Raw genomic sequence first — 228,136 nt, 5'->3', positions numbered from 1 at the left:
CGGCCCGGATCGGCGACCAGCTCGCCGAGTGCGTCCGCCCAGTCGGAGATGTCGTGCCCGCTGACCAGCAGCCCGGACCGGCCCTCCGCCACGGCGACCGGCAGCCCGCCCACCCGCGACGCGACGACCGGGGTGCCGCACGCCTGCGCCTCCAGCGCCACGAGCCCGAACGACTCGTTGTAGCTGGGCACGACGACGACGTCGGCGGCCCGGTACACGTGCACCAGGTCGTCCCCACCACGCGGCGGCAGGAAGCGGACCACGTCGTCGATGCCGAGCTCGGCGGCCAGCTCCTGCATCGAGGTCGGCTCGCTCATCCCGCTGCCGGACGGGCCACCCGCGACGAGCACGACGAGCCGTTCCCGCAGCGACGGCGTGCGGGCCAGCAGTTCGGCCGCCGCACGCAACAGCACGTCCGGTGCCTTGAGCCGCTGGATCCGCCCGACGAACGCGAGCACGACGGCGTCGTCGGCGAGCTCCAGGCCGGCGCGGGCGGCGCACCGGTCCCCGGGCCGGAACCGCTCCGTGTCGACACCGGGCGGGATCGTCACGGTGCGGCGCGGGTCGGCGTCGTAGAGGTCGATCAGCTGCTTGGCCTCGATCTCGGTGTTCGCGACGAGCCGGTCGGCCTCGGCGACGACCTGGTCCTCCCCGATCACCCGGACCCGCGGCTCCGGCGTGTCCCCTGCGGCGAGCGCGGCGTTCTTCACGCGTGCCAGCGTGTGCGCGGTGTGCACGAGCGGGACGCCCCAGCGGTCCCTGGCGAGCCAGCCGACCTGACCGGAGAGCCAGTAGTGCGAGTGCACGACGTCGTAGAAGCCGGGTTCGTGGCGCGCCTCCGCGCGCAGCACACCGGCGGTGAACGCGCACAGCTGCGACGGCAGGTCGTCCTTTCCGAGCCCCTCGAACGGGCCCGCGGCGACGAACCGGACCTGCACGCCCGGCGCCAGCTCGACGACCGGCGGCTGCTCGGACGACGTGGCCCGGGTGAAGATCTCGACCTCCACGCCGCGGCGGGCCATCCGCGTCGCGGTCTGCGCGACGTAGACGTTCATGCCGCCCGCGTCACCGGTGCCCGGTTGCTCCGTCGGCGACGTGTGCACCGAGAGGACGGCGACCCGACGGGGCAGTGTCGACTCCGGGTTCGGCTTCGACGGGCTCACGTCCACTTCCTAGCACGTCGCCCGCGGCCACCGCCGGTTCGGAGCCGTCCTCCGGACCGTTGTCCGGAATATCCGCAACGGCCGCCACCAGCGCCCGCAGCGGGTCCGACGCGTGCCACCGGCCGTCAGCTCCGGGCCAGGTCGGGACCGTGATCCGGGCCGTCCGGGGCGCGGTCAGGTCGATCTCGAGCCGCTCGTGCAGGAGCAGCACGCCGTCCGGCACCGCGACGCCCAGCGTGTGGCACGCCACCGCCACCTCGACGATCTCCGACCAGCGCGTCGCCGTCCCCGCCGAGACCGGCCGGCCGGCGACCGTCTCGGAGGCGAGCGGCAGGTCGAGCACCTCGGCGAGCAGCTCGGGACCCCCGCCCGCCACCACGCCGGCGTCCAGTGCGGGCAGCGTCCACGGAGCGTCCAGCACAACGGCGTCGTCCGCGTCCACCAGCGCCCCGGTCACCGTCCGCACCCGGGCGGGCGGATCGACGTCGTCGGTCTCGATCCGGCCCGCCGCCAGTGCGTCCGTCAGCGCCCGGTGCGCGGCGGCCACGCCGGACGGTGTCGGCGTGCGATCCGGGTCGGCGAGGCGGTCGAGCAGGTCGGCCGCGTCGGTCGCGTCCTCGACGTGCAACCGGTCCCGCACGCCGATCGCGGCGAGCACGGCGTCGTCGACTCCCGCGACCGGGACCGTGTCGATCAGCCCGGCCGTGTCGGGCGCCGACGCCAGCGCCCAGTGGCCGGGCCGGTGCCCGTCGAGCCGGGCGTGGTGGGCCAGCCACCAGGACGTGTAGCCGTCCGGTGTCAGCAGCGCCGCCCGGGTCTCCCGCCCGCCTGCCAGTAGCCGCAGCGCCGCGGGCCACGCGTCGTCGGCGACGAGGTCGAGGTCGCGGACTCCGGTGACCGGGGCGTCCGGGTGGTCGTCGGCCCAGCGGTCGCCGTCGTCGAGGGCGTCGAGCGCGACGGTTACCGCGAACCCGTCCAGCACCCCGGCCGCGACGAGCGCGTCGCGGCCCGCGGCGGTCCACCGCGCGTCGAGCACGCCGACCGGGGCGTCCGGGTGCAGCAGCCCGCGGATCGCGGCGTCCGGAAGGACGAGCTCGTCGGCCCTGGCCGGGGCGCCCTCGTCGTCGGTGAGCGCGAGCGCGCCCGCCCATCCGGCGGGGTCCGCACCGTCGAGCAACGCGAGCACGGCGTGCGCGAGCGGTTCGACGTCCAGGCCGGCGTCGGCGTCGTCGAGGGACCCGTCGACGGCCGCCCGCAGCGCCGGGTGCGCGCGCAGCGCGTCGCGGTCCGCCTCACCGGCTCCGAGGCGGCGCAGCAACGGGTGCACGGCCTCCGGAGCCGCGACGTGCAGGCCGGAGAGCCCCAGTGCGGCAACGGCCGTGACGGCGGGGTCGGTGTGCGACTCCGGCAGCAGCACCGACGCCGGACCGCGCACCAGCCGACCGTCGGAGAGGGGGACGGGCAACGTGCGCAGCTCGTCGAGCAGGCCGGGCACGGTGCGGGCCGGGCCGTCGAGCGCGTCGTAGAGGCGGTGCCACCAGTCCGGCGGTGCCGCGACCTCGAGCAGCCGGTCGGTCATCTCGGACGCGGACACCCGCGCGATGCCGAGGCCGGCAGGTGGTTCGGCACCGGACGCCAGGAGGTTCGCGAACGCGGGCTCGGGGCCGCGCGCTACGCCGCCCCCACCGACCCCGACCCCAGCCCCGGCTCCGGTCCCAGCCCCGGCCGCGGCTCCGGTCCCGGCCCCAACCCCAGCTCCGGTCCCAGCTCCGGCTCCGGCTCCGGCTCCGGCTCCGGCCCCACTGTCCGAACGAACGGCACCTTCGAGCAATGTCGTTGCCCGAAGGTGCCCTTCGTTCGGCTTGGGCGCAGCGTCATCCGGTGCGAGCGCTGACCCGACCGGTCCGGGCACCGCGGCGTCGCGCGGTCCGGGCGCCGCGAGCAGCTCCGCGACGCCGTCGGCGCCGGGCAGGTCGAGCCACTCCGCGCGCCGCGGGGCGAGGTCCTCGCCGGCCGCGCCGGGCATCCACGGAGTCGCGGTCAGGGCCTCCGTCACCGCGTCGCGCAGTCGGCCGTCGAGCGGGCTGCGCGGGAACCCCGGCGCCGGAACGAGGGCGGCGCGATCCCGCGGCGGGCAGGCGCGGACGAGGTCGGTGTACGCGGCACCCGCCAACTCGACGAGTGCGTCGGTCCGCGGGCCCGTCCTGATCCGGCGGCGGTCGGGGTCGAGCGGGAACGGAGCCAGCAGACGGGCCGGGAGGGACAGCTGCTCGGCCGTCGCGGTCGGGGCATGCAGCGTCTCGGTGTCGTCCAGCCCGTGCCCGTCCGACGGGAGCGCCCAGACGAGCGTCGCATCCTCGACCCGATCCTCGGCGGCGGTCCAGGGACCCGCATCGGCCGACCGCACGCCCGTCGATCTCGAGCCGGATGGCCCCGCGTCGGTCGGCCCCGCATCGGTCAGCCCCGCATCGGTCAGCCCCGCGCCGCTCGGCTCCGCGTCGACCAGCCCGGCCGCGGCGGGCACCACCCGGGACACCGTCCGCCATCGCCGGGCGCCGATCCGGACCGTCCCGTCCGGCTCGACGGTGCGCGCGGTCGTCGCGCCGTCCACCTCGACGGTCTCCAGACCGGGGAGAGCGAGCAGGAGATCGGCGACGAGGCGATGCGCGTCGTCCAGCAGCGCCGCCGCGCGGTCGGGGTCGGCGAGCGGCAGGCGGACCTCGGTGTCCCAGCCCTCCGGAACCGACTCGTCCACCGGCCACACCAGGCGCAGCACCGGAACCCGGCCGTCCCGACGCCGCCGCTCGGCTGCGGGACCGGGCAGCCGGTCCGCCTCCTCGGAAGTGGACGCCGCGGAGAACCGGACACCACCCGTCGTCGACACGACTCGGGGCTCCTCGCTCACCGCCAGCACCGCCGCGAAGCCGACGCCGAACCGTCCGGTCGCGCCCGGCTCGTCGCGCTTGGCCGACGCGCGCAGCGACGCGAGGGCGGCGACCCCGTCCGCGGTCAGCGGCGCACCCGTGTTCGCGACCCTCAACTCGCCGTCGGAGAACGTGATCCGCACACGACCGGGCACGCCGGCCGCGCGCGCCGCGTCGGCGGCGTTCTGCAGCAGCTCGACGCACCAGGTGTCGGCGTACCCGCCGAGGCGCAGGTCTTCCTCGGCGTTCGCGTCCTCGCGGAAGCGCGTCGGCGAGGACGACCACGCTCCGAGGACCGCCTCACGCAGGGCGGCCGTTCCGAACGGGTCGGTGTTCAGGAGCCCGCCGGCTCGAGGTCCACGCCGTCGTCGTAGACGAGAGCCGAGACGTACACCGGCGAGCCGAGGTCCGCGACGACCGACGAGTGCGCACCACATCCGAACCCGACGGCGACGACCTGGCCGTCGGCCGGCGCGTACTCGTTGGCGCACACGCCGAACGCGCCGCGCATCGAGCCCGCCAGCGGCAGCAGGAACCCGCAGGTACCGCACGAGCCGGGCGCGGAGCGGGCGATGTCGGCGGCCGGGCCGTGGTCACCGGACTGCCAGCGCTCGGCGGCGTCGTCGCGACCGGCGACGGACAGCACGCGCTCCCGACCCAGACCGACCTCGGTGGCAACCTCCTCGACGGCCGGGTCCTCGGACTGGGCGTATCCCGGCACCAGGCGGGGGTCGTCGGGCGGCGGGGGCAGCAGGTCGCCGGGCTTGAGGTCGCCGGGCCGGATCCGCTGGTCCCACGGCACCCACGCGGGCGCGACGAGCGCCTGCGGGCCGGGCAGCAGGACCGCCTCGCTGACCGTGACCGGGTCGCCGTCGCCGACGCACGCGAGCGTCACGGCCCAGCGCCATCCGTGGTAGCCGGCGAGCTCGGCCGCGAACAGGTGGGTCAGCGAGCCGTCGTCCTCGGGCTCGACGCCGAGATGGTCGCCGACCACCTCGGCCGCTTCCGCCGGACCGACCTCCGTCGCGGCCTCGTCGACCGCGGCGTCGCGGGCACGGTCCACCGCGTCCCGCAGGACGTCCGATTCGGTGGGTGTCACGGTGCTCACGAACCCTCCTCGCTGGCGCTCGTCGGCCACGTTCGCGGCGCTGCCGTGTTCGATGGCGAGCTCGCTCACCTGCACAGTGTGCCACCCGTCGTCGCAGGCACCGGGCCCCCGGGGCATGCTGACGCCATGGTGAGGGGGGTGCGGGCCGTCGCCGCGGCGCTGCTCGTCATGGGGGTGCTGACGGCGTGTGGTTCGCCGGAGCCTCCCGGCGTGCGTCCGGTGGTGCTCGGTCAGGTCCCGCACGACCCGTCGGCGTTCACCCAGGGCCTCGAGCTCGCGCCCGGCGGAGGGGCGCTCTACGAGGGAACGGGCCTGGTCGGGCGCTCGCAGCTCCGCGAGCTGGACCCGGCGACCGGCGCGCTGCGCCGCTCGGTTCCGGTGCCGAACGACTGGTTCGGCGAGGGGATCACCGTCTCCGGGGACCGCATCTGGCAGCTGACCTGGACCGACGGCGTCGCGCTCGAGTGGGACCGTGCGACGTTCCGGCTGCTGCGGACGGTCCCGATGTCCGGCGAGGGCTGGGGGCTGTGTCACGACGGGAACCGGCTGGTCCGTTCCGACGGCTCGGCACGGCTGCGGTTCCAGGATCCGTCGACGTTCGCCGAGACCGGCGGCGTCGACGTGACCGAGAACGGCGCTCCGGTGACGAACCTCAACGAGCTGGAGTGCGTCGGCGGCCAGGTCTGGGCGAACGTCTGGCAGTCCGACCGGATCGTGCGGATCGACCCGGCGACCGGGCAGGTCACGGCGGCGGTGGACGCGTCGGGCCTGCTGACGCCGGAGCAGCGGCAGGGCGCCGACGTACTGAACGGGATCGCCGCGCTCGGCGGCGACGAGTACCTGCTCACCGGCAAGCTCTGGCCGACGATGTTCCGGGTGCGTCTTCCCGCCTGACGGCCGGATTTTCGTCGGTCCCCTTTGCCACAATGAACCCGTGGCGCGCCCCGGTCCCCCTCCGCAGCAGAACGGGCGTTCCGACGGGGACGACGGGCCGACCGCGTTCCTGCCGTCCGAGCACCGCGGGCCCGAGCCGGAGGACCCGACGGCCCGGATCCCGCGCGACGGCGACACGCACGCCATTCCGCGCGACGGCGGTCCGGACGCCGAGGACCCGCCCCGCCCGTCGTCGCCCCGGATCCCGCGCAAGCTGACCGTCACCCGGGTCGCCGCCTACCGCGGCCGCCAGTTCGGTGGGTGGGCCACGTACACGTTCCGCCGCGCGGCCACCGCCGACGGCGCGGACCGGTCCGGCCTGACCGCGCTCACCTACGCGACGATGGTCACGTACGCGCTGGACGCCGCCGTCGCCGTCGCGCTGGCGAACACGCTGTTCTTCGCCGCCGCCACGGCCGAGTCCAAGACGAACGTCGCGCTCTACCTGGCGATCACGGTCGCGCCGTTCGCCGTGATCGCGCCGGTGATCGGGCCGCTGCTGGACCGGATGCAGCGCGGGCGGCGGATCGCGATGGCCGTGTCCTGCGCCGGTCGGGCCGTGCTGGCCGTCGTGATGGCGCTGAACTACGACAACTGGATCCTCTACCCGGCCGCGCTCGGCGCGATGGTGCTGTCCAAGTCGTTCCTGGTGCTCAAGGCGGCCGTCACACCTCGGGTGCTGCCGCCCGCCATCACGCTGGCCACGACGAACTCGCGGCTGACCACGTTCGGCATGGTCGCGGGCGGCGTCGCGGGCGCGGTCGCGGCAGGTGTCGCCTACCTGTTCGACTCGTCCGGCGCGCTCTACTGGACGGCCGTGCTCGGCGTCGTCGGGACCGTGCTGTCGATGCGGATCCCGCGCTGGGTGGAGTCGACGTCCGGCGAGGTGGCGGCGTCGATGCGCTCGTCTCGACGGGACAGGGCGCCGGTGAGCAGGGCCGTGCTCGTCGCGCTCTGGGGTACGAGCGCCGTGCGCGTGCTGACCGGGTTCCTCACGCTGTTCGTCGCGTTCGTGGTGAAGTTCGCGGCCGAGCAGGCGGGCGGGGACCCGGCGCAGCAGCTGCTCCTGATCGGCATCGTCGGGGCGGCGGCCGGCGCCGGCCTGTTCCTGGGCAACGCCGTCGGCACCCGGATCCGCTTCGGCGCGTCGGGACCCGTCGTGCTGGTGTGTGCCGGTGCCTCGGTCGCCGTCGCCGTACTGGCCGCGTTCCTGCCCGGCATCGCGACGGCCGCGGTCGCGGGCCTGGTGGGCTCGACGGCGTCCGCGATGGCCAAGGTCTGCCTGGACGCCGTCATCCAGCGTGACCTGCCCGAACACGCGCGCGCGTCGGCGTTCGGGCGATCGGAGACGTGGCTGCAGCTCGCCTGGGTGCTCGGCGGAGCGCTCGGCGTCCTGCTGCCGCACAGCACGTACTGGATCGGGTTCGCCGTCGTGGCCGGCGTGATCGCGCTGTTCGCGGCGCAGGCCGCGGCCGTGCAGGGCGGCGGCAGCCTGGTGCCGGGTCTCGGTGCGCGGGAGGCGCCCACCCGGCGTCCGGTCGGGGCAACCCGGTCTCCGTAGTCTGGCGGCGTGCGACGAGTTCTGCTCCCCCTCGCGGCCGCCGCCCTGTTCCTCGCCGGGTGCGGCACGTCGACGCCGCCGAACGTCACGTTCGACGTCGCCGGGAACTCGCTCACCGCCGCGCCGACGCAGTTCTGCGACAACCAACTGCAGAACTGCACCGACGACGCGAACGCCCGCCTGACCGCCGCGTTGCCGCCGGGTACACCGGTGACGGTCACGGTCCCGGAGGAGATCTCGTCGGCGCCGTGGCAGGTCGCGTTCTCCTACCTCGGCCCGGACGGGCGCACCCGCACCGACGGCCGCAGCCCGATCGCCGCGCCCGGCTCGAAGACCGACTACACGCTGACGCTGCCGGACCCGCGCGACCGGCTGCTCACCGCGCAGGTGCAGCTGTTCGGGCCGGCGCCGGTCCAGGACCCGGCCACCGGGCAGATCAACTTCCCGGTTCGCGCGACGTGGGTGCTGGTCGCCTCCTGAGGCTCCGGGGTCAGGGCACGTGCCCGGTGACGCCGGACAGCACGGCGGCGAGACGGGCGTCGGACTCGGCGAGCGCGTCACCGTCCCACGTCGACGACGTGACCAGCAGCTCGTCCGCACCGGTGCGCTCGACGAGCTCGTCCAGGCGCTCCGCGACGGTGTCCTCGTCCCCGACGATCGTGCGTTCCAGAGCCCTGTCGACGACGGCACGTTGCCGCTCGGTCGTCCGGCGCCCGGGGTCCGGTGGTTCCAGGGGCGGGAACTCACCGGTCGTCCGTGCCGCGGCCAGCGCCCACGCCTCCGGCAGCGCCAGCTCCGGATCCCCGATCAGCACGTCCGCGGACACGACGACGTACGCGTCGTCGCCGGCGCGGGAGCGGTAGCCGTCCAGCGCGGCGCGGTCGTCGAGCACCGGACCACCGACGACGACGGGCAGCCGTAGGTCGCCGGCCACCCGCAGACCGGCACCCGTGGCCAGCACGAACAGGGGCGGTGCCTCGGCCGGCCGGGGCCGGACGGTGACCGGTCCGGTGCCGTCCAGATAGGAGCGCAGCTCGCGCAGGTCGGCGGCGAACGCCGTGTCGTCCCAGCCGTCCTCGCCGTCGCTGCGCAGGGCTCTGCGGACCGGCTCGGTGAAGGCGGGTGTCCGGCCCACCCCGACGTCGATCCGTCCCGGGTGCAGCGCGGCGAGCGTCGCGACCTGCTCGGCCACGACGAGCGGCTGGTGGTTCGGCAGCATGATCCCGCCGGAGCCGATCCGGATCCGTTCGGTCGCGGCGGCGACGGCGGCCATCAGCACGGTCGGCGCACCGCTGGCGATCCCCGGTACCGCGTGGTGCTCGGCGACCCAGAACCGGTGGTAGCCGAGACGCTCGGCCCGCTTCGCCCGTTCGACGGTGCGGGTCAGCGCCGCGGGATCCGGCTCACCGGCCCGCGTCCGCGAACGGTCCAGCAACGACAGACGCACGCAGGAGTCAACGACCGCTACCGAACCGGAATTTCCACCCGGACGCACACCCGGCCCGGCCGGCGCACCCCTCGCCGGCGTGCCGCACCCCTGGCCGGCGTGCCGCACCCGTCGCAGCCGGTGCGGCACGCCGAGGCGGGGTGCGGCGGGTCAGCCGTCCAGGTCGCGTGCGACGGCGCGGACCACCTCGGCGGCCAGCTTGCAGGTCTTGCGGTCCGGGTAGCGGCCGTGCCGCAGCTGCGGCTGCACCCGGGACTCCAGCAGCCGCATCATGTCCTCGACGAGACCGTGCAGCTCCTCGGCCGGGCGACGAGCGTTCTCGACGGCGGACGCCTGTTTCTCGACGACCCGCACGGACAGCGCCTGCGGGCCGCGACGGCCCTCGGCCATCCCGAACTCGACGCGCTGGCCGGACTTGAGCGCCTCGACGCCCGACGGCAGAGCCGCCTTGCGGACGTAGACGTCCTCGCCGCCGTCCTGGGAGAGGAAGCCGAAGCCCTTCTCCGCGTCGTACCACTTCACCCTGCCGGTGGGCACCTGCGTCCTCGCTTCACTGAACTGCTGCACTGCGTCGGTCGCGACACTGCTGCACGACAAACGCGCCCGGATGCCCGTGGCCTTCCGGACGCGCGTGTCCGACATGCTAGACCGGATTCACCCGTCGGCGCACGAGAGTAGCGCGAGCGGAGCTCGCATCGGCGCTGTCGATGCTCGCTCCGTGATCAGGCGTTCTGCACCGACGCCGCGTCACCGAGGCCGAGCTGGTCGACCGTCTTCTCCCGCATCTCGACCTTGCGCACCTTGCCGGTGACCGTCATCGGGAACTCGTCGACGACCATCACGTAGCGCGGGATCTTGTAGTGGGCGAGCTTGCCGGTCGCGAACTCGCGAACGGCCTCGGCGGTCAGGTCCGCGGCACCCTCACGCAGCTGGACCCAGGCGCACAGCTCCTCGCCGTACTTGGTGTCCGGAACGCCGATGACCTGCGCGTCGAGGATGTCCGGGTGGGTGTAGAGGAACTCCTCGATCTCGCGCGGGTAGATGTTCTCGCCGCCGCGGATGACCATGTCCTTGATCCGGCCGGTGATGTTGACGTAGCCCTCGTCGTCCATGATCCCGAGGTCGCCGGTGTGCATCCACCGGGCGCGGTCGAGCACCTCGGCCGTCTTCTCCGGCTGGTCCCAGTACCCGAGCATCACCGAGTAGCCGCGGGTACAGATCTCACCCGGTGTCCCGCGCGGGACGGTGCTGCCGTTCTCCGGATCGGCGATCTTGACCTCGAGGTGCGGGTGCACCCGCCCGATCGTCGACACGCGGCGGTCCAACGAGTCGTCGGCTCGGGTCTGCGTGGAGACCGGGCTGGTCTCGGTCATGCCGTAGCAGATCGTCACCTCGGTCATACCCATGCGCTCGACGACCTGCTTCATCACCTCGACCGGGCACGGCGAGCCGGCCATGATGCCGGTGCGCAGGCTGGAGAGGTCGTAGGAGTCGAACTCCGGGTCGTTGAGCTCGGCGATGAACATCGTCGGGACGCCGTAGAGCGACGTGCACCTCTCCTGCGCGACGGCTTTCAGCGTGGCCTTCGGGTCGAACCCCTGCGCCGGGATGACCATCGTCGAGCCGTTCGTGGTGCAGCCCAGGTTGCCCATCACCATGCCGAAGCAGTGGTAGAAGGGCACCGGGATGCACACCCGGTCCTCCGGCCCGTACCCGCACAGCGACCCGACGTAGTAGCCGTTGTTCAGGATGTTGTGGTGGGACAGCGTCGCGCCCTTGGGGAACCCGGTCGTCCCCGACGTGTACTGGATGTTGATCGGCTCGTCGGCGGACAGGCTCGCCTGGATCTCGGCCAGCCGGATCCGGTCACCGGACGCGCCGGACTCGACGAGCGCGTCCCACTCCGGCGACCCGATGATCACGACCTGGCGCAGTTCCTCGCAGTTGCCGCGGACCTGCTCGATCATGTCGGCGTAGTTCGAGGTCTTGAACTCCCGTGCCGCGACCAGCACCGAGATCCCGGCCTGCTTCAGCACGAACTCCAGCTCGTGCGTCCGGTACGACGGGTTGATGTTGACCAGGATGACGCCGATCTTCGCCGTGGCGTACTGGACCAGCGTCCACTCGGCCATGTTCGGCGCCCAGATCCCGACCCGGTCCCCGACCTGCAGACCCGCCTCGAGCAGCCCGCACGCGACCTTGTCGATCTCCTCGCGCAGCTGCACGTAGGTCCATCGACGACCGGTCTGCACCTCGACGAGCGCATCCACGTCCGGGTACGCGGCCGCCGTGCGATCGAAGTTGTCGCCGATGGTGTCGCCGAGCAGCGGGGTGTCGGAGATCCCCGACGCGTAGGACGGGACGACGGGGGTTCCTGCACCGGGGGTCTGGGCGGAGGTCACTTCGCTGGCTCCTCGTGACTGACTGCGCGATCGACGTCACATCCTGTCCCTCCGATCCCCGAACTGCCAACACCGGGGCGATCGGCGACCCCGATCCCCGCCGAGATCGCACCAGTGGCGGCTCCGGACCGCCGGGAACCACCATGAGTGCGATCTCGACCGGTCCGGGGCGGCGGTCAGCCCACGACCTCGACCTCACCGGGCTCGAAGTGGTCGCCGGACGTCAACTCGGCCATCACGTCCTCGGCGGACACATCCGGATCGCGGGCGAGGACGGCCGTGGCTCGGAGATCGTCCGGCCACCAGTGACCGACCACCGCGACGTCCCGACCACTCCGCAGCCGAAGCACGGCCACCTGCACGTCGATGCCATCCGGTCGAGGCCGCGGCAGCAGGTGCGTGTGGATGCGGCTCTCCACCTTGGGCACGCTGAGCCGGATCACTCCGACGACCCGCGCCTCTGTGTACTCGGACCACGAGTCGGGCGACAGCGCGCGAAACAGCGGCACCGGCCACGGGCGCATCGCGTCGAGCCGTTCGACGATCCGCCGGAGGTGGGCCCGGAAGTCCACCTCGGACAGCACGCGTTCGAAGCGCGGATCGCCGGACCAGGTCGCCAGGTCCGCATCCGAACCAAGAGCCTCCAGCAGACCTGCGTACTCCTCGTCCGCGCTCATCCCCATGACCGGCCGGAAGAGCAGCGCACGAGCGTGCCGCAGTGCCAGTGCCTCGTCGAGCGCCTCCTTCCTGATCACATGGCGGATCTTGTGGACGACCTCTCGCGCAGGCCTGCTCAACTCAGTCACCATGTCGCCTCACCTCCGTCTCGCCGAGGTCGACCCCCTCGTTCCGTAGGTAGTCCACCACTTGGTCCAGGCATTCGGCCGGCGGTGCGTAGTGACCGCTCTCCTCGGACAGCACGGTCACCCGACCGTCCACGGCCGAGATCTCGCCCGCCCCGGCTACCGGGGCACCGGCCAGCAGGCTCGAATGATGAATCCGTCCGACGTCCTGCTCGAGCGAGACGTACAAGTTGCCCTTCGGGTCCATGACGAAGATCGCCATCGGCTCGTCCGGGGACCAGAACGATTCCCCGCCGTCCGAGTCGAAACGCTGACCGTCGCTGTCGTAGAGCAGGCCGTCCCGAACGGTGAGCCGAGCCTTCTCCCGCCGCGCGTCGTCGAAGTACTCCACCCGCTGCCCGGGGAACACCGGGGAGCGGCCGTACTGCTCACCCCGATACATCGGTCCGAGCTCCGCGCGGGCCGGGAGGTCCGGCGAGTCCTCGGTCTTCGGTGGAGGTCGTTCCGGAGGACTCGTGCCACTGCCCGCCTCGGCGATCGCACGTCCCGCCGACATCCGCGGTGACGCCGCGGCCGCTTCGACCTGACGCCCGAGACCACCGGTCGTCGCGGACATCGCGAGTCCCGGGACCAGGCGTCCCAGAGCGGTCGCCGGATCCGATCCCCACCCCGTCCCGACGGCACCCTTGACCAGCTCCGCCGGATGCAGTTGCGCCGTCACCGCACCGGCCGCGACCGAGGACACACCGTCCACGTAGGACGCCGGATGCGTGAGGTTCCACGGGTCGAGCGGGTTCACGGTCCGGGCTGCCCGCACGGCGTCCTCGACGCCGTCGCCGATGCCGTCCAGGAGTCGCCCGCCCTCGGCCAGCCCGTCCACGAGCTCCGCGCCCGCCTGCGCGAGCGTCGACGGCGGGTCCGGCGCGGACGCCGCGGCCACCTGCACGACCTGTGCCGCATCGGCTCCTGCCTCGTCGCGGTCCCGGCGCGCGGCATCGAGCATCGCGGTCGCCTGCTCGATCATCGGCACACCCGGGTCGGTGAAATCCGGCAACGGTTCGGGTGCCGGGCCGCCGGTCGTGGTCGCGGCCGCGAGGCGCGTGTCGAAGTCCGCGACGGCGGCGTCGCGCTCCCGCACGGCCGCCTCGGAGGTCCGGCGTCCGGCGCGGTACAGCTCGACGGCCCGTGCCGCCTGCTCCCGCGAGCGCCGCACGGTCCTGCGGTAGGCGTCGTAGGCGGTGGCCGCGTCGGAGAACGCGTCGGCGCCGGCGAACCAGCGGACCGGGGACTCGTCGAAGCGCTCCCGGAACGCGTCCGCCGCGTCGCCGGTCCACTGGCCGGTGTCGATGTCGCGCAGTCCGTTCGCGGTCCGGTCCAGTGCGGCGCCCAGCGCGCGCAGGTGCTCGACGACGCCGTCGACCGCCGTCAGGTCGGCGACGACGAGCGCCTCCGGATCGGCGGACTCGGCGAGCCCTGGTTCGGCGGCCACCGGTCACTCCACGATCTCGTGCAGCGCGTCGAGCTCCGGGGCGTACGGGTTCTCGCCATCGGCCCAGCGCAGGACCCGGTCCGTGCCGGTGTCGAGCACGTCCTTGCCGACCGCCGACCAGGTGTCCGCCATCGACCTCCCGGCGTCCGACCAGGACGAGTCCGGGGAGTCGTCGCGCAGGATCTCCTCCGGCGTGCGCCGCGCGGCCTGCTCCGGGTCGGCGCGCGGATCCCCGACGGCGTCGGAGAGCAGCCGGGAGAACAACGACCCGGTCTCCGCGTCGGCGTTCTCGTAGGCCTTCGACGACTCGCGCAGGCCCTCCGCCATCTCCGTGCCGGACTGCACGAGCGCGCGCACGCCCCACTCCCACCGCTCGCAGAACGTCGCGAACGCGGCGGCGAGCTCGTCGTGCCCGACCTGGTCCGGGTCGAGCTCCAGCGCCGCGACGCCGCGGCCTGCGCCGGCACGACCGGCCGTCGTCAGCGTCCCGAGCTCACCGACGAGCCCGTCGATGCCGTCGGCGGCGTCCCTCATCGCGGCCGGCGCGGCCCGGTACCCGGACGCGGTCACGACGTGCACCCGGCCGGGAACAACATCGGCCTGCGTCCGCCGAGGTCGACGGCGACGCCGTACGCGAGGTCGGTCAGCTCGGTGCCGCGCACGCGCCGGTAGGTCCACTCGTCGTCGCCCCCGCCGCGGGCCGTCGCGAACCGGGCGAGACTGCGTGACGAGGTGAACGCGCAGATCCACACCAGCCCGCGGTCGGCGACGCACATCGGGAGGTCGCCGTCGACCAGCGGGACGAGAAGCTCGGACCCACGCAGCGCTGCGGCGAGCGCCTCCGGGCAGGGGACGCCGTCGTGATAGGCGTCGATCTCGCTGGTCAGCCAGCTCATTGCACTCCCTCGCTGCGCTCGGTCGGCGCTTCGCGCGGGCGCTGTGTCGACGATTCGCTCGCAGGCTCGCTCATCGGTAGCTCCGCACCCGACGAGGATCGCGACCGTCGGGTCGTCCCGCGGCGATTCCGACGAACCGTTGGCAACCGCGAACGCCTCAGCGCAGGATCTGGCACTCCTCGGGATCGAATGTCGAATCGGACGTCAGCTCCGCGACGATCTCGGCCGCGGGGACGTCCGGATCGCGCGTCTGCACGGCGACGAAGTCGTTTCCGTCGTCGGGAAACCAGTCCCCGACGAACGCGATCTCCCGGCCGCTGCGCAGTTCGACGACCGACGCGCAGTACTGCGAGCCGTCGGCGAGATCGACCGGAAGCAGTGCCCGATGGATCCGGCTCTGGACGTCGAGTACGTCGACAAGGAGCCGCGCGATCGTCCGGGAGCTCGCGTAGGACCTCTCGTAGATCTCGACGGGCAGCACGCGGATCAGCGGCCGGGGCCACGGCCGCATCGCGTCGAGATTCCGGACGATGGCTCTCAGGTAGTCACGGAACCGCGCTTCCGGGATCGGCGTCCCCTCCGCCCGGGGATCGCCCGTCCAGGTCGACAGTCGGTGGTCCGACGCCAGTGCCTCGAGCAGGCCGTCGTACTCCTGCTCGATCGTCATCCCGGTCAGGGGTTCCCAGATCAGGGCCCGCGCCATGCGGTGCGCCAACGCCTCGTCGAGGGGCCGGTAGTCGACGGCGAGCCGGATCCGGTCGGTCACGACGAAGGCGTCGGTACTGAGGTCACTCGCCCCAGCGCTGGAGCGTTCCACCATCGATGTTCAACCCTTCCTGGTGATAGAGGTACCGGATCGCCTGCGTGATGCAGTCCGCCGGCGGCGAATAGTGGCCGCTGCGATCGGACAGGAACGTGACCTTCCCGTTCACCACACCGATCTCCCCCGCACCCGCGACCGGGCCGCCGCTGAGAAAGCTCGAATGGTGCAGGGCGCCCTTCTCCTGCTCGTTCGACGCGTACAGATTGCCTTTGTCGTCCACGACGAAGATCGAGCGATCCTCCGACTCGCTCCACACCGAGCCGCCCGGCGCCGAGTGGAACGGCCTGCCCCGCCCGTCGTAGAGCAGCCCGTCGTGCACGGTCAGCCGGTGCCGCTCCAACGCCTTGTCGGAGAGGTAGCGCACGTTGTGCGGCTTGGCGAGACCCTCCGCCTCGCCACGCTCCTCACCCCGGAATCTCGGGTCCATGGAGGCCCGGACCGGCAGCTCCGGCGCCGTCTCGGTCTTCGCGGGTGGCCGGACCTTCCGGATCGCCCTGGCCGCCGACCGCTCCGCGACCGTGGTGGCGATCTTCCCCGACCCACCGGTCGCGACGGACAGCGCGAGACCCGGGAGGAGCTTCCCCGCCGCGTGCCCCGGGTCCGACCCCCATCCCGTCCCGACGGCCCCCTTCACCAGCTCCGACGGGTGCAGGTTGGCCTGGACGAGACCGGCCGCCGTCGACGAAACACCGTCCACGTAGGACGCCGGATGGGTCACGTTCCACGGATCGATCGGGTTCAGCATCCGGGCGGCCCGGTAGATGTCCTCCACGCCCTCGCCGATGCCGGGCAGCACACGCCCGACGTCGGAGAGCAGGTCGGACGCCTCGACTGCCGCCCGCGACCAGCCGGACGGCGGGTCCGGCGCGGACGCCGCCGCCGAGGCGACCGCCCGTGCCGCATCGGAGCCGGCCGCGTCCCGGGCGGCCCTGGCCTGCGAGAGCAGCGCGACGGCCTGCTCGACCATCGGCACACCCGGATCGACGAACGTCGGCGGCGGAGCGGACGCGTCGAACACCGTCGCGTTCCGTTCGCGCACCGCCGCGTCGCTGGCCGCGACGCCCTGCCGGTAGAGCTCGGCCGCCTCGCCCGCCTGCTGCCGCGCCTGCCCGACGGCCCCGGCGAACCGGCGGCACGCGCCTGCCGCGTCGGCGAACGCGTCGGCTCCGGTGAACCAGGCGCGGGGCGACTCGTCGAACCGCGCCCGGAACGCGTCCGCCGCGTCGCCGGACCACTGCCCGACCTCGATGCCCCGCAAGCCGCGGGCCGTGCGCTCCAGCGCGCCACCGAGCGTCTCCAGCTTCCCGGCCATGGTCGCCACGGCAGGCAGGTCGGCGACGATCAGCGCGGCTGGATCGCCGGTCTGGTCGAGACCCGGTTCCGGGCGCCGCGGGGACACCGGGACAGGCTCGTCGGCGGACGGGTCCGCCACGGCCGGACGACGACGTGGTTCGCAACTGTGAACGGGCCCGAATAGCGCTCGCACGGTGGCGATACGCTCGACCGATGCACGACCCCCGCGTCCTGCTGGACCCCGCCACCGACGCCGTGCGCAAGCTCGCCCGGCGCGGCTTCACCCTGGACACCGCGTACCTGGAGAAGGTGCTCTCCGGCCGCAACGCCGCCATCGGACGCGGCGACGACGCGCGCGCCGAGTCGAAGCGCCTGTCCGCCGAGGTGAAGACGGCGTCCGCCCAGGACCGGCCCGCACTCGTCGGGCAGTCGCGGGACCTGAAGTCGACGGTCTCGGAGGCGGACGCCGAGCGCGACCGCCTGGACGCCGAGTTGACCGAGTACCTGCTCGGCATCCCCAACCTGCCCGCCGACGAGATCCCGGACGGCACCAGCGAGGCCGACGCCGAGATCGTCCGCACCTGGGGCGAGCCGGTCGAGATCGAGGGCGCGAAGGACCACGTCACGGTCGGCGAGGCCGTCGGCATCCTCGACCTGGCGCGGGCGACGAAGCTCTCCGGCCCGCGGTTCGCCGTGCTCACCGGGAAGGGCCCGAGGCTGGAGCGGGCGCTGTCGCGGTTCTTCCTGGACCTGGCGACCGAGCGCCACGGCTACACCGAGTTCTCGGTCCCGACGCTGGTCAACCGCGAGGCGGTGACCGGAACCGGGCAGCTGCCGAAGTTCGAGCAGGACCTGTTCAAGACCGGCGTCGCGGACCGGGACCTCTACCTGATCCCGACGGCCGAGGTTCCCCTCACGAACCTGCACGCCCGCGAGACGCTGACCGCGGAGGATCTGCCGCTGGCGTACACGGCGCACACGCCGTGCTTCCGCTCGGAGGCCGGCAGCTACGGCAAGGACACGCGTGGCCTGATCCGGCTGCACGAGTTCTCGAAGGTCGAGCTCGTGCGGGTCGTGCGCCCTGAGGAGTCGCGCGCCGAGCTGGAGCTGCTCGTCGGGCACGCCGAGACCGTGCTGCAGGAGCTGGGTCTCGCCTACCGCGTCGTGAAGCTGGCCGCCGGCGACACCGGGTTCTCCTCCGAGATGACCTACGACATCGAGGTGTGGCTGCCCGGCCAGGGCCAGTACCGGGAGATCGCGTCGGCCAGCGACTTCGGGCAGTTCCAGGCCCGACGGGCCGGCATCCGGACGAGGTCCAAGGACGGCACCCGCGGGTTCGCGGCGACGCTGAACAGTTCCGGTATGCCGATCGGACGCACGCTCGTCGCGATCCTGGAGCAGGGCCAGCAGCCCGACGGCAGCGTCCGGATCCCGGAGGTCCTCGTCCCGTACTGCGGATTCGACACGCTCGAGCCGGCCTGAGTCGGGAGATCCCGCGCTACCGCCCGGAGCTCCCGCGCGCGGCCTGGGCGCCGGACTGCGCGGCCCGCGCGGCCGCACGGGCACCCTTCGCGGCGCCCCGGGCGGCGCCGGACGCGGCGCGCTGGAACGGGCGCGGCGAGGGCTCCGGCCACGGACCGACCGGCACCAGCACCCGTTCCTCCGGCGCGAACCCGGCCGGGTACCCGTCCCGCCGCCACGTCCCGGCCGGGGCGTCCGGCGGCAGCCAGTACGGGTGCCAGATGCCGATCGCCAGGTCGATGTCCTCCAGGAACGGGCGCAGCTCGTCGGTCAGCGGGGTGCGCAGGTGCTCGGCCCACAGCCGGACCCGCAGGTCGCGGACCTGGGTTCCGGTCGTGACGAGCACTGTGGACAGTTCGGTGTCGGTGCCGCGCATGGACCGGGAGAAGAAGTTCGCCGACCCGACGGACGCGAACACGTCGTCGACGATCATCAGTTTGGTGTGGACGGTCAGGCCCTCGATGCGGTGCATCATCACGTTGCCGCGGTCGGCGGGCTTCAGCTTGTCGATCACGCCGCGCTGGATGTCGCCGGTGACGCGGCGGCGGAACTTGTTGACGCCCCCATCGGCGGGGTCCTTGCGCCCCGAGCAGACGAGCACGATCTTCACGCCGCGCTCGGCCGCGTCGCGCAGCAGGCCGTAGAGGCGGAACGCGCGCCGCCCGCCCGGCGCCTCGTAGAAGTACTGGTCCTCGAGGTAGATGAAGTGCCGCGCGGCGCGGATCGCGGTGGACAGCGCGTGGAAGACCTCGTGCACGCCGCGGCGCGGCAGGATCTCCCAGTGCCTGCGGTACAGCGCGAAGTACTGGTCGATCTTCCACGGCCGGAACGAGCGCAGCACCTGTACGGCCGTACCCGGCGACTCGTGCGGCGGCGCGGCCGGAGCAACCGGGAGATCCGTCAGGAACGGTTCCGGGTTCATCACCTCCCATCGCGCTGGCGGGAACCAGGTCGTGCGCTCCGGCAGCGACGCCGCCTCCATCCACCGTCCCCTGTAGACCTCCCACACGCGGGTGGCGGCCGGGCCGCGGAGCCGGACGGCGCCGTCGTGCCAGCCCCAGCGATCGTCGGAGATGGACAGACGGTCGTGCGGCTCGGCGTCGTAGCGGTTGGCGGACAGGTCGAGCCCGCCGACGTACGCGGTCAGCTCGCCCCCGACGTGCAGCACGACCATCTTCTGGTGGTGGCAGCCGATCCCCGCACCGGACCAGTCCAGCAGCACCCGCGCGCGCAACGACGGGTGCCTGCGGAACGCGATCGCGGCGAACACGTTGGCGCGGAACGGGCCGATCTTGACCAGTGGCACCGATCCGGAGAACACCGCGGCGGTCAGCAGGATCCGCACGTCGACGCCATCAGAGGCCTTGCGCGCCAGTACCTCGCTCAACGGCTCGTACCCGGGTTCACCGGGTCGGAGCCCGGACAGGTCCATGTCGGACTCGATCTGCAGGCCGGTCGCGAACACGCTGTCCCCCGGCCCGGCCCGTTCGATCAGGGACCGGATCTGCGCGAAGTACTCGATGCCGTCGACGACCGGGACCCACTCGCTGTCCTCGACGAACGTGGGGCACGTGTCCGTCGACGGCCGGAGGTACCGCTCCTGCAGGCGGCGCAGCGCGTCCATGTCGCGAAACTATCCGTGCCGGGCCCGGTAGGACGCCGTGGCCCGCCCGAACTCCTCGACGATCGTCGCGCGAGGCACCACCGGGCACGTCATGCAGTAGTGCTGCTCCCGGTCCCGGTTCACCGACGTGCGGAACGCGAGGCAGCACGTGTTCCGGTCGGTGTACATCCAGGACTCACCGTCCACGTCGACGGCCTCGATCCCGACCGTCCCGGTGCACCCGGGCACGGCGGCCAGGACGGCTGCCGCGTCGTCGACGTACCGGGCCCGGTCCGGTTCCGGCCACGACAGGTGCAGGAACGTGTTCGCGACGGCGTTGGCCATCGCCCCCCGCAACGTCCGCTGCCCGACGCGGGTGAGTCGCGCCAGCGTGTCGGCCGCCGGTTCCAGCCCGGCCCGCAGGGACGCGGCCACCGCCTGCAGGTCCCCGCCGGATACGGGCGGCTGCGCGAACGCCAGCCGGCGCAGCACGCCGTCGTCGACGAGCGCGCTGACCGCGGACGGACGGCCGTCGAGCACGGAGCCCTGCCGCACCCACGCCGCGACCACCGGAGAGGCCAGGCGCAGCGCGAACTGCTCGAACAGCAGCGACGCCGCCACCGACGCCGACGATGCCCCGCGACGTGCGGCGACGGCGTCGAGCACGGCGGGGAGCCGGTCGCCGAACAGGTCACCGCACGCGATCCACCCCGGCTCGTCGGGCACGCCGAGCTCGGCCACGAACCGGTCGCCGAGTCCGTGTCCGTCCGCGAGCACCTCCACAGCAGTGAACGGTAGATCCCTACCCTCGCCCTGTGGGACGAGGACGGGGCGCGTTCGAGAAGGTCGTCGCGACGCTGCAGGGAGTCGCCGGGCTCGCGGTGGTCGCGCTGTTCACCGGGCTCGGCCTGAGCGCAGGAGGACCGGACCGCGGCGTGGTCGACCGCTGGTTCCCGTTCGTCGTCGCGGCGTTCGCTCTGATCGTCACGGTGGTCGTCGTCGCCAGGGGTCTGCGACGTGCGCGCACGGCCCGCCGTGGGGAAGCCGTCGGGAACGACCCCGCCGCGGCCGCGGAACCGGAGGCGGCACCGGACGTGACACCGGAAGCGCAGGACGAGGCGACCGGCCCCACACTCTCCGAGCGCGGACGGACCGATCTCCGCCGGGTGGTGGACGTGCTGGACGCCGCCGGGATGTTCGCGCCGCGGGCGCCGACGCCGTCGCGGCTGGTCGAGGCCGTCGCCGACCGGGGCGAGCCGGTCACCGCGTACGGCGTGCTGCTGTCCCTGCACGAGGCCGGGTACCACCACCCGAGGTTCCGGACCGGGAACTACACGGCGCGGCTCGCGTTCCACGCCGACCAGGTCGAGCAGGACTCCGCGACGGTCGGCGCCCAGATCGCGGACCTGGACCGGCTCTGCGGGGAGGCACTCGCCGTCGTCCCCCACGAGATCGACGTCGCGTGGGACGACCGGCCGACCCGCCTGCGTCTGGACATCGGCGGCGAGACCCGCACGCTCACCTACCGCGGCGCGGCGAAGGACCTGAGCACGGTCGTGCACGTCGAGGTGGCGCGCGCCCTGCGGGAACGGGGCTCTCCGGTACGGCTCGCGTCGCTGGCGGGCGATGCGGGGATGTGGATCGCCGCGCCGCCGCCGGGGCTGAACCTGGGCCGCCTGAACGAGACTCTCGGCGCCCCGTCGTACGAACGCTGGGAGTGGCTCGACGAGCGGGAGCCGCACGCGGCGGGCGAGGCCTGACTACAGCCCACCCGTGTTGAGCAGCTTGTCCGGCGTCCCGTCGACGTCACCGTTCTTGATCACACCGGGGGTCGCGTTCTGCAGGATCCACTGCCGTACGGCCGGCGCGGGCGCGTCCCCGCGCGCCTGCTTGTAGAGCGCCGCGACACCGGCCGCGAACGGCGCCGCCATCGACGTCCCGCTGTAGCTCGCCGTCCCGCCGCCCGGCACCGTGGACACGATCCGGCTGCCCGGCGCGTAGAGCGCAACGCACGGCCCGGTCGACGAGTTCGTCGCCCGCACGTCGTCGATCGTCGAGTTCGCGACCACGAACACGTCGCGGTCGGCCCGCGGCAGCGCCGTGCAGTCGTTGCCGCCGGTGTTGCCGGCCGACGACGCCGCGAACACCCCGGACCCGATCATCCGGTCGAGTGCGGCCTGCAGCATCGGTGAGGCGCCGTAGCTCCAGGACATGACGGCGACCGACGGGCCCTTCTTGTTCTTCACCACCCAGTCGATGCCCGCGATCAGCGACGACAGCGTGCCGGTGCCCTGGCAGTCGAGAACCTTCACGCCGTGCACGCGTGCCTGCTTCGCCACCCCGTAGGTGGTCGAGGCCGCGATCCCGGCGACGACGGTGCCGTGGCCGTCGCAGTCGGTGTTCGTCTTGTCGATCGTGTTCGTGTCGAACGACGCGCGCCCGCCGAAGTCCGGATGGGTCGCGTCGACGCCGGTGTCCAGCACGTAGACGTCGACGCCCTGGCCGGTCGCCTGCGCCGTGTACTTCCCGTCGAGCGGGAGCTTCTTCTGGTCGATCCGGTCCAGCCCCCAGTTCACCGGCTTGTCCTGGGTGGACTCGGTCATCGACCCGTCGGCCGGGGCGGACTGCTGCACCGCGCTCCGCGGCTCGGCCGACACCTCGCGGTCCTCCTCGACGCCGAGCACGCCCGGCGCCGTGCGCACGCGCGCCACCTGCGCGGGGTCGAGTCGGGCGGCGAACCCGTGCACGGCCTGGTCGAACGTCGTCGTCGGCGTGACGCCGGCCGCCTCGCTCGCCGAACGGGTCGCCTCGACCGAGCCGGTCTGCACGATGTACCCGGAGGCCGCCGGAGCCGCCCCTGCGGTCGCGGGCAGGCACAGCGCGGCGAGCACGGCGGCGGCCAAAGCGGCCGGGACGGTGCGCAGGAACTTCCGGGTCACGGACAGCGACGGTAGGCGCCTGTGACGGGAGTGAACAGAGACACGATAGAGGCCCGGGTGACACATGTGACCGACGGAGTGACGGAGTGCTCCGAGGGGTTCAGCTGCCGTGGATCGCGACCTCGGCGGCCTTGACCGCGAACCACACCTCGGCACCCGGGTCGACGCCCAGTTCGGCGACGGCGGCCGGGGTGACGTCGGCGGCCAGCCCGTCGACCCAGCCGGGCCCGCGCGCGTCGCGGGGTGCCGCACGCAACCGGATCGAGTCCCCGCGCGGCTCCAGTGCCGAGAGCCGGACCGGGAACACGTTGCGCGGCGACCCCTGCGGACGGTCGGTGAACACCGAGACGGCCGACGGCGGGAACACGGCGACGGCCGGCTCGCCCTCGTCGACCTCGACCGACTCGCCGGTGATCTCCACGCCGTCCGCGGTGCGCAGCCCGGCCCCGGTCGCCGTTCCGGGGACCAGGTCCAGCCCGGCGATCCGGGCGGAGAACGCGCTGCGCGGCCGGGCCAGCACCTCGCGCGCCGGGCCCTCCTCGGCGATCCGGCCCCGGACGAGCACGACGACGCGGTCGGCCAGCACGAGCGCGTCCAGCGCGTCGTGGGTGACCATCAGCGCGGTCTGCTTGCCGTCCCGGATCACCCTGCGCAGCAACGTGCGCATCGCCGGGGACGCGTCGATGTCGAGCGCGGCCAGCGGCTCGTCGAGCAGGAGCAGGCCGGGCTGCGGCGCCAGCGCGCGGGCGAGCGCCACCCGTTGCTGCTGGCCCCCGGAGAGCTGCGACGGCTTGCGCCCGGACAGCTCGCCGACCCCGACGTCGTCGAGCAGGCGGGCGGCGCGCTCGAGGGCCTCGGCCTTCGGGACACCGTGCGCGCGGGGACCGAACGCGACGTTGGCGAGCGCGGTCATGTGCGGGAACAGCAGGGCCTGCTGGGCGAGCAGGCCGACGCCACGCCGGTGCGGTGGCACGAACTCACCGGTAGCGGCGTCGACGAGCGTGCGGTCGCCGACGCGCAGCCGTCCGGTGTCCGGGCGCAGCAGGCCGGACAGGATGCCGAGCAGCGTCGACTTGCCCGCGCCGTTCGGGCCGAGCACGGCGACCACCTCGCCGGGCGCGACGTCGAGCGAGACCTCCAGCGAGAACTCGGGCCGGTGCAGCGCCGCGTCGAGGGACACGCCGCCGTCGAGCGGGGACGGCCTGCTCATCCGCGGCCGTCCATCCCGCGCGGGCGCCCGACCACGATCACGATCAGCGACACGACGACGAGCAGCAGCGACAGCGCGACGGCACCGGACTCGTCGGACTCGCGCTGGAGGTAGACGAGCAGCGGCAGCGTGCGCGTCGTCCCCTCCAGGCTGCCGGCGAACGAGATCGTCGCGCCGAACTCGCCCATGCAGCGGGCGAACGCCAGCACCAGGCCGGACGCCAGGCCGGGCAGCACGAGCGGCACCGTCACCTTGCGGAACGCGAGCGCGGGCGAGGCACCGAGCGTCGCAGCCACGGCCTCGTAGCGCTGGCCCGCGGTGCGCAGCGCACCCTCCAGCGACACGACGAGGAACGGCATCGCGACGAACGTCTGGGCCAGGATCACCGCGGCCGTCGTGAACGGGACGGTGATCCCGAACGCGAGGTCGAGCCCGCGTCCGACGAGGCCGGTGCGGCCGAGCAGGAACAGCAGCGCGAGACCGCCGACGACCGGCGGCAGCACGAGCGGCAGCAGCACGATCGAGCGGATGCCGCCGAGCAGCTTCGGCGACCGTTCGAGCTTGCCGCGGGCGAGGATCACCGCGAGCGGCCCGCCGAGCAGCAGGCACAGCACCGTCGACACGCCGGCAGTGATGATCGACAACTCCAGCGCGCTCAGCGCGGCGTCGCTGACCAGCAGCGACGGCATCTCCGCCCAGTCCGCCTTGAGCAGCAGACCGACGACCGGCAGGAAGATCAGGGCGAACCCGATCGTCGCCGGGATCCACATCCACCACGGAAGGCCGACGTCCGAGTCGTGCCGGACGTCGGCCCTGCCGCGGGTACGGCGGGGTTCGACCGCCGTCATGGAGCGACCGTCACGACGCCCCGAAGCCGGCCGCCTTGAGCACCTGCTGGCCCTCGGCCCCGGTGACGAGCTGGACCCACTTGTTCGCCAGGTCGGCGTTCTGCGAGTTCTTCAGCACCGCGATCGGGTAGTTGTTCACGGCCTTCGACGCCTCGGGGAACGTGACGCCCTGGACCTGGCCCTTGGACGCCGTCACGTCGGTGACGTAGACGAGTCCGGCGTCGGCGTTGCCGCTGGACACCTTGCTCAGCACGGACTTGACGTCCTGCTCCTCGGAGACCGGCTTGATGTCGACCCCTGCCGCCTTCTCGACCTTCTGCGCGGCCGAGCCGCACGGCACCTGCGGAGCGCAGAGCACGACCTTGTTCGCCGGGTTGGCCAGGTCCTGCAGCGTCTTGATGCCCTTCGGGTCACCGTTCGCGACGGCGATCTGCAGCGTGTTCGTCGCGAACTTCACCGGCGCCGCGGCGGTCAGACCGGGGTCGGTGACCTTCTTCATGTTGTTGTCGTCGGCCGAGGCGAACACGTCGGCGGGCGCACCGTTGTTGATCTGGGTGGCGAGGTCCGACGAGCCGGCGAACGTCAGCTTGACGTCGGTGCCGGGGTTGGCCTGCTCGAACTGCTTCTCGAGCGTGCCGAACGTGTCCTTCAGCGACGCGGCCGCGAACACGTTCAGCGTCTGGCCCTGTGCGGCGGGCGCGCTGCTCTGGGCGGCGCCACCGCTGTCGCTGCCCCCACCACATCCGGCCAGGGCGAGCATCAACGACGCCGCGGCGACGTAACCGGCTACTTTGCGGGCTGTCACAGGTGTCCTCCGGGGGTCTCCACCACGACGTTCGTGGACTTGATCACCGCGACCGCGAGGGAGCCGGGCTCCAGCCCGAGGTCACGGACGGCCTCGCTGCTCATCAGCGAGACGACGCGGTATGGCCCGCACTGCAGTTCGACCTGCGCCATCACCTTGTCCGCCAGGACCGAGGTGACCAGGCCGACCATGCGGTTGCGGGCCGAGCGCTGGACCACCGACGGGTCCGGCGGGGTGTGGGCGTGCTCGCGCGCGAACTCGGCGAGCGCCGCCCCGTCGATGACCTTGCGGTTCGACGAGTCGGCCTGGACCGGGAGCGCACCTCCGTCGACCCAGCGGCGCACGGTGTCGTCGCTGACGCCGAGAAGCCGGGCGGCTTCGGAAATCCTGAAGTGCGGCACGGGCGGAGATCCTATGATCGGGAACGCGGATGCGCCACGAAAACGTGTCCGCGATTGCGTCTCACCGAATCTCGGCCCGGTCCGCACTCTCGTTACCCGGGGCGACCGCGAGGTGTGGTCGAATCGGCTCGTGGACTTCGCACCCAGCGCCCTGGCCTCCGACTACACCGAGCGCATGCGCGCGTTCCTCGACGAGAAGATCCTCCCGGCAGAGCCGGTGTACGACGCGTTCCGCGCCGCGCGCAGGGGTACCGCGAACGAGTGGGAGCTGCCCCCGGTCGTGGAGGAGCTGAAGGCCGAGGCGCAGGAGCGCAAGCTCTGGAACCTGTTCCTGCCGGACGTGTCCGGACTGTCCAACCTGGAGTACGCCCCGGTCGCCGAGGTGTCCGGATGGTCGCCGGTGATCGCCCCGGAGGCGATCAACTGCCAGGCCCCGGACACCGGGAACATGGAGACGCTGCACCTGTTCGGCTCGCCGGAGCAGAAGCAGGAGTGGCTGGAGCCGCTGCTGGCCGGCGAGATCCGGTCGGCCTTCGCGATGACAGAGCCGCAGGTCGCGTCGTCGGACGCGACGAACATCGAGACCCGGATCCGACGTGACGGCGACGACTACGTCATCGACGGCCGCAAGTGGTGGATCTCGGGCGCCGCCGACGAGCGGTGCAGGATCTTCATCGTGATGGGCAAGACCGCGCCGGACGACGACGAGTCGGTACCCACGCACCGCCGGCAGTCGATGATCCTGGTGCCGCGGGACACGCCCGGCCTGACGATCACCCGCCACCTCCCGACGTTCGGCTACCAGGACCAGCACGGCCACTCCGAGCTCGAGCTCGAGGGCGTGCGGGTGCCCGCGTCGAACCTGCTCGGCGAGGAGGGCGGCGGCTTCGCGATCGCGCAGGCCCGCCTCGGGCCCGGCCGGATCCACCACTGCATGCGGCTGATCGGCATGGCGGAGCGCGCGGTCTCGCTGATGGTGGACCGGGCGCAGGCGCGGACGGCGTTCGGGAGGCCACTGGCGGAGCAGGGCGTGGTCCGTGAGCAGATCGCGCTGTCCCGCATGGAGATCGAGCAGGCCCGGCTGCTGACGTTGAAGACCGCGTGGCTGATCGACAAGCACACGGCCAAGGGCGCGGCGACGGAGATCGCGGCGATCAAGGTCGTGGTGCCGCGGATGGCGTGCGCGGTGATCGACCGGGCGATGCAGGTCCACGGCGGCGCCGCGATGAGCGACGACACCCCGCTGGCCTACTTCTACGCGTGGGCCCGCGCGCTCCGCTTCGCCGACGGCCCGGACGAGGTGCACATCCGGTCCGTGGCACGCCAGGAACTCAAGGCCCACCAGGCCTGACGCGCCTCAGACGTGCGGTAGCAGCAGACCCGGCGCCACGACGACGGTCCTCGTGTGTGTGCGGTGCTCATGCCGGCTTCCGGAGCGGGCCGGCCAGCTCGTCGGCGTCCCAGCCGTGCCTGCGCCCCACGTCCAGGTAGGTCCGCGCGGCGTCGATGAGCGCCCGGCGGGCGGCAGCCGTTCGCCAGGCGCCGGCTCTCCGACGGCGGTCTCTCGACGGCGATGGCTCGCCTGCACGCCCACCCCCGCGAGTAGGGATGTTGTACCTATACTTTCGACTAGGTACACCGTGACCAGTTCCGCTCCTGCGGCGATCGACTCGGACCTCGTCCGCAGGTGCGGACAACGGCTCTGAGCTGGGGAAACCCCGCTTGGACGTACCGGCGGAAAGATGGTTAGCCTCGAATCATGACGACCGAACTCGGCCTGCCGTCGCTGCGCGGCGTGGGCCCGACCCGGGATCCGGCGCGGCCGGACGACCCGCGGCTCGTCGACACGTTCGGGCGGGTCGCGACGGATCTGCGGATCTCCCTGACCGACCGTTGCAACCTGCGCTGCACGTACTGCATGCCGGCCGAGGGCCTGGACTGGATGCCGCGCTCCGAGCAGCTCACCGACGACGAGCTGGTCCGGCTGATCGGTGTCGCGGTCCACGAACTGGGCGTCGAGGAACTGCGCTTCACCGGCGGGGAGCCGTTGCTGCGCAAGGGCCTGGAGAACGTGCTGGCCGCATCGGCGGCGCTGCGCCCGCGCCCGGACATCTCGCTGACCACGAACGGCATCGGGCTGGCCCGACGCGCACGCGCCCTGGCGTCGGCCGGCGTGAACCGCCTCAACGTCTCGCTCGACACGCTCCGGCAGGACCGCTTCGCGACGATCACCCGCCGGGACCGGATCAGCGACGTGCTGGACGGCCTCAGGGCCGCCCGTGACGCGGGCCTGGCCCCGGTGAAGATCAACAGCGTGCTGCTGCGCGGCGTGAACGACGACGAGGCGTGCGACCTCCTCGAGTTCGCGCTGGAGCACGGCTACCAGCTGCGGTTCATCGAGCAGATGCCGCTGGACGCCCAGCACGGCTGGAAGCGCACGTCGATGGTCACCGCCGGCGAGATCATGGACCTGCTGTCCGCGCGGTTCACGCTGACCGAGCACCCGGAGGACCGTGGCGGGGCACCGGCGGAGAAGTTCGTGGTCGACGGCGGCCCGCAGACGGTCGGCATCATCGCGTCGGTCACCCGCCCGTTCTGCGGGGCGTGCGACCGCACCCGCCTGACCGCCGACGGCCAGGTCCGCACCTGCCTGTTCGCGCACACCGAGACCGACCTGAGGGCGATGCTGCGTCGCGGCGCACCCGACCACGAGATCGCCGATGTCTGGCGGGACGCCATGTGGGGCAAGCGTGCCGGCCACGGCATCGACGACCCCGGCTTCCTGCAGCCGGACCGACCCATGAGCGCCATCGGAGGCTGAGATGACCACGAGCATCGGCATCGGAACGCGCACCGTCACCGTCCGGTACTTCGCGGCGGCGAAGGCCGCGGCCGGCACGTCGGAGGAGACCGTCGAGCTCCCGACCGAGTCCACGTTGGACGACGTTCTGGGCGCCCTGCGCGCCGGTCACGGGCCGGAGCTGACCCTCGTCCTGCAGCGCTGCAGCTTCCTGGTCGACGAGGTCGCCGCCCGCCGTCAGGACCTGCCGCTCGGCGAGGCCTCGACGGTCGACGTCCTGCCGCCCTTCGCCGGCGGCTGAGCGCGGACCCGCCCTGCGCGAGCGCTCCGCCCGATCCGGCCCGCGCGGCAGGTGCGTGATCCCGCGCAGGCACGGTCAGGCGGCCTCGGTGCCCCGGCGGGCCATGCGGCGGCGCTGCGCGTCCAGCTGCGGGCGCGCCCTGCGCTGACCACCGCGGTCGGCGATCGCGTCGGCCAGCAGATCCAGCACCCGGGCCACGCGTGCGACGTCCGGGTCCCAGCCCCGACGCTCGCACTCCTCGAGCCAGTCGACGGCGCCCCGGTGCCCGCGCCCGCCGTTGCAGCGGCGACAGGCCGCGACCTCGTTCTCGACCCACGCCGGTCCGCCCCGCACCTTGGGAATGAGATGCTCCGTCGTGGCGGCCACCCGCCCGCCCAGCGTGCGGCCACACCAGACGCAGGTGTCGCCGTCGCGGGCGAGCACCGAGTCCAGGCGTTCCGCACGGCCGGGTCGACGCATCGCCCCCAGGATCCCCCGGAACCGCTCAGTCGTCCTGTTCGACGGCCGCGGTGCCGGTCGGGCGGCCGCCCTCGCAGCGCAGCGTGACCCGGACTTCGACCTCCTCGCTCTCCAGCTTCACCCGCGCGCCGCCGTCGTCGTCGCCGGAGGCCTCGAAGCCCTGGGCCGGGTTGACCGAGACCACCGACGGCGCACCGCCGGAGCAGCGGGCCAGCACCGTTCCGGCAGGGCCAGCGGGAACGACGGCGGTCTGCGCGCCCGTCGAGCCCGCCGGGCGGGCCGGAGGGGGCGGGGCCGCCACGGCCAGCCGGGCGTCGACGTCCTCCGCGCTCAGTGGCTGGGTCGACCCTCCCCCGGTCAGGCCGCTGCCGATCGAGCCGACCGCGGACAGCCCGAGCAGCATCGCGCCCGCCGCGGCGGCGAGCCACAGCGCGATCAGGACCCCGGTACGGGCGGGCGGGCGGGACACCGCACCAGCATGCCGTCCACGACGGTTAACGCGGGGATAAGGCGGCCTCAAGGCGCGGCCAGGACCGGCCGGAACACCCCTGGCGTGCAATACGGTCGCGTCGTGGCCCAGATCCTGCTGATCGAGGACGACCCGGCGATCCGCGGCGCGCTGATCCGCGGGCTCGGCGAGCGCGGGCACGCCGTCGACTCCGCCCCCACCGCGATGGCCGGCCTGGAGGCGGCCGTCGGCGGGCGGCCCGATCTCGTCGTGCTCGACCTCGGGCTGCCCGACCTGGACGGCACGGCCATGCTGAAGATGCTGCGCGGCGTCAGCCGGGTGCCGGTGATCGTCGCGACCGCCCGCGACGACGAGTCGGAGATCATCTCCGTGCTCGACGCGGGCGCCGACGACTACCTGGTCAAGCCGTTCGGCGCGGCGCAGCTCGACGCCAGGGTGCGGGCCGTGCTGCGACGGTCGGCGGACGCGGCCCCGGACGAGGCCGTGACCGTCGGGGCCCTGCGGATCGACGCGCGCGGCCGTCGCGCCACGGTGGACGGAGCGGAACTGGAGCTGACGCCGCGCGAGTTCGACCTGCTGCACTACCTCGCCGCTCGCGAGGGCCAGGTCGTCAGCAAGCGCGAGCTGGTCACCGAGGTCTGGCAGCAGCCGTACGGCGGCGCCGACAAGACCGTCGACGTGCACCTGTCCTGGTTGCGCCGCAAGCTCGGCGAGACCGCCCAGGAGCCCGGCTACCTGCACTCGGTGCGCGGCGTCGGCGTGCGGCTCTCCGCGCCGGGGGCCTGAGTGCGACGGCGGGTCCTCACCCTGGTCGGAGCCATGATGCTGCTGGTGCTGGTGGCGTTCGCGGTGCCGCTGGCGCTGCTCGTGCGCACCGTCGCGATCGACCGCGCCGTCGCCACGGCCACCGCCGAGGCGCAGTCGCTGACCCCGCTCGTCGCCACGTCCGACCGGGATGCGCTGAGCCTCTCGATCCAGCAGGTCGACGCGACGACGGCGGCGGACATCACGCTGTTCCTGCCCGACGGCGCCGTGCTCGGCACCCCGGCGCCGCGCTCGACGCTGGTCGACCTCGGCACGCGCGGCACCAGCGCGTCCACCGACGCGTCCGGCGGCCGGGAGATCGTGTTCGCGGTGCGCGACGCGGCCGGGGCCGGCGGCGCGATCCGGGTCTTCGTGCCGGACGCGGAGCTGACCCGCGGCGTGGCCCGCGCCTGGCTGCTGCTGGCCGGGCTGTCGCTGCTGTTGCTCGCCGGTGGGCTGCTGGTCGCGGACCGGCTCGCCCGCTCGCTGGTGGACGCGACGACCGATCTCGCCGAGGTCTCCGACCGACTGGCCCGCGGCGACCTGGACGCGCGGGCCGACGCCGCCGCTCCGGCCGAGCTGGGCATCGTGGCCGGGGCGCTGAACGGGCTGGCCGGTCGGATCGCCGAGCTGCTGCGCGAGGAACGGGAGAACGTCGCGGACCTGGCGCACCGGGTCCGCACGCCGCTGACGGCGCTGCGCCTGGAGGCGGAGTCGCTGCGCGACCCGGCCGAGGCGGCGCGCGTCTCCGAGGGTGTCGACGGCGTGCAACGGGCCGTCACCGGCGCGATCGACCAGGCCCGCAGGCGCGGCAGCGAGACGCACGCCTGCGACGCCGCCGCCGTCGTCGCGGACCGAGTGGCGTTCTGGTCGGTGCTCGCCGAGGACACCGACCGGTCCCTGCGCGTCGACGTGGCGCGAGGGCCGCTGCCGGTCGCGCTGCCGAAACCGGATCTCGAGGCCGTGGTGGACGCCTTGCTGGGCAACGTGTTCGCCCACACGCCGGACGGGACGGCGTTCTCCGTCGAGCTCGTCGGGCGTGGCGACGGCGGCGCGCGGCTCGTCGTCGCCGACTCGGGACCGGGTTTACCGTCCGGTGTGGACGCGACCGGGCGCGGATCCAGCGGCGGTGGGTCCACCGGTCTCGGCCTGGACATCGCGCGCCGGGCCGCGGAGCAGGCGGACGGGACGTTCGCGCTCGACCGGCCACCCGATGGCGGGCTGCGGGTGGTGCTCGATCTGGGCGCTCCCGCGGATTCCTAACTCCCCGTTAGGAATCGGACAGCGCGACCTTGAGGCGCGGATCGGCACCGTGGTCGTCGTCAGCCGGAACCCCCGGCACACGATCCAGGAGGAAGCCGTGAGCACCCGTTCGATCACCGTCACCGTCGTCGCCGCCGCCGTTCTCGCCGTCGGAGGAGGTACCGCCCTCGCGATGGGCGCGGGAGCCGACCGGTCGAGCAGCACGATGACCCTGGCCTCGAGCCGGTCGCAGCCGACCGGGTCCCCGACCGCACCCGCCACCCCACCGGCCGGGACGACGATCGACCGCGGGACGGCCGAGCGGACCGCGATCCAGGTCGCGGGCGGCGGCGTGGTGACGAAGTCCGAACTGGACGATCGCGACGACGACGGCGACCCCCGCGAGTGGGAGGTCGACGTCCGCAACGGGTCCGGCCTGCACGAGATCGAGATGAACGCCGTCACCGGCGAGGTCACCGAGCACGACCAGGACGGGCTGCGCGACGACGACGGCCGGGACGACCGCGACGACGACCGCGGTGGTGACGACCGAGGTGACGACAAGGGCGGCAACCGGATCGGTGACGACCGGGGCGCACAGGCCCAGGGCGACGACGACCGCTTCGACGACAACGGTGGCGACCGGGACGACCGCGGCGACGACTGACCGGTCCGCCTGCCGCGCCGACTGATCAGCGCAACCGGCCGGATCACGCCACATCCGTCGCGATGCCGACCGATTCCGCCGATCATGACCGCGGGCAGGGAACGATGATCACCGAACAGGTCCGGATCCGGGCGATCTCTCGCCCCGATCCGGACCTTTCTGCTGATCAGAGCCCGTCGGCGGCGGCCAGCGCGCGGTCCCGCAGCCCGGCACGGTCGTCGGCGGACCGCCCGGATGAGTTCGCCGCGTCGAGCAGCTCGTCCAGTGTGCGGGCCACCCGGGTCCGCCCGGTCCGCGTCGCGACCGTCCAGCCGCCCGGGACCGCGCGCACCACCAGCCCGGCCCGCCCGTCCTGCACCGCCCGTGCCACCGCGGCCCGACGGCGCGGACCGGACACCCGCGCCCCGTCCGGATCGTGCGGACGACCGCAGGCCCCGCACATCAGGAGCGCGGGCGCCGGGCGAGGAAGTCCCGCGCGATGCCGTCGAACGTGGACCAGCGGATGCCGTCGTGGCCGTTGATGTGCTCGATCAGGCGCTCCAGCATCAGCAGCACCTGCGGGCGCCCTGAGACGTCCGGGTGGATCGTGAACGTGAACACGGCGTAGTCGGACTCGCGGTACACCCAGTCGAACTGGTCGCGCCACATCTGTTCGATGTGCCGCGGGTTCACGAACCCGTGCGAGTTCGGGCTGGTCTTGATGAACATCATCGGTGGGAGGTCGTCGAGGTACCAGGACGCGGGGATCTCGACGAGGTCCGTCTCCTCGCCGCGGACCAGCGGCTTCATCCACTCCCGGGCCGGCTTGTCGTAGTCGATCGGCGTCCACTCGTCGCCGACGCGGACGTAGTACGGCTCGAAGTCGCGGTGCATGAGCGAGTGGTCGTAGGTGATGTCCCGCTCGAGCAGCAGCTCGTTCGTCACACGGGAGAACTCCCACCACGGCGCGACGTAGCCGGTCGGCCGGGTGCCCGCCCGGTCGGTGATCAGCTGGATGCAGTGGTCGAGGATGTCCGACTCCTGCTCACGGGTCATCGCGATCGGGTTCTCGTGCGAGTACCCGTGCACGCCGATCTCGTGCCCGGCGGCCACCACCTCGTCGAACTGCTCCGGGAACGTCTCGATCGAGTGGCCGGGCCAGAACCACGTCGCGGGCAGGTCGTAGCGCGCGAGCAGCCGGTTCAGCCGCGGGACGCCCACCTCCCCGGCGAACACGCCGCGAGAGATGTCACCCGGCGAGTCCTCCCCGCCGTAGGAACCGAGCCAGCCGCCGACGGCGTCGACGTCGATGCCGAACGCCACGAAAATCTCCTTGGTCATGGCGTGATGCGACCACAGGCCGCCGCCGCGCACTAGGACGCGGAGTCGGCCGCCGCCAGCGCCGTGGCGCGCAACAGGCCCCGCTCGGACGCCGCCGTGCTGGCCTCCAGCAGGTCCTCCAGCGTGAGGCAGAGCTGGATGTAGCCGGAGATGGTGGAGACCGTCCAGCCGTGCTCGAACGCCCGCACGTGCACCAGGCGGCACACCTCGTTCACGGAGCGGGCGACGGCGGCGCGACGGCGCAGACCGATCACGCGCAGCTCGTCGGGGTCCGCCGCGCGCTCCGGCCGGCGAGGGCGGGGGACGCCGGCCCACGGATCGTGGTCGCTCATCGCGGACCCTCGCCGCACGCGGCCGTCACCACGCGCCGGCGCCGGGCCGACGACCCGCTCATCCGACGAGCGACCGGTAGCTCGGCCACCGTCCGGCCGGTTCAGCGGCGAGCATCGCGTGCACGACGGCACGGCTCACGACGTCGGCCGCCGCGGCGTGCAGCGCGAACGTGGCCGCGAGATCCGGTGCCGGGCGCGTGCCGGTGGCCAGCGCGAACGCCGCGTCGCCGTCCATCACGGTGTGCACCGGGCGGATCGCGCGGGCCAGGCCGTCGTGCGCCATCGTCGCCATCCGTCCGCAGCCGGCCTTGTCCAGCGTCGCGTCCGTCGCGACCAGCAGCAACGACGTGGCGGTGCCCGCGGAGAAGCCCTGCGGTGTGCCCGCCTCGCGCAGCGCCCCGATCGCGGCGTCCGACGGCGACGGCAGATCGTCGAACTCGCCGGGCAGGCCGCTGCGCACGCCGAGCAGCTCGCCGGTCGCGGCGTCCACGGCGGACCCGACGGCGTTGACGACGACGAGCGCGGACACGGTGTGCCCGGAGTCGAGGACGACGCCGGCCGTGCCGACACCGCCCTTGAGCCCGCCGGCCACGGCGCCCGTCCCGGCTCCGACGACGCCCTGCGCGAGCGGTCCGGGTCCGGCGGCGTCGTACGCGGCCGCACCGAGCGCGGCGTCCGGGCGGGCGGAGAAGTCGCCGCCGCGGCCGAGGTCGAACAGCACGGCCGCCGGGACGATCGGGACGACACCGCCCGGCACGGCGAACCCCTGCCCGTCGCGCTCCAGGCGGTCCATCACGCCGGTCGCGGCGGCCAGGCCGTAGGCGCTGCCGCCGGAGAACACGATCGCGTGCACAGCCTGCACGGTGGCCTGCGGGTTCAGCAGGTCCGTCTCCCGCGTCCCGGGAGCGGCGCCGCGGACGTCCGCACCAGCCGTCGCACCGCCGTCGGGCACGAGCACGACCGTCGTCCCGGACAACGCCCCCGGCCCGTCCAGCGCGGCGTGCCCGGCCCGCAGGCCCGCCACGTCGGTCAGGCAGTCGTGCTCACCGACCCGCATCCGGTCATCGTCGCACCCCGACGCCCACCCCACCCCGAACGAACGGCACCTTCGAGCAATGTCACCGCCCGAACGGCCCGCTCGTTCGGGGGGGTCGGGGCGGGCGAGCCGGCGCCGGGCGCGCGGCGCCCGCGCGCCGACGCGAACGAGGGGCACCGTCGAGCAACGGGATTGCTCGAAGGTGCCCCTCGTTGTGGTGGGAGCGGTCGGCTCAGCTCCTGTCACCGCGCGCGCGGCGGATGATCAGGAAGATCAGCAGGAGCACGCCGACGCCGCCGAGGACCGGGGCGAGGCGCTTGAGCACCGGGGCACCGGCGGAGTCGAGCAGGTCGATCGCCTCGACCGGCTTGCTCGCCGCGGCGGGCACCCGGGCCGGGCCGCTCGACGGCGCGGACGACCCCGACGGCGCGGAGGACTGCTGGCCGGGGGCCGGCGGCACGGCCGGGATCGGCGACGTCTCGTCGGCCGAGTGCTTCGGGCCGGAGCCGTTCGACGCGGCACCACCGGGTCCGGTCAGCTTGTCCGCCACGCAGGACGAGAACTGGCCGATGATCTTGTCGGCGACGTCGGAGATGACGCCCCGGCCGAACTGCGCCGGGCGGCCGGTGACCGTCATGTCGGTGACCATGGTGACCGACGTCTTGTCCGGCCCGTCGGCGACCATCGTGCCGGTGACCGTGGCCTTTGCCGTGCCGTTGCCGCGCGCGTCCCGGCCGCTGGCGTCGATCACGACCTTGTGGTTGGCCTCGTCGCGCTCGACGTAGGTGCCCTTGCCCTTGTACGTCAGCGAGATCGGGCCGAGCTTCACCTTCACGGTGCCGGTGAACGAGTCGCTCTCGTACTCGGTGAGCGTCGCCCCCGGAAAGCACGGGGCGATCAGTTCCGGGTCGTTGAGCGCCTTCCAGGCCTCCTCGATCGGCGCGGCGATCGTGAACTTGTTCTCCAGCTGCATGTAAGAAGCCTCTCCTCGTCGGCCGGCAGTTTCAACGCTCGCTCCGCCGGAATGGGCGGGCGCCCGTCCGGAGATACCCCCCGGACAGGCGCCCGACCCTTCTTCGAATCGCCGGAGCCGTCAGCCGGCCGCGGTCACGACCGCACGTCCGGTGAGCACCTTCGCCAGGTGCTCACGGTAGTCCGCCGCCGCGTCGGCGTCACTCGGCGCCGACGTGCCCTCGGTCGCGTGCTCGGCCGCCTGCTTCGCGACGTCCGCGCCGGCCGCCTGCCCGACGAGGGCCTGCTCGACGCCGGTCGCCCGGATCGGCACGTTGCCCATGTTGGTCAGACCGACGCGCGCCTCGGAGATCGTGCCGCCGTCCACCTTGAGCGCGACGGCGATGGCCACCATCGACCACGCCTGCGCCGTCCGGTTGAACTTCTCGTAGTGCGTCTTCCAGCCCGTGTACTTCGGGAACCGGATCTGGGTGAGGATCTCGTCCTCGCCGATCGCGGTCGTGAAGTAGTCCTGGAAGAACTCGGCGGCCGGCACCAGGCGGGTGCCGCCGGGGCCGAGGATGACGAACTCGGCGTCCAGCGCGAGCGCCGTCGCGCCGAGGTCGCCGGCCGGGTCGGCGTGCGCGAGCGCACCGCCCAGCGTGCCCCGGTGACGGACCTGCGGGTCGGCCACCGTCGCGGTGGCCTGGGCCAGCAGCGTCACGTGCTGGTTGACGACGTCGTCACGCATCACGTCGTGGTGCGCGGCCATCGCGCCGATCGCCACCCGGTCGCCGTCCTCGGAGATCCGGCGCAGCTCCGGGATGCCACCCAGGTCGATGATCACGCTCGGCGCCGCGAGCCGCAGCCGGAGCACCGGGAGCAGGCTCTGCCCGCCGGCGAGGATCTTGGCGTCCTCACCTCCCTGCTGCAGTGCCTGGACGGCCTCCTCGACCGAGGTCGGCCGGACGTAGTCGAACTTCGCCGGGATCACTGGACCTCTTCTCCTTCGGACTTGTTCGGGTCGATCGATCCCAGGCCGGCACCGGGCGAGTGCGTGTCGCTCGGTGTCTCCTGCACCGACCTGCCCTTGGCCACCTGCAGGGCACGCCATACGCGCTGCGAGGTGGTGGGCATCTCGATCTCCGAGACGCCCAGGTGCCGGACCGCGTCCAGCACGCCGTTGACGATGGCCGGCGTGGAGGCGATCGTGCCCGCCTCGCCGACGCCCTTCACACCCAGCGGGTTCGTCGTCGACGCGGTGGACATGTGCTCCGTGGTGAAGCTCGGCAGGTCGGCCGCCGACGGCAGCGTGTAGTCGACGAACGTGCCGTTGACCAGCGTGCCCTGGTCGTCGTAGTTCGCCTCCTCGAACAGGGCCTGTGCGATGCCCTGCGCGAGACCGCCGTGCACCTGGCCCTCGACGATCAGCGGGTTGATCACGTTGCCGATGTCGTCGACGCAGACGTACTTGCGGAGCGTGACGCGACCGGTGTCGGTGTCGACCTCCATCGCCGCCAGGTGCGTTCCGTGCGGGAAGGAGAAGTTCTCCGGGTCGTACACGGCGTCCGAGTCCAGCGAGGGCTCCATGTCCTCCGGGTAGTCGTGCGCCATGAACGCGGCGAACGCGATCTCCTGGATGGCCTTGCCCTTGTCGGTGCCCTTGACCGTGAACGAGCCGTTCGCGAACTCGAGGTCGTCCTCGGACGCCTCGAGCAGGTGCGCGGCGATCTTCTTGGCCTTCGCGACGACCTTCTCGGCGGCCTTCACGATCGCGATGCCACCGACGGCGAGCGACCGGGACCCGTAGGTGTCCAGGCCCTTCGGCGAGATCTGCGTGTCACCGTGCAGGATCTCGACGTCCTCGAACGGCACGCCGAGCTGGTCGGCGACGATCTGCGAGAACGCGGTCTCGTGGCCCTGCCCGTGCGCGGACGCGCCGGTGATGACCTCGACCTTTCCGGTGGCCAGCATCCGGATGCTCGCGGCCTCCCAGCCGCCCGCGCCGTAGGACAGCGAGCCGAGCACGCGGGACGGCGCGAGGCCGCACATCTCGGTGAACGTCGAGATGCCGATGCCCAGCTGGACCGGGTCGCCCGAGCGCTGACGCTCCTCCTGCTCACGGCGCAGGCCGGCGTAGTCGAACAGCTCGAGGGCGCGCGCGGTGGCGGCCTCGTAGTTGCCCGTGTCGTAGGTCAGCGTGCTGACCGTCGTGTACGGGAACTCCTCGTGCTTGATCCAATTCTGCTCGCGCAGCTCCAGCGGGTCGCGGCCGAGCTCGACGGCGAGCTCGTCCATGATCCGCTCGATGCCGAACGTGGCCTCCGGACGCCCTGCGCCGCGGTAGGCGTCGGTGAGCGTCTTGTTCGTGAACACGTTCGTGCACGTGAACCTGTACGCCGGGATCTTGTAGATCGCGTTGAACATGAACGCGCCGAGGACCGGCACGCCGGGGCCGACGAGGCCGAGGTAGGCACCCATGTCCGCGTACAGGTGGACGTCCAGGCCGGTGACGGTGCCGTCCTTCTTGGCGGTGATCGTCAGGTCCTGGATCTGGTCCCGGCTGTGGTGCGCGGTGAGCATGCACTCGGAGCGGGTCTCGGTCCACTTGATCGGCTTGCGGAGCTTCTGCGCGATCAGCACGCAGAGCATCTCCTCGGGCAGCACACCGATCTTGCCGCCGAAGCCGCCGCCGACGTCGGGCGCGATCACGCGCAGCTTGGACTCCGGCACCCCGAGGGTCACCGTCGTCATCGTGCGCAGGATGTGCGGGACCTGGGTCGCGGCCCAGATCGTCAGCTGCTCGCCGGTCGGGTCCACGACGCAGGAGCGCGGCTCCATGAACGCCGGGATCAGGCGCTGCTGGCGGAAGCGGCGCTTGACCACGATCTCGTCGTCGCTGGACTCGGCCGTGGAGATGGCGTCGGCGACGCTGCCGCCGGAGCCGGCCTCACCGGAGTCGAAGATCCAGGTGGCCGACACGTTGGAGCCGAGGTCCGGGTGCACGAGGTCGGCGCCGTCCTGGGCGGCCGCCTCCATGTCCAGGATCGGGTCCTGCGGGTCGTAGTCGACGTCGACGAGCTCGGCGGCGTCCTTGGCCTCCGCCGCGGAGCGGGCCACCACGACCGCGACACCCTCGCCGGAGAAGGACACCCGGCCGACGGCCAGGACCGGGCGCTGCGGCGCCTTCTGGTCCGGCGTGATCGGCCATGCACAGGGCAGGCCGACACCCTCTGCGCCGAGGTCGGCGGCCGTGAACACGCCGTGGACGCCGGGGGCCTTCTCGGCCTCGGACTTGTCGATCGAGTTGATCGTGGCGCGGGCCAGCGTGGACCGCACGACGGCGATGTGCAGCGTGCCGGGAGGGGTGATCGAGTCGGTGTAGCGGGACCGACCGGCGATGAGGCGCTCGTCCTCCTTGCGGACGCGCGCCTTGCCGATCTCGAGTGCGGTGGGTTCGGCGGTCTGCGTCATCTAGTTGCCTCCTCCGGCAACCGGGGTGGCGGACGGGCTCGTGGTGGCGCCTGCCCCCGGCTTCATGTTCTGGGCGGCGCTCTGCACGGCCCGAACGATGTTCTGGTAGCCCGTGCAGCGGCAGAGGTTGCCCTCGATGCCCTCGCGGACCTCCTCCTCGTTCGGGTCGGGGTTGTCGCCGAGCAGGTCGACCGCGGCCATGATCATTCCTGGCGTGCAGTACCCGCACTGCAGGCCGTGGCACTCGCGGAACGCCTCCTGCACCGGGTGCAGCTGGCCGTCGCGGGCCAGGCCCTCGATCGTGGTGACCTCGCCGCCGTCGGCCTGCACGGCCAGCACGGAGCACGACTTCACGCTGCGCCCGTTGAGGCTGACGGTGCAGGCACCGCAGTTGCTCGTGTCGCAGCCGATCAGCGTGCCCGTCTTGCCCAACGTCTCCCTGAGGTACTGCGCGAGCAGCAAACGGGGCTCGACGTCGTCGGCGTAGTTCACGCCGTCGACGGTGACCCGGACCTGTGTCATCGGAAATCTCACTCCCTCGTCCGCGACCGCGCGCTCGCTGGACGCACGTCGCTGTGTGGCGGCGCCCACATCACACTCCCGATCTTCTTGCCCCGCAAGAACGCGTCACAGCAGGTCAGACGATGATGTGTGGGCGACCACACGCATTCGGGGAGGTCGCGAGGAGAGTGTTCCGCAACAGCGGTAGGACCGGTCGACGGTGACCGCACACGCGGATCAGCGGCGCAACGATAATCACCCGTTGGAACCAACCCAGACGGGCTGGTTAGGGCTTGACAAGTTAGTTGAGCCTTACCTCAAGGGCGTCGCACGGCCGGGCCCTCGGGCCGGAGCGGCGCGATGGTTCCGTGACGGACGGCGCCCCACCAGAGACCGGTGCCGTAGGCGAGGTCGTCGAGCCGGTGCGCGAGCAGGTGCCCGACCGGTCCGGGACGCACCGACGGGTCGTGGTTCCGGTGGGTCCACCAGTCCACGATCCCCTCCGCCAGCGCCGCGACGAGCACCGCGCGGCGGGCGCGCGTCGAGATCAGCATCGCCGGCGCCGCGACCGGCCAGAAGTGCCGGGTGAGCGCCGAACCGGTCTGCCACACCGCACCGGCCAGCCCGAGCCCGGTGAGCCGGGCGGCGCTCGTCCGCGGCCGGCGCAACCTGGTCAGCTTGCGTGACAGTCGTTCCGTGGCCACCGCCGTCACGACGCCCGCGGCCAGGACCGCGGGCCGCCGCTGCGCGAGGAGCAGCCCACAGACGGCCGCCGACCACGGCGAGAGCACCACGGGCGGCACCGCACCGGGGTGGCGCAGCGCCAGCGGTGCCGCGCCGGTCCCGTAGAACGCCTTGCGGCGCAACCACTCCGACGGCCGGGTGCGATGGTCGTGCGCCACCCGGGCGGACGGTTCGAAGCGCATCCGCCAGCCGCGCGCGTGCAGCCGCAGGACCAGGTCGACGTCCTCGGCGACGTGCATGTCCTCGTCGAAGGCCGTACCGCCGACGGCGGCGACCCGCACCAGCATCGCCGCGCTCGGCACGTACGCGACGCGCGAGCGGGGCACGATCAGCGCCGGATCCGGACCCAGGTCCAACGAGGACCGGACGGCCTCGTACCGCGCGACCACCGCGGAGGGGCCCACCCCTCCCGGACCGGCGTCGAGCGCGACGATCCGTGGCGCGACCAGGCCGACCGCCGGATCCGCGGTGTGCGCGAGCAGCGGCTCCAGCCACCCGTCGCGCGGCACGACGTCGGAGTCCAGGAACACCACGAACGCGGTCCCCGCCGCGGCGAGCCCGGCGTTGCGGGCCGCCGCCGGACCGCGCGGCGACCGATGTCGCAGCACCGTGCCGCCGGCTTCGACGACGCCGCGGGCGACGAGATCGGGGTCGTCCGACCCGTCGTCGACGACGACGAGGCCGCCGAGACCGGGCGGGAGCGCGGCCAGCAGCCGGTCCAACGGGCGGTCCTTCACCGGGACGACGACCGTGACCTGCTCCGGCCCCGGGACGGCGTGCACGGGCGGTCCGGGTCGGCCGTCGTCCGCGTTCTGGGCGGACCGGTCCGCGCGCGGGACGACCGGGTGGGCCATGCCGGTGTCCAGCAGCCGGCGCGACAGGGCACGGGTCGTCGCGTCCGCCACCGTGATCCGGTCGGTCCCGTCCAGGAGGCGGACGGCCGCCGTCCCGAGGTGGACGAGCCGGGGTGGCGCGCCTCCGAGCAGCGCCGCACCGCCGTCGATCCGGCGCACCCGCCGGTCGAGCGCGACCGTGAACCCGTCGGGCAGACGGAGGTCGGACGGGCCGTCGGTGGCGTGCACCGGCCGAGGGTTCCATCCGGCCGGATCGTGCGTCGACACGGCGCCGGTCACACCACGGCCTTCCGCCCGGTGCGGATCACCGGTGAGACTGGGCGGGTGACCGATGTCCTCCTGCCGCGCTACGGAGCCGGGACGCTCGCCGACGTCGTGCCGTCGCTGCTCGCCGCGCTCGGCTCGGCGCCGTCGCAGGCCCCGCCGGTGTTCGCGTTCGAGCCGGTCCGCGCCGCGGCGTTGCTGCTGATCGACGGGCTGGGCCGCGAGCTGCTCACCGAGTACGCGGCGGACGCGCCGGTGCTGTCCGCGATGGCCGACGCCGGGCCGCTGACCGTCGGCTTCCCGTCGACGACGCCGATCAGCCTCACCTCCCTCGGCACCGGCATGGTGCCGGGCGCGCACGGCACGCTCGGGCTGCGCTTCCGCGTGGAGGGCCACCTGCTCGACGCTCTCGGCTGGAGCGAGGGGCGCAGCGATCTGCGGGAGAAGCTCGCGCCGGAACGCGTCCAGCCGGAGCCGACGCTGTTCGAGCGCGGGGCCGCCGCCGGCGTCGAGGTCGTGTCGGTGTCGCCCATGGAGTTCCGCCGGTCCGGCCTGACCCGGTCCGGTCTGCGCGGCGGCGAGTACCGCGGGATCGCGGCGCCGGGAGACCTGGCCGTCGAGATGCTGTCCGCATTGGATGGTCCCGGCCCCCGGCTGGTCTACGGCTACCACCCGGACCTGGACAAGCTCGGCCATCTGTACGGCCCGGGTTCGACGGCGTGGCGCTGGCAGCTGCGGCTGCTGGACCACCTCGTCGGCATGATGATCGAACAGCTGCCGTCCGGCACCGTGCTGGCGATCACCGGCGACCACGGGATGATCGAGGTGACCCGCGCGCACGACGCGGACGACGACGAGCGCCTCACCGACGGCGTCGCCCTGCTCGGCGGCGACCCGCGGGCCCGCTACGTCTACACGCACCCCGGAGCCGAGGCGGACGTGCTGGCCACCTGGCGCGCCGTGCTCGGCGACGACGCCACCGTCGTGAGCGGCGACGACGCCGTCGAGCGCGGGTGGTTCGGACCGGTGGACCCGCGGATGCGCGACCGGGTGGGGGACGTCGTCGCGGCGATGCACGGCGGCGCGGTCGTGATCCGGCCGGAGGCCGAGCCGTTCCTGTCCACGCTTCCCGGCCAGCACGGATCTCTGACGTCGGCCGAGCAACTGGTGCCGTTGCTGGTGGCCGGGCGGCACTGAGCACGGAGCCTGCGGAGCTACGCATCGGCACCGAGCACGGAGCCCGCGGAGCTACGCCAGCCGGCCGCCGTCGGGTTCCCAGCGTGCGACGGACGCCGCGGCGGCCGCGACCATGCCGTCCAGCAGCCGTCGTCCCTCCTCGGCGGAGGCACCGGACGGGTCACCGAGCACGCCGTTCCGGCTGACCGCGGCGACGCCGCCCGCCCGCATATCGTCGATCAGCTCGCGCAGCGGTGCAGTGGCGCCCGCGGCGGCGGCGTCGGTGCGGACCAGGTGCGGCGCCAGCGCCAGCATCAGCGACGTCTCGACCCGCCCGGCGTGCGCGTCGAGCGGGACCCCGGCGTCGCGTGCCGGCACGCAGGCCAACCACGCGACGTCGCGCGCCTCGAAGCGCAGGCGGTCGACCGCGTCCGTCAGCGTCGCCACGTTGCCGCCGTGCCCGTTCACGAACAGCAGGCGCGCGGCCCAGCGGCACGCGGACCGTCCGTACTCGACGAGCACGGTGTACAGCGCCTCGTGGCCCAGCGAGACCGTGCCCGGGAAGCCCTCGTGCTCCCCGGCGGCGCCGTAGGACAGCGCCGGGGCGAGCACGAGATCGGGATCGCGGTCGTGCAGACCCGCGGCGACGGCCTCGGCGACCCGCACGTCGGTCGTCATCGGCAGGTGCGGCCCGTGCTGCTCCACCGACCCGACCGGTACGACGAGCGCACGCGGCCGGTCGTCGAGGTCGGTCCAGGTCAGGTCGCCGAGGAGCACGGTGTCCAGGATGCCGGGCGGCCGGCGTCGATCTCGACGGCGACCCGCTCACCCTCCCGGATCGCCGCGTCGACCCGGCGCGGAGCGAGGCAGTCACCGATGCGGTGCACCGGGATCGGCCCACGTCGCAGAACTGTCCACAGATCATCACAGGGCGTTGTGGACAGAGCGTGCACGACGGCGTCCACCCGCCGGTGCTCGTGCGCGCCGGTCGGGTGGTGCAGGAGCGTCACGACCCGGTCCTCGACGGCGACGACCACGCGATCGGCAGTGGCGACGATCCCGGCCGCGTGCGCGCGCCGCCGGAAGCCCTCCCGGTCCAGCGTGAGGCCGAGGTCCTGTCCGACGACGAGTGCGGGCGTCACGATCTCCACATCGCAGCCCCGGCGGGCCAGGAGCTCGGCGACCGACGTCGCCTGATGGAACCCCAGCTCGTCGACGACGAGCACGCGTCCGGTCGGCGAGGCGGTGCCGGACAGGACGTCGTGCACCGGCACGACGCCCGGCCCTCCCCAGTGCGGGACCGACGACACGGAGCCGGTCGCGAGCACGACGGCGTCCGTCGAGGGGTCGACGTCGTCGATCGAGCGCACCTCGTGTCCGGTTCGGATGGTCACACCGGACCGTGCGCACGCGGCGGCGAGGTCGTCCACGGCGGCGCCGATCTCGGAGCGTCCCGGCGCCACGGCGGCGAGCGCGACCTGGCCACCGGTCGACGGCCCGCGCTCGTACAGCGTCACCCGGTGGCCGCGCCCGGCGAGTGCCGTCGCGGCGGACAGTCCGGCCGGTCCGCCGCCGACGACCGCCACGTTCCGGCTGCGGTGCGACAACTCCGGCTGCATCAGCCACTCACGTCCCGCGTCCGGGTCGACCGCGCAGCCGAGCGGCAGGTTCAGCCCGACCCGGCCGACGCACTCCTGGTTGCACCCGACGCAGTGGCGCACCGGCCTGCCGTCGGCCGCCTTCGCGGCGAACTCCGGATCGGCGATCTGTCCACGTGCGACACCGACGAGATCGCACGCACCGCCGTCCACCGTGGATGCCGCCTGCTCCGGCGTGGTGAACCGACCGACACCCAGCACAGGTAGCGAGACGGCCCGCCGGAACGCGGACGGGATGAACGAGGCGTAGCCGGACGGCGTGTGCATCGACGCCTCGATGAGGTACAGCGAGGCGGTGGCGACGCCGATCGAGGTGCTCAGGTAGTCGACGCGCCCGGTCGCCTCCACGATCCGGGCGTGCTCGACACCCTCCTCGAGGTCCAGACCTCCGGGGATCCGCTCGGCCGCCCCGAGCCGGACGCCGAGCACCCGGTCCGGACCGATCGCCTCGCGCACCGCGTCGACGACCTCGACGAGGACCCGCGCCCGCCGCTCCGGTGAGCCGCCGTAGCCGTCGGTGCGCCGGTTCGTGGCCGGGGACAGGAACATCCGCAGCAGCGAGGCGTGCGAGCACTGCAGTTCGACGCCGTCGTAGCCGCCTGCGACGCAGAGCTCGGCCGTGCGCACGTACCCGGCGACGACGTCCGCGACGTCCCGCTCGGTCATCGCGACCGCGACCTCGCGGAACATCGGGTCCGGCAGGGCTGACGGCGCTCGCACGGGCAGGCGGGAGTACATCCCGGACGACTGCCCGCCGTTGTGGTTGAGCTGGGCGAGCACGACGGCGCCGTGCGCGTGCACCGCGTCGGTGATCCGGCGATGTCCGGGAACGACGGCCGGGTCGTGGCCGCGGATGACCCGCTCGTAGGGCCGGTCGTCGGGCAGCACCGAGTGCTCCTCGGTGATCACCATGCCGGCGCCTCCCCGCGCCCGTGCGGCGTAGTACGCGGCGTGCCGCTCGGTCGGCAGCCCGCCGGTCGCGTACCCGGTGAGATGGGCGGTGAACACGATCCGGTTGCGCACCGTCCGCGGTCCGATCCGGAGCGGGGTGTGGAGAAGGGAGCCTCCGCCCGGCTCGTCACCGTCCGGCTCCCGACGGTCCGGCCGGAGCAGGTCGTCCGAGACGCGTACGACCTCTCCGGACGACGAGCCGACATCCGCCATGGCCTGCTCCGGCCCCCGGCGACCCGGTGGGCGAAAGCCGTCCGGAACTCGCACGACGTTCCCGGACGACCGGTCGCCCACTCCGACCGGTTCCGGCCGACGATCCGCCACGGCCGGAGCTGCGTCCGACGCGGAGACGGTCACGTCCGCCGGAACGCGCCGCGTCCCGGTCCGGTCGTGAGCCAGCGCGACGCGCCGGCCCTCCCGGACCGCCTCGGCGACCGTCCGCGGCGCGACGCAGTCCCCGGCTCGCGGCAGGTCCGCAGCCCAGCGCGGCTCGTCGGGCAGGCGCGCCGAACAGTCGACGACCAGGGCGCGGGGGACGTTCCTCCGGGCGTCGGTGTGCACGTCGATCAGGGTCACGACGCCGTCGGCGGCCGAGTCGATGCGGGAGAACGTCACACGTTCGACGCCGGCCCGCTCCAGCCGGGCGTTCGCGTCGGCGAGCCCGCCGGTCCGGCCGAGCCGGTCGGCGGCCACGGCGTCCGGGGTCACGAGCCGGCACGTCACCCCGGCGGCGGCGACCATCTCCGCGATACCGGCGCCGACGGCGTCGCCGACCGGGTCGTAGACGATCACGTCGTGCGCCGCGGCGTCGCCTCTCCCGGTCGCCGAGCCGACCACAACGTTCACGGACCCGGCCTCGTGGACGGCGCCGACGAACTCGGCGGCCGGCACGACCGACACCGCGGGGCCGAGCTCGGGCGGGGATCCGGTCGCTCCGGGGCCGGCCAGCGGGTCGCTGATCCCCGGACCGGTCGCGGCGGCGCCGACAGTGACCGGATCGGTCCGGACGAGAGGGCCCGGCGGGCGCGAACCCGTCGCGACCAGGATCTCCGTGCCCGCTGCGCGAGCCGCGGCGACGTCGTCGGGCCCGAACTCGACGCCGGTCCGGACGTCCACGCCGAGCCGGTCCAGCTCGGCGGTCCACCAGTCGGCGAGCACGTCCCACCGCCCTCGCCCCGGCAGGGACGCGGCGAGACGTAATGCCCCGCCGAGACGGGACGAGCGCTCGAACAGCGTCACGCGGTGCCCGCGCAGCGCGCGCGTCCGGGCCGCCTCGCATCCCGCGGGCCCTCCGCCGACGACGATCACGCTGCGGGACAGGTCGTCCACACCGGACAGATCCGGTTCGGTCGTCTCGAACCCGGAGCGAGGCTCGATCTCGTCGCCGACGACCGGGTTGCGTGGATCGCGCGCGACGCCCTGGTTGGACAGGCTGCAGGGCCGGATCCGCTCGGGCGTCCCGGCGCGGACGAGCTCGACGAGGTCCGGATCGGCGATCTGCGCCCGGGTCATCTCGACGAGATCGGCCGTGCCGTCGAGCAGCCCGGCGGCCGCGTCGGCCGGGTCGACGACGCTGCCCTGCCACACGATCGAGGCGGCGCAGGCGACGGCGGCCCGCACCCCCGCGCAGACATCCCGGTTGAAGCCCGGCGCCGTGTGCATGTCCGGCCGGGTCGCCCCGACCGACAGAGCACTGCCCCGCACCGGGACGAGGTAGTCCACCGAACCGGCCACCGAGGCGGCGAGCGCGATTCCGTCGGACGGCGTGATCCCCGCCCACGGCGCGAGCTCGTCGACGCACAACCGCAGGCCGAGGATCGGAGCCGGGCCGAGACCGTCGCGGACCGCTGTCAGCACCTCGCGCAACAGGAGGGCCCGGTCGGTGCCGTAGGAGTCCTCGCGGTGGTTCGTCAGGCCGGACAGGAACTGGCGCAGCAGCGAGTGCTGGCCGCCGTTCACCTCGACACCGTCCAGACCGGACCGGACGGCGGCGGACGCGGCCGAGCGGAACCCGTCGAGCAGCGCGTCGATCTCCGGCCGCTCCATCGGGACCGGCACCTCGCGGCTGACCACGTCCGGCACCCGCGACGGACCCCACAACGGGGTGCGGGTGTGCGCCGTCGACCCCTGTCCGCCCGCGTGCCCGAGCCCGGCCAGCACGAGCGTCCCGAACGGCCGGCACGCCGCAGCGATCGCCGCCCACCCGGCCGCGGCCGAGTGGGCGGCCGGGGCGTACGCGTACGGATGGTCCGACGGGTGCACCGACGCGATCTCGGTGACGATCACGCCCGCCCCACCTGCGGCCCGGCGCGCGTAGTACGCGACGTGCCGGGACGAGAACGACCGACCACCGCCGAGGTTCGTCTCGTGTGGACCGAAGAGCACACGCGACGGGGCCCGCCGACCATGCAGGTCGACGGGCCCCGTCAGCAGGTCCGTGTCAGCTCCCGGCGACGGGTGCGTAGTCGGCCAGCGGGCTCTCGTCGCACATCCGGTCCGGACGCCGCGGCGGCGGGGCAAGGGACAGCATCGTCGGCTGCTTCGGCGTCCGGGAGTTGCGCGGCTCCGAGCGCGAGTGGTTCACGTCCGACTTCGGGATCACCGTGTCGGCGTTCCGGTCGGCCAGCATCTGCTCGCCGAACCCGCGCACGCACTCCGGGTCGGGGCCGTCGAGCGGGAGCCCGGTGAAGAACTTCGCCGCCATGCACCCGCCCTGGCAGGAGTCGTAGTGGTTGCAGGAGGCGCAGGCACCGCCGGTCTGCGGCTGGCGCAGCTCGGTGAACAGCTCGGAGTTCTCCCACACCTCCTGGAAGCCGCCGGGCGAGCGGACGTTGCCCGCGAGGAAGTTCTCGTGGATCGCGAACGGGCAGGCGTAGACGTCGCCGACCGGGTCGATCAGGCAGACCACCCGGCCTGCACCGCACAGGTTCAGGCCGGGCAGTGCCTCGCCGAACGCCGAGAGGTGGAAGAACGAGTCGCCGGTCAGGACGTTGTCGCCGTTCGCCACCAGCCAGTCGTAGAGCTGCTTCTGCTGCGGAGCGGTCGGGTGCAGCTCGTCCCAGACGTCGGCACCGCGGCCGGACGGGCGCAGGCGCGTGATCCGCAGCTGGGCGTTGTACTTGTCCGCGATGGCCTTGAAGTCGTCGAGCTGGTCGACGTTCTCGCGGGTCATCACGACCGAGATCTTCGGCTGGCCGAAGCCGGCCTCGGCCAGGTTCTCCAGCGCGCGGATCGACGTGTCGAACGAGCCGGGGCCGCGCACGTGGTCGTTGACCGCGGCCGTCGCCCCGTCCATCGAGATCTGGATGTCGACGTAGTCGGTCGCGGCCAGCTGGGCCGCCCGCTTCTTGTCGAGCTTGATCCCGTTCGTGGAGAACTTGACGCCGACGTCGTGGTCGATCGAGTAGTCGAGCAGCTCCCAGAAGTCCGGACGGACCGTGGGCTCCCCACCACCGATGTTGATGTAGAAGACCTGCATCCGCTGCAGCTCGTCGATGACGGCCTTGGCCTCCGCGGTGTCGAGCTCACGCGGGTCGCGGCGGCCGGACGAGGACAGGCAGTGCACGCACGCGAGGTTGCACGCGTAGGTGAGCTCCCAGGTCAGGCAGATGGGCGAGTTCAGGCCGTACTGAAAGTGGTCGACCAGCTTCACGGATACCTCACTGTGGTGGACGGGTCTCAGCGACGTCTGTTCGCTCCGCGAGCGTCGCTCAGCGGGCGACGATCGTTCCGGACTCGTGCAGTCCGGCCAGTGCCTTGAGGTAGGCGGGCCGCTGCGCCTCCGGGACGCCCGCGGCGGCGATCGCGCCGTGCACGTCGGGGTGGTGCTCGAGACCCTTGACGACCTCGACGAGCTCGGGGGTCTTCAGGAAGGACAGCTTGCGGGTGACGAAGTCGTACACCAGCGCGCCGAACGGTTCGGGCCGCAGCGACACGGTGGGGCTGCAGCGGTAGGCCGATCCGGGGTCGAAGGCCGACCCCGGACCGGTCACCACGTCGCTGGTGTCCAGCGGACTAGTAGACACCGCACATGCCGTCGATGGAGACCTCCTCGACGAGGGTCTCCTCGACCAGCGGGGCCTCGTCGACGACGGGCTCGTTCTGCTCGGCCATGTGTACCTCCACGGAGGGTCGGAGCGCTGGGTCAGATCCGGCCCCGCCTCGTCGGTGGGGCACCGTTCGGACGTTATTGGCACCCGGTGCCGAAAGCAAGGATCGGCCAGGAGGCCCCTCCGGAAGTACAGGCCGCACACTGGCTCCCGTGACCGACGTACTGCTCCACCTCTGCTCCCCGCCCGAGTGGCGCGCCGCGCTGGAGGCCGGCGTCGTCGCCCCGCCGTCGCTGACCGACGTGGGTTTCGTGCACCTCTCGACGGCCGACCAGGTCGCGTTGCCGGCCGAGCGACTGTTCGCCGGGCGGCGGGACATGGTGCTGCTCGCCGTCGACCCGGGGCGACTGGAGCGGGCCGGGATCGAGGTGCGGTGGGAGCCGGGGGTGCCGGGCGACCCCGAGTCGATGCGCTTCCCGCACGCCTACGGGGCGATTCCGGCGACGGCCGTGCTCGGCGTGCTTCCCTACCGCCCGGACGACGACGGCCGGTTCTCCGCTCCCGAGGTGCCCCCGCTCGACGACGCCGGGCGCGGACGCCTGCTGCAGCCGTCGATCCTCCGGCGGACGGCGACCCGGGAGGTCGGGATCGCGGGCGGCGTCGCGGTGCTGACCGACTCCGTGCCGTCGTCGATGCTGCACAACCAGCTCCTGGTCGGCCCGGGGGTGGACACCGCGACGCTGGTGGCGGAGGCCGACCGGGTGCTCGGTGGCGCCGGCCTGACCCACGCGGCGGCGTACGTCCTCGCGCCTGCACCAGGTGACGCGGACGCGCTGCGTGCCGACGGCTGGCGGATCGAGGACCTGGTGACGATGTGCGCTCCGGTCGCCGATCTGCCGGACGCGACCGGCACCGAACTCGTCGAAACCGTGGATCTCGACGAGCTCCGCCCGCTGTTCGACGCGAGCTGGCGCGAGCGGGTTCCCGGCATCACCGACGACCAGGCCGCCCATCTGACCGACCGCTACCGGATCGAGGACGCGGTCGTCGCCCTGCACTGCTACGCCGTGCGGGAGGGGGACCGTGTCGTCGCCACCTGCCTGCTCAAGCGCGACGGCGGCACGGCGTGGCTGGACGCCGTCGAGACCGTGCCGGACGCCCGGCGGCGCGGCCACGCGAACGCGCTGATCCGGGCCGCGGCGGCGACCGCACGGGACGCCGGGTGCGACCTCGTCGCTCTGGACACGTGGGCCGACGACTGGAAGCGGGCCTGGTACGCGCGGCTCGGCTTCACCGACGCGGGCCACGCCCTCGCGGCGGTCCGGGACTGAACCCGGCATTGCCTAACCGATCCTGTTGCCATAGGCTTGCAACAACTCGGCGGCACCTCACCCGACCGTGAGGTCCGTTCGCCCCGATCCCCTACGACCGGGCAGGGGACCTGCCCGGTCTCCCCGACGGTCTTCCCGATCAGCCCTGGGCGGCACGGTTCGCACCTCCTAGCGTGCGTTCTCGACCCATCCGCCTGCACCAGAAAGGGCTGCCATGCAGGTTGACGAGCTTCTGAAGCCGTTCCCGATCAAGGAGTTCCACCCGTTCCCCCGTGCGCTCATGGGTCCGGGCTCGCACGAGCTGATCGGTCCGGAGGCCCTGAAGCTGGGCTTCAAGAAGACCCTGATCATGACGTCGGGCCTGCGCGGCACCGACATCGTCAACAAGATCAGCGAGTCGATGAAGTACCACGGCATCGACACGGTCATCTACGACAAGGTTGAGTCCAACCCCAAGGACTACAACTCGATGGATGCCGTCGCCCTGTACCAGCAGAACAACTGCGACTCGTTCGTCTCCATCGGCGGCGGCTCGTCGCACGACGCCTGCAAGGGCGCCCGCGTCTCGGTCGCGCACGACGGTCGCAACGTCAACGAGTTCGAGGGCTTCAACAAGTCCGAGAACCCGGCGAACCCGCCGCACATCGCGGTCTCCACCACGGCCGGCACCGGCTCGGAGACGTCGTGGGCCTACGTCATCACGGACACCACGACCGACCCGGACAACCCGCACAAGTACGTGGCGTTCGACGACGCGTCGGTCACGACGCTCGCGATCGACGACCCGGTCCTCTACTACGACTGCCCGATCGACTACACCGCGCAGTGTGGTTTTGACGTGCTCGCGCACGCCTCCGAGCCGTACGTCTCGCGGCTGAACTTCCAGCCGTCGCTGGGCAACGCGCTGCACGCGATCAAGCTGACCTCGCAGCACCTGCGGGCAGCGGTCTGGAACGGGCAGGACCTGCCCGGCCGCGAGGGCATGATGTACGCGCAGTACATCGCCGCCCAGGCGTTCAACTCCGGTGGCCTCGGGATCATCCACTCGATCTCGCACGCGGTGTCCGCGTTCTACGACACCCACCACGGCCTGAACAACGCGATCGCGCTCCCCCGCGTGTGGGCGTTCAACATGCCGGTCGCCTACGAGCGCTTCGCGGACATCGCGGAGGCCATGGGCATCGACACCAAGGGCATGACCAAGCCGCAGGCCGCCGACGCCGCGCTGGCCGCCTCCATCCGGCTGCTGCGCGACGTGGGCATCCCGGAGAAGTTCGTCGACGTCAAGCAGGACACGTACTCGAAGAACCGCCTGGGCCAGGGCCCGACCAAGTTCTACGAGAACAGCGGGACGATCGTCGGCGACGCGGCGGACGTGGACCGCATCACGAACCACGTCCTGGGCGACGCCTGCACGCCGGGCAACCCGAAGGAGTGCACGTTCGAGACCGTTCGCCCGGTCGTCGACCACTCCATCAACGGCGACCTGGACGACCTGCTGAGCTGATCGTCCGGCTGGTACGCACCACATCAGACCAGCGGGCCTGCTCGATCTCCGGTGATACTGGAGGTCGGTGGGCCCGCTGGCTGGTGCCTGAGGTCGGTGTCCGCCGATCGAAGCCGGCAGTCGAACGTCTGCGAGCGCCGGCACCGATGCCCTGCCGCACTTCGTCTCCCGTGCGGCCCGGAAGGAGAAGTACGTGTCCGACGCAGTGAACCCCGTGAGCACCCCCACCGACGGCGACGGTCCGTTCGAGTCCGTCGACCAGGTGGTCGAGGCGCTCCGCGAGCACGGCTACATCGCCGACACCCGGCTCGCGACCACTGTGTTCCTGCTCACACGGCTGGACAAGCCGCTGCTGCTGGAGGGGCCCGCCGGCGTCGGCAAGACCGAGCTGGCGAAGATGCTCGCGCTGGCCACCGGCCGCCGCTTCCTGCGTCTGCAGTGCTACGAGGGCCAGGACGAGACCAAGGCCCTGTACGAGTGGGACTACGGCAAGCAGCTCATGTACACGCAGATCCTGCGCGAGAAGATCGGGCAGGTCGTCGAGGACGCGCCCGACCTGGCCACCGCGGTCGAGCGGGTCGGCGAGCAGGACAGCGTGTTCTTCTCCGAGCGCTTCCTCGCGCCGCGCCCGCTGCTCGAGGCGATCCGCTCCGAGGAGCCCTGCGTCCTGCTGATCGACGAGGTGGACCGGGCGGACGAAGCCCTCGAGGCGGTCCTGCTGGAGACGCTCGGCGAGTTCCAGATCTCGGTTCCCGAGGTCGGGACGTTCTCCGCCAAGCAGCGCCCGTACGTGCTGCTGACCTCGAACAACACGCGTGACCTCGCGGCCGCGCTCAAGCGCCGCTGCCTGCACCTGTTCCTGGACTACCCGGCCGCGTCGCGCGAGCTGGAGATCGTCCGGTCGAAGAAGACCGGCCTGACCGACGCTCTGGCCGAGGAGCTCGTCTCGGTCGTGCGTGGACTGCGCGAGCTGGAGCTGCGCAAGGCGCCGTCGATCTCCGAGACGATCGACTGGGCCCGCACGCTCGCCGTGCTCGGTGTCGACTCGCTGAACACGCAGGTCCTCTCGGACACCGTCTCCGTCGTCGTCAAGTACGACAAGGACGTCAAGAAGGCGCTCGACGCGCTGCCCGGCCTGGTCGATCCGAACGCCGTGGTCGACGACCACGGCCACGGCCACGGTCACGGACACGGACACGACGGCGACCACTCGCACGACGAGAAGCCCGCCCGTTCCACCCGCTCGCACGACGACGACCCGGACGACGGTGACGTCGACGGCGTCGCGAAGCGTGCGGCGAAGGACGAGGCCGGCCGGCACCCGATCTACGGCGGCATCACGGCGGCGGGCGGGGGCACGAAGCCGCGGGCGGTGACGTCCGGGCAGGGCTCGCGCTCGTTCGGCGGCACCCGCAGGCGCCCGGTCTGAGGTCGGCGTGGAAGCGAGCATCCACCGCTTCGTCCGGCTGCTGCGGCTGCGCGCGGTGCGGATCTCGGTCTCCGAGGCCGTGGACGCGATGCGGTGCGCCGCCCAGCCGGGCGTGATGAGCGACAAGGCCGTGCTCAAGGAGGCCCTGCGCGTCGCCCTGGTCAAGGACCGGCGTGACGAGAGCACGTTCGACGAGGTGTTCGACCTGTTCTTCTCGCTGGTCAAGGTCGGCGAGGACGACACGGGGCACGGCCACGGGCACGGCCACGGGGACATGACCGACGACACCCCGCTGGACGACTTCACGCTGTCCGAGGAGCCGAGCGAGACGCCGGAACAGGGCCACGACCACGGCGCGCCGGTCGACATCCGGGACTTCTTCGACCCGGAGGACCTGGCCGAGCAGTACAACCTGCACCAGGAGGCCAACAAGATCGACCTGGCCGCGATGACCGACGAGATCGTGCTGTCCAAGGACAACCCCGAGAACGCGGACGTCACAGAGGGCCAGCGCGTCCAGATCGAGACCGAGCGGTTCTCCGGCGGCGGGCTGCCCGGTGACATCTCGCAGCAGGCCGGCACTCAGGTCGACGCCGATCTCTCGGTCGCCCAGCAGGACGCGCTGCTCGGGTGGCTGAACTCCGAGGAGGACCTGCTCGAGAGCGAGCAGGGCACCGAGGACGACGCGGCGGCGTTGCGGCGCAGGCTGACCGGCGTGCTGGAGGGTCTGCCGGAGGCGATCAAGAAGCACCTCGAGAAGCTGCTGGAGATCGAGCAGCGGATCGTCGAGGGCCACGACGACGACGGCGAGCGGGTCGCCGAGGTCGACCGGGCGTCGGAGACCGAGCGGATGCAGCTGGAGGACTCGCTGCGCAGGCTCGCGAAGTCGCTGCACGGCGCCCTGACCCACCGGCGCCGGGTGTCGCCACGCGGCCGGATCGACTCCGGGCGCACGATGCGCAGGAACATGCGCTACGACGGCGTGCCGTTCAACCCGGTCACGGTGCAACGCATGGAGGACAAGCCGCGGCTGGTCGTGCTGGCCGACGTGTCGCTGTCGGTGCGGGCGACCGCGCGGTTCACGCTGCATCTGGTGCACGGCCTGCAGGACCTGTTCGGGCAGGTGCGCTCGTTCGCGTTCGTGGCCGACATGGTCGAGGTGACCGACCTGTTCTCCGACCACCCGGTCGAGCACGCGCTCGGGCTGATCTTCGGTGGGGACCAGCTCGACGTGGACGCGAACTCGCACTACGGCCTGGCGTTCGGGCAGTTCCTGGAGGAGCACGGTTCCGCCGTCACCCGTCGCACGACCGTGCTGATCCTCGGCGACGGCCGCGGCAACGGGAACGACCCGAACATGGAGGCGTTCGTCGAGATCACACGGCGGGCCAGGGAGACGATCTGGCTGACGCCGGAGCCGCGCTACTCGTGGGGCCTTGGCCGGTGTGACCTGCCGCAGTACGCGGAGCACTGCGACCGCGTACGGGTCGTGCGCGACCTGTCCGGCCTGGAGAACACGACGAACGAGATGGCGGAGAGCCTGATCGGGCGCTGACCCACCCCTGTCTTCGTGTCCGGGAGGTTCCGCCTGGGGCAGGATGCGGGCATGGCGGAGCGGGCGTACGGCGACTACCAGCTGGAGATCTACGGAGCCGGGCTCGGCGGGCGGGTGCCGCCCTACCCGATGACGTTCGACGAGCTGGAGCGTCGTGCCGAGCTCGCGCTGCCGCCGTCGATCTGGTCCTATGTGGCCGGTGGCGCGGGTGACGAGCGCACCCAGCGCGCGAACGCCGACGCGTTCTCGAAGTGGGGCCTGGTCCCGCGGATGATGGTCGGCGCCACCGAGCGGGACCTGCGCGTCACGTTCTGCGGGATGTCGCTGCCGACGCCGCTGTTCATGGCCCCGATCGGCGTGATCGGCCTCTGCGCGCAGGACGGGCACGGCGACCTCGCGACGGCAAGGGCGGCCGCGCGGACCGGCGTCCCGATGGTCGCGTCCACGCTGACCGTGGACCCGATGGAGGACGTCGCGGCCGAGCTCGGCGAGACGCCCGGCATCTTCCAGCTGTACACGCCGAAGGACCGCGAGCTGGCCGAGAGCCTGGTCCGGCGCGCCTCGACGTCCGGATACCGGGCGATCGTGGTCACGCTGGACACGTGGGTCACCGGCTGGCGCCCGCGCGACCTGGCCACGGCGAACTTCCCGCAGCTGCGCGGGCACTGCGTGGCGAACTACTTCTCCGACCCGGTCTTCCGCTCCCGGCTGGACCAGGAGCCGGAGACGAACCCGATGGCCGCCGTCGGGCACTGGGCGCAGACGTTCGGGCATGCGTTCACCTGGGACGACCTGGACTGGCTGCGCGGTGTCACCGACCTGCCGCTGATCCTCAAGGGCATCTGCCACCCGGACGACGCGCGTCGCGCGCTGGATCGCGGGGCGGACGGCATCTACGTCTCCACGCACGGCGGACGGCAGGCCAACGGCGGGCTGTCCGCGCTGGAGATGCTCCCGGACGTCGTCGACGCCGTGGACGGGTCGGCGCCGGTGTTGTTCGACTCCGGCGTGCGCTCCGGGTCGGACGCGGTCCTGGCGCTCGCGATGGGTGCGACGGCCGTCGGCGTCGGTCGCCCGTACGCCTACGGTCTGGCGCTCGGCGGGACCGACGGGATCGTGCACGTGCTCCGCTCGATGCTCGCCGAGGCGGACCTGCTGATGGCCGTGGACGGATACCCGACGCTCGCGTCGCTGGACCGGACGGCCCTGCGCCGCACGATCTGAGAGGGACCCTGCCCGACCGGTCAGGTGCCCGGCACCGCCTCGGACGGTTGTCGCCGGGGGATGTTCACCGGGCGCCCCGACCCGCCTACCGTCATGGGGAGACGGGCGAAAGGACACCGGAGATGATCGGTCTCGACCAGCTGAGCAACGACCTCGCGGGCTGGCTCGACTCCACGCTCGTCACGCCGGGGCTGCTGGCGCCCGAGCGGTTCGAGGAGGCGTTCGTCGCCGTCGTGACGGCGGCGGCGAAGGACCCGGACGCACCGGACGACGCGTGGCTGGCGTTCTACCGGAACACGCTCGACGCGCTGGCCGGCGAGCCCGTCCCGGGCGGGACGAACGCCGAGATGCAGCCCGTCCACGAGCGCGCCCATGAGCTCGTCGACGGCGACGACGTGCTCGAGCTCGGCTGCTGCTTCGGGTTCCTGTCGTTGCGCCTGGCCGCGGCCGGATACCGGGTGACGGCCACCGACCTCACCGGCGGGACGGTCGAGCTGCTGTCCCGGATGGCGCCGCAGCTCGGCGCCGAGGTGGACACGCTGGTCGCGGACGCGCGCGCGGTCGCCCGCCCGGACGGCAGCGCGGACACCGTGCTGGCCGTGCACCTGATCGAGCACCTGCCGCCCGCCGAGGGCGACGAGGTGGTCGCCGAGATGATCCGCCTGGCCCGTCGTCGTGCCGTGGTCGCCGTCCCGTTCGAGGACGAGGCGAACGCGACGTGGGGGCACGTCCGCCGCTTCGACCTCGACGAGCTCGCCGCCGTCGGCGAGCGCACCGGCCGTCCGTACACGGTCTCCGAGCACCACGGCGGGTGGCTCGTCATCGACGTGTGACGGTCTGCTCCCGGTCGTCGGCGCCCGGCCACAGCGTCGCCCACAGTGGACCGACGGCGAACCAGATCAGGGCCGCGACCGTCGCCCGCGCCGGCCACGACCACAGCGGGTCGCCGAGCCACCGCACCGGGGCCGGGACGCCGGAGCCGGCCACGGCCGCGAGCGCGACGGTGACACCGACCGTGATCACCCACGCGACCGCCGCCTTGGCGAACTCCCGCCACTCGTACCGGGTCCTGGCCGGTCCACCGGTCGGCTTGCGCGCCGGGGGCGGCCCGTCCGCGAACCGGTGTGCGAAGCGCACGTCCGCCCACCGGACCATCGAGTGTCCGAACGCGACGGTGAGCCCCAGGTACAGCGCGGCCACGCCGTGCACCGGTCCCGGCGGCGAGCCGGTCGCGACGTCGGCCAGGCTCGCCGTCACGAGCACGACGTCCACCAGTGGCACGCAGAGCAGCAGGGCGCTGCTCAGCCGCCGCGCCCGCAGCAGGTAGCGCGCGGTCAGCCCGGCCACCAGGAACACCCAGAACGCGATCTCCGCTGCGCCGATCAGCAGCACCAGCGGGTTCTCCCGCACGAAGTCGGTCATGGTCGCCGAGCGTGCCCACCGGCGGGTCCGCCGTCGTCGGCCGTGCCGCCGATCCCGTCGTACCTCCTTCGACGGACGCCGGTCCCGCCCGATCGTGCTGGGATGGACCGATGACGGCCGCCGTACTCCGTTCGCCGTGGACCCGTGACGCCGCCGTCGCGGCCGGGATGTTCGTGGCCGGGCTGCTGCTGATCCGGGTCGTGCCGGACGTCCGGGTCGTCTGGGAGCCCGGCGTCGAACCCGCGACCGGCCCGCTCGTCGCGGTGCTCGCTCTCGCATGCGTCGGTGAGGTCTTCCGGCGGGAGGTACCGCTGCTCGGGCTGGCGCTCGGGTCCGCGGCGCTGGCGGCCGGGCCGTTCGCGCTCGGGGTGACCGACCTGGCCACGGTGCTGGTGTTCGCCGACCTGCTTTACTGCGCCGTGCTGTACTCCGGACGGCCGGTGAGCCGCGGGGTGTGCCTGGCCGGCGGCCTGCTGGTGGCCGGGCTGACCGTGACCGCGCTCGTCGACCAGGGTGGACGCGGTGCGTTGCAGGCGTTCCTGAACCTCCTGCTCCTGGCCGTCCCGGTGCTCTGGGCCTCCGAGGTGCGGCGGCACCGGGACCTGGCCGACGTCGAGCGCGCCCGCGCCGCCCAGGCCGCGCAGCTGGCCGAGCGCGACCGCCGGGAGGCCGTGGCGGCCGAGCGGGCACGGATGGCCCGCGACCTGCACGACGTCGTGGCCGGTCAGCTGTCCGCGATCGCGCTGCAGTCCGAGGCGGCGCTGGGCGACCCGGCGTTGCGGGAACGGGTGCTGCACGGTGTCCGCGACGCGAGCGTGTCGGCACTCGCCGAGATGCGGACCATGATCGGGCTGCTGCGGGAGGAGCGGGGCGCCGGGGACGAGCCGCGCACCGCGCCGGCCCGGCTGGACCAGCTCGACCCGCTGCTGGCCTCGGCGCGGTCCTGGGGCCTGCGGGTCACGGTCCGCGACGAGCGCCCTGATGCGGACGGGTGGACGGCGGCGGGCGTCGAGCTCGCCGCCTACCGGATCGTGCAGGAGGGTCTGACGAACGTCGCCAAACACGCCCCGGGTGCCCGGGTCACGGTCGGGCTGTGGCACGACGGCGACGCACTCGTCGTCCGGCTGGAGAACGGACCGTCCACATCGGGTCCCGCGCCGACGTCCGGCATGTCGTCCGGGACCGGACTGGACGGTCTGCGCGAGCGGGCGGGCGCCGTCGGCGGCACGCTGCACGCGGGCCCGGACGGCGACGGCTGGACCCTGGAGGCGTCGCTCCCCCGCTGCGGCGCACCCGCACCGGTGTGATCCACGCACTTCGGACACCGAGACAGGAAAGGCTAGCCTCACCGGCGTGGCAACGAACGGCTCCCCGTCCCCCGTCCGTCTCGACCGGCGCACCCTGCTGCGCGGCGCCGGAGCGCTCGGCCTGCTGGGCCTGACCGCCTGCGGCACACCGGGCGGTGGCGGGACGGGCGACCGGACGATCGCGCACAAGTTCGGCACCACCGCCGTGTCCGGCACGCCGACCCGGATCGTGACGGTCGGGCTGACCGACCAGGACTACGCCGTCGCGCTCGGCACCGTGCCGGTCGGGATCCGGGAATGGTTCGGCACGCAGCCGGGTGCGCTGTGGCCCTGGGCGCGCGAGCGCGCCGGGAACGCCCAGCCGGCCGTCCTGCCGGTGGAGGCGCTGAACTTCGAGCAGATCGCCGCGCTCCGCCCGGATCTCGTCCTCGGCCCCAGCGGCGGCCTGACCTCCGACGACTACCGCACGCTGTCCGGGATCGCCCCGACGATCGCGCAGCCCGGCGAGTTCGCCGACTACGGCGCGCCGTGGCAGAAGATCGCCGAGATGACCGGTGCCGCGTTGGGCGTCCCGGACCGCGCGGCGCAGCTGGTGCGCGACGTCGACACGCGGTTCGCCACGACCCGGGACGCGAACCCCTCGTTCCGGGGCCGCACCGGGCTGCTCGTCAGCGTGCTCGCCGACGGGTCGTACTACGCCTATGCCGAGGGCCCGGCACCCCGGTTCCTCGTCGACCTCGGGTTCACGCTGCCGCCCGCAACCGAGCAGATCTTCACCGGACCCGAGCGGGCGCCGCGACAGCTGTCCCGCGAGCAGCTCGGCCTGCTGGAGGCCGACGTGCTGCTGGTCGGGCTGTACGGCGACCGTGCGGCCGCGCAGATCGCAGGCGATCCGGTGATGCGCGGGCTGCGGGTCGCGCGCGAGGGCCGGATGGTGCTGATGCCGGAGACGAGCACGGTGAATGGCACGCTGTCCTTCGGGTCGGTGCTCAGCCTGCCCGTCGCGCTCGACGAGGTCCCGCCCCGGATCGCCGCCGCGCTCGACGGGAACCCGGCGACCGCCGTCGCACCCGCCCGGTGAGGTGCATCCTTCGACGGACGCGCGGCGCCGCGGCCCGTGCTGGGATGTCCGCATGGTGCGCGTGGTGGTGGCCGACGACCAGCAGGCCGTCCGGACCGGGCTGGTGATGATCCTCGACGCGGCGCCGGACATCGAGGTCGTCGCCGAGGCTGCGGACGGTGTCGCGGCCGTGCGCGCCGCGGCCGAGCACGAGCCGGACGTGGTGCTGATGGACATCCGGATGCCCGGCGTCGACGGCATCGAGGCCACCCGGCGCGTGCTGGCGGCCGGATCCGCGCAGGTCCTGGTGCTGACGACGTTCGACCTGGACGACTACGTGGACGCCGCGCTCGCCGCGGGCGCGGCCGGATTCTTGCTCAAGTCGGTGGACGCGACGCGCCTGCGCGAGGCCGTGCACGCCGTCGCGCGCGGGGACGGCGTGCTCGCCCCGGAGATCACCCGCCGGGTCATCTCGCGGTACGCGAGCGCGCCCCGTCGCAGCGCGGTGCACGGGCTCGAGCAGCTCACGGCCCGCGAGACCGACGTCCTCACCGGACTCGGGCGTGGACTGTCCAATGCGGAGCTCTCGGCCGACCTCGTGATCAGCGAGGCGACCACGAAGACGCACGTGTCCCGGGTCCTGACGAAGCTCGGCCTGCGCTCGCGCACCCAGGCCGCGATCGCCGCGCAGGACGCCGGCCTGGTCTGAGCTCCGGTCAGTCCCTGGTGCGCTCCGCGGCCTGGCGTAGGTCGACGGCATCGATCATCCGCCGGGCCGTCTCCTCGTCCAGCCGGTGCTCGTGCACCGCGACGGCCAGCGCGTGGCGCTGGGCGTCGAAGTCGGCGTCCGTGGTCGACGGCATCGACGCGATGATCTCCCGGCCGAGCAGGTCCATCGACTCCGCCGTCTCCCGGTCCGCGGTGTGGTCGGACTTGAGCACGCGGGCCAGCCACCCGAGCGTCGTGCCCTGGATCACCAGCGTCCCGAGCGTGACGATCAGGGCGATGCCCTGGATGGCGTCCCGCCCCGGGAACGGGACACCGGTCGCCGTCGTCTGCGGGATCGCGGACGCCGCCGCGAGCGTCAGGATCCCGCGCATGCCGGTCCATCCGACGAGCAGCGTGTCCTTCATGGACGGTGGCGCCAGCGGCTCACCGCCACGCTGTCGCTGCCGTTCCTCGACCTGGCGGAGGCGCTCGCGGTAGCGCGGATCGCGGTCGGCACGCCGGTGGATCATCCGGTGCCGCAGCGTCCAGCGTCCGAACAGCCCGAACACGCCGACCAGTCGCAGCACGATCGCGGCGGCCAGCAGCACGCCGGCCGCGACCAGCGTCCGCACCAGCCCGTCGGAGTCCGCCAGGTCGGTCAGCACGAACTTCAGCTGCAGTCCGATGTAGGCGAACACGAACGTCGTGAGCAGGAAGTCCAGCACCTGCCAGACGCCCTCCTCCTGCAGGCGCGTGCGGTAACCGCCGGGGTACTGATGCTTCGGGTCGAGCGTCAGGTTCGCCGTCACCGAGAACGATGCCATGACGACGGCGAGGATCCCGGACGCGTCGAGCTCCTCGGCCGTCAGGTACGCGGTGAACGGCACGAGCAGGATCAGTGCCGTCTCCAGCGTCGGGTTGCGCAACCGCTTGCGCAGCCACAGCGCGGCGACCGCCAGCACGCCGCCGATCAGCAGACCGACGCCCGCCTTGAACGCGAACTCCTTGATCCCGCCCGCCCAGGTGGCGTCGTGCCCGTTCACCGCCTCGAGGGCGATGCTGAACAGCGTCAGCGCGATCGCGTCGTTGACCAGGCTCTCCCCGGTCAGGATCGACGTGACCCGTTTCGGCAGGCCGATCTCGTCGCCGCGGGACACCGTCGTGATCGTGTCCGGCGGCGCGAGGACGGCGCCGAGCAGGAACGCCGCGGCCAGCCCGAGCCCGGGCAGCAGCCACGACGAGATCAGCCCCAGCGCCCCGGTCGTGAGCACCACCAGCATCACGCCGAGGCTGATGATCGGGCGCAGGTTCGCGGCGAACGAGGACATGGTCGCGCCGCGTGCGCCCGAGTACAGCAGCGGCGGGATGACGAGCGCGAGGATCAGCTCGCTGTCGAGCTCCAGCCGCGGGACGCCGGGGATGAACGACGCGGCGGCCGCGAGGACCACCACGACCATCCCGGACTCGAAGCCCTTGCGCCCCGCGACCGCCGACACCGCGATGCCGATACCGACGATGAGCAGGATCTGCACGCCGTTCACCGGTGAAACGTAACCGAGCCCGGTTTCACGGCCCCTTCACCGACGGACGCGGGCCGGTATCAGCCCACCCGTCGCCGCCGCTGCACGAACGAACGGCACCTTCGAGCAATCACACTGCTCGAAGGTGCCGTTCGTTCGGTGCGGGTGGCGTCAGCGCTGCCCGGCGGCCGTCTCCAGAGCGCGGCGGGTCAGCACCGTGGCCAGGTGCCTCCGGTACTCCGGCGTCCCCTGGCTGTCCGACGGCGGTTCGGTGCCCTCGGCGGCCAGCGCGGCCGCCTCGGCGATCGAGTGCCCGTCGGCCAGCGCCCGCTCGGTCGCGGTGGCGCGCAGCGCCGTCTGGCCCATGTTCACGAGCCCGACCTTGTTGCCGACGACGGCGACCGCGACGATCGCCCAGTCGTTGCTGCGGCGGGTGAACTTCTCGTACGCCCAGCCCGCGTCGCCGGTGCGCGGCACCCGGACCTCGACGATCATCTCGTCGGGCTCCTTCGCCGACTCGAACACACCGGTGTAGAAGTCGCCGATCGGCACCGTGCGCTCACCGCGCGGGCCGCGCAGGACGACGGTGCCCTCCAGCGCCAGCACGGCGGCGGGCAGGTCGGAGGCCGGGTCGGCGTGCGCGAGCGAGCCGCCGATCGTGCCCCGCGCGCGGACCTGCGGATCCCCGACGGTGCGCGCGACGGCCGGGAGCAGCGGGCACTCCGTGCCGAGGACCTCGGAGGTCACCAGGTCCTTGTGCTTCGTGCCCGCGCCGATCCGGACCTCGTCGCCCTCGACCCGGATGTAGTCCAGCTCGGCGAGCTTGCCGATGTCGATCACGAACTCGGGCGCGCCGAGACGCACCTTCATGACCGGGATCAGGGAGTGGCCGCCGGCCAGGACGGTGGCGTCCTCGCCCTTCTCGGCGAGCAGCGCGAGCGCACCGTCCACCGAGTCCGGGCGCGCGTAGTCGAACGCGAGGGGGATCATGCGCCGGCCTCCCCGCGGGAGAAGTTCGGGGCGGTGCGCAGCTCGTCGGACTCCGCCTCGGCCCGCTGCGCCGCGTCCGGGTCCTTGCCGGCCGCGACGAGCACCGCGCGCACGATGTTGTGGTAGCCGGTGCAGCGGCAGAGGTTGCCCTCCAGTCCCTCCCGCACCTTGCGCTCGTCGAGGTCCGGGTCGTGGTCGATCAGCGAGACCGCGGACATGACCATGCCCGGCGTGCAGAACCCGCACTGCAGGCCGTGCTCCTGGCGGAACGCGGCCGTGACCGGGTGCGTCGGCTGCTGCTCGGAGGCGCCCTCGAGGCCCTCCAGCGTCGTCACCGACTGCTGGTCGGCCTGGACGGCGAGCAGCGTGCACGACTTGACGGCGTCACCGTCGAGCAGCACGGTGCACGCCCCGCAGCTGGTGGTGTCGCAGCCGATGTTGGTGGCCTTCAGCCCGACGTTCTCCCGCAGGTAGTGCGCGAGCAGCAGCCGCGGCTCGACGTCGGCGGTGGTGTGCTCGCCGTTGACGGTGATCTCCACCTTCATCAGGCATCTCCCTTCGAGGCGGCGTTGATCGCTTCCCACACGCGCAGCGGGGTCAGCGGCATGTCGATGTGCGTCACGCCGAGGTGCGAAAGGGCGTCGATCACGGCGCTCTGTGTCGCGGGTGTCGAGCCGATCGTCCCGGCCTCGCCGATCCCCTTGTAGCCCAACGAGTTGATGTAGGTCGGCGTGGTCATCTCGACCAGGTCGAAGCTGGGCAGCTCGGCCGCGGACGGGATGCCGTAGTCGGCGAACGTCGCCGTCAGCGGCTGGCCCTCCTCGTCGTAGATCACCTCTTCGAGCAGCGCCTGCGCGATGCCCTGGGCGATCCCGCCGTGCCGCTGGCCCTCGCAGAGCAGCGGGTTGAGGATCGGGCCCGCGTCGTCGACGGCGACGATCCGCTCGACGGTGACCTTCCCGGACTCGGTGTCCACCTCGACGACGCACACGTGCGCACCGAACGGGAACGTCGGCTTCTGGCTGTCCCACGTGTGGTCGACCTGGAGCTTCTCGGAGGCGGCCAGCTCGGCGAGCGGGATGCTCCTGGCGTCCGGCACGCCGCGCACGGTGATCGCCCCGTGGTCCTTGTCGACCTCGAGGTCGTCGACGCTGGCCTCCAGCAGGTCGGCGGCGCGCTGCTTGGCGATCTCGACGAGCTTCTCGGACGCCTGGTCGACGGCGATGCCGCCGGTCTGCAGGCTCCGCGAGCCCATCGTCCCGTCGCCCTTGGGCACGATGTCCGTGTCGCCGTGCCTGACGGTGATCTTGTCGATCGGAATGCCGAGGTGCTCGGACGCGAGCATCGCCCAGGCCGTCGCGTGCCCCTGGCCGTGCGGTGACGTGCCGGTCAGCACGGTGACCGTGCCGTCGGGGTGCACCTCGACGGACGCGTGCTCGACGTACGCGCCGCCGCCGGTGATCTCGACGTAGGAGGAGACGCCGATACCCAGCTGGCGGGCGTCGCCACGCTCGCGGCGGGCCTTCTGCTCGGCCCGCAGCTTGTCGTAGCCGGAGTGCTCCAGCGCCCGCTCGATCGCGCGGGCGTACTCGCCGGAGTCGTACTCCGCGCCGCCCTTCGTGGTGAACGGGAACTTCGTGGGGTCGACGACGTTGCGCTTGCGCACCTCGGCCGGGTCCATCCCGATCTCGGCGGCGAACAGGTCCATCGCCCGCTCGATCGCCGCCGTCGCCTCCGGACGGCCCGCGCCGCGGTAGGCCGCGATCGACGTCGTGTTCGTGACGACGGCCTTGGCGCGCGAGTCGACGTTGTCGATGTCGTACGTGCCGGGCGCCATCATCCGCGTGAACACCGGCAGGAACGTGCCGAGGCGCGGGTAGGCGCCGAGGTCCTGGACGACGTCGAGACGGTAGTGCGTGACCCGGCCCTCGCGGGTGCCGCCGATCGTGATCGTCTGGCGCTGGGCGCGGCCCTGCACCATGCCGGTCATGTTCTCCGAGCGGCTCTCGTTCCAGCGGACCGGACGCCCGTAGGTCTTCGAGAGCTTGCCGACGATCGCGAACTCCGGGTCGGAGCCGATCTTGGCGCCGAAGCCGCCGCCGACGTCCGGCAGGATGACCCGCACGTTCTCGGCGTCCAGGCCGAGCCAGCCGGCGATCTGGTCGCGGCCGCCCTGCGCGTTCTGGTTCGAGATGTACATCGTCAGCCGGTCGCCCTCCCAGAACGCGCTCGCCGCGCGCGACTCCAGGGGCGCCGCGGCGAGGCGCTGGTTGACGAGATCCCGGGTGACGACGACCTCGCAGCCGTCGAAGAAGTGCGGGTCGGCCTCCTCGTCGTAGCCGTAGGCGGCCGCCGTGTTCGTGCCGGCGTCCGGGAACAGCAGCGTCGTGTCGCTCGCCGCCTCCAGCGGGTCCACGACGACGTCCAGCGGCTCGTACTCGACGTCGACCAGTTCGGCGGCGTCCTCGCCCTGGTAGGCCTCCTCGGTGAGCACGGCCGCGACCGGCTCGCCGACGAACCGCACGGTGTCGGCCGCCAGGAACGGGCGGGTCATCGCCCGGTTCGCCCCGGGGAACAGCAGCGCGGGCGCGAGGCCCAGGTCGGCCGCCGTCACGACCGCGACGACGCCGGGCGACTCGAGAGCCGCCGAGGTGTCGATCGAGGTGATCGTGGCGTGTGCCAACGGGGACCGGACGAACGTGAGATGCAGCGCGCCGGTCAGCCGCTCGTCGGTCAGGTCGTCGGTGTAGGTCGCGCCCCGGGTGAGGAAGACCGGATCCTCGGTTCGGACAACGCGTGTGCCCAAGATGCTCATCGAGCGCGAGCGTATACGCGCGTTCAACGATCCGCCGCAGGTCAGGATGCCCTCACCAGCGGCTCGTCCGGCGCACCCTGGCGACGTACCGTCGCAGGACAGCCGTCTCTGCGGACATATCGCGCTCTTCTCTCCGTGAAAACGGAACGGCAACCGCTTGACGCGTCACCGACGTCACGCGAACGGCCGAAACCCGACATGACGACGAGGACGCCGCTGCGGGACAGCTCGTCGGCCACCACGCGGGTGACGGCGTTCATCGCGTCGCGCACGACGTCCGGGTCGGCCGCAGCTCGTCCGTCGTCTCCTCCGCGGACCCGACGTGTCCGCGGACGGCGAGCCGTCTAGGCCTCCTCCCACCACGAACGGGTCGCCCACAGTGGAGAGACCGGGCCGTGGCCCGCGCCGAGCGGGTAGGAGTGCCGGACGCACTCGACGACGAAGCGCTTCCCGAAGCGGACGGCATCCGGGACGTCCAGCCCGCGGGCCAGCCCGGACGCGACGGCGGCGGCCAGCGTGTCGCCGCCGCCGTGCGTGTTGCCGGTCGCGAACCGGGGGCCGGGCAGCTCCAGGAAGTCCGCGCCGTCGTAGAGAAGGTCGAGGCAGCCGTCCTCGTCCTCGGCGAGGTGCCCGCCCTTGACCAGGACGTACCGGGGCCCGAGCGCGTGCAGGGCCTTCGCCGCGGCGTACTGGCCGTCGCGGTCGTGCACGTCGGTCTCGACGAGCAGACGCACCTCGTCCAGGTTCGGCGTGACCAGCGTGGCGCGCGGGAACAGGTCGTCGCGATAGGCGTCCAGTGCCTCGCCCGCCAGCAGCGGGTCGCCGTGCATCGACGCAGCCACCGGGTCGACGACGAGTGGTGCCTGCTCGCCCGCCCCGATCCCGTGTTCGTCGCAGGCGGCCGTGACCGCCTCGATGATCTCGCGGTTGGCCAGCATCCCGGTCTTCGCGGCCTGCACGCCGATGTCGTCGGCGACGACGCCGATCTGTCCGGCGATCGTCTCCGCCGGGATCGTGTGCACGCCGGTGACACCGACCGTGTTCTGCACGGTCACCGCGCACACCGCCAGGCATCCGTGCACGCCGCAGGCGGCGAACGCGCGCAGGTCGGCGGGGATGCCGGCGCCACCGCCGGAGTCGGTGCCGGCGATCGTGATCACCCGGGGCGGGGTGGTCCCCACGGTCGGTTCGGGCATGCTCGTTCCTCCCTGGCCGGCATTACCCGGCCGGTACCGCGGTCGGCGGCGGACGGCCACCCTCTCAGCCCGCCGAGGTGCGAGCTCCCGCTCCGGTCGTGTCCGTTCACGACGGTAACGCGCCACGACGAAGCGCCGGGAACTGTCGGGGGTGCGTGCGACACTGCATGTCAAGGAGGTCACCCATGTCCGCCGAGCCCGTCCGCTCCGCATCCGGCATCTTCTCGACGCGGCCGGTCCCACCTCCCCATCCACTCACGGTCGCCGAGTACCTGGACGTCGGCGAAGCCGAACCGGGACGCACCGAGCTCGCAGAAGGTCAGCTACTGATGTCGTCCGGCCCCGTGCCCGATCACATCCACGCGGGCATGGAGATCGCCTACCAGCTCCGCGGGCAGGTCCCGCCGGAGTGGGAGGCGCTGACCGAACCGGACATCGACCTCCAGCTCGCGCCGCCGGACGCCCCCGGAACGGTCCGCCGGGCCGATGTCGTGGTCGTGACCCGCGAGGCCCGGCGACGCGTGCGAGCGGAACGTGGGTTCATCCGGGCAAGCGAGGTGGTGGTCGCCGTCGAGGTGCTCTCCCCCGGCTCGGTCCGGACGGACCACGTCGTGAAACGCAGCGAGTACGCCGACGCCGGGATCCCGCACTACTGGATCGTCGACCTGTCCGAGCCGGTGTCTCTGCTCGCCTGCCACCTCGCCGGCGAGTTCGGCTACGCCGACGGTGGTGTGGTGACCGGGACCTACTCGGCCACCACACCGTTCCCCGTCGCGCTGGATCTGGACGCCCTGCTCTAGGAGCCGCTGATCGGCAGGTCGACCCGCCCGCCCTCGTCGCGGAACTCGCCGGACTTCTCGGCCATGCCGGCCTCGATCGCCTCGACGCTGGTCAGCCCGTTCGCCTCGGCGTAGTCCCGGACGTCCTGGGTGATCTTCATCGAGCAGAACCGCGGCCCGCACATCGAGCAGAAGTGCGCCGTCTTCGCCGGTTCCGCGGGCAGCGTCTCGTCGTGGAACGCCTGCGCCGTGTCCGGGTCGAGTGAGAGCGCGAACTGGTCGCGCCAGCGGAACTCGAAGCGCGCCTGGCTGAGCGCGTCGTCGCGCTTCTGCGCGTGCGGGTGGCCCTTGGCCAGGTCGGCGGCGTGTGCGGCGATCTTGTACGTGATCACGCCGGTCTTCACGTCGTCGCGGTTCGGCAGGCCGAGGTGTTCCTTGGGCGTGACGTAGCAGAGCATCGCCGTGCCCGCCTCGGCGATCCGGGCGGCGCCGATGCCGGACGTGATGTGGTCGTACCCGGGCGCGATGTCCGTGGTGAGCGGGCCGAGCGTGTAGAACGGCGCCTCGTCGCACCACTGCTCCTCGAGCCGCACGTTCTCGACGATCTTGTCCATCGGCACGTGGCCAGGACCCTCGATCATCACCTGGACGTCGTGCGCCCTCGCGATCCGGGTGAGCTCGCCGAGCGTCTCCAGCTCGGCGAGCTGCGCGGTGTCGTTGGCGTCGGAGATCGAGCCGGGGCGCAGGCCGTCGCCGAGGGAGAACGTGACGTCGTAGCGGCGCAGGATCTCGCACAGCTCGGAGAAGTGCGTGTAGAGGAACGACTCCGCGTGGTGCGCCAGGCACCACGCGGCCATGATCGACCCGCCGCGGGACACGATCCCGGTGAGCCGCTTCGCGGTCAGCGGCACGTACCGCAGCAGCACGCCGGCGTGCACGGTCATGTAGTCGACGCCCTGCTCGCACTGCTCGATCACGGTGTCCCGGTACAGCTCCCAGGACAGCTCGGCCGGGTCCGAGCCGACCTTCTCCAGAGCCTGGTAGATCGGCACCGTCCCGATCGGGACCGGCGAGTTGCGCAGGATCCGCTCCCGCGTCCCGTGGATGTTCCGGCCGGTGGACAGGTCCATCACGGTGTCGGCACCCCAGCGGATCGCCCACACCATCTTGTCCACCTCCTCCTCGACCGAGGACGTCACGGCGGAGTTGCCGATGTTCGCGTTGACCTTCGTCAGGAACCGCTTGCCGATGATCATCGGCTCGGACTCCGGATGGTTGACGTTGACCGGGATCACCGCACGGCCCCGCGCGACCTCGTCGCGCACCAGCTCGGCGGCGCAGCCCTCCCGGACGGCGACGAACCGCATCTCCGGTGTGATCTCGCCGGCCTTCGCACTGGCGAGCTGCGTGACATGCTCCCTCCGGTCCCCGGCCCACCCGGCGCGCAACGCGGGGAGTCCTGCCCGCAGGTCGATCCGCGCGTCGTCGTCGGTGTAGGGGCCGGAGGTGTCGTACACGTCGTGGTGCTCACCGTTGGAGAGCGCGATCCGGCGGATCGGGACGCGGATCCCGTCCGGACCGTCCACATGGGCCTTCGACGAGCCGTGGATCGCTCCGGTGGTGACCTGTTCGAACGACGTCGACATACGACGGACCTCCCTACGCCGGAATTACCCGGTCAGGTTCGGCGGTCGGCGACCGGACGGATCGCCCTCTCAGCCCCGCGCGACGGAGCTCCCGCGTGTCTGTGTTCAGATGTGCGGCCACGACCCTAGGTGGTCCGTCGCAGGTCGTGGACCGCCCGGCGGGTGATCACTCGGATGCACGGATTAGATCGCCCGTGTGGTGGGTTCCCCCGGGTATGACACAGGCCGAACTGAGCCCGACCGACTGGGTGCGCGAGCAGACCGAGAAGATCCTCGAGCAGGGGACGACCGACGGCGTCACCGTGCTGGACCGCCCGATCGTGCTGATCACGACGACCGGCGCGAAGTCCGGCAAGCAGCGCTACGTACCGGTCATGCGGGTCGAGCACGACGGCGCCTACGCCATGATCGCGTCGAAGGGCGGCACCCCGGAGCACCCCGCCTGGTACCACAACGTCGTCGCGAACCCGACCGTCACGCTGCAGGACGGCACCGAGACCGGCACCTACGTCGCCCGCGAGGTCACCGGTACCGAGCGCGAGCAGTGGTGGGACCTCTCCGTCGAGGCCTACCCGCCCTACGCCGACTACCAGAAGAAGACCGACCGCGTGATCCCCGTGTTCGTGCTGGAGCCGAAGAGCTGATCCCGGCGCCGGCCGTCGACCGGCCAGTGTTTCGTGATCGGCAGGCGCGTCCTGTCCGAGGCCGTCTCCCGCCCCGATCGGGACCCGACTGCCGATCATGGTCGCGGGGCGCGGCCGCGATCAGCGGTCGCGCTCCCGGCCCGGTTCGGTGGCCGACGCGAGTAGAGGGCGGCTCGCCGCCGTCGCACCCAGCACGCTGAGCGTCCCCACGACGAGGAGCGAGCCGAACACGACGAGCCCGCCGGTGCCCGTCGCACCGACCGCGGATGCGAACGGCGAGGCGCACAACAACCCCAGTACGAGCGCGATCGCCCCGTTCGCGACGAGCGGCGTGAGCGTCTCCGCCCGGCGTGCCCTGTCCAGAACGGACAGCGGCGTCCCGGCCAGTCGTTGCAGCCGCAGCACGTGGCGGTGGTCCAGCACGCGGGCCGCGGACGTGGTCCCGGACGCCGTCGCGGCCAGCAGGAACGTCGCGACCAGCACGACCGTCGCACCCCGCCCGAGGTCCCCCGCGAACGTCGCGCCCTGACGGTCGACGTCGGCCGGGGTCAGCGCGAGGGTGCCCGGCACCGCCCGGTCGAGCAGGGTGCGGACGCGGTCGAGGTCGTCGCGCGGGACCTGCACCGACAACGTCGAGAAACTCGACAGGGCCGTACCACCGTCGCCGTCACCCGGCACGACGGCGCTGTCGTCCTCCCCCGGATCCGCGCGGACGGACAGCACCGCACCGGGTCCGAGATGCGGTCGGACAGCGGCGGCCACCGCAGAAGCCCGCGCGGTGGGAACCGCGACGACGACGCGGTCGTCCGGCGCGCCACCGGCACTCGCGATCGCCGCGGTCAGCGGAGCCAGGAACGCCGCCACGAACACGGCCAGCGTCAGGCCGGCGACCGGGCGGAACGCCCCGCGCGGATCGTCGAGCAACCGCCTGCCGGCCAGCAACCGGTGCGGCGACGAGGCACGCCGGGCCGTCACCGCCCCGACCGCACGCACGACGAGCGGGCCGATCAGGCAGACGGCGCCGAACAGCGCGAGCACGCCGGTCGCGAACACGGCACCCGCGACCGCGACGGCCGTACCGTGCACCGCGACGCTCACGACGCCGAACACGACCAGGGCCCCGACGAGCCCGAGCACCCGGATCGCCCGCACGCCCTGAGCCCCGGACCGGCGCACGACGCCCAGCGGGCCGACCGTGACCCGTCGCAGTCCGCCAACCGCCGAGAGCGTGGCGAGCACCGTGACTCCCGCGAACACCCCGAGCAGGACGAGCGGCGACGGACGGACGTCGTCGGTGAACCAGCCACCACCGGCGAGCGGGATCGTGGCCAGCGCAGGCGCCGCGGCCCATTCCAGGGCCACGCCGGCCGCCGCACCGATGGCCGACGCGGCGGTCACCTCGGTCACCGCGACGACCGTGATCCGCGACGTCGACGCCCCCAGCAGCCGCATCGTGGCCAGTCGTTCCCGGCGCCGCGTCGCGGACAGCCGGGCGGACGCGCCGACCAGGCCCGCGGCCGGGAACAGCACGAGCGCGGCCGCGACGATCGTCAGCTGGCGGTAGATCTCGAGCTGCTGGTCGGTCGGGGCTGGCCGGTCGAACCCGGCCACCGGCACGACGTCCGACGAGCCCGGCGCGACGAGCACCGGGTCTTCCGCCGGGCGCCCGACGACGGCCACCAGCTCGTCGGGATCCTGCAGCGCACCGTCGCCGAGGACGCCGGTGACCGCGCCGGGGTACCGGTCGGCGAGCTGTTCCGGCGGCAGCGACGCGACGAGCCGGTTCATCGCGGGCGACACCCAGACCTCGCCGGGCGCCGGCATCCGTGGCAGGCCGGGCGGGGGCGCCGCGCCCGGCCGGGGGTCGACGAGGTTCACCTCGGTGATCGACCGCCCGGCCACCGCGTCGGTGCGGGTGCGCAGCTGCGCGACGGCCGATCCGTCGGACGCCGATGCGGGCGCGCGCCACGCGGTGCGGGACTCGCGCTCGTCGAGCCCGTGCAGGGCGCCGAGCGCCACGCACAGCAGCCCGGTCGCGACGGCGACACCACCCGCGACCAGCCCGGCGGAGATCCACGCCGGACGCCCGCCGAGGCGCAGCAGCCGCAGCGCCAGTCCGATCACGAAGCTTCCTGTGTGGACAGTGCCCCGGCGACGACCCGACCGTCGCGCAGGGAGACCGTGTGGTGGCACCGGGCCGCGACGTCCGCGTCGTGCGTGACCACGACGAGTCCGGCGCCGGTGTCCACGGCCAGCCCGGTGAGCAGGTCCATCACCTGCCCGCCCGCCACCGAGTCCAGCGCGCCCGTCGGCTCGTCGGCGAACACGACGGCAGGCCCCGCCACGAGCGCACGGGCGATCGCCACCCGCTGCTCCTGCCCACCGGAGAGCTGGCCGGGGCGGCGGTCCTGCAGCCCGTCGATGCCCAGCGGCCCGAACCAGTCCGCGGCCCGCCGGAGCGCGACTCCCCGGCGCGCTCCGGCCAGCATCAGCGGCAGTGCGACGTTCTCCACCGCTGGCAGCTCCGGCAGCAACTGTCCGAACTGGAACACGAAGCCGATCCGGTCCCGTCGCAGCGCCGTCCGCCTCGACTCGGAGAGCCGGTCGACCCGCTCGCCGTCCAGCCAGACCTCGCCCTCGTCCGGCACGACGATCCCGGCCAGGCAGTGCAGCAACGTCGACTTGCCGGACCCGGACGGCCCGGTCACGGCGACCGTGTCCCCCGGCGCGACGTCGATGTCGACGCGGTCCAGCACCGTCGTCACCCCGTAACGCTTGCCGAGCCCGCGCCCGGACAGGACGGCGGTCACCGGCACTTTCCGTCCACACGCGACTGTGCGAACGACTCCAGCAGCGGCAGGGCCGCCATCGCTCCCAGCACCCCCAGGCCGATCACCCACACCGTCCAGGACGCGAGCGTGCCCAACACCGTCGCGATCCGTTCGATCTCGTCCATGCCTCGGAACGCTGCCGGTCGGACACCGTCCGGCGCCTCGGACCACGGGTGGATTCTCCGCACGCCCGCCTCGTCCCTTCGACCGAGGCGGTCCGCCAGCCCACGGCACTAGCCTGGCCAGGTGTGGCGTGGAGAGGAGCGGCCCCTGGACCGGCTGCTGCGCCTGATCCGGACGCCCGTCGAGGTCCTCGCGTACCTGTTCTGGCTGGTCGTGGACGTCGTCTTCGGGGCGTACGACCCGCCGCTCACCGCCGGTCAGCCGATCGTCGGGGCACTCGTCGCCGGTCTCGTGCTCCTGCGCGGACGGATCGGCCGGGCACGGACGGCCGTGATCACCTACGCGGTGTCGGTCGGGTTCACGATCGTCTCGGTCCCGTTCGGTGCCCCGTCGCTCGTGTTCGCCGAGCAGCTGGCGCTGGCCGTCGTGACGATCTCCGCGGTGCGCCTGGCCGGCCGGCGGGAGGCGCTGTGGCTGTCCCTCGGGGCGGGCGTCGCGATCGTCGCCTCGCCGCTGGTCCGGCCGGAGATCGGGCAGACCGGGACGGCGTTCGTCGCGCTGTCGGTGATGGGCTGGATCGGGACGGTCGCGATCGGGCTGGCGCTGCGCGAGACGCGGTCCCGGCGGCTCGCCGAGCTCGCCGACGCCCGCTCCGCCGAGCGGATGGAGCTCGCCCGCGAGCTGCACGACGTCATCGCGCACCACGTGACCGGCATCGTCGTCGCCGCGCAGGCGGCGGGCGTCGTCGCGCGCACCCGTCCCGAGGAGGTGGGACGCGCGTTGGAGTCGATCGAGCACGCCGGGACGGACGCGCTCGGCGCGATGCGCAGCATGGTCGGGGTGCTGCGCGGCCAGCAGGATCCGGACGCGGCCCGGACGCCCGGACCGGATCTCGGTGAGGTCGACGAGCTCGTCCGCCGTTTCGACGACGGCCGGGGCGCGGTCACGCTGCGCTCGGACCCCGGGCTGACGCACGCCGTGCTGCCCGCGGGCGTCGCGGCCAGCGGCTACCGGATCGTGCAGGAGGCGCTGACCAACGTGCGCAGGCACGCGCCCAGGGCGGCGTCGGTGGAGGTCGACCTGCGGATGACCGGGGACGCTCTGCTCGTCGTGGTGCGCAACGACGGCGTGGAGCAGCGCAAGGAGCCGGTGATCGTCCGCGGTGGGTTCGGGCTGGCCGGGATGGCGGAGCGGGTGGCCGCCCTCGGCGGGGAGCTCCGGGCCGGCCCGGACGGTCCGCACCTGTGGACGGTCAGCGCACGGCTGCCGGTCCGGGAGGGCACGTCATGACCATCACCGTAGCGCTCGCCGACGACCAGGAGATGGTGCGCACCGGGTTCCGGCTGATCCTCGGCAACGAGCCGGACATCGAGGTGGTCGCCGAGTCGGGCACCGGGACCGACGTCGTCGCGCGCTCCCGGGAGCTGCGCCCGGACGTCGTGCTCATGGACATCCGGATGCCCGGGATGGACGGTCTGAAGGCGACCCGGGCGCTGATGGCCGCCCCGGAGCCTCCGCGGGTCGTCATGGTGACCACGTTCGACCACGACGAGTACGTCTACGACGCGCTGCGCTCCGGCGCCTGCGGGTTCCTGCTCAAGGACGCGGGGCCGCGGTTGCTGGTCGAGGCCGTCCGGGCCGCGGCGGCCGGGGACGCGCTGGTCTCCCCGTCGATCACGGTGCGGCTGCTCGAACGGCTGACCTCGCCACGGCGCGTCGCACCGGGTGCCGACCCGTTGTCCGCGCGCGAGCGCGAGGTCGTGCGGGCGGTGGCCAGGGGACGGACGAACGGCGAGATCGCGGCGGAGCTGTTCGTGTCGCTGTCCACGGTGAAGACGCACCTGACGAACATCCACACGAAGCTCGACGCCAGGAACCGGGTCGAGGTCGCGGCATGGGCCTGGGAGAACGGCCTGGTCGGTTAGCGGGACACCGGGATCCTGAGCACCGCGTCGACCGGCCCGCGCGGCGACGGGATCGCCACCTCCGTGTCCCGTGGACGCCGCGCCGCGCTCTGGGAAGCCCGGTCGTCCCAGAGCGTGAACAACGGCGTCGCGGCCAGCGCGAGCAGGATCAGGATGCCGGGGACGGCGAACAGGATCGTGAGCACCATGGTCTCCACGATCCGCGTCGAACCTGTGCGCCACATCGGACGCAGGTACGGTTCTCCCAGCTCAGGGACTCAGACCGGGGGACTAGGGGAGAACCCCGGAGTCAACCCCGGGGCACGCTCTGGGCGGCCATGGCGGACGGGTCCCACGAGTCCTGCGGGCCGCCCCACGCGTTGCGCTTGAGCATCTTCTTCGCTGCCTTCTGGTTCCGGCCGACGAGCCGGTCCAGGTAGATCGTGCCGTCCAGGTGGTCGACCTCGTGCTGCAGGCAGCGCGCGAAGAAGCCGTGCCCCTCCTCCTCGACCGGCTCGCCGTCCAGATCGGTCCCGGTCACCCGGGCCCAGTCCGCGCGGCCGGTCGCGAAGCTCTCGTCCGGCACGGACAGACAACCCTCCTGGTCGTCGTCGGGGTCCGGCATGGTCTCCGGACGCTGGGACGTCTCCAGCACCGGGTTGACGACGACGCCGCGCCGCATCTCCATGCGCTCGGTGTCCGGGCAGTCGTAGACGAACACGCGCAGGCCCACGCCCACCTGGTTCGCCGCCAGACCGACGCCCTCCGCGGCCGCCATCGTCTCGAACATGTCCGCGACGAGCGTGCGCAACGCGTCGTCGACCTGCTCGACCGGACGCGTCGGCGTGTGCAGAACGGGGTCGCCGACCATGCGGATGGGCAGAACCGTCACCCGGTGATCGTACGGCGAGCCTGCACCGGAACTGTCGGGGTGGCCTGTCAGGATTCATCCCGCGGTGGCGCGTCACACCGGGACTCTGCGCCTGGCCCGTGGTTCAATGGCCGCCGCGAATGACACGTTTGTCATTCACCAACGTTGCCGTCCCCGGCCGCCCGAGGAGCGTGATGGAGTCCGTCGAGACCGCCGGATCCAGATCAGGACGTCCGGGTGCCCACCGCTCGACCACCGTGCGTGAACTGGACCGTCGCGAGCGGGAGATCCTCGCGTTCGAGGGTCAGTGGTGGAAGTACGCGGGGGCCAAGGAACAGGCCATCCGCGAGCTGTTCGACATGTCCGCCACGCGCTACTACCAGGTGCTCAACGCGCTGGTGGACAAGCCGGAGGCGCTCGCGGTGGACCCGCTGCTGGTCAAGCGGCTGCGCCGGCTGCGCTCCAGCCGCCAGCGCACCCGAGCCGCACGTCGTCTGGGTATCGAGCCCTGACGCCATGAGTTGTCACCACCCGTCCCGGAGGTCGCCATGACCGCACCCACGCCCGGCGGCCGCTCGCCGCTCTTCATCGCTGGCGTCGCGCTCGTCGGGGTCGGTGTGCTGTCCGGGGTCGTCGGTCTGATCGGGCTCGGTACCGGTGGCGGGACGTCGCCGGAGGCCTCCGCGTCCCCGCCGCCGTCGTCGGCGCCCGCGGAGCCGGGCACCGGTGCCCCGCCCGGTGACGGGACCACGCCCGGCGCCTCGGGCGCTCCGGGTGCGCCCGGCACCCCTGGTGGGGCGGGTACCTCGCCGCTGACGCCCGGCGCCCCCGGCACCCCGGGTGCCGTCGGTGGTCCGCCCGCGCCCGGAGCGGGTGGTTCCGGCGGTCAGCCCATCACCGACGGCGGCGCCTCGGCAGGCGGCGCGGGCGGCGGTTCCGGCGGTGGGGCGGGTGTCGCGGCGCGGCCCGCCGTGCGGGTCTACAACAACAGCACCGTCAAGGGGCTGGCCGAGAAGGCCGCCGAGGAGTTCCGCGCGAACGGCTGGGCCGTCTCGTCCGTGCAGAACTACCCGCAGGGCGTCATCCCCGCGACGACCGTCTACTACCGGCCGGGCACGGCCGAGAAGACCGCCGCCGACGAGATGGCCCGCAAGTGGGGCATGCGCTCCGAGGCCCGGTTCGCCGGTATCCAGGACGCGACGCCCGGCATCATCGTGATCATCACGAAGGACTTCAAGGCCGCCTGACCGACCTCCGCTCCCCAGCGGCACACACCGAGCCGGTCCCGGACATCCGGGGCCGGCTCGTTGGTGTTCGGGGCGGGGCGGATCGGGTCGCGATCCTGCTCCTGCGACGACCTCGGCGCGGCAACCCTGCCGACCCGTCGACCCGTCGCCACGTCCCGGTGGCGCCGGCGACCGCGGGGACCGATCGGCGCGAGAACGTTCCGCCCGAACGGGCTACGGGATCGAGTGGAACGTTTCCGCGGTTCCGGCGACCGCAACGTTCCGGTGGATGCGCTGAGCCGGTTGAGCGGAACGTTGGCGCGAGATCGGCGTAGGGCGAGGGCCACGGGGCGGCGCTCACCTGTGCGGCCGGGCCCGGCGGGCAGTGCGATCGGGCCGCGGTCGGGCCCCGGTCCCGGGGCCCGGGTCCAGAGCGGGTTCAGAGGGCGGCGCGGCGTTCGGCGTAGGCCTCGAGCTCGGCGACCTGGACGGGGTCGAGGGACGGGCCCACGACGCTGCGCGCGGTGGCCAGGTGGTCGGCGGTCACCTCGGTCGCGTCCAGGGAGCCGCGCATCGCGGTGAGGGCGGCCTCGCGCAACACGGCCGTGCAGTCCGCTGCCGAGTAGCCGTCCATGTCGGCAGCCAGGGCGGGCAGGTCGACGTCGTCGGCCATCGGGATGTTCCGACCGGCCGCCCGCAGGATGTCCTCGCGGGCCTCCGCGTCCGGCGGCGGGACGAACACCAGGCGCTCCAGTCGACCGGGCCGCAGCAGGGCCGGGTCGATCAGCTCCGGCCGGTTCGTCGCGCCGACGACGACGACCTCCCGCAGCGGCGTCGCGCCGTCCAGTTCGGTCAGCAGCGCGGCGACGACGCGGTCGGCGACGCCGGCGTCGCTGGAGCCGCCGCGGCGCGGGGCGAGCGCGTCGACCTCGTCGAGGAACAGCAGCGCCGGCGCGGCCTCCGCGGCCCGTCGGAACAGCTCCCGCACGGCGCGCTCGGACTCGCCGACGTACTTGTCCAGCAGCTCGGCGCCCTTGACCGCGAACACGTTCAGGTTGCCGGTGCCGGCGAGCGCGCGCAGCAGGAACGTCTTGCCGCCACCGGGCGGGCCGTAGAGCAGCACGCCACGCGGGGCCTGCACGCCGAGGCGGGCGAACGAGTCCGGGTAGCGCAGCGGCCAGAGCACGGCCTCGGTGAGCGCCTGCTTCACGTCGACCATGTCACCCACGTCGTCAAGCGTGAGACCGCCACTGCCAAGGGTCCCGCTGTCCGACAACGAGATCGGCCGGACCGATCCGACCGCGTCGAGCAGGTCGCGCTGGTGCACCCGAGGCTCGTCGGATGACGAACCGGACCGCAGCGCGGCCTGGATCGCGGCCTCGCGACGCACGGCCACCAGGTCGGCGACGACGAACCCGGGTGCCCGCCCGGCGACAACGGTGAGGTCGACGTCGTCGGCACACGGCACGTCGCGCAGCAGCTGCTCGAGCAGCTCCCGCCGGGTCGCCGCGTCCGGGAGCGACGCGGTCAGCTCGCGGTCGACGAGGTCCGGCGTGCGCAGGCGCGGGTCCACACCCTCCGGCTCCGACGTGGTCGCGACGAGCGTGGGCCCGCCGGGGGCGGTCGCTGCCCGCAGCTCGTCCAGCACGAGCGTGGCCAGCGGCGGAGGGGACGCGGCGGGCAGGAGCGCGTGCACGTCGTTGACCAGCAGCACCGACGGGCCGTCGCCGGGCCGGGCGCGGTCCAGCACGTCGCGGACCCGGGTCGCGGCGGCGGCCGGCTCCAGCGCGGCGACCGCCGGACCGACCAGCTCCACGACCCGCGCCCCGACGGCGGCCGCGGCACTGCGCACGAGCGTCGCCTTCCCGACCCCCTCCGGCCCGGACAGCAGCACACCCAGACGCGGGCTGCCACCGAGCCGGGACAACAGCTCCGGACGGCTGATCGTCAGGTCCAGCCACTCGACCAGGCGCTTCGCGGCCGCGACGTTGCCGGTCAGCGACTCGATCGGCAGGACCGGTTCCTCCGCAGCCGGCAGGTCCGGCGACGGCGCGGACGCGGCAGGTGCCGAGGTGGGGGTGGCCGACACGGAGGCGCGGGGCGAGGCGGCGGGCACCGGCGCGTCGTCCCCGGTGCTCGGCCCGTCCCGCCAGCCGACGACCGTCGACGGCACCACGGCGACCGGCGTCCCGTCCGGCTCCGCCCCGGCGACCGTCAGCAGCTCGCTCGTCCAGCCGCCGGGGATCGCGGCGGCGAGTGCGCGACGGGCGGAGTGCACGTCGGCACCGGGCGGCGGCGCGATGTCCTGCGGCAGCAGCGACACGGCGTCCCCGGGGGCCAGCACCTTGCCCATCAGCGCGAGCCGCATCGTCTCCGGGCGGACGGCGGTCGCGGCCCGGCGGGTCCCGGACAGCGTCAGCCGCCGCGCGGGCGTCACCTCGGCCCGGGACACGACGATCTCGGCGCCGTCGGTGAGGCCGGCGTTGGACAGCGTGACGTCGTCCAGTCGTGCCTGGCCGGGCACGGCGTCCGGCCCGGCCGCGACGACGAGCGCCGCCGTCACCCGGGACCCGGTGAGCTGCACGGCGTCCCAGGACCGCAGGCCCAGCGCGTCGAGGACCTCCGGGTGCAGACGGACGACCCCGCGCCGGGAGTCGGCGGCCGAGGAGGCGAGACGGGCGACCAGGGTCAGCGACGGATCCGGCACGCCGGAACCGTATCCGGCGTGTCCCCCGTGGCGGACACCGTGTCAGCGACGCCGCAGGTTCAGTCGCCTGCGGCTGCCGCGCGGGCTGATCTGCCCCTGCGACGAGATCTGCCCGGGTGCCCGCGACCGGCCGTTCGCCGTGCCACCGCGGAGGTCGTCGTCCGGCCCGAGCCGTCGTCGCACACCGCGTGCCATGGCACCCGCGCGGCCGGCCACCCGTCGTCGCAGCGGGGGGCGCAGGCCGAGCCGGCGCGTCGAGCGCGCCGCCCGCGCCACCGCGCGCCGCTGGCGGACCGGGACGTCCCACGCCTCCGGGTGCCGCGACAGCCAGCGGTAGCGGTAGACCGTGTACGGGATCAGGGCCAGGTAGGCGAGCGCGGCGATCGTGATGCCGAGGAACGGCACGGTGAACAGCGCCGCCGCGATCACCCCGACGGCCACCAGCAGCGGTGCGATCGCCCGGCGGGACACCCGCACGGTCTTCACCGACACGGTCGGCAGCCTCGAGACCATCAGCCCGCCGGTGACCAGCGCCCACGCGCCGACCACCCACACCGACGACCACCAGCCCCCGCCGAAGTGCAGCCAGAGGTAGAGCGGGATGCCCGCGGTCATCGCGGCCGCGGGCGCCGGGACGCCGACGAAGAACTCGCGGGCGAACGGGGGCGACGAGTCGTCGTCGATGAGCGTGTTGAACCGGGCCAGCCGCAGCGCCATGCACACGGTGAACACCAGCGCCACGACCCAGCCCGCTCTGGTGTCCTGCAGCGCCCAGATGTAGATCACCAGAGCGGGCGCGACGCCGAACGACACGAGGTCGGCCAGCGAGTCGAGCTCCGCTCCGATCCGGCTGGACGCGTCCAGCAGCCGGGCCAGCCCGCCGTCCAGCGCGTCGCAGAGCGCCGCCGCCGCCACCGCGCCGATGGCGAGCGTGAAGCGCCCACCGAGCGCGAAGTAGACGGCGGACAGGCCTGCGCACAGGTTGAGGACGGTGACCGCGTTCGGCAGCAGCCGCACCCCGGCCGGATAGCCACCCTCCGGAGGTCTCGGCATCCGCGGGGTCCTCGGCGTCACGCGCCCCGCCGCGGGATCTCGGCCAGCACGGTCTCGGCCCCGACGCTGCGCTGGCCGGGAGTCACCAGCGCCCGCGCGTCCGGCGGCAGGTAGGTGTCGACGCGGGAGCCGAAGCGGATCAGGCCGAACCGCTCGCCCGCCGCGACCTCGTCGCCGGGCGCCAGGTCGCAGACGATCCGGCGGGCGAGCAGCCCGGCGATCTGGACGACGCCGACGCGCGATCCGTCCGCGGCTTCGAACGTGACGGCGTTGCGCTCGTTGTCCTCGCTGGCCTTGTCCAGGTCCGCGGACAGGAACGCCCCCGGCCGGTACTCGACGTGCCGGACGCGCCCGTGCACCGGCGTCCACTGGACGTGCACGTCCAGGAGCGAGAGGAACACGCCGACCCGGACGACCGGACGTCGTTCCATGTCCAGCTCGTCCGGCGGGACGGCCTCACCCACGGTCGCGACGGTGCCGTCCGCCGGGGCGACGACGACGTCCGCGCGTGTCGGCGGTGTGCGGTGCGGTGAGCGGAAGAACGCGGCGACGGCGGCCGTGGCCAGCAGGCCGGCACCGGTGCCCCGCCCGCTCAGCAGCCGCAGCCCGGCCGCGGCGACACCGACCCCGGCGACGATCGGACGCCCGCCGGGATGCATCGGCGGTACGGCGTCCCGGACCAGACGGGCGATGTGGGAGGGCGAGGTCGGCGAGGTCCCGGTCGACTCGGGCATGGGCTGGTGTCGGCTCCTCCGCGCCGGTCCGGCGAACCGATCTGCCCCGGTCGGCGCTGCGCTGCGTGCGGCAGGCCCGGGATCTCCGACGGGTCACCGGCCGCTCGTGGACTGTCGTCGTTACGCTACGCGGACGCCCCGGGAGCCAGGCCGGGGGTACCGGTGATCAACGGATCGTGCGGCGCGCCGAACGGCTTCGAAAAAGGGCCGGGGCCGTCATCCCCCGAGACGACGACCCCGGCCTTGGAACCGCTCGTCCGCTCCCCAGCGACGGGCGGTGGGCCTTGTGCTGTGAAGGGACTACCCCTTCACAGTAGAAAGTATTCCTGAGCTGACGACCCGTCGTCTAGATCACCGTTGGTGGAACCGGCGATCTACCTCGATTGGCCGAACCTTCACCACTACAGACGCTCCATGCGGTGAATATGTTGCCCGGACAGACTATGACCTGAGTCACAGTCGGGGTCAGCGTAGCGCGTTCAGACCTCGAGAAGCCAGACCGCGACCGTCGTCCCGTCCTCGACGTGCTCGACCTCGGCCGGGACGTCGATCAGGCAGTCGGCCTGCGCGAGTGCGGCGATGAGGTGCGACGCCGGCGTGCCGATCTCGGAGACGGTGCCGGACCGGGCGTCGAGGACCCCCCGCCGGAACTGCCTGCGTCCGGCGGGCGAGGTCAGCGCACCGTTCACCCGGGCGGTCACGACCGGCCGCTCGGGGGACGGATGCCCCATCGCCGCCCGCAGCGCGGGCCGGACGAACACCTCGAAGGACACCAGCGAGCTGACCGGGTTCCCCGGCAGCGTGGTGACCGCGACGTCGTCCGCGCCCTTCAGCTCCAGGCGCCCGGCCCCCTGCGGCCCGCCGGGCTGCATCGCCACCTTGCCGAACCCGACGCCGTGCCCGGCGAGCGCCTCCTTGACCACCTCGTAGGCGCCCGCGCTGACACCGCCGGACGTGATGACCAGGTCCACGCCCGCCGTCACCTTCTCCGCGATCAGCGAGCGGAACGCCTCGACGTCGTCCGGCACGAACGCCAGCTGCTCCGCGGTCGCGCCCGCCTCGCGGACCGCGATCGCGAGCATCGTGCCGTTCGACTCGTAGATCTGGCCGGGCAGCAGCGTCCCGCCCGGCGCGACGAGCTCCGAGCCGGTGGACAGGACGAGCACGTGCGGACGGCGGTGCACCGGCAGCGTCGCGACCCCGCACGCGGCGGCGAGCCCGAGCTGCGACGCGCCGAGCACGGTGCCCGCGGTGAGCAGGACCGCACCCCTCGCGGCGTCACCGCCCGCCAGGCGTACGAACGCGCCGGGCTCGGCCGGGGCGCTGATCGCGACCGTGGTGGTGCCGCCGTCGGTCTGCTCGACGGGCACGATCGCGTCCGCGCCCTCCGGGACCGGCGCCCCGGTCATGATCCGGTGCACGGTGCCGGCCGCCATCGGCGGGACGTCGGTGCGGCCCGCCGGAACGTCCTCGGCGACCGGCAACGTCACCGGGGCGTCGCCGGACGCCGTCGCGACCTCCGCGGCGCGTACCGCGTAGCCGTCCATCGCGGAGTTGTCGAACGGCGGGAGCGCCACCGCGGCGTGCAGGTCGGCGGCCAGCACCCGGCCCGCCGCGTCGGCGAGCGCGACCTGTTCGGTACCGGTCGGGGTGAGCAGCGCGGCGACCGCTGCGCGGTGCTCGTCGACCGAACGCGGTGCATCCCAGGAGGCGGCCATGCGCGTCATCCTCCCGCTCGTCGGAGCGGTCGTCCGGCGGGGGCCGGGGGAAGTTGCACTCGCCATGGTCGAGTGCTAGAACAGAGAGAGCATCCACTGGCACTCGTGGCCGTGGAGTGCCAGGTCTGGTTCGGTGAGGCCGGCGCAGGGTTGCCGGTCGTCCGTCGCGGGCACCGTCCTCGGACCACACGATCATCTGATTCATTCGGAGGGCTACACCCCCATGGCGAAGCAGATCGCGTTCGACGAAGAGGCCCGTCGCGGCCTCGAGCGGGGTATGAACACCCTCGCGGACGCCGTGAAGGTGACGCTGGGCCCGCGCGGCCGCAACGTCGTCCTGGAGAAGAAGTGGGGCGCGCCGACCATCACCAACGACGGTGTGTCGATCGCCAAGGAGATCGAGCTCGAGGACTCCTGGGAGAAGATCGGCGCCGAGCTGGTGAAGGAGGTCGCGAAGAAGACCGACGACATCGCCGGTGACGGCACGACCACCGCCACCGTGCTGGCCCAGGCGCTCGTGCGCGAGGGCCTGCGCAACGTGGCCGCCGGCGCGAACCCGATGGGTCTCAAGCGCGGCATCGAGAAGGCCGTCGAGGCCGTCTCCCAGGCGCTGCTGAAGAGCGCCAAGGAGGTCGAGACCAAGGAGCAGATCGCCGCCACCGCGTCGATCTCCGCCGCCGACAAGCAGATCGGCGAGCTCATCGCCGAGGCGATGGACAAGGTCGGCAAGGAAGGCGTCATCACGGTCGAGGAGTCGCAGACCTTCGGGCTCGAGCTCGAGCTCACCGAGGGCATGCGCTTCGACAAGGGCTACATCTCGCCCTACTTCGTGACCGACGCCGAGCGGATGGAGGTCGAGCTCGAGGACCCGTACATCCTCCTCGTCTCGTCCAAGATCTCCACGGTCAAGGACCTTCTCCCGCTGCTCGAGAAGATCATGCAGTCGGGTAAGCCGCTGGCGATCATCTCCGAGGACGTCGAGGGCGAGGCCCTGGCCACCCTGGTCGTCAACAAGATCCGTGGCACGTTCAAGTCCGTCGCCGTCAAGGCCCCCGGCTTCGGCGACCGCCGCGAGGCCATGCTCACCGACATGGGCATCCTGACCGGTGGCGAGGTCATCTCGGAGAAGGTCGGCCTCAAGCTGGACAACGCCGACCTGTCGCTGCTGGGCACCGCCCGCAAGGTCGTCGTGACCAAGGACGAGACCACGATCGTCGACGGCGCCGGTGACGCGGACCAGATCCAGGGCCGGGTCAACCAGATCCGTGCCGAGATCGAGCGCACCGACTCCGACTACGACCGCGAGAAGCTCCAGGAGCGCCTCGCCAAGCTGGCCGGCGGCGTCGCCGTCATCAAGGCGGGCGCGGCCACCGAGGTCGAGCTCAAGGAGCGCAAGCACCGCATCGAGGACGCCGTCCGCAACGCGAAGGCGGCCGTCGAGGAGGGCATCGTCGCCGGCGGCGGCGTCGCCCTGCTGCAGGCCGGTGCGGGCCTGTTCGAGGGCCTCGGCCTGGACGGGGACGAGGCGACCGGCGCGAACATCGTCAAGGTCGCGCTGGAGGCCCCGCTCAAGCAGATCGCGGTCAACGCGGGTCTCGAGGGCGGCGTCGTCGCGGAGAAGGTCCGCAACCTGCCCACCGGTGAGGGCCTCGACGCCTCCACCGGCGAGTACAAGGACCTGGTCAAGGCCGGCATCATCGACCCGGCCAAGGTGACCCGCTCCGCGCTGCAGAACGCCGCGTCCATCGCGGCGCTGTTCCTCACCACCGAGGCCGTCATCGCCGACAAGCCCGAGAAGGGCGGCGGCGGCGGGGGCGACCCGACCGGTGGCATGGGCGGCATGGGCGGCATGGACTTCTAGGTCCGTCCCCCCAGCACGTTCCCCGCAGGGGCGGTACCGGTTCGCCGGTGCCGCCCCTGCGGCGTGTTCAGGCCAGGGCGTCCGCGACGGCGGCGGCGCGGGCGCGCAGGGTCGCCCGCAGTTCCGGCGGGTCCAGCACCTCGACGTCCGGCAGGAGAGGCCAGACGATCTTCGCCGCGTGCCTCAGGTCCCCGAACGTCGCCTCGACCTCGCCCGGCACGCCGGTGTCGGCGACGTCCACCGCGGCCCTGACGAGCTCGTCGCGGCGGTCGTCCGGCATCCGGAGCCGCACGGTCTCCCCCGGCATCCGGGACCGGAACTCCTCGCGGCGCCGCAGCCACAGCTGCTCCAGGTCGACGCCGTCCGGGCGCTGCGCCTGCTCGTCGAGCTCCTCGGCCCCTGAGATGCGGGAGACGCGGTAGGTGCGGTCCTCGCCGTCGCGGGTCGCGAGCAGGTACCAGCGGCCGGCCGCCTCGACGAGCCCGATCGGGTCGATCGTGCGCCAGCGCGCCTCCGACTCCTCCCGCCCCGAGCGGTAGCGGATCCGCAGGCGCCGCCCGGCGAACACGGCGTTCTGCACGGCCCCGAGCGCGTCCCCGGTCTCCTGCTGCGGGTCCACGAGCCAGCCACCCCGACGCACGAGCACCCGCTCGGCTGCCCCGGTGGCGTCCTGGCGTGCACGTTCGGGCAGCGCGGCGACCACTTTCCGGATCGCCGACGAGAACTCGGAGCCCAACCCCAGCGCGCCGGGCGTGGACGCCGCACCCGACGTCAGCAGCGCGACGGCCTCACCGGGCGTGAGACCCGTCAGGTCCGTCGAGAAGCCGGGCAGCAGCGCGAACCCGCCCGCCCGGCCGCGCTCGGCGTAGACCGGGATACCGGCCGTGGACAGCGCGTCGACGTCGCGCAGGACGGTCCGTTCGGAGACCTCCAGCTCGGCCGCGATGGCCGCTGCGGTCATCCGCCCGCGATGGCGGAGCAGCAGCACGAGCGAGAGGAGGCGGTCGGCACGCACGCTTCGGAGGGTGCCAGAAAATCACGACACAAGATGGCGTGATTGGCTGTCAGAGTTCATCGCATGACGAACGAGACGACCGCACTCGCCGACCCCCGCCCCGCCTTCCGCGACGCCGTGACCTGGGTCGCCGGCCTGGCCGCCGGTGTGCGCGCCGACCAGATGGCGAACCCGACCCCCTGTTCCGAGTTCGACGTCCGGACACTGCTCGCGCACCTGCTGACCACGATCCGCCGTCCGCGAGCGTTCGCCCGGGGCGTCGACGGGCTCGCCATCCCGCACGTGATCCCCGGCATCGCCGACGACGCGCTCGCCGGCACCTACGCCGCGGACGCCGATGCGGCCGTCGCCGCCTGGTCCGACGACGCGGTTCTCGACCGCACGATGCGGGTGCCGTGGGGCGAGGTGACCGGCCGGGAGACGTTGCACGGCTTCCTCAACGAGGCCCTCGTCCACGGGTGGGACCTCGCCGTCGCGACCGGACAGGATCCCGAGGCCGACCCGGAGCTCGTCGCGTTCGGCCGCGAGGCCGCCGAGCGGATCCTCGCCGGGGCACGCGAGCACATCCCGTTCGATCCCCCGGTGGAGCCCGCCGACGACGCGGGCCCCACCGAGCGGCTGGCGAACTGGTCCGGCCGGGTCACGGCGGCCTGGCGCTGACCGGACCGTCCGGCGGCCCCCGCACCGCCGGACGGCACCTCCGGGATCAGGACCGGGCCGGCTCGACCGGCGCCAGGATCCACCCGGCGATGTAGACGAGTGCCATCGCGCCACTGGTCAGGACGGTCAGCACGGCCATCGCGATCCGGACGAGCGCCGGGTCGAGGTCGAGCTCCTCGGCGATGCCCGCGGACAGGCCGCTGAGCATCACGTCGTCCGGACTGCGGCGGAGCTTGAACCGCGGCCGGCGCGGGGCGGCGATCGCCGCGGGGGCCGGGCCCGGGTCGGTGGCGGCCTGGTCGGTGGCGGTCTGGGTGGCGGTGGTGTTCTCCATGACCACAACTCTGCTCGGCCACGACGGGCCGGACCTCGGGATCCACCCGGAGTCCGCCCCGGATCGTGCCGGTCCGACCCCGGGCTCAGTCCAAGGGTGACGGGCCGTGGCGGCGGCGCCCGGTTCCCTCGAGCGACGGCCGGTCGGTGCCGTCGCGCGGCTCCGGCAGCGAGCCGGTCACGTCGCCCACGACGTCGTGCGGCACCTGCGCGTCCCGGCGGCGGACCATTCGGCCGACGATCACCGCGACGACCACACCCAGGGCGATCCACACCGCGAGGCCGAGAAGGATCCACACGAACAGTGACACCCTCGACCTCCCTCGTCCTCGTGACCGTGCCGGTCCGGCGCCTGTTTCCAGTGTGCACAACGAGCAGCCCGACGTGGGGATCTGCCACCGAATCGGGTGGACGCCGGGCCGGAACGCCACCACTGGCGGTGACGACCGCGCCCGTTCGGCCGAGGTGACGCTCAGCCGACCTCGGGGAGCGTCGGGCCCAGCAGGTCGTCGGCGTCGACGATCCGGTACGCGTAGCCCTGCTCGGCCAGGAACCGCTGCCGGTGCGCCGCGTAGTCGGTGTCCACCGTGTCCCGGGAGACGACGGAGTAGAAGTGGGCCTGCCTGCCGTCGCCCTTCGGACGCAGCAACCGACCGAGCCGCTGCGCCTCCTCCTGGCGGGAGCCGAACGTGCCGGAGACCTGCACCGCGACCGTCGCCTCCGGCAGGTCGATCGAGAAGTTGGCCACCTTCGACACCACGAGCCTGCTGATCTCGCCGCTACGGAACGCGTCGAACAGCCGCTCGCGCTCGCGGTTGCGCGTCGACCCCTGGATGACCGGGCAGTCGAGGGTCTCGCCGAGCTCGTCGAGCTGCTCCAGGTAGGCGCCGATCACCAGCGTCGGCTCGCCATGGTGCTTCTCGACGATCTTCTTGACCACGGCGAGCTTCGTGTGCGCCGTGGAGGCCATCCGGTAGCGCTCCTCGGCGTCCGCGGTCGCGTAGCCCATCCGCTCCGCGTCGGTCAGGGTCACCCTGACCTCGATGCACTCCGCGGGCGCGATCCAGCCCTGCGCCTCGATGTCCCGCCACGGCGCGTCGTAGCGCTTCGGGCCGATCAGCGAGAACACGTCGCCCTCGCGGCCGTCCTCGCGGACGAGCGTGGCGGTCAGACCGAGACGGCGGCGGGACTGCAGGTCGGCCGTCATCCGGAACACCGGTGCCGGGAGCAGGTGCACCTCGTCGTAGATCACGAGGCCCCAGTCCCGGGAGTCGAACAGCTCCAGGTGCCGGTACTCGCCCTTGGTCTTGCGCGTGACCACCTGGTAGGTCGCGATCGTGACCGGGCGGATCTCCTTGCGCTCCCCGGAGTACTCGCCGATCTCCTCCTCGGTCAGCGACGTCCGCGCGATCAGCTCCCGCTTCCACTGACGGCCCGCGACCGTGTTCGTGACCAGGATCAGCGTCGTCGCGCCGGCCTTGGCCATCGCCGCGGCACCGACCAGCGTCTTCCCCGCGCCACAGGGCAGCACGACGACGCCGGAGCCGCCGTCCCAGAACCCGTCGACGGCCTGGGACTGGTAGTCGCGCAGATGCCATTCCGTCTGGTCCAGCTCGATGTAATGCGCCTCGCCGTCGACGTAGCCGGCCTGGTCGTCGGCGGGCCAGCCGACCTTGAGCAGCGCCTGCTTCAGCCGGCCGCGCTCCGACGGATGCACGACGACGGTGTCGTCGTCGATCCGGGCGCCGAGCATCGGCGAGATCTTCTTCTGCCGGAGGATCTCCTCCAGCACGGCACGGTCCAGCGCGGTGAGCACGAGGCCGTGCGCGGGGTGGTTGGACAGCTGCAGGCGCCCGTAGCGGCCCATCGTGTCCACGACGTCGACGAGCAACGGCTGCGGGACGGGATAGCGGGACCATCGCACGAGCGCGTCGACGACCTGCTCGGCGTCGTGCCCCGCGGCCCGCGCGTTCCACAGGGCCAGCGGCGTGACCCGGTAGGTGTGGACGTGCTCCGGCGCCCGCTCCAGCTCCGCGAACGGCGCGATGGCCGCGCGGGCGGCCTCCGACTCGGCATGGTCGATCTCGAGGAGCAGTGTCTTGTCCGACTGTACGATCAGTGGACCATCAGTCACGGAGCGAATCCTTTCCACGGCGGAAACGCCTGTTCCCGGGGCCGCCGGACGGTGCGGGTCGGCGAGCGGTCGTCGCGCGTGACCCGACGTGATCGGGCCGGTCGAGGCCGTTACGCCACTCGGGAGCGACCCGTGTCAACGGCTAGACTCACCGGCCGAGCGCGAGTACAGACGAGACCCACATCGATCATATCCGGCCGACCACATCGACGCGGCGAGACCCGTCGGCGCGTCACGATGAGGACGGACGGGCGGACGTCCCGGAGCGGTCCGGGGTCGCCGTCCGACCGGAGACGACCGCGAAAGGCGCACCAGACCTCCCGATGGCTCCCCACCCCGCAGTGTCAGAGCGCCCGTCCCCCCGGGACGGGCTCACCGGCCTCGCCGGGTCGGCCGAGCGCGCCGGTCCCGTCCGCTCCGCCCGCCCGGCCGTCCCCGACATCGCGGTGACCGCACCGGATACCGACAGGGAGACCTTGACGTGACCAGCACGGAACGCCGTCGCACCTGGTCCGAGCGGATGGACCCGCGCAACTGGAGCCTGGTCGCCAAGCTGGCCGTCGTGGGTCTCGTCCCCACGATCCTGGCCCTGGCGATCGGCGCGTTCCGCGTGGTCGACCAGGCCAACGTCGCCGAGGAGCTCGGCCAGGGCAGCGGTCTCGTCGAGGCCCACCAGCAGGTCGGGGCGCTGACGCAGGCACTGCAGGCGGAACGGTCCGCCGCCGTCGTGTTCGTCGGGGGCAACCGCCTCGGCGACCGGAACGCCGTGGACAGCGCGCAGGCCGCCACCGACCAGGCCGTGCGCCGCGCGAACGACACCCTGACCGCCGCCGAGCAGCAGGCGCCGCAGATCGGCACGGCGAAGCGGCAGGCGGACACGACGATCGGGCAGCTGCCGATCATCCGGTCACAGGTGGCCGCCGCACCGACGCCCGTCCAGGACGTCACGACCCGCTACACCGCGGTCGTGCAGCGCACGCTGGCGCTCGACCGCGCGCTGCTCGGCCAGCTGCAGACCTCCGACACGGCGGGCCTCGCGACGGCACTGGGCTCGACGGCGTCGGCCACCGAGGCGCTGGAGCTGGAACGTTCCGTGCTCGGCGGCGCGATCGCCGCCTCCCAGCTGCCCGAGGCGCAGAAGGCCGTCGTCAACGGCGCCGAGGCGAACTACCAGTCCGCGGCGAGCGACTACCAGGCCTCGCTGACCCCGCAGCAGGTCGACCAGTTCGGCAACTTCGCCACCGACCCGGCCAACGCGCAGCGGCAGAGCCTGCGGGACGGGATCATGGCAACACCGAGCGACGGGCGCGTCACGGCCGACGCGGCCGCGTGGAACGCCGCCGTCGACTCGTCCGTGGGGGTCGTCCGCTCGGCCGACCGCCAGGCCGAGGACCAGTTCGTCGGCGGGCGCGCGCAGGCCGCCGAGCAGGCAGGCAACACGGCCGGCCTGAACTCGGTGCTGCTGATGCTGGGCCTGCTGCTGACGATCGGCATCATCCTGCTGCTCGGCCGCCAGCTGGTCCGGTCGCTGCGCGTGCTGCGCACGTCCGCGCTCGACGTCGCGGAGCGGCGGCTGCCACAGGCCGTGCAGAGCATGCGGTCCGGGCAGGCACCGAGCGCGCTCGTCGAGCCGGTGCCGCTGGACAGCCGCGACGAGATCGGCGAGGTCGCCCGCGCGTTCGACGCCGTGCACGGCCAGGCGATCCGCCTCGCGGCCGACCAGGCGGCGCTGCAGCAGAACGTGAACAGCATGTTCGTCAACCTCTCCCGGCGCAGCCAGGCGCTGGTGGAGCGGCAGCTGCAGCTGATCGAGCAGCTGGAGTCGAACGAGCAGGACCCGGACCAGCTGTCGAACCTGTTCCAGCTGGACCACCTCGCGACCCGTATGCGGCGTAACAGCGAGAACCTGCTGGTGCTCGCCGGCACCGACCTGGCCAAGCGGAACGTGGCCCCGGTGCAGGTCGTCGACGTGCTGCGGGCCGCGGTCTCCGAGGTCGAGCAGTACCAGCGCGTCGTCGTGCAGACGCCGCCGACCGCGACGATCGCCGGACGGGCCGCGAACGACCTGGTCCACCTGCTGGCCGAGCTGCTGGACAACGCGACGAACTTCTCGCCGCCGGACTCCCAGGTCGTGATGAGCACGACCCGCACGGCCGACGAGTCGCTGCTGATCGAGATCGCGGACCGCGGCGTCGGCATGGCCGACTCCGAGCTGGCGGACGCGAACCAGCGGCTGTCCGGTCCGTCCGAGGTCGACGTGTCCGCGTCCCGCCGGATGGGTCTGTTCGTGGTCGGCCGCCTGGCCGCCCGGCACCGGATCGGCGTCCGGCTGTCCTCGGCGTCCGGGGTGGGCCGCAGCGGCGGGCTGAGCGCGTCGGTGACCGTGCCGCCGCAGCTGGTGCCGTCCGCCGCCCCGGTGATCGAGCAGCCGCGCGAGTCGGTCGGGACGGGCGAGTGGGGCGCGGTCGCCGCCGCGCAGGCGCCCGCCGACCGTCAGGCGGTCGCTCTGAACGGCGCTGCGCACGGAGGTGTCCCGACGTCCACGCTCTCCGGTCCCGACGGGCCGGTGCCGCCGACGTTCGGTTCCGGCAGCACGGCGGGCCCGTCGCGCAACGGCTCCGCGCCGAAGCTACCGACCCGGACCCCGGGCTCCGCGCTCCGGAGCAACCCCGGGACCGGATCGACCGACGGACAGGGAGCTGCGCCGAACGGTTCGGCCGTGCACGGCGCGAACGCGTTCCTCCCGTACGGCACGGGGGCCGAACGTCCCGCGGGCGAGTCCGGTGAGCCCGGGCCGGACATGTTCACGCCGGCGTCCGACGGCCCTTCGTCGGGCGGGCACCGCCCGGCGTCCCCCGGCGACGAACTGCCCCGGCGGGGTGGTCCGGTCGACCGGAACGGCCGGCCCGGGACGCCGTCCCGTCCGGATCCCGCTGACGGGGTGAACGGGAGCGACCCCGCGGAGTCCGCGGAGCCCACCGCGACGACCGCCGCCGCGGCCGCGCCGACCGAGTCGGAGGACGAGACCGCCCAGGAGTCCGGGTCCCCTGGCCTGCTCGGCGCGGTCGGAGCCGCCGGTGTCGGCGGCGCGCTCGCCGGGGTGTTCGGACGCCGCAGGGACACCGACGACGACGGGCCGAGCACCGAGAAGATCTCCCGCGTCCGGGACACGGAACCGGGTCCCGACGCCACCACCGACCACGCCCCGGCCGACGCCGACGGCACCGCCCAGAGCCCGGACGGCGCTGCCGACGGCACCGAGGAGCAGGCGCCGGAGTCCTCGCTCGCCGAGACCGCCACGGACGTCGACGAGCGCACCGCGACCGAACAGGCCGCGACCGGCGTCGCGGACGCCGAGGTCGACGACAGCGAGGTGCAGGACCGGTCCGGAGCCGAGACCCCGGACCGGCCCACCGCCACCCCGGGCGTCGAGCCGACCACCGGATCGGGCCCGGACGCCGGACCTGCGACGGACGCCGGGTCCACGACGGACGCCGGATCGGAGACGGACGCCGGATCGGAGACGGACGCCGAGGACCGGAGCGCCGGGACGCCCCCGGACGGACTCCCGATCCGCACGACCGACGTGCGGGTGAGCCCGGCCGTCCCCCGACAGGACGACGCGGCGGGCGACGGCCCGGACCGGGGCAGTACCCCGGCATGGGGTGCAGCCGCGGGCGGTGCCGCCGTGGCCGGAGCGGCCGCGGCGTTCTCCGCTCGGCCGTGGGCGGACCCGGCCGGTCGGGAGCCGGGTACCGGTGACCAGGCGAACGGGATCTCCGCGAACGGAACCCCACCGACCAGCGACTCGACCGACGACGACCCGGCGACCGTCGAGCCGTCCGACCGGCCCACCGGCGCGGGGACACCCGACGGGGCCGCGACGCAGGCCGACGAACGCGACGGGGACCGGAGCCCGCAGGCGGAGAGCCAGGCCCCGCACCAGGGCCCGGACGACTCCGACACGGACACGACGGCGTTCCCGAGCGCCCGTCCTCCCCGCGAGCCGATGGGCGGCACCCGACCGGCCCCCGTCCGCGGAGGCCCCCTGCGGCCCGCCCCGGCGCGGCGCCCGGTCATGCCACCGGGACCCGTGTCGCCCGCCGCCGGTCCGGTCCAGCCCGGTCCCCTCCACGGCGGTCCGAACGGTCAGACACCGAACGGCCCGGCGCCGAACGGCCCGGCCGGGCCGCGGCCATCCGAGGGTCAGCGCCCGATTGGGGGACAGCGCCCCCTCGACGCACAGCGCCCCGTCCCGCGTGCGCAGGGCGGCTCCGAGCAGGACGCGCTGTTCGCGCCGTCCGTACCGGTCGAGGGTGACCGCGGTCAGCTGCGCCGCCCGGGTGGGCTGGAGTCGGCCCGTGCGGGCGGTGGGTACGACATCAGTCAGACCACCCCGATCTTCGAGGAGATCGCGTCCGCCTGGTTCCGCTCGAACCGTTCGGTCCCGGTCCGCTGGCAGGACGGCGGTCCCGGTCGGGGCGGCCGGGCCGAGGAGCAGGACGGCCGGACGAACGGCGACGACGTGGCACCGGGCGCCGAGCAGACGCCCCGCCCGCGTCCGTCGCCCCGGCCTGCGCCCACGGCGGGCACCCCGCCCACCGACGCCGCCGAGGCCGACGCCGCGCGGGGCGGGATCGACGACGCGGGCTTCGCCTCGCCCGCCGACGACGTGTGGCGCCAGGCCGCCGCGGGCACCGACGACACGGAGCAGGTCCCGGACGAGATGACCTCGGCCGGGCTGCCGAAACGCCGCCCGCGTGCACGCCTGCTCCCGGGCAGTGCGGCAGGATCGACCGTGCTGAGCCCACCCGCCTCGTCCGAGGCGCGCAGCGCGGAGAACGTCCGGGGCCGGCTGGCCAGCTACCAGCAGGGCGTCCGGCAGGGTCGGGAGAGCCGCACGACCCGCACCGGGGCCGACGCCGCCCCCGAGGCGAACCACACCGGCGACCGTCCGAGCACGACCGAAACTGAGGAGAATCCGTGAGGCCAGCGCAAGCGCAGCCGAGTCAGAGCCGGTTCGGCTGGCTCGTCACGAACTTCGCCGAGCGGGTGCCCGGCGTCGCGCACGCCATCGTGGTGTCCGCGGACGGGCTGCTGCTCACGTCGTCCGACCGCCTCCCGCGGGACCGCGCCGACCAGCTCGCCGCCGTCGCGTCCGGGCTGGTCTCGCTGACCCAGGGCGCGGCCCGCTGCTTCGACGCGGGCGGGGTCGTCCAGACGGTCGTCGAGATGGACCGCGGCATCGTGCTGCTGATGTCGATCAGTGACGGGTCCTGCCTGGCCGTGCTCGCGTCCCCGAGCTGCGACATCGGGCTCGTCGGGTACGAGATGACGCTGCTGGTGGACCGCGTCGGCCAGCTGCTGACGCCGGAGCTGCGTGCTGAGCTCCAGGGCTCGTTCGGGCCCTGAGCAGCGGTTTCGAATCACGATAGAGCGGCGAGTACGGTCCATGTCCGCACATCCGGGCGAGGCAGGTGAGATCCGATGACCCAGGGCCCCGACGACGGCGACGGCAGCCGGCAGAACGAGCCGACGTTCGCCGACGTCATGAACGGGTTCAGCCTGGACGCCGGACGCAAGCCGCGGCGCAGGCGGTGGGGTCGCTCCGCCACGCCGGAGCCCGAGCCCCCACCGCCGCCGCAGCAGCCCGCCGAGCTGACCGGCCCGATCAGCGGGTCGGCCGCCTACGGGCTTCCGCCGACGGCGGCCGAGCGGGGGGAGGCTCCACCGGAGCCGATCCAGCCGCCGCCCCCGCCGGTGTCCGGTGCCGCGGCGGTCCGGCCGTACGCGTGGACCAGGGGCCGCACGAAGTCCGGTTTCGAGCTGGCGATCGAGACGCTCGTCTCGGTCAGCGGCCGGGCACTCGGCCATCTCGACCGCATGCCGATGGAGCACCGCGCCGTCGCGGACCTGCTGGTCGAACAGACACGGTCGGTCGCAGAGGTGGCCGCGCTGCTCGCCCTCCCGCTCGGTGTCGCCCGCGTCCTGCTGGGCGACATGGCCGCGGAGGGAACGGTGACCGTGCACCAGACCGCGAGCGAACCCGGCGACGTGCCGGATCTCGCGCTGATGGAAAGGGTGTTGAGTGGACTCCGTCGGCTCTAGGCCACAGGCCGTCGCACGCACCGCGACGATGTCGGCCAAGATCGTGGTGGCCGGTGGGTTCGGGGTGGGGAAGACGACGTTCGTCGGCTCCGTCTCCGAGATCATGCCGCTGACCACCGAAGCGGTCATGACCGAGGCCAGCGCGTCCCACGACGACCTGTCGGCGACGCCGAACAAGCGGTCGACGACGGTCGCGATGGACTTCGGCCGTGTCTCGCTGGACCAGGACCTGGTGCTGTACCTGTTCGGCACGCCCGGCCAGCAACGCTTCTGGTTCATGTGGGACGACCTGGTGCGGGGCGCGATCGGCGCCGTCGTGCTCGTCGACACCCGACGGCTGGCGGACTCGTTCGCCGCCATCGACTTCTTCGAGGACCGCGGGCTGCCCTACGTCGTCGGCGTGAACGCGTTCGACGGCGTGCTGGCGCACCGGCTCGAGGACGTCCGTGAGGCGATGTCGATCGACCCGTCGGTGCCGATGATCACCTGCGACGCCCGCGAGCGGCGGTCGACGAAGGAAGCGCTGATCGCGCTGGTCCAGCACGCGATGAACCAGCGGATGACGGCCGGGGCGCGCTGAGCAGCAGGACTCAGCGGTCCACGACGGCGATCGACGTGATCCGGTGCAGCTGGATCCGCCGGAGCTCGCCGTCGAGCGCGTCCCTGCCCTCGACCACGCCGCCGCCGACCGACGTCGGGGCGAGCACGCGCTCGCCCGCGACGCCGTGGGCGTCGACGTAGCCGATCCACACGCTCTGCCGGTTGCGCGCCGCGTCCTGCAGTGACGCCAGCGTCGTCGTGGACCCGCGCACCGGGATCGCGGAGCCCTCGACACTGCGGCGGACCCCGGCCAGCGTGTCCCCCGAGCGAAGGCGCGCGACGAGGTCCTCGGCTTGGCGGGCCGGGTTCGTCTCGGTGACCGGGCCGGACGCACCGCGCCCGCGACGGCGCGGCTCGGCACGCCTGCCCCGGGAGCGCAGGTCCAGCACGGCCCCGCCCGAGTCCTCGGCGGCCGGGCTGAACCCGGCCGTGCGCAGTCCCTCCAACACGTCCGCGAGCGGCAGCGTGCTGACGACGACGGTCGGTGCGATCCGTCGCAGGTCCAGGTCGGCGGTGGCCGGGTGGGCCAGCACCTCGGAGATCAGCACCTCGTCGTCGGACCGCAGGAACGATGCGGCCGCTCCGCCACGCAGTCGTCCGTGCCTGCGCGCGACGTCGTCGACGAGGTAGCTCAGCGACTGCGGCACCGGCGTCCGCGACCGGGCGGTCAGGAACTCCCGGACGTCGTCCGCGGTGCGTCCGGTGTCCAGCGCGCGGCGCAGGCTCTGCTCGGTGAAGCGGTACACGGCCGCGCCACCCGCGGACTCGATCTCGGCGAGCACGCCCAGCTCGTGCGCGAGCTCCGGGTCGAGCCGCCCCGGTGCGACGGCCGTCAGGTCGGCCTGCAGCAGCACGTGGTCGACGGGCGCCGGGAGCGCCTCGGCCAGCGTGGCGGCCAGCTCGGAGCGGTTCTCCGGGGTGGGGTCGAGCAGCACCCGGCCGTGGGTGGTCAGCGCGTCCAGCGCGACCACCCCGAGCGTGGTCCCCTCGGACACCGTCCAGTCGACGACGTCGTCGCGCAGCCGCCCACCGCGTCGCGGTGCCCGCCACGCCAGCAGCTCGGCCAGCGCCGCGGGCGATCCGACGGCCCGTCCCGGCGGGAGCTCGGCCAGCGCCTGCAGCACGCGGCGACGGTCCCGCGCGGCGGGCGGGCGGCGCACGGCCTCGGACAGGGCCGGGATCGGGCGGTCCTGGTCGTCCCGGCGTCCGACGAGCCCCGGAAGGCGGGGCAGGTCGAGCCAGGAGCGTGCCAGCACGGCCCAGCGGCTCTCGTCGGGGCTCGCGATCCAGGCGTCGGCCGACGTCGTCGGCAGCCACTCCGGCGGCATCCCGTCGGACTCGCCGACGAGGTCGGCCGCGAGCAGCACCTCGGCCAGCAGAGCCGCCGTCGGCTCATCGGTCTCGGCGTCGCGCGCCGTGCGCTTCAGGTCCCGCACGCCCAGCCCGCCGGACCGGAGCACGGCGGGCGGGTTCCGGCCCCACGACTCGAGCAGCAGGTCCGCGTGCCGCAGCAGCTCCAGCGCGGCCCCCGCACCGGTGCCGTCCACCGTGGACGGTTCACGGTCGCGCGTGGGGACGTCCGGGCGCCCGACGTCCAGGCGGCCCATCGGCCGGTCCCCGCGCAGCGCGATGCCCACCTGCCGTGGCAGCTCCACGGTCTCGGGGTCCACCCGCAGCAGCAGGCCTTTCGCGACGAGGCGGCCCACCGGCCCGGACGGGTCCGACGCACCACGGCTGCGCCCGATCGGCGGTCCCGCGACGAGCGCGTCGAGCACCCGCTGCTCGTCCGCGGGAACTGCGGCCAGCAGGTCCGGGAGATCCGCCGTCGCGGCCGGTCCGGACGACGGCCTGCCGAGCCCGCCGGGGTGCGGCGGCGCGACCTCGCGCGCGGCGGGCACGACCGACACCGCGTCGTCGGGGCCCCAGGCGAGCGCCCTGTCCCGCAGTGCCGTCAGTCCGGCCTGGAGCTCGTCGGCCGAGACGTCCGGACCGAGCAGCCACCCGACGTCGGCGATCGCGGCGGCTTCCCGGTCCGCGTCCGCGACGACCAGCGCCTCGAGCACGGCCAGGGACACCGTGTCCAGCTCCTCGCACGCCCGCTGCACGGACGCCCGGATGCCGGCCCTGGTCGCGAGGACGGTGAAGTCGGCGGGCGGCGGCACCGCGAGGTCGGGGCGCACGCGCAGCAGCGCGGCGAGCGTCTCGTCGTCCTGGCCGCGGAGCCAGTCGACCAGGGGCGTGGGCATCCCCACCACGGTAGTCCGCACGCACCCGTCGCGAGACAGGACGGTCGGCCGTCGGGGATACTGTGCACTGCAGACGAACACCGACCCTGGAGGGCCGATGGCCAAGGAGTTCGACAAGGCACGGCTGGACCCGTCGTGGCCGAAGCTGCCCGACGGTGAGCACCCGCTGACCGAGCTGCTGGCACCCACGCAGGGGTCGTTCTCCCCGTTCGGCGAGGTCGAGTTCCCGCTGACCGACGTGCCCTACGAGCACCCGGTCACCGAGATCAACCGGTAGGAGTGGCTGCCGCCGGGCTGCTGCTCGCCGGTGGCGCGGGCCGCCGGATGGGCGAGCCGAAGGCGCTGGTCCGGTTCCGCGGGGTGCGGCTCGTCACCCTCGCGGTGCAGGCGCTCACCGACGCCGGCTGCGCACCGGTGACGGTCGTGCTGGGCGCGCGGGCGGACGAGGCACGGGCCGCGCTCCGCGAGGGTGACGCGCCCGCCGACCTCCACACCGTCGTCGCCGACGGGTGGGACGAGGGTATGGGCGCGTCCCTGCGCCGTGGGCTCGAGGCCGTACGGACGCTGCGGCCGCTGCCGGACGCCGTGCTCGTGCATCTCGTGGACCTGCCCGGCGTGACCGCGGACGCGATCCGCCGCACCGCGGGCGACGGCGACGACCCGTCGGCGTTGCGCCGCGCGGCCTACGACGGGCGGGCCGGACATCCGGTCCTGATCGGACGCGACCACTGGGACGCGGTCACCGACGCCGCGTCCGGCGACGAGGGCGCTCGCAGCTACCTCGGCGGCAACCCGGCCGTGCAGCTCGTCGAGTGCGGGGACCTGGCCGTCCCGGACGACGTGGACACCCCGGAGCAGCTCGCCCGTCTCGCGGCGCGGACGGCCCCGCCCGGAGGCTGACCGGCGGGGCATCCGCACCGTGGCTCAGAGCGCGAGGCGCTGTCCCGGGATGATGAGGGTGCCGCCGTTCAGGAACGAGTTCTTGTCCTGGATCGTGCGCCAGTTCCCGATTCCGTGCGACGCCGCGATCTCGGACAGCGTGTCGCCGCTGCGGACGGTGTACGAGCCTGCGGACGACGAGGTGGCCGCGGCGGGCTTGCTCTTCGGGGCCGCCTTCTTCGCGACGGTCTTCGGGGCCTGGTTCGACTCCGACTTCGACTCCGGCTTCGACTCCGGCTTCGACTCCGACGTCGAGCCGGACTGGGAACCGGAGGAGGCGGCCCCCTCGCGCGGCGTGGACGAGCCGGAGGCCCCGGTCTTCTTCGAGCAGGCGGGCCATGCTCCCCAGCCCTGCCCGGCGAGCACCTTCTCGGCGACCGCGATCTGCTCGGAGCGGCTGGCCTGGTGCGCGACCGGCGCGTACTGCCCGCCGCCGAACGCGCTCCACGTCGACTTCGTGAACTGCAGGCCACCGGAGAAGCCGTTCCCGGTGTTGGCGGCCCAGTTGCCGGAGCTCTCGCACTGCGCGAGCCGGTCCCATGTGGAGTCGGACGCGGCGTTCGCGGACGGGACGATGGCGACCAGCGGTGCACCGGCCACGGCGCCCGCGACGGCGGTGCGCGCGATCGTGCGGCCGGTGGTGCTGGGTTTGCGGTGCTTTCCGCGGTAACGAGCCATGACAGATCTCCGTCGCGGCGCAACGGATCCGCGTGGGGAGCACGCTCACGGACCGGAGTCCGCACGATCCACCCTGTCCCACGACCGTGTGCCTCGGGGGCCGGACCGCCGGACAGGGGGAGCGCTGCGGTTCGGGGCTCGTCCGCGATGGGGGGAGTCGGGCGGGCCGGAATCGACGGTACGGGCGCCGGGGCATCCGTCAAAGCCGCACGACCCGCACCACGGGAATCCGGAGGAACCGCAGGTCAAAGATCCTTTCCCCGTTCGCGCTGGTCAGACTGCCCGATCACGAACGGAACACGAACGTGTTTCGCGTGGATCAGGTTGCGTCAATGTGATGCAGATCACTTCTTGTACCACTCCTGGGTGACGTCGGGCACCTCCACGACGACGCCGTACTGTCGTGTCGTGGAACTCAGCCATGTCGACGCCACCGGCGCCGCACGGATGGTGGACGTGTCCGCCAAGGAGGCGAGCAGGCGCACCGCCGTCGCGACCGGCGTGGTGCGCACGACCGCCGACGTCGTGACGCTCGTGACGTCCGACGGCCTGCCGAAGGGCGACGCGCTCGCCACCGCCAGGATCGCCGGGATCATGGCCGCGAAGCGCACGCCGGACCTCGTCCCGCTCTGCCACCCGATCGCGATCAGCGGGGTCACGTTGGACCTCACCACGTCCGGCGACCGGATCGACATCCGGGCCGAGGTGCGCACGACCGACCGCACCGGCGTCGAGATGGAGGCGCTGACCGCCGTCGCCGTCGCCGGGCTGACGCTGCACGACATGATCAAGGCGGTGGACCCGGCGGCCGTCATGGACGCGGTCCGCGTCGAGAGCAAGGACGGCGGCAAGACCGGCTCGTGGACGCGCCCGGAGGGCCCCACGAGCGAGCCTGCGAACGAGTCATCGGTACGGGGCCTCCGCGAAGCGCCGGCCGAGCGCGGCGAGGACGTGCGGTGAGCACGCCCCGCACGGCGCGTGTGGTCACCGCGTCGAACCGCGCCGCGGCGGGCGTGTACGCCGACCGCGGCGGACCGGTCATCGTCGAGTGGTTGCGGGGCAAGGGGTTCGAGACGCCGGACGCGGCCGTGGTCCCGGACGGCGACCCGGTCGCCGAAGCGCTGCGCGCGGCCGTGGCCGACGGCGCCGACCTCGTGGTGACGACCGGCGGGACCGGCATCTCCCCCACCGACGCGACGCCGGAGGCGACCCGCGGCGTGCTGGACTACGAGGTGCCGGGACTGGCCGACGCGATCCGCCGGTCCGGTGTGGACAAGGTCCCGACGGCGATCCTGTCCCGGGGGCTGGCCGGCGTCGCAGGCCGCACGCTCGTGGTCAACCTGCCCGGCTCGACCGGCGGGGTCCGCGACGGGATCGCCGTGCTCGACGACGTCGTCGACCACGCGGTCGACCAGCTCCGCGGAGGGGACCACACATGACCGCAGCCACGGCCCAGGTGGTGCGCGCCGCCGTCGGCGAGGAACCTCTGGACGTCGACGAGCACGCCCGCATCGTCGAGCACGACGCGGCCGGAGCCGTCGTGACGTTCGCCGGAGTGGTCCGCGACCACGACGGCGGGAGGTCGGTGTCCGGTCTGGAGTACAGCGCCCACCCGACGGCGGCCACGGTCGTCGCCGAGGTCGCCGCCGACGTGGCCGCCCGGTCGCCCGGGGTCCGGGCGATCGCGGTCAGTCACCGCGTCGGACCGCTCGCGATCGGCGAGGTCGCGCTGGCGTGTGCGGTCGCCGCCGAGCACCGGCGCGAGGCGTTCACCGTCTGCGCCGAGCTCGTCGACGAGGTGAAGGCGCGGCTACCGGTCTGGAAGCACCAGCGGTTCGCCGACGGCTCCGACGAGTGGGTCAACTCGACCTGACCCGCCGGAGCCGGTGGTGCCTCAGCGCAGGCGCAGCTGCTGACCCACGACGATCACGTCCGGGTCGGCGATGCCGTTCAGGCTCGCGATCGACCCGACCGACGTGCCGTGGCTCGTCGAGATCTCGGACAGCGTGTCGCCCTGGCGCACCGCGTAGACCGGCCCGCTCTGCGGCGCGGCAGCCGGAGCGGCCTTGCGCGGGGCGGCCTTCTTCTCGGCCTTGCGCGGCTCGGACTTCGAGGACGACCTGGTCGAGGACTTCGACGAGGACCCGCCGGAGCTCGACGCCGCACTGCTCTTCTTCGACGGGCCGCCGCCCGCGCCCACCTTCTTGGAGCAGGACGGCCACGCGCCCCAGCCCTGGGAGGCGAGCACGCGCTCGGCGACGGCGATCTGCTCCTCGCGGCTGGCGCCCGACGCGGATCCCTTACCGCCGTGCGCGCGCCAGGTCGACGGCGAGAACTGCAGCCCGCCCGAGTACCCGTTGCCGGTGTTGGTCGACCAGTTGCCCCCGCTCTCGCACTGGGCGATGTCGTCCCAGCGGTCGCTCGGCACGGACGCGGACGCGGCGCCCGCGGCCACCGCGGAACCGCCTGCGACGACGGCACCGGCCACGACGAGGCGCGCGAGATTGCGACCCATGATTCGCATGGTCATTGTTGTTCGGCTCCACCGCGCCGCCCGAGATTCTGTGCTCCACTGCATTCCTCGGCTGTCCCGTTCTCTCCGTGAGACGGACCGCAGAACCGCGGGACAGTGCGAGGGCGCGGCGGTTCACGGATGATTCGTGCCCGATCAGAACGCCTCGGACCACTCGACGGTACGATCCGTACAGCGGATTCCGTCAATCTGCACGTCGACGAAAGACATCGCAGATACCCCGCTTCCGGAGAGGTCCGTGCAGGAATGTTCCAGGTCAGATACCGTTTGGATCACGGACATTCCAGACGATCATAAAATGATTCATTCTGGAAACACCGTCGCCCGTCGAACCGCTATTGTGACGTCCACGACTCCGCCGGAGAGGGAACCGCGAAGTGCCGGGTGCCCCCGGCTTCCGACGCCAGAGCGGGAACCGGACTCCGCAGGTGCGGGCCGATGTTCGACAGCCGCACGCGGACGCGGAACCACCTCCGCACGGTCCCGGCAGCTTTGGCAGCGCCACCCGCCGTCCGTCATGCTGACCTGGTGAACGCTCCCGTACCCGCCGGCATGCCGGACAGCCCGGCGGCCCTGGCCACGGCGCTGCGCGCCACCGGATACCTGCCCGACGACGGCCTGGCCACGGCGACGTTCCTGGCGATGCGCATGAACCGGCCGCTGTTCTGCGAGGGTGAGCCGGGTACCGGGAAGACCGCACTGGCCCAGGCGCTGGCGACGACGCTCGACGCCCCTCTGATCCGCCTGCAGTGCCACGACGGCATCGACGCGGGCCAGGCGCTCTACGACTGGGACTTCCCCCGCCAGCTGCTGCACCTGCGTGCGCTCGAGGCCGCCGCGAGCGCGGACGACGCGTCGCTGGACCCGGACGCGATCGAGGCATCGCTCTACGACGAGCGGTTCCTGCTCTCCCGGCCGATCCTGCGTGCGCTGCGCACGAGCCCGTCGGTGCTGCTCATCGACGAGATCGACCGCGCCGACGACGAGTTCGAGGCGTTCCTGCTGGAGGTGCTCACCGAGCACGCCGTGACGATCCCGGAGATCGGCGAGATCCGCGCGACCACGCCCCCGGTCGTCGTGCTCACCTCCAACCGGACCCGCGAGGTGCACGACGCGCTCAAGCGCCGGTGCCTCTACCTCTGGCTGGACCACCCGGACATCAACCGGGAGATCGAGATCCTGAGGAGCAGGCTGCCGGACATCCCGGAGCGGCTGGCCGGACAGGTCGCGGCGGCCGCGCACAAGCTCCGCGCCGCCGACCTGGTCAAGCCGCCCGGCGTGGCCGAGTCGCTGGACTGGGCGCGCGCCCTGATGCTGGTCGGCGCGCGGCACCTGGACGTGGAGTCCGCCGCGCACACGCTCGGCGCCGTGCTCAAGTACCGCGAGGACGCCGACCGGGTCCGCAACCAGCTCGACTCGCTGCTGGCCAGCTGAGGGCGGACGTGGCGCGCACCTCACCGGCGACACCGAAGGACACCGGCGAGGCCGACGGCGATCCGCTGCTCGGCCTGGTCGGGTTCACCGAGGTCCTGCGCAGCGCGGGCCTGCCGGTCACGACCGAGCGCGTCGCCGCGTTCCTGGAGGCGCTGGACACGCTCGACGTCACCAGCCGGACGCAGACGTACTGGGCCGGGCGGCTCACCATGTGCGCCGACCCGGACGACGTCGTCCGCTACGACATGGCGTTCGAGGCCTGGTTCGAGCAGGCCGACGGTGCCCGCACCCGGGTCCGCGACGAGCGCCCGCCGCCCGCGCCGAAGCTCGCCTCGCTCGCCCCGCACCGCGAGGGCGAGGAGGGCGAGCCCGAGGAGCAGGACGGCCCGGAGATCAGGGCCACCGCCACCGGCACCGAGATCCTCCGCAGCCGGGACATGGCAGAACTGTCCGGCCCGGAGCGTGAGCACCTGCGCAGGCTGCTGGCGTTGCTGCGCCCCGAGCCGCCGAGCCGGCTGTCCCGGCGCAAGCGCCGCAGCCGGCACGGCGAGGCGGACCCGGCCCGCACGCTGCGCTCGGCGCTGCGCAACCACGGCGAGCTGCGCGAGATCCGCAGGCGCGACCGGTCCCGCAGGCCACGCAAGGTCGTGCTGCTGATCGACGTGTCCGGGTCGATGGAGCCCTACGCGGACGCGCTGCTGCGCTTCGCGCACGCGTTCGTACGCCGGTCCCCGCGGTCGGTGGAGGCGTTCACGCTCGGCACCCGGCTCACCCGGATCACCCGCGAGCTACGCCAGCGGGACTCCGAACGGGCGCTGAGCGCGGCCGGGCGGGCCATCCCGGACTGGTCCGGGGGCACCCGGCTCGGTGACGTGATCCAGGCGTTCGTGGACCGGTGGGGGCAGCGCGGGGTCGCGCGCCGCGCCGTCGTCGTCGTGTTCTCCGACGGCTGGGAGCGCGGCGGGACCGACGTGCTCGGCACGCAGATGGAGCGGCTGTCCCGGCTCGCGCACCAGGTCGTGTGGGTCAACCCGCACGCGGGCAAGGAGGGCTACGCCCCGGTCCAGGGCGGAATAGTCGCGGCGCTTCCCTACTTGGACGAGTTGTTGGCGGGGCACAGCCTGGACACCCTGGAGCGCCTGCTCCGGGTCGTCCGGGACTCGTGACCTCCGATGGAGGAGATGACCCATGCGTGACGTGATCGACCGGCTCGAGGGTTGGTGGAAGAACGACCAGCCGGTCGCGCTGGCCACCGTGGTCGGTACGTGGCGGTCCTCGCCGCGTCAGGCGGGGGCGTCGATGCTGGTCGGGCCCGGTGGTGAGGCGGTGGGCAGTGTGTCCGGCGGCTGTGTGGAGGGCGCGGTCTACGAGCTGGGTGAGCAGGTGTTGGCCGAGGACCGCCCGGTGCTGCAGCGTTACGGGGTCTCCGACGACGACGCGTTCTCGATCGGATTGACCTGCGGCGGGATCCTGGACGTGTTCGTGGAGAAGGTCACCCCGCAGAGCTACGAGCAGTTCGGCCGGATCGCCGACGCGGTCCGCGACGAGGACCCGGTCGCCGTCGCGACCATCGTCACCGGCCCCGCGGAGCGCCTGGGTAGGCGTTTGGTGGTGTGGCCGGACCGCACCGAGGGCGGGTTCGGCTCGGACCGCATCGACGACGCGGTCCGCGACGACGCCCGCGGCCTGCTCGACGCCGGCCGGAACTCCCTGCTGACCTACGGCGTCAACGGCGAGCGCCGCGGGGAGGGCCTGACCGTGTTCGTGGAGTCGTTCGCGCCGCCGCCGCGGATGATCGTGTTCGGGGCGATCGACTTCGCCGCGGCCGTGGCCAAGATGGGCTCGTTCCTGGGGTTCCGGGTGACGGTGTGCGATGCGCGTCCGGTGTTCGCGACGGCCACCCGGTTCCCGGGCGCGAACGAGGTCGTCGTGGAGTGGCCGCACCGCTACCTGCAGGCCGAGGCGGACGCGGGCCGGATCGACGGGCGCACCGCGCTGTGTGTGCTCACCCATGATCCGAAGTTCGACGTGCCGTTGCTCGAGGTCGCGTTGCGGTTGCCGGAGGTCGGCTACATCGGGGCGATGGGGTCGCGGCGCACCCACGACGACCGGCTCGCCCGGCTCAAGGAGCAGGGCGTCACCGACACCGAGCTCGCCAGGATGTCCTCGCCGATCGGGCTCGACCTCGGCGCCCGGACGCCGGAGGAGACCGCGGTCTCGATCGCCGCCGAACTGATCGCCCAGCATTGGGGTGCCGCTGGTTCGCGTCTCGCCGAGCGGGACGGCCCGATCCACGCCGGCTCGCTCTGACCCCTCCTTCCGGAGAGGGCATCGCCCGCCGGAACGGACGTCCGTCGCGGTCCCGCCGATCACGGGCTGACCCGGTGATCCACCCGGGCGGCGCGGCGGTGCGGTGCGCCGAACGGACGTCGGAACGGTCGGCGACACGGCCCTGAGGCTGTACGCTCGGCGGGCACGATGGAGACGATCCACGCGCGGGACTCCTCCCGGGAGTCGTTCGTCGTTCAGGAGGGCACAGTGGTCCTCACCGGTGGGACCGGCATGGCCGGGGAGACGGTGCTGCTCGACGACGCGCCCACCCCCGCCGCCCCGGGGGACGCCGACTCCGGCCGTCCGCGGCTGTCCAAGTTCCACGCCCCGGAGATCGTGTTCGGCCCGGACTCGCTCGTCGAGGCCGCCCATGCCGCGGCCCGCCTCGGCGCCCGACGGCCGTTCGTCGTCACCGACCCCGGGCTGACGGAGGCCGGCTGGCCCACCGAGCTGTTGCGGCACATGCGCGCCGCCGGTCTGCACGCCCAGCTGTGGAACGAGGTCACGCCGAACCCGAAGGACCACGAGATCCAGGCGGGCTACGAGCAGTACGTGACGTCCGGCTGCGACGTGGTGCTCGGCATCGGCGGCGGCTCGGTGATCGACGCGGCGAAGGGCGTCGCGCTGCTCGCCGCGAACGGCGGCACGATCGGAGACTACGAGGGCATCGACCGGATCGCCAACCCGATCCCGCCGCTGGTCATGGTCCCGTCCACGTCCGGCACCGGCGCCGACGTCTCGCAGTTCTGCATCATCACCGACACCGAGCGCCTCACCAAGATCACGATCATGGGGCGCGCGCTCGTCCCGGACGTCTCGGTGATCGATCCGCGCCTGCTGGTCACGATGCCGGACTGGCTGAACGCGGCCACCGGCCTGGACGCGCTGACCCACGGCATCGAGGCGTTCGTCTCGCTCGCGCACGGACCACTGACCGACACGCACGCGCTGCACGCCGTCGCGCTCGTGCGCGGCAACCTGCCGGTCACGATGGTCCGACCGTTCGACGAGGAGCCGCGCTCCGCGATGGCCCAGGCCGCGCTCGAGGCCGGCCTGGCGTTCACGAACGCGATCCTCGGCGCCACGCACGCGATGAGCCACCAGGTCGGCGGCATGCTCGACCTGCCGCACGGCGTGATCAACGGCGTCCTGCTGCCGCACGTGATCCGGTTCAACGGCGCCGACGACCCCACCCGTTTCGTCCCGATCGCCCAGGCGATGGGTCTGCCGGCGCGCCGGGACATGCCGGGCGACGAGGCCGTCGACATGGTCGCGACCGAGGTGCGCAAGCTCGCCGACGAGGTCGGCGTCCCGACCGGGCTGGCCGCACTCGGCGTGCGGGACTCCGACGTGCCGCGGCTGGCCCAGCTCACACTCGGCGACGCCTGCCTGACCACCAACCCGCGGACGGCCACCCAGGCCGAGATCGAGCTGTTGTTCCGGGAGGCGTTGTGACACAGCTGTGTTGTCCCCGCCCCGCCGGCTCCGCAAGCTCCGCCGGCTACCGGCCCCCGGGTTGGTGGTCGTCCGATAGTCGTCTCCACCTGAGATGACGGCCGCCCAGTTCCCCCGTCGGCGCACCCCGGTCCCGCACGCGAACGGCGCGAGCAGGCGTCCGGACCTCGACACGCTGACCGGTCTGCGCACCGGCAAGCCGTCGTTCTACCCGGAGTACCGGGTGAACGCGGAACGCCTGCGACGGGTGATCGTCGCGCTGGACCGGATCTCCGCCGCACTGGTGCGCACGATGGAGGGGTCCGAGGCGCTGGTCCGGGCCGTCGCGAACGCCGCGGCCGACCACCTCTCGTCGGACTGGATCATCTTCGCGCTGGTCACCGGTGAGCTGCCGGACGCCCGCCCCCGACACGTGGTGCTCGGCCCGGACGCCGTCGAGTGGGTCAACCTCGCGCTCGTCCCGGAGAAGGTCCGCAGGCATGTCCAGGCCGTCCACGACGGCGTCCCGGCCGAGAGCGCGCACGGCCACGACCACGACGAGGGCCGCCGCCACCTGCACGTCCCGATCCGGCTCAACGGGCGCACCGTCGGCGGGTTCGTGGCCTGGACACCCCCGGACCGCGACATCGACGACACCGACCACTCGGTGCTGCGCATCCTGGCCGGCCAGACGGCGTCGGCGCTGCAGAACTGCGCGCTGCTCGACCGGGCGGAGCGGCTGCACGCCCGCACGGCGAAGCAGGCCGAGGACCTCCGCTCCCGCAACGACGAGCTGATGGCCACCCAGCAGGCGCTCGGTGCGGCCCGCCAGCGCGAGGTGCTGGACAACGAGCGGCACCGGATCGCCCGCGAGCTGCACGACAGCGTCACCCAGTACGCGCTGTCCGCGGGCATGCACATCGAGCTGTGCCGCACCGAGGCCGCAGGGTGGGAGGGCAGCGACACCGTGGTCGGGCACCTGGACACGGCGAAGGACCTCACCCGCCGCGCGGTGGAGCAGCTGCGCTCGGCGATCTACGCGCTGAACGACGACGACCACGGCGACAAGGACCTGCCGTCGATGCTGCGGCGGCTGTCCACCGTCCACATGCCGGACGAGCTGCGGGTCGAGGTGAAGATCGGCGGCACACCCGTCGCGCTGCCGCCGGACCACGAGCAGTCGCTGTTCCGGATCGCGGGCGAGGCGCTGTTCAACACGGCCATGCACGCGTCGGCGTCCCGGGCGATGGTCCGTCTCGCCTACCACGACGACCATGTCCGCCTCTCGGTCTCCGACGACGGCGGCGCCAACCCGGAGGAGATCCGCCGCACGCTGCGGGCCGCGCAGGTCGGCGGGCCGTCCGGCGAGCATCGCGGTCTGGTCAACATGGACGCCCGCTCCCGCGAGATGAGCGGATCCCTGCGCTTCCGCCGGTCACGGATCGGCGGTCTCCAGGTCCTCGTGGACGTCCCGCTCGGGTCGTCGAACGGGGTCCGCACGAGCGAGGAGGTGCGGTGAACTCCGCACGACCCACCACCAAGGACCCCGGTGCCGTCCGGGGCGGACCGATCCGGATCGTGCTCGTCGACGACCACTCGATCATGCGGCAGGGCCTGCGCGCCGTCCTGGAGCGCGAGGACGACCTGCGGGTCGTCGGCGAGGCCGGCAGCGGGCCGGAGGCGATCACGGCCGTGGCCGGCGGCCACCCGCACGTCGTGCTGCTCGACCTCAAGCTCGCGTCCGGGCCACAGACCGACGGCCTCGACGTCTGCCGCCAGCTCTGCGCGGCCCACCCGGGCATCGGCGTGCTCGTGCTGACCACGTTCGCCGAGGACCGGCTCGTCGTGGAGTCGGTGCAGGCGGGCGCGCGCGGCTACGTCGTCAAGGACGTGGACACGACGGAGCTGGTGCGCGCGATCCGCGCGGTGTCCCGCGGGGAGAGCGCGTTCGACGCCCGCAGCGCGTCCGCGATGGTCCGCTCGCTGTCCGGCGGCATGCCGGACCGGGAGCGGCTCACCGACCGGGAGCTCGACGTGCTGCGCCTGCTGGCCAGGGGCCTGTCCAACCGGGCGATCGGCGCCGAGCTGTTCATCTCGGAGACGACGGTGAAGTTCCACGTCGGGAACCTGATGCGCAAGCTGATGGTGTCCCGCCGCGCCGAGGCCGTCTACGCGGGGACGAAGCTCGGCCTGCTCTGAGCGCCGGCGCCCCGACCTCGCAGGCCGTCGCCCGGCCTCGCAGGCCCGGCACGCGCTGCGAGGTCCGGCGGATCCCTGCGACGTCGCCGGTCCGGGTCGCTGCGGTAGACAGTGCCATGCGCTGGTACGCCGAACGCCCCGGTCGCCTCGTCCCGCAGCTCGTCGCCGACCTGCTCGTGCTGGTCTGGATCGTGGTCGCGGTGCTCGTCGGTACCGCCGTCCGGGACGGTCTGCTCGCGTTGCAGGGACCTGCCAGGACGCTCGCCACCGCGGGCGGGCAGGTGCGGGACACGTTCACCGGGGCGTCGCAGACCGCGTCCGGCCTCCCGTTCGTCGGGGACGATCTCGCCCGCGCGCTGACCCCTGGCGTCGACGCGGGCGCAGGACTGGCCCAGGCCGGTCAGGACTACGGCGACTCGATCGGCACGCTGGCGACGGCCGCGGGACTGCTCGTCCCGCTGGCGCTGCTCCTGCCGGTGCTCCTCACGTGGCTCCCGCTGCGGCTTCGCTACGCGCGACGGGCGGGCGCCGCCGTCGCCGCCCGGTCCTCGTCGCCCGACCTGCTGGCCCTGCGCGCGCTGTCCAGGGCGCCGGTCCGCACGCTCCGGAACGTCTCCCCCGACCCGGCCGCGGACTGGCGGGCCGGCGACCCCTCCGTGACCCGGCGGCTGGCGTCGCTGGAGCTGGAGTCGCTGGGTCTCCGCTCCTTCTAGAGGGTCGACCGCCTCGCGCGGTGGTTCGAGCCGGTCGAGGGCGACCTGCGGCTCGGTGGTCGATACCGCCTGCGCGACAGCGGGACCGAGGGACCGTCGAGCGGTGCGACCCGCCGGTGCGGCTGCGCGTGCCGTGGGAGTACGAGGGCGACGTCAGCCACGTCGAGCTCACCCTGACCGCACGGCGTCCGAGAGGGCCGTGCGCCGTTCCGCCGGGCCGGCGCGGGACGGGTGGCCGCCCACGTCGCAGCCGGTGCCGATCCGGATCACGCCCGAGCGGCGTCGGAACGCACGCCGGGTTCTACGCCGGGTCCGCGCAGCCCGGCTGATCACGCGGTGGCAGGCTCGGGGCATGCCGCTCTTCTCGCTGGACGGGCTCGCGCCCACCGTGCACCCGGACGCGTTCGTCGCTCCCACCGCGACCCTCGTCGGGGACGTGCACGTCGAGGCGGGCGCCTCGATCTGGTACAACGCCGTGCTCCGCGCCGACCTCGGCGCGATCATCGTCCGCGCCGGGGCCAACGTGCAGGACGGGTCGGTGCTGCACGGCGGCGACGACCCGGTCACCGAGATCGGCGAGGGCGCGACGGTCGGGCACCTCTGTGTGGTGCACGGTGCCGTGATCGGGGCCCGCGCGGTGATCGGCAACGGCTCCACCGTGCAGGACGGCGCCCGGATCGGCGATGGCGCGATGGTCGCGGCGGGGTCGACGGTCGCGCCCAACGCCGAGCTGGACGCCGACCGGCTGATGCTGGGTTCGGCCGCGCAGGAGAAGGGCCCGCTGTCCGAAGGCGCCCGCTGGTGGGTGAAGAACAACCCGGAGTTCTACCAGCAGCTCGCCCGCCGGCACGCCGCCGGAATCGCCCCGTCCGGCTGATCGGACCGGCCGTCGCATCCGCCGCCACGGCACGGCGCCCCGCGACATCGTGACCTCGATCGGACGCGACCCGTCGTCGCCGATGACTTCCGCCCGTACCGCCGGTCGGATGCGGTGAGGGTGGCCGCCCCGAGCCGCCGGGACGCGAGGAGCATCCGATGGGCATCGTCACCTGCGACGTGGGCATCTCGGTCGACGGGTTCGTCGCCGGTCCGAACCAGAGCCCGACCGACCCGCTCGGCGCGGGCGGGGAGCGGCTGCACCGCTGGATGTTCGAGGAGTCCGACCAGCACGCCGACGAGCTCGCGGCGATCACCGAAGCCGGCGCGTTCATCATGGGCCGCAACATGTTCGCCGGTCCCGGCGACGGCCCGTGGGCACCGGACTGGACCGGCTGGTGGGGGCCGGAGCCGCCGTACCACGCGCCGGTGTTCGTGCTGACCCACCACGAGCACGCGGACATCCCGGCCGACGGCGGCACCACGTTCCACGTCGTCACCGGCGGTCCCGACGAGGCCCTCGCCCGCGCCCGTGAGGCGGCCGGGGGCCGGAACGTCGCGATCGCCGGCGGTGCCGCGACGATCAACCGCTACCTGGCAGACGGCGCGATCGACGAGCTCCGCCTGCACGTCGCACCGATCGTGCTCGGCGACGGCGAATGGCTGTTCGACGGCGTGGGCGACCCCGTGCTCACGCCGGTCTCCACCCGGTGCACACCCCTGGTCACGCACGTCCGCTACGCCGTCGGCGCCTGACCGACCGGCCGCCACGGCCGCGCGAGAGCTCCCCTGTCCGACGCGGGCAGCTAGTCCGGGTCGCGGTCCGGGGAGCTGGCCTGCGCCCAGTAGCGGCGCGGGATGCGTCCGGCGTGTCGCGCCGCGTACCCCGCCTCGACGCCCAGGCGCATGGCGTGGGCCATCCGCTCCGGGTCCGACGCGCGGGTGACGGCCGTCGCGAGCAGCACGGCGTCGCAGCCCAGCTCCATCGCCTGCGCCGCTTCGGACGCGGTGCCGATGCCGGCGTCCAGCACGACCGGGACACCCGCCTCGGCGACGATCATCTCGATGTTGTGCGGGTTGCGGATGCCCAGCCCGGTCCCGATCGGCGAGCCCAGCGGCATCACGGCGGCGCACCCGGTCTGTTCGAGCTTGCGGGCCAGCACCGGGTCGTCGTTCGTGTACGGCAGCACGACGAACCCGTCGTCGACGAGCTGTTCGGCCGCGTCGAGCAGCTCCACCGGGTCCGGCAGCAACGTGCGCTCGTCCGCGACGACCTCCAGCTTCACGAGGTCCGTCTCCAGCGCCTCCCGCGCCAGTCGTGCGGTCAGCACCGCCTCGGCCGCGCTCCGGCAGCCCGCCGTGTTCGGCAGCACCTCGATCCCGAGGCGTCGCAGCAGGTCCAGCAGACCGGTCCCGCCCGCGACGTCGACGCGGCGCATCGCGACCGTCGTCAGCTCCGTGCCGGACGCGACGAGCGCGCGTTCCAGGATCTCCAGGTTCGACGCCCCGCCGGTACCCATCACGAGCCGCGAACCGAACTTCCGGTCCCCGACGACGAGTGGTTCGGTCATGTCCCGCTCAGCTCCGTCTGTTCGCTCGGCAAGCCTCGCTCACCCTCCCTGCACGGCGGTCAGCACCTCGAGACGCGCGCCGTCGTCGAGCTCGGTCGCGGTCCAGCGGGCCCGTGGCACGACCGCGCCGTCCACGGCGACCGCGACCCCCCGCTCCGGGAACCCGCCCACGCGCATCGCATCAGCGACCGTCGACGTCCCGTCCAGGTCGTGCGCAGCGCCGTTGATCCAGACCCTCATGCTCGCTGCCCTCCCGTGAGCGAGACGGCCGGCGCGAACCGGCCAGCGGCCGCCGCACGCACCGGGTCCGGAACGGGCTCCCCGCGCAGCAGCGCACCGACGGCGTCCGCCGTGAGCGGGGCGAGCAGGATCCCGTTACGCCCGTGGCCGGTCGCGACGACGAGCCCCTCCGGCCCGAGCGCCCCGACCAGCGGCAGGTTGTCCCGGCTGCCCGGCCGCAGCCCGGCCGTCGTCTCCACCAGTGCGTACTCGGCGATGCCCGGCAGCACCCGTTCCGCGTCGCGGAGCAGGTCGCGCACCCCGCCGACAGTGACCGTCGTGTCGAAGCCGTTCTCGCTCGTCGTCGCGCCGAGGACGAGGTCGTGGCCCGGCGCGCTGCGCGGGACGGCGTACACCGGACGGCCGTCGACGAGCGCACGGACGGTTCGCGACGGCGGCGGCATCGCCCCGGCGCGGTGGGCCAGCCGCAGGATCTCGCCCTTGACCGGCCGCACCAGACCGTCGAGCACCGGGTGCAACGACGACGAGTGCGCGCCGGCGGCGACCAGCACGGCGTCCGCGTCGGTCTCGACGCCCGCGGTGTCGGTCACGCCGAGCACACGCGTCCCGTCGTCGCGCACGGCCGCGACGGCCCGCTCCTCGAGGCGCACCCCGGCGGCCGAGACCGCGGCGCGCAGCGCGTCCAGCAGCATCCGGTTGTCGACGGCGAGATCGTCCGGCACGGACAGCCCGCCCCGGACGTCCGGGCCGAGCGCGGGCTCGAGGCGCCGCAGCGCGCGGCCGGCCAGCCGCTCGACCGGGCGCCCGAGCCGGTCGAGGTGCCCGGCCAGCGTGTCCAGCTCGGTCCGGTCGCCCGATCCGGTGGCCGCGACGACCGTGCCCTCGGTCCGCAGGCCCGCGTCCCGTCCCGCCGCGGCGGACAGCCGCGCCGCGAACTCCGGCCAGCGCCGCACCGACTCCGTGCCCAGGTCGAGCAGCGCCTCCTCGCCCGGCCACGTCTCGGTGACCGGCGCGAGCATGCCGCCCGCCACCCAGGACGCGCCGGAACACGGAGCCGGGTCCAGCACCGTCACGCGCCACCCGTCGCGGGCGGCCGTCCATGCCGCGGACAGCCCGATGACACCGCCCCCGACGACCACCAAGCGATCGGTCACTCTTCCACCTCCCTGCGCCGGCATGATCCGGATCAGGTTCGACGGTCGGGACCGCGTCAGTCCCCTCTCAGCCCGCTCGCGCGCGGACTCCCGTGTTCGTCTCGTTCGTCCCACGGTACGCCGTAGGGTTCCCGCCGTGGTGGCTCGTGATGCGCAATCCCGGCGACGGCGGCTGGCCGACGCCCGCCTCTACCTGTGCACGGACGCCCGACGGGAGCGTGGCGACCTGGCCGAGTTCCTGGACGCGGCGCTGACCGGCGGCGTCGACGTGATCCAGCTGCGCGACAAGGGACCGGACGGTCCGCTCGAGGCGAAGCAGGAGCTGGCCGCGCTGGAGGTGCTCGCCGACGCCTGCGCCCGGCACGGCGCCCTGTTCTCGGTGAACGACCGCGCCGACGTCGCGCTCGCGTCCGGGGCCGACGTGCTGCACCTCGGCCAGGACGACCTGCCGGTCGCCTGGGCCCGCCGTGTCGTCGGCGACGACGTGATCGTCGGACGCTCCGCGCACAGCGCCGACGAGACGTCTGCCGCGGCGGACGAGCCGGGAGTCGACTACTTCTGCGCCGGTCCGTGCTGGCCGACACCGACGAAGCCCGGACGGTCCGCGCCCGGCCTCGACCTGGTCCGCACGGTCGCCGGTCGGACGCCGGACCGGCCGTGGTTCGCGATCGGCGGGATCGACCACGAGCGCCTGGACGAGGTGCTCGACGCGGGTGCCCGCCGCGTCGTCGTCGTGCGGGCGATCACCGAGGCGGACGACCCGGCCGACGCCGCCGCCCGTCTGTCGTCCCGGCTGCGCGCTGCGGGCTGAGCACGCGGAAGGGCCCCGGCCGGATCTCTCCGGCCGGGGCCCTTCTCGGGTGGTCGTGCTAGTTGGAGCTGTTCGCCCCGCCGCCCGAGTTCCCGTTGGCCGGCGCGGACTGCCGCTGACCGGAGTCGTTGCCCTGGGTCGGGACGATGTTGTTCAGGCCGCCCAGCGGGTTCGACGTCGCCGTCGAGCTGGAGCTGGAACCGCTGTCGCCGTTGTCGTCGTTCTGCGACGTGCCGGTGGACCCGTCCGACTGGTCGGAGCTCGGGTCGCTCGTCGACGTCGTGCTCTCCGAGGTCGACGTGCCGGTGTCCGAGTTCTGGTCGGTGGTGCTCTGCTGTGAGGTCGACGTGCCGTTGGCCACGTTGCCGATCGAGGTGCCGGAGTTGCCGCCGGTGATCGTCGAACCCTTGACCCACTCGATGCCGGTGATCAGGAACATCGCCAGCCCGAACGCGAGCAGGGCGCCGAGCACGGAGAACAGGACCTGCTTGCGGCTCATCTTCCGCAGCGTCCAGCGACGCCCGGACGACGACGGCGCCACCTGCGTCGCGCCGACCGCGGACGGGTCGATACGGACGGTCTCCTGCGAGCCCGGCCCGGCCACTCCGTTGCCGCCGTCGGCCGCGGCGGCCTGCCATGCCGCGTTGCCCGGATGACGGGCCGTGCGCCGCTCGAGCAGCTTCTGTCCCTTGTCGGTGACCTGGGCGCGGGTCGTCTCGAGTGAGCGCTGGAAGAACGTCGTCGCGACCGTCGTGATGATCGACCCGAGTGCCGCGCCCAGGATCGTGCCGACCGCGCCGAGGAACGACCCCAGCACGGCCGTCACGACGGCCGCGCCGGCACCTGCCACGATCTTGGTGAACTGCAGGTCCGACTCCGACTTCGACTTCTTCTGCTTCGTGGTGGAGTCGCCGTCGTCGGAGCCGCCTCCTGAGCCACTACCGCCAGAGCGGCCACCGGATCCGGGCGGGCCGGACACGGGCGGGGACACGATGTCGGTCGGACGGGCGTTGCCGGCGTCCGGCGTGCCCGGCCCGGGCATCATCCGCGTGGGCCGCGGCGCAGGAGCGGCCGGACGACCGCTCGACAGCGCACCGCCCGGAGGCGTCTGGCGCGGCGCGGTCGCCGGGCGCCCGCCCGGCGGTGTCGCGTTGGCCGGCGGCCGGGACGGCGTCTCGTGCCGCTGGCGGGGCAGGTGGGGGGCGTCCGGCGTCGCGGTGCGGTGACCGTGGCTGCGGGGCCGGTCCGGGCCGCGCTCCGGGTTCTGCTGGTGTGGCATGGCTCCTTGGGGGTCCGTCTCGTTCTCGAGGCTCCGGGAGGACAACGTCTCCGACGCGCTCACCCCTCCAGGCGATCACCCGTTGTGAGAGACCTCACCAGAGCACCCGAAAGATCACGGAGACATCACGAATTCTACGGCTCCACGAGGCCGGAGCGTCACCGGGGGTGACGAATACCCGGATGATCGCCCGGCAGGGCCGTACGCAGCAACGGCCAGGATGCGAGCACGCTCAGCCCTACCAGCACCGGGCTCGCGACGGTCCGGACGAGCCCCAGCAGGACCACGTCGCCCGCCAGGTACAAGGGGACGAACAGGGCGAGCCGGACAACGTACTGGGCCACCCACGCCCAGCTCGCCCGCTGGTATCCGCGGACCAGATCCGGGTCCCGCCGCCACCGGGTCCTCTGGCCGAGCACGCCTCCGACGATGACGCCGAGCAACGGCCACCGGACGACGATCGAGACCAGCCACACGAGTGCGCTCGCGGCGTTCGACACGAGCTGGAGCAGGAAGAAGTCCTCGGCCCGCCCGGTGGAGAGCGCGACCGTCGCGGCGGCCGCCACCCCCAGCAGACCGAACAGCACGGCGCGTGGCTTGCGGCCCTGCGACAGCCGGACCGCGGCGACCGCCACCGCCCCGGCGACGGCCGCACCGGACGCCCACCAGAGGGGTCCGGGGCTGGGCAGGTCGACGAGCGCCCACACCGCGACGAACAGCACCACGGGAACGGACGCGTCGACCGCACCCGCCCGGCCGCCGAGAAGGGAGGCCAGGCCCGGGTCGGGAGGGGCGACGCGGTCGCGGTCCATGCTCACGTCACTAAGGGTGCCCTATCCGAGCCGGAGATCCCACAGATCCTGGCGCACAGGGCGGAACGGGGTGATCATAGGTCGACAACCGGCCGACGCCGGGGTGAACGACAAGAGACGCCGGCCGGTCGCGGGGACCCGGTTCCGACGGGGGAGGCGGTGACCGTGGACTACCACAGCTATGTCGCGATCGGGGACAGCTTCACCGAGGGGCTCGACGACCTGACCCCGGACGGCCGCGTGCGCGGCTGGGCCGACCGGGTGGCCGAGCGGCTCGCCGTCGACCATCCCGGTCTGGAGTACGCGAACCTCGCCGTGCGCGGGAAGGTCCTCGACCAGATCGTCGACGAGCAGGTGCCAGTGGCCGAGCGGCTGCGCCCCGACCTGATCACGTTCTGCGCCGGCGGCAACGACATCATCGGTTTCGCCTGCGACACCGACGACCTGGCGGCGCGCTTCGACGCCGCACTGGGCCGGCTCGTCGCGACCGGGGCCGAGGTCCTGATCTTCACCGGCTTCGACCTGCGCCGCATGCACCCGTTCATCCGCAGGCTCCGCGGCCGTATCGCCGTCTACAACGAGTCCATGCGGGCGTCCGCCGAGCGGCACGGCTGCCGGGTCGTCGACCTGTGGGCGATGGACGTGCTGGCCGATCCGCGCGCCTGGGCGGAGGACCGGCTGCACCTGACGCCGGACGCGCACGAACGCGTCGCGCTGCGGGTGCTGGAGTTCCTCGGCGAGCCGGTGCCCGCCGACTGGCGCGCCCCGTGGCCGGCGGGCGAGCCGACGCCGTGGGTGTCCCGCCAGGCCGACGACCTGCGGTGGGTGCGCGACCACGTGATGCCCTACGTCCGCAAGCGCCTGCGCGGCGAGCACACCGGCGACGGCTACCTGCCGAAGCGCCCGGAACTGCTGCCGTTCTGACCCGCCCCGTCCCCTCCGCAACGCCGCCCCCTTCGCAACGAACGGCACCTTCGAGCAGTGTCATTGCTCGAAGGTGCCGTTCGTTCGGAGTGGGGATCAGTGCACGGGGGTGAAATCGCGCGCCCCGACGTGCTCCGGGCGGCGCGCGGGCGCGTAGTACGGCTCGCCACAGGCGTTCTCCACGCTGTTGAACACCAGGAAGATGTTCGAGCGGGAGTACGGGGTGATGTTGTCACCGGAGCCGTGCATGCAGTTCGCGTCGAAGAACGTGGCCGACCCGGCCTTCCCGGTCACCATCGCGATGCCGTGCCGCTCGGCCAGCGCGGTGATCGAGTCGTCGTCCGGCGTCCCGATCTCCTGCTCCTTCAGGGAGCTGAGGTGGTTGTCCTCCGGCGTCTCACCGACGCAGGAGACGAACGTCCGGTGCGACCCCGGCATGATCATCAAGCAGCCGTTGAACGCGTGGTTGTCGGTCAGCGAGATCGAGCAGGAGACCGCACGCGGCGAGGGCATGCCGTCCTCGGAGTGCCAGGTCTCGAAGTCCGAGTGCCAGTAGAAGCCGCCGCCGCCGAACCCGGGCTTGTAGTTGATCCGGCTCTGGTGGACGTAGACGTCCGAGCCGAGAATCTGGCGAGCGCGGGAGAGCACGCGCTCGTCGGCCACCAGGCGGGCGATCGCGTTCGAGATCCTGTGGACCTCGAAGATCGAGCGGACCGACTGCGAGTCCGGCTCGATGACGCACCGCTCGTCGGCGCGGACGGCGGGGTCGCCCGCGAGGCGGTCCAGCTCGGCCTGGTAGCCGGCGACCTCCTCGCTGTTCAGCAGCCCGGGGACCTGGACGAAGCCGTCCCGGGCGTGCGCGGCCAGCTCCTGGGCCCCGAACATCCCGGCGCTCGTCTCGTCACCCCAGACGGTCGGTTCCGTTCGTTCGACGAACGCGGGCGTCGTCGAGACCCGGGTGGAGTAGCGGTCCGCGGTCCTGGCTTCGCTGCCTGCCACGGCAGTCATGAAGCATTCCTCCTCGGTATCTGTATCCCTTCGACGGGTGAGGTGTCCTGGTACTCAAGACGAAGGGGTGTTCCCGCCGACTACCGGCGGAAACACCCCTTCGTGAGACGGTGCGACTACTCGGTGATCAGCGGGTAGACGCCGTTCTCGTCGTGGACCTCCCGGCCGGTGACCGGCGGGGTGAACACGCAGACGGTCTTCATCAGAGTCTTCGGGCGCAGCTGGTGCTTCTCGTTACCGCTCAGCACGTAGATCGAGCCGGGCGCCAGCTGGTACGTGATGTCGTTGTCCTTGTCGTAGAGCTCGCCCTCACCTTCGGTGATGAAGACGGCCTCGATGTGGTTCGCGTACCAGAAGTCGTTGATCGTGCCCGGCTGGAGCACGGTCTCGTGCACTGAGAACCCGACGCCGTCCTTCGCGAGGACGATGCGCTTGCTGCGCCACTGCTTGTTCTCGGCTTCGACGTCCCGCTCGGTGTCGGTGATCTCGTCGAGGGTGCGGACGATCATGTTGTTGCTCAGCTCCCGGTGACGGTTCGTACGGACTCCGCGATGATGGCAAGTCCCTCGTCGAGCTCATCATCGGAGGTCGTCAACGGCGGCAGCAACTTCAGGACCTCGTCGTCCGGGCCTGCCGTCTCCAGCAGGAGCCGGTGCTCGAACGCCTTGGCCGCGACCTTCTCGGCCAGGCCCTCCTCGTCGAACTGGATGCCGCGGGCCATGCCCCGGCCCTTCTGGAAGCACTCGGTCGTGCCGGTCGTGTCCTTGACGATCTTCGCGAACGCCTCTTCGATCTTCTCGCCCTTGCGGAGGGTGTCGCGCTCCAACACGTCGTCGGACCACCAGTGGCGCAGCGTGTGGGTCGCCGTGACGAAGGCCGGGTTGTTGCCGCGGAACGTGCCGTTGTGCTCGCCGGGACCCCACTGGTCGTACTCCGGCTTGATCAGCACCAGCGCCATCGGCAGGCCGTATCCGGAGATCGACTTCGAGATCGTCACGATGTCCGGCTGGATTCCCGCGATCTCGAACGAGAAGAACGGGCCGGTCCGCCCGCAGCCCATCTGCACGTCGTCGACGATCATCAGCAGGCCCTTGCGGGTGCACAGGTCGCGCAGGCCCTGCAGCCACTCGATGCGCGCCGGGTTCAGACCACCCTCGCCCTGGACCGTCTCCACGATGACCGCGGCCGGGTCGTTCAGGGAGGAGCCGGCGTCGTCGAGGACCTTCTCGAACCAGAGGAAGTCGGGGAACTTGCCGTCGAAGTAGTTGTCGAACGGCATCGGCGTCGAGTGCACGAGCGGGATACCGGCGCCGCCGCGCTTCATCGAGTTGCCGGTGACCGACAGCGCGCCCAGCGTCATGCCGTGGAACGCGTTCGTGAAGTTGATCAGCGCTTCCTTGCCGGTGATCTTGCGCGCCAGCTTCAGGGCGGATTCGACGGCGTTCGCCCCGGTCGGTCCGGGGAACTGCACCTTGTAGTCGAGGCCGCGCGGCTTGAGGATCACGTCCTCGAACGTGTGCAGGAACTCGCCCTTGGCCGTGGTGTACATGTCCAGGCCGTGGGTGATGCCGTCGCGCTGGAAGTACTCCAGGAGCGGACCCTTGAGCACCTCGGGATTGTGCCCGTAGTTCAGCGCACCGGCCCCGCCGAAGAAGTCGAGGTAGGAATTGCCGTCGACGTCGGTGAGCCGGCTGCCCTTCGCGGTGTCGAACACGACCGGCCAGTTCCGGCAGTAGCTGCGAACCTCGGACTCGAGATCCTCGAAAACGGTCATGAATCCTCTACCCCTTGATGGCAGGTCGGATGCTGTACAGGAACTCGGGCTCGTGCTCGTCGCCGAGGAGATCACGCCCGAACAGTTCGGTGTTGTCGATCGTCAGGCCCTGACGCTTCGCGAACGCGGTGAACAGGGCGATCGACGACTCGTTGTCCGGCGTGATCGTCGTCTCCATCCGGTCGGCGCCGGGTGCCGCGGCGAACACCGCGTCGAGCATCCGGCCGCCGACACCCGCACCCTGGGCGGCGGACGAGACGCACACCTGCCAGACGAACACCGTCGTCGGCGCCTCGGGGCGCATGTAGCCGGTCACGTAGCCGACGACGTCGCCGTCCCGCCGTGCGACGACGGACGTCTGCGCGAAGTCCCGGCACCAGAGTGCGTAGGCGTAGCGGGGCTTGGCGTCGAGCACACCGGAGGCGACGGCGAGTTCCCACATGCGCACGCCGTCGGCCACGGACGGGGAGCCGATCACGATGTCGGATCCGGGATCGGCCTTGCGTCTTTCGGCCTTCTCGGGTGCGGTCATGTCGACCGAAACTAACAGCCGCATTCGGACGACGCAGGTCCTGCGTGCGCCCCCGGTACCCGTGCGCTGCACGTTCTGTGACGCGTCACACCTGCGGAACGGTCCAGCCGCGGCTCCCGTTCGGCACCGGTATCCGCAGATGGACCGGCCTGTGACGGTCGGCCGTGCGCCCGGTGTCCGGAACGCCACCCGAGCACCCGAGCCCCGGGATGCGTGTCGCTCACCACTCTGTGCCACCGCGACGGGAAAGGGTTCGGCCGATCGTGCGGATGCACTTGCATCTGCACGCTCCGCGTCGCACTATGGATGTTCCGCCCCACCGCCCCGGAGGTGCCCGTCGTGCCAGTCCTGCGACTCCGCTCGGACCTCGGCGCGTGCACGCCGGAGGGCCTGCGATGAACCGCCGCGCCCCGGTCGCCGACGCCGAGACCGTCGAACAGAACGCTCTCGTCACCTGCGCCCGTGACGGTCGGACGCACGCCGTGGCGCACGCCGTGCTCTCCGAGTCGCTGGCGGCCGGGACGGGCCACTGCACGGCCGTCTGCGGGCACATGGTGCTCCCCGCGTCGCTGTCCAGCCCGCCCGGATCACGGTGCGCGCTGTGCGACGAGGCGACCGTCGTCCCGCTCGACACGCGACGGGACTCGCGTCGCCGCTGGGGCACCCGGCGTCCGTACCTGCGGCCCCAGTTCTAGTGCCGTCGCGCAACGTCGGTGCCGGAATCGGTGCCGAACGTTTCGCGATGCGGCACTAGAGTTCGCGACCGATCCGTTCCAGGACGGCCGGAGCCCCTTCCGGACACACGCTGATCTCGCACAGGCGCCGCATCGCCTCGTCGTAGCGATCGACGTCCGCGTGTTTGTCCAGGTAGAGCGCGCTGGTGAGGTGCTCGAGGTAGACGATCGGCGGCAGCTCCGGATCGGCGAAGTCCAGGATGCTGAACGCGCCGCCGGCGGCCGGATGCATGCCGGCGCGGAACGGCACGATCCTCAGCTCCACCGACGGGGCCTCGCTCATCTCCGCCAGGTGCCGTAGCTGACGGCGCATGGCATCGACGCCGGGTAGCGGGCGGCGCAGGGCCGTCTCGTCGACGACGGCGACGAACCGCGGCCCCGCTTCGGAGTCCAGGAGCCGCTGGCGACGCATCCGGACGTCGACGGCGCGGCCGTCCGGATCGGGAGCGCGCCCGAGGCCGACGACGACGCGCGCGTACTCCTCGGTCTGCAGCAGACCGGGGACGAACTGCATCTCGTAGTTGCGGATCGTCGCCGCGGCGGGCTCCAGACCGAGATAGGTCTCGAACCACGACGGCAGGACGTCGCCGTACTGCTGCCACCACCCCGGCTGGTTGGCGCGGTGCGCGAGGTCCAGCAGCTGGTCACGGTCCGGGCCGTCGCCGATGCCGTAGAGGGCGAGGAGGTCGGACACGTCGCGGTCCTTGAACCGGACCCGGCCCAGCTCGAGTCGGCTGATCTTGGCGTGCGACCCGCGGATGGCCGCACCGGCGTCCTCGCGGGTCACCCCGGCCCGTTCACGCAGCCTGCGCAGCTGACCGCCGAAGATCATCCGCAGTGCGGTCGGCCCCGGATCGTCCGCCGGAACCGGCACCCCGGTCACCGCGGGCCCTGCTCGTCCGCCATCCGCCACTCCGCCGCATCCCGTGTCCGGACGGCGCAGCCGCTCGGCCGAACGGAGTCAGCATCGCACAGGGCGGTTCATGTCGCCCTCAGCGCTCGTCGAGCGCGCCGTCGCGGACCATCCCGAGGAACGCGTCGAGCGCCACGGCGGGGTAGTCGAGCACGGCACCGTGCGGATCCCGGGAGTTGCGCATGCCGACGCGGCCGTGCTCCAGCATTGCCAGTTCGACACAGTTGCCCTGAGGGTTGCTCGCGCTGCTCTTCCGCCAGACCCTGGTCGTGCCGTCTTCCATTGCGTCGTCCCCTCGCTGGAGTTGCATCCGCAATTGCAGATGCACCTGACAAGCGTAGTGTGCAATCGGACCCCGACACGTGCTTCAAGATCGGCACCGGGAGCGGCTCAACGCCATCGACGGCGCGCCGAGCGGTGCGGACGTCGGCCACCTCGCCGGTCACCGCACCATTCAGCGACCGCCCGTCACGTCCAGGACGGCGCCCGTCACGTAGCTCGCCTCGTCGCCGAGCAGCCAGGCGATCGCCCCGGCGACCTCCTCCGGCCGTCCGGCCCGCGCCATCGGAACCGCCGACGCCACCCGCGCCGCACGCCCCGGCTCTCCCGCCCTGGCGTGGAACTCGGTGTCGATCAGACCGGGCCGGACGGCGTTGACCCGGATCCCGTCCGCGGCGACCTCCTTGGCCAGGCCGACGGTCAGCGCCTCGGTACCGGCCTTCGCCGCGGCGTAGTCGACCCACTCCCCCCGCGCGCCCAGCACGGCAGCCCGGGACGTGACGTGCACGATCGCGCCGCCGGACCCTCCGAGCCGCGGGGCCATCCGCCGCACCGCCTCCCGCGAGCACAGCACCGCCCCGCGCAGGTTCAGCGCCAGGACCTCGTCGATCCGCTCCGCGCTCATGTCCTCGACGCGCTGCAACGACGGCGCCGCACCCGCGTTCGCGACGAGTCCGGTGATCGGACCCGCCTCGTCGAACATCCGCACCACATCGGACTCGACGGCCAGGTCGGCCCCGATCACGACGGCCCGCACGCCGGCGTCGCGACAGTCCCGCGCGACGCTCTCGATCTCCTCGCCCGGATGACGACAGGCCAGTGCGAGATCGACGCCCCGGCTCGCGAGCAACCGCGCCGTCGCCGCTCCGATGCCGCGACTCGCGCCCGTGACCAGTGTCGTCCCGCCACTCATCAGCGCAGGCTAACCGCCACGCCCCACAGGCATCCGCGCCCGAGCCGCGACGACGCGATCCGAGCCGACGACGCGATCCGAGCTGACGAACGCGCTCCAAGCCGACGACGCGCGCTGATCCGACGAACGCGCTCCAAGCCGACGAACGCGCGCTAATCCGCAGAACGCGCGCTGATCCGGCCGATGCGCCGAGATCCGGGGAATGCACGCGATCGGTCGCGCGCGTACTCCCAACATGCGCGCGTTCTCCTGCTTGGCGGGCGTGTTCTCCGACCGGCTTTCACGCTCCGAGCTCGCGCACGCACCGAGATCCGGCCAACGCACCGAGATCCGGCCAACGCACGCGCTCAGTCGCGCGCGTACTCCCCTTCGGCGCGCGTTACCCGGTCTGGCGACGTGCTCCGGTCGGCTTCCGCGCCTCGAACCCGGCGAACACGCTGCGAACCGTCGAACGCCCCGAGATCCGGCCAACGCAGCCGCTCAGTCGCGCGCGTACTCCCGTTCTGCGCGCGTTCCCCGGTCTGGTGGCGTTCTGTCGGCTTCCCCGCCTCGAACCGGTCGGACGCGCCGCGAACCGGCTAACGCGCCGCGATCCGGCTAACGCGCTGCGATCCGGCCAACGCGCTGCGATCCGGCCAACGCGCCGCGATCCGGCCAACGCGCCGCGATCCGGCCAACGCGCCGCGATCCGGTAGACGCGCCGCGATCCGGTAGACGCGCCGCGATCCGGTAGACGCGCCGCGATCCGGTAGACGCTCGCGCCCTGGGGCGCGCGTGCTCCCACCCTGCGCGCGTTCGCCGCTCGAGCGGGCGTGATCGCCGGCCGTCCGTCGAACGCGGTCGTCCGCAGAACGCGCGCTGATCCGATAGATGCTCACCGGTTCGGAGAACGCTCGTGTTTCGACGCGCGCATTCTCCGCGACGGAGCGCGTTCGCTGTCCGGATACGCGTTCGACTGGCGGTCGGGCATACGCGCACCGGGTTCGGCGAACGCACGCGTTCGGTCGCCGCGACCTCCGACGTGTCGGGCGTTTGATGATGCCGGCTGTCCACAACCTGAAGCCGTTGTCCACAGCTCGTCCGATCGCGGCGTCAGATGCGTCCGGGTCGGCGACCGTCGGTCTTGTGACCGATCTCCTGCTCCGCCCCGACCTGCTCCGCCGTGGCATGTCCGAGGACGACGTCCGACGGGCCCTCCGCACCGGCGAGATCGCCCCGTTGCGGCCCGGCGCCTACCTCGACGCGACCGACCCGCGGTGGCGCGACGCCGACGAACGACATCGCGCACTGACCGAGGCCACCTACGCCCAGCTCGCGCCCGGTGCAGTCGTCAGCCACGTGTCGGCAGCGGTCCGCCATCGGCTTCCGGTGTGGGGAGTCCCGCTGGGAACCGTCCACATCAGCCGAGATCGCCGATCCGGTGGCCGCGCCGGACGTCGACTGCGCTCGTATGCGACCTCCCTGGCATCCGACGAGATCGTGCTGGTCGACGGCCTGCCCACCACTTCGGTGGCACGAACCGTGGTCGACGTGGCGCGCTCTACCCCGTTCGAGACGGCGGTCGCGATCGCCGACGCGGCTCTGCACACCGAGGTCGTCGACGCGCACGAGTTGGCGGCCGCCGTGCTGGCGGCGGGCGGACGACGGGGAGCGGGCCGGGCCCGCTCGGTGATCGCGTTCGCCGACGCCCGCGCGGACGGTCCCGGCGAGTCCCGCGCCCGCGTCCGGATGGACGTCCTCGGCGTCGCGCATCCAGTGCTCCAACACCGGTTCGACGACGCACGGGGCCGACATGTCGGGACCGTCGACTTCTGGTGGCCGCGAGAGGGCATCATCGGCGAGTTCGACGGCATGGAGAAGTACGGCCGCTCGCTTCGCCCCGGCGAGAAGCTGGGAGACGCCGTCATGCGGGAGAAGCGAAGGGAGGACGCCTTACGTGCTCAGCCCGGGGTCCGCACCGTCGTGAGGTGGACCTGGGACGAGATCGCCGACTTCGACGCCGTCGCGGCTCGCCTCCCCCAGGTCACTCGCGCGTCGTGATCCGCGGAACGCATGCGTCCCGCGAGAACGCGCGCGACAGAACACCCGCGTCCGCCGGATCAACGCGCGTTCCCCGGATCAGCGCGCGCTCGCCGGACCGGTGCACGTTCCCCCGGACCGGTGCGCGTTTCCCGGACCAACGCGCGTTCCTCGGACCAACGCGCGTTTCCCAGATCGGCGCCCGTTCGCCGGACCGGCGCCCGTTCGCCGGACCGGCGCACGTTCCCCGGACCGGTGCGCGTTCGCCGGACCGGTGCGCGTTTCCCAGATCGGCGCGCGTTCGCCGGACCGGTGCGCGTTTCCCAGATCGGCGCGCGCTCGCCGGACCGGTGCGCGTTTCCCAGATCGGCGCGCGCTCGCCGGACCGGTGCGCGTTTCCCAGATCGGCGCGCGCTCGCCGGACCAGCGCACGTTCCCCAGGTCAGCGTTCCCCGGACCAGCGCACGTTCCCCAGGTCAGCGTTCCCCGGACCAGCGCGCTCCCCGGACCAGCGCGCTCCCCGGATCTGCGCGTTCCCCTGACCAGTGCGCTCGCCGGACCAGTGCGCGTTCCCCGGACCGACGCGCCTCCGGGTTCCCCGCGCGCGGGCGGATCAGGTCGCGTCGGTGCGTGTCGCGGCCGGAGCCGGGACGGCGGGCGGTTCGACGGCGGTCGGGGCGGCCGTCGGCGTCCCGGGCGTCTCCTCGTCCTCGCGCAGGCCGCGCATCTCCCCGCGCAGGACGCGGGTCGACTGCCCCACGGAACGGGCCAGGTCGGGCAGCTTCTTCGCGCCGAACAGCAGCACGAGAACGCCGATGACGATCAGCCAGTGCGTCGGGCTCATGGCACCCATGGGATGACTCCTCGTCTGTACGTCGACCACGGTGTCTCACCCGCGGCAACGAACCCGTCGTGGCCCGGATTCGATCCCGCCACCCCCAACCGGGGGGTCAGGTCACGGCATGGACACGGTACGTCGCCGCCGGTTTGAATGATCCCGCGGTCCGTCCGGACCCGTCGACGCCGCCGACCGGCGAAGGAGGGAGCGCGGTGAGGGCCGTGTCACGAACGGACGTCTCCGACGTGATCGACACCGAGCGTTACCCGCTGCACGACCCGTCGGCCCCGGCCTGGACGTCGGCCGTCGCCCGCGCCAGAAAGGGACTGGCCTCGACGGGATGTGCCGTGCTGCCGGGCGTCGTACCCCCGTCGGTCCTGGAGCGGCTGCACGACGAGGGCGACCGGGTCGCTCCGGATGCGCACTACGAGACGCGGGTCGTGAACGTCTACAACACCGCGCCGGACCCGACGCTGCCGCCGGACCATCCGGCGCGGGTGCCACTGGAGCGGGGCAACGCGTTCGTCGCGCGGGACCGGATTCCCGAGGACCTGGCGGTCCACCGCCTGTACCGCGACCCCGGTTTCCGGCGGTTCCTGTCGGCGTGCGCCGACATGGGCGAGCTGCACGAGCTCGCCGACCCGCTCGCCGGCCTGTGCCTGAACGTCGTCACGCCCGGCCGTTCACACCCGTGGCACTTCGACACGAACGAGGTCGCGATCAGCCTGCTCACCCGCGCCCCGGAGGCGGGCGGGGTGTTCGAGTACTGCCCGGACATCCGGTCGGCGGGTGACGAGAACACGGCTGCCGTCGCCGACGTCCTGGCCGGGCGTGGGGAGCACCTGGTCCGGCGGATCACCCTCAACCCGGGCGACCTGCAGATCTTCCGCGGCCGGTACTCGTTGCACCGCGTGACCGAGGTGTCCGGATCCGGATCCCGGCACAGCGCGATCTTCTCCTACAGCTCCCGACCCGGGGTGGTCGGCAGCGAGGAGCGGACCCGCCAGCTGTTCGGACGGGTGCTGGCCGAGCACGTCGCCCCGCGCGGCGTGCGCGTCGACGAGCTGATGGACTGAGGCCCGCTCCCCCGGCGACAACGAAGCGAGGACGACCCGCGTGACCGAGACTTCGACCCGCACGTTCGGCAACGAGGACGCGCTGCCCCACGTGCCGCTTCCGTCCGTCGAGGACTCCGCCCAGCGCTTCCTCGAGTGGTGCGCCCCGCTCCTCGACGACCCGCAGCGCGCCGAGACGGAGGCTGCCGTGCGCGAGCTGCTCGCGCCGGACAGTCCGGTGTGGACGCTGCAGGCCGATCTGGAGCGTTTCGCCGAGGGCGCCCACAGCTGGCTCGACGAGTTCTGGCCGCGCCGCTACCTCGGCCGCCGGGACCGGATCGCGGTCAACGCGAACTTCTTCTTCCAGTTCCACCCGACCGGCGCCGACCAGCCGGTCCGCGCCGCCGAGCTGACCGTCGCGGCCCTCGGACACAAGGCCCAGCTCGACGACGAGTCGTTCCCGCCGCTGGTCAACCGCGGTGTGCCGCAGTCGATGGAGCAGTCGAAGCACCTGTTCTCCACGACCCGGATCCCCGGCGACCCGCAGGACTCGGTGCGCACCCCGTACACCGACGACTGGCCGGGACCGTCGACCGAGCGGCACGTCGTCGTGTTCTCCCGCGGCCGGATGTACACACTGGACGTCATCGGGCCCGAGGGCGTCCCGCACACGGTGGACGAGATCGCGGCCGGGATGCGGGCCGTGCTGGCGTCGGCGTCCGAGCGCGCGCCGGTGGACGAGTCGGTCGGCTCACTGACTACGAAGGCCCGTGCCGACTGGGCCGCGGTCCGCGCCCGGCTGGACCAGGCCTCCGTCGACCTCGTCGAACGCGCGCTGTTCTGTGTCTGCCTCGACGACGTGACGCCCGCCGACGAGCACGAGGCGTGCCGACATCTGCTGGCCGGCGACAGCGGAAACCGGTGGTTCGACAAGGCCGTCTCGCTGCTCGTGCTGGCCGACGGCTCGTGCGGGATCAACATCGAGCACTGCGAGCTGGACGGAACGACGGTCCTCACGCTCGTCGACGCCATGTTCGACGAGCCGGTGGAGACCCACGCGGAGCGGATCGGCACCCGATCGCAGGGCGATCCCGCGGTCGCGCCGGTCGAGTGGGATCTCGACGACGCGCTGCGCGCCGAGATCCGGTCCGCCGCCGAGGAGTTCGACGCCTACCTCGCCGCGACCGCGACCCAGCCGATCACGTTCGACGACTTCGGCGCCGAGGACGCGAAGGCGCTGAAGTGCTCGCCGGACGCGTTCGTGCAGATGGCCTACCAGCTCGCGCACCGCAGGGCGAAGGGCCTGACCGGCGCGACGTACGAGTCGATCGCGACCCGGCAGTTCCACCACGGCCGCACCGAGGCGATGCGCGTGGTGACGCCGGAGATCGTGGCGTTCGTCGACGCGATGCAGTCCTCCGACGCGTCCGACGACGCGAAGCGCGAGGCGTTCCGGGCCGCAGCGGCCGCACACGGCAAGCGCGCCAAGGAGAGCCAGGCGGGCGACGCTCCGGAGCAGCACCTCTGGGAGCTGCAGCTGATCCAGGAACGTCGAGGGGCCGAACTCGGCGCCACCGCACCGATGGCGCTGTTCGACTCGCCCGGCTGGCAGATCATGCGCAGCGACTATCTGTCGACGAGCTCGGCGCCGTCGACGAACATCCGCTATTTCGGCTTCGGCTCGACGAGTCCACAGTGCATCGGAGTCGCGTACGTGCTGCTGCCGGACCGGCTGCACGTCCACCTGAGCACGCCGGAGTCGGTGGCGGACGAGATGTACCGCTACGCCGACGAGCTGCGCACGGCCGTCGCGGAGCTGCGGGAGCTGCTCGGCTCGGAGTAAACGGGGTGCAGCGTCGGGTACGGCCCTGACACGGTCGCGGGCGTGGACGACCTGCTGGTCAACTTCTTCTACGCCCACCCGGTCGGGCACGTGATCGAGGCGCTGTACTACGCGAACGGTCACCACGCCGCGGGTCCAGGGCGACGGGTGTCCGTGGCGCTCAACGCCGCGGCGCCGACCGAGCTGGCCGGATGGTGCCCGTCGATCGCCACGGTCCACCCGATCCGGCACCCGTTCCTCGACGCCGGCCCGGCGTCCTATTCGGACGATATGCCACGGGAGTGGGACTGTATCTGCGACGACTTCCGCCGCCACCAGGCGATCCAGCTCGAGATGTTCCCTGGCATGCGGGACTACTACGCGACCAGCGACGCCCGCCTGCACGCGCGCGAGCGACGGACCGTCGTGGGCGACTCGCGGGTCGGGTACGTGCCGCACACGCCGCTGCGGCTCGACCTGCCGGAGCGTGCCCGTGACGCCGCACGCTCCACATCGGACCGGCCGCGGATCGCGCTGCTGCCCGCCGGTTCGTCGGAGCCGTCGCTGTACCCGTCGGCCGACTCGTGGCTGCTCGTGGTCGACGCCCTGACCCGCGCGATCGACGGCCTGCAGATCGTCCTCGTCGGACGCAGCGCCGCCGGCGAACGAACCGCCACCAGCCTCGACGACGGCGACCGGCGACGCCTGCTCGACCACCCCTCCCGGCCGGTCGACGGGTTCGACCGGCCGATCGCCGAGCAGCTCGCCCTCGTCGAGACGTGCGGCGCGTTCCTGTCACCGCACACCGGCTTCGGGATGGCCGCGCTGGCCGTCGCGACCCCGTGGCTGACGCTGTCCGGCGGGCGCTGGTTCGAGTACTTCTTCAACCACGTGCCGTTCCGGTCGATCATCCCCGAACCGGACCGCTTCCCGGTGTTCACGCAGTTCGACCCGGCCGCCGTCGTGACCGATCGGGACGGCACCGCCCGTACGCCGACGATGACCCGGGCTCGCGTCGAGTCCGATCTGGATCGGATCGTGGCCGCCGCCGTCGAGCTCGTGGACGGGTCGCTCGGCTACGACCGCGCGCTCGCCGAGTACTTCCCGGCGTTGCTCGCCGCCCACGGTGGCGACGACAGCGCCATCTGGTCGATCGACCGGATCCACGAGCGCTTTCTTTAGATACGTACAGCATGTATGTTTCTCGGGTGGAGACGCGAGAGATCGAGCTGAGCGGTGGCCGCATCCGGTACCACGAGGAGGGGGACGGACCACCCGTGCTGTTCGTGCACGGACTCCTCGTCCACTCCGGACTGTGGCGCGATGTCGTGCCCGGCGTCGCGCGAGCCGGGTTCCGTTGTGTCGCACCGGACTGGCCGATGGGCGCGCACACGATCCCGGTGCCGGACGCCGACCTGTCCCCGCCCGGCGTCGCCGCGATGATCGCCGAGTTCTGCGAGCGGACGGACCTCGACGACGTCACGGTCGTCGCGAACGACACCGGTGGCGCGATCACCCAGATCCTGATGGCGAACCATCCGGAGCGGATCGGACGGGTGGTGCTGACGCCGTCGGACTCGTTCGAGCACTTCCTGCCGCCGATGTTCAACTACCTGACGACGCTGGCCCGCGTCCCCTGCGCCGTGGACGTGCTGGCCGCCGCGCTGCGGCCGCGGGTGTTCCACCGGTTGCCGATGACGTTCGGATGGCTGTCGAAGCGGCCGGTCGACGCGACGCCGTTCCTGACCCCGTCGCGTGACCCGGCCGTCCGAGCGGACCTGCGGCGCTTCCTGACCGGGCTGCACCGGCGGCACACGCTCGCCGCCGTGGACGGCCTGCGCCGGTTCCCGAAGCCGGTGCTACTGGCGTGGGCATCCGAGGACCGGCTGTTCCCGATGTCGTTGGCGCACAGGCTCGCCGATGTGCTGCCGGACGCGACGGTCGTCGAGGTCGACGACTCGTACACGTTCGTCCCGCTGGACCGCCCGGAGCGTCTGACCGAGCTTGTGGTCGACTTCGCGCGTGCCCGCACGTCGTCGTAGCCAGTCGGAACGCACCGCGGGGACCCGCGCCGCACTCGTCGGCGCGGGGCGGCGGCTGTTCGCCGAGCACGGCGCCGCGAACGTCTCCGCAGAGCAGCTCGTCGCCGAGGCCGGCCTCACCCGCGGCGCGCTCTACCACCACTTCTCCGGCAAGGACGACGTGTTCCGCGCCGTCTTCCGCGAGATCGAGGCCGAGACGGCGGCGGAGATCGCTCCGGTGCTGCAGGAGTCCGCTGCGACGCTCGACGTCCGCGCACCGGTGGCGGCGTTCCTGGACAGCTGCGAGCGCCCGGAGGTCCGACGGATCGCGCTGATCGACGCGCCGGTCGTGCTCGGCTGGCAGGAGTGGCGGGAGATCGAGCACGAGTACTTCCTGGGCATGCTGATCACCGGCCTGCAGGCGCTGGCGGCGGCCGGGTTCGCGCTGCCCGGGTCGCCGGAGGTGCTGGCCCAGCTGCTGTTCAGCATGTCCTGCGAGGCGGCGCTCGTGATCGCCACGGCCGACGACCCCGTCGCCGCGCGGGCGGACGCCGAGGAGGCGCTCGTCGCGCTGTTCGTGGCGGGCATGAAACCGGTTGATCCGGACCAGCAGACTTCGTAGCCATGGAGAGGTTCCTGGTCACCGGCAGCTCCGGCCACCTCGGCGAGGCACTGGTGCGCACGTTGCGGGACAACGGGTACGACGTCGTCGGGCTGGACGTGCTGTCCTCGCCATGGACGACTGTGGTCGGCTCGGTCGCGGACCGGTCGGTCGTGCGGCGCGCGATGGACGGCGTCACGCACGTGCTGCACACGGCGACGCTGCACAAGCCGCACGTGGAGTCGCACGGCCGTCAGGCGTTCGTCGACGTGAACGTGGCCGGGACGCTCGCCGTGCTGGAGTGCGCGGCCGAGGCCGGCGTGCGCAGCGTCGTGTTCACGTCCAGCACGTCGGCGTTCGGCAAGGCGTTGCGCCCGCCGCCCGGGTCGCCGGCAGTATGGATCACCGAGGACGTGGCGCCGGTGGTGCGCAACGTCTACGGCGCGACGAAGGTGGCCGCCGAGGACCTCTGCGAGCTGGCCGCGGCGGACGGGCTCCCGGTCGTCGTGCTGCGGACGTCGCGGTTCTTCCCGGAGGGCGACGACACCGACGACGTCCGCACCGCCTACGACGACGCGAACCTGAAGCTGATCGAGTTCACCTACCGCCGGGTGGAGATCACCGACGTGGTCGACGCGCACCTGTGCGCCGCCCGCCGCGCGCCCGACCTCGGATTCGGTCGCTACATCGTCAGCGCCACAACGCCGTTCCGTCGCGACGACCTGGACGAGCTCGGCCGGGACGCCCCGACCGTGCTGGCCCGGCGGTGCCCGGACGTCGCGGAGTTCCTCGACGAGCGGGGCTGGCGGATGCTCCCGGCACTCGACCGCGTGTACGTCAACGACCGCGCCCGCGCCGACCTGGGCTGGACCCCGCGCTACGACGTCCACGTCGTCGCCGACCTGATCCGCACGACGGGTGAACCCCGCACCGACCTGGCCCGGGCCGTCGGGATGAAGGGCTACCACGCCGAACCGACCGGCATCTACACGCGCTGACCGCCCTCGCAGAGGTTCGGGGGCCGTCGCACGTGCTCGGGCGTGTGTGAGGGCACCACATCCTGTGCGAGGTCAGGCGTCGATCTTGTGGAACCAGCAGATCTCGAAGTCGGCTGGGATCTCGTCACGAATGACGAATGGCGACAGGCCAGAGCGGATCCGCTCGAGCTGGGCGGTCGATCCACCTGGCCATGGCACGAAGTCCCGATCGTCCGCCACGAGATCGCCAGCCGGTGCGCCGCCGGCAATAAGATCCCCCGACATTCGTACAGTCATGTCGACGATCTGCGAAACGGTGGCGTCGGCACCCGCCACCCCGTTCGCCCATACGAGGACGGTTGCCAGGGAGAGCCAGTCCTCGGCGGCATATCGGCGAAGGTAGTCGATCGTCTCGTCGTAGGGACGGGCGGCGCTCATGGAGGCCCCTTCTTGATGTGGAATCGGGTGACCGTCAAGCCATCCACGTTGTTGATGTCGATCGTGGGGCCACCGGACGAGCTGAAGGAACGGTAGGTCACGGTCATTTGCGGTTTCGTGCTCAGCGTCCAGGTCTCGCGGTCACCCTTCGCGTTGCTGACCGCCGTGTCGGGATCCCCCAGTTCTGCATGCAACGACTGCCGCAGATTCTTCAGTCGTTGGCTATCCACCAGGTACACGCCCCTGCTGTCCTCGACGCCGTGCGGGCTCCCACTCTGATCGAGAACGACACGTCGCACCGCGTCGGTCTTCGGGCCGGCACCCACCGGTGCCGCAGGCGCCGCGGGCGTTTCGGGCTTCGGCGACGGAACAGGATCCGGCTCCCCCGCCAGACGCGTCTCCCGCCCCAGGATGGACGTGATCTTCCCGGCGCCGAGGGTGGCGGCACCCAGGATGAGATCGCCCGTGTTGCGCCCCAACGCCCTCGGTTCGTGACCGGACGTCCAGTCGTCGTAGGCGATGGCGTTCTTCGCCGTGTCCGCCGGATGCGCGGCGGCCTGCACGACCCCGGCCGCGGCGAGAGCCGGGTCGCTCACCAGCGTCCAGGCGCCCTCCGCGGCGCCGGAGATGCTGTCCCGGATCCCGCGGTAGAAGTCGGCGTCGGTCTGTTTCTGCGAGTCCCGCGGAGCGAGCGCCGCCTCACCCCGCAGCACCGACGCGACCCGGTCGCCGGAGCGCTGCACGTCCGCCCGTGCGGCGGCGAGAATCCGCACCGCGTCCTGTCGCGCCGCGTCACCGGGATCGACCGGCGGGGCGGTCGCGCCCGCCTCGACCTGGCGCCGGACGTCGGCCGTCGCGGCCTCTCCCGCCCGCCACGCGGCGAGCGCGCGGGCCGCCTCGGACTGGGCCCGCTGCAGCGCGTCGGCGTGGCCGGCCAGTGCCCGGGAGGCGCTGTCCAGGCTGTCCGCACCTCGGAACCAGCGGACGGCGTCCTCGTCGTGGTGCTCGCGCCACGCGTCGGACGCGGGTCCGGTCCAGGCGCCGGTCCCGATGCGGCGCAACGCCTCCCCGGTCCGCGTCACAGCCGTGGCGCGATCGGCCAGCGCACGCGCGTCGGCGGCGACGCTCGCCGGGTCGCCGGGGACCAGTGCCCGCGGATCCTCGGTCGAGCCGAGCTCGGTGCTCACCGCGATCGCTCCGGCCGGGAACCGGGTCCCGGACCCCGACATCGGGAAACGCCCGTGCCGCGCATGGCCCGCACGGCGGCGCTCGACCGCCGTGTACGCGTTCTCACCTCGGCGCCGGCATCTCGGGTTCGACGACGGGTGCGCCGGGATCCCCGGTGAGCGCGCGCGCCACGTGCGCGTCGGCATCGCGGTACGCCGTGGCGACCTCGCTCAGTGACGTGCCGTTCCGCCTGGCCCGGTCGCACAGCGCGTCGATCCCGATCGTCCACGCCCCGCAGAACTCGGCCATCGTCGCGTGCACGGCGTCGTGCCCGTAGCGCTCCGGCGGTCCGGCCAGCGCGTCGAGTCCGGCCCCGTCCTGCTCCGCGACGACCTCGGCCATCCCGCGCGCCGCCTCGTCGAGCACGTCCGGCTCGACGTGGAACCCGGGCCCGTCCACCCACCGGACGCTAGCGGCGCCGGCCCGCCCCGGTGCCCGTTCGACGACCACCGTTCACGAACGCGAAGACACGTCCGGGTGAGCGAGGGCCACAGCAGCTAACGGGACACGTCTGCGCGACGCTGAGCAGGCATGACCGTCCCCCAGCAGCGTTCCCAGCAGCAGCCGTGGCCCAGTACCGTCACGCAGCAGCGCACCCTCCCGCCGCACGCACAGCAGCGCATCGTCCCGCCGGCGGCCCACCGGGCCGACTCCGGCCGGGCCCCCGTGGCCCAGCCGGCCCAGCCGGCCGTCGACGGATCGCTCGCGATGACGATCCTGCGCACGACGACCTACGTCCTCACCTCGATCGCCAGCCTGCTGTTCATCCTGCTGGTGATCTACGGAGCGGTGAAGGTCAACCAGCTGCAGGACGCGTTCTCGTCGTCCCCGTTCGGAAGCAGTTACTCCAGCTCGTCCTACTGATCGTCGCCGGATCGGGCACGATCGCCGGAGAACCCGACCGGAGGTGTCCGTGAGCCCGCTGACCGACCGACTGAGCACCGTATGGGACGACCGCGCCACCACCGCCGACTTCGACCTGCTCGGCGAGCTCGACGACGTGCTCGGCGGCATCGGACTGTCCTCGAAGGACACCGGCGGCGAGGTCTCGTGGACCGGCGCCGATCCCGTCGTACCCAGTCCGGTCCGGATCGGGGGAGCGGCCACGATCTGCCTGCTCGCCAAGTCGATCGCGGCGGCCGCCCTGCACCGCGACCGCGGAGGACCCGGTCAGGACGTCTCGGCCGATCTCCGACGGGCGCCGCATCGCCTGTGCCCGTTCTACGACCGCCGGTGGGAGCGCATCGGCGGCTATCCGGTCACGTCCACGCTGGAGACGACGAACGCCATGGCGTTCACGTTCTACCGGTGCCGCGACGGCTCGTACGTGATGCCGCAGAACATGTACCCCGGCCTGCGCAAGCGCGCCGAGGATCTCCTCGGCGTCCCGCTGACGAAGAAGGCCGTCACCGAGGCGATCGCGCGGTGGGACGGACCGGAGCTGGAGGAGGCCGCTGCCGGGGCGGGCGTCGTGATGCCCTTGCTGCGCACGCTGCCCGAGATGCTGGCGACCGGCCAGTACCGCGACGTGCTCGCCGACCTCCCGCTGATCGAGATCACGAAGATCGCCGACTCGGCGCCGGAACCGCTGCCGCCCGTCGGTGAGCAGCCGTTCGACGGGCTGCGCGCGCTCGGCATGGGCCACGTGATCGCCGGCGCCGGGCTCGGGCGCTCGCTCGCGCTGCACGGCGCGGACGTGCTGAACCTGTGGCGCCCGGGCGAGGCGGAGAACGAGGTCCCGTACGCGTCGGCGAACGTCGGGGTGCGGTCGTCCTGGCTGGACCCGCGACGCGACCGGGACCGCCTGTCCGCGTTGCTCCGCGAGTCCGACGTGTTCTTCCACAACCGCCGCCGGCAGCTCGTCTCCGAGATCGGGATGACCCCGGAGGAGGCGGCGGCCGAGCGGCCAGGACTCGTGTACGTGACGGTCTCCCTGCACGGCCTCGACGGTCCGTGGGCGAGCCGGCCCGGCTTCGACCAGTCCGCTGGCTCGGTCACCGGGATCATGCTCGCCGATGGCGCGGAGCCGAGGCTGCCTCCGATCATGGTGGTGAACGACTACCTGGTGTCGTGGCTGGCCCAGGCCGGCGTCGTCGCGGCGCTGCGCAGGCGGGCGGTCGAGGGCGGTTCGTACCACGTGCACGTGTCGCTGACCCGGGTCGCGCTGTGGATCCTGTCGCTCGGCCTGCTGGACAACGGGTGGGCACGGTCCACGGTGGACTCCGGCGGGGACCGGCACCGCTACCTGGACCCGCGGACGTTCACCGCCGACACCCCGCTCGGGACCTACCAGGGCGTCACCGACCAGGTCGAGATGTCGGCGACGCCGGGCCGCTACGACCCGGTACTGGTGCCGCGCGGGTCGTGCGCGGCCGCGTGGCGGGAACGGGGGCAGGCCGCCGTACGTTGACCGGGTCCGACGAACCCGGCGAAACGGATCCGCATGCGCACGCGAGCCCTGCCCGTCGTCGGCGTGTTGCTCGCGGTCGTGCTGCTGGCCGGGATCGCGCTCGCCGTCGTCGGACCCCGGCTCGCCGACGTGCTCGACCCGCGCCCGCCGGAGGCCTGCGACCAGGACGACCCGACGACGTCGGGCTGCCTGACGCCCACCGCGCTGCGCCTGCACGACGCCGCCGTCGCACGGTTCGGGGAGCCGGGCGTCGGCGAGCCGGTCCGCGGGATCACCTGCTGGTCGGAGCACGCCTGGAACCCGGGAAGCGACCATCCGGCCGGCCGGGCCTGCGACTTCTTCCCCGCCCGCTCCGGCACGTTCCCGGAGGGCGACGAGCTGCGCACCGGCTGGGAGGTCGCGAACTGGATGCGGGCGAGCGCCGACGAGCTCGGCGTCCGCTACGTGATCTGGCAGGGCCGGATCTGGTATCGCGGCAGCTCCGACTCCGACGACGGGTGGGGCCGCCCGTACAACGGCGGCGGGGTCTACGACCCCACCGACGCGACGGGCGGCCACTTCGACCACGTGCACGTCAGCGTGCGGAGATGATCACTTCAGGGTGAGCACCATCCGGAGGCGGGCGCATCGTGCCCCCTCCTGGTCTTTGCGGAGTTGCACCGATACCCACAGCGCCTCGTCCCGGCACGGAATCCGCTGTCCGAATCGAGCATTCGCAAAAAGAGACACCAGTGGCGTGGATCACTCGGCCCCTGCGATCATTCCGCGCGGACCAGGAGCGGACGAGGCGGGAGTGTTCCGATGGCGGATACCGAGCAGCAGTCCGGCTCGGGGACGGCTCTGACCACCTGGCACCAGCAGGCGTTCACCGCGATCGGCAAGTGGAAGTGGCTCACCGATCTCACCGACAAGGCCACCGCCGTCGTCGACCCCCTCTACGACCGGTTCCGCGCCAACCCGGCGCTCGAGCTGGCCCACGGTGGGCGCTGGGTCGGGCACTCCCTGCACCCCGCGCTGTCCGACCTTCCGATCGGCTTCTGGGCCGGCAGCCTCGTGCTGGACACGTTGAACAAGGACGCGGGTGGGCGCGGGAGGTTCGACGCGTCGGCCACGTTGAGTGCAGCCGGTCTCGCGACGGCCGCGGCGACGGCCGTGACGGGCGTCGTCGACTGGAGCGTCTCCGACGGCGAGGACCGCAAGACCGGCGTGTTCCACGGCGTCCTGAACTCGGCCGCGATGGTGCTGCACGGCGCCTCGCTGGCCGCCCGCGTCTCCGGGCGCCGTGGCACGGCGAAGGTGCTGGGCGCCGCCGGCTTCGCGGCCGTCGGAGCTGCGGGTTTCGTCGGCGGGCACCTGGTCCAGGGCCGCGCGGTCATGGTCAACCGGGTCGCGACGACCGGCGACGGCCCGAACCGCTGGGTGCAGGCGATCGAGGAGGCCGAGCTCCCGGACGGGGCGGCGGCCGGCGTCACCGTGGACGGCCGTCAGGTCGCGCTGGTGCGCGAGAACGGGAACGTGCACGCCGTCGACGACCTGTGCAGCCACGCCGGCGCGCTGCTCTCGCGCGGCGAGGTCGACGGCTGCCTGCTCACCTGCCCGCTGCACTACTCGGTGTTCGACGTGCGGGACGGCCAGATCGTGCGCGGCCCCGCCCACCATCCCCAGCCGGTGCTCCCGACGCGGGTGCGGAACGGCTGGATCGAGGTCCGGGGCTCGTTGCCCCAGGGTCGCGGCAGGAAGAAGAACTGAGGCCCGGCGGTCGAGGGCCGAAGCGACAGCACAGGAGGAGCCATGGCGTGGGAAGCGGTCGCCGACCTGGACCAGCTGGAAGAGGGCGACATGATGCTCGTCCATCTCGGCGGTGAGCCGATCTGTGTCATCCGGCTGTACGAGGACGAGGCCGTCGCCGTGCACAACACGTGCACCCACCAGCAGCAGCCGCTCAACGAGGGCTACCTGCAGGAGGACGACACGCTGATCTGCCCGGCCCACAACTCCTGTTTCGACCTGCGCACCGGGGCACCGAGCGGCGTCCCGGCCGTCGACCCGATCCCGACCTACGCCTGCAAGATCGAGGACGACGCGATCTGGGTCGACTTCGAGCAGCAGACGAACGACGCCGCGATCCCGCACAAGCCGTACCACTGAGGGGTCGTCGCGTGACACAACGTCGTCCCGGATGTTGACGATGTTTCTGCCCGCGCACTAGCGTCCGACCCGTGCAGCTGGTGGATCACCTCGGGTACAACGGCGTCGCGGACGCGCTCGGCGTGAGCCGGCACGCGGTCCACAAGTGGCGGGAGCGTCACCCACCCGGCTCCGAGCACGCGTTCCCGGAGCCGGACGTGTCGGTGGACGGCACCCCCGGATGGCGACCGGACCGTGTCGCCGAGATCGTCGAGTGGCGCTCCGGGTTGCCCGGCCGCGGGGCCGGCGGTGGGCGCCCACCCGCTTCGCGCCGCGCATACCTGCTGGCCGCCGACGCGCGAGGGCTCACCCGGGAGGAGGCCGCCCGGACGCTCGACGCGTTCGTCGAGGAGTTCCCGCACCTGTCCGAGGGCGAGATCTGCGCCTGGCTGGTCGAGGAATGGCGCGACTGGGGCGAGCCCGCACCGGCAGGCGTCACCCGGCTCGCCGACCGCCGTCCGGGAGCGCCCGCGTGACGACCACGGACTTCTCGCGGCCCGCACCCGTTCCCGAGGAGAACCTCGTCCGCGACCTGGCCGGCGTCGACGCGTTCGCCGCCGACGCCGTCGCGTCCGGGGTCGTCGACCGGTACGCGTCCTGGGCGCGCGAGCACGCGTCGGCGTTGGGCGGCAAGGTCTGGGACCCGCACACGCTCAAGCTCGCGAACGACGCGCAGCGCCACGTCCCGGAGCTGCGCACGCACGACCGGCTCGGCCACGAGATCCACGACGTCGAGTTCCACCCCGCCTACCACGAGCTGATGGCGCTGGCGTTCGGCTCCGGCGTACACGCGCTGGCGTGGACCGACGACCGGCCGGGCGCGCACACGGCCCGCGCCGCCCTGTCCTACCTCTGGAACCAGATCGACGGGTCGACGGCGTGCCCGACCGGCATGGCCTACGCGTCGATCCCGATCCTGCGCAGCCAACCGGAGCTCGCGCCGTGGGCCGAGCGCGTCGCCGTGCACGGCTACGACCCGTCGTTCGCGCCGATCGGCGAGAAGTCCGCGGCCACGACGGCGTACTTCATGACCGAGAAGCACGGCGGTTCGGACCTGCGCGCGAACGTGACCGTCGCCCGTCCGGTGTCCCGGCGCGGCCCGGGCGAGGAGTACGTCGTCAACGGGCACAAGTGGTTCGCCTCGGCGCCGATGTCGGACGCGATCCTGACCGTCGCGCAGACCGAGGGCGGGGTGTCCTGTCTGCTCGTCCCGCGATGGCGCCCGGACGGGACGCTGAACGGCGTCCGCCTGAACCGGCTGAAGGACAAGCTCGGGAACCGGGCCAACGCGTCGTCGGAGATCGAGTACCACGACGCGTACGCGATTCTCGTCGGCGAGGAGGGCCGCGGGGTCCGGACGATCCTGTCCTCGGCCGAGTACACGCGCCTGGACTTCGCCGTCGGGTCGGCGGGCCTGATGCGCGCGGCGCTCTCTCAGGCGTTGCACTACAACGACTCCCGCACGGCCTTCGGCTCCCCGCTCGCCGAGCTCCCGATCCAGGCGCCGGTACTGGCCGACCTGGCGCTGGAGTGGGCGGGCGCCGCGCACCTCGCGTTCCGGGTGGCGCGCGCCGAGGACGACCAGGACGACGTGTCGGAGCGTCTGGTCAGCCGCCTGCTGACGCCGGTGGCGAAGTTCTGGAACTGCAGGCGCGTCTCCGCGGTCACCGAGGAGGTGATCCAGTCCATCGGCGGCAACGCCTACATCGAGGAGCACCCCTGCCCGCGCTACTACCGGGAGGCTCCGCTGAACTCCATCTGGGAGGGCACCTCGAACATGATGGTGACCGACGTCGGCCGGGTGCTGGAGCGCGAGCCGAAGGCGATCGAGCCGGTGCTCGACGAGATCCGCCCGGCCGCGGCCGAGCACCCCCTTCTGGCCGACGCGGTCGCCGACATCGAGGAGTCGATCAAGAATCCGGAGGGGACGGCGCGCTGGCTGGTCACCCGGCTCGCGCTCGCGGTGCAGGGCGCGCTGCTCGCGGAGCACGCTCCGTCGGCCGTCGCGGACGCGTTCGTCGCGTCCCGGCTGGGCACCGGGTGGGGCCCGGGGTTCGGGACGCTGCGCGGCGCCGACCACGCCGCGATCATCGACTTCGCGCGGTTGGGCTGAGCACCCGCTCGCGCCGAGATGCACGTGAGCGGGCCGCAGAGATCGAGAAATCCCGTTGAGCTGCATCTCGACGGGAAATGATCTTCACCACCGACGCTGCCAACCCGGCTTCACGCGCCGACGACCGCGTCCGCCTGTCAGCCGATGTCGCGCACCAGTTCCAGCGCTCGCGCCAGGGTCGTCAGGCGCGCGTCGAGCGAGTCGCCCGCCGGGTAGAGGCGGACGGTCGTCACCCCGGCGTCGCGCCAGGTCCGCAGCCGGTCCCGCACCCGCTGTTCGGTGCCGATGAGCGTGGTGCCGAGGACCATGTCGTCGGTGACCAGGTCCGCGGCGCCGTCGCGGTCCCCGGCCTGCCACCGCTCCCGCACCTGCTCCGCGACGTCCGCCCAGCCCTGGCGGGAGTACGCGTCGTTGTAGAAGTTGGTGCTCGCCGTGCCCATGCCGCCGAGGCTGAACGCGAGGCCCTTCTTCCGGTCGCCGACCATCGAGGCCAGCTCGTCGTCGTCCTCCGCGAACGCGACCTCGGCGCCCTGGCAGACGTCGAGATCCTTCCGCGTCCGGCCGGCCTCGCCCAGGCCGGCGTCCAGGTGCGCGAAGTACGCGTCGGCCGCGCCCTCCGGCACGAAGCTCGTGCCGAGCCACCCGTCGGCCACGCGTCCGGTGAGCCGCAACGTGTTCGGGGACATCGACGCCAGGTAGACCGGCACGTCCCGCGGCCTCGACGAGAGCCGCATCGGACGCGCGCCGGGCAGCGGGATCCGGACGTGCTCGCCGTCGAAGACGACCTTCTCGCCGGACAGCGCACGCCGCACGACGTCGACGGTCTCCCGCATCCGTGCCAGCGGGCTCGCGAACGGCACGCCGTGCAGGCCCTCGAGCACCTGCGGACCGGACGGTCCGAGGCCGAGGAGGAACCGGCCGTCGGACATGTCGGCGAGCGTCGCGGCGGTCTGCGCGATCAGCACCGGCGAGCGGGTGCCGACCTGCATCACGCCGGAGCCGAGCCGGATCCGGTGCGTCCGGGCGGCCAGGAACCCGAGCGCCGACGGGGCTTCCGAGCCCCACGCCTCGGCGACCCAGCAGTCGTCGAGCCCGAGCTTCTCCGCCTCGACGACGAACTCGACCGTCTCGCGCCAGTTCCCGCCGGACGCCTCGATCGTCGTCGCCGTGCGCATGGCGTGGATCCTGCCCCACCTCCGGGGCAGAGCCTCAGCGAGCTCTCGGGACGCCGCGAAGCACTAGTTGTCACTAGCCTCGCGGCGTGACGACGTTCCTCGAGATGCACGTCCCGGGTTCACCGCTGCTCATGCCGAACCCGTGGGACGTCGGCAGCGCCCGCATCCTCGCCTCGCTCGGCTTCCGAGCGCTGGCGACGACGAGCAACGGGCAGGCCGCGTCGCTCGGTCGTCCGGACGGTTCGCTGATCCCCGACGAAGTGCTGGCGCACGCCAGGAGGCTGGTCCAGACCGTCGACGTCCCGATCTCGGTCGATCTCGAGGACGGGTTCGCCGCCGAACCGTCCGGCGTCCGCGCGGTCGTGTTCCAGGCCTCGCGGACCGGCGTCGCCGGAGTGTCCATCGAGGACTGGTCGGCTGACGGGATCCGCCCGCTGCCGGAGGCGGTCGAGCGGATGCAGGCGGCCGTGTCGGCGGCGGAGGGCCGCGTCGTCCTCACCGGCCGCGCGGAGAACTTCTTCCGCGGCAACCCGGACCTGGACGACACGATCACCCGCCTGCAGGCCTACCAGGAGGCCGGCGCCGACGTGCTCTACGCGCCCGGACTGTCCACGCTGGACGAGGTGCGCGCCGTCGTGTCCTCGGTGGACCGCCCGGTGTCGGTGCTGGCGCGGCCGGGGTTGCCGTCGGTCGCTTCACTCGCGGAGGCCGGGGTCGCGCGGATCTCGGTCGGTGGGGCGTTCGCGCAGGCCGCCTACGGCGCGCTGGCTCGCGCAGCCCGAGAGCTGCAGGACGAGGGGACGTTCGGCTACACGTCGCTGTCCGCGGAGGGTCGCGACCTGTATTCCGCGTTCAGCTGAGCAGCTCGTCCCGGTACTTCCAAGCGAGTGCGACGACGGCGGCGCCTGCCGCCTGCATCCGTTCCTCGTGGACGAGGCGGTCGACGACGTCGGCGGTGAACGGGTGCTCGGACACCGTGCCCTCGTCGTTCTCGGCGACGCGGGCGGCGAACGTCCGGTCGTAGGCGGAGGGGTCGACGACGACCGCGACCAGGAGATCCGTCGCGAGCGTCAGCGGGTCGACGCCCATCCCGAGTACGAAGGGGTGCATGCCTTCCCAGCGCTCGTACTCGACGCGACCGGTCGCCTCCGGCTCGCCGAGCAGCTCCTCGACGAACTCCCGTTGCAGGCAGCGCCAGAGATCGAAGTCGTGCTCCGCGGTGTCCGGCGAGACGGGCTGGAAGATCCCGACCGGGAGCACCTGGAGCAACCCGCCCGCATGGGCGACCCGCGCCGGATCGCGGTGGTGGACGAGGAACGACGACCGGTCGTCGCGCCGGATGGTGATCGCACTGATGGCGACGTTGACCGGCCGCCGGGACGGATCCACCGGGTCGCCGATCGCGCTCCTGGCTCCTCCCCCCTGCCCAACGAACGGCACCTTCGAGCAATGTGATTGCTCGAAGGTGCCGTTCGTTCGGGTCAGGTGGGCCTCGGCGAACTCGTGCGCGACGGCTTCGCCGGTGTCGACGCCGTCGAAGTACCGGCCGTCGCCGAACCGCATGTGCGGGCGGTCGCCGTCGAGGACGGCGTCGAGCAGCCGGTAGGTGGGGCGGTTCTCGAACACGGCCGGTCGGGCGAGGCGGGCCATGATCTCCGAGTACCGGGGCGGCGGGGTGCCGTGAAGCGGTGAATCTGCGCGCTCCAGCACGACCACGTCCAGCGGGATCGGCGCCACGGGCATCCACTGTGGAGCGGTCAGCAGCGGCGTGCCGGCCACGCGGGCCGTGTCCGGGTACAGCTCCCGGTGCGCGGCCATCCCCAGCTCGTACCGGTTCGCCTGGAGATGGCGGCGGGCGCGGAGCCACGCGTCGTCCCGCTGATCCACCCGGCGACCGTACCCACTTCCGGGTATCGATCCGCCGGACCGGCAACGCCGTCGTCCGGCCGAACGATCCAGCATCCGAACGTCCGATACCGGACGCACTCCGTCGGGGAGACACGATGCGCCCACCGCAGCAACCACGCCGCACCGCCGCACGCGCGATGATCGCCCTGGTGATCGGCGCCGTCGTCGCGGCCGCGATCACACTCGCCGTACTGCCCGCGCAGGCGGAACCCGTCGTCGTCGCGCCTGTGCCCGTGGCCGCCCCGGTGGCGACGCCGCCCGCGACCCCGGTCGTCGCCACGACGACCCGCTCGGCCGCCCCGACGGCCACCCGCTCCGCCGCGCCGAAGAAGACCCGCACCACCTCGCCGAGTACGACGGCGAAGAAGCGCACCACGTCCTGCGCCGAGGCCGCGATGCGCGCGGGCCGGTTCGACCCGTCCTGCTCCGAGTACCAGGGCTACCTCGACCCGGGAACCGCCGCGGGCCGCGAGCCGACGTCCGGCGAGATCCAGGCCCGGTACGCCTGCGAGCAGGGACTGATCCCGCGCTCGCAGTGCTGACAGCTACGTCGCCGCGTCCCGCGCGACCTGCTCGATGCGCGCGTGCAGTGCCGCGCGGCCGTCGTCGTCGAGGTCGCCCATGTTGTCGACGCCGATGCGATGCCCGACGGCGCCGTCGATCAGCTCGCGCACGATGTCCGCGTGCCCGGCGTGCCGGTGCGTCTCGGCGATCATGTGGATCAGGATGCGGTGCAACGTGACCTCGGCCCGCTCCGGCGGCCAGTGCGCGACGTGCCCGACGGCGTCGAGGTCACGCGATGCGATCGTCTCGTCCGAGTGGACCCACACCCTCCGGTAGAAGCCGACGATCTGCTCCCGGGTCTCGTCCGCCGTGGCCCACATATCGGCCTCGGGTTCCGCGCCGTCGTCGAACCACGGGAGGGGCTCGTCGCTCGGGCGGCCGAACGTCGGTCCGAAGTAGCCGAGCTCGACCGACGCCAGGTGCTTGATCAGTCCGAGGAGGTTCGTGCCGGTCGGGGTGAGCGGGCGGCGGACGTCGTACTCGTCGAGGCCGTCGAGCTTCCAGAGCATCACGTCGCGGGCCTGCTGGAGGTAGCGGTGCAGGTCGTCCTTGGCGGTCACGTCGTTCCTCCCAGCGACAGCACGTGCAGGAGCCCGACGAGCGTGCCGGCGTCGACGACCTTGCCCTTCGCGACGAGCTCCGGCACCTCGGCGAGCGCGACCCACTCGGCGGTGCCCTCGTTCAGCTCCGTCGCGTCGCCGACCCACTCGACGCCGCGCGCGAGGAAGACGTGCTGCGCGTTGCGCGCGGCGCCGACCATCGGCTCGAACGTCACCATGTGCTCGATCGACCGGGGCCGGTAGCCGGTCTCCTCCCGCATCTCGCGGATCGCCGCGTCGATCGGCGACTCGCCGTCGTCGACGATGCCGGCCGGGACCTCCCAGCCCCAGACGTCGGGGACGAAGCGATGGCGCCAGGTCAGGAGGACGTGCTCGCCCTCGTCGTCGACGGCGACGGTCATCGCCCCAGGCGGAGCCGTGACGGTGTGGTGCTCGTAGCGCTCGCCGGACGGGACGGACACGTCGGCGAGACCGAGGCTCACCCACCGGCTCTCGTAGATCGCGCGCTCGCCGTGGACGACCCATCGGCCCGATCCGTCGTGCTCGATCGTCACGGGGCCGACCGTAGTCCGGCCTGAGCCGGAGCAGGGTCAGCCGGCCTGTCCGGCCCCGTCGGCGACTCCGTCCGAGCCTCGGGATACCACCGTCGTGATCCCGCCGCCCGAGCGCGGGCGCCACCGCATCCCGACCAGCCAGGCGTGGTGCAGCGCGATCGTCAGACGCGCTCGAAGACGGCGGCGAGGCCCTGGCCGCCGCCGATGCACATCGTCTCCAGGCCGTAGCGGGCGTCGCGGCGGACCATCTCGCGGCTCAGCGTGGCCAGGATCCGGCCGCCGGTGGCGCCGACCGGGTGGCCGAGGGAGATGCCGGAGCCGTTGACGTTGAGCCGGTCGTGGTCGGCGTCGGTGAACTTCCACTCCCGCAGGCAGGCCAGCACCTGCGCGGCGAACGCCTCGTTGAGCTCGATCAGGTCGATGTCGGCCAGCGACAGGTCCGCCGCGGCCAGCGCCTGCGCGGTCGCCGGGACCGGGCCGATGCCCATCGTCGTCGGCGGCACCCCGCCCAGGCCCCAGGACACGAGCCGCACCAGCGGGCGCAGGCCCAGCTCCTCGGCCTTCTCCGGGCTGGTCACGATGCAGACGGCGGCGCCGTCGTTCTGCCCGGACGCATTGCCCGCCGTGACCGTCGCCTGGTCGTCGTTCTTCCCGAGCACCGGGCGCAGCGTGGCGAGCTTCTCGACCGTCGAGTCCGGCCGGATGTGCTCGTCGGCGTCCACGACGACATCGCCCTTGCGGGACTTGACCGTCACCGGGACGATCTCGTCGGCGAACCGGCCGGCCTGCTGCGCGGCGGCGGCGCGCTGGTGGGAGCGGACGGCGAACTCGTCCTGCTCCTCGCGGGGGATCGAGTAGTCGCGGCGCAGGTTCTCCGCGGTCTCGAGCATGCCGCCGGGCACCGGGAAGCTCTTCCCGCCCGCCGTGACCCGGCCGCGGGCGAGCGCGTCCTCGAGCATCACCCCGCCGCCCTTGACGCCCCAGCGCATCGACGTCGAGTAGAACGCGGCGCCGGACATCGACTCCGCACCGCCGGCGAGCACGACCTCGGACGCGCCCGTCTGCACCTGCATCGCCGCGTAGAGCACGGCCTGCAGCCCGGACCCGCAGCGACGGTCGACCTGCAGCCCGGACGCGGTCACCGGCAACCCGGCGTCCAGCGCGGCGACCCGGCCGATCGCCGGGGCGTCCATCGTCGGGTAGCAGTGCCCGAGCAGGACGTCGTCGACGACGTCGCCGGGCAGCCCGGTCCGCTCCACCAGGGCGGAGATCACCGTCGCCGCCAGCTCATGGGCCGGCACGTCCCGCAGGGACCCTCCGAATGCACCGATCGGTGTGCGAACCGGTTCACAGATGACAGCGTCGCGCATGGGACTCCTTGGTTCGTGGGGTGAAGGGCGCCCTCGCCCGGCGCGATCCGGCAGGTCGCCGGCCGGGCGGCGACCGATGTGAGTGGACGGCCGGCTCCTGGAGGTCTCGGGTGCCCGACGGCGGGGTCTCGGCCGGCTGCAGGCGCGGCTCCGGTCGGAGGTCCGGTCGGCTCGTCGCCCTAGTGGTCGAAGAGGTCGGCGTAGGTCTCGCGGAGTTCGCGCTTGAGGATCTTCCCGCTCGGGTTCTTCGGCAGCTCTCCGACGACGACCACGCGCTTCGGGGTCTTGAAGGCGGCCAGCCGTTGCCGGGTGTGCGCGACGATCTCGTCGGGCGTCGTGGACGTGCCGGCGCGGAGGACCACGGCGGCGGTGACCGCCTCGATCCACTCCGGGTGTGCCACCCCGAACACCGCGACCTCGCTCACCGACGGGTGCTCGTAGATCGCGTCCTCGACCTCGCGGCTCGCGACGTTCTCGCCGCCGGTGATGATCAGGTCCTTCTTGCGGTCGACGATGGTCAGGTAGCCGTCGGCGTCCATCACGCCGAGGTCTCCACTGTGGAACCAGCCGTTGCGGAACACCTCGGCCGTGGCCTCGGGCTTGCCCCAGTAGCCGCGCATCGCGTGCGGGGTCCGGTGCACGATCTCGCCGATCTCCCCGGCGGGCACCGGCTCGTCGTTGTCGTCGTGCAGCCGGGTCTCGACGTTCAGGGCGGCTCGTCCGGCGGTGCCCGCCTTGACGATCTGCTCCTCCGGGAACAGGACGGTCGCGTTCGGCGCGAGTTCGGTCTGGCCGTAGTAGTTGAACAGCCGCATGCCGGGCAGCCGGTCGCCGAGCTCCTTGAGCACGGAGACCGGCATGATCGCGGCGCCGTAGTAGCCGGTGCGCAGCGACGACAGGTCGTACTCGTCGAACGCGTCCGAGCGCAGGAGCCGGATCCACACGGTCGGCGGGCAGAACATCTTCGTCACGCCCTCGGCCGCGACCGTGCCGAGGATCGTCTCCGGGTCCGGCGAGTCGACGATCACGCTGGTCGCGCCCAGGTAGATGTCCGGGGTCAGGAAGTCGTGCAGGGCGGCGCAGTGGTAGAGCGGCAGCGCGTGCAGCTCGACGTCGTCGCGGTGGTACTCGCCGTCGACGATGTTGGTGAGGTACTGGATGATCAGGTTCCGGTTGGTCATGATCGCGCCCTTCGGCGCGGACGTCGTGCCGCTCGTGTAGAGCAGCTGCACCGGGTCGTCGTCGCCGATCTCGACGTCCGGCTCGGACGCGTCGCCGTGCGCGAGCAGCTCGGCGAACGATGTCCAGCCGTCGCGGCGGCCGACCACGACGCGGAGTCCGACGTCGACGCCGGCCGCCTCGAACGTGTCGGCCAGCTCGTCGGAGACGATCGCCGTGGTCGACGCGCTGTCCTGCAGGACGTAGCGCACCTCGCCCGCGGTGAGGTTGAAGTTGACCGGGACCGAGATGGCTCCGGCGCGGGCCAGCGCGAAATAGGCGACGACGAAGGCGTAGGAGTTCCGGGACAGGATCGCCACGCGGTCGTTGCGCCGCACGCCCCGTTCGATCAGCGCGTTGGCGACGCGGTTCGTGTCCTCGTCGAGATCGGCGAACGTGCGCCGCGTGTCCTGGTGGACGACGGCGGTCTTGTCCGGGACCTTGACCGCGGTGCGGGAGAGCAACGTGCCCAGGGTGTGGCGGCGTGCCCGCGCGAGCTCGGCCGTGTACGGCGGCAAGTACGTGTCGAGGTCGTCCACTCGAGTTCCTACTCCGGTCGGCGTGGTGCGGGTTCGTCGTTGGGGCGTGGGCAGGGTCGGCGGGGCTCGTTCGTGACGTGATCCCGGGTGCCGATCGTGATCGGGCCGCGGCGCGTCGTGCATGCGCCGGCGTGGTTCAGTCTGCTGCAGCCGGCCCGCCGGAGTACATCGTCTTCAGGGAGCCCGTCGGGTCCAGGGTCCCGTCGGCGATCGCCCGGGTCTGGCGGGCGGCCTCCTGGTCCATCGCTCGTGTGTCGCCGCGGGCGCGGGCGGCGAGCATCCGGGCGGCGGTCGGAACGAGGGTGCATGTTCCCGGCACGTCAGGCAGGCACGCGTGGTCGTGCTGCCCCGTCGCCGTCGCCGTCGCCGTCGCCGAGCGCTGGGCTCCGCGCAGGAGTGCTCCGCCGAACCGGCGACGGGCGGGGCCCGCACATCGGCTGCAGTCCGCCCGTGCCGGCGCGGGCGTGCTCACCCAGCGATCGGAGTCCTGGCCGCAGTCCGGGCAGTGGTACTGGACGAGGACGGCCATCAGCCGCTGACCTTCGCGATCTCTCGTAGCCGGTTCCAGTGGTCGAAGTCGTGCTGGATGATGATCTCGGCGTCGTGGGCGTGGGCGATGTCCTTCATCCGCCGGATCGAGTGGACGGCGTCGAGGGTGCTGTAGTCCGACGGCATCGGCAGCTCGGCCGTGATGGCCTCGGGGACGTGCACCGTGTCGCCGGTGAGCATCACGTGTCGGTCCTGCAACCGGACCAGGGTCGAGGTGTTGCCCGGGGTGTGGCCCGGCATCTGGAAGATCCGGATGGCGCCGTCACCGAACAGGTCCAGGTCCGCGGTGAGCGGCCGCCAGTTGAAGCCACGCGCGGCCTCGATGTCGGCGGAGCGGAAGAACACCGCACCGGCCGGCATCGGCCAGTACGCGTAGGGCAGGTCCGGTGCGCCGATGATGAAGCGGGCGTTCGGGAACAGCGAGATGCCGCCGGTGTGGTCGAAGTGCGAGTGGGAGATGATCACGTGGGTGACGTCGTTCGGGGAGAACCCGGCCGCCTCGATCTGGCGGTCGACGCGCAGGTCCTCGGTGTACTCCAGCCCGAGCAGCGTGGCCAGCTCGCCGTAGGTGCCCTCCGGGTCGGTGACCGCTGAGGGGGCGAGACCGGTGTCGAACAGGACCAGGCCGCGGGGGTGTCGGATCAGGTAGGTCGGGACCGGCAGGCTGAGCTGCCCGGAGCCTCCGACCACGAGCAGTCCCCGGTCGAGGGTGAACTTCGCGCCGTCGAGCGCCCAGAGTTGTACGGCCGTGTCGTTGCTCATGAGGTTGTCTCCAGATCTGCTGCTGAGCCCGGTCGGTCAGGGGAATGCGCGGGTGGGCCATGGCGACTCGACCGGGCGCGCGGCGGCCCGTGCCGCCGCGCCCCGATCCCGTCACGCGGTGTCGCCGCTGGTGCGCGATGGTCAGACGCCCACCGTCGCCGGGGCGCGGTCCAGACCGAACGCCGGGAACCCGGCCGCGGCCTCGTCGGCCAGCAGCTGCCGGTACGCTCCGAGCCCGGCCATGTAGAACTGGACCGCGTGCCTCTTGCCGGGGATGTTGGCCCCGAAGATCCACGAGTCCGACTTGTCGAACAGGGTGTAGGACGCGATCTCACGGCAGGTTTCGGTCCAGCCGTCCTCGGCGCCCTTCGCGGCCTCGATGACGGGTGCGCCGGCCGCCTCTGCCTGCTTGATGATCTCGTAGACCCAGTCGACCTGGACCTCGATCGCGGGCGGGATGTTCGAGAACGGCCCGTTCGGGCCGGTGATCATGAACATGTTCGGGAAGCTGTTCGTGGCGACGCCGAGGTAGCTGGTCGGCGCGTCCTTCCAGTGCTGCTGGATGGTGAGCCCGTCGCGTCCGCGCAGGTCCATCCGCGTGTACTGGCCGTCGACCGCCTCGAACCCGGTCGCGAAGACGAGGATGTCGAGCTCGTGCTCGACGCCGTCCTCGGTGAGCACGCCGTTCGGCGTGATCTCGGTGATCGGGTTCTCCCTGATGCTGACCAGGGTGACGTTGTCCCGGTTGAACGTCTCGTAGTAGTCCTTGTTGCACAGTGGACGCCGGGCGTAGTACTCGGTCGGCTTGAGCTTGCGAGCGGTCTCCGGGTCGTCGACGATCTCGTCGATCTTCGCGCGGATGAAGTCGCAGGCCGCCTTGTTCGCGTCCTCGCTGGTGGCGATGTCGGCGAACGTGCCGAACATGAACCGGAACCCGTTGCCGATGTCCCAGTTCTCCTGGAACACGCGCTGGCGCTCCTCCTCGGAGACGCTCATGGCCGGGACGGTGCTCTCGTCGAATCCGAATCCGACCGCCGAGGTCTTGACCTGCTCGAAGATCCGGTCGTAGTCGGCCCGGCACCGGTCGACGTAGTCCTGGTCGACCGGCCCGTTGCCGGACGGGACGCTGTACTGCGCGGAACGCTGGAACACCGTCAGGTGCTGGGCGGTCTTCGAGGCGGCACAGATGACCTGGCAGCCGGTCGAGCCGGTGCCGATCAGGCCGACGCGCTTGCCGTCGACGGTGAGGTCGGCGGGCCAGGCGCCGGTGTGGACCAGCGTGCCCTGGAAGCTGTCACGGCCCTTGATGTCCGGGTAGTTCTTGTGCGACAGCAGGCCGAGCGCGGTGACGAGGTAGCGCGCGGTGATGGTCGTGCCGTCCTGGGTGGTGCAGGTCCAGATGCCGCGGGCATCGTCGTAGACCGTCGAGTCGATGCTGGTGTTCAGCACGATGTCGCGGCCCAGGTCGTGCCGTTCGACGACGGCCTCGAGGTAGCGCAGGATGTCGGGCTGGTTCAGGTAGCGGGTGTCCCAGTCCCACTCCTGGAGCATCTCCTTGTCCCAGGAGTAGCGGTAGATGTACGTCTCGGTGTCCGACATCGCGCCGGGGTAGCGGTTCCAGTACCACGTGCCGCCGACCCCCGGTGCGCTGTCGTAGGCCTTGGCGTCGAGGCCGAGCTCGTCGCGCAGCCGGCGCAGCATGTAGATGCCGGCGAATCCGGCGCCGATGACGAGCGCGTCGAGGTCGGCCTTCTGCGTGTCGCTCACGGTCAACTCTCCTTCAGTGGGCATGGGTCGAATCAGTGATGTGTGGTCGCGACCAGCGCGCGGTGGCCGTCGGTCCGGACGGGGGTCACCGCTGGTCGCGTGCCGTGCCGCGCGCCACGAGCGCGCGCGGGCGCACCGCGGACGGCCCCGACGAGCAAACGGGCCCTGTCGTGGTCGCAGCGGTCAGGTCGGATACCGGGCTGGGTGATCGCCCGCCCGGTCGGGATCAGCGCTGGGTCCACCCACCGTCGACCGGGAGCTGGACGCCGGTGACGTATCGGGCCTCGTCCGAGGCGAGGTAGAGCACCGCGTTGCTGATGTCGACCGGCTCCACCCACGGGATCGGCAGCTTGTTCAGCGTGGCGAACCCGACCTTGGCGTCCTCGAGCGTCGGGTTGTCCAGGTCGGGCCGGAACGCCCGGTAGATGGTCTCGTTGTCGATCATCGGCGTGTGCACCGATGTCGGGTGCACCGAGTTGACCCGGATGCTGTACTCCGCCAGCTCGTTGGCCATGGTCCGGGCCAGGCCGGTGACCCCGTGCTTGGCCGCGCCGTAGTGGGCCATGCCGGGCAGCGGCCCGAGGCCGGCGATCGAGCTGGTCATGATGATCGACCCGCCGTCGCCCTGCTCGATCATCGTGGGGATCGCCGCCTTCGCGGCGTGCCAGACACCCTTGAGGTTGACGTCGACGATCGTGTCCCACTGCTCGTCGGTGATCTCCCAGCACCGTGCCATCGTCAGGATGCCCGCGTTGGCGACCACGATGTCGATGCGCCCGAACTCGCTCACGCCGTCCTGGACCGCCTGCTGCACACCGGCGAAGTCCCGCGTGTCCACCTCGCGCGTGACGATGCGACGGTCGAGGGCCTCGACCTGGGCCGCGGTCTCCTTGAGCTCCTCCGGCCTGGCCCCCGCGTACTCGACGGTCTCGATATCGCGGCAGACGTCCACCGCGATGATGTCCGCGCCCTCCTCGGCGAGCCGGCGGGCGTGTGACCGTCCCTGCCCTCGGGCCGCTCCGGTGACCAGCGCGACCTTGCCGTCAACCCGTCCCATGTGGCGCACTCCTCATCGTCGACGTTGCGCTCGGCTACGAACGGCGCCCATCGTGAGGGCGGACACAAGCTCCGGCGTGTAGCGATACGGGCCGTTGTGCGGGGGTGCGTCGTGTCAGATTGACGCGGTTGAGCTTCGACACACGACGTTACGTTCGCGGTCACTCGTGTGCCGTCACCCTCGGATTCGGGACGAAGGAGTCCGCGATGCCGTCCAACAGACTGGACAACGCACTCGCGCGCAACCGTGACCGCTTCCTGTCCGAGGGTGGAGAGCCCCGCGGGGTCCGATCGGACATCCTGCAGTCCTGGCGCCGATCGGTGACCTTGTCGATTCAGCCCGACGCGTTCAGCCCGCTCTACCAGCCCGACGACGTCAACCCCGACGGCCGGCTGTTGCGCGCGGCCGAACCCGTGCTGCATCACCTCACGACGAATTCGGGCGACCTCGGACTCGGCTTCCTGGTGACCGACGACGAGGCACGCATCCTGGCGCGCTGGACCGACACTCCCCAGATGCTGCAGCTGTTGGACAAGGTCTCCGCCGATCGCGGACACGTCTTCTCCGAGGACGCCATCGGCACGAACGGCCTCGGCACCGCCGTCGAGCTCGGTCGGGTGGTGCGGGTCAACGGGCGAGAGCACTTCGCCGACATCCTCGGCGAGTTCACCTGTGTCGGAGTGCCGATCCGGGACCCGCTCGCGCGCCGGATGATCGGGGTCCTGGACATCACCTGCGCGGCCGATCACGACAACAAGCTGATCACCCTGCTCGCCACACAGACTGCCGAGAAGATCGAGCAGAGCATGTACGAGCAGCAGGGCCCGCGCGAGCAGGCCCTGCTGCGGCACTTCCTCGCCGCGCGCCGCTCGACCGCCGGGATCGTGGTCGTGAGCGAGCGGCTGATGCTCGCCGATCCGCGGGCCGGACGGCTCCTCGAAGGATTCGACCAGCCGTTGTTGTGGGAACGGGCCAGCCGGGCCCTGAACACCTCCGGCACTGTCGACGAGGAGCTCCAACTCGCCGACGGCCAGACCCTGGCCACGTCGATGACCGCGATCCACGACGGCGGCGAAGTCCTCGGCGTGATGCTCCAGATCCGACCGTCCGGTCGCGGTCGACCAGCAGGCGCGAGGCGGACGGCGCCGCCACCGGACGAACATCGACCCGGGCTGGCCGGAGACAGCGCCGGGCTGCGCTCAGCGTTCCGGGCCTGCCGAGAAGCATCCGAGCACAGCGTCGTACTGATCACCGGCGAGCAGGGGGTGGGAAAGACCGCCCTCGCCCGCTCGGTCCACCGGGCCGGCCCCCCACGCGAGCTGCACACCCGCGACTGCGCCGCCATCGACAGCGACGGCCTGCTCGCCTGGTACGACGGATTACGCACGACACTCGCCGGCGAACCCGGAACTCTCCTGCTCCAGCACCTCAATCTCCTCTCGGAGTCCGAGCGCAAACCGGTCGGCGGGCTCCTCCGCACCGCGGTCGCCCGCGGCTGGCGAGTCCTGGTGACGAGCGTGACCGGGACTCAGCCCCGGGATGGTTCGACACCACAGCTCGACGCCGTCGAGGTCGTCCTCGCCCCACTGCGGGACCGGATCGAAGACGTCCCGGCGCTGGCCGGTCATTTCGCCGGGCACAGGCGCCTCACCCCGGAAGTCACGCAGCTCCTGACCCGGCTGCTCTGGCCTCGCAACGTCCGCGAGCTGGAAGGCGTCATCGAGCGGATCACGACCGGCCGACCGGCCGTCGCCCCCATCCGGCTCTCGGACATCCCGCCCGAGCTCGCCACGGATGCCTCGCGACGGCAGCTCTCCCGGTTCGAGCGAGCGGAGATCAGCACTCTGCTCAACGCGCTCGCCGACTGCAACGGCAACAAGACCGAAGCCGCCCGGCTGGCCGGGGTGTCCCGATCGACGTTCTACCGGAAACTGCGAGCCGGGGGCGTCGACCTGGAGAACACCACCTTCTGAAACGGTCGCACCGGCCGCACGTCCCGGCGCTCTCTCGTCCAACGCCGGCTACGCCCGTGACGACATGAACACGGTTCGTGTCAGATCGGCACACACGCCGCGTCGATCGTCCGGATCTGACGCGAAGATCGCTCCCCGGTCTGGGCAAGGATTCGAGCGGTCACCGCAGGACCGTGTCGAGCTGGAGGAGCCATGTCGGACGTCCGCTACACCGTCGCCGCCGCGGTCGCCCATATCGAGCTGAACCGCCCGCAGGCGCTCAACGCGTGGACCCCGGACATGGGCCGGGAGCTGCTGGCTGCCGTTCGGCGGGCCGACGAGGACTCGTCGGTCCGCTCGGTACTCGTGACCGGGGCCGGCAAAGCGTTCAGCTCCGGGGCGGACGTGACCGTGCCCCGGGACACGACGCGCGACGGTGACCCGGACCTCTCGTCATGGCTGAGGACGATCTACAACCCGGTGATCCTGCAGATCCGCAGCAGCCAGAAGCCGTTCGTGGCCGCCGTGCACGGCGCGTGCGCCGGCCTGGGTGTCTCCCTCGCTCTCGCGTGCGACCTGGTACTGGCATCCGACGACGCGTACCTGCTGCTCGCGTTCGTCCGGATCGGGGTGATGCCCGACGCCGGGGCCACGGCATTCCTCGCCGAGCGTGTCGGCCTGGCCCGTGCGAACGCCCTCTGCATGCTCGGAGAGAAGCTCCCAGCGCCGACAGCGGAACAGTGGGGCCTGGTCAACTCCGTGCACCCCGGCCGTGAACTCCACGACGCGGCAGCCGATCTCGCCCGACGCCTGGCATCTGGCCCGACCGTGGCTGTCGGGAACATGAAGTACGCACTGACCGCCGCGGCCCAGGCTCGATTGGCCGAGCAGCTCGACCTGGAGGCCGGACTGCAGCAGTCGCATGCCCGGACCGCCGACTACGCGGAAGGCCGAGCGGCGTTCACCGAGAAGCGGACAGCGGTCTTCAGGGGCCGATGAAGAACGCAGCCGACCGTGGCCGGTAGCGCTCCCCGCGCTGCGACGAACGGTTCCGAAGGATTGGGAAGAGGATCGATGAAGACCACCGCGGCCGTGATCCACGAGGCGGGTAAGCCGCTCGACCTCGTCGAGCTCGACGTCGCCGGACCCGGCGAGGGCGAGGTGCTCGTCCGCTACACCCACGCCGGGCTCTGCCACTCGGACCTGCACGTGATGCAGGGTGACCTGGCCGGCTGGCTCCCGCTCGTGCTCGGCCACGAGGGCTCCGGTGTGGTCGAGGACGTCGGGCCCGGCGTGACGCGCGTGAGCCCCGGCGACCACATCGTCTGTTCGTTCATCCCCAGCTGCGGGCACTGCCACTGGTGCGCCACCGGCCAGCAGGCGATCTGCGACATGGGCGAGAACATCATGCGCGGCTTCCTGCCCGGCCAGCGCTGGCCCCTGTCCGGGCCCGCCGGGCGTTACGGCGCGATGTGCATGCTCGGCACCTTCAGCCAGTACGGCGTCATCCACGAAACCTCCGCGGTCCGCATCGACGACGACCTCCCACTCGACAAGGCCGCGCTGGTCGGATGCGGTGTCACGACCGGCTGGGGTGCCGCGGTCAACGCCGCGGACGTCCGCGCCGGCGAGACCGTCATCGTCTACGGAACGGGTGGCATCGGGCTGAACGCCGTGCAGGGCGCCCGACACGCCGGCGCGGTACACGTGATCGCGGTCGACCCGGTCGCAGGAAAACGGCAGGCCGCCCTCCAGTTCGGCGCCACCCATGCGGTCCGCACAGGCGACGAGGCCAGGGAGCTGGCGAGATCACTGACCCGCGGGGTGGGCGCTGCGAAGGCGATCGTGACCGTCGGAAAGACGACCTCCGAGGTCGTGTCCGATGCGTTCGACGCGATCGGCAAGGCCGGCGTCGTCGTGCTGGTCGCGCTCGGCGAGTTCGACACCAGGACCATCGAGCTATCCGGTACGCAAGCGACGCTGTGGAAGAAGACGATCCGGGGCAGCCTGTTCGGCGACTGCAACCCCACCGCCGACATCCCCCGCCTGCTCGGGCTCTACCGGCTCGGGGACCTGCAGCTCGACGGGCTGATAACCCGCACCTACACCCTCGACAAGGTCAACCAGGGCTACGACGACCTGATCGCCGGCGAGAACCTGCGCGGCGTGATCGTCCACGAACACTGATCGGGCGACCGGCGACCACGCCCGCCCCGGCCCTGCGGCCACCACCTGATTCCGCGGTCGCCAGAGGGTCGAGCCGGCCGACGCGGCGCAGCCGTCCGGGACGCGCTGGACGACCAGAGAACGGTGTCACGTCCGTGCGGTGGGCGATCATCGCCATCGCAAGAATGCCGCTCAGAACTGGAGCCGGAGGTCGGGATCGAACCGACGACCTACCGCTTACAAGGCGGGCGGCCGGCGATAACCAGGGCCACAACCAGCGCCGACTGTGTGCCGGATGGCATCCACAGTTGCCGTGAACCTCCGCAGACGCCGGTCGTTCGCACCACGGTTGATTCCACAGCCTCTCGAACGGACCCAGCATGTCGAGAGCGGCTCTGCGGTCGATCGTTACGAGGTCGCGGGCGGGCTCCACACGGTGGCCCGGCCGACGGGCGTCGCCACGAGCACATCTCTACCGAGATGCTCCTGGCACAGCCACCGGAGCCGCGGGCCATCGATGAGCTCGACTCGGCCGTTCTCGGTTGCTTTCGTCCAGCAGCCGGACGCGAACCATGAGGTCGTGACCAGAATGCCGCGGCCGGCTCGCTTCTCGTCCATTGCGCCGACCAGCTCGCGGATGTGCTGGACGCCCAGTACCCGCGTGTACTTCTTCGCCTGCACGATCGTCAGGCCGCCGACGATCGGGTCGCGGTTGAGGACGACGGCGTCGACACCATCATCGCCGACCCGGTCTGTCGTCCAACCCTCGAGACCGCGGGCCTCGAACAGCTGCCGTACGAAGTGCTCGAACTCCGTCGGCGTCATCTGGGTGAGGTCGGTGCGCGAGTCAAGGCCCGCGACGACGTCGACACTCTCGACGAACGAGTACCGAGCGAGATCGAAGTCGCGGACCGGGGTCACAGCCTCGACTGCGTGTGGATGGGCCGACACCAGCGCGTTCAGGTGCGTGAGGCACGCGGCCGGCGTGACGTCGCGGAGGTTGAGTGTCTCGTACCGCTCGCGGTCCACAGCAAAGCTGATTAGGCACGGGTAACCGCGGTGCCCGGTAGCCGGATCAACAGCATGCACGTGCCCGCTCAGCTCGACGTTCTGCAACGCGGCGTCGGCGTCAAGCAGATCGCGCATATACAACAGAGCGATCTGACTGACGACAGAGCGATAGAGACGCCGGAACTCGGCGTCGGGTCGCTTCTTCTCCCGGATCTCACCTGTCGTCCCGACGAACGTGTGGTTCGCCGTCGCCGGAACGACGTCGACCGGCGGTAGCTCGAATCGGACTACCGCCTGCTCTCCCAGCGGCGAGTACGCGACCTCCGCCCGGTGCGGGACGTCGTCCGGTAGCACCGTGCGGGCCAGTACCTCCTCGAGGTAAGTCTCGACGCTGGCCCGGTCACGCTCCACGAGGCCCGCCTGCAGCGATCCGATCTTCGCGTTGTGCTCCGCTACCTCGGCGGCGTGCTGCTCGACGGTCCCCTGGTGGCGCGCGCGTGCCTCGCGCACCCACTGTTGTCGAAGCGCCTCAGCTCTCTCGTGTTCCGCGACGGCGTCGTGGAACTCGGCGGTGGCCTGCTCGACGCGTCGTTCGTGACGCCCGCGTCCGCCGAACAGCGCGCTGATCGCGGCGGGCTCCTGTGGCGCGTAGTCCTCCCACTGAGGACGGGGATCGGGCCGATCCCGCGAACCCAGATCAAGCGGTGCGAGCCGATCACGACGCAGCAACGTCGTCAGGTCCAGCCGGGAAGGACGCGCCAGTCCGCGGACCAGGATGGATTCGAGGCGTTCGATGATCGCCGCGGTCGCACCGTTCAGCTCCTGGGCGCGCTGCTTGCCGGCGGCGGCGTCGGCTTGCTTCCGCTCGCGCTCAGCGGCCTTGTCCGCCGCGACCGCCGCGCGCTGCTCGCGCTCCGCCGCCTTCGCCTGCTGCCGTGCCCATTGCTCATGGTCGTATCGGCGCTGCGCCACACGAACCCCCTGTGCCGTCCCCTACCGACGGTAAGTCGGTGCGACGACGCCGGACAGGGCCAGACGAGTGGGCACACAATCCTGGCGCGCGAGGTCAATTTGGTTATCGGTCCGGATGTGCGCGTCGTGAACTCGCGGCTATCTATGCCATGAGTTGCGTCTCACGTTCGGCGACGCCACCGTTGTCGGCATCGACAAGCCCTCCACCCGCTCCACGCCCACTGCCCCGTAGTGGGCCGCCTCGGGAGGGGATCTAGTCTCCTGTCGGTGAGTGCAGAGCGACGGATTAGTGCGATGCCGACCTGGGACGGCTTTCTCGTTCCGGTCCTGCGTGTACTCAGCGACGGTTCCACCCGCCAAGCTCGAGATCTACAGGACTACGTCGCTGATCATGTCGGCCTCAGTGACGAGCAGCGCAGCGAAACGATCGACTCAGGCCAACTCCGCTTCCGCAACCGGATCAACTGGGCCGTCTCGTCCCTGACTCGCGCCAACGCGCTCGAGCGACCCAGGCGCGGCTCTTACGTCATCACGGCCCTCGGTGAGCAGCTCCTTGCCGACCACCCGACCGTCCTGGCCGAGCACCATCTTCGCCAGGTACCCGCGTACCGAGACCACGTTCCCGCACGACGCTCCGGCACGGCGCCAGACTTGCCTACCGCAGTCGCTGTGAGGCACGACGACCTCGACCCCATCGAGCAGATCGATGACGGAATCAACCGAGTCCATACCGAGGTCGCAGCTCAGCTACTCGAACGCCTCCGGTCGGCCAACCCTGAGTTTCTCGAGCAATCGGTGCTCGATGTCCTTGTCGCCATGGGGTACGGCGGGGTCGAACAACGCGCCCGTCGGATCGGCGGTAGCGGGGACGGCGGAGTCGATGGCGTCATCGACCAAGACGCCCTTGGCCTCGCTCGCATTTACGTCCAGGCTAAGCGCTATGCCGCTGGCAACTCAGTCGGCCGACCCGAAGTACAGGGATTCGTTGGCGCTCTCCACGGTCACCAGGCAAACCAGGGCGTCTTCATCACCACGAGCAACTTCACCCGAGACGCGACGGCGTACGCGCAGTCGGTCAATGCCAGTATCATTCTAATCGACGGCGAACGGCTGACCACCCTCATGATTAGACACGGCGTCGGGGTGCAGACCGTCCAGATGTACTCCGTCGTCAAACTCGACGAAGACTACTTCGAGTAGGGGCGCCTGAGACGTAACAGCCCGCGGCGACCTCAACCAGCGACTCCGGTACCTGCGGGTCGCGGTAGGCACTCGCCGGAAGGTGAGGACGCACTACGATCTGATCCCCGCGCCGAGGTGGCCCAGTTCGCGCTCACCGAGCGCCCGACCGCCGCCCGGCCCGGCCCCGTGCGCCTACGGCTGGGCGCGCCCCGGAGGCGGCGGCTCTATAATCCGGCTAGCTTCTTCTAGCTGATCCAGCTGATCGCGAGTTAACGCTGTTGGTGCATATTGGGTCTCGAATGTTTCGGCACCATAGATTTCTCGTGCACGCTATTCTCCATGCTGCTGCCAGGACTGCGGTCACGGGCTGGCATCGCAACACGATCCGTTCCATCGTCACCGGAGGCTAGCTAGCCTCGGTTCCGTGCCCCTCACGTTCTCCGAACGCCGGACCCTCCATGCCATCCACGATGGCGACACTGGCCCTCATAGCGTCGCTGTGCTCCGCTCCCTGGTCTGGAAGGGTCTCCTGACCGACCGGCAGAAACTCACGACCGAGGGCATGAGGCTCATGGTCGAAGAGGCGGCCCGTCGGAGGGACGCCGAGATCCGGAGTATGCGGGAGAGCATCCGAGAGAACCGAGCACGACGGGAACGATGGTTCGGCTCCTGACTCGCTGCCCACGATCACTGCGGTGGTTCATCGGGCGCGCCCGGGGAGCGCCTTCGCAGAGCACTTCTGACTGCGCGGGCTATAGGAGCACTACTGGCCACGACGCCCCCGGCGACCGCACCCGAGATGAGGGACTGCGTAGAAGCAAGCGCAAGGACAACGGTGGCGAGGATGAGCGCCAGCCAGACAGTGATCCAGACGGGCATGTGGTAGTGCTCAACTAGGTGCCATGCCAGATCAGACCAGGAGCGATTACTTCGCGGACTCAACGTCGACCCTTCCTTCGGCGCCGGGGTAGCTCCTCAGGACGGTCACGACGACATCGGGTCGACGCGTTCCTTGCACGATCACCTACGGCGGAGTGGTCAGTCCTGCCGCAGAACGTTCGATCGCGAGAACACCGTAACTCGGCAGTGGAGCGCGAGGGAGTCTCACGCCGGGATGCGTTGTGCATCCCCTCTATCTAGACCATGCCGTCCGCGAAACCTGCGGGTTCCCGGGCCGGGGTAGCTCAGGGGTAGTGCAGTCGAGCACTGCCCTACTGGACAGCGCACAGACGAGGCACCGCCGACCGTCAAGGCGGTAGGTCTACAGACCTACCGGTTGGGGATTCTGAGCAAGAAACGCACTATCGTCCCTGGTCAGAGGGCCGGAGAGCCGGAGGTCGGGATCGAACCGACGACCTACCGCTTACAAGGCGGTTGCTCTACCACTGAGCTACACCGGCGTCGCGGACACTGCCGCGCGTCCGGCCAGCGTAGTGCCCAGGAGTGACGGCCGGCACCGAGGTATCGGGTTCACGGCGAAGCGTTCATGAGCATGATCGTCGTGACGATGATCGACACCACGAACCCCACCCCACCGATGATGATCAGCGCTCGCGCCCAGTCGGGAGCCACACCCGTCGACGCCACAGGTCCTGCGGCAAGCAGGTTCCCCGCCGACAGGACGACGAGCGCGACGGCCGGGATCCACCCGGCCGCGAAGAAGAACAGGACGGCCGCGAGCAGTCCGATCACCCCGGTGATGCGCAGGGATCGGGCGCGCCGGGCACGGTCGGTCGCGTCAGCGTTCGCCACGGCCCGACCGTACACCGCCGTTCACCAGCGGTTTCCGCGCACACAGACGAGTACCCCGGTACCGCTGTGGGGGATGTGACCGGGCCGTAACGTGGTGCTCGGCCAGACCAGCGGGAGGTGAGATGGCCGACGACACCGTGCACCCTGCAGACCGGTTCAGCAGACGGTTGCGTGGAGCGCTGCGCCGGGACGCGAAGCGGCTCCTCACGCCCGGGCCATCGACCGTGCCGATGCTCGTCCTGGGCCCCCAGGTCCCGGACGACGCGCAGGTCCAGCAGGTGCTCGACGTCTGCATGCGCGTCGGCGAGATCCTGCTGTCGTCCGGCGAGAGCGTCGACGAGGTGACCGCGACGATGCTGCGGCTGGCCAACGCGGCCGGCCTCCCCGCCGTCGACGTCGACATCACGTTCACCAGCATCACGATGTGCTGCCACCGCGGGAACGCGGCGCAGCCCGTCACGTCGATGCGCCTGGTCCGCTACCGCACGCTCGACCTCAGCCGACTGGCGACGACCGACCGGATCGTCGCGGACCTGGAGGCCGGCAAGATCGACGTCCGGAAGGCGGCGTCGCTCGTCTCCGACGTGATCAAGCAGCGGCACCCGTACCCGCGCTGGGTCGCGACGGTCGGCTGGGCCGGCCTGGCCGCGTCCATCGCCCTGCTGCTCGGCGGCGGGGCCATCACGGCGGCGGCCGCGTTCGTCACCACGGCGCTGATCGACCGCATCGGGCGGTTCCTCAACCGCTACGGCGTCGCGTCGTTCTTCCAGCAGACGCTCGGCGGGCTGCTGGTGACGGTGTCGACGATCGGCCTGATCGCGTTGGGCCTGTTCCCGGTGGGCACGCGACCGTCGTTCATCGTCGCCGCGGGCATCACCGTGCTGCTCTCCGGGTTGTCCGTGGTCAGCACCGTGCAGGACGCGTTGTCGAGCTACTACCTGACGTCGTCGGCGCGGATCGTCGAGATCGCGCTGCTGTCCGCGGGCCTGCTGACCGGCGTCGTCATCGGCCTGAAGTTCGGCTTCGCGGTCGGGGTGTCGATCGAGGTGTCCGGCGACCTCCCGTCCAGTGCCGGGCAGTTCACGCTGTCCGTCGTCTCCGGCGCGATGTCGGCGGCGTTCTACGCGTTGGCCGGCTACGCGCCGTTGAAGTCGCTGCCGGTGGCCGGCGCGGTCGGAGCCGCGAGCTGGGCCGTGTACGGGACGCTGACGCTGTTCACCGACGTCGGGCCGATCACGTCGACGGGTGTCGCGGCCGTCGTCGTCGGGCTCGCGGCGGGCCTGCTGCGGCGCGGCGGGAACACGCCGCCGATGGTCATCACGCTGGCCGGCGTCACACCGCTGCTGCCCGGTCTCGCCGCCTACCGCGGCTTCTACCAGCTGGCCGTCGAAGGTGTCGCCGAAGGGCTGGTGACGGTCACGCTCGCGCTGGCGACGGGTCTCGCGCTGGCCGCGGGCGTCGCGCTCGGCGAGTTCGTGACCCGCCCCCGTCGCACCGACGCCGAGACCCCGACCGAGACGAACCCCGATCCACAGGCCGCGGCCCCCGAGTCCACGTAGGCTCGGCGCCGACCGACCGCCCGAGCACCGGAGGATGGACATGGCCGCCGAAGCCGACCTCGTGGTGGTGGCCAACCGCCTCCCGGTCGACCTCGAACAGCTGCCCGACGGCAGCACCCGCTGGAAGCGCAGCCCGGGTGGTCTCGTCACGGCGCTGGAGCCGACGCTGCGGTCCAGGGAGGGCGCGTGGGTCGGCTGGCCGGGGGTGCCGGACACGGACGTCGAACCGCTCGTCGAGGACGGGCTCACGCTGCACCCGGTGCGGCTGTCCGCCGACGAGATCGCCGACTACTACGAGGGCTTCTCGAACGCGACGCTCTGGCCGCTCTACCACGACGTCGTCGCCACCCCGGCGTTCCATCGGCACTGGTGGCGGGCCTACACGCGGGTCAACCAGCGCTTCGCCGAGGAGACCGCGAAGGTGGCGGCGCAGGGCGGCGTGGTCTGGATCCAGGACTACCAGCTGCAGCTCGTGCCGGGGATGCTGCGCGAGCTGCGCCCGGACCTGCGGATCGGCTTCTTCCTGCACATCCCGTTCCCGCCGGTCGAGCTGTTCCGCCAGCTCCCGTGGCGGACACGCGTCATGGAGGGCCTGCTCGGCGCCGACGTGATCGGCTTCCACACCGAGGGCGGCGTGCGGAACTTCCAGTGGCTCGCCTCCGAGCTGGCCGGGGCGTCCGACGGGCGCGAGCCGGACACCCTGCGGGTCGGGAGCCGGACGGTCCGGCTGGGCGCGTTCCCGATCTCCATCGACTCGTCGAAGCTCGACGCGCTGGCCCGCGCGGACACGACCGTCAAGCGTGCCGCGGAGCTGCGCGCGGAGCTCGGCAACCCGCGCCGGATCATCCTGGGCGTGGACCGGCTCGACTACACCAAGGGCATCGACGTCCGCCTGCGCGCGTTCCACGAGCTCCTCTCCGAGGAGCGGATCACGATCGACGACGCGGTGATGATCCAGCTCGCGACGCCGAGCCGGGAGCGCGTCGAGCACTACCGGCACATGCGCGACCAGATCGAGCTCTCCGTCGGGCGGATCAACGGCGAGTACGCGCGCGTCGGCCATCCGGCCGTGCACTACCTGCACCAGTCGCTGCCGCGCGAGGAGCTGGCCGCGTTCTACCTGGCCGCCGACGTCATGCTCGTCACGCCGCTGCGCGACGGTATGAACCTGGTGGCCAAGGAGTACGTCGCCTGCCGGTTCGACGAGAGCGGCGCGCTCGTGCTGTCCGAGTTCACCGGTGCGGCGATCGAGCTGACCAGCGCGCTCCTGGTGAACCCGCACGACACGGACGGCGTCAAGGAAGCGCTGTTCGCCGCGCTGACGATGAACGACGAGGAACGCGGCAAACGGATGCGCAGCCTGCGGGCGCAGGTCATGAGCCACGACGTGGACCGATGGGCCCGCTCCTTCCTGGAGGCCCTCGGCGTGCCGGTGCCGTCCGAGTGAACGCCGACCTCGACGCGGCACTGGACCGGATCGCGCGAGTGCCGCGGCTGCTCGTCGCCCTGGATTTCGACGGCGTGCTGGCCCCACTCGTCGACGACCCGTCGGCGTCGCGCCCGCTCCCGGAGTCGGCGGACGCGGTGCGCGCGCTGGCCGCGGCGGACGGCGTGGACGTCGTGATGCTGTCCGGCCGGGGTCGCGACGATCTCGCGGCCGTCTCCGGGTTCGGTCCGCCGGTGCGTCTGGTCGGCAGCCACGGCGCCGAGTACGACTCCGAGCTGGGCGCCGCGCTGGGACGCGGCAGCCTCCTCACGTCGGAGCAGACCGCCGCGCGGGAGACGCTGATCGAGGAACTGCGGACCCTGGTGGACGACGCTCCCGGCGCCCGTCTGGAGCTGAAGCCCGGCGGGGCGGCGGTGCACGTCCGCGGCGTCGACGACGGCGTCGGCACAGCGCTCCTGGACCGCGTTCGGGGAGGACCGGCCCGACGGGACGGCGTCGACGCGACCGAGGGCAAGGACGTCATCGACCTGGCCGTGCTGGAGACGTCGAAGGGCTCGGCGGTGGACGCGCTGCGCCGTCATCTCGGCGTGGACGCCGTGCTGTTCGCCGGCGACGACGTGACCGACGAGACCGCGTTCCGCGTGCTGGGCGCCGACGACGTCGGGATCAAGGTCGGCGACGGCGACACGGCCGCCCGGTTCCGGGTCGCGAGCCCGGAGGATCTCGCCGGGGTGCTGACCCGGTTCTCCGCGCTGCGCGTTCCATGATCACCTGACGCCGAGGGCCGTGGCCCGTGGCCCCGGAGAACCCTGGCGCGCCGGACCGGACCTCAGGACCGGGACCGGGCCGCCAGCGCGCGCAGCGACGCCACGAACTCGTCGGGCCGCTCGAAGTGGACGAGGTGCCCGCACCGCAGCTGGACGACGTCGGTGCCGGAGGGCAACAGCGCGACGGCGCGCGCCAGGTCGTCGGAGTCCATGGCGGCCTTCAGGATGCCGTCGCTGCCGTACGCGGTGCCGCGCAGCGCCTCCACGAAGTTGGTGTGGATCACAGTGGTCGGCGCCGCCACGGCGCGCAGCGTCGCCTCGGTGTCGGTGTCGGAGTACCAGCCCCCGGTCTCGCGCACCCACGCGGCACCGAACGCCGGGTCGTAGTGCACGAGCCCCTGGAACAGGACGTTGACCTGTGTGGGCAGGAAGGCGATCCGCAGCGGCTCGCCGGGGTGCGCGGCCATCCACCGCAGCGCGTACCGGCGGATCGGCTCCTCGAGGGGCCCGAAGAACTCGAAGTACCGGCCGTGCTCGACGACGTAGCGCGCGAACTCGCCCGGCCCGCCCTCGGCGAGGAACCGCTCGGCGAGGACGAGCGGGAACCCGCCGGTCGTGTCCAGCAGCCGCGGCATCTCCGAGGAGAACAGCGGCGGGTCCTCCAGCAGCAGCCCGCCGACGAGCTCCGGCCGTTCCGCGGCGATCGTCATGGCGAGCACGCCGCCCGAGGAGTGCCCGGACAGCAGCACCGGCCCGCCCACGACATCGTCGACGAACCCGGCGAGTGTCGCCGCGACCCGCCCGTTCGTGTAGTCCGCGGCCCGGAGCCGGTCGGAGCCACCGTGACCGGGGACGTCGACGACGAACACGTGATGGTCGGCTGCCAGCCGCGGCAGCACGCGCACGTGGTCCTCCCAGGTTCCGGTCTGCCCGTGCAGCAGGACGACGCGCGGGCCGTTCGCGGGTCCCTCGGCGTAGGCCAGGGTCGCACCACCGACGGTGGCCCGCTTCTCGCGGAACCCGGCCGCGACGACCCCGGCCATCGCCTTCTCGAGACCGGTCGTGTTCGCGTGCAGGTAGGCCGCGACGGCGGCTCCCAGACCGGCGGTGCCGGCGGCCAGGACGGCAGCCCGGTTCACGCGTCGACCACCTCGACCGGGTCGTCGACGCCGATCGTCACGCCCGGGTCGTCGGGGATCAGGTTCTGACCGAACCAGACCTTCTGGTCCCACCGACGGTGCCGCGCGAGCGTGGCCAGCGGCTCACGGCCCGTCGCAGACGTGTCCGGGTCGACGGTCGTCAGCACGCAGCGAGCACAGCCGCGGGCGACGCGGAACCCGGCGTCACCGATCCGGATCCGCTGCCACCCGTCCTCGGCCCACGCCGGGAACCCGGACACGACGACGTTCGGCCGGAACCGCGTCATCGGCATCGGTCCCTCGTGCGCGTTGCGGCCGTCCGCGATGTGCGCGTTCAGCGCGGCCAGCGACTCCTCCGTCGTGAGGAGCAGCGGGAACCCGTCGGCGAAGGAGACCCGGTCGTCGGGCTCGCTGTACTCGGGGTTCGGACGGCGGCGTCCCGGGTCCTCGAGGTACAGCAGGCGCAGTGGAGTGCCGGCGACCTGCGAGAACCACTCGTCTGCCTCGACTCCCGCGCGGACCCCGGCCGTGTCCCACGCGTGGACCCGGACGTCCATGAGCCCTCCCGAAGGGTGCGGGAGTGGCACGTGGATCGGCTCCATCCCGGGAGCGCTCAGGGACAGCCCGTCGGGTCCGGGGACCGGGACGACGAGCACCAGGCCGTGCAGCGTCCGCGCCGTCGCCATCGATCCGTCCGGGTGGGCGAGCATCCAGCGCCGGTCGCCGTCCAGCCCGGCCCGCTCCACGCGCGCCCGGTCGACGTCGTGGCCGCGACAGGACTTCACCGGGTAGCGGCGGAGCGCGGTCACGGAGCCGGTCGATCGCGCGGCGGGGTCGGGGAGGGTCGCGGGGTCGGTCGGGGTCGCGGGGTGAGTCAGGGCCGCGGGCGTCACCATCCGGAGAAGAACTCCCCGGACTGGCGCAGCTCCCGGCACGTCGTCCCCGGGACGAGCTCGGTCGGCAGCGTGAGGTGCTCGGGCGTGTTCCGGTCGCCGCGCTCGAGCAGCAGCCGGCCCGCCTCCCTGCCCTTCTCCCGGAACGGCTGGCGGACCGTGGTCAGGCCGAGCCGGTCGGCCTCCGGGATGCCGTCGAACCCGGCGACGCTGAGGTCCTCGGGGACCCGGATCCCGCGTTCGCGGGCCTCGCCCAGCGCACCGACGGCGAGGATGTCCGACGTGCAGACCAGCGCCGTGATGTCCGGATGCGCCTCCAGCATCTGGGCCGTACCGGCCGCTCCGGCGTCCGTCGTGTGCTCGAACCGCTCGAAGACCGGGATGTCCGACCACGCCACGCCGGCCTCGGCGAACGCGTCGCGCAGGCCGGCCAGTCGCTCGCGCTGCACGCTGTAGCTGGAGTTCTTCTGACGCAGCTCGTCCGCGGGCCCGTCGTGGCGCTGCCCACCGAGGCGCATGCACAGCACGCCGACCCGCCGGTGCCCGAGCTCCACGAGGTGCCGGCCGAGCGTCTGCATGCCAGCGCGGTCGTCGACCCCGACGCGGTCCACGCCTGCGATGCCGGTCGGCTGGTCGCAGACGACGGTCGGCAGCGGCCGCTGCAGAACGGCCTGGAAGTGCGGGTCGTCCTCGCTGACCGAGTAGACGACGAACCCGTCGACCCCGGCCTGGTACACGGCGTCGACCTCGGAGTGTTCCGGGCTGACCGGCACGAGCAGCAGGCCGGTGCCCGCCTTCTCGCAGGCCAGGGCCAGTCCCTCGAGGAAGCCGGTGGCGCCGGGGTCGCGGAACGCGTAGCTGAGCGCCTCGGTCAGCAGCAGCCCGACGGCGCCGGCGCGTCGGGTGCGCAGTGAGCGCGCGACCGGGTCGGGGCCCGGGTAACCGAGACGGCGGGCCGCCTCCAGCACGCGCTCCCGGAGCGGAGCCGAGAGCTGGTCCGGACGGTTGTAGGCGTTCGAGACCGTGGTCCGCGAGACGCCCAGCTCCGCCGCCAACGAGGCCAGCGTCGCCGGTCGGCGGACGTGTGGGGACCCGGTCATTCCCCGAACGTTAACGGCGCCACGTGTTGTGAGGAAGTCGACCGGTCCACGGTCACCCCGTGCGCTGTAGAGTGAATTGACAACGGTTATCGATAAAAGCATGCGAACGTCTTGATACGGAGCACCCGCACATGGCTCGATCCACCACCCGCACGGCCGGTCTTCTCGCCGGGACCGCCGCGCTCACCCTCGGTCTCGCCGCGTGCGGATCGTCCGATCCCGCACCGACCGATGCCGCCGCGGCGGCAAAGCTGCAGGTCGTGGCGTCGACCGACGTCTGGGGCTCGGTCGCGCAGGCCGTCGGCGGCGACCGTGTCGAGGTGAAGTCGATCATCAACAGCCCGGACAAGGACCCGCACGAGTACGAGTCGACGCCGACCGACGCCGCATCGGTGGAGAACGCGAAGCTCCTGCTGCGCAACGGTGGCGGCTACGACGACTTCATGACGAAACTCGTCGACGCGTCCGGCAACCAGGCACCCGTCGTGGACGCGGTGACGGTCTCGGGGCTGCAGCCGGCCGAGGAGGCGGGGCACAGCGAGGGGGACGGCCACGACCACGGCGAGTTCAACGAGCACGTCTGGTACTCGCTGCCGACCGTGCAGAAGGTCGCGCAGTCCGTCGCGACCGAGCTCGGCAAGGCCGACCCGGCCGGTGCCGCCACCTACACCGCGAACGCGCAGCGGTTCGACGCCGGCGTGGCCCAGCTGTCCACGAAGGCGGCCGCGATCGGGAAGGCGCACCCCGGCGCGACGGTCGCCGTGACCGAACCGGTCCCGGACTACCTGCTCGAGACCGCATCGTTGAAGGACGTGACGCCGGAGGCGTTCAGCGAGGCCGTCGAGGAGGGCAACGACCCGCCCGCCGCCGTGCTGCAGCAGACGCTCGCCGTGTTCACCGCACAGCCGAAGGTGGGCGCGCTCGTGCTGAACGCGCAGACCCAGTCCCCGACGACCGACCAGGTCAAGCAGGCCGCGACCCAGAACGGCGTCCCGATCGTCGACGTGACCGAGACGCTGCCGGCCGGGACGACCGACTACACCGCATGGATGGGTGCCCAGATCGACCGCCTGTCGTCGGCTCTGGATCGACGCTGACATGCTGGGAGCCGTGAGCACGGAGACCGAACGGGCGGCCGGCGTCCCGGGCGCCGCGCGGCGGGCCGCGTTGTCGCTGCGCGGTGCCGGGCTGTCGTTCGGCGAGCGCACGCTGTGGAGCGGGCTCGACCTCGACGTCGCCCCCGGCGAGTTCGTCGCCGTGCTCGGGCCGAACGGCTCCGGGAAGACGACGCTGATGCGCGTCCTGCTCGGTCTGCTCCCGCTGTCCGAGGGCGAGGTCAGGGTCGCAGGGCGCACGCCGAGCCGGGGCAGCCCGGAGATCGGGTACGTGCCCCAGCAGCAGCCCGTCGACCCCGACCTGCCGTTGCGCGGGCGCGATCTCGTCGGGCTCGGGCTGGACGGGCACCGCTTCGGGCTCGGACTCTCCGGACGGCGGGACCGACGCTCCCGGGTCGCGCGCGCCCTGGAGGAGGTCGGCGGCACCGAGTACGCCGACTACCCCGTCGGGCGGCTGTCCGGCGGTGAGCAGCAACGGCTGCGGGTGGCGCAGGCGCTCGTCGGGGACCCGGCCGTGCTGCTGTGCGACGAGCCGCTGCTGTCCCTGGACCTCGCCCACCAGCGGATGGTGACGCACCTGATCGACGACCGCCGCCGCTCGTCGGAGACGGCCGTGCTGTTCGTGACCCACGAGATCAACCCGGTGCTGCCGATGGTCGACCGGGTGCTCTACCTGGTGAACGGCCGCTTCCGGATCGGGCCTCCCGGCGAGGTGATGACGTCCGAGGTGCTGTCCGAGCTGTACCGCACCGAGGTCGACGTGGTCCGCGTGCGGAACCGGCTGATCGTCGTCGGAGCCGAGGAGTCGCACCCCGACGTGCATCCGGGGCACGGGACGTGATCGGCGAGCTCCTCGGGGCGACGTTCGTCCAGAACGCGCTCGTCGCCTGCGCCGTGCTCGGGCTGCTGGCCGGCCTGCTGACGCCGCTGATCGTGTCCCGCGGGATGTCGTTCGCCGTGCACGGCACGTCCGAGCTGGCGTTCACCGGTGCGGCGGGTGCGCTGCTGCTGGCGATCCCGGTCGGGGTCGGGTCGGTGGTGGGCGCCGTGGCCGCCGGCGTGGTCTTCGGGCTCCTGGGTCTTCGACGACGGGAGCGCGACTCGGTCATCGGCGTCGTCCTGGCATTCGGGCTGGGTATGGGCGTGCTGATGCTCTCGCTCTACGACGGGCGCGCGTCCAACAAGTTCGGACTGCTCACCGGCTCGATCGTGTCCGTGGACGGGACGAGCCTGTGGTTGCTGGGGACGGTCGCGGTCGTCGCACTGGCCGTGCTGGCCGTCGTGTTCCGGCCGCTGCTGTTCGCCAGCACCGACCCGGACGTCGCACTCGCCCGTGGGGTGCCGGTGCGGGCGTTGTCGCTGGTGTTCGCCGTGCTGATCGGGTTGACGACGGCACTGGCCGTCCCGATCGTCGGTGCGATCCTGGTGCTGGCGGTGATGATCGTCCCGGGCGCGGCGGCGAACCGCCTGACGGCGAACCCGGTGCGGGCCATGGTCCTGGCCGTGGTGATCGCCGAGGTGAGCCTGCTGGGTGGGACGTTCCTGTCGCTGGCGACCGACCTGCCGATCTCCGGCTTCGTCGCCGCGATCGGCTTCGCCGCGTACCTGGCCTGCCGCCTCGGCGCGCGCCTCAGAGGCCGCACCCCGGTCCGCGCCTGACCGACGCGACCCTCGCGACGCCGTCGCCGCCCTGCTCGCGCGACCGGCCCACCCCTCCGCGAACGAGGGTGCCGTTCGAGCAATCACATTGCTCGAAGGTGCCGCTCGTTCGGGATGGGGAGGGGCGCTGTGGCCGGGGGAAGAGGGGTGAGGCGTGGGCGCCGGGTCAGCCGACTCGACGGCGGCGGGCCACCTCGGCGAGGACCACGCCCGTCGCGACCGAGGCGTTGAGCGACTCGACCCGGCCGGCCAGGGGGATGCTCACCGTCAGGTCGCAGGTCTCGCGCACGAGTCGGGACAGGCCCTTGCCCTCCGATCCGGTGACGAGCACGAGCGGGCTGGTGGCGAGCTCGAAGTCGTCGAGCGAGACGTCGCCGTCCGCCGCCAGCCCGGCGATCATGAGCCCGGCTTCGGCGTAGTCGCGCAGCGTCCGCGTCAGGTTCGACGCGCGGGCCACCGGCAGTCGGGCCGCCGTCCCGGCCGATGCGCGCCAGGCGACGGCCGTCATGCTCGCCGTCCGTCGTTGCGGCACGACCACTCCGTGCCCGCCGAACGCGCTCGCGGACCGGACGACGGCGCCCAGGTTGCGCGGGTCGGTCACGCCGTCCAGCGCGACGACGAGCGCGTCGTCGCCCGCGGCACGCTCCAGAAGCTCGTCCGGGTGCGCGTAGTCGTACGGCGGGACCTGCAGCGCGAGCCCCTGGTGCAGGGCCCCGCCGGTGATCCGGTCCAGGTCGTTGCGGGGCACCTCGAGCACCGAGATGCCGGCCTCCGCGGCGAGCGCGACGGCCTCGGAGACCCGCTCGTCGGCGGCCACCCCGGTCGCGACGTGCAGCGCCGTGGCCGGCACTCCGGCCCGCAGGCACTCGACGACCGGGTTGCGGCCGAGCACGGTCTCCGGCCCGTCACCGTCACCGGGGCGCCCGCGACCCGCGGGACGTGCCTGCGAGCTCCGGCGCTCCGCCGCGGCGGCACGGCGGTGCTTGACGTGTCCCGGCCGGTTCTCGGCCGGTGGGGTCGGGCCCTTGCCGCGCAGGCCACGACGGGCCTGGCCACCGGAACCGGTGACCATCCCCTTCTTCGTGCCCTCCTTGCGGACGGCGCCGCGACGCTTCGAGTTGCCCGCCATCACGCGTCCTTCAGAGACCAGGTCGAGCCGTCCGGCCCGTCCTCGACGGCGACACCGGCGGCCAGGAGCTCGTCACGCAGACGGTCGGCCGTCGCGAAGTCCCGGTCGCCGCGCGCCTGCTTGCGCTGTTCCAACATCGTTTCGACGAGCGCCCCGAGCGCCTGCCGTGCCGCGTCGCCCGTTCCGGACGTCGAGTCGGCGCCGAGCGGGTCCAGGCCGAGCACACCCGTGGTCGCGCGGACGCACGACGCCGCGCGGGAGGCGGCGGCCGCGTCGCCCGCGTCGAGCGCCGTGTTGCCCTCACGCACGAGCCCGTGCACGACGGCCAGCGCGCCCGGCGTACCGAGATCGTCGTCGAGCGCCGCGGCGAACTCCGCGGGCACGTCCGGTGACGTCTCCGGGACGCCGTGGCGCTCCCGGACCCGGTGGACGAACGACTCGATCCGCCGGAACGCCGAGACCGCCTCGTCGAGGGCGGCGTCGGTGTACTCGATCGACGACCGGTAGTGCGGCCCGACGAGGTAGTACCGCAGCTCGGACGGCCGGACGCGCTCGAGCAGCACGTCGATCTGCAACGTGTTGCCGAGCGACTTGGACATCTTCTCGCCGCCCATGGTCACCCACGCGTTGTGCAGCCAGTACCGCGCGAACGGGTCACCGGCCGCGTGCGACTGGGCCTGCTCGTTCTCGTGGTGCGGGAACACAAGGTCCAGGCCACCGCCGTGGATGTCGAACTCCGGGCCGAGGTAGGCCGTGGCCATCGCCGAGCACTCGAGGTGCCAGCCGGGCCGTCCGTTCCCCCACGGCGTCGGCCAGCTCGGCTCGCCCGGCTTGGCCGCCTTCCACAGCGTGAAGTCCAGCGGGTCCCGCTTGCCGCCCGCCTCACCCTCGCCCTGGTGCACGTCGTCGACCTTCTGGCCGGACAGCGAGCCGTACTCCGGGAACGTGCGCACGGCGAAGTAGACGTCCCCGTTCGCCGCGTAGGCGTGGCCGCCCGCGATCAGCCGCTCGATCAGCTCGACCATCTGCGTGATGTGGCCGGTGGCCCGCGGCTCCAACGACGGCGGCAGGCAGCCCAGCGCCGCGTAGGCCGCGGAGAACGCCCGCTCGTACGTCGCGGCCCACTCCCACCACGGCCTGCCGGCGTCGGCGGCCTTGCGGAGGATCTTGTCGTCGATGTCGGTGATGTTGCGTACCAGCGTGACGTCGTAGCCGGTGTGCATGAGCCAGCGGCGCAGCACGTCGTAGTTCAGGCCGCTGCGGACGTGCCCGATGTGCGGCGGGCCCTGCACCGTGGCCCCACAGACGTACATCGACACGGCTCCGGTCCGCAGCGGCACGAAGTCGCGCTGCTCCCTGGTCGCTGAGTCGAGAAGTCTGAGTCCCACGTCACCAGCGTACGGACCTGCGGTTCCGGTTCGTCCAAGACCTCCCCGCCACGGCGCGGCACCATTCCGCCATGACCCGCATCCAGCAGCTGTACCCCCGCCTCGTCGTCGACGGCGCCGACGCCGCGATCGCGTTCTACACCACCGCGTTCGGCGCAGAGCTCGTCGAGCGCTACACCGACCCGGACGGCAACGTCGTGCACGCCCTCCTCCGGGCGGGCGCCGCGACCTGGGCCGTCAAGGACGCCGACCGGTACGACCCGGCGCCCGGCGGCGGTGGCCTCCCGGTGATCCTCGCCCTCTACGTCGACGACCCGGACGCCGTCGCACAGTCCATGGTGGACGGCGGCGGAAGCGTGATCTTCGCGGTGAGCGACCACCCGTACGGCGAGCGCGGCGGCCGGCTGTCCGACCCGTTCGGGCACGCGTGGATGGTCGCCGCCCGGACCGAGGACCTCGGCCCGGAGCAGATCCAGCAGCGGACGGCGGGGATGTACTGACGGCGGTGACGTCGAGCGCCGGAGCCTGCCGCACCCACCGCCGGCGTGCCGCACCCGCTGCGACCGGTGCGGCACGCCGAGCAGGGGCGCGGCACGCCGAGCAGGGGCGCGGCTACCGCGGCAGGAGCAGTGCCGTCGCGACGGCCGCACGTCCCTCGCCGCGGCCGGTGAGGCCGAGGCCGTCGGTCGTCGTGCCGGACACGGCGACCGGTCCGCCCACGACCTCACCCAGCGTCCGTTCGGCCTCGCCCCGGCGCGTTCCGATCTTCGGGTCGTTCCCGATCACCTGGACGGCGCCGTTGCCGAGCACGAAACCGCCGTCGAGGACCAGCCGGTTGACCTCGCGGAGCAGGTCGACACCGCTCGCTCCGGCCCACTCCGGGCGGCCGGTGCCGAACACGGCGCCCAGGTCGCCCAGCCCGGCGGCGGACAGCATCGCGTCGCAGAGAGCGTGCGCGGCGACGTCGCCGTCGGAGTGCCCGGCGCACCCGTCGACGTCCGGCCAGAGCAGTCCGGCCACCCAGCAGTCGCGTCCGGCCTCGACCGGATGGACGTCGGTGCCGATGCCGACCCTCATCCCTGCACCGCCGCGCCGGCCAGCAGGAGCTCGGCGATCCGCAGGTCCCATGCGGTCGTGATCTTGAAAGCCAACGGGTCGCCCTCCACGGTGTGCACCGGGTCCCCGATCGCCTCGACGAGCCCGGCGTCGTCGGTCAGCGGATCCGACGCCAGCTCGTGCGCCCTCGCCAGCTCGCCGGCCAGGAAGCCCTGCGGCGTCTGCACCGCACGCAGAGCGGAACGGTCCACCGTGGACACGACGACGCCGTCGGGGTCGACGCGTTTCACGGTGTCCGACACGGGGATCACCGGCACGACGGCGCCGCACCCGGCCATCACCGCGTCGACGACGCGCCGGACGACGGAGGGCGGCGTGAGCGGGCGCGCGGCGTCGTGCACGAGCACGGCGTGCACACCGGACCCGGCCGAGGCCAGCCCGGCGAAGACCGACGCCTGCCGGTCGGCACCGCCGGCGACGACGGTGACCGGGCGGTCGTCGAACAGTCCGGCCGCCTCCGGCACGAGCGCAGCGGGTACCGCCACGACCACGCGGTCGACGGCCCCCGAGTCCAGCAGGCCGTCCACCGCGCGTCGCACCATCGGCACACCGGCGACCTCGACGAACGCCTTCGGCGCCGAGGCACCGAGGCGTTCACCCGACCCCGCGGCCGGGACGACGGCGAGGACACCGGTCATCGCCGTCAGCCCAGCACGAAGGGAGCCGGAATCACGCGTTCGCGGTCGCGAGCACCTCGTCGAGCAGGACCTCGGCCCGCTCCTCGTCGGTGCCCTCGGCCAGCGCGAGCTCACTGACCAGTATCTGGCGCGCCTTGGCCAGCATCCGCTTCTCGCCCGCGGAGAGCCCACGGTCCTTCTCGCGACGCCAGAGGTCGCGGACCACCTCGGCGACCTTGTTCACGTCACCGGAGGTGAGTTTCTCCCAGTTCGCCTTGTATCGGCGGGACCAGTTGGTCGGCTCCTCGGTGTGCGGTGCTCGCAACACCTCGAAGACACGATCCAGGCCCTCCTGGCCCACGACGTCACGAACGCCGACGACCTCGACGTTGTCTGCGGGAATGCGAACCGTCAGATCACCCTGCGCTACCTTCAGGACGAGGTACTGCACTTCCTCGCCTTTGATGGTCCGAGTCTCGATAGCCTCGATGAGTGCGGCACCGTGGTGCGGGTAGACGACGGTCTCTCCGACCTTGAAAACCATGTGTCCTCTGGCCCCTTTCGCTGCGTCCAGGTTAACACGTCCGTTGCCGACGACCGAGACCGGACCGGACCGTCGTCGCAGGTCAGGGGGTTGACAACTCGCCCGACTCGTGCCTAAGGCATCCCGCGCCACACACGTCACACCACCGAGCGCGCACGTGAAGGTCGTCGATGACTAGGCTGCGCGGCGGACGGAGGGCATGCCGCCCGCCTGTTCCGAGCGCCGTATCGCGCCGGGGCCCCGAACCCCGGCAAGCAGGAAGGACCCCCGACCGTGACCCGCACTCGTCGCCTCCGCCAGACCCGGGCACTCGTCGGGGCCTTCGCCCTGGCCGGCACGCTGGCGTTGTCCGGCTGCGGGGCCGGCCAGATCGCCCAGACCTCGAACGAGGGTGCCGCGGTCAACGGCAGCGGCACGCAGCTGGGCGACATCGTCATCCGAGACATGCAGGTCGTCTACCCGCAGCGGCCCGCCTCCCCCGAGGCCGTGTACGCGCAGGGCGGTGCGGCGCAGCTGAAGTTCGGCATCGTCAACGAGGGCTCGACCGTCGACCGGCTGGTACGGGTCACCAGCCCGGCGGCCACGGCGGTCCAGGTCGGCGGCGACCCGTCGCTGCCGAAGGACATCCTGCTGGTCGGCGGCGGCGAGGGCGGTGCGGCGCCGGCCGGCGTCCGCCCGACCACGATCGAGCTCACCGGGCTGACCGCCCCGATCCGCGCCGGTGTGCCGGTGCCGATCACGCTGACGTTCGAGCGGGCCGGCACGACCACCGTCCTGGCGCCGATCGGTTCCCCGCCGGAGGGCGCGGCGGCCGGCGAGCCGGAGCGCGAGGAGAGCAAGGCGGAGGGCGCCGCACCCGCCGGCTCCGAGCAGGCCCCGGAGAACGGTCAGGGCGGAGTGCCCGCCCCCGCTCCCGGCACGCCGGAGAGCGGCAACTGAGCACGCGTTCGCGCTCCACGCGCAGCGGCTACCGCTGCACCGAGTGCGACCACCGGTCGGCCCAGTGGGTCGGCCGCTGCCCCGGGTGTCAGGCATGGGGCACGCTCGAGGAGATCTCCGCGGCGCCGCGCGGCGGCGGGCGCCAGATCGTCGCGGGCGCCCCGAGCACGCCTGCGCGCCGGATCGCCGACGTCGAGCTGGACGCCACCCGCACCCGCGCGACCGGCGTCGACGAGCTCGACCGCGTCCTCGGTGGCGGGCTCGTGCCCGGAGCGGTCGTCCTGCTGGCGGGCGAGCCGGGCGTCGGGAAGTCGACGCTGCTGCTCGAGGTGGCGGCGAAGGCCGCGACCCGCTCGCGCGTGCTCTACGTGTCCGGCGAGGAGTCCGCGGGCCAGGTCCGGCTGCGTGCCGAGCGGACGGGTTCCGTGCACGACGACCTGTTCCTCGCCTCCGAGTCCGATCTCGAGTCCGTGCTCGGCCACATCGAGGACCTGGCGCCATCGCTCGTGGTGATCGACTCGATCCAGACCATGTCGACCGCGACCGTCGAGGGCTCGCCTGGCGGGGTCACGCAGACCCGCGCCGTGACCGTCGGGCTGACCGCGCTGGCCAAGCAGCGCGGGCTGTCGGTACTGCTCGTCGGGCACGTGACGAAGGACGGCGGCATCGCCGGGCCACGGGTGCTGGAGCACCTCGTGGACGTCGTGCTGGCGTTCGAGGGCGACAAGCAGTCGACGCTGCGGATGGTGCGCGGCGTGAAGAACCGCTTCGGGCCCGCCGACGAGGTGGGCTGCTTCGAGCTGCGCGACGAGGGCATCGTCGGGCTGCCGGACCCCTCCGGCCTGTTCCTCGCGCGGTTCGGGACGGCGGGCGACGCGACCGTGTCCGGGACGGCGGTGACCGTCGTGATGGACGGACGGCGGCCCCTGCTCGCCGAGGTGCAGGCACTCGTCGCGGGCGCGAACATCCCGAGCCCGCGCCGCGCGGTGTCCGGTCTGGACTCGTCGCGGGTGGCGATGCTGCTCGCCGTCCTGGAGCGCCGCGGCGGGCTGAAGCTGCACGACGCGGAGGTCTACACGGCCACCGTGGGCGGGATGAAGGTCGTCGAACCGGCCGCGGACCTCGCCGTCGCGCTGGCGGTGGCGTCGGCGAAGCGGGACGTGTCGCTCCCGCCGGACATGGTCGTGCTCGGCGAGCTGGGCCTGGCCGGGGAGCTGCGCCGGGTCAACGGCGTCGGGCGCAGGCTCGCCGAGGCCGCCCGGCTCGGGTTCACCCGCGCGCTCGTGCCGCCGGACAGTGACGTTCGCAACTCCGGCATGAAGATCACCGAGGTGCGGAACCTCGGTCAGGTGCTCAAGCAGATCCGCTGAGCGTCACGTTCCGATCAGCAGCGGTGTCGGGGCGCTGATCACCGGGCCGAGGCGGGTCACCACCCGGTAGGCGCCGGGGCCGATGCGGTCGCGCTCGGTCGTGCACCCGGGCACCGAGCCGAGCCCGCTCCAGTTCACGGCGAACGCGACGGGTTGGCCGGGCACGAGGGTGCGCAGGTCCGACGACGACGGGTTGACGCAGTCGTTGCTCGACCACAGTCTCTTCGCGCCGTCGCCGCTCCAGACGACGATCTCCTGGTCGGCGCCGTCGAGGTCGCGCACGCAGGGGGTCGGCCCGGTGTTCGCGACGACGAGGCGCAGCACGGGCTTCGCCCCCTCCGGGTACTGCGGGGCACCGACCTCGGCGGTGACCTTGATCTGGGCGTCCGGGCACGGGGGCGGCCCGGTCGCGGGCGCCGGACCGGCTGACGGCACGAGCACGGGCGGCCCTGCCGCGGGGTCCTGGCGAACGGTCTCGTCCACCGGACCCGCGTTCGGGGTCGCGGGTCCGGTGGACGGCCCGGCGGGGGGAGCACCGGCGGGGGTACCGGGCACACCGGGGTCGGGAGGTCGTACGTCGGCCGCCGGCGTCGTCCCCGGGGCCTGGGGAGACGCTTCGACGTGTGCGGTGCGGCCGGTCGTGGAGTCGTCGGAGTCGACTCCCGGGGGCAACAGAAGGGCGGTGACGATCCAGAGCAGACCGAAGAGACCGAGCAGGGCGACACCGACGGCAAGGAGTCTCCGACGCCAGTACACCGACGTCGGCAACGGTCCCACCGGGTCCATCACGTGACCGAGAGTAGAACTGTCGCTACGGATAGTCGCCCCCGACATACCGGACGCGGCCGCATCGTCGCAGGTCCACCCGGCTGTGGGACTCGTGCGCCACGATCCGGGCACGAGGTCCACTGAGACGCCCCTCCGTGGCCGTCTCACCGAACGGCGACTCGATGGTGCATCACGGATCCGGGGCCCGGCCGGGCGGACCGATCACTCCGGGTCGCCGCCGGACCCGAGCCTGAGCCGCATCCACCCGCTCCCGCGCGAGACCTGCCCCGGTCCGACCCGAGAGCAGCTCCGGTGCCGTCCGGGACGGGGTGCGCGACGGCGCCCGCGGCGTGGTGACCACAATCGTGGCGTGCCGTCCCTCCTCGCCGACGAGATCTCCGTCTGGTTCCGCGCCGAGGCGCGCGACCTGCCGTGGCGACACCCGGAGACGACTCCGTGGGGCGTCATGGTCAGCGAGTTCATGCTGCAGCAGACGCCGGTGGCACGCGTCGAACCGATCTGGACGGACTGGATGGCGCGCTGGCCCATGCCGTCGGCGCTCGCTGCGGCACCACGTGCGGACGTGTTGCGCGCCTGGGGGAAGCTCGGCTACCCGCGTCGCGCGATCCGGCTGCACGACGCCGCCGCGGCGATCGCCTCGGAGTACGGCGATCAGGTCCCCTCCGACGTCGAGACGCTGGAGGCGCTGCCCGGCGTCGGCTCGTACACGGCACGGGCGGTGGCCGCGTTCGGGCACGGCCTGCGCGCCGCCGTCGTCGACACCAACGTGCGCCGGGTCGTCGCGCGCGCCGTGCACGGCGCCGGCGACGCGGGGCCCGCGCGCACGCGCGCCGACCTGGCCGACGTCGACGCCCTGCTCCCGAACTCCGACGCCGAGGCCGCCGTCGCGTCCGCCGGGCTGATGGAGCTCGGCGCCGTGGTCTGCACGGCCAGGGCGCCGCGCTGCGGGCTCTGCCCGGTGTCCGCGCGGTGTACGTGGGTGGCGGCCGGTCGCCCGGAGTACACCGGGCCGCGCAAGCCCGTGCAGGGCTTCGCCGGCACCGACCGCCAGGTGCGCGGCAAGCTTCTCGACGTGCTGCGCGGCAGCCCGCACCCGGTGCCGCGGACCGCGCTGGACGCCGTCTGGTCGGACGCGGGCCAGCGCGACCGCTGCCTGGACTCGCTACTCGTGGACGGGCTGGCCGAGCAGACCGACGACGGGCGGTTCGCGCTGCCCACCGGCCCGGCCTGACGCCGTGCCGCACGTCGTCCGCTTCCGGCTCGACGACGACGCCGTCGCAGCCCTGGAGGCGTTGCGCGGCACGGCACTCGAGGCAGGGGCAGACCCGGAGCCGGACCGTCCACAGGTGACGGTCGCGGCCGCGGGCACGATCCAGGGCCCGGCCAGGGACGCGCTCGTCGCCGACCTCCGGCTCATCTCGCTACCGACGCTGTGGCTGGCCGCGCTCAGCTCGCTGCCCGGCGACGACGAGCACCTCGTGCTGGCCGCCGTCACCGACCCCGAGGTACTGGCCGTGCACTCCGTGGTGCACGACGTGCTCGCCGGCCGCGTCCGGTCACCGCACGTCGCGCACCTGCCCGGCTCGTGGTTGCCGCACTGCGTGCTGGCCCGCTCCAGGCCGCCGGCCGCGTTCGCGGCGCTGCACCCGGTCGTCCCGGTGCGGGCCCGGATCGTCGCGGTCGAGCTGCACGACACCCGGACCGGCTCGACGGACACGCTCCGATCGACAACCTGAGGTTGACGATTCCTCGATCGTCAACCTAAGGTGGACGCATGACGGAACCGCCCATGCGCCTCGACGACCTCATCGCGGGCATCACGAAGGTCCATTCCAACGAGCTCGACCAGCTGTCCAACGCGGTGCTCGTCGGCGAGCACCTCGGCGACCTGGCCGACCACCTGATCGGCCACTTCGTGGACCGTGCCCGCCGGTCCGGCGCGTCCTGGACCGACATCGGCAAGAGCATGGGCGTGACGAAGCAGGCCGCCCAGAAGCGGTTCGTCCCGAAGGCGTCGGACGCCGCGGAGGCGCTCGACCCGAGCCAGGGCTTCAACCGCTTCACACCGCGTGCCCGCAAGATCGTCGTCGGCGCGCAGGAGGCGGCCCGCGACGCCGGGAACGCCGAGATCCTCCCGGCGCACATCGCCATCGGGCTGGCCGGCGAGCCGGAGGGCGTGGCCGCGAAGGCGATCGCCGACCGGGGTGTCTCGATGGACACGTTGCGGCGCACCGTCGTCGCGACGCTGCCCGCGAAGGCCGACGCCGTCCCGGCTCTGATCCCGTTCGACGCGGACGCCCGGAAGGTGCTGGAGCTGACGTTCCGGCACGCCTTGCGACTCGGCCACAACTACGTCGGCACCGAGCACGTCCTGCTCGCCCTGCTCGAGCACGAGGACGGCTCCGGTGTGCTCAGCGGGCTCGGCATCGAGCAGGCCGAGGTCGAGCAGTTCGTGCGGACGTTCCTGGAGGGCGTGGTCGCCGCTCAGGAGGAGTGATCACGTCCGGTCGAGCAGCGCGTGCACGACCTCCAGGTACCGCGGGTGCGGACCGTCGTGCACCAGGTGACCGGTGCCGGCGATCCGGACGTGCTCGCAGCCGCTGATCCGCCGGGCCATCTCCTCGGCCTGCCCCGGGGGCACGATCGAGTCCTCCGCCTCGATCAGCAGCGTCGGCGCCCGGATCGCGTCCAGCGCGTCCCAGTGCGACGTGTGCGTCCAGTGCGTGGCGATCGCCGTCGCATCGGCGAGGTCGACGAGCAGGTGGTAGCCGTCGTCGCGTTCCTCGACGCACTCGGTCATGTAGTCGCCGACGCCCGGGAACGCCTCCCGCACGGCGGCCAGCGAGGCGAACGGCTGCCCCGCCGACGCGTACTCCCCCGCCGCGTCCGACGGGAGCGCGGTCAGGTCCACGGCCATGTCCTCGACGACGACGGCGGTCACCAGGTCCGGCCGGCGCGACGCGGCGAGCAGCGCGGCCAGCCCACCCATGGAGTGCCCGACGAGCGCGGAGGGCCCGAGCCGTTCCAGCAGCTCGACGACGTCGGCCGCCATCCGCCCGGGCGACCACGCGTCCGGGTCGCCGGGCTCCGGACGTCCGGAACGGCCGTGGCCGCGGGCGTCGAGGCCGACCACCCGTCCGTGCCCGACGAGCTCGCGGGCCACGGCCCACCACGTCGTCGCCCGGCCTGTCAGGCCGTGCAGCAGCACGACCGGCCGGCCGGTGCCGCCGAACTCGACGACCTCCAGGTCCACGCCGTCCGAGCTGCGCAGGGACCACCTCATCCGGGTCACGATAGGTTGACGACGTGACCGACGCCGACGACGTCCGGAGCCTCGCGCTCGCGCTGGACGGCGTCCAGGAGATCGACAGCGAGGGCTTCGACTTCCGGGTGAACGGGCACGGCTTCGTCTGGTCCTACCCGGAGCGCGTGCCCGGGAGCCGGCGTGTGATCAGGACCGACGTCGCCGTCCTCTACGTCGGCGACGAGGCCGAGAAGCAGGCGCTGCTGCTCGGCGAGCCCGACCTGTTCTTCACCGCACCCGGCTACGACGGGCGCCCGCTGGTCATGGTGCGTCTGCCGGCCCTGAGTGCGGAACGTCTCGCCGAGCTCGTCGAGGACGCCTGGCGGATGCGGCTGGAGACGAGCTCGCCCCGCTAGTCCCGTGTCGCGGAACGTCGGTGCCGGAATCGGTGGATCCAGGCGTTCGCAGGCACGGCGCCGCCCGCAGCTCGTACCGGGCGTCTTCGCAAGGGCGGCAACGCCGCCTGCGGGCGCCCGGGCCTCCGAGATCGGTGCTGAACGTTCTGCGGCGCGGCGCTAGCGTGGGGGCATGGCAGTCGTGAAGATCAATGCGATCGAGGTTCCCGAGGGTCACGGCCCTGAGCTCGAGAAGCGGTTCGCACACCGCATGGGCGCCGTCGACAACGCGAAGGGCTTCCTCGGTTTCGAGCTCCTCCGCCCGGTCTCCGGGGACACGCGGTACTTCGTCATGACGCACTGGGAGTCCGACGAGGACTTCCGGACCTGGATGGCGGGCGACGGCACGGCGGCACACGCCGGCGAGCGCTCCCGCCCGGTCGGCACCGGGTCGGCCGTGCTCGAGTTCGAGGTGGTCGACCTCGCGGCGATCGCGGCCGCGGAGTCCTGATCTCCTCGTCGCCCCCGCCCGACGTCGAGGCGGCGGCCGAGCTGCTGCGCGGCGCGGACGCCGTGCTGGTCTGCGCGGGCGCCGGGATGGGCGTGGACTCCGGACTGCCCGACTTCCGGGGTCACGAGGGATTCTGGCGCGCCTACCCGGCCTACCGCGGGCTCGGGCTCGGGTTCGCCGATCTGGCCGGGCCCGTGCACTTCGTCGACGACCCGCCACTGGCGTGGGGCTTCTACGGCCACCGCTTGGAGCTCTACCGCAGGACCGTGCCGCACGACGGGTTCGCCGTGCTGCTGCGCTGGTCGAGGCACTGGCCGACGCGGGTGTTCACGTCCAACGTGGACGGGCAGTTCCAGAGGGCGGGCTTCCCGGCCGACGACGTGGCCGAGGTGCACGGCACGATCCACCACCTGCAGTGTCTCGCCGAGTGCGGAGAGCCGGTGTGGCCGGCCGACGGTGTCGAGGTCGCCGTGGACTCCTCGACGATGCGGGCGGGCGACCCGCTGCCGTCGTGCCCACGGTGCGGGTCGCTCGCGCGACCGAACATCCTGATGTTCGGCGACCTGGCATGGGACGACCGGAAGGTCGGTCCGCGGCTGGAACGCCACGTCGAGTGGCTCCGGAGCCTGCGTCGCGACGGGTCGCGACTCGCCGTCGTCGAACTCGGGGCGGGGACCGCCGTGCCGACCGTGCGACGGCAGTCCGAGCTGGCCGCCGCCGCGTCCGGTGCGCTGGTCCGGATCAACGTCCGGGAACCGGACGTCCGGCACGGACACGGGGTAGGCATCGCCGCCCCGGCCGCGACCACCCTCCAGGCGCTCGACGCCGCGCTGGGCCACCCCGGAACGCGAACGAGCGGCACCTTCGAGCAATAACACTGCTCGAAGGTGCCGCTCGTTCGGGATCTTGCGGGTAGGTCAGTCCGGAACCGACTTGTTGTCCGGCACGACGATGCCGGGCAGGTCGGAGAGCGCGGCCAGGCTGGCGGCCTGGACGTGGGCGGCCGGGACCTCCTCGTTGCCGTTCGGCAGCGCCCTCGTCGCCGTCGCGGCCGCGACGACGGTCGGGGCGTAGCCCAGGCTGAACCCGCTGCGCGCCGTGGAGTTGATGCACATGTGCGTCATGAACCCGGCGAGCACGAGGTTCTGGATGTCCCCGAGCTCCTCCTGCAGGTTCGTCTGCACGAACGAGCTCGGGAAGTTCTTGTGGATGATCGTCTCGCCGTCGCGGGGGGCCACCTTGTCGTGGATGGCGCCGATCCGGTCACGCACGTCGTAGGGGGAGCCCTCGCCGGCGTCGTGCTGGATGTGGATGATCTTCGCCCCGGCCGAGCGGGCCCGGTCGAGGAGCGTGGCGGCCTCGTCCAGCGCGGGTTCCACGTTCTCCAGCTTCATGATCCCCTCCGCGTACGTGTTCTGGAGGTCGACCATGATCAGCGCGGACTCGGACAGCGGCGCCGGGGTGGCCGGCAGCCCCATGAGGCCGCGCAGGGTGTGCAGGTCGGACACGTCATCTCCTTCGATGCGTTCCAGCCGAACGAAGGGCACCTTCGGGCAATCTCATTGCTCGAAGGTGCCCTTCGTTCGCGGACAGGCGTGCTCAGATGTCCTTCATAGCCCTGTACTCGTCGTCGGTGAAGAGCCGGGAGCGGATCAGGAACCGGACGCCTTCCGGCGCCTCGACCGAGAAACCGCTCCCTCGACCCTTGACCACGTCGACGGTCAGGTGCGTGTGCTTCCAGTACTCGAACTGCGACTCCGACATGTGGAAGCCGATCGGCTTGTCCAGCCCGTCCACCGTCAGGTCGCCGAGGTGGACGTCCGAGTTGCCGAGCTTGAAGTCCCCGTCCGGGTAGCACATCGGGGCGCTGCCGTCGCAGCACCCACCGGACTGGTGGAACATCAGAGGCCCGTGCAGGTCGGTGAGCGTGACGAGCAGCTCGGCCGCAGCCGGGGTCAGCGCCACCCGTGCGGTCCCCGATTCGGGAACCTCCTCGACGGGTGCCTCGGGGGTGGCGCTGTCCGGCTGACCCATCAGAAGAAGCCCAGCGCGTTGTCCGAGTAGGACTGCAGGACGTTCTTCGTCTGCTGGTAGTGGTCGAGCATCATCTTGTGGTTCTCACGACCGATACCGGACTGCTTGTACCCGCCGAACGCGGCGTGCGCCGGGTAGGCGTGGTAGTTGTTCACCCACACACGGCCGGCCTGGATCTCGCGGCCCGCGCGGTAGGCGGTGTTCGCGTCGCGGCTCCACACGCCGGCGCCGAGGCCGTACAACGTGTCGTTGGCGATCTTCATGGCGTCGTTGTAGTCGCTGAACTTCGCGACCGACAGCACCGGGCCGAAGATCTCCTCCTGGAAGATCCGCATCGAGTTGTTGCCCTCGAACACGGTCGGCTTGATGTAGTAACCGCCGGAGAGGTTGCCGCCCAGATCCGCCTTCTCGCCACCGGTGAGGACCTTGGCGCCCTCCTGCCGACCGATGTCGATGTAGGACAGGATCTTCTCGAACTGGTCGTTCGACGCCTGCGCACCGATCTGGGTGTCGGTGTCGAGCGGGTCGCCCTGCTTGATCTGCTCGGTGCGCTTGATGGCCTGCTCCAGGAAGTCCTGGTAGATGCCGCCCTGGATCAGGGCACGCGACGGGCAGGTGCAGACCTCACCCTGGTTCAGGGCGAACATCGCGAAGCCCTCGAGCGCCTTGTCGTAGAAGGCGTCCTGCTGCGACGCGACGTCGTCGAAGAAGATGTTGGGGCTCTTGCCGCCGAGCTCCAGCGTGACCGGGATCAGGTTCTCCGACGCGTACTGCATGATCAGGCGACCGGTCGTGGTCTCACCCGTGAACGCGATCTTGCGGATGCGCTTGTTCGACGCCAGCGGCTTGCCCGCCTCGACACCGAACCCGTTGACGATGTTCACGACGCCCGCGGGCAGCAGGTCGGCGACCAGGTCCATGAGGACGTGGATCGAGGCCGGGGTCTGCTCGGCCGGCTTCAGCACGACCGCGTTGCCCGCGGCGATCGCCGGCGCCAGCTTCCAGATCGCCATCAGGATCGGGAAGTTCCACGGAATGATCTGCCCGACCACGCCCAGCGGCTCGTGGAAGTGGTAGGCGATCGTGTCCTCGTCGATCTGCGAGAGGTGGCCCTCCTGCGCGCGGATGGCACCGGCGAAGTAGCGCAGGTGGTCGATCGCGAGCGGGATGTCGGCGGCCAGCGTCTCGCGGCAGGCCTTGCCGTTCTCCCAGGACTCGGCGATGGCGATCGACTCGAGGTTGGCCTCGATCCGGTCGGCCATCTTGTTCAGGATGTTGGCCCGCTCGTTGACCGACGACTTGCCCCAGGCCGGCGCAGCGGCGTGGGCGGCGTCGAGAGCCTTCTCGACGTCGTCGGCGGTGCCGCGCGCGACCTCGGTGAAGACCTCACCGGTCTGCGGCGTCGGGTTCTCGAAGTACTGGCCCTTGGCCGGCGCGACGTACTCGCCACCGATGAAGTGGTCGTAGCGGGGCTTGAAGCTGACGACGCTGTCCGGCTGTCCGGGTGCCGCGTACTTGGCCATCGTTGGTCCTTCTCCCTACGTCGGAAGCAGAGTGCACGTGAAGATGCACGTGACGCCGGACACTAAGAACATGGGGGTTGCAACGGCGTTGCACGCAGATGCGACCTCTCCCCCTTCGGGTAGGTCCGCAGTAGCGGGACGGAGTGAGGGTTGCCTGAGCTCATGATCGGGGGCACCATGAACAGGGCACCGGGAGGGGGATCGTGTGCCCGGAGCACCCCAGGGGCGCCCGGACGTACGAGATCGCGACCAGGTGTCGAGCCCGAGGGACGGGACGCAGAAATGACGTCGACGACGACGGCAGGACCGTGACGGCCCGCCCGACCGACCCACGCGCCTACATGCGGCAGATCGCCCGGGCGCGCGAGGACGCACTGGCCGGGGACCGCGCCCGCGGGGCGACGCGCGCGGTCGTGACCGAGTCGTGGGAACGGTCGCTGGCCGCCAGCGTCGACCCGGAGAGCTCCCGGCCGTGGCACGCCTACGAGCGGCGCGAGGTCGACGACCTTCGGGACGGCCACCCGCTCGCCCCCGTGATACCGCTGCTGCGGGACACGCTGGTCGCGATCGCCGACCAGGCCAACCACATGATGATCGTGACCGACGCGCAGGGACACATCCTGTGGCGCGAAGGCGCCCGTGACGTGCTGCGACGGGCGGACCTCGTCGAGCTCGTGGAGGGCACCCGCTGGAGCGAGGAGTCGATCGGGACGAACGCGATGGGCACGGCGCTCGCCGCGGACTCGCCGGTGCAGATCCACTCGTCGGAGCACCTCGTCCGGACCTACCACCAGTGGACGTGCGCCGCGTCGCCCATCCACGACCCGGACTCCGGCGCGACGATCGGCGTGGTCGACGTGACCGGCCCGCTGGAGACGTTCCACCCGACGACGATGTCGCTGGTCACGGCTGCGGCCCGGCTCGCGGAGAACCACCTGACCAGCCGCATGGCGCTGCGCGACGAGGTGCTGCGGGCCCGCAACCTGCCGCACCTGGCCGGCCTCGGCGGCGCTCCCGGCGCGCTGCTGAGCTCGCGCGGCCGGGTGCTGGCGGCGCAGCCGCTCGGCTGGATCAGCGAGCGGATCGTGCTGCCTGACGAGGGCGACCGCGTCCTGCTCGGCGAGGACACCGAAGGCGTGCTGGAGCCACTGGCCGAGGGCTACCTGCTCCGGATCCTGCGCCCCGGCGGGCGGAAGTGGGCGTCGCTGTCGCTGCCGTTCCTGGGGGCACGACGACCGGTCGCCCGACTCGACGGACGTGCGGTGCGTCTGAGCCTGCGGCACGCCGAGCTCCTGACCCTGCTGGCGCTGCACCCGGAAGGTCTCAACGCCGACCAGCTCGCCACCGGCCTGTACGGCGACGCGGGCAACCCGGTGACGGTGCGCGCCGAGATGCACCGCCTGCGCTGTCACCTCGACGAGGGCGTGATCCGGACGCAGCCGTACCGGCTGCACGCATCGGTGGACGCCGACTTCCTCGAGGTCCGCGACGCGCTGCGCTCCGGCCGGATCCGGGACGCCGCCGACGACGCCGCCCGCGGCCCGCTCCTGCCGACGTCCGAGGCACCCGCCGTACGCGCCGAACGCGAGCAGCTGGAGGCGAACGTGCGCGCGGCCGTCGTCCGCTGCGGTGACCCGGACGCGATGTGGGCGCTCGCCCGCACCGACGAGGGCCGCCACGACACCGAACTCGTCGCCCGCCTGCTCCGCGCCCTGCCGACGTCCGACCCGAGACACGCGGAGCTCAGCGCCCGCTGACCCGGATCCACGCGGCCGCCGCGGCCTCCGCCGCACCGGGTGCACCTGGTCGGGACACCCCACCAGTCGGGTGGGTGTTCGGCGACACGGCTCGGGTCGGGTGGGCGCCAGGGCGGGTCAGCGGGGGCTGGTGTCCAGGTCGGCGTCGACCTTGTCGGGGATACCGTCGTCGTCGGAGTCCGGGAGGCGCGGGTCGTCCTGCCCGACGCGGACGGCTTCGAGCTGCGCGGCGAGGGCCACGCCGGCCAGGAGCGCGACGCCCGTGAGGTTCGCCCACAGCAGTAGCGCCATGACGGCCGTCAGCGGGCCGTACGTGTCACCGAACGTCGGTGCCAGGACCACGTAGAGCGCGAGCAGCCCTGACCCGGAGATCCAGAGCAGTACCGTGACCGTCGCACCGACGGCGAGCCAGCTCAGGCCGGGTTGTCGTCGTCGTGGCGCGAAACGAAGCAGCGCCGTCACGGCGACGACGAGCGCGGCCAGCCCGACCGGCCAGCGCAGCACGTCCCAGACGGTCTCGGCGGCGTCGCCCCAGCGGTACACCTGCTCGAGAGCGTCCCCGAACGGCTCACCGGCCACGATCAGCAGCAGCCCGGTGGCCATCGCGACGCCCGCCGTCGCGGTCAGGAGCGTGGCCCGCACGTACTTCCGCAGCGCCGGGCGGTCCCGCTCGGTTCCGTAGATCCGGTTCGCACCGCGTTCGAGCTGGGCGAACGCCGACGTCGCGGCCGCGAACGCGGTCAGCAACCCGAGCGTCACGACGACCTCGCTGCGTTCGGTCAGCGGATCGTCGTCCTCGCCCGGCTCGGGGACACCGCTCTCCGCGACCGCGCGCCCGACCAGCTCGTCGCTGGACACCGGTGAGATCGCGACGACGGTCCGCGCGACCACCTCGGAGAACGACTCGGCCCCGATCGCCGTCGCCAGCCCGGCGCCGGCGATCACGAGCGGGACCGTCGCCAGGGCCAGCTGCAGCGCGAACGCCCTGGCGTGCGAGAACCCGTCGCCGTAGCGGAACCGCACGAAGCCGGTGGACAGCAGGTGCCGCAGCCCGTACCGGCGGACGGTGTGCCACGCGTCGTCGGCGGAGAGCTCGTCGCCGGTCATGTACCCGGTCTCCGGCACCGCCCGCACCGAGCTCACTGATCCCCCCTCACCCGCCCCCGGACGCAACGAAGGGGCCGTTCGAGCAATCAGATTGCCCGAACGGCCCCTTCGTTCGCTCTGGTGACCCGCGCACGGGCCACCGCAACTACCGGGTCACTCGTCCCCGGTACCGGCCAGCGACGCCGGCGGCGCATCCGGAACCGGGGCGGACGGCTTGGGCTCGCCCCGGAACGTGAAGTGCGCCTTGTCGTCGTAGGACTTGGAGCCCTCGGGGGCGTCCTTGTCCAGACCCTCGACGTCGACGAGGACGATCTGACCGGGCTCGATCTCCTGGAAGAGGATCTTCTCGGACAGCTGGTCTTCGATCTCCCGCTGGATCGTCCGGCGCAGCGGCCGGGCGCCGAGGACCGGGTCGAACCCGCGACGGGCCAGCAGCTGCTTGGCGTCGTCGGTGAGCTCGATGGCCATGTCCTTGTTCGCCAGCTGCCCCTCCACCCGGGTGATCATGAGGTCGACCATCTCGATGATCTGCGGCTGCGTGAGCTGGTGGAAGACGATGATGTCGTCGATGCGGTTGAGGAACTCCGGGCGGAAGTGCTTCTTCAGCTCGTCGTTGACCTTGGTCTTCATCCGCTCGTAGTTCGACGCCTCGTCGTTGCCGGACGAGAAGCCGAGCCCGACCGCCTTCGAGATGTCCTGGGTACCCAGGTTCGACGTGAAGATCAGCACCGTGTTCTTGAAGTCCACGACGCGACCCTGACCGTCGGTCAGGCGCCCGTCCTCGAGGACCTGCAGGAGCGTGTTGTAGATCTCCTGGTGCGCCTTCTCGATCTCGTCGAACAGCACGACCGAGAACGGCTTGCGCCGCACCTTCTCGGTGAGCTGGCCACCCTCCTCGTAGCCGACGTACCCGGGAGGGGCACCGAACAGCCGCGAGGCGGTGTAGCGGTCGTGGAACTCACCCATGTCGATCTGGATGAGCGCGTCGTCGTCGCCGAACAGGAAGTTCGCTAGCGCCTTGGACAGCTCGGTCTTACCGACACCGGACGGGCCGGCGAAGATGAACGAGCCGGACGGGCGCTTCGGGTCCTTCAGGCCGGCACGGGTCCGGCGGATCGCCTGGGAGACGGCCTTGACGGCGTCCTCCTGGCCGATGATCCGCTTGTGGACCTCCTCCTCCATGCGGAGCAGACGGGTCGTCTCCTCCTCGGTCAGCTTGAAGACCGGGATGCCGGTCCAGTTGCCCAGGACCTCGGCGATCTGCTCGTCGTCGACCTCGGCCACGACGTCCAGGTCACCGGACTTCCACTGCTTCTCGCGCTCGGCCTTCTCGCCGAGCAGGGTCTTCTCCGAGTCGCGCAGGTGCGCGGCCCGCTCGAAGTCCTGCGCGTCGATCGCCGACTCCTTGTCCCGGCGCACGTTCGCGATCTTCTCGTCGAACTCGCGCAGGTCCGGCGGAGCGGTCATCCGGCGGATGCGCATCCGGGCCCCGGCCTCGTCGATCAGGTCGATCGCCTTGTCCGGGAGGTAGCGGTCGTTGATGTACCGGTCGGCGAGCGTGGCCGCGGAGACCAGCGCGCCGTCGGTGATCGTGACGCGGTGGTGCGCCTCGTACCGGTCACGCAGACCCTTGAGGATCTCGATGGTGTGCGTGACGGTCGGCTCGGCGACCTGGATCGGCTGGAAGCGGCGCTCCAGGGCCGGGTCCTTCTCGACGTACTTGCGGTACTCGTCGAGCGTGGTCGCGCCGATCGTCTGCAGCTCACCGCGGGCGAGCATCGGCTTCAGGATCGACGCCGCGTCGATCGCACCCTCGGCGGCACCCGCACCCACCAGGGTGTGGATCTCGTCGATGAACAGGATGATGTCGCCGCGCGTGCGGATCTCCTTGAGCACCTTCTTGAGGCGCTCCTCGAAGTCACCGCGGTAGCGGGAACCGGCGACCAGCGAGCCCAGGTCCAGCGTGTAGAGCTGCTTGTCCTTGAGCGTCTCCGGGACCTCGCCCTTGACGATGCCCTGCGCCAGGCCCTCGACGGCGGCTGTCTTGCCGACGCCGGCCTCTCCGATCAGGACCGGGTTGTTCTTGGTCCTCCTGGAGAGGACCTGCATGATCCGCTCGATCTCCTTCTCCCGGCCGACGACCGGGTCCAGCTTGCCCTCGCGGGCCTGCTGGGTGAGGTTGCGACCGAACTGGTCGAGCACCAGCGACGACGACGGCGTGCCCTCGCCACGACCGCCCGTGCCGGACTCCTGGGGCTCCTTGCCCTGGTAACCGGAGAGCAGCTGCAGCACCTGCTGGCGCACCCGGTTCAGGTCGGCACCCAGCTTCACGAGGACCTGGGCGGCGACGCCCTCACCCTCGCGGATCAGGCCGAGCAGGATGTGCTCGGTGCCGATGTAGTTGTGGCCGAGCTGCAGCGCCTCGCGCAGCGACAGCTCCAGGACCTTCTTCGCCCGCGGCGTGAACGGGATGTGCCCGGACGGCGCCTGCTGACCCTGGCCGATGATCTCCTCGACCTGCTGCCGCACGCCCTCCAGGGCGATCCCGAGCGACTCGAGCGCCTTCGCGGCGACCCCTTCGCCCTCGTGGATCAGGCCAAGGAGGATGTGCTCGGTCCCGATGTAGTTGTGGTTGAGCATCCGGGCCTCTTCTTGGGCCAGGACGACAACACGTCGAGCTCTGTCGGTGAACCTCTCGAACAATTCGCACTCCTTGCCTGCTGCGCCTCACGTACGGCGCGACCAGCATCTCCGCCCGGCTCCGGTCTCCCGGAACCAGCACTGCGCCCTCGCGTGACACCGCGCCGGACGTCCCCGTCTGCGGACGTCCGCATACCACTGTATCGGTCGCCGGGGGTCCGGCGCCTCCACCTGACGGGCCCGAGACGTCCCACCAGCGGTAACACGGGGTACACCCGCCGGTGTTCCCTGCGGGCGAACAGGTCGGGTTTCTCAGCCCGTGGTGGCGGCCTGGTCCTCGGCCTGTTCGCGGGCCCGCTCGGCGGCCTTGAGCTCGCGGAACTCCTCGTCCGCGTGCCCCTGACGCCAGTAGCCGGAGACCGACAGGTCGTCGCGCTCCACGCCGCGCTCGCGCAGCAGGTGCCTGCGCACCTCCCGGACGGCGACGGCCTCGCCGTGCACGAACGCCTGCACGCGACCGTCCCCGAACTCGACCGCACGAACTGCCTCGACCAACTGGGTGTGGTCGGGATCACCTGCCGCGTCGTCACGGTGGAGCCACCGGACGTCGACCCCGCCGCCCGCGGGCAGCGGGTACTCGTCCGCGTCCGATCCGACCTGGACGACGGCGACGGCGCGGGAGCCCTCCGGCAGCCGCTCGAGCGCTGCCCCGATCGCGGGCAGGGCGGCGTCGTCGCCGACGAGCAGGTGCCAGTCCGGTTCGTCGGCCGGCGCGTAGGCGCCGCCGGGGCCCAGCAGATGGAAGCGGTCGCCGGGCTTGGCGCCGGCCGCCCACGGGCCGGCGAGCCCGACGTCGCCGTGGTACACGAAGTCGATCACCATCTCGCCGGCGGCGTGGTCCAGCGACCGGACCGTGTACGTCCGCAGGGCGGGCCACTGCTCGCGCGGGAACGACTCGTGGATCGCGTCCATGTCGAACGGCTCCGGGTACTCGACGCCGGGGCGCGGAAAGACAATCTTGACGTAGCGGTCGGTGTGCGGCGTGTCCGGGAACGCGGCGAGCCCTGACCCCCCGGCCACGATGCGGATCATGTGCGGGGTCAGCTGTTCGGTGCGCAGCACCTCCAGCTCCGTGACGGGGCGACGTGCCATGCGACGGCCTCCTCAGGCTCTCGGCGAGACGCGGGACGGCGGCACCCGCGGCGCGTCGAACCCACTTGCTGAGGCCAGCCTAACCCCGAAACGCGAACGAGCCCGCCGACGTCGTCGACGGGCCCGTGGCGCGGTCGCAATTCGGCCCGCCGGATCACGGCGGGCGAACGCCCGTGTTCAGTTCTCCTGGTGGTAGGCCTCGAGAACGTCGGCCGGAATCCGCCCGCGGTCGGAGACCTTCATCCCGCGCTTACGAGCCCACTCGCGAATGGCCTGGTTCTGCTCGCGATCGACCGCGGGCCTGCGCGCCGCGGCGTTCGAGGAGCTTCCACGACGACGACCGGAGGCGGCTCGCCGTGCGGCTGCCACATAGTCGGACAGCACGTCGCGAAGCTTCTTCGCATTGGCCGTCGTCAGGTCGATCTCGTAGTTCTTACCGTCCAAGGCGAACTCGATCGTCTCGTCGGCGACGTCGCCGTCGAGATCGTCGACGAGACGCACCTCGCGAATCTGTGCCACGGTCGCAAACCTCCTTCAACGCTGGTATCTGATAACCGAAGCGACCGCGTTCTGGCGAACAGGGCGCCGACGCCGTCCGAAAACCACGATAACCGAATTCTTCGACCATTGTCGAGTTGCGCCGCGACACAGCGGGACGGGCGCCCGCCAATCCGACCCGATCGTGGACCCGGGCCGATCAGGAGGAGATCAGGCGCCGATCACGATTCGCCACGAACCAGAGGGAAGAGGATCGTCTCCCGGATACCGAGTCCGGTCAGCGTCATCAAGAGCCGGTCGACGCCCATTCCCAACCCGCCGGTGGGCGGCATCCCGTACTCCATGGCGCGCAGGAAGTCCTCGTCGAGCTGCATCGCCTCGGGATCACCGGCCGCCGCCCGCAACGACTGGGCGTACAACCGTTCCCGCTGCTCCACGGGATCCACGAGCTCGGAATACGCGGTCGCCACCTCGGTCCCGAAGACCATCAGATCCCATGCCTCGGTGAGCCGCGGATCGTCGCGATGGGCCCGCGTGAGCGGACGGACCTCGACCGGATAGTCGCGGACGAAGGTCGGCTCCACGAGCGTGTGTTCGACGAGCTTCTCGAACAACTCCAGGACGATCTCGCCCGCGCCGAGCGAATCCTTCAGAGGAACCTCGAAGCGATCGGCGATCTTCTGCAGGTCCTCGATACCCGTGTCCGGCGTCACATCACTACCGACCGCATCCGAGACGGCACCGTGCAATGTGACCGAGCGCCACGAACCCCCCAGATCGTGTTCGGTGCCGTCCGCGTGGCGGACCACTGTGGAGCCGAACAGCGCACGCGCAGTTTCCTGTATCAACTCACGGGTGAGTTCTGCCATGTCGTCGTAAGTGGCGTAGGCCTGGTACGCCTCGAGCATCGCGAACTCCGGCGAGTGGGTCGAATCGATCCCTTCGTTCCGGAACACCCGGTTCATCTCGAAGACGCGTTCCACTCCGCCGACCACACAACGCTTCAGGAACAGCTCCGGCGCGATACGGAGATACAAATCCGTGTCCAGCGCGTTCGCGTGAGTGACGAACGGGCGCGCGGTCGCCCCGCCGTGCTGCAGCTGCAGGATCGGTGTCTCGACCTCGACGTAGTCGCGGGCGTCGAGGAACGCACGGACCTCGCGCAACATCGCCGACCGCATCCGGACGGTCTCCCGCGCCTGGGGTCGCACCATCAGGTCCGCGTAGCGCTGCCGGACGCGGTTCTCCTCGGACAGTTCGCGGTACTGGACCGGCAGCGGGCGCACGGCCTTGGACACCATCGACCATTCCGCGGCCGAGACCGAGAGCTCGCCGCGGCGCGACGTGATCACCTCTCCGCGCACGAGCACGAAGTCACCGAGATCGACGGTCGACTTCCACCGGGCCAGCTCGTCCTCGCCGACCCGGTCGAGGCTCAGCATCGCCTGTAGCTCGGTGCCGTCGCCCTCGCGCAACGTCGCGAAGCAGAGCTTTCCGGTGTTGCGCAAGAAGAACACCCGTCCCGCGACGGCGACCTCCTCGCCGGTCGCGGTGTCCACCGGGAGGTCGGGGTGCGCGTCGCGGACCTGCTTGAGAGTGTGCGTGCGGGGCACCTCGACCGGGTATGGCTCGTACCCGGCCTCCAGCATGTCCGCACGCTTGTCCCGGCGGACCCGCATCTGCTCGGGAAGATCGTCGGGGGTCGGCGCGGAACTGTTCACGCCGGAAGGCTATCGAGGAGTTCCGAGGCGATTTCCCGCCGGTCAGCCGACGGCGGCGGGACGGCGCTGATTGCGGAGGTGCGTCAGCCGCAGCCCGAACAGCGTCAGATCCGGCACGTAGTGCTCGATCGTGTCCGAGCAGCCGTCCATCAGCGGGGCGAGGCCGCCGGTGGCCAGCACCGTCACCGGCGCGGCGGACGGGCCCAGCTCGGCGACGATCCGCCGCACCAGCCCGTCGACCTGGCCCGCGAACCCGTAGACGACGCCGGCCTGCAGGCACTCCACCGTGTTCTTGCCGATCACCGTGGGCGGCGCGACGAGCTCGACGGAGCGCAGCGCAGCCGCCCGGGTCGCGAGCGCCTCCATCGAGATCTCGATGCCGGGGGCCAGCGCGCCGCCGAGGAACTCCCCGCGCGCGGAGACGACGTCGATGTTCGTCGACGTGCCGAAGTCGACGCACACGCAGGTGGTCCCGAACAGGTGGTGCGCGGCGAGCGTGTTCACCACACGATCCGCCCCGACCTCGCGGGGATGGTCGACGAGCAGCGGGACGCCGGTGCGCACCCCGGGCCCGACGATCAGGGTCGGGATGGCCGGCGCCCGTCGCTCCAGCATCACGCGCAGCTCGCGGGCCAGCGACGGCTCCGTGGACAGCGCCGCGATCCCGGTCACCGACGGCGCGAGGTCGCCGAGCATGCCGCGCACGGCCAGCTCCAGCTCGTCGGCCGTCATCCGCGGCTCGGTGCGCATCCGCCACCCGTGCGCCGGGACCGGTCCGATCTGCTCGTCGGCCGCGCCGTAGAGACCGAGCGCGATCTGGGTGTTGCCGATGTCGATGCAGAGATGCACCTCAGACCGCGCTCGAGAGCAGGCCCGATCCCTCCGGAGCCCGGCCCGGGTCGGAGCCGAGATCGGCGATCCGGTTGTCGCCGTCGACGAACACGACGCGCGGGCGGTAGGACGCGAGCTCCGCCTCGTCGTAGGAGCCGTAGGAGATCAGGATGACCAGGTCGCCGGGGTGCACCAGGTGTGCGGCCGCCCCGTTGATCCCGATCACGCCGGACCCCGGCTCCCCGGTGATCGCGTAGGTCTCCAGGCGGGCCCCGTTCGTGATGTCCACGATGGTCACCTGCTCGCCCTCGAGCAGGTCGGCCGCGGCCATCAGGTCGGCGTCGATCGTCACCGACCCGACGTAGTGCAGGTCGGCCTGGGTGACGGTCGCCCGGTGGATCTTGGACTTCATCATCGTGCGGTACACGGCTCCTCCTAGAGGGCGACGGCGCAGTTGTCGATCAGGCGGGTCGTCCCGAGACGGGCGGCGACGAGCAGGCGGGCCTCGCCGTGGTCGGGCGCCGGCCCGAGGTCGGGCGAACGGAGTTCCAGGTAGTCGACGTCGACGTCCGGCTCGGCGGCGAGCAACTCGCGGGCACGTTCCAGCACGGCCTCCGGGCCACGGGCCGAGACGCCGGCCCCCTCGGCCAGCGCGCGGGACAGCAGCGTGGCGCGCGCCCGGTCGTCGTCGGAGAGGTAGACGTTGCGCGAGGACAGCGCGAGCCCGTCCGGTTCGCGCACCGTGGGGACGCCGACGATCGACAGCGGGAACTGCAGGTCGCGCACCATCTTCTTGATCAGCACGAGCTGCTGGTAGTCCTTCTCGCCGAACATCGCCACGTCCGGGCCGACGACGTGGAACAGCTTCGAGCAGACCGTCAGCACACCGGCGAAGTGCCCCGGCCGCGACGCGCCCTCCAGCTCGGTCCCGAGCACGCCCGGGTCGACCGTCGTGTCGGCCCCCGGCGGGTACATGTCCTCGACCTGCGGGGTGAAGACGAGCTCGACGCCCTCCTCCCGGCAGGCTTCGAGATCGGCCTCGAGCGGGCGGGGGTAGCGGGAGAGATCTTCGTTCGGTCCGAACTGGAGCGGGTTCACGAAGATCGAGACGACCGGCACGATCGCGCCGGGCACCCGCTTGGCGTGCCGGATCAGCTCGCGGTGCCCCTCGTGCAACGCGCCCATCGTCGGGATCAGCGCGATCCTGCGCCCGGCACCGCGCAACGCCCGGCTGACCGGTGCGAGCTGCGCCGGGTCGGAGTGGACGGTCAGCCGGCCCGCGGCGTACCCGTTCCGGGTGGAAGCCGGGGGACGGACACCGGCGGAGCTCGCGTAGCCGGTGGGGTGGGTGGATCCAGCGCTCACCGGTGTTCCTCCAGTGTGGTGCGGACGTCGTCCAGTGCCGACTCGTCGAGCAGGCCCGCGTCGTTCGCGCGGGCCGCCGTGCGGGCGGCCATGGCGCGGTAGACGACGGCCAGGTCGGGGTCCGCGGCGGTGATCTCGTCGAGGTGGGTGCGCAGGGTGCCGGTGTCCCCGCGGGCGACCGGGCCGGTCAGCGCGCGGTCGCCGTGGCGGAGCGCGTTGTCCAGCGCCGCGGACAGCAGAGGGGCGACCATCCGCTCGGCCGGCCGGATGCCCGCGTGCTCCAGCAGGTCCACGCAGTCGCGGACGAGCGTCATCAGGTGGTTCGCGCCGTGCGCGAGCGCCGCGTGGTAGAGCGGCCGCGACGCCTCCGGTACCCGGACCGGCTCCGCGCCCATCTCGACCACGAGTGCCTCGCCGACGCTCCACGCCGCGTCGTCCGGCTCGGCCGCTGTCACGCCGACGCAGCACGACGCCAGCCGCTGCACGTCCTCGACGTTCCCGGTGAACGTCATGACCGGGTGCAGCGCCAGCCCCAGCACGCCCTGTGCGACGGCGGGGCCCAGCACCTCGACGCCGCGTGCGCCCGCCGTGTGCACGACGATCTGTCCCGGCCGGAAGCAGCCGGCCGAGGCCAGGCCCCTGACCAGGCCGGGAAGCACGTCGTCGGGGACGGCGAGGACGACGAGGTCGGCCCCGGTCACGACCTCGTCCGGGGGCAGCAGCGGCACGCCCGGCAGCAGATCGGCGGCACGCTTCACCGACGCGCGGGACACCCCGCTCGTGGCGACGACATGATGGCCGGCAGCCGCGAGTGCGGCACCGAGCACGACCCCGACCCGACCGGCGGACACGACTCCGACGGCGAGCCGCGCGGGGCGGCCAGCGTTCATCGTTCACTCCTTCTCGTTCCGGTCCACCAGGGGTACCGGTCGAGGCCCGGCGACTGACACTGTCGCGTGCGCGGCCCAGGTTAGACGCACCCCACCCGCCGTTCGCACCTCCGGTGACCGTCCTCACCCAGCCCGGTGATCATGCGCTCCTGGCGTACGGGAGCAGCTCTCGTGCCGCCATGGGGACGGGTCCGACTCCGAGCCGGGCCCGGTTCGTGTGCGAGAGCAGCGCTCGGACGGGTCCGCCGGACGAACGGGGCTCCGGACCCGATGCGAGCCGGCGCGCGGCCCATGATCCGGATCATGCTCAGAGCGCGGCGGCCGCGGAAACGTTCCTCTCGACGGGTCCGCGCGATCGAGTGGCACCTTACGGCTGTCGCGACCGCCGGAACGTTCCACTCGAACCGTGAGCGGGATCGAGTGGCACGTTGCGGTCGTACGACCGCCGGGCCGTGGGCAACAGGTTCGACGAGTGGCTGCAGCCGGTCCGGTCGGATGCCGGTCAGCGGCGGTGGCGGCCTTCGTCAGGGTGGGCGGCATCGTCCGGCTCGGCGTGCCCCGGATCCCGCGCGTGGTCGGCGGACGGGCCGGAGCTGCCATCAACAGCAGGTCCGGGTGGCCTGGCGTGGGCCGGCCGGGCCGGGGGCTCGCCCGCGGGCGGCGCCTGCACGGGGCCGATCGGCCGGGTGGGACCGGACGACGGCGCGCCCGACGAGGTACCGGGCGCGGGCGGACCGGGTCGGGCGTCGCCGGGCTGTGGCTGGACAGTGCCTCCGGGCTGTGGCTGGACAGTGCCTCCGGGCTGTGGCTGGACAGTGCCTCCCGGCGGTTGCCGGGCCGGGTCGCCGGGCGACGCCTCCGCCGGGATCCGCGGCGGTGGCTGGACCCGGTCATCGGGCGGCACCCGAACCGAGCCACCAGGCGGCGGCTGCACCGGGACGGTCGGTTGAGCAGGCATCGGAGGCGGACCACCGGGGCCGGGCGGGTGGGACGTCCCCGCGGGCGACTGGCCAGGTCCCGGGTGCGACTGGCCAGGTCCCGGGTGCGGCTGGCCAGGTCCCGGGGGTGGGTGACCGGGGTGCCAGCCGGGACCATGTGATGGAACCGTTCCCGGATGGCGTTGCGGCGCAGACGGTCCCGGCGGACCGAGGGGGTCTGGCTGAGGCGCGGACGGTCCCGGCGAACCGGACCGAACCGGCTGTCCGTACGGTCCCTGCGGGGCCGGCGCTCCCTGCGAGAGACGGATCGGTTGGCTGTACGACCCGTCGGGCTCGGGAGGCGGGGGCGGTTGCCAGCCGGGGGGCGGGGGCAGGCGCCATGCCGAGGTCAGGGCGTCCGGCATTCCGACGGCCTTGGCGCGGGCGGCGAGCACGGCGCGCACGCGCTCGTCGTGCTCGGCGGCGGCGCTGTCCTGGATCGCTCCCCGGGAGATGCGCGCCCGCAGGAACGCGAGCTCGGTGACGGCCGCCTGGTACTCGGCGACGGCGCGGGCGGCGTTCCGGCCGGAGCGTCGCTGCACCAGAGCCCGCCAACCACGGCGCCGGGACAGGTCCGCGAGAAGCGGCACCTCGCTGGGCGCGATCCAGCCCGCCGCGGCGAAACCGGGCAGCTCCGCGGTCACGACGGCGGCCTCCCGCCGCCGGGCGTACACCACGAGCACGATCAGGCCGACGAAGACCGGCAGCATCACGAACGCGTAGACCTGGAAGAACGTCGCGGGCGTCGCGGCGAGCACGGACGCCGCGTTCCACATCCCGTGCAGCACGACGGCCACGACGTAGCCGGCGAACACGGCCGCCACCCGCGTCGCGACGCTGCGGCTGGCCACCGCCAGACCCGCCCCGATCCCGATCATGCAGGTGAACAGCGGATGCGCGAACGGCGAGGCGATCCCGCGCATGAACAGCGTGCCCAGCACACCGGACGTCTCCGGGTCCACGACGGTGCGGCCCAGGTAGAGGATGTTCTCGGTGAAAGCGAAACCCGCCGCGACGACGCCCGCGTAGACGATGCCGTCCACGACGCCGTCGAACTCCTTGCGGCGGAAGATCAGCAGCCCGACGATGAACGCGCCCTTGACACCCTCCTCGACGATCGGTGCCACGAGCACCGGCGCCAGCAGGTCACCGGCGCCACGTCCGGCGGCCGCGTCCAACACGGCCGACGCACTCGAGTTGATCAACAGCGCGACCAGCGCGGACAGTCCGGCGCCCCAGGCGAACGCGGCCAGCAGCAGCCGCGGCGGCTCCGGCTCCCAGCGGTCCACCCAGAGGAACGTGGCGACCACCGGGACGACCGGGAGCATCGCGCACAGCGTGCCGACCAGCACCCCGACCGGACCGATCGTCTGCTCGACGATGCCGATCGTGATCAGCGCGCAGAGCGCGAGCAGCACCAGCCCGGCGACCGGGAGCAGTACCCCGCGCCGCTTCGCGGACGGGGCCGCTGTCGTCGGCGGCGCCGCGGAAACCATGCCGGGGAGCCTACGGGTGACGGCAGTCCGGCAGCAGCGGATAAGCGCCGGGACCGCCGAAAAGCATCATTCCGGGCGGCGTTCGGACTCCGGGTCGTCCGGCGCGCGGCAGCAGCGCTCCAGCCACAACGCGGCCCCGACGAGGACCAGCGCGCAGGCGAGACCGATCCCGCCGGTCACGCTGTCGGCCGACGCCGCCGTGACCGTGCCCGCGTCCGGCAGCGTGTGCACCAGCAGCCCGACCCAGAGACCGGCCACCGCCGATCCCGCGTACGCCGACGCCCGCGCCACCAGCAGCGCACGCGCCGCCAGCAGCGGATCGACCGGAGGGGCGTCGTTGCGCCGCTCGATCCGGTTGCGCAGCACGAAGCCACCCGCGAGCTCGGCGAGCCCGAGGACGCCGAGCACGACCGCCGCCGCGATCGGCAGGCTCGGGATGTCGGCGTAGAACAACCGCGTCAGGAGGTTCCCGACGACGACGGCGAGCAGCCCGACGGCCAGCAGGTTCTGCGGTCTCGTCGGCGCCATCGGGGCCCGGGACGGTGTCATCGCGCGCCCATCAGCGGGAGATCGTCCCGGCGGCGCATCGAGGAACGGTCCAGCCCGTCCAGCAGCCCGACGACGAGCCCGTGACCGTCCAGCGTCGCCGTCGGGTCCGCGTCGAACCACGGGACCAGCACGGTCGCCCGGGACGCGGTGCCGGGGTGCGGCAGGACGAGTTCGGGGTCGTCGCTGCGCACCTCGGAGCCGTCGTCGGCGCGCACGCTGACGATGTCGACGTCCAGCGTCCGCGGGCCCCAGCGTTGCTCGCGCACCCGCTCGGCGGCCGATTCCAGGGCTTGCCCGCGCCGGAGCCAGCCCCACGCGTCGAGCCCGGGATCGTCGGCCACCACGACGGCGTTCAGGAAGTCCGGCTGGTCCTCGACGCCCCACGCGGCCGTCTCGTACACCGGCGACGTCGCGACGAGCGCGGGCCCCAGGTCATCGACCACCGACCGCAGGTAGGAGATCCGATCACCCAGGTTCGACCCCAGCGAGAGCACGGCCCTGGTCATGATCGGGACCTCTGGAGCACGACCGCGACGTCGGCGAACTCGAGCGGGATCGGCGCGGACGGCTTGTGCAGCGTGACCTCGACGGACTCGACCCGGGGATCGGACAGCACGTCGTCGGCGATGCGCCCGGCCACGGACTCGATCAGGTCGTGCGGCGTCCCGCCGACGATCGCCGCCGTCCGCTGTGCCAGCGCGCCGTAGTCGAGCGTGTCGGCGAGGTCGTCGGACGCTGCCGCCGCGGACAGGTCGGCGGACACGACGAGATCGACGACGAAGTCCTGCCCGTCGCGGCGCTCGTGCTCGAACACGCCGTGCCGTCCGCGCACGCGCAGCCCGCGGAGCTCGATGCGATCCGTGCCTGCTGAGCTCACGGCGGCGGGTTCCCCAGCCAGGGCCCGGTCCTCGCGCGGGACGCCCCGAGCCGGCACGCCGTGCTGACCGCGACGGCGTCCATCGTGGACTCCACGTCGTGCACCCGGACGCCCCAGGCTCCGGCCACGGCGGCGAGTGCGCTCACCGCGGCCGTCGCACCGTCGCGTCCGGACGGCGGGCGGGGTGTGCCGTCCGCGTCGGCCAGCAGCGCGCCCAGGAACTTCTTGCGGGACGCGCCGACCAGCACCGGGAACCCGAGCGCGACGAGCACGTCCAGCCGTCGCAGCAACGCCCAGTTGTGCGAGGCGGTCTTGGCGAACCCGAGCCCCGGGTCGAGCACGATCAGGTTCGGGTCCACCCCGGCCATCACGGCGTGGTCGGCCCGCGCGACGAGCTCCTGGCGGACCTCGCCGATCACGTCCTCGTACTCGGCCAGCTGCTGCATCCGGTCGCTGGGCCCGCGCCAGTGCATCAGGATCCACGGCACCCGCGCCTCGGCGACGACGGCGGCCATCCGCGGGTCCTCGAGTCCTCCGGACACGTCGTTGACGACGGTGGCGCCCGCCTCGACGGCCGCGGCGGCGACCTCGGAGCGGGTGGTGTCCACGCTGACCCGCACACCGGAGGCGACGAGGTCGCGCACGACGGGCAGCACCCGGTCGCGCTCGATCGCCGGTTCGACCCGGCCCGCGCCGGGTCGGGTGGACTCGCCGCCGACGTCGACCAGGTCGGCGCCCGCGTCGCGCATGGCGATCCCGTGCGCGACGGCGTGGTCGTGGTCGAGGTAGCGGCCGCCGTCGGAGAACGAGTCCGGGGTGACGTTCAGGATGCCCAGCACCGCGCAGCGCCCGAGTGCGAACAGCGCACTCACGTCAGCCCTGCCTGATCAGCGACAGCGCCTCCGCCCGGGAGGACGCCGAGTTCTTGAACAGGCCGCGCACGGCCGACGTCGTGGTCCGCGACCCCGGCTTGCGGATGCCACGCATGGCCATGCACAGGTGCTCCGCGTCGATCACGACGATCACCGCGCGCGGGTCCAGCTTGCGCACCAGCGCGTCCGCGATCTGGCCGGTCAGCCGCTCCTGGACCTGCGGGCGCTTGGCGTACAGGTCCACCACGCGCGCGATCTTGGACAGGCCGGTGACCTGCCCGTCGACGGCCGGGATGTAGCCGACGTGGGCCACGCCGTGGAACGGCACGAGGTGGTGCTCGCAGGTGGAGAACATCGGGATGTCCCGCACCAGTACCAGCTCGCCGTGGCCCTCGTCGAACGTCTTCTCCAGCACCGACGCCGGGTCCACGAACAGCCCCGCGAAGATCTCGCCGTAGGCCCGCGCGACCCGGGCCGGGGTCTCCTTGAGCCCCTCGCGGTCCGGGTCCTCGCCGCAGGCCAGCAGCAGTTCGCGCACGGCCGCCTCGGCGCGGTCGATGTCGACGCCCTCCGGCACCGCGGGTGCGATGCCGGCGGCGACGACGTCCGACCGGAACGGGGGCGGGGCGTCCGTCGCCGAGGTGCTCAGCGTCCCGCCTCCGGGTCCGGCCCGCGGTCCGAGGAGGGCGGGGTGCCGTCGTGCGTCTCACCCCGGCCGTTCTGTGGCGTCGGCGGGGGCTGGGTGCTCCACGGTCCGCTCTGCACCGGACCCTGCTGCGACCCCTGCTGCTGATCGGAGCCGTCGGGTCCGTTCTGCGACGGTCCGTTCTGAGCGGGACCGTTCTGAGCGGGACCGTTCTGGGCGGGACCGTTCTGAGCGGGACCGTTCTGAGCGGGACCGTTCCGGCCCGGGTACGGCGCCTGCTGCTCGGCCCAGTTCGGCGGCGGCCAGGTCTGGCCCGCCGGCGTGGTCGCGGGTCGCCAGTTCGGCGGGGCGCCGTAGTTCGGGGCGACCGCGTTCGGCGGGGCCTGGCCACCGTTGTAGCCGCCGGACCCGTTCGAGCCGTTCGGACCGCTCGGGAACGACGGACCCGGCTGCCCGGGGTACCCCGGTGTGCCCGGGTTGCCGGGGACCGGTGCGCCACCGCCGTTCGGGCCCGGCTGGCCGAGACCGTGCGCGGAGCCCGGGTAGGAGCCGACCGGCGCGGGCTCGCGCTCCGGCTCGGTGGCGGGCGGCCACGGCTCGCCGCGCTCGTGCGCCCGCTCGGCAGGGGTCTGGATCGGCGGCTTGTCCGACGGCGTGCGCTGGCCGAAGTCGTTGAACGCGGTGATCCGCGGCCGCTTCTCGACCTGGTCGAAGATCCGCTCCAGGTCCTTGCGGTTCAGCGTCTCCTGCTCGAGCAGCTCCAGGACGAGGTTGTCCAGCACGTCCCGGTAGGTGTTCAGGATCTCCCACGCCTCGGTGTGCGCGGCCTCGATCAGCTTGCGCACCTCCTCGTCGATCTCGTGGGCGACCTCGAGCGAGTAGTCCGCCTGGTTGCCCATCGAGCGTCCGAGGAACGGGTCGCCCTGCTCCCGGCCGTACCGCACGGCGCCGAGCTTGGCGCTCATGCCGTACTCGGTGACCATCGCGCGGGCGATCTTGGTGGCCTGGTCGATGTCGCTCGACGCACCCGTCGTCGGCTCGTGGAAGACGAGCTCCTCCGCCGACCGTCCGCCCATGGCGAACACCAGCCGGGCGATCATCTCGGCACGTGTCATCAGGCCCTTGTCGTCCTCCGGGACGACGAGCGCGTGCCCACCGGTGCGTCCGCGCGGCAGGATCGTGAGCTTGTAGACCGGCTCCAGGTCCGGCATCGCCCATGCGGCCAGCGCGTGCCCGCCCTCGTGGTAGGCGGTGATCTTCTTCTCCTGCTCGGAGATGATCTTCGACTTCCGCTTCGGTCCGCCGACGACCCGGTCCACCGACTCCTCGAGCGCCGCGCCGTTGATCACCGTCGAGTTCTCGCGGGCGGTCAGCAGCGCGGCCTCGTTGATCACGTTCGCCAGGTCGGCGCCGGACATGCCGACGGTGCGCTTGGCCAGGCCGTCGAAGTCGACGTCATCGGCGAACGGCTTGCCCTTGGAGTGCACGCCGAGGATCGCCTTGCGGCCGGCCAGGTCGGGTGCCGCGACCGGGATCTGGCGGTCGAAGCGGCCAGGGCGCAGCAGCGCCGGGTCCAGGATGTCCGGTCGGTTCGTGGCCGCGATCAGGATGATGCCGCCGCGGGCGTCGAACCCGTCCATCTCGACGAGCAGCTGGTTCAACGTCTGCTCGCGCTCGTCGTGCCCGCCGCCGAGGCCTGCGCCGCGCTGGCGGCCGACCGCGTCGATCTCGTCGACGAAGATGATGCAGGGGCTGTTCTGCTTCGCCTGCTCGAACAGGTCGCGCACCCGGGACGCACCGACACCGACGAACATCTCGACGAAGTCCGAGCCGGAGATCGTGTAGAACGGCACGCCCGCCTCGCCGGCCACGGCCCTGGCCAGCAGCGTCTTACCGGTGCCCGGTGGACCGTAGAGCAGGACGCCCTTCGGGATCTTCGCACCGAGCGCCTGGTAGCGGCTCGGGTTCTGCAGGAAGTCCTTGATCTCGTAGAGCTCCTCGACCGCCTCGTCGGCGCCCGCGACGTCGACGAACGTGGTCTTGGGCATGTCCTTGTTCAGCTGCTTGGCCTTGGACTTGCCGAAGCTCATGACGCGGTTCCCGCCGCCCTGGGCGTTGTTCATCATCCAGAACAGGACGACGAGCACCAGCGCCAGCGGGATCATCGTGATCAGCAGGGTGGACAGGAACGAGTCCTGCCGGACGATCGTGTTGTAGTTCTCGATGCCGCGGGCCTGCTGCAACGAGGTGAAGATCGGGCCCGCGGACTGCGCCGGGTACGGCGTGATGATCTGGTTCTCACCGTTGACCGGCTGTTTGAGGGTGAGCCGGAGCCGCTGCTCCTTGTCCTCCATGACGGCGCTCTGGACGTTGCCGTCGGCGATCTGGGCCAGCGCCGTCGACGTGTCGACCTGCGTGTAGCCGCGGGTGTCGTCGAACAGCGTGCTGAAGCCGAAGTACAGCACCAGCAGCAGTGCGATCCAGATCAGCGGATTGCGGAGGAGGCGCTTGCGGTCCATGCAACGTCGGCCGGGTGGCCTTCACCTTCCCGAGAGTGGTTCACCGTCGCCGGGGGACACGCGGGACGTGCCTCGCCGGACGGCTCTGACCCGCCAGGATAGCCGCCCTGACGGGAACCCGCGCCGGGCGGGAGGAGAACGTCCCGATCCCGCGGAGGGGTTCGCCGGTGCCAACGTGCGGACGACCGGCGACGTTCCCCCGCGGCCGGCCCGCAGCGGTGTCCCGGAGCACATTCCCGAGCCTCCCCACCCCGAACGAACGGGCCCTTCGAGCAGGGACATTGCCCGAAGGTGCCGTTCGTTCGGAAAGGGGAGGGCGTGCTGCGCCGGGAGAGGGGGTCAGGCGTAGACCGTCGGGGAGAGCGTGCCGATGTAGGGCAGGTCGCGGTAGCGCTCGGCGTAGTCCAGCCCGTAGCCGACGACGAACTCGTTCGGGATGTCGAAGCCGACGTAGCGCACCGGGACCTCGACCTTCACCGCGTCCGGCTTGCGCAGCAGCGTCACGACCTCCAGTGAGGCGGGCCTTCGGGCGTCGAGGTTGTTCATCAGCCAGGACAGCGTGAGGCCCGAGTCGATGATGTCCTCGACGACGAGCACGTGCCGGCCCGCGATGTCCCTGTCCAGGTCCTTGAGGATCCGCACGACGCCGGACGACGACGTCGACGACCCGTACGAGCTGACGGCCATGAACTCGAGCTGGGTCGGGATCGGCAGCGCGCGGGCGAAGTCGGTCATGAACATGACCGCGCCCTTGAGCACGCCGATCAGCACCAGGTCGGTCTGGGGTCCCCCGGTTCCGCACGAGTCGCGGTAGTCCTCCGCGACCTTCGCGGCGATCTCGGCGATCTTCTCCCGGACCTGGTCCTCGGTCACCATGACCGACGCGATGTCGTCGTCGTACACGCCGAAAGGTCCTCCTCGTCCAAGCGTGCTCCTGCCGGGGAGGTTCACGACCCCCGCTCCCGACGGCGCAGTTCGAGCCTGCCATGTGTCCGGACCAGGTCCAAGTCACCGCCCAGCGCGGGCCCACCCTGTCCCCGCCACCGTCCGACGAGGTCGTCGGCGGCCCGGAGGTGCTCGTCGGTGAGGGCTCTTGCGCCGCCGTCGCGGAGCCATTCCCGCAGGACCCGGCGTCGCACGGCCGGTGGCAGGCCGGTCAGCGCGGCCACCGGGAGTACCGCCGTCACCCCGTCCGGGTGATCAATTACCTGCCCGTCCGGGGGACGGTCGCTGTCATGGGGATCACCCGGTGAGTGGACGCCCGCGGCCCATCCGGACAGGGCCTCGTCGTCGTCGCGCAGCTGGCTCGCCGTGCGCGCCAACGCCTCGGCGACACCGCCGCCGAGCACGTCGTCGAGCAACGGGAGCACCTCGTGGCGCAGCCGCGCGCGGGTGAAGCGCGGATCGACGTTGTGCGGGTCGTCCCAGACCGGGGTGCCGTTCTCCGCGCAGGCGTCCACCGTGCACGCGCGCCGCACCCCGAGCAGCGGACGCAGCCACGGCGGCGACCACGCGCGCATCCCGGCCAGCGACCGCGCCCCGGAGCCCCTCCCGAGTCCGAGCAGGACGGTTTCGGCCTGGTCGTCCACCGTGTGTCCGAGCAGGACCGGCGAGTCCGGGTGGGGACGGGCGTCCCGCAGTGCCCCGTAGCGCGCGTCCCTGGCCGCGGCCTCGATCCCGCCGCGGCCGTCGACCCGGACGGTGTGCACGGCGGCCTCGACCCCGAGCCCCCTGATCCGTTCCACCAGTGCCGCCGAACGGGCGTCGGACCCGTCCTGCAGCCCGTGGTCGACGACGGCGGCGTGCACCCGCCCCGGCCGCAACGCGCGGGCGGCGTCCAGCAGCGCCGACGAGTCCGCACCACCGGAGCAGGCGACCAGGACCGGAGCGGCCCGGACGGGCTCCGGCAGGCCGTCCAGTGCGCGGCGGACGGCCGTGCGCACCCGGCGCGACGCCGGACCGGGCGGCCCGGTCATCCGGCGCTCCGGCAGGCCGGGCCGCGCAGGCACTGGTGATCGGCTTCCCGGCAGTGCCCGCGGACGGTTCCGTCCGGCCACACTGCCGAGAAGGCGATCACGGGAAGTGGGCGGGGCTCAGGCGACGCGCGCCAGCCACTCGGCGGGCTCGTCCAGCTCGGCCCTGGTCGGCAGCGTCTCCGGCGACTCCCACACCCGGTTGACGCCCGCCATGCCGATCTCGGTGTCGACGTGCCGCACGAACGCGGCTCCGACGGCGTACTGCTTCATCTTCGCCTCGACCCCGAGCAGTGTCCTCAGGAGACGGTCGATCCAGCTGCCGCCCCTGCGGCGCGCGGTGAACCGCTCACGGATGGTCGCGACGCTCGGCACCACCGCCGGCCCGACGGCGTCCATCACGTGGTCGGCGTGCCCCTCCAGCAGCGTGGTGAGCGCGAGCAACCGGTCCAGCACGGCCTTCTGCTCTGGCCCCTGCAACAGTTCGACGAGTGCCAGCGGATCGCCGCCGGAGTCGCGCAGCGAGCGGATCGCCTCCGGCAGCCTGCGCAGCCGGTCGGCGTCCGGCTCGCGGATCGAGAGCAGCTGCGAGACCTGGGCGGAGAAGTGGTCGCGCAGCCACGGCACCGCGGTGAACTGCAGCCGGTGGGTCGCCTCGTGCAGGCACACCCACAGCGCGAAGTCCTCGCTGGCCACGTCCATCGCCTGCTGTGCGGCGTAGACGTTCGGGGCGACCAGGATCAGGCGGCCGGCGCCGTCCGGGCCGCCGAACGGGTCGTACTGCCCGAGCACCCGGGCACCGAGGTAGGACAGCAGCCCTCCGACCTGGACACCCGCGGCCGTCCCGGTCACGGCCCTGGCCGCCTTCGGCGCATACGGCATCTGCGCGTCCGCCGTGAGCGCGCGCATGCCGTCCAGCGCCGCCGTCGCCCACGCGGAGCGGTCGAGCACGTCGGCGGGCAGCAGCGGGAGCCCCGCGCCGAGCCCGGTGATCTCCCGGACGTGCCCCTCCGCAGTCGCGGAGTCGGTCCGGAGACGCTCGACGAGCTCGGCGGCGACCCCGGGATCGACCTGCGGCCCCGGCGGCATCAGGGTGGTCGCGGTCCGGCGGGCCAGCGCCCAGTTCACCGGCAGGCCGCGGTCCGTCCCCCGCTCGGAGCCACCGGGCCGGGTGGCCACGGGTGTGCTGCTCTGGTCGGTGTCCACCCGGTCCACGCTACCCGCGGACGGTCGCGGGCCGGTCAGGCGCGGCAGCCGCAGCGGCTCAGCGTGGCGGCCAGGTCGTCCAGCTTGGGCCGCGCGTCCGCCGGGGACGTCCCGTTGGAGATGAACGCGAACACGAGCAGCCGCCCGTCGACGTCGCTGACGACACCGGCCAGGCTGGACGCGCCGGTCAGCGTCCCGGTCTTGGCCCGGACCACACCGCGGCCGGCGACCGAACGCCCGTCGGTGAACCGGTCGGCGAGCGTGCCGCCGCCCCCGGCGACCGGCAGGCCGGTCAGGATCGGGCGCAGGTACTGCACGTCGTTCGGGTTCTTCGAGACGGCGGCGGCCGACGCCAGCACCGACCCCAGCAGCGACGTCGAGATCCGGTCCTCCGGGGAGAGCCCGCTGCCGTCGCGCAGCACCAGACCGTTCGTGTCGTAGCCGGCCTGGGACAGCGCGTCGGTGACGGCCTTCGCTCCGCCGTCGAACGACGGGTCCACCTTCCGCGACAGCGCGACCTGGCGGGCGAGCGCCTCGGCGGTCACGTTGTCCGACGCGGTGAGCATGTTCTCGACGAGCGAGGCGACCGGCGGGGATCCGACGCTGGCGATCGGGGACGTGCCGGGTGCGGCCCTGCCCTCCTTGACCTGGCTCGCCCCGAGCGCCTTGGCCAGCGCCTGCCCGGCGTCCTCGGCCGGGTTCGTGGACCGGGGCTGACCGTCCTGCACGGTCGGGTCCGGCCGTCCACCGTCGAGCATCAGCGACGTCATCGGGGTGATGTCCCCGGACTGCACGTCGCCCGGTCCCCAGCTCGGCGCCAGGTCCGGCCCGGTCCACAGGCTGGTGTCCGTGTAGACCGTCGTGATCGGACGGTTGACGGCCTTCTTGACCTCGGCCGCCAGGTCGTCGATGCGGGCCGGTTCGGGGTAGACCGAGTTCTTGCCCGCGGGCAGCGCCGTGAGCGTCGGGTCGCCGCCACCGACGAGCACCACCGAGTCGGGCTCCGGGCCGGGGACGACGCGGGTGGCGAGCCGGTCGGTCGGGTTCAGCGTGAGCAGGGCGGCGGCCGCCGTGAGCAGCTTGGTCACCGAGCCGGGGACCATCGGCTCGTTCTGGTCGCGCTGCCACATCGGCGGCGTCCCGCGCTGGGCCGACGCGTCGACGACGACGCCGCTGAGGGCGCCGAGGGCCGGGTCCTGCGACGGGTCGGTCAGCGCCTTCACCAGGCCCGCGGGGTTCGGCGTCGGCGCGCCACCGGGCAGCGGGCCGAGCTCGGGGATCGGCACCGGCGGGTACGCCGTCGCCGCGGTACCGAGCCCGAGCTTGTCCCGGGTGGCCGGACCGGCGAGCGCGACGGCTCCGAACAGGCCGGCCAGGATCGCGACGACGACGGCGATCACGGCCAGACGGCGCGTGCTCCGCTCGACCCGTCGGTGCCTGCGTCCCACATCCGGCTCCCTCGTCTCGACGCCCGTCCGGGCGATCCGCCGCTCGGCCTAGGTGACTGCACGGTCGGGCGCCGGGTCCCCCACACTAGGACCAGCACCGTCGCCGACCGCACCGACTCCTCGCGGGCCGGGCGACGGCGGAGAAGCACCCTCCCGACAGGAGCAACGAGCAGTGGACTTCGACGTTTTCATCGAGATCCCCAAGGGCGGCCGGAACAAGTACGAGCTCGACCACGAGTCCGGGCGGCTCCGACTGGACCGGACGCTGTTCACGGCCACCCAGTACCCGGCCGACTACGGGTTCATCGAGCACACACTGGGTGAGGACGGGGACCCGCTGGACGCGTTGGTGCTGGTCCAGGAGCCGACGTTCCCCGGCTGCCTGATCCGGAGCCGGGCGATCGGCATGTTCCGGATGAAGGACGAGAAGGGCGGCGACGACAAGGTCCTCTGCGTCCCGGTCGACGACCCGCGCCAGGAGCACCTGCGCGACATCCACCACCTGGCCGAGTTCGACCGGGCGGAGATCCAGCACTTCTTCGAGATCTACAAGACGCTCGAGCCGGGCAAGAGCGTCGAGGGCGCCACCTGGGTGGGCCGGGCCGACGCCGAGAAGGAGATCACCACCTCCTACCAGCGGGCCAAGGACGCGGGCCAGGAGCACTGACCCGCCCGTCCGGGGAGGGGCGGAGGTGTGACGTCCGCCCTTCCCCGACGCGCGCCGGCGGGCACCGTCGGGGCCGGCTTCGGTCGTCGGCCGCCCGGCCTCAGACGTGCTGGCGCGTCAGCCACTCGGCGACGAGCGCCGGCTTCTCGGCGCCCTCGATCTCGACGGTCACGGTCGTCGTGATCTGCACGCCGCCGGTCACGTCCGTCACGTCGGTGATCTGGGTCCGGCCGCGGACCCGGCTGCCGACCGGGAGCGGGTTGATGAACCGGACCTTGTTCAGCCCGTAGTTGATGCCCATCTGGACGCCCTCGACCTTGTACGTGTGGGCGATCAGCTCGGGCAGCAGGGACAGCGTCAGGAAGCCGTGCGCGATCGTCTGGCCGAACGGGCCCGCCTTCGCCTTCTCCTGGTCGACGTGGATCCACTGGTGGTCGTCGGTCGCGTCGGCGAACTGGTCGACCCGGTCCTGGTCGATGGTCAGCCAGTCGGTCGGCTCGAGCTCCTCGCCCTTCGCCGCCTTCAGCTCGTCGACTCCGTTGAAGACGCGCATCCGTACGCCCTTTCCTCGCCAGGGTTCGTCGCCGGAGCACCTCCAGCGATCACCGGCTTCACCCTGCCACACCCGTCCGGCCGCGGGTGTGGCCCGCGAGCCACGGACGGCGGCCGACCGGACCGCGGACTATCGTCCGCGGCGGGACCGGCGGACGACCCGGCCCGCGAAAGGTCTGAATCGAGCCGATGTCTCCCGCGAGACCCGCGAACCGGCCATCGCCTGCCGCCACCGCCGGAACGGTGCACCGTGCCGTCCCGTGCCGTGGGCCGGAACACCAGGCGGCGATGCTGCGGGCACCGCTGCGGGCGGCGCTGGAGCGGGGTGACCATGCCGTCGCCGTCGTCGACGACCGGTGTCGGGCCGAGCTGGACCGCGATCTGGGGCCGGACGCGGGCGTCGAGTACCGCCCGCCGGAGCGGATGCACTCGGCACCTGCGTTCACCGTCGCGACCCGGTGGGCCCGCGCGGCTCGCGCGGCGGCCCGCGGAGGGAACGGGAGGCGGCTGATGGCGGTCGGCCAGCAGTTCGATTTCCCGAACACCGACGCCGGCTACTGGACGCGGCTCGACGTCGCGCTCGGGCACGTGCTGCACGGGCTGCCGGTCACGATGCTCTGCTGTTTCGACGACGCCCCCGGCGCCCGCGATGCCGCGGGCACGATGCACGACGTGTTGCTGGTCGACGGCGAGGAGGTCGCCAGCCGCACCCGTCGTGGCGACCGCGACCTGCTCGCCGACCACCCGCAGCCGCCCCCCGAGGCGCTCGGCCCCCCGCTGCTGGACACCGAGGTCGACCTCGCCGGGCTCGCCGGGATGCGACGGCTGGTGCGGCGCGAGGCGGTGCTCTCCGGTCTCGGCCCGTTCCGCGCCTCGGACTTCGTGCTCGCGCTCAACGAGATCGTCGCGAACGGGGTGGAGCACGGGTCCGGACGGCCGCGGCTGCGGATGTGGCGCACCGCCGACGAGCTGGTCGGCGAGGTCAGCGACGCGCACCGCACCCGCCTGCCGTTCCCCGGGATGATCGCCCCTCCGGCCGCGGGCAGCCGGGGCCGCGGGCTGTGGCTGGCCTCGGAGCTCACCGACGTGCTGCAGGTGTGGACCGCGGAGGACGACCCGGACTGCCCGGACGGGATCGTCGTCCGCGCACGGATGAGCCCGCCGTAGGCGACGGCCGCACCCACCGGGCCGGAGGCGGCGCCGTGATGATGGCGTCCGGTCCGCCCGGCCGGAACGGGTCCAGGATGCTCATCGCAGGGGTGCGTCGGCCGCGACGAGCGCGAAGGCGACGACGAACGGCACGGAGCCCTCGTTGAACCAGGCGTGCGGCGTGCCGTTCTGGATCAGGCAGTCGCCGGCACGCATCCGGATCCGGACGTCGTCGCCCGCGGTCATCAGTCCCTCGCCGGCAAGCGCGACGATGTAGTCGACGGTGTCGGTGGTGTGTGTGCCCGGCCTCGTCGGGTCGAAGGTCGCGGCCATCCCCGGCAGCTTCCGTTCGGCTTCCTCGGCCGCGGCCGCGAGGGCGTCGGACGGCGTGCCCGCCGGCGGGACGTAGTCCAGTCCCGGTGGAATGGTGAGGAAGCCGAAGCGGAGCCCGTGCGCAGGCGGGAAGAAGGTGTGCGCGGAGCCGCCGTCGAGGTCGGTCACCGGGACCGTCGGCCTGGCGTCGAGCTCCCACATCCGATGGATCTCGGCTCCGGGCAGCATGGCGACGGTGACCGGTGGGACGTCGGCGTCGGACAGGACGACGGGCTCGCCGGTGGTGCGGTGGCCCATCACGATGCGGCGCATGCGTGCTCCTTCGAAACGGTCTGGTTGATCGGGGCGCTGCGGCTCAGCCGTGCATGGCCTTCGCGAACGCCTCCAGCTCGCGCGGGACGTCCGGGCCTGCGGGCTGGTAGGCGATCTCGGTCGCGCCGGCGGCCTCCAGCTGGGCGAGCCGTTCGCGCCACCCGGCCGGGCTCATCGCCGCTCCGCTCGCCGCGAGCACCTCCCCGGTCACGAAGGGCCGGTCCCGTTCGTTCACCGCCCAGAGATGGCCGTCGTGCAGCTCGATGTGCCGGGTCTCCTCCGGGATGTCGGCGTACGCGGCCGCCCATCGCTCGCCGTCCGGGACCATGTCGAGCCGGTCGAACTCCATCGCGAAGTGCAGCCACAGGCTGGCCGCGTGCCCGGCGGCCGCGATCGCCCGCCCGGATCCGGGGTCCTCGGCCTCGTCCAGCACGGTCCCCAGGGTGAGGTTGACGCACCAGTCGAAACCGGGGACCGGCTCGGGGACGGAGAACAGGCCGTCGGCCTCCTCCCGCGCCACGGTCAGGCCCTTCGGCCCCATCGCGGCCGCTACGAAGGGCAGCTCGATCGGCCGGGCCGCCGCGAACCCCGGGTAGTGCATCATCGTGATCGTCGCCCCGTCCCACTCGACGAGCTCGCCGCGGAGCAGGGCCTTCACCACGGACATGTAGCGGGCGACGTCGGGCCAGCGGCTCGGCCGCTGGCCGAGCGTGAGCCGGCCGGTGAAGCCGGTCCCGAAACCGACGCAGACCCGGTCCCGTCCGGCCAGTTCCACCAGGTTCGCGATCGCCGTGGCCGTCACCATCGGATGGCGCAACGCCGGGACCAGCACCCCGGTACCGAGCCCGATCGTCTCGGTCAGGTCGGCAGCGCGGGCCAGTTGCATCCACACGTCGGCGCACAGTGCCGGCGAGTCGTAGAACCACGCCCTCGCATAGCCGAGTTCCTCGGCGATCCGGGCGTGCTCGGGACTGTCCAGCGACGTGTTCAACGCACAGGATCGGGTCAGGGCCATCGGGTTCCTCCGCACATCCACGAGGCGACCCGCAGGAAACTAGGCAGCGGTCCGACCGCGATGTTGTGCCTGAACGAACCGGTGTTGCGTCTCCGCGCAGAGTCGTCCGGCGAAGCGGTGCCCGCCTCGACGACCGTCGCTACCCTCCTTGGCGAGCCGGAAGGAGCCGGACGTGGCCGAACCGCCGTCCGCGATGACGCGGAGCTCGCACGAGTACCTGGTCGAGAGGTCGACGACGCGAGAGGTCCCGCCATCCCAACGCGCCGAGTACTGGACCGAGCTCGTCAGCGGGTTCCACTGCCGGATGCGGTTCGAGTTCGCACAGCGTGGGAACTTCGACGGGACCACGGTGCGCCAGCGCACGCGCAACTACCAGCTGGTCGGCTGGCGTTCCGACGAGGACACGATCGGGCGGACGGCCCACGGGATCCGCACCGACCCGGACGACGACTACCGGCTGATCTTCCCGGTACGCGGGACGATGGCGCTCCGGCACGCAGGCGTCGAAACCGGGCTGCGACCGGGTCGGGCGGGGCTCGCCCCGATGAGCGTGCCGTTGCAGATCTGGCAGGGCGGCGGCACCGAGGCGTTCGTGCTGACCGCCCCTCGCTGCGAGTTCGACCGCAGGCTGCCCGACGGAGCTCCCCGGGTCACCGCACTCGACGTGTCGAGCGGGCTCGGCAGGCTGGTCGGTGACCTCGCCGTCGGCCTGTTCGAGGAACGGGACGCGCTGGACCGCAGGCAGTTCGATGCGGTGTCCGACCGGCTGGTGGAACTCGTCTGCCTGATGCTGCTCGGCGAGGACCGGCCGGGCAACGAGACCCTGGCCGACCTCGAACGAACACTGCGCCGCTACGCACGCGAACACGCGGGCGATCGCGAGCTGAACCCGCACACCATGGCGCGGGCGGTGGGGTGGTCGCTGCGGCAGATCCAGCTGGCGCTCAAGCAGTCGGGTATCACGCCGACAGCACTGATCCGGGAGGAACGGCTCCTGCTGGCCAGGGACCGCCTGCGCGGCCTGCCACACGAGCGAGAGTCGATCACCGACATCGCCCTCCAGCTGGGCTTCTCCTCGACCGGCGCATTCAGCACGGCGTTCCGGGAGCGCTTCGGGATGCGCCCGCGGGACATCCGGTGACCGGGTCTCCGGTCCGGGCCGTGGCTGCGTGACCGCCGGGTACCTCCACGCCCGTACCGGCCCGTCCGCTCGCCACGCGCCGGTCGGACGGCCAGTATGTCTCCATGGATGCCGTCGCGCGGTTTCTGAACCTGGTGGCGGGTGCCGAACCGGCGCTTGACGAGGCCGCGCTGGCCGTCGCCGCCGGGGCCGACCCCGCCCTCGACCGGTCCGCCGCCCTCGCCGAGCTGGACCGGCTCTCCGACGGCGTGTCCGACGTCGACTCGCTGGTGACGCGGCTGTTCGTCGAAGCGGGTTTCACCGGCAACGCCGAGGACTACTACGACCCGCGCAACTCCCTGCTGCCGGACGTGCTGGACCGGCGCACCGGCATCCCGATCACCCTGGCCGTCGTGACGATGGAGGTCGGGCGACGGGCGGGCATCCCGCTGGAGGGCGTGGGCATGCCGGGCCACTTCCTCGTCCGGACACCCGGTACGCAGCACTACCTCGACGTGTTCGACCGCGGCCGCCGGATCGACCGGGCCGGGTGCGAGAACCTGTTCCGGCAGGTCACCGGCGTCGGGCCGGAGACGCGGTTCGGGTCGCACCTGCTCTCCCGGGTCTCCACACGCCAGCTGCTCGCGCGGATGCTGGAGAACCTCCGCGGGATCTACCGCGACCACAGCGACCACGTGAACCTCGAGTGGGTGCTGCGGATGCGCCTCGGGCTCCGCCACGAGGGGCCGGAGCTGGTCCGCGAGCTCGCCGACGTGCTCGGCGCGCAGGCACGCTGGGACGAGGCGGCCCGCCTGCTGGAGTCGTGGGCGGACGGCCCTGGTCGCGGGGCGAAGGCGGGATCCGACGTCCTCGACGCGGTCCGCAACGAGGCCCGTCGGCAACGCGCGCACCTGAACTGAGTCCCTCTATATAGTCCGGTGACGTGTCGCGCCGCCCCCTCGCCCTGCTGACCAACGACGACGGGATCGACTCGCCGGGGCTGCACGCCCTGGCGCGCGGGGCGCTCGACGCCGGGTACGACGTGATCGTCGCCGCCCCGTCGGTGGACGCCAGCGGTGCCGGGGGCTCCGTGCAGGCCGTGATCGAGGACGGGCACGTGACCGTGCAGGAGCAGGAGATCCCCGGCCTGCCGGGGGTGACGGCGTACGGGGTCTCCGCGCAGCCGGCGTTCATCGTGCTCGCGGCCGGGCAGGGCTGGCTGGACCGGGAGCCGGACATCGTCCTGTCCGGGATCAACTACGGGGCGAACCTGGGGCGCAACGTGCTGCACTCCGGCACCGTCTGCGCCGTGATCGCCGGGACGATGAACCGCTGGTCAGGGCTCGCCGTCTCGATGGACACCGGGCTGTCGATGCCGGAGTCGCCGCACTGGGAGGCGCCGCTGAGCCTGCTCGGCGGCGTCCTGGGACGTCTGCGGGAACGCCCGGCGGGGACCGCGTGGACGATGAACGTGCCGAACCGTCCCGTCGCGGAGCTGGAGCCGCTGCGTGAGGCGGAGCTGGCCGAGTCCGGCGCGGTGCAGGTCCGGATGCAGTACCGGACGCCGGAGGGCCCGCGACCGGCGGGCCTGCGGGTGATCGTCAGCGAGGACTTCGGCGGCAAGCGCCCGGACGACGACGTGACGCTGCTGTCGCTCGGGCACCCCACGTTGACCGAGCTGGCGCCGATGGGGTCTCAGCCGATCGGCTCAGTGGTGCACGCTCCGTAGATCCCCGTGCACCACATGCGTACCCCGCGTGAACACCGGACGAACGGACCGTGCATCATGCCGCCATGCGGAGCGTTGATCCTCGTCACACATGGTCCACCGGATTCGCGCGCACAGTGGCCGAGGAGCTCCGTCGCGGCGTGGACTCCGGCGTCCTGACCTGGGGCGAGGCCGACGAGCTGCTCGCCAGGCTCCGCACCGTGATCGACCAGGCGATCGACCTCACACCACTGCCCGGCTGACGCCGCGGCGGACGCTCAGTGCTCGTCGCGACCGGTGAGCTCGTGCTCCAGCTCGTCGGCCAGGTGCACGACCTGCCGGAACGGGAACTCGAACCCGTCCAGGCCGGAGTCGCGCAGCGAGATCGAGTGCCGGAACACCGCGACGCCGTCGGTCGCCACGACCCCGCCGACCGGCGATGCGCTGGCCAGCTCCAGCAGCTTCGTCACGTCGACGTCGGCGGTCCGGGCGATCGGCGAGCTGATCTGTGCCCACTCCCGCTCGTCGGACGAGACGGCCGCGGCCTTCTCGGTCACGCCGGCGTGCCGCTCGTGCACGCGGCGGACGACGACGAGCTGCGTGCGGTCGCCGGAGGTGGGGAGGTTGAACCACAGCTCCCCGTCGGTCTGCCGCATGATCTCGTATCGCACCCGCACGTAGGACAGCAGATCGTCCCAGGTCGCCACGTCGATTCCCCTCCGGTCGCCCGACGGGGCGAACCTACCGCCCCGGCGACCTGCCTCCCCTACCGGGCGAGTCGCAACACCAGCTTGCCCGTGTTCTCGCCGCGGAACAGGCGCAGCAGCACGTCGCCGAAGTCGTCCACCGAGCCGTCGACGACGTCCTCGCGGCTGTGCAGCCGCCCCTCGGCCAGCCAGCCGGCCATCGCCCTGCCGGCCTCGGCGTACCGGTCGACGAAGTCGAAGACCACGAAGCCCTCCATCCGGGCGCGGTTGACCAGCAAGCTCATGTAGTTCTTCGGACCGGGCGGGACCTCGGTCGCGTTGTAGTTGCTGATCGACCCGCAGATCACGACGCGCGCGCCGCGGCGGATCCGGGTCAGCGCGATGTCCAGGATCTCGCCGCCCACGTTGTCGAAGTAGACGTCGACGCCGTCCGGTGCGGCCGCGCGCAGGGCCTTCTTCACGTCCTCGGCGCGGTAGTCGATCGCGGCGTCGAAGCCGAGCTCGTCGGTGATCCAGGCGCACTTCTCCGGCCCGCCCGCGATCCCGACGACCCGGCAGCCCTTGAGCTTGGCGAGCTGCCCGACGACGCTGCCGACCGCGCCGGCCGCCCCGGAGACGACGACCGTCTCGCCCTCACGCAACGCGCCGACGTCGAACAGTCCGAAGTAGGCGGTCATGCCGGTCATGCCGAGCACGGCCAGGTACGTCTCGATCGGCACGTCGGCCGTGGGGGTGATCTTCTGGACGCCCCGGCCGTCGGACTCCGCGTAGTCCTGCACGCCGAACGTGCCGGACACGACGTCGCCGACCGCGAAGTCCTGGTGCGCGGACGCGACCACCTCGCCGGCGGCCAGCGCGCGCATCACCTCGCCGATCTCGACGGGTGGGACGTAGCTCCTGCCGGCGTTCATCCACCCGCGCATGGCCGGGTCCAGCGAGATGTGACTGATCCGCACGACGAACCGGCCCTCGCCCGGCTCGGGCACCGCCTCGGTCGTGTGCTGCCACACCTCGGGCCCCGGCAGCCCGACCGGACGCTCGGCGAGACGGACCTGGTGGTTCTCGGAACTCATGCGTCCTGTCTACCCCGGCCCGCCCGCCGACCGTTGACGCGGGCGGGACGGCGCTGCTGAAGTTCCCTCACGCCGAGGAGGTGGCACGACGTGCAGACCGAACCCCCGTCACCCCGCCGGCTGCGGCGCGAGCTCAGCCTGTGGGAGGCCATCGGCATCTCGGTGGCGCTGATGGCGCCGTCGATGGCGGCGAACATCAATCCACAGGGGACGGCGGGCACGGTGGGCCGCGCCGTCCCGCTGGCGTTCTTCCTCGCGACGCTCGGCGTGCTGCTGATCGCCTGGACGTTCGTCCGGCTGTGCCAGCGGTACAACCACGCCGGCTCGGTGTACGGCTTCGTCGGCGCGACGCTCGGGCCGCGCGCCGGCGTGGTGTCCGGGTGGTCGCTGATCGGCACGTACACGTTCTACGGCGTCGTGACGTCGTCGGCGTGCGGCATCTTCCTCGCGTCCTTCCTGGACTCGCTCGGCGTCTGGACCGACCAGCCGTCGTGGGCCCCGTTCGTCGTCACCGCCGTCGTCCTGCTCGGCGTGTTCGCGCTGACCGTCACGCCGGTCCGGGCCGCGACCCGGCTGCTGCTCACCGTCGAGGGCGTCACGGTCCTGCTGATCCTCGTGGTCGCTGTCGTCGTGCTCGCCCGGCTCGTGAGCGGGACCGCGCCCGGTGGGCACGCGTTCACGCTCGACGTGTTCACCGTGGCCCCGGGCACCGACGCGTCGGTCGTGTTCCTCGGCGTCGTGTTCGGCTTCCTGTCCTTCGCCGGGTTCGAGGCCGCCGCGACGCTCGGCGAGGAGGCGCGCAACCCGCGCCGCAACATCCCGCGCGCGATCCTCGGCACCGCGATCTTCGGTGGCGTCTACTTCGTGTTCGTCACGGCCGTCGAGGTGATGGGCTTCGGCGCGGACGACACGGGCATCGCGGCGTTCGTCGCGTCGCCCTCGCTGATGGGGGACCTCGGCACGCAGTACCTCGCCGCGTGGGTCGGTGACGTGATCACGCTGGGCGCCGCGGTCAGCGCGTTCGCCTGCTCGCTCGCCTGTGCCGTCGGCGGCTCGCGGCTGCTGTACGCGCTCGGTCGCGACGGCGTCGGCCCGGCCGTGCTGGGGCGTGTGTCGGCGCGCAGTGGCGCACCGGTCGGGGCCTCGCTGGCGGTCGTGGCCGGCATGTACGTGATCGTGGCCGTCTACATCGCCGCGTTCGGCGCCGGGCCACAGGACTCGTTCCTGTGGAGCGGGTCGATCGGCACGCTGATCCTGCTCGCCGTCTACGTGATCGCGACGATCGGTGCGATGCGGCTGCTGTTCTTCTCGCCGTCCGCGGGCGGGCCGCGCACCCGCGGGTGGGAGATCGTGATCCCGGTACTCGGCCTGGTCGTGCTCGGCTACACGCTCTACCGCAACGTGTGGCCGATCCAGGACGGCGCGGCCCGCTGGTTCCCGGTCGTCACGGCCGTGTGGATCGTGCTCGGCCTTCTGTACGTGCTGGCCCGGCCCGCCATGTCGCGGCGGGTGGGCGAGCGCCTGACCGCGGAGGAGGGGCTCGCGCCGCAGCCCCGGGCGACGGCACCGTGACGGACCGGGCCCGCGCGCTGGTCCCGGAGCTCCGGAGCCGGGGCGTCCAGGGGGTCGTGCTGTCGTTCGTGGACACCGCGGGGATCGACCGGATCAAGGCCGTCCCGCTGGAGCGCCTGGAGGGCGCCGCGACGTGGGGCGTCGGCATGTCGCCGGTGTTCGACGCGTTCCGGTCCGACGACGTGCCGATGTCCGGTCCCGGCACGCTCGGCGGCCCGGACGGCGACCTGCGGCACGTCCCCGACCTCGACCGGCTCGTCGTGCTCGACGCCCAGCCGGGCTGGGCGTGGGCGCCGGTCGACCGCCGCACCCAGGACGGCGACGTCCACCCCGGGTGCGCGCGGGGTTTCGCCCGCCGGCAGGTCGAGGCCGCGGCCGCGGACGGCCTGCGGTTCCGGATGGGCATCGAGGTCGAGTGGGCGGTCAGCCACGGCGACGGCGACACGTTCGTCCCCGCCTGCACCGGGCCCGCGTACGGCATGGTCCGGCTGCTCGAGCGCAGCGACTACCTGCGGGACGTCATGGTCGCGCTGCAGCGCCAGGGGCTCGACGTCGAGCAGATCCACCCGGAGTACTCGGACGGGCAGTACGAGGTGTCCGTCGCGCCGGCCGACCCGGTCACCGCGGCCGACCACAGCGTTCTCGTGCGGACCACGATCCGGGCCGTGTCCGCACGACACGGCCTGCGGGTGTCGTTCGCACCGAGCGTCGTCCACGACCACGTCGGCAACGGCGGGCACGTCCATCTGTCCGTGTGGCGCGGCGACGTCAACCTGCTGGCCGGGGGCACCGGGCCGTACGGGACGACCGACGGGGGCGCCGCCGCCGTCGCCGGGGTCCTCGACGAGCTGCCCGCGTTGCTGGCCGTCGGCGCCCCGACGCCGGCGAGCTACCTGCGGCTGGTGCCGTCGCACTGGGCCGGCGTGTTCGCCGCCTGGGGACACGAGACGCGCGAGACGGCGCTGCGGCTGGTCACCGGCAGCCGGGGGGAGCAGGGCAGGCGGGCCAATCTGGAGGTCAAGTGCGTCGACCTCGCGGCCAACCCCTACCTCCTCGTCGGGTCGCTGATGGCCGCCGCGCGGCACGGGATCCGGACCGGGGCCACGCTCCCACCCCCGGTCGTCGGCGACCCGGCGTTCGCCGCCGAGGACGACCGGCCCGCGCGGCTACCGACGTCGCTGGGCGAGGCGCTGGCCCGGTTCGCCGGGTCGGACGTGCTGCGATCCGCGTTGGGAGAGCGGCTGACCGGGGCGATCGAGGTCGTCCGCCGCGGCGAGATCGACCGGGTCGCCGACCTCACGCCCGAGCAGGTCGTCGCCGCCTACCGGTGGATCTTCTGACGTCCGGGAGGCAGGCTGGGGCGGTGATCGACGTACCCGGCACGGCACTCGTCGATCACCACTGCCACGGGATCGTCCCGGGCGTTCTCGACCGCGCCCGCTTCGAGTCGCTGCTCAGCGAGGGTGGCGCACCTCCTCCCGGTACCTCGAACTTCGACACCCCGGCCGGGCTCGCGGTCCGCAGGCACTGCGCACCGCTGCTGGACCTGGACCCGCACGCCGCGCCGGACGAGTACCTGGAACGCCGGGCCGCACTGGGCGACGGGGCCGTCTCCCGTCTGCTCGGCGCGGCCGGGATCGGCCGCCATCTGGTCGACACCGGTTTCCGCGGCGACGAGCTCACGACGCCCGACGAGCTCGCGGCCTACACCGGCGCCGGACACCGCGAGATCGTCCGGCTGGAGGCCGTCGCCGAGGCGCTCGCCGCGGAGGGCGTCGAGCCGGACGCGTTCGCCCCGACGTTCGCCCGGCGCCTGGAGGAGGTGGTGCGCGAGGGCGGCGCGGCCGGTCTCAAGTCCGTCGCGGCGTACCGGGTGGGCTTCGACTTCGACCCCTCTCCGCCGTCGTCGGCCGAGGTCACAGGTGCGGCGGCGAACTGGCTGCATGGCCTGGGTGAGGAGCCGCCCCGGCTCGCCGATCCCACGCTCACCCGGCTCCTGTTGTGGACGGCCGTCGAGACCGGTCTGCCGATCCAGTTCCACGTCGGTCTCGGTGACTCCGACATCCGGCTCCACCGCACCGATCCCGCCCTGCTGACCGACTTCGTGCTCGCGGCACCGCGGACACCGGTGATGCTGCTGCACTGCTACCCGTTCCACCGCAACGCCGGCTACCTCGCCGCCGTGCACCCGACCGTCCACCTCGATCTCGGGCTCACGCTGACGTTCGTCGGTCCGGCGCGGGCCGGGCAGGTGCTCGCCGAGGCACTCGAGCTGGCACCGTTCGGCAAGGTGCTGTTCTCCTCGGACGCGTTCGGCCTGGCCGAGTTCTACCACCTGGGCGCGTACGCGTTCCGGCGCGCGCTGGGCGACGTGACCGACGAGCGTGTCCGGTCCGGGGAGTGGGCGGCCGCGGACGCGGAGCGCATCGTGACCATGATCGCCGCCGGCAACGCGGAACGGGTATACGGCCTGTGAGCGACATCCTGGACCGGCTCACCGCGGCGCTGGCCGACGAGCTGCCCGCCGCCGTCGAGCTCCGGCACGAACTGCATCGGAACCCGGAGGTCTCCGGGGCCGAGGTGCGGACGGCCGCGCGCGTCGCGGAGGCGCTGGGCGAGCCGGAGGCACCCGTCGTCGCGGGTACCGGGCGGCTCGTCCGCGTCGGCGGCGAGGGCCGGTGCGTCGCGCTGCGCGCCGAGCTCGACGCGCTGGCGATGCGCGAGGAGACCGCCGCGCCCTTCGCGTCGACGAACGACGCCATGCACGCCTGCGGCCACGACGTGCACCTCGCCGGGCTGGTCGCCGCCGTACGGACGCTGCGCCGGGTCGGCGGACCGCTTCCGGTGCTGGCGATCCTGCAGCCGCGGGAGGAGAAGCACCCGTCGGGCGGGCAGGACGTGGCGGGGTCCGGCCGGCTGGCCGACGAGCAGGTGGGCGCGGTCCTCGGCGTGCACCTGCAGCCGCAGGTGCCGCTGGGCGCCGTCGCGGCCGACCCCGGCGTGGTCAACGCCGCGTGCGACGAGATCGAGATCACCGTCCGGGGCGCGGGCGGCCACGGCGCGTACCCGCACCTGGCCGAGGATCCGGTCCCGGTGCTGTGCCGGATCGTCGGCGCGATCCCGGACGTCGTGCGCGACACGGTGGACCCGATGCACCCGTCGGTGGTCACGCTGGGCATCCTGCGCGCGGGCACCGCGCCGAACGTCCTCGCCGAGACGGCGTTCACGCACGGCACGATCCGCACCTACCGGTCGCGGGACCGCGAGCTCCTGTTCGACGGCCTGCGCCGGCTCGCGACCGGGTACGCGGCCGCGCACGGCCTCACCGCCGAGGTGACCTACTCGCCGGTCGAGCCGCCGATGGCCAACGAGCCCGGTCTCACGGCCGCGGTGCGCGCCCGGCTCGAGGAGTCCGGTTTCGTGCTCGCGCCCGAGTTCCGGTCCTGCGGCTCGGACGACTTCGCGTTCTACTCCGCGGTCGCACCGAGCACGATGATCTTCCTCGGGACGGGCGATGGCGAGCGCCCTCCGATGCTGCACGACGCGCGCTTCCTGCCCTCCGACGACCGCGTCGCGGACGCCGCCCGCGCCTACCTCGCCGGGTACGTGGGCGCCTGCTCGACCCTGACCTGATCCCGGACTCCACCCGGTGATCGACGACCGCGTCCGCGTCGGGGCCGGATCCGGCCCCGATCCGGACCCGTCAGCCGGTCAGCGGCGACTCAGAGACCCAGCTGGCGCGCGATCAGCATCTTCTGGACCTCGGACGTGCCCTCGCCGACCTCGAGGATCTTCGCGTCC

Annotated in this window: 220 protein-coding genes, 1 tRNA gene, 2 pseudogenes and 1 riboswitch (2 of these 224 cut by a window edge); of the genes and pseudogenes, 96 read left to right on the top strand and 127 right to left on the bottom strand. The window is 72.5% G+C overall.

Annotated features, from left to right (window positions below):
• The 3 genes in view from mshA to EV378_RS20385 are tightly spaced (each overlapping or abutting the next) and all read right to left on the bottom strand, a layout consistent with a single transcriptional unit that may run on beyond the window.
• Nucleotides 1-1,163, bottom strand: partial view of a D-inositol-3-phosphate glycosyltransferase gene (gene mshA, locus EV378_RS20395; RefSeq protein WP_132428700.1) — the 5' portion only. It extends 142 nt beyond the left edge of the window; 1,163 of the gene's 1,305 nt are visible here — the first part of the coding sequence; its start codon is at nt 1,161-1,163; the stop codon falls past the left edge of the window.
• Complete coding sequence (locus EV378_RS35420; RefSeq protein WP_165922403.1) at nt 1,066-4,524, bottom strand: sacsin N-terminal ATP-binding-like domain-containing protein; 3,459 nt, start codon at nt 4,522-4,524, stop codon at nt 1,066-1,068. Before EV378_RS35420 ends, mshA begins: the two co-directional genes overlap by 98 nt.
• Nucleotides 4,422-5,195, bottom strand: a complete 774-nt coding sequence (locus EV378_RS20385; RefSeq protein WP_243653932.1) for a DUF3027 domain-containing protein — start codon at nt 5,193-5,195, stop codon at nt 4,422-4,424. Before EV378_RS20385 ends, EV378_RS35420 begins: the two co-directional genes overlap by 103 nt.
• 126 nt (nt 5,196-5,321) lie before the next feature.
• Between EV378_RS20385 and EV378_RS20380 the strand changes: the two genes are divergently transcribed.
• From EV378_RS20380 to EV378_RS20370, 3 genes are read left to right on the top strand one after another with little or no spacing between them, the layout of a single operon-like run.
• Nucleotides 5,322-6,089 (top strand): glutaminyl-peptide cyclotransferase, encoded by a 768-nt coding sequence (locus EV378_RS20380; RefSeq protein WP_132428694.1) that lies wholly within the window; start codon nt 5,322-5,324, stop codon nt 6,087-6,089.
• 40 nt (nt 6,090-6,129) lie between these two features.
• Nucleotides 6,130-7,689: an MFS transporter gene (locus EV378_RS20375; protein ID WP_243653671.1), complete on the top strand. Its 1,560-nt coding sequence runs from the start codon at nt 6,130-6,132 to the stop codon at nt 7,687-7,689.
• A 9-nt stretch (nt 7,690-7,698) separates the two neighbouring features.
• A complete protein-coding gene (locus EV378_RS20370; RefSeq protein WP_132428692.1) occupies nt 7,699-8,169 on the top strand; it encodes a DUF2771 family protein in 471 nt (156 codons plus the stop codon).
• A 10-nt stretch (nt 8,170-8,179) separates the two neighbouring features.
• On the opposite strand, the gene EV378_RS20365 is transcribed toward EV378_RS20370, so the two are convergent.
• The 9 genes from EV378_RS20365 to EV378_RS20325 form a co-directional block, all read right to left on the bottom strand.
• Entirely contained in the window at nt 8,180-9,136 is a 957-nt protein-coding gene (locus EV378_RS20365; RefSeq protein ID WP_132428690.1) for an MsnO8 family LLM class oxidoreductase, read from the bottom strand.
• Between the two features lie 150 nt (nt 9,137-9,286).
• Complete coding sequence (locus EV378_RS20360) at nt 9,287-9,673, bottom strand: cold-shock protein (RefSeq protein WP_132428688.1); 387 nt, start codon at nt 9,671-9,673, stop codon at nt 9,287-9,289.
• Between the two features lie 185 nt (nt 9,674-9,858).
• Nucleotides 9,859-11,538, bottom strand: a complete 1,680-nt coding sequence (locus EV378_RS20355; RefSeq protein ID WP_132428686.1) for an AMP-binding protein — start codon at nt 11,536-11,538, stop codon at nt 9,859-9,861.
• A 176-nt stretch (nt 11,539-11,714) separates the two neighbouring features.
• Nucleotides 11,715-12,347, bottom strand: coding sequence for a hypothetical protein (locus tag EV378_RS20350; RefSeq protein WP_132428684.1), 633 nt, complete (start codon nt 12,345-12,347; stop codon nt 11,715-11,717).
• A complete protein-coding gene (locus tag EV378_RS20345; RefSeq protein ID WP_132428682.1) occupies nt 12,337-13,830 on the bottom strand; it encodes a WXG100 family type VII secretion target in 1,494 nt (497 codons plus the stop codon). The genes EV378_RS20350 and EV378_RS20345 overlap by 11 nt, the downstream gene beginning before the upstream one ends.
• A gap of 3 nt (nt 13,831-13,833) precedes the next feature.
• Nucleotides 13,834-14,400 (bottom strand): type VII secretion target, encoded by a 567-nt coding sequence (locus EV378_RS20340; protein WP_132428680.1) that lies wholly within the window; start codon nt 14,398-14,400, stop codon nt 13,834-13,836.
• Nucleotides 14,397-14,726 carry an SseB family protein gene (locus tag EV378_RS20335; protein WP_132428678.1) on the bottom strand — a complete coding sequence of 110 codons (330 nt, stop codon included), beginning with the start codon at nt 14,724-14,726 and terminating at the stop codon, nt 14,397-14,399. Before EV378_RS20335 ends, EV378_RS20340 begins: the two co-directional genes overlap by 4 nt.
• A gap of 157 nt (nt 14,727-14,883) precedes the next feature.
• Nucleotides 14,884-15,492 (bottom strand): hypothetical protein, encoded by a 609-nt coding sequence (locus EV378_RS20330; protein WP_132428676.1) that lies wholly within the window; start codon nt 15,490-15,492, stop codon nt 14,884-14,886.
• A gap of 22 nt (nt 15,493-15,514) precedes the next feature.
• Entirely contained in the window at nt 15,515-16,948 is a 1,434-nt protein-coding gene (locus EV378_RS20325; RefSeq protein WP_132428674.1) for a WXG100 family type VII secretion target, read from the bottom strand.
• Between the two features lie 107 nt (nt 16,949-17,055).
• Between EV378_RS20325 and serS the strand changes: the two genes are divergently transcribed.
• The gene (gene serS, locus EV378_RS20320; RefSeq protein ID WP_132428673.1) at nt 17,056-18,324 is read left to right on the top strand and encodes a serine--tRNA ligase; all 1,269 of its coding nucleotides are present in this window, start codon (nt 17,056-17,058) and stop codon (nt 18,322-18,324) included.
• 16 nt (nt 18,325-18,340) lie between these two features.
• Here the strand turns inward: serS and EV378_RS20315 are convergent, their stop codons facing one another.
• Nucleotides 18,341-19,987, bottom strand: a complete 1,647-nt coding sequence (locus EV378_RS20315; protein WP_132428671.1) for a phospholipase D-like domain-containing protein — start codon at nt 19,985-19,987, stop codon at nt 18,341-18,343.
• Nucleotides 19,988-19,996: 9 nt separating this feature from the next.
• A complete protein-coding gene (locus EV378_RS20310) occupies nt 19,997-20,749 on the bottom strand; it encodes a hypothetical protein (RefSeq protein WP_132428669.1) in 753 nt (250 codons plus the stop codon).
• Nucleotides 20,750-20,781: 32 nt separating this feature from the next.
• Between EV378_RS20310 and EV378_RS20305 the strand changes: the two genes are divergently transcribed.
• A complete protein-coding gene (locus tag EV378_RS20305) occupies nt 20,782-21,726 on the top strand; it encodes a hypothetical protein (RefSeq protein ID WP_132428667.1) in 945 nt (314 codons plus the stop codon).
• On the opposite strand, the gene EV378_RS20300 is transcribed toward EV378_RS20305, so the two are convergent.
• From EV378_RS20300 to EV378_RS20280, 6 genes and pseudogenes are all read right to left on the bottom strand, one after another.
• A complete protein-coding gene (locus EV378_RS20300) occupies nt 21,727-22,905 on the bottom strand; it encodes a S8 family peptidase (RefSeq protein ID WP_243653670.1) in 1,179 nt (392 codons plus the stop codon).
• A gap of 100 nt (nt 22,906-23,005) precedes the next feature.
• Nucleotides 23,006-23,521 (bottom strand): TOBE domain-containing protein, encoded by a 516-nt coding sequence (locus tag EV378_RS37095; protein ID WP_424511269.1) that lies wholly within the window; start codon nt 23,519-23,521, stop codon nt 23,006-23,008.
• 90 nt (nt 23,522-23,611) lie between these two features.
• Nucleotides 23,612-24,037 (bottom strand): annotated as a pseudogene (locus EV378_RS37090) (ABC transporter ATP-binding protein); the annotation flags it as partial.
• A gap of 74 nt (nt 24,038-24,111) precedes the next feature.
• Complete coding sequence (locus tag EV378_RS20290) at nt 24,112-24,963, bottom strand: ABC transporter permease (protein ID WP_132428663.1); 852 nt, start codon at nt 24,961-24,963, stop codon at nt 24,112-24,114.
• Nucleotides 24,964-24,973: 10 nt separating this feature from the next.
• Nucleotides 24,974-25,723, bottom strand: a complete 750-nt coding sequence (gene modA / locus EV378_RS20285) for a molybdate ABC transporter substrate-binding protein (RefSeq protein WP_132432439.1) — start codon at nt 25,721-25,723, stop codon at nt 24,974-24,976.
• Between the two features lie 41 nt (nt 25,724-25,764).
• Nucleotides 25,765-26,169 carry a TOBE domain-containing protein gene (locus EV378_RS20280; protein WP_132428661.1) on the bottom strand — a complete coding sequence of 135 codons (405 nt, stop codon included), beginning with the start codon at nt 26,167-26,169 and terminating at the stop codon, nt 25,765-25,767.
• Nucleotides 26,170-26,299: 130 nt separating this feature from the next.
• On the opposite strand from EV378_RS20280, the gene EV378_RS20275 reads away from it, so the two are divergent.
• The 3 genes from EV378_RS20275 (at nt 26,300) to EV378_RS20265 (ending at nt 29,270) form a co-directional block, all read left to right on the top strand.
• Nucleotides 26,300-27,520 carry an acyl-CoA dehydrogenase family protein gene (locus EV378_RS20275; protein WP_132428659.1) on the top strand — a complete coding sequence of 407 codons (1,221 nt, stop codon included), beginning with the start codon at nt 26,300-26,302 and terminating at the stop codon, nt 27,518-27,520.
• A gap of 408 nt (nt 27,521-27,928) precedes the next feature.
• Nucleotides 27,929-28,990 (top strand): GTP 3',8-cyclase MoaA, encoded by a 1,062-nt coding sequence (gene moaA, locus EV378_RS20270; RefSeq protein ID WP_132428657.1) that lies wholly within the window; start codon nt 27,929-27,931, stop codon nt 28,988-28,990.
• A gap of 1 nt (nt 28,991) precedes the next feature.
• Nucleotides 28,992-29,270, top strand: a complete 279-nt coding sequence (locus EV378_RS20265; protein ID WP_132428655.1) for a MoaD/ThiS family protein — start codon at nt 28,992-28,994, stop codon at nt 29,268-29,270.
• 75 nt (nt 29,271-29,345) lie between these two features.
• Here EV378_RS20265 and EV378_RS20260 read toward each other — a convergent pair whose 3' ends face one another.
• Both EV378_RS20260 and EV378_RS20255 read right to left on the bottom strand, forming a co-directional pair.
• Entirely contained in the window at nt 29,346-29,729 is a 384-nt protein-coding gene (locus EV378_RS20260) for an HNH endonuclease (RefSeq protein WP_132428653.1), read from the bottom strand.
• A 25-nt stretch (nt 29,730-29,754) separates the two neighbouring features.
• Nucleotides 29,755-30,198 carry a hypothetical protein gene (locus tag EV378_RS20255; protein WP_132428651.1) on the bottom strand — a complete coding sequence of 148 codons (444 nt, stop codon included), beginning with the start codon at nt 30,196-30,198 and terminating at the stop codon, nt 29,755-29,757.
• Nucleotides 30,199-30,300: 102 nt separating this feature from the next.
• Here EV378_RS20255 and EV378_RS20250 point away from each other — a divergent pair, with 102 nt between their 5' ends.
• From EV378_RS20250 to EV378_RS20240, 3 genes are all read left to right on the top strand, one after another.
• Nucleotides 30,301-30,984 carry a response regulator transcription factor gene (locus EV378_RS20250; protein WP_132428649.1) on the top strand — a complete coding sequence of 228 codons (684 nt, stop codon included), beginning with the start codon at nt 30,301-30,303 and terminating at the stop codon, nt 30,982-30,984.
• A 33-nt stretch (nt 30,985-31,017) separates the two neighbouring features.
• Nucleotides 31,018-32,265 carry a sensor histidine kinase gene (locus EV378_RS20245; protein ID WP_243653668.1) on the top strand — a complete coding sequence of 416 codons (1,248 nt, stop codon included), beginning with the start codon at nt 31,018-31,020 and terminating at the stop codon, nt 32,263-32,265.
• Nucleotides 32,266-32,362: 97 nt separating this feature from the next.
• On the top strand, nt 32,363-32,911 hold the full coding sequence (locus EV378_RS20240; protein ID WP_132428645.1) for a PepSY domain-containing protein: 549 nt from the start codon (nt 32,363-32,365) through the stop codon (nt 32,909-32,911).
• Nucleotides 32,912-33,077: 166 nt separating this feature from the next.
• Here EV378_RS20240 and EV378_RS20235 read toward each other — a convergent pair whose 3' ends face one another.
• The 9 genes from EV378_RS20235 to mftF form a co-directional block, all read right to left on the bottom strand.
• Nucleotides 33,078-33,308 (bottom strand): hypothetical protein, encoded by a 231-nt coding sequence (locus EV378_RS20235; RefSeq protein ID WP_132428643.1) that lies wholly within the window; start codon nt 33,306-33,308, stop codon nt 33,078-33,080.
• A gap of 44 nt (nt 33,309-33,352) precedes the next feature.
• On the bottom strand, nt 33,353-34,231 hold the full coding sequence (locus EV378_RS20230) for a polysaccharide deacetylase family protein (RefSeq protein ID WP_132428641.1): 879 nt from the start codon (nt 34,229-34,231) through the stop codon (nt 33,353-33,355).
• A 32-nt stretch (nt 34,232-34,263) separates the two neighbouring features.
• Nucleotides 34,264-34,563 carry a hypothetical protein gene (locus tag EV378_RS20225; RefSeq protein WP_132428639.1) on the bottom strand — a complete coding sequence of 100 codons (300 nt, stop codon included), beginning with the start codon at nt 34,561-34,563 and terminating at the stop codon, nt 34,264-34,266.
• Nucleotides 34,564-34,621: 58 nt separating this feature from the next.
• The gene (locus EV378_RS20220) at nt 34,622-35,620 is read right to left on the bottom strand and encodes a P1 family peptidase (protein ID WP_132428637.1); all 999 of its coding nucleotides are present in this window, start codon (nt 35,618-35,620) and stop codon (nt 34,622-34,624) included.
• Nucleotides 35,621-35,831: 211 nt separating this feature from the next.
• Entirely contained in the window at nt 35,832-36,572 is a 741-nt protein-coding gene (locus EV378_RS20215) for an SRPBCC family protein (protein WP_132428635.1), read from the bottom strand.
• 120 nt (nt 36,573-36,692) lie between these two features.
• Entirely contained in the window at nt 36,693-37,544 is an 852-nt protein-coding gene (locus tag EV378_RS20210) for an FAD binding domain-containing protein (RefSeq protein ID WP_132428634.1), read from the bottom strand.
• Nucleotides 37,541-40,024, bottom strand: coding sequence for a xanthine dehydrogenase family protein molybdopterin-binding subunit (locus EV378_RS20205; protein ID WP_132428633.1), 2,484 nt, complete (start codon nt 40,022-40,024; stop codon nt 37,541-37,543). Before EV378_RS20205 ends, EV378_RS20210 begins: the two co-directional genes overlap by 4 nt.
• Nucleotides 40,025-40,546, bottom strand: a complete 522-nt coding sequence (locus EV378_RS20200) for a (2Fe-2S)-binding protein (protein WP_132428632.1) — start codon at nt 40,544-40,546, stop codon at nt 40,025-40,027. It lies immediately after the preceding gene.
• 296 nt (nt 40,547-40,842) lie between these two features.
• A complete protein-coding gene (mftF, locus tag EV378_RS20195; protein ID WP_132428631.1) occupies nt 40,843-42,351 on the bottom strand; it encodes a mycofactocin biosynthesis glycosyltransferase MftF in 1,509 nt (502 codons plus the stop codon).
• A gap of 96 nt (nt 42,352-42,447) precedes the next feature.
• Here mftF and EV378_RS20190 point away from each other — a divergent pair, with 96 nt between their 5' ends.
• Nucleotides 42,448-43,584, top strand: coding sequence for an alkaline phosphatase family protein (locus tag EV378_RS20190; protein WP_132428630.1), 1,137 nt, complete (start codon nt 42,448-42,450; stop codon nt 43,582-43,584).
• 51 nt (nt 43,585-43,635) lie between these two features.
• Here the strand turns inward: EV378_RS20190 and mftE are convergent, their stop codons facing one another.
• Genes mftE through mftA form a run of 5 tightly spaced genes read right to left on the bottom strand, consistent with a single transcriptional unit; the run spans nt 43,636 to nt 50,285 of the window.
• Nucleotides 43,636-44,340 (bottom strand): mycofactocin biosynthesis peptidyl-dipeptidase MftE, encoded by a 705-nt coding sequence (gene mftE / locus EV378_RS20185; protein ID WP_132428629.1) that lies wholly within the window; start codon nt 44,338-44,340, stop codon nt 43,636-43,638.
• Nucleotides 44,322-48,692 (bottom strand): mycofactocin system FadH/OYE family oxidoreductase 2, encoded by a 4,371-nt coding sequence (locus EV378_RS36405; RefSeq protein ID WP_279389655.1) that lies wholly within the window; start codon nt 48,690-48,692, stop codon nt 44,322-44,324. The genes mftE and EV378_RS36405 overlap by 19 nt, the downstream gene beginning before the upstream one ends.
• Nucleotides 48,613-49,824, bottom strand: coding sequence for a mycofactocin radical SAM maturase (gene mftC / locus EV378_RS20175; protein ID WP_132428628.1), 1,212 nt, complete (start codon nt 49,822-49,824; stop codon nt 48,613-48,615). The genes EV378_RS36405 and mftC overlap by 80 nt, the downstream gene beginning before the upstream one ends.
• Nucleotides 49,825-49,882: 58 nt before the next feature.
• Entirely contained in the window at nt 49,883-50,197 is a 315-nt protein-coding gene (mftB, locus tag EV378_RS20170; RefSeq protein WP_243653666.1) for a mycofactocin biosynthesis chaperone MftB, read from the bottom strand.
• A complete protein-coding gene (mftA, locus tag EV378_RS20165; RefSeq protein WP_132428626.1) occupies nt 50,187-50,285 on the bottom strand; it encodes a mycofactocin precursor MftA in 99 nt (32 codons plus the stop codon). The genes mftB and mftA overlap by 11 nt, the downstream gene beginning before the upstream one ends.
• A gap of 148 nt (nt 50,286-50,433) precedes the next feature.
• Between mftA and EV378_RS20160 the strand changes: the two genes are divergently transcribed.
• The 6 genes from EV378_RS20160 to mftM all read left to right on the top strand — a co-directional run bounded on the left by EV378_RS20160 (nt 50,434) and on the right by mftM (nt 58,100).
• The gene (locus EV378_RS20160; RefSeq protein WP_243653665.1) at nt 50,434-51,552 is read left to right on the top strand and encodes a GNAT family N-acetyltransferase; all 1,119 of its coding nucleotides are present in this window, start codon (nt 50,434-50,436) and stop codon (nt 51,550-51,552) included.
• Between the two features lie 214 nt (nt 51,553-51,766).
• On the top strand, nt 51,767-53,059 hold the full coding sequence (gene mdo, locus EV378_RS20155) for an NDMA-dependent methanol dehydrogenase (protein WP_132428622.1): 1,293 nt from the start codon (nt 51,767-51,769) through the stop codon (nt 53,057-53,059).
• A gap of 193 nt (nt 53,060-53,252) precedes the next feature.
• The gene (locus tag EV378_RS20150) at nt 53,253-54,488 is read left to right on the top strand and encodes an AAA family ATPase (protein WP_132428620.1); all 1,236 of its coding nucleotides are present in this window, start codon (nt 53,253-53,255) and stop codon (nt 54,486-54,488) included.
• Nucleotides 54,489-54,495: 7 nt separating this feature from the next.
• Nucleotides 54,496-56,043: a VWA domain-containing protein gene (locus EV378_RS20145; RefSeq protein WP_132428618.1), complete on the top strand. Its 1,548-nt coding sequence runs from the start codon at nt 54,496-54,498 to the stop codon at nt 56,041-56,043.
• Nucleotides 56,044-56,094: 51 nt separating this feature from the next.
• On the top strand, nt 56,095-57,267 hold the full coding sequence (locus EV378_RS20140) for an alpha-hydroxy-acid oxidizing protein (RefSeq protein WP_132428616.1): 1,173 nt from the start codon (nt 56,095-56,097) through the stop codon (nt 57,265-57,267).
• 122 nt (nt 57,268-57,389) lie between these two features.
• On the top strand, nt 57,390-58,100 hold the full coding sequence (gene mftM, locus EV378_RS20135) for a mycofactocin oligosaccharide methyltransferase MftM (RefSeq protein WP_132428614.1): 711 nt from the start codon (nt 57,390-57,392) through the stop codon (nt 58,098-58,100).
• Here the strand turns inward: mftM and EV378_RS20130 are convergent.
• Nucleotides 58,087-58,689 (bottom strand): hypothetical protein, encoded by a 603-nt coding sequence (locus EV378_RS20130; protein WP_132428612.1) that lies wholly within the window; start codon nt 58,687-58,689, stop codon nt 58,087-58,089. The genes mftM and EV378_RS20130 overlap by 14 nt on opposite strands.
• Nucleotides 58,690-58,799: 110 nt before the next feature.
• On the opposite strand from EV378_RS20130, the gene EV378_RS20125 reads away from it, so the two are divergent.
• From EV378_RS20125 to EV378_RS20115, 3 genes are read left to right on the top strand one after another with little or no spacing between them, the layout of a single operon-like run.
• Nucleotides 58,800-59,996, top strand: a complete 1,197-nt coding sequence (locus EV378_RS20125; RefSeq protein ID WP_132428610.1) for a sensor histidine kinase — start codon at nt 58,800-58,802, stop codon at nt 59,994-59,996.
• Between the two features lie 46 nt (nt 59,997-60,042).
• A complete protein-coding gene (locus EV378_RS20120) occupies nt 60,043-61,077 on the top strand; it encodes an ABC transporter substrate-binding protein (protein WP_132428608.1) in 1,035 nt (344 codons plus the stop codon).
• Between the two features lie 52 nt (nt 61,078-61,129).
• Nucleotides 61,130-61,765: a response regulator gene (locus EV378_RS20115; RefSeq protein ID WP_132428606.1), complete on the top strand. Its 636-nt coding sequence runs from the start codon at nt 61,130-61,132 to the stop codon at nt 61,763-61,765.
• 7 nt (nt 61,766-61,772) lie between these two features.
• Here the strand turns inward: EV378_RS20115 and EV378_RS20110 are convergent, their stop codons facing one another.
• From EV378_RS20110 to thiD, 5 genes are all read right to left on the bottom strand, one after another.
• Complete coding sequence (locus EV378_RS20110; protein ID WP_132428604.1) at nt 61,773-63,305, bottom strand: cation:proton antiporter; 1,533 nt, start codon at nt 63,303-63,305, stop codon at nt 61,773-61,775.
• 150 nt (nt 63,306-63,455) lie between these two features.
• The gene (locus EV378_RS20105; protein WP_132428602.1) at nt 63,456-64,274 is read right to left on the bottom strand and encodes an FAD binding domain-containing protein; all 819 of its coding nucleotides are present in this window, start codon (nt 64,272-64,274) and stop codon (nt 63,456-63,458) included.
• The gene (locus EV378_RS20100; protein ID WP_132428600.1) at nt 64,271-64,819 is read right to left on the bottom strand and encodes a (2Fe-2S)-binding protein; all 549 of its coding nucleotides are present in this window, start codon (nt 64,817-64,819) and stop codon (nt 64,271-64,273) included. Before EV378_RS20100 ends, EV378_RS20105 begins: the two co-directional genes overlap by 4 nt.
• Complete coding sequence (locus EV378_RS20095) at nt 64,819-67,089, bottom strand: xanthine dehydrogenase family protein molybdopterin-binding subunit (protein WP_132428598.1); 2,271 nt, start codon at nt 67,087-67,089, stop codon at nt 64,819-64,821. Before EV378_RS20095 ends, EV378_RS20100 begins: the two co-directional genes overlap by 1 nt.
• A gap of 344 nt (nt 67,090-67,433) precedes the next feature.
• Entirely contained in the window at nt 67,434-68,285 is an 852-nt protein-coding gene (gene thiD / locus EV378_RS20090; RefSeq protein WP_132428596.1) for a bifunctional hydroxymethylpyrimidine kinase/phosphomethylpyrimidine kinase, read from the bottom strand.
• A gap of 185 nt (nt 68,286-68,470) precedes the next feature.
• On the opposite strand from thiD, the gene EV378_RS20085 reads away from it, so the two are divergent.
• Nucleotides 68,471-69,085 (top strand): Uma2 family endonuclease, encoded by a 615-nt coding sequence (locus tag EV378_RS20085; RefSeq protein WP_132428594.1) that lies wholly within the window; start codon nt 68,471-68,473, stop codon nt 69,083-69,085.
• Here the strand turns inward: EV378_RS20085 and thiC are convergent.
• On the bottom strand, nt 69,082-70,710 hold the full coding sequence (gene thiC, locus EV378_RS20080; protein ID WP_132428592.1) for a phosphomethylpyrimidine synthase ThiC: 1,629 nt from the start codon (nt 70,708-70,710) through the stop codon (nt 69,082-69,084). The two genes, EV378_RS20085 and thiC, sit on opposite strands and share 4 nt — an antisense overlap.
• A 215-nt stretch (nt 70,711-70,925) precedes the next feature.
• On the opposite strand from thiC, the gene EV378_RS20075 reads away from it, so the two are divergent.
• The gene (locus tag EV378_RS20075) at nt 70,926-71,354 is read left to right on the top strand and encodes a nitroreductase family deazaflavin-dependent oxidoreductase (RefSeq protein WP_132428590.1); all 429 of its coding nucleotides are present in this window, start codon (nt 70,926-70,928) and stop codon (nt 71,352-71,354) included.
• 120 nt (nt 71,355-71,474) lie between these two features.
• On the opposite strand, the gene EV378_RS20070 is transcribed toward EV378_RS20075, so the two are convergent.
• Genes EV378_RS20070 through EV378_RS35415 form a run of 3 tightly spaced genes read right to left on the bottom strand, consistent with a single transcriptional unit; the run spans nt 71,475 to nt 74,310 of the window.
• The gene (locus EV378_RS20070) at nt 71,475-73,478 is read right to left on the bottom strand and encodes an FtsX-like permease family protein (protein WP_132428588.1); all 2,004 of its coding nucleotides are present in this window, start codon (nt 73,476-73,478) and stop codon (nt 71,475-71,477) included.
• On the bottom strand, nt 73,475-74,164 hold the full coding sequence (locus EV378_RS20065; protein WP_132428586.1) for an ABC transporter ATP-binding protein: 690 nt from the start codon (nt 74,162-74,164) through the stop codon (nt 73,475-73,477). Before EV378_RS20065 ends, EV378_RS20070 begins: the two co-directional genes overlap by 4 nt.
• Complete coding sequence (locus tag EV378_RS35415) at nt 74,161-74,310, bottom strand: hypothetical protein (protein WP_165922402.1); 150 nt, start codon at nt 74,308-74,310, stop codon at nt 74,161-74,163. The genes EV378_RS20065 and EV378_RS35415 overlap by 4 nt, the downstream gene beginning before the upstream one ends.
• Nucleotides 74,311-74,431: 121 nt before the next feature.
• On the opposite strand from EV378_RS35415, the gene EV378_RS20060 reads away from it, so the two are divergent.
• A complete protein-coding gene (locus tag EV378_RS20060) occupies nt 74,432-75,598 on the top strand; it encodes a sensor histidine kinase (protein ID WP_132428584.1) in 1,167 nt (388 codons plus the stop codon).
• Nucleotides 75,595-76,233 (top strand): response regulator, encoded by a 639-nt coding sequence (locus EV378_RS20055; RefSeq protein ID WP_132428582.1) that lies wholly within the window; start codon nt 75,595-75,597, stop codon nt 76,231-76,233. The genes EV378_RS20060 and EV378_RS20055 overlap by 4 nt, the downstream gene beginning before the upstream one ends.
• On the opposite strand, the gene EV378_RS20050 is transcribed toward EV378_RS20055, so the two are convergent.
• A complete protein-coding gene (locus tag EV378_RS20050; protein ID WP_132428580.1) occupies nt 76,230-76,421 on the bottom strand; it encodes a hypothetical protein in 192 nt (63 codons plus the stop codon). The genes EV378_RS20055 and EV378_RS20050 overlap by 4 nt on opposite strands.
• 101 nt (nt 76,422-76,522) lie before the next feature.
• Nucleotides 76,523-77,104 carry a peptide deformylase gene (locus EV378_RS20045; RefSeq protein ID WP_132428578.1) on the bottom strand — a complete coding sequence of 194 codons (582 nt, stop codon included), beginning with the start codon at nt 77,102-77,104 and terminating at the stop codon, nt 76,523-76,525.
• A gap of 173 nt (nt 77,105-77,277) precedes the next feature.
• Here EV378_RS20045 and EV378_RS20040 point away from each other — a divergent pair, with 173 nt between their 5' ends.
• Together EV378_RS20040 and EV378_RS20035 are read left to right on the top strand one after the other, a co-directional pair.
• A complete protein-coding gene (locus EV378_RS20040) occupies nt 77,278-77,595 on the top strand; it encodes a nucleoid-associated protein NapA (protein ID WP_132428576.1) in 318 nt (105 codons plus the stop codon).
• Nucleotides 77,596-77,631: 36 nt separating this feature from the next.
• Nucleotides 77,632-78,330 (top strand): LytR C-terminal domain-containing protein, encoded by a 699-nt coding sequence (locus tag EV378_RS20035; protein ID WP_132428574.1) that lies wholly within the window; start codon nt 77,632-77,634, stop codon nt 78,328-78,330.
• 418 nt (nt 78,331-78,748) lie between these two features.
• Here the strand turns inward: EV378_RS20035 and EV378_RS20030 are convergent, their stop codons facing one another.
• From EV378_RS20030 to moeA, 4 genes are all read right to left on the bottom strand, one after another.
• Complete coding sequence (locus tag EV378_RS20030; RefSeq protein ID WP_132428572.1) at nt 78,749-81,016, bottom strand: AAA family ATPase; 2,268 nt, start codon at nt 81,014-81,016, stop codon at nt 78,749-78,751.
• A gap of 42 nt (nt 81,017-81,058) precedes the next feature.
• Entirely contained in the window at nt 81,059-82,069 is a 1,011-nt protein-coding gene (gene pssA / locus EV378_RS20025) for a CDP-diacylglycerol--serine O-phosphatidyltransferase (protein ID WP_132428570.1), read from the bottom strand.
• A gap of 17 nt (nt 82,070-82,086) precedes the next feature.
• Nucleotides 82,087-82,803 (bottom strand): phosphatidylserine decarboxylase, encoded by a 717-nt coding sequence (locus tag EV378_RS20020; protein ID WP_132428568.1) that lies wholly within the window; start codon nt 82,801-82,803, stop codon nt 82,087-82,089.
• Between the two features lie 479 nt (nt 82,804-83,282).
• The gene (gene moeA / locus EV378_RS20015; RefSeq protein ID WP_132428566.1) at nt 83,283-84,521 is read right to left on the bottom strand and encodes a molybdopterin molybdotransferase MoeA; all 1,239 of its coding nucleotides are present in this window, start codon (nt 84,519-84,521) and stop codon (nt 83,283-83,285) included.
• A gap of 223 nt (nt 84,522-84,744) precedes the next feature.
• On the opposite strand from moeA, the gene groL reads away from it, so the two are divergent.
• The gene (gene groL / locus EV378_RS20010) at nt 84,745-86,382 is read left to right on the top strand and encodes a chaperonin GroEL (RefSeq protein ID WP_132428564.1); all 1,638 of its coding nucleotides are present in this window, start codon (nt 84,745-84,747) and stop codon (nt 86,380-86,382) included.
• A 67-nt stretch (nt 86,383-86,449) separates the two neighbouring features.
• Here the strand turns inward: groL and EV378_RS20005 are convergent, their stop codons facing one another.
• Nucleotides 86,450-87,397, bottom strand: a complete 948-nt coding sequence (locus EV378_RS20005; RefSeq protein ID WP_132428562.1) for a helix-turn-helix transcriptional regulator — start codon at nt 87,395-87,397, stop codon at nt 86,450-86,452.
• Between the two features lie 63 nt (nt 87,398-87,460).
• Here EV378_RS20005 and EV378_RS20000 point away from each other — a divergent pair, with 63 nt between their 5' ends.
• Nucleotides 87,461-88,057: a TIGR03086 family metal-binding protein gene (locus tag EV378_RS20000; RefSeq protein ID WP_132428560.1), complete on the top strand. Its 597-nt coding sequence runs from the start codon at nt 87,461-87,463 to the stop codon at nt 88,055-88,057.
• Between the two features lie 46 nt (nt 88,058-88,103).
• Here EV378_RS20000 and EV378_RS19995 read toward each other — a convergent pair whose 3' ends face one another.
• From EV378_RS19995 to EV378_RS19985, 3 genes are all read right to left on the bottom strand, one after another.
• Nucleotides 88,104-88,391: a PspC domain-containing protein gene (locus EV378_RS19995; RefSeq protein ID WP_132428558.1), complete on the bottom strand. Its 288-nt coding sequence runs from the start codon at nt 88,389-88,391 to the stop codon at nt 88,104-88,106.
• Nucleotides 88,392-88,476: 85 nt separating this feature from the next.
• On the bottom strand, nt 88,477-88,701 hold the full coding sequence (locus EV378_RS19990; RefSeq protein ID WP_132428556.1) for a hypothetical protein: 225 nt from the start codon (nt 88,699-88,701) through the stop codon (nt 88,477-88,479).
• A 161-nt stretch (nt 88,702-88,862) separates the two neighbouring features.
• Nucleotides 88,863-90,524 carry a DNA repair helicase XPB gene (locus EV378_RS19985; RefSeq protein WP_132428554.1) on the bottom strand — a complete coding sequence of 554 codons (1,662 nt, stop codon included), beginning with the start codon at nt 90,522-90,524 and terminating at the stop codon, nt 88,863-88,865.
• Between the two features lie 481 nt (nt 90,525-91,005).
• Between EV378_RS19985 and EV378_RS19980 the strand changes: the two genes are divergently transcribed.
• From EV378_RS19980 to EV378_RS19965, 4 genes are all read left to right on the top strand, one after another.
• Nucleotides 91,006-95,511: a nitrate- and nitrite sensing domain-containing protein gene (locus tag EV378_RS19980; RefSeq protein WP_132428552.1), complete on the top strand. Its 4,506-nt coding sequence runs from the start codon at nt 91,006-91,008 to the stop codon at nt 95,509-95,511.
• The gene (locus tag EV378_RS19975; protein WP_132428550.1) at nt 95,508-95,936 is read left to right on the top strand and encodes a roadblock/LC7 domain-containing protein; all 429 of its coding nucleotides are present in this window, start codon (nt 95,508-95,510) and stop codon (nt 95,934-95,936) included. The genes EV378_RS19980 and EV378_RS19975 overlap by 4 nt, the downstream gene beginning before the upstream one ends.
• Nucleotides 95,937-96,011: 75 nt before the next feature.
• Nucleotides 96,012-96,632 (top strand): DUF742 domain-containing protein, encoded by a 621-nt coding sequence (locus EV378_RS19970; protein ID WP_132428548.1) that lies wholly within the window; start codon nt 96,012-96,014, stop codon nt 96,630-96,632.
• A gap of 28 nt (nt 96,633-96,660) precedes the next feature.
• On the top strand, nt 96,661-97,212 hold the full coding sequence (locus EV378_RS19965) for a GTP-binding protein (protein ID WP_132428546.1): 552 nt from the start codon (nt 96,661-96,663) through the stop codon (nt 97,210-97,212).
• A 10-nt stretch (nt 97,213-97,222) separates the two neighbouring features.
• Here EV378_RS19965 and EV378_RS19960 read toward each other — a convergent pair whose 3' ends face one another.
• Nucleotides 97,223-99,478, bottom strand: a complete 2,256-nt coding sequence (locus tag EV378_RS19960) for a helicase-associated domain-containing protein (RefSeq protein WP_132428544.1) — start codon at nt 99,476-99,478, stop codon at nt 97,223-97,225.
• A 97-nt stretch (nt 99,479-99,575) separates the two neighbouring features.
• Here EV378_RS19960 and EV378_RS19955 point away from each other — a divergent pair, with 97 nt between their 5' ends.
• Complete coding sequence (locus EV378_RS19955; protein WP_132428542.1) at nt 99,576-99,755, top strand: hypothetical protein; 180 nt, start codon at nt 99,576-99,578, stop codon at nt 99,753-99,755.
• A gap of 2 nt (nt 99,756-99,757) precedes the next feature.
• Complete coding sequence (locus tag EV378_RS19950) at nt 99,758-100,378, top strand: nucleotidyltransferase family protein (protein WP_132428540.1); 621 nt, start codon at nt 99,758-99,760, stop codon at nt 100,376-100,378.
• A gap of 24 nt (nt 100,379-100,402) precedes the next feature.
• On the opposite strand, the gene EV378_RS19945 is transcribed toward EV378_RS19950, so the two are convergent.
• Nucleotides 100,403-101,095, bottom strand: coding sequence for a LysM peptidoglycan-binding domain-containing protein (locus EV378_RS19945; RefSeq protein ID WP_132428538.1), 693 nt, complete (start codon nt 101,093-101,095; stop codon nt 100,403-100,405).
• A gap of 408 nt (nt 101,096-101,503) precedes the next feature.
• Here EV378_RS19945 and moaC point away from each other — a divergent pair.
• From moaC to EV378_RS19930, 3 genes and pseudogenes are all read left to right on the top strand, one after another.
• Nucleotides 101,504-101,968: pseudogene (gene moaC, locus EV378_RS19940) on the top strand (cyclic pyranopterin monophosphate synthase MoaC); the annotation flags it as partial.
• A gap of 83 nt (nt 101,969-102,051) precedes the next feature.
• Nucleotides 102,052-102,534 (top strand): MogA/MoaB family molybdenum cofactor biosynthesis protein, encoded by a 483-nt coding sequence (locus EV378_RS19935; RefSeq protein ID WP_132428534.1) that lies wholly within the window; start codon nt 102,052-102,054, stop codon nt 102,532-102,534.
• Entirely contained in the window at nt 102,531-102,968 is a 438-nt protein-coding gene (locus tag EV378_RS19930; RefSeq protein WP_132428532.1) for a molybdenum cofactor biosynthesis protein MoaE, read from the top strand. The genes EV378_RS19935 and EV378_RS19930 overlap by 4 nt, the downstream gene beginning before the upstream one ends.
• Before the next feature lie 21 nt (nt 102,969-102,989).
• Here the strand turns inward: EV378_RS19930 and EV378_RS19925 are convergent, their stop codons facing one another.
• Entirely contained in the window at nt 102,990-103,610 is a 621-nt protein-coding gene (locus EV378_RS19925; protein ID WP_243653664.1) for a LysM peptidoglycan-binding domain-containing protein, read from the bottom strand.
• 570 nt (nt 103,611-104,180) lie between these two features.
• Here EV378_RS19925 and EV378_RS19920 point away from each other — a divergent pair.
• From EV378_RS19920 to EV378_RS19880, 9 genes are all read left to right on the top strand, one after another.
• Nucleotides 104,181-105,062: an AAA family ATPase gene (locus EV378_RS19920; RefSeq protein WP_132432433.1), complete on the top strand. Its 882-nt coding sequence runs from the start codon at nt 104,181-104,183 to the stop codon at nt 105,060-105,062.
• A gap of 8 nt (nt 105,063-105,070) precedes the next feature.
• On the top strand, nt 105,071-106,228 hold the full coding sequence (locus EV378_RS19915) for a vWA domain-containing protein (RefSeq protein ID WP_132428528.1): 1,158 nt from the start codon (nt 105,071-105,073) through the stop codon (nt 106,226-106,228).
• 22 nt (nt 106,229-106,250) lie between these two features.
• Entirely contained in the window at nt 106,251-107,372 is a 1,122-nt protein-coding gene (locus EV378_RS19910; protein ID WP_132428526.1) for an XdhC family protein, read from the top strand.
• Between the two features lie 168 nt (nt 107,373-107,540).
• Complete coding sequence (locus EV378_RS19905) at nt 107,541-108,848, top strand: iron-containing alcohol dehydrogenase (protein ID WP_243653663.1); 1,308 nt, start codon at nt 107,541-107,543, stop codon at nt 108,846-108,848.
• A 94-nt stretch (nt 108,849-108,942) separates the two neighbouring features.
• Nucleotides 108,943-110,346 carry a MadS family sensor histidine kinase gene (locus tag EV378_RS19900; protein WP_132428524.1) on the top strand — a complete coding sequence of 468 codons (1,404 nt, stop codon included), beginning with the start codon at nt 108,943-108,945 and terminating at the stop codon, nt 110,344-110,346.
• The gene (locus tag EV378_RS19895) at nt 110,343-111,026 is read left to right on the top strand and encodes a MadR family response regulator transcription factor (protein ID WP_132428522.1); all 684 of its coding nucleotides are present in this window, start codon (nt 110,343-110,345) and stop codon (nt 111,024-111,026) included. The genes EV378_RS19900 and EV378_RS19895 overlap by 4 nt, the downstream gene beginning before the upstream one ends.
• A gap of 116 nt (nt 111,027-111,142) precedes the next feature.
• Nucleotides 111,143-111,739, top strand: coding sequence for a hypothetical protein (locus EV378_RS19890; RefSeq protein ID WP_132428520.1), 597 nt, complete (start codon nt 111,143-111,145; stop codon nt 111,737-111,739).
• A gap of 352 nt (nt 111,740-112,091) precedes the next feature.
• Nucleotides 112,092-112,616: a gamma carbonic anhydrase family protein gene (locus EV378_RS19885; protein WP_132428518.1), complete on the top strand. Its 525-nt coding sequence runs from the start codon at nt 112,092-112,094 to the stop codon at nt 112,614-112,616.
• A gap of 158 nt (nt 112,617-112,774) precedes the next feature.
• Nucleotides 112,775-113,371, top strand: a complete 597-nt coding sequence (locus EV378_RS19880; RefSeq protein WP_132428516.1) for a dihydrofolate reductase family protein — start codon at nt 112,775-112,777, stop codon at nt 113,369-113,371.
• A gap of 50 nt (nt 113,372-113,421) precedes the next feature.
• On the opposite strand, the gene thiG is transcribed toward EV378_RS19880, so the two are convergent.
• The 3 genes from thiG to thiO form a co-directional block, all read right to left on the bottom strand.
• On the bottom strand, nt 113,422-114,186 hold the full coding sequence (thiG, locus tag EV378_RS19875) for a thiazole synthase (protein WP_132428514.1): 765 nt from the start codon (nt 114,184-114,186) through the stop codon (nt 113,422-113,424).
• Between the two features lie 39 nt (nt 114,187-114,225).
• A complete protein-coding gene (gene thiS / locus EV378_RS19870) occupies nt 114,226-114,426 on the bottom strand; it encodes a sulfur carrier protein ThiS (protein WP_132428512.1) in 201 nt (66 codons plus the stop codon).
• The gene (gene thiO, locus EV378_RS19865; protein WP_132428510.1) at nt 114,423-115,580 is read right to left on the bottom strand and encodes a glycine oxidase ThiO; all 1,158 of its coding nucleotides are present in this window, start codon (nt 115,578-115,580) and stop codon (nt 114,423-114,425) included. The genes thiS and thiO overlap by 4 nt, the downstream gene beginning before the upstream one ends.
• A riboswitch (TPP riboswitch) is annotated at nt 115,573-115,684 on the bottom strand. It overlaps the preceding gene by 8 nt.
• Nucleotides 115,685-115,716: 32 nt before the next feature.
• On the opposite strand from thiO, the gene thiE reads away from it, so the two are divergent.
• Complete coding sequence (thiE, locus tag EV378_RS19860) at nt 115,717-116,391, top strand: thiamine phosphate synthase (protein WP_165922400.1); 675 nt, start codon at nt 115,717-115,719, stop codon at nt 116,389-116,391.
• A gap of 58 nt (nt 116,392-116,449) precedes the next feature.
• Here thiE and EV378_RS19855 read toward each other — a convergent pair whose 3' ends face one another.
• Together EV378_RS19855 and EV378_RS19850 are read right to left on the bottom strand one after the other, a co-directional pair.
• Entirely contained in the window at nt 116,450-117,670 is a 1,221-nt protein-coding gene (locus EV378_RS19855) for a hypothetical protein (protein ID WP_132428508.1), read from the bottom strand.
• Nucleotides 117,671-117,828: 158 nt separating this feature from the next.
• Complete coding sequence (locus EV378_RS19850) at nt 117,829-118,482, bottom strand: DUF3159 domain-containing protein (protein ID WP_132432427.1); 654 nt, start codon at nt 118,480-118,482, stop codon at nt 117,829-117,831.
• Between the two features lie 159 nt (nt 118,483-118,641).
• Between EV378_RS19850 and EV378_RS19845 the strand changes: the two genes are divergently transcribed.
• Entirely contained in the window at nt 118,642-119,406 is a 765-nt protein-coding gene (locus EV378_RS19845) for an SGNH/GDSL hydrolase family protein (protein WP_132428506.1), read from the top strand.
• Nucleotides 119,407-119,502: 96 nt separating this feature from the next.
• Here the strand turns inward: EV378_RS19845 and thpD are convergent, their stop codons facing one another.
• The 4 genes from thpD to ectA form a co-directional block, all read right to left on the bottom strand.
• Nucleotides 119,503-120,405 carry an ectoine hydroxylase gene (thpD, locus tag EV378_RS19840; protein WP_207908961.1) on the bottom strand — a complete coding sequence of 301 codons (903 nt, stop codon included), beginning with the start codon at nt 120,403-120,405 and terminating at the stop codon, nt 119,503-119,505.
• 125 nt (nt 120,406-120,530) lie between these two features.
• Nucleotides 120,531-120,923, bottom strand: coding sequence for an ectoine synthase (locus EV378_RS19835; RefSeq protein ID WP_132428502.1), 393 nt, complete (start codon nt 120,921-120,923; stop codon nt 120,531-120,533).
• An 8-nt stretch (nt 120,924-120,931) separates the two neighbouring features.
• On the bottom strand, nt 120,932-122,188 hold the full coding sequence (ectB, locus tag EV378_RS19830; RefSeq protein WP_132428500.1) for a diaminobutyrate--2-oxoglutarate transaminase: 1,257 nt from the start codon (nt 122,186-122,188) through the stop codon (nt 120,932-120,934).
• Nucleotides 122,189-122,195: 7 nt separating this feature from the next.
• Nucleotides 122,196-122,720 carry a diaminobutyrate acetyltransferase gene (gene ectA, locus EV378_RS19825; protein WP_132428498.1) on the bottom strand — a complete coding sequence of 175 codons (525 nt, stop codon included), beginning with the start codon at nt 122,718-122,720 and terminating at the stop codon, nt 122,196-122,198.
• A gap of 395 nt (nt 122,721-123,115) precedes the next feature.
• On the opposite strand from ectA, the gene EV378_RS19820 reads away from it, so the two are divergent.
• A complete protein-coding gene (locus EV378_RS19820) occupies nt 123,116-123,415 on the top strand; it encodes a hypothetical protein (RefSeq protein WP_132428496.1) in 300 nt (99 codons plus the stop codon).
• Between the two features lie 55 nt (nt 123,416-123,470).
• On the opposite strand, the gene EV378_RS19815 is transcribed toward EV378_RS19820, so the two are convergent.
• From EV378_RS19815 to EV378_RS19805, 3 genes are all read right to left on the bottom strand, one after another.
• The gene (locus EV378_RS19815; RefSeq protein WP_243653662.1) at nt 123,471-124,328 is read right to left on the bottom strand and encodes a helix-turn-helix domain-containing protein; all 858 of its coding nucleotides are present in this window, start codon (nt 124,326-124,328) and stop codon (nt 123,471-123,473) included.
• A 118-nt stretch (nt 124,329-124,446) separates the two neighbouring features.
• The gene (locus EV378_RS19810; RefSeq protein WP_243653661.1) at nt 124,447-124,650 is read right to left on the bottom strand and encodes a DUF397 domain-containing protein; all 204 of its coding nucleotides are present in this window, start codon (nt 124,648-124,650) and stop codon (nt 124,447-124,449) included.
• 171 nt (nt 124,651-124,821) lie between these two features.
• On the bottom strand, nt 124,822-125,559 hold the full coding sequence (locus tag EV378_RS19805; RefSeq protein WP_132428494.1) for an SDR family oxidoreductase: 738 nt from the start codon (nt 125,557-125,559) through the stop codon (nt 124,822-124,824).
• Nucleotides 125,560-126,684: 1,125 nt separating this feature from the next.
• Between EV378_RS19805 and EV378_RS19800 the strand changes: the two genes are divergently transcribed.
• Nucleotides 126,685-127,599: a hypothetical protein gene (locus tag EV378_RS19800; RefSeq protein WP_132428492.1), complete on the top strand. Its 915-nt coding sequence runs from the start codon at nt 126,685-126,687 to the stop codon at nt 127,597-127,599.
• A 592-nt stretch (nt 127,600-128,191) separates the two neighbouring features.
• Here EV378_RS19800 and tatA read toward each other — a convergent pair.
• Entirely contained in the window at nt 128,192-128,431 is a 240-nt protein-coding gene (gene tatA / locus EV378_RS19795; RefSeq protein WP_132428490.1) for a Sec-independent protein translocase subunit TatA, read from the bottom strand.
• A gap of 206 nt (nt 128,432-128,637) precedes the next feature.
• Here tatA and EV378_RS19790 point away from each other — a divergent pair, with 206 nt between their 5' ends.
• The 6 genes from EV378_RS19790 to EV378_RS19765 are packed head-to-tail and all read left to right on the top strand — an operon-like array spanning nt 128,638 to nt 134,913.
• Nucleotides 128,638-129,492, top strand: a complete 855-nt coding sequence (locus tag EV378_RS19790) for a HalD/BesD family halogenase (RefSeq protein WP_165922399.1) — start codon at nt 128,638-128,640, stop codon at nt 129,490-129,492.
• Nucleotides 129,493-129,532: 40 nt separating this feature from the next.
• Complete coding sequence (locus EV378_RS19785) at nt 129,533-131,314, top strand: choline/carnitine O-acyltransferase (RefSeq protein WP_132428486.1); 1,782 nt, start codon at nt 129,533-129,535, stop codon at nt 131,312-131,314.
• A gap of 42 nt (nt 131,315-131,356) precedes the next feature.
• Complete coding sequence (locus tag EV378_RS19780) at nt 131,357-132,475, top strand: glycosyltransferase family protein (protein WP_132428484.1); 1,119 nt, start codon at nt 131,357-131,359, stop codon at nt 132,473-132,475.
• Nucleotides 132,476-132,501: 26 nt separating this feature from the next.
• Complete coding sequence (locus EV378_RS19775; protein WP_243653660.1) at nt 132,502-133,335, top strand: alpha/beta fold hydrolase; 834 nt, start codon at nt 132,502-132,504, stop codon at nt 133,333-133,335.
• Nucleotides 133,316-133,936 carry a TetR/AcrR family transcriptional regulator gene (locus EV378_RS19770; RefSeq protein ID WP_132428480.1) on the top strand — a complete coding sequence of 207 codons (621 nt, stop codon included), beginning with the start codon at nt 133,316-133,318 and terminating at the stop codon, nt 133,934-133,936. The genes EV378_RS19775 and EV378_RS19770 overlap by 20 nt, the downstream gene beginning before the upstream one ends.
• Nucleotides 133,937-133,938: 2 nt before the next feature.
• Nucleotides 133,939-134,913 carry an NAD-dependent epimerase/dehydratase family protein gene (locus EV378_RS19765; RefSeq protein WP_132428478.1) on the top strand — a complete coding sequence of 325 codons (975 nt, stop codon included), beginning with the start codon at nt 133,939-133,941 and terminating at the stop codon, nt 134,911-134,913.
• 72 nt (nt 134,914-134,985) lie between these two features.
• Here EV378_RS19765 and EV378_RS19760 read toward each other — a convergent pair whose 3' ends face one another.
• From EV378_RS19760 to EV378_RS19750, 3 genes are all read right to left on the bottom strand, one after another.
• Nucleotides 134,986-135,330: a hypothetical protein gene (locus EV378_RS19760; RefSeq protein ID WP_132428476.1), complete on the bottom strand. Its 345-nt coding sequence runs from the start codon at nt 135,328-135,330 to the stop codon at nt 134,986-134,988.
• Nucleotides 135,327-136,517: a putative T7SS-secreted protein gene (locus tag EV378_RS19755; protein ID WP_132428475.1), complete on the bottom strand. Its 1,191-nt coding sequence runs from the start codon at nt 136,515-136,517 to the stop codon at nt 135,327-135,329. Before EV378_RS19755 ends, EV378_RS19760 begins: the two co-directional genes overlap by 4 nt.
• A gap of 103 nt (nt 136,518-136,620) precedes the next feature.
• Nucleotides 136,621-136,956 (bottom strand): hypothetical protein, encoded by a 336-nt coding sequence (locus tag EV378_RS19750; RefSeq protein WP_132428473.1) that lies wholly within the window; start codon nt 136,954-136,956, stop codon nt 136,621-136,623.
• 132 nt (nt 136,957-137,088) lie between these two features.
• On the opposite strand from EV378_RS19750, the gene EV378_RS19745 reads away from it, so the two are divergent.
• The 7 genes from EV378_RS19745 (at nt 137,089) to EV378_RS19715 (ending at nt 143,267) form a co-directional block, all read left to right on the top strand.
• Nucleotides 137,089-137,421, top strand: coding sequence for a hypothetical protein (locus EV378_RS19745; protein ID WP_132428471.1), 333 nt, complete (start codon nt 137,089-137,091; stop codon nt 137,419-137,421).
• A 49-nt stretch (nt 137,422-137,470) separates the two neighbouring features.
• Entirely contained in the window at nt 137,471-138,967 is a 1,497-nt protein-coding gene (locus EV378_RS19740; RefSeq protein WP_132428469.1) for a CoA transferase, read from the top strand.
• Between the two features lie 33 nt (nt 138,968-139,000).
• Nucleotides 139,001-139,558 carry a VldE C-terminal domain-containing protein gene (locus EV378_RS19735; RefSeq protein WP_132428467.1) on the top strand — a complete coding sequence of 186 codons (558 nt, stop codon included), beginning with the start codon at nt 139,001-139,003 and terminating at the stop codon, nt 139,556-139,558.
• 210 nt (nt 139,559-139,768) lie between these two features.
• Nucleotides 139,769-140,716: a Rieske (2Fe-2S) protein gene (locus tag EV378_RS19730; protein WP_132428465.1), complete on the top strand. Its 948-nt coding sequence runs from the start codon at nt 139,769-139,771 to the stop codon at nt 140,714-140,716.
• A gap of 42 nt (nt 140,717-140,758) precedes the next feature.
• Complete coding sequence (locus EV378_RS19725) at nt 140,759-141,115, top strand: Rieske (2Fe-2S) protein (RefSeq protein ID WP_132428463.1); 357 nt, start codon at nt 140,759-140,761, stop codon at nt 141,113-141,115.
• 71 nt (nt 141,116-141,186) lie between these two features.
• Nucleotides 141,187-141,630 carry a hypothetical protein gene (locus EV378_RS19720; protein ID WP_207908811.1) on the top strand — a complete coding sequence of 148 codons (444 nt, stop codon included), beginning with the start codon at nt 141,187-141,189 and terminating at the stop codon, nt 141,628-141,630.
• Complete coding sequence (locus EV378_RS19715; protein WP_207908810.1) at nt 141,627-143,267, top strand: acyl-CoA dehydrogenase family protein; 1,641 nt, start codon at nt 141,627-141,629, stop codon at nt 143,265-143,267. The genes EV378_RS19720 and EV378_RS19715 overlap by 4 nt, the downstream gene beginning before the upstream one ends.
• A 137-nt stretch (nt 143,268-143,404) precedes the next feature.
• Here EV378_RS19715 and EV378_RS19710 read toward each other — a convergent pair whose 3' ends face one another.
• Nucleotides 143,405-144,442, bottom strand: a complete 1,038-nt coding sequence (locus EV378_RS19710) for an LLM class flavin-dependent oxidoreductase (protein ID WP_132428459.1) — start codon at nt 144,440-144,442, stop codon at nt 143,405-143,407.
• Nucleotides 144,443-144,528: 86 nt separating this feature from the next.
• Here EV378_RS19710 and EV378_RS19705 point away from each other — a divergent pair, with 86 nt between their 5' ends.
• Entirely contained in the window at nt 144,529-145,302 is a 774-nt protein-coding gene (locus tag EV378_RS19705; RefSeq protein ID WP_243653659.1) for an isocitrate lyase/PEP mutase family protein, read from the top strand.
• Here the strand turns inward: EV378_RS19705 and EV378_RS19700 are convergent.
• Nucleotides 145,295-146,329 (bottom strand): hypothetical protein, encoded by a 1,035-nt coding sequence (locus EV378_RS19700; protein WP_207908809.1) that lies wholly within the window; start codon nt 146,327-146,329, stop codon nt 145,295-145,297. The genes EV378_RS19705 and EV378_RS19700 overlap by 8 nt on opposite strands.
• Before the next feature lie 116 nt (nt 146,330-146,445).
• Here EV378_RS19700 and EV378_RS19695 point away from each other — a divergent pair, with 116 nt between their 5' ends.
• Nucleotides 146,446-146,892, top strand: a complete 447-nt coding sequence (locus EV378_RS19695) for a hypothetical protein (protein WP_132428457.1) — start codon at nt 146,446-146,448, stop codon at nt 146,890-146,892.
• Nucleotides 146,893-146,895: 3 nt separating this feature from the next.
• Here EV378_RS19695 and EV378_RS19690 read toward each other — a convergent pair whose 3' ends face one another.
• The 8 genes from EV378_RS19690 to EV378_RS19655 all read right to left on the bottom strand — a co-directional run bounded on the left by EV378_RS19690 (nt 146,896) and on the right by EV378_RS19655 (nt 155,290).
• Entirely contained in the window at nt 146,896-147,474 is a 579-nt protein-coding gene (locus EV378_RS19690) for a DinB family protein (RefSeq protein WP_132428455.1), read from the bottom strand.
• A complete protein-coding gene (locus EV378_RS19685; RefSeq protein WP_132428453.1) occupies nt 147,471-148,028 on the bottom strand; it encodes an NUDIX hydrolase in 558 nt (185 codons plus the stop codon). Before EV378_RS19685 ends, EV378_RS19690 begins: the two co-directional genes overlap by 4 nt.
• A gap of 161 nt (nt 148,029-148,189) precedes the next feature.
• Nucleotides 148,190-149,398 carry an acetyl-CoA C-acetyltransferase gene (locus tag EV378_RS19680; RefSeq protein WP_132428451.1) on the bottom strand — a complete coding sequence of 403 codons (1,209 nt, stop codon included), beginning with the start codon at nt 149,396-149,398 and terminating at the stop codon, nt 148,190-148,192.
• 179 nt (nt 149,399-149,577) lie between these two features.
• Nucleotides 149,578-151,155, bottom strand: coding sequence for a fatty acyl-CoA synthetase (locus tag EV378_RS19675; protein WP_243653658.1), 1,578 nt, complete (start codon nt 151,153-151,155; stop codon nt 149,578-149,580).
• 136 nt (nt 151,156-151,291) lie between these two features.
• Entirely contained in the window at nt 151,292-151,684 is a 393-nt protein-coding gene (locus EV378_RS19670; protein ID WP_132428447.1) for a zinc ribbon domain-containing protein, read from the bottom strand.
• Nucleotides 151,684-152,466, bottom strand: coding sequence for an N-acyl homoserine lactonase family protein (locus EV378_RS19665; protein ID WP_132428445.1), 783 nt, complete (start codon nt 152,464-152,466; stop codon nt 151,684-151,686). The genes EV378_RS19670 and EV378_RS19665 overlap by 1 nt, the downstream gene beginning before the upstream one ends.
• A 141-nt stretch (nt 152,467-152,607) precedes the next feature.
• Entirely contained in the window at nt 152,608-154,233 is a 1,626-nt protein-coding gene (locus EV378_RS19660) for a flavin-containing monooxygenase (RefSeq protein WP_132428443.1), read from the bottom strand.
• Between the two features lie 226 nt (nt 154,234-154,459).
• Nucleotides 154,460-155,290 carry a mycofactocin-coupled SDR family oxidoreductase gene (locus EV378_RS19655; RefSeq protein ID WP_132428441.1) on the bottom strand — a complete coding sequence of 277 codons (831 nt, stop codon included), beginning with the start codon at nt 155,288-155,290 and terminating at the stop codon, nt 154,460-154,462.
• A 206-nt stretch (nt 155,291-155,496) separates the two neighbouring features.
• On the opposite strand from EV378_RS19655, the gene EV378_RS19650 reads away from it, so the two are divergent.
• The 3 genes from EV378_RS19650 to EV378_RS19640 all read left to right on the top strand — a co-directional run bounded on the left by EV378_RS19650 (nt 155,497) and on the right by EV378_RS19640 (nt 159,429).
• Complete coding sequence (locus tag EV378_RS19650; RefSeq protein ID WP_132428439.1) at nt 155,497-157,263, top strand: sigma-54-dependent Fis family transcriptional regulator; 1,767 nt, start codon at nt 155,497-155,499, stop codon at nt 157,261-157,263.
• Nucleotides 157,264-157,455: 192 nt separating this feature from the next.
• Nucleotides 157,456-158,241, top strand: coding sequence for an enoyl-CoA hydratase-related protein (locus EV378_RS19645; protein ID WP_132428437.1), 786 nt, complete (start codon nt 157,456-157,458; stop codon nt 158,239-158,241).
• Nucleotides 158,242-158,316: 75 nt separating this feature from the next.
• The gene (locus EV378_RS19640) at nt 158,317-159,429 is read left to right on the top strand and encodes a Zn-dependent alcohol dehydrogenase (RefSeq protein ID WP_132432417.1); all 1,113 of its coding nucleotides are present in this window, start codon (nt 158,317-158,319) and stop codon (nt 159,427-159,429) included.
• 387 nt (nt 159,430-159,816) lie between these two features.
• On the opposite strand, the gene EV378_RS19630 is transcribed toward EV378_RS19640, so the two are convergent.
• Nucleotides 159,817-161,391 carry a restriction endonuclease gene (locus EV378_RS19630; protein WP_132428435.1) on the bottom strand — a complete coding sequence of 525 codons (1,575 nt, stop codon included), beginning with the start codon at nt 161,389-161,391 and terminating at the stop codon, nt 159,817-159,819.
• Between the two features lie 294 nt (nt 161,392-161,685).
• Here EV378_RS19630 and EV378_RS19625 point away from each other — a divergent pair, with 294 nt between their 5' ends.
• Nucleotides 161,686-162,591, top strand: coding sequence for a restriction endonuclease (locus tag EV378_RS19625; protein ID WP_132428433.1), 906 nt, complete (start codon nt 161,686-161,688; stop codon nt 162,589-162,591).
• Nucleotides 162,592-162,997: 406 nt separating this feature from the next.
• Nucleotides 162,998-163,246 (top strand): hypothetical protein, encoded by a 249-nt coding sequence (locus tag EV378_RS19620; RefSeq protein ID WP_132428431.1) that lies wholly within the window; start codon nt 162,998-163,000, stop codon nt 163,244-163,246.
• 655 nt (nt 163,247-163,901) lie between these two features.
• On the opposite strand, the gene EV378_RS19615 is transcribed toward EV378_RS19620, so the two are convergent.
• Together EV378_RS19615 and EV378_RS19610 are read right to left on the bottom strand one after the other, a co-directional pair.
• Nucleotides 163,902-163,973, bottom strand: a tRNA-Thr gene (locus EV378_RS19615).
• 70 nt (nt 163,974-164,043) lie between these two features.
• The gene (locus tag EV378_RS19610; RefSeq protein WP_132428429.1) at nt 164,044-164,325 is read right to left on the bottom strand and encodes a hypothetical protein; all 282 of its coding nucleotides are present in this window, start codon (nt 164,323-164,325) and stop codon (nt 164,044-164,046) included.
• A gap of 122 nt (nt 164,326-164,447) precedes the next feature.
• On the opposite strand from EV378_RS19610, the gene EV378_RS19605 reads away from it, so the two are divergent.
• Genes EV378_RS19605 through otsB form a run of 3 tightly spaced genes read left to right on the top strand, consistent with a single transcriptional unit; the run spans nt 164,448 to nt 168,098 of the window.
• Nucleotides 164,448-165,884 carry a threonine/serine exporter family protein gene (locus EV378_RS19605; RefSeq protein ID WP_132428427.1) on the top strand — a complete coding sequence of 479 codons (1,437 nt, stop codon included), beginning with the start codon at nt 164,448-164,450 and terminating at the stop codon, nt 165,882-165,884.
• A 40-nt stretch (nt 165,885-165,924) separates the two neighbouring features.
• Nucleotides 165,925-167,331 (top strand): alpha,alpha-trehalose-phosphate synthase (UDP-forming), encoded by a 1,407-nt coding sequence (locus EV378_RS19600; RefSeq protein ID WP_243653657.1) that lies wholly within the window; start codon nt 165,925-165,927, stop codon nt 167,329-167,331.
• Nucleotides 167,328-168,098: a trehalose-phosphatase gene (gene otsB / locus EV378_RS19595; RefSeq protein WP_243653656.1), complete on the top strand. Its 771-nt coding sequence runs from the start codon at nt 167,328-167,330 to the stop codon at nt 168,096-168,098. The genes EV378_RS19600 and otsB overlap by 4 nt, the downstream gene beginning before the upstream one ends.
• A gap of 62 nt (nt 168,099-168,160) precedes the next feature.
• Here the strand turns inward: otsB and EV378_RS19590 are convergent, their stop codons facing one another.
• From EV378_RS19590 to EV378_RS19580, 3 genes are all read right to left on the bottom strand, one after another.
• Nucleotides 168,161-169,237 carry an alpha/beta fold hydrolase gene (locus EV378_RS19590; protein ID WP_132428421.1) on the bottom strand — a complete coding sequence of 359 codons (1,077 nt, stop codon included), beginning with the start codon at nt 169,235-169,237 and terminating at the stop codon, nt 168,161-168,163.
• A complete protein-coding gene (locus EV378_RS19585) occupies nt 169,234-170,046 on the bottom strand; it encodes an MOSC domain-containing protein (protein ID WP_243653655.1) in 813 nt (270 codons plus the stop codon). Before EV378_RS19585 ends, EV378_RS19590 begins: the two co-directional genes overlap by 4 nt.
• A gap of 80 nt (nt 170,047-170,126) precedes the next feature.
• On the bottom strand, nt 170,127-171,230 hold the full coding sequence (locus tag EV378_RS19580; RefSeq protein ID WP_132428417.1) for a LacI family DNA-binding transcriptional regulator: 1,104 nt from the start codon (nt 171,228-171,230) through the stop codon (nt 170,127-170,129).
• 131 nt (nt 171,231-171,361) lie between these two features.
• Here EV378_RS19580 and EV378_RS19575 point away from each other — a divergent pair, with 131 nt between their 5' ends.
• The 3 genes from EV378_RS19575 to EV378_RS19565 are packed head-to-tail and all read left to right on the top strand — an operon-like array spanning nt 171,362 to nt 174,004.
• Entirely contained in the window at nt 171,362-172,327 is a 966-nt protein-coding gene (locus tag EV378_RS19575; RefSeq protein ID WP_132428415.1) for a metal ABC transporter solute-binding protein, Zn/Mn family, read from the top strand.
• Nucleotide 172,328: 1 nt separating this feature from the next.
• Nucleotides 172,329-173,186, top strand: a complete 858-nt coding sequence (locus tag EV378_RS19570; RefSeq protein ID WP_132428413.1) for a metal ABC transporter ATP-binding protein — start codon at nt 172,329-172,331, stop codon at nt 173,184-173,186.
• On the top strand, nt 173,183-174,004 hold the full coding sequence (locus tag EV378_RS19565) for a metal ABC transporter permease (protein WP_132428411.1): 822 nt from the start codon (nt 173,183-173,185) through the stop codon (nt 174,002-174,004). The genes EV378_RS19570 and EV378_RS19565 overlap by 4 nt, the downstream gene beginning before the upstream one ends.
• 166 nt (nt 174,005-174,170) lie before the next feature.
• On the opposite strand, the gene rlmB is transcribed toward EV378_RS19565, so the two are convergent.
• Together rlmB and cysS are read right to left on the bottom strand one after the other, a co-directional pair.
• The gene (gene rlmB, locus EV378_RS19560; protein WP_132428409.1) at nt 174,171-175,133 is read right to left on the bottom strand and encodes a 23S rRNA (guanosine(2251)-2'-O)-methyltransferase RlmB; all 963 of its coding nucleotides are present in this window, start codon (nt 175,131-175,133) and stop codon (nt 174,171-174,173) included.
• Entirely contained in the window at nt 175,133-176,521 is a 1,389-nt protein-coding gene (gene cysS, locus EV378_RS19555) for a cysteine--tRNA ligase (protein WP_132428407.1), read from the bottom strand. Before cysS ends, rlmB begins: the two co-directional genes overlap by 1 nt.
• 71 nt (nt 176,522-176,592) lie before the next feature.
• On the opposite strand from cysS, the gene EV378_RS19550 reads away from it, so the two are divergent.
• The gene (locus EV378_RS19550; protein ID WP_132428405.1) at nt 176,593-177,021 is read left to right on the top strand and encodes a VOC family protein; all 429 of its coding nucleotides are present in this window, start codon (nt 176,593-176,595) and stop codon (nt 177,019-177,021) included.
• 112 nt (nt 177,022-177,133) lie between these two features.
• Here the strand turns inward: EV378_RS19550 and ispF are convergent, their stop codons facing one another.
• Genes ispF through EV378_RS19535 form a run of 3 tightly spaced genes read right to left on the bottom strand, consistent with a single transcriptional unit; the run spans nt 177,134 to nt 178,798 of the window.
• Nucleotides 177,134-177,598: a 2-C-methyl-D-erythritol 2,4-cyclodiphosphate synthase gene (gene ispF, locus EV378_RS19545; RefSeq protein ID WP_132428403.1), complete on the bottom strand. Its 465-nt coding sequence runs from the start codon at nt 177,596-177,598 to the stop codon at nt 177,134-177,136.
• The gene (ispD, locus tag EV378_RS19540; RefSeq protein WP_132428401.1) at nt 177,595-178,275 is read right to left on the bottom strand and encodes a 2-C-methyl-D-erythritol 4-phosphate cytidylyltransferase; all 681 of its coding nucleotides are present in this window, start codon (nt 178,273-178,275) and stop codon (nt 177,595-177,597) included. Before ispD ends, ispF begins: the two co-directional genes overlap by 4 nt.
• Before the next feature lie 31 nt (nt 178,276-178,306).
• Nucleotides 178,307-178,798 (bottom strand): CarD family transcriptional regulator, encoded by a 492-nt coding sequence (locus EV378_RS19535; RefSeq protein WP_132428399.1) that lies wholly within the window; start codon nt 178,796-178,798, stop codon nt 178,307-178,309.
• A 273-nt stretch (nt 178,799-179,071) separates the two neighbouring features.
• Here EV378_RS19535 and EV378_RS36400 point away from each other — a divergent pair, with 273 nt between their 5' ends.
• Nucleotides 179,072-179,737 carry a copper chaperone PCu(A)C domain-containing protein gene (locus tag EV378_RS36400; protein WP_165922387.1) on the top strand — a complete coding sequence of 222 codons (666 nt, stop codon included), beginning with the start codon at nt 179,072-179,074 and terminating at the stop codon, nt 179,735-179,737.
• A complete protein-coding gene (gene radA / locus EV378_RS36395; RefSeq protein ID WP_132432415.1) occupies nt 179,734-181,107 on the top strand; it encodes a DNA repair protein RadA in 1,374 nt (457 codons plus the stop codon). The genes EV378_RS36400 and radA overlap by 4 nt, the downstream gene beginning before the upstream one ends.
• Nucleotides 181,108-181,110: 3 nt before the next feature.
• On the opposite strand, the gene EV378_RS35405 is transcribed toward radA, so the two are convergent.
• Nucleotides 181,111-181,590: a hypothetical protein gene (locus EV378_RS35405; RefSeq protein ID WP_165922398.1), complete on the bottom strand. Its 480-nt coding sequence runs from the start codon at nt 181,588-181,590 to the stop codon at nt 181,111-181,113.
• A 655-nt stretch (nt 181,591-182,245) separates the two neighbouring features.
• Here EV378_RS35405 and EV378_RS19520 point away from each other — a divergent pair.
• Genes EV378_RS19520 through EV378_RS19510 form a run of 3 tightly spaced genes read left to right on the top strand, consistent with a single transcriptional unit; the run spans nt 182,246 to nt 184,393 of the window.
• On the top strand, nt 182,246-183,127 hold the full coding sequence (locus tag EV378_RS19520; RefSeq protein ID WP_132428395.1) for an HhH-GPD family protein: 882 nt from the start codon (nt 182,246-182,248) through the stop codon (nt 183,125-183,127).
• A 4-nt stretch (nt 183,128-183,131) separates the two neighbouring features.
• Complete coding sequence (locus tag EV378_RS19515) at nt 183,132-183,632, top strand: 2'-5' RNA ligase family protein (protein WP_132428393.1); 501 nt, start codon at nt 183,132-183,134, stop codon at nt 183,630-183,632.
• Nucleotides 183,633-183,670: 38 nt separating this feature from the next.
• Complete coding sequence (locus EV378_RS19510; RefSeq protein WP_132428391.1) at nt 183,671-184,393, top strand: Clp protease N-terminal domain-containing protein; 723 nt, start codon at nt 183,671-183,673, stop codon at nt 184,391-184,393.
• Here the strand turns inward: EV378_RS19510 and EV378_RS19505 are convergent, their stop codons facing one another.
• A complete protein-coding gene (locus EV378_RS19505; RefSeq protein ID WP_243653653.1) occupies nt 184,394-185,179 on the bottom strand; it encodes an alpha/beta fold hydrolase in 786 nt (261 codons plus the stop codon).
• A gap of 23 nt (nt 185,180-185,202) precedes the next feature.
• On the opposite strand from EV378_RS19505, the gene EV378_RS19500 reads away from it, so the two are divergent.
• The 3 genes from EV378_RS19500 to EV378_RS19490 all read left to right on the top strand — a co-directional run bounded on the left by EV378_RS19500 (nt 185,203) and on the right by EV378_RS19490 (nt 186,921).
• Entirely contained in the window at nt 185,203-185,556 is a 354-nt protein-coding gene (locus EV378_RS19500) for an MmcQ/YjbR family DNA-binding protein (RefSeq protein ID WP_132428389.1), read from the top strand.
• 172 nt (nt 185,557-185,728) lie between these two features.
• Complete coding sequence (locus EV378_RS19495) at nt 185,729-186,046, top strand: antibiotic biosynthesis monooxygenase family protein (protein ID WP_132428387.1); 318 nt, start codon at nt 185,729-185,731, stop codon at nt 186,044-186,046.
• A gap of 86 nt (nt 186,047-186,132) precedes the next feature.
• Nucleotides 186,133-186,921: an SIR2 family NAD-dependent protein deacylase gene (locus EV378_RS19490; RefSeq protein ID WP_132432411.1), complete on the top strand. Its 789-nt coding sequence runs from the start codon at nt 186,133-186,135 to the stop codon at nt 186,919-186,921.
• Nucleotides 186,922-186,963: 42 nt separating this feature from the next.
• On the opposite strand, the gene EV378_RS19485 is transcribed toward EV378_RS19490, so the two are convergent.
• The 3 genes from EV378_RS19485 to exaC form a co-directional block, all read right to left on the bottom strand.
• Nucleotides 186,964-187,554, bottom strand: coding sequence for a cysteine hydrolase family protein (locus EV378_RS19485; RefSeq protein ID WP_243653652.1), 591 nt, complete (start codon nt 187,552-187,554; stop codon nt 186,964-186,966).
• A 91-nt stretch (nt 187,555-187,645) separates the two neighbouring features.
• On the bottom strand, nt 187,646-188,080 hold the full coding sequence (locus tag EV378_RS19480) for a DUF779 domain-containing protein (RefSeq protein WP_243653651.1): 435 nt from the start codon (nt 188,078-188,080) through the stop codon (nt 187,646-187,648).
• Nucleotides 188,080-189,603, bottom strand: a complete 1,524-nt coding sequence (gene exaC / locus EV378_RS19475) for an acetaldehyde dehydrogenase ExaC (RefSeq protein WP_132428385.1) — start codon at nt 189,601-189,603, stop codon at nt 188,080-188,082. The genes EV378_RS19480 and exaC overlap by 1 nt, the downstream gene beginning before the upstream one ends.
• A gap of 308 nt (nt 189,604-189,911) precedes the next feature.
• Here exaC and EV378_RS19470 point away from each other — a divergent pair, with 308 nt between their 5' ends.
• Nucleotides 189,912-191,360 (top strand): GAF domain-containing protein, encoded by a 1,449-nt coding sequence (locus EV378_RS19470; protein ID WP_341540444.1) that lies wholly within the window; start codon nt 189,912-189,914, stop codon nt 191,358-191,360.
• Nucleotides 191,361-191,477: 117 nt separating this feature from the next.
• On the opposite strand, the gene EV378_RS19465 is transcribed toward EV378_RS19470, so the two are convergent.
• From EV378_RS19465 to dacB, 20 genes are all read right to left on the bottom strand, one after another.
• The gene (locus EV378_RS19465; RefSeq protein WP_132428383.1) at nt 191,478-192,503 is read right to left on the bottom strand and encodes a YihY/virulence factor BrkB family protein; all 1,026 of its coding nucleotides are present in this window, start codon (nt 192,501-192,503) and stop codon (nt 191,478-191,480) included.
• Between the two features lie 117 nt (nt 192,504-192,620).
• The gene (locus EV378_RS19460) at nt 192,621-195,170 is read right to left on the bottom strand and encodes an ATP-dependent Clp protease ATP-binding subunit (protein WP_132428381.1); all 2,550 of its coding nucleotides are present in this window, start codon (nt 195,168-195,170) and stop codon (nt 192,621-192,623) included.
• Between the two features lie 249 nt (nt 195,171-195,419).
• A complete protein-coding gene (locus EV378_RS19455) occupies nt 195,420-196,259 on the bottom strand; it encodes a siderophore-interacting protein (protein ID WP_132428379.1) in 840 nt (279 codons plus the stop codon).
• A 177-nt stretch (nt 196,260-196,436) separates the two neighbouring features.
• Entirely contained in the window at nt 196,437-196,778 is a 342-nt protein-coding gene (locus tag EV378_RS19450) for a histone-like nucleoid-structuring protein Lsr2 (RefSeq protein WP_132428377.1), read from the bottom strand.
• Nucleotides 196,779-196,978: 200 nt separating this feature from the next.
• A complete protein-coding gene (lysS, locus tag EV378_RS19445) occupies nt 196,979-198,436 on the bottom strand; it encodes a lysine--tRNA ligase (protein ID WP_132432403.1) in 1,458 nt (485 codons plus the stop codon).
• An 84-nt stretch (nt 198,437-198,520) separates the two neighbouring features.
• Complete coding sequence (locus EV378_RS19440; RefSeq protein ID WP_132428375.1) at nt 198,521-199,327, bottom strand: type III pantothenate kinase; 807 nt, start codon at nt 199,325-199,327, stop codon at nt 198,521-198,523.
• Nucleotide 199,328: 1 nt separating this feature from the next.
• Complete coding sequence (gene panD, locus EV378_RS19435; protein ID WP_132428373.1) at nt 199,329-199,736, bottom strand: aspartate 1-decarboxylase; 408 nt, start codon at nt 199,734-199,736, stop codon at nt 199,329-199,331.
• Nucleotides 199,737-199,744: 8 nt separating this feature from the next.
• Nucleotides 199,745-200,581: a pantoate--beta-alanine ligase gene (gene panC, locus EV378_RS19430; RefSeq protein WP_243653926.1), complete on the bottom strand. Its 837-nt coding sequence runs from the start codon at nt 200,579-200,581 to the stop codon at nt 199,745-199,747.
• Nucleotides 200,582-200,670: 89 nt separating this feature from the next.
• Nucleotides 200,671-201,564, bottom strand: a complete 894-nt coding sequence (locus tag EV378_RS19425) for a Rossmann-like and DUF2520 domain-containing protein (protein WP_132428369.1) — start codon at nt 201,562-201,564, stop codon at nt 200,671-200,673.
• A 502-nt stretch (nt 201,565-202,066) separates the two neighbouring features.
• Nucleotides 202,067-204,037 (bottom strand): PrsW family intramembrane metalloprotease, encoded by a 1,971-nt coding sequence (locus EV378_RS19420; protein WP_207908806.1) that lies wholly within the window; start codon nt 204,035-204,037, stop codon nt 202,067-202,069.
• A gap of 66 nt (nt 204,038-204,103) precedes the next feature.
• A complete protein-coding gene (locus EV378_RS19415; protein WP_132428367.1) occupies nt 204,104-204,565 on the bottom strand; it encodes a DUF3180 domain-containing protein in 462 nt (153 codons plus the stop codon).
• Between the two features lie 17 nt (nt 204,566-204,582).
• Nucleotides 204,583-205,092 (bottom strand): 2-amino-4-hydroxy-6-hydroxymethyldihydropteridine diphosphokinase, encoded by a 510-nt coding sequence (gene folK / locus EV378_RS19410; RefSeq protein ID WP_132428365.1) that lies wholly within the window; start codon nt 205,090-205,092, stop codon nt 204,583-204,585.
• Nucleotides 205,089-205,463, bottom strand: coding sequence for a dihydroneopterin aldolase (folB, locus tag EV378_RS19405; protein WP_132428363.1), 375 nt, complete (start codon nt 205,461-205,463; stop codon nt 205,089-205,091). Before folB ends, folK begins: the two co-directional genes overlap by 4 nt.
• Nucleotides 205,460-206,335, bottom strand: coding sequence for a dihydropteroate synthase (folP, locus tag EV378_RS19400; RefSeq protein ID WP_132428361.1), 876 nt, complete (start codon nt 206,333-206,335; stop codon nt 205,460-205,462). Before folP ends, folB begins: the two co-directional genes overlap by 4 nt.
• A 1-nt stretch (nt 206,336) precedes the next feature.
• Nucleotides 206,337-206,912, bottom strand: coding sequence for a GTP cyclohydrolase I FolE (folE, locus tag EV378_RS19395; RefSeq protein ID WP_243653650.1), 576 nt, complete (start codon nt 206,910-206,912; stop codon nt 206,337-206,339).
• Nucleotides 206,913-206,980: 68 nt separating this feature from the next.
• Nucleotides 206,981-209,500 (bottom strand): ATP-dependent zinc metalloprotease FtsH, encoded by a 2,520-nt coding sequence (gene ftsH / locus EV378_RS19390; RefSeq protein WP_132428357.1) that lies wholly within the window; start codon nt 209,498-209,500, stop codon nt 206,981-206,983.
• 339 nt (nt 209,501-209,839) lie between these two features.
• Complete coding sequence (hpt, locus tag EV378_RS19385) at nt 209,840-210,403, bottom strand: hypoxanthine phosphoribosyltransferase (protein WP_132428355.1); 564 nt, start codon at nt 210,401-210,403, stop codon at nt 209,840-209,842.
• Between the two features lie 44 nt (nt 210,404-210,447).
• Entirely contained in the window at nt 210,448-211,476 is a 1,029-nt protein-coding gene (gene tilS, locus EV378_RS19380; RefSeq protein ID WP_132428353.1) for a tRNA lysidine(34) synthetase TilS, read from the bottom strand.
• Between the two features lie 117 nt (nt 211,477-211,593).
• Nucleotides 211,594-212,652, bottom strand: a complete 1,059-nt coding sequence (locus tag EV378_RS19375; protein WP_243653925.1) for a zinc-dependent metalloprotease — start codon at nt 212,650-212,652, stop codon at nt 211,594-211,596.
• 62 nt (nt 212,653-212,714) lie between these two features.
• Nucleotides 212,715-214,127: a D-alanyl-D-alanine carboxypeptidase/D-alanyl-D-alanine endopeptidase gene (gene dacB / locus EV378_RS19370; RefSeq protein WP_132428351.1), complete on the bottom strand. Its 1,413-nt coding sequence runs from the start codon at nt 214,125-214,127 to the stop codon at nt 212,715-212,717.
• Between the two features lie 172 nt (nt 214,128-214,299).
• Here dacB and EV378_RS19365 point away from each other — a divergent pair, with 172 nt between their 5' ends.
• A complete protein-coding gene (locus tag EV378_RS19365) occupies nt 214,300-214,794 on the top strand; it encodes an inorganic diphosphatase (RefSeq protein WP_132428349.1) in 495 nt (164 codons plus the stop codon).
• Between the two features lie 100 nt (nt 214,795-214,894).
• Here EV378_RS19365 and EV378_RS19360 read toward each other — a convergent pair whose 3' ends face one another.
• Nucleotides 214,895-215,347, bottom strand: coding sequence for a MaoC family dehydratase (locus EV378_RS19360; protein WP_132428347.1), 453 nt, complete (start codon nt 215,345-215,347; stop codon nt 214,895-214,897).
• Nucleotides 215,348-215,634: 287 nt separating this feature from the next.
• Here EV378_RS19360 and EV378_RS19355 point away from each other — a divergent pair, with 287 nt between their 5' ends.
• Entirely contained in the window at nt 215,635-216,513 is an 879-nt protein-coding gene (locus EV378_RS19355; protein ID WP_132428345.1) for an ATP-binding protein, read from the top strand.
• Nucleotides 216,514-216,594: 81 nt separating this feature from the next.
• On the opposite strand, the gene EV378_RS19350 is transcribed toward EV378_RS19355, so the two are convergent.
• Nucleotides 216,595-217,140, bottom strand: a complete 546-nt coding sequence (locus tag EV378_RS19350; RefSeq protein WP_132428343.1) for a cupin domain-containing protein — start codon at nt 217,138-217,140, stop codon at nt 216,595-216,597.
• A 43-nt stretch (nt 217,141-217,183) separates the two neighbouring features.
• On the bottom strand, nt 217,184-218,155 hold the full coding sequence (locus EV378_RS19345; protein ID WP_207908805.1) for an LLM class flavin-dependent oxidoreductase: 972 nt from the start codon (nt 218,153-218,155) through the stop codon (nt 217,184-217,186).
• 172 nt (nt 218,156-218,327) lie between these two features.
• On the opposite strand from EV378_RS19345, the gene EV378_RS19340 reads away from it, so the two are divergent.
• From EV378_RS19340 to surE, 3 genes are all read left to right on the top strand, one after another.
• Nucleotides 218,328-219,296 (top strand): helix-turn-helix domain-containing protein, encoded by a 969-nt coding sequence (locus EV378_RS19340; RefSeq protein WP_207908804.1) that lies wholly within the window; start codon nt 218,328-218,330, stop codon nt 219,294-219,296.
• Nucleotides 219,297-219,400: 104 nt separating this feature from the next.
• Nucleotides 219,401-220,195 carry a transglutaminase family protein gene (locus EV378_RS19335; RefSeq protein ID WP_132428341.1) on the top strand — a complete coding sequence of 265 codons (795 nt, stop codon included), beginning with the start codon at nt 219,401-219,403 and terminating at the stop codon, nt 220,193-220,195.
• A gap of 23 nt (nt 220,196-220,218) precedes the next feature.
• The gene (gene surE, locus EV378_RS19330; protein WP_132428339.1) at nt 220,219-221,004 is read left to right on the top strand and encodes a 5'/3'-nucleotidase SurE; all 786 of its coding nucleotides are present in this window, start codon (nt 220,219-220,221) and stop codon (nt 221,002-221,004) included.
• A gap of 257 nt (nt 221,005-221,261) precedes the next feature.
• On the opposite strand, the gene EV378_RS19325 is transcribed toward surE, so the two are convergent.
• Both EV378_RS19325 and EV378_RS19320 read right to left on the bottom strand, forming a co-directional pair.
• Nucleotides 221,262-221,690, bottom strand: coding sequence for a hypothetical protein (locus EV378_RS19325; RefSeq protein ID WP_132428337.1), 429 nt, complete (start codon nt 221,688-221,690; stop codon nt 221,262-221,264).
• Between the two features lie 59 nt (nt 221,691-221,749).
• On the bottom strand, nt 221,750-222,763 hold the full coding sequence (locus tag EV378_RS19320; RefSeq protein WP_132428335.1) for an NADP-dependent oxidoreductase: 1,014 nt from the start codon (nt 222,761-222,763) through the stop codon (nt 221,750-221,752).
• A 90-nt stretch (nt 222,764-222,853) separates the two neighbouring features.
• Here EV378_RS19320 and EV378_RS19315 point away from each other — a divergent pair, with 90 nt between their 5' ends.
• Genes EV378_RS19315 through EV378_RS19300 form a run of 4 tightly spaced genes read left to right on the top strand, consistent with a single transcriptional unit; the run spans nt 222,854 to nt 227,968 of the window.
• On the top strand, nt 222,854-224,335 hold the full coding sequence (locus tag EV378_RS19315) for an APC family permease (protein WP_243653649.1): 1,482 nt from the start codon (nt 222,854-222,856) through the stop codon (nt 224,333-224,335).
• Nucleotides 224,332-225,675, top strand: coding sequence for a type I glutamate--ammonia ligase (locus EV378_RS19310; RefSeq protein ID WP_132428333.1), 1,344 nt, complete (start codon nt 224,332-224,334; stop codon nt 225,673-225,675). The genes EV378_RS19315 and EV378_RS19310 overlap by 4 nt, the downstream gene beginning before the upstream one ends.
• A gap of 23 nt (nt 225,676-225,698) precedes the next feature.
• Complete coding sequence (locus tag EV378_RS19305) at nt 225,699-226,811, top strand: amidohydrolase family protein (protein ID WP_132428331.1); 1,113 nt, start codon at nt 225,699-225,701, stop codon at nt 226,809-226,811.
• Nucleotides 226,808-227,968, top strand: a complete 1,161-nt coding sequence (locus tag EV378_RS19300; RefSeq protein WP_132428329.1) for a M20 metallopeptidase family protein — start codon at nt 226,808-226,810, stop codon at nt 227,966-227,968. Before EV378_RS19305 ends, EV378_RS19300 begins: the two co-directional genes overlap by 4 nt.
• 89 nt (nt 227,969-228,057) lie before the next feature.
• On the opposite strand, the gene EV378_RS19295 is transcribed toward EV378_RS19300, so the two are convergent.
• A protein-coding gene (locus EV378_RS19295) for an acyl-CoA dehydrogenase family protein (protein WP_132428327.1) crosses the window boundary here: on the bottom strand, nt 228,058-228,136 show its end. The gene runs 1,067 nt beyond the window's last position; the window shows 79 of its 1,146 coding nt (coding positions 1,068-1,146); the start codon falls outside the window, past its right edge; the stop codon is at nt 228,058-228,060.

Source organism: Pseudonocardia endophytica, assembly GCF_004339565.1.
GTDB lineage: Bacteria > Actinomycetota > Actinomycetes > Mycobacteriales > Pseudonocardiaceae > Pseudonocardia > Pseudonocardia endophytica.
This window is presented reverse-complemented; position numbering and strand designations above follow the sequence as displayed.

What these genes read in the sequence shown, in the direction of transcription:
- EV378_RS35420 (WP_165922403.1), bottom strand. Translation starts at nt 4,524, where the DNA reads ATGTGGTGCGCACTCGTCGGTCGTCGCGGACCTCGGCTCGCCGGTGTA.
- EV378_RS20380 (WP_132428694.1), top strand. Translation starts at nt 5,322, where the DNA reads ATGGTGAGGGGGGTGCGGGCCGTCGCCGCGGCGCTGCTCGTCATGGGG.
- EV378_RS20350 (WP_132428684.1), bottom strand. Translation starts at nt 12,347, where the DNA reads ATGGTGACTGAGTTGAGCAGGCCTGCGCGAGAGGTCGTCCACAAGATC.
- EV378_RS20335 (WP_132428678.1), bottom strand. Translation starts at nt 14,726, where the DNA reads ATGAGCTGGCTGACCAGCGAGATCGACGCCTATCACGACGGCGTCCCC.
- serS (WP_132428673.1), top strand. Translation starts at nt 17,056, where the DNA reads ATGCACGACCCCCGCGTCCTGCTGGACCCCGCCACCGACGCCGTGCGC.
- EV378_RS20315 (WP_132428671.1), bottom strand. Translation starts at nt 19,987, where the DNA reads ATGGACGCGCTGCGCCGCCTGCAGGAGCGGTACCTCCGGCCGTCGACG.
- EV378_RS37095 (WP_424511269.1), bottom strand. Translation starts at nt 23,521, where the DNA reads ATGGTCACCCACGACGCGCTGGACGCGCTCGTGCTGGCCGACCGCGTC.
- EV378_RS20290 (WP_132428663.1), bottom strand. Translation starts at nt 24,963, where the DNA reads ATGACGGCGGTCGAACCCCGCCGTACCCGCGGCAGGGCCGACGTCCGG.
- modA (WP_132432439.1), bottom strand. Translation starts at nt 25,723, where the DNA reads ATGCTCGCCCTGGCCGGATGTGGTGGGGGCAGCGACAGCGGTGGCGCC.
- moaA (WP_132428657.1), top strand. Translation starts at nt 27,929, where the DNA reads ATGACGACCGAACTCGGCCTGCCGTCGCTGCGCGGCGTGGGCCCGACC.
- EV378_RS20265 (WP_132428655.1), top strand. Translation starts at nt 28,992, where the DNA reads ATGACCACGAGCATCGGCATCGGAACGCGCACCGTCACCGTCCGGTAC.
- EV378_RS20260 (WP_132428653.1), bottom strand. Translation starts at nt 29,729, where the DNA reads ATGCGTCGACCCGGCCGTGCGGAACGCCTGGACTCGGTGCTCGCCCGC.
- EV378_RS20245 (WP_243653668.1), top strand. Translation starts at nt 31,018, where the DNA reads ATGATGCTGCTGGTGCTGGTGGCGTTCGCGGTGCCGCTGGCGCTGCTC.
- EV378_RS20230 (WP_132428641.1), bottom strand. Translation starts at nt 34,231, where the DNA reads ATGACCAAGGAGATTTTCGTGGCGTTCGGCATCGACGTCGACGCCGTC.
- EV378_RS20225 (WP_132428639.1), bottom strand. Translation starts at nt 34,563, where the DNA reads ATGAGCGACCACGATCCGTGGGCCGGCGTCCCCCGCCCTCGCCGGCCG.
- EV378_RS20220 (WP_132428637.1), bottom strand. Translation starts at nt 35,620, where the DNA reads ATGCGGGTCGGTGAGCACGACTGCCTGACCGACGTGGCGGGCCTGCGG.
- EV378_RS20215 (WP_132428635.1), bottom strand. Translation starts at nt 36,572, where the DNA reads ATGCAGCTGGAGAACAAGTTCACGATCGCCGCGCCGATCGAGGAGGCC.
- EV378_RS20205 (WP_132428633.1), bottom strand. Translation starts at nt 40,024, where the DNA reads ATGACGCAGACCGCCGAACCCACCGCACTCGAGATCGGCAAGGCGCGC.
- EV378_RS20200 (WP_132428632.1), bottom strand. Translation starts at nt 40,546, where the DNA reads ATGACACAGGTCCGGGTCACCGTCGACGGCGTGAACTACGCCGACGAC.
- mftA (WP_132428626.1), bottom strand. Translation starts at nt 50,285, where the DNA reads ATGGCCGAGCAGAACGAGCCCGTCGTCGACGAGGCCCCGCTGGTCGAG.
- mdo (WP_132428622.1), top strand. Translation starts at nt 51,767, where the DNA reads ATGCAGGTTGACGAGCTTCTGAAGCCGTTCCCGATCAAGGAGTTCCAC.
- EV378_RS20140 (WP_132428616.1), top strand. Translation starts at nt 56,095, where the DNA reads ATGGCGGAGCGGGCGTACGGCGACTACCAGCTGGAGATCTACGGAGCC.
- mftM (WP_132428614.1), top strand. Translation starts at nt 57,390, where the DNA reads ATGATCGGTCTCGACCAGCTGAGCAACGACCTCGCGGGCTGGCTCGAC.
- EV378_RS20130 (WP_132428612.1), bottom strand. Translation starts at nt 58,689, where the DNA reads ATGACCGACTTCGTGCGGGAGAACCCGCTGGTGCTGCTGATCGGCGCA.
- EV378_RS20125 (WP_132428610.1), top strand. Translation starts at nt 58,800, where the DNA reads ATGACGGCCGCCGTACTCCGTTCGCCGTGGACCCGTGACGCCGCCGTC.
- EV378_RS20115 (WP_132428606.1), top strand. Translation starts at nt 61,130, where the DNA reads ATGGTGCGCGTGGTGGTGGCCGACGACCAGCAGGCCGTCCGGACCGGG.
- EV378_RS20105 (WP_132428602.1), bottom strand. Translation starts at nt 64,274, where the DNA reads ATGATCCCCCTCGCGTTCGACTACGCGCGCCCGGACTCGGTGGACGGT.
- EV378_RS20100 (WP_132428600.1), bottom strand. Translation starts at nt 64,819, where the DNA reads ATGAAGGTGGAGATCACCGTCAACGGCGAGCACACCACCGCCGACGTC.
- EV378_RS20095 (WP_132428598.1), bottom strand. Translation starts at nt 67,089, where the DNA reads ATGAGCATCTTGGGCACACGCGTTGTCCGAACCGAGGATCCGGTCTTC.
- thiD (WP_132428596.1), bottom strand. Translation starts at nt 68,285, where the DNA reads ATGCCCGAACCGACCGTGGGGACCACCCCGCCCCGGGTGATCACGATC.
- EV378_RS20085 (WP_132428594.1), top strand. Translation starts at nt 68,471, where the DNA reads ATGTCCGCCGAGCCCGTCCGCTCCGCATCCGGCATCTTCTCGACGCGG.
- thiC (WP_132428592.1), bottom strand. Translation starts at nt 70,710, where the DNA reads ATGTCGACGTCGTTCGAACAGGTCACCACCGGAGCGATCCACGGCTCG.
- EV378_RS20075 (WP_132428590.1), top strand. Translation starts at nt 70,926, where the DNA reads ATGACACAGGCCGAACTGAGCCCGACCGACTGGGTGCGCGAGCAGACC.
- EV378_RS35415 (WP_165922402.1), bottom strand. Translation starts at nt 74,310, where the DNA reads ATGGACGAGATCGAACGGATCGCGACGGTGTTGGGCACGCTCGCGTCC.
- EV378_RS20055 (WP_132428582.1), top strand. Translation starts at nt 75,595, where the DNA reads ATGACCATCACCGTAGCGCTCGCCGACGACCAGGAGATGGTGCGCACC.
- EV378_RS20050 (WP_132428580.1), bottom strand. Translation starts at nt 76,421, where the DNA reads ATGGTGCTCACGATCCTGTTCGCCGTCCCCGGCATCCTGATCCTGCTC.
- EV378_RS20040 (WP_132428576.1), top strand. Translation starts at nt 77,278, where the DNA reads ATGGAGTCCGTCGAGACCGCCGGATCCAGATCAGGACGTCCGGGTGCC.
- EV378_RS20035 (WP_132428574.1), top strand. Translation starts at nt 77,632, where the DNA reads ATGACCGCACCCACGCCCGGCGGCCGCTCGCCGCTCTTCATCGCTGGC.
- pssA (WP_132428570.1), bottom strand. Translation starts at nt 82,069, where the DNA reads ATGCCGAGACCTCCGGAGGGTGGCTATCCGGCCGGGGTGCGGCTGCTG.
- EV378_RS20020 (WP_132428568.1), bottom strand. Translation starts at nt 82,803, where the DNA reads ATGCCCGAGTCGACCGGGACCTCGCCGACCTCGCCCTCCCACATCGCC.
- moeA (WP_132428566.1), bottom strand. Translation starts at nt 84,521, where the DNA reads ATGGCCGCCTCCTGGGATGCACCGCGTTCGGTCGACGAGCACCGCGCA.
- groL (WP_132428564.1), top strand. Translation starts at nt 84,745, where the DNA reads ATGGCGAAGCAGATCGCGTTCGACGAAGAGGCCCGTCGCGGCCTCGAG.
- EV378_RS20000 (WP_132428560.1), top strand. Translation starts at nt 87,461, where the DNA reads ATGACGAACGAGACGACCGCACTCGCCGACCCCCGCCCCGCCTTCCGC.
- EV378_RS19995 (WP_132428558.1), bottom strand. Translation starts at nt 88,391, where the DNA reads ATGGAGAACACCACCGCCACCCAGACCGCCACCGACCAGGCCGCCACC.
- EV378_RS19970 (WP_132428548.1), top strand. Translation starts at nt 96,012, where the DNA reads ATGACCCAGGGCCCCGACGACGGCGACGGCAGCCGGCAGAACGAGCCG.
- EV378_RS19965 (WP_132428546.1), top strand. Translation starts at nt 96,661, where the DNA reads ATGTCGGCCAAGATCGTGGTGGCCGGTGGGTTCGGGGTGGGGAAGACG.
- EV378_RS19960 (WP_132428544.1), bottom strand. Translation starts at nt 99,478, where the DNA reads ATGCCCACGCCCCTGGTCGACTGGCTCCGCGGCCAGGACGACGAGACG.
- EV378_RS19955 (WP_132428542.1), top strand. Translation starts at nt 99,576, where the DNA reads ATGGCCAAGGAGTTCGACAAGGCACGGCTGGACCCGTCGTGGCCGAAG.
- EV378_RS19945 (WP_132428538.1), bottom strand. Translation starts at nt 101,095, where the DNA reads ATGGCTCGTTACCGCGGAAAGCACCGCAAACCCAGCACCACCGGCCGC.
- EV378_RS19930 (WP_132428532.1), top strand. Translation starts at nt 102,531, where the DNA reads ATGACCGCAGCCACGGCCCAGGTGGTGCGCGCCGCCGTCGGCGAGGAA.
- EV378_RS19925 (WP_243653664.1), bottom strand. Translation starts at nt 103,610, where the DNA reads ATGGGTCGCAATCTCGCGCGCCTCGTCGTGGCCGGTGCCGTCGTCGCA.
- EV378_RS19920 (WP_132432433.1), top strand. Translation starts at nt 104,181, where the DNA reads ATGCCGGACAGCCCGGCGGCCCTGGCCACGGCGCTGCGCGCCACCGGA.
- EV378_RS19910 (WP_132428526.1), top strand. Translation starts at nt 106,251, where the DNA reads ATGCGTGACGTGATCGACCGGCTCGAGGGTTGGTGGAAGAACGACCAG.
- EV378_RS19905 (WP_243653663.1), top strand. Translation starts at nt 107,541, where the DNA reads ATGGAGACGATCCACGCGCGGGACTCCTCCCGGGAGTCGTTCGTCGTT.
- EV378_RS19900 (WP_132428524.1), top strand. Translation starts at nt 108,943, where the DNA reads ATGACGGCCGCCCAGTTCCCCCGTCGGCGCACCCCGGTCCCGCACGCG.
- EV378_RS19890 (WP_132428520.1), top strand. Translation starts at nt 111,143, where the DNA reads ATGCGCTGGTACGCCGAACGCCCCGGTCGCCTCGTCCCGCAGCTCGTC.
- EV378_RS19885 (WP_132428518.1), top strand. Translation starts at nt 112,092, where the DNA reads ATGCCGCTCTTCTCGCTGGACGGGCTCGCGCCCACCGTGCACCCGGAC.
- EV378_RS19880 (WP_132428516.1), top strand. Translation starts at nt 112,775, where the DNA reads ATGGGCATCGTCACCTGCGACGTGGGCATCTCGGTCGACGGGTTCGTC.
- thiG (WP_132428514.1), bottom strand. Translation starts at nt 114,186, where the DNA reads ATGACCGAACCACTCGTCGTCGGGGACCGGAAGTTCGGTTCGCGGCTC.
- thiS (WP_132428512.1), bottom strand. Translation starts at nt 114,426, where the DNA reads ATGAGGGTCTGGATCAACGGCGCTGCGCACGACCTGGACGGGACGTCG.
- EV378_RS19855 (WP_132428508.1), bottom strand. Translation starts at nt 117,670, where the DNA reads ATGCCACACCAGCAGAACCCGGAGCGCGGCCCGGACCGGCCCCGCAGC.
- EV378_RS19850 (WP_132432427.1), bottom strand. Translation starts at nt 118,482, where the DNA reads ATGGACCGCGACCGCGTCGCCCCTCCCGACCCGGGCCTGGCCTCCCTT.
- EV378_RS19835 (WP_132428502.1), bottom strand. Translation starts at nt 120,923, where the DNA reads ATGATCGTCCGCACCCTCGACGAGATCACCGACACCGAGCGGGACGTC.
- ectB (WP_132428500.1), bottom strand. Translation starts at nt 122,188, where the DNA reads ATGACCGTTTTCGAGGATCTCGAGTCCGAGGTTCGCAGCTACTGCCGG.
- ectA (WP_132428498.1), bottom strand. Translation starts at nt 122,720, where the DNA reads ATGACCGCACCCGAGAAGGCCGAAAGACGCAAGGCCGATCCCGGATCC.
- EV378_RS19820 (WP_132428496.1), top strand. Translation starts at nt 123,116, where the DNA reads ATGAACCGCCGCGCCCCGGTCGCCGACGCCGAGACCGTCGAACAGAAC.
- EV378_RS19810 (WP_243653661.1), bottom strand. Translation starts at nt 124,650, where the DNA reads ATGGAAGACGGCACGACCAGGGTCTGGCGGAAGAGCAGCGCGAGCAAC.
- EV378_RS19805 (WP_132428494.1), bottom strand. Translation starts at nt 125,559, where the DNA reads ATGAGTGGCGGGACGACACTGGTCACGGGCGCGAGTCGCGGCATCGGA.
- tatA (WP_132428490.1), bottom strand. Translation starts at nt 128,431, where the DNA reads ATGGGTGCCATGAGCCCGACGCACTGGCTGATCGTCATCGGCGTTCTC.
- EV378_RS19765 (WP_132428478.1), top strand. Translation starts at nt 133,939, where the DNA reads ATGGAGAGGTTCCTGGTCACCGGCAGCTCCGGCCACCTCGGCGAGGCA.
- EV378_RS19760 (WP_132428476.1), bottom strand. Translation starts at nt 135,330, where the DNA reads ATGAGCGCCGCCCGTCCCTACGACGAGACGATCGACTACCTTCGCCGA.
- EV378_RS19745 (WP_132428471.1), top strand. Translation starts at nt 137,089, where the DNA reads ATGACCGTCCCCCAGCAGCGTTCCCAGCAGCAGCCGTGGCCCAGTACC.
- EV378_RS19735 (WP_132428467.1), top strand. Translation starts at nt 139,001, where the DNA reads ATGCGCACGCGAGCCCTGCCCGTCGTCGGCGTGTTGCTCGCGGTCGTG.
- EV378_RS19730 (WP_132428465.1), top strand. Translation starts at nt 139,769, where the DNA reads ATGGCGGATACCGAGCAGCAGTCCGGCTCGGGGACGGCTCTGACCACC.
- EV378_RS19725 (WP_132428463.1), top strand. Translation starts at nt 140,759, where the DNA reads ATGGCGTGGGAAGCGGTCGCCGACCTGGACCAGCTGGAAGAGGGCGAC.
- EV378_RS19710 (WP_132428459.1), bottom strand. Translation starts at nt 144,442, where the DNA reads ATGCGCACGGCGACGACGATCGAGGCGTCCGGCGGGAACTGGCGCGAG.
- EV378_RS19695 (WP_132428457.1), top strand. Translation starts at nt 146,446, where the DNA reads ATGCGCCCACCGCAGCAACCACGCCGCACCGCCGCACGCGCGATGATC.
- EV378_RS19680 (WP_132428451.1), bottom strand. Translation starts at nt 149,398, where the DNA reads ATGCGCGACGCTGTCATCTGTGAACCGGTTCGCACACCGATCGGTGCA.
- EV378_RS19670 (WP_132428447.1), bottom strand. Translation starts at nt 151,684, where the DNA reads ATGGCCGTCCTCGTCCAGTACCACTGCCCGGACTGCGGCCAGGACTCC.
- EV378_RS19665 (WP_132428445.1), bottom strand. Translation starts at nt 152,466, where the DNA reads ATGAGCAACGACACGGCCGTACAACTCTGGGCGCTCGACGGCGCGAAG.
- EV378_RS19655 (WP_132428441.1), bottom strand. Translation starts at nt 155,290, where the DNA reads ATGGGACGGGTTGACGGCAAGGTCGCGCTGGTCACCGGAGCGGCCCGA.
- EV378_RS19650 (WP_132428439.1), top strand. Translation starts at nt 155,497, where the DNA reads ATGCCGTCCAACAGACTGGACAACGCACTCGCGCGCAACCGTGACCGC.
- EV378_RS19645 (WP_132428437.1), top strand. Translation starts at nt 157,456, where the DNA reads ATGTCGGACGTCCGCTACACCGTCGCCGCCGCGGTCGCCCATATCGAG.
- EV378_RS19640 (WP_132432417.1), top strand. Translation starts at nt 158,317, where the DNA reads ATGAAGACCACCGCGGCCGTGATCCACGAGGCGGGTAAGCCGCTCGAC.
- EV378_RS19625 (WP_132428433.1), top strand. Translation starts at nt 161,686, where the DNA reads ATGCCGACCTGGGACGGCTTTCTCGTTCCGGTCCTGCGTGTACTCAGC.
- EV378_RS19605 (WP_132428427.1), top strand. Translation starts at nt 164,448, where the DNA reads ATGGCCGACGACACCGTGCACCCTGCAGACCGGTTCAGCAGACGGTTG.
- EV378_RS19600 (WP_243653657.1), top strand. Translation starts at nt 165,925, where the DNA reads ATGGCCGCCGAAGCCGACCTCGTGGTGGTGGCCAACCGCCTCCCGGTC.
- EV378_RS19580 (WP_132428417.1), bottom strand. Translation starts at nt 171,230, where the DNA reads ATGACCGGGTCCCCACACGTCCGCCGACCGGCGACGCTGGCCTCGTTG.
- EV378_RS19575 (WP_132428415.1), top strand. Translation starts at nt 171,362, where the DNA reads ATGGCTCGATCCACCACCCGCACGGCCGGTCTTCTCGCCGGGACCGCC.
- EV378_RS19570 (WP_132428413.1), top strand. Translation starts at nt 172,329, where the DNA reads ATGCTGGGAGCCGTGAGCACGGAGACCGAACGGGCGGCCGGCGTCCCG.
- rlmB (WP_132428409.1), bottom strand. Translation starts at nt 175,133, where the DNA reads ATGGCGGGCAACTCGAAGCGTCGCGGCGCCGTCCGCAAGGAGGGCACG.
- EV378_RS19550 (WP_132428405.1), top strand. Translation starts at nt 176,593, where the DNA reads ATGACCCGCATCCAGCAGCTGTACCCCCGCCTCGTCGTCGACGGCGCC.
- ispF (WP_132428403.1), bottom strand. Translation starts at nt 177,598, where the DNA reads ATGAGGGTCGGCATCGGCACCGACGTCCATCCGGTCGAGGCCGGACGC.
- ispD (WP_132428401.1), bottom strand. Translation starts at nt 178,275, where the DNA reads ATGACCGGTGTCCTCGCCGTCGTCCCGGCCGCGGGGTCGGGTGAACGC.
- EV378_RS19535 (WP_132428399.1), bottom strand. Translation starts at nt 178,798, where the DNA reads ATGGTTTTCAAGGTCGGAGAGACCGTCGTCTACCCGCACCACGGTGCC.
- EV378_RS19510 (WP_132428391.1), top strand. Translation starts at nt 183,671, where the DNA reads ATGACGGAACCGCCCATGCGCCTCGACGACCTCATCGCGGGCATCACG.
- EV378_RS19505 (WP_243653653.1), bottom strand. Translation starts at nt 185,179, where the DNA reads ATGAGGTGGTCCCTGCGCAGCTCGGACGGCGTGGACCTGGAGGTCGTC.
- EV378_RS19495 (WP_132428387.1), top strand. Translation starts at nt 185,729, where the DNA reads ATGGCAGTCGTGAAGATCAATGCGATCGAGGTTCCCGAGGGTCACGGC.
- EV378_RS19490 (WP_132432411.1), top strand. Translation starts at nt 186,133, where the DNA reads ATGGGCGTGGACTCCGGACTGCCCGACTTCCGGGGTCACGAGGGATTC.
- EV378_RS19480 (WP_243653651.1), bottom strand. Translation starts at nt 188,080, where the DNA reads ATGGGTCAGCCGGACAGCGCCACCCCCGAGGCACCCGTCGAGGAGGTT.
- exaC (WP_132428385.1), bottom strand. Translation starts at nt 189,603, where the DNA reads ATGGCCAAGTACGCGGCACCCGGACAGCCGGACAGCGTCGTCAGCTTC.
- EV378_RS19455 (WP_132428379.1), bottom strand. Translation starts at nt 196,259, where the DNA reads ATGGCACGTCGCCCCGTCACGGAGCTGGAGGTGCTGCGCACCGAACAG.
- lysS (WP_132432403.1), bottom strand. Translation starts at nt 198,436, where the DNA reads ATGCGGGTCCGCCGGGACAAGCGTGCGGACATGCTGGAGGCCGGGTAC.
- EV378_RS19425 (WP_132428369.1), bottom strand. Translation starts at nt 201,564, where the DNA reads ATGAACGCTGGCCGCCCCGCGCGGCTCGCCGTCGGAGTCGTGTCCGCC.
- EV378_RS19420 (WP_207908806.1), bottom strand. Translation starts at nt 204,037, where the DNA reads ATGGTTTCCGCGGCGCCGCCGACGACAGCGGCCCCGTCCGCGAAGCGG.
- EV378_RS19415 (WP_132428367.1), bottom strand. Translation starts at nt 204,565, where the DNA reads ATGGCGCCGACGAGACCGCAGAACCTGCTGGCCGTCGGGCTGCTCGCC.
- folK (WP_132428365.1), bottom strand. Translation starts at nt 205,092, where the DNA reads ATGACCAGGGCCGTGCTCTCGCTGGGGTCGAACCTGGGTGATCGGATC.
- ftsH (WP_132428357.1), bottom strand. Translation starts at nt 209,500, where the DNA reads ATGGACCGCAAGCGCCTCCTCCGCAATCCGCTGATCTGGATCGCACTG.
- tilS (WP_132428353.1), bottom strand. Translation starts at nt 211,476, where the DNA reads ATGACCGGGCCGCCCGGTCCGGCGTCGCGCCGGGTGCGCACGGCCGTC.
- EV378_RS19360 (WP_132428347.1), bottom strand. Translation starts at nt 215,347, where the DNA reads ATGCGCGTCTTCAACGGAGTCGACGAGCTGAAGGCGGCGAAGGGCGAG.
- EV378_RS19355 (WP_132428345.1), top strand. Translation starts at nt 215,635, where the DNA reads ATGCTGCGGGCACCGCTGCGGGCGGCGCTGGAGCGGGGTGACCATGCC.
- EV378_RS19350 (WP_132428343.1), bottom strand. Translation starts at nt 217,140, where the DNA reads ATGCGCCGCATCGTGATGGGCCACCGCACCACCGGCGAGCCCGTCGTC.
- EV378_RS19345 (WP_207908805.1), bottom strand. Translation starts at nt 218,155, where the DNA reads ATGGCCCTGACCCGATCCTGTGCGTTGAACACGTCGCTGGACAGTCCC.
- EV378_RS19335 (WP_132428341.1), top strand. Translation starts at nt 219,401, where the DNA reads ATGGATGCCGTCGCGCGGTTTCTGAACCTGGTGGCGGGTGCCGAACCG.
- EV378_RS19320 (WP_132428335.1), bottom strand. Translation starts at nt 222,763, where the DNA reads ATGAGTTCCGAGAACCACCAGGTCCGTCTCGCCGAGCGTCCGGTCGGG.